The organism is Rhodobacteraceae bacterium Araon29 (assembly GCA_039640505.1).
Taxonomy (GTDB): Bacteria; Pseudomonadota; Alphaproteobacteria; order Rhodobacterales; family Rhodobacteraceae; genus CABZJG01.
In genome coordinates, this window is record CP046865.1 from 3031456 (window position 1) to 3262141 (window position 230686).

Below are 230686 nucleotides of genomic sequence, written 5' to 3' on the forward strand. Positions count from 1 at the left end.
TCCCCAACTCCGGGGACCAAACGTATAATTTTTGCAAGCGGTCCAAGCTGATGCCCCATGCCGGCGGGCGCCAAGAGCACCAAGTTTCGAACCCGCTGTTCAAAAGCAGCTGTATACGCCGTGGCAACTGCGCCGCCCATCGAATACCCGATCAGCAGAAACTTTTCGGTTTCGCCCAGCGCCTGAAGCAATTCATCCAGATGGCTCACAAAAAATGTCCGATCCTGCGCCGCAGTCGGCCGGTCGGAAAATCCGCGCCCGTAATGATCATAGACCAGCACCCTATAGCCTTTGGCGACCAGCCCGTCGGCCAGTGCCTCGAACACAAAAGACGGCGTTGTTAGACCGTGCACACAGATGGCCAGCGGCGCTTTTTCAGGCCCGTAATAGCGGTAATGGGTGACACCGTTTTGCAGTTCAACAAACGCCCCCGGCGCATCCGCGCGGGCATCATCATCCATCACCAGCCGTCTGCGCTCGGCAATATAAGGGGCAAAGGCCACCCCTAAAACCAGCAGGCATATCAGCACCCAGATCATTGGGAAGATGTCCAGCGGTCAAGCACATACCGAGCTGTCATAAGATCGAGATGCGCACCGCCGCCGTTTTTAAACAGGGTGATTTCATCATCTGATTGACGGGCAAAGTGAGCCGCATCGTAATAATCACCCAAAATATCCGAGCGTTGAATAGCACCGCTTTCGAGCGGCATCTTTAGCTCGCCAATATGCCCAAGAGTGGTGTCATAACTGTCCACGAAAATACGCGATCGGCGCAGGGCCTCATTATCCGCTTCGCGCATATCGGGGCGATAAGCGCCAATAAGATCAATATGTTGGCCGGCCTTCAACCACGCACCACAGATAAGAGGCGTTGTGGACATGGTGGCCGCAGCGATAATATCCGCGTCGGCGACCGCCGTTTGCAAATCATCGGCCACCTGCATCCGCTCATCACCCTCGGCCAAAGCTTCGGCCGTGGTGCGGGTGCGGTTCCAGACGGTAAACCGCGCCTCGGGAAATCCGGCGGCATAGGCCGCGCGCAGGGATCGGGCCACGGTGCCTGCACCGATAATTAGGATGTTGCGGCTGTCGGGACGGGCCAGCCGCTTGGCCGCCCAAAGGCTGTCACCGGCGGTTTTCCATTTGGTGACCAGATGAAAATCGACCAAGGCCTCAAGCTCGCCGCTGCGGTCGGAAAAAAGGCTAACCGCGCCATTGACCATCGGCATGCCACGGCTTGGGTTTTGCGGGAAAACAGTGGCTGATTTTACCGCAAGTCCCAGCCCGTCAATCCATGCAGACCGCGATAAAAGTGTATCAGGGTCGCGGTATAGAAACGTATCGGCAATTTCCGCCTTCGGGCGCGCATGACCGGCAGCAAAGGCTTCGGTCAGCCCGATCCAGTCAAGGTGTTTCTCGCCTTCGTCAAAGGGAATATATGCAAATTTCATTGTGCCTCCGCAGCACTCAAAAGCCCGTGCGACACCAGACAGTCGGCCCAACCATCCGCATTTTGAAACAGATGGGTCTGCCAGCCGCGCGCTGCTGCCGCCGCGATATTCTGCGGCAAATCATCGGCAAAAAGCAAGCTTTTCGGTGCATATCCGCTGCCCTCTTCCAGCGCTGCATAAATTGCCGGATCCGGTTTTATAATCTGCATATGTCCTGAAATGTATCGCTGGTCAAACTCACTCAGAAAATCATAGTGCCTTTCTGCTTGCTCAAACGGCTGTACCCCGAAATTGCTTAGCGCCAAAATCGGGATACCATTCGCCCTAAGCGCCCGCAGCAATCGCACAGACCTTGGTATTTCAGGGCCAGCAATGGCAAGCCAGTTATCCCGCCAAAGCGTAATCTCGGTTTTCCATTGTGGATAGTCCAGCGCAAGCTGCTGAAGGGTTCCGATAAAATCAGCGCCGCTATCTATCGCAGCATTGGCATCGATTATAGGCACTTGTTCAAAAAATTCCTGACGGCGCTCAGCCCCTAAAGCCTCATCAAAGTATCGCTCTGGCACCCATTCGATCAATACATTGCCAATGTCAAAAACCACTGCTGAAATCTCTGCCATATGAAAAAGCTCCTTTTTAAATCAAATCCATTACTGACGGTATTTTGCAGCCCGCGCTCTTGGAGCGGCACCAGTAACCGTATCACGCCAGACGGTAAACAAGCCAGAGCCAAGGATCAGCGCAATACCGAGCCAGGTAAATCCGTCAGGCCATTGAGCAAATATCACCACCCCCCAAAACACCGCCATCAACATGGCTACATATTCAAACGGGGCAACAAAGCCGGCCTCATTTTGCCGATATGCTTGAGAAATCAGCAGACCGCCAAAGGCACTTGCAACCCCGATCACGATTAAAAGCCAATAGTCAGCCACGGCAGGGCTTTGCCACTCGCGTAGCAAAAAGGTTAGCGAAACATTGCTTCCAGTGTCAAACCGGCCGTCGCCCAACCCCAACCCGACCATTGCGGAAACGAATAGGAAGGTCACTTGAATGTAAAATGTCAACGTAGCGGCGCTTTCAGTCACTCCGAGCCTGCGGGTCAGCACATTGAGCGTGGCATAGCACACCGCTGCAAGCATCGGCAGCAAGGATACCAGTTGAAAGGTGCTGGTGCCGGGCCGCACGATAAACATCACCCCGATCAGGCCGAGCGCCACCGCGCTCCAGCGTCTTGGGCCAACAGTTTCGCCCAAAAAGATCACTGAAAATACCGTGATGACCAAGGGGCTGATGAAAAATATCGCCACCGCATCGGCGATGGGCATGGCAGCCAGTCCCATAAAGAAAAACGTATTGGCCAAAACCACGCAGAAGCCGCGCACCAAATGCATTTTTAAGCGTTTGGTGCGCAAGCAGCGCAGACCACCGCTAAAGGGCATGATAAGCGCGAAAAACACCGCCATACCGATCAAAGTGCGCACCAAGACCACCTGATGCAGCGGATAGGCATCGCTTAGCAATTTGATCGCCACATCGTTGAGCGAAAAGCAAAACATCGCACCGATGGCGCATAGCGCACCTATAAGGTTCGTTCTGGCACTATTGGCCTGCATGCGGTCTCCGATAAATTATGGGGTATTTAAAATTATTAGGGTCCTGCTTTGGCTTTGCGCAGGGTGGTTTCTAATGCGTTCAGAAAACGCGAACGATCGGATTTTGTAAAGCTTTTTCCGCCGCCTTGGCGAAACGGATCCGCAGCCCTTAAATCCGTCATCAAATCACGGGTTGCCAGAACATTGCCGATATTGGCCGCCGTCAGCGCTTCACCGTTGTGCTTGAGCACCAGCGCGCCGCCTTCGATACATTTCGCCGCCAGTGGGATATCGCCGGTGATCACCACATCGCCAACCCCTGCGCGCTCAGCAATCCACATGTCGGCCACATCGGGCCCATCGGGAACAATAATGGTTTCCACCAGTGGATTTTGCGAAGGGCGCAAGCCGCCGTTGCTGACAACATACATTTTGACCTGATGACGGCTGGCCACACGCTCGGCTTCGGCTTTGACCGGACAGGCATCCGCATCGATATAAAGCGCGGTCATGCGATGTCGATCCGCAGCACCGGATCGGGGTCACGGGCCACAAACTCGGCCTCAATCGTGCGCAGGGTATGGCGCTGACCGGGAAAGGTAACACGGGCGCAGGCGGCGTCAAAATCCAGCCACTCATAAGCGTCATGCTCGTCATTCAGTTGAACCTCAATCTGCGGCGCAACAAATCCTACAAAAACGGGTAACATCGCGATCCGATCTCTGTGGGGTTCATAGAATTGCTCGACAATATCGCCTGACCACAGCGAACCCAGTATGATGCCGGTTTCTTCGCGCACTTCGCGCAGCGCGGCCTGCCATGCTTTTTCACCGGCTTCGATGCCCCCGGCCACCTGACACCATGTGCCCTTCATCGTGGTGGCCCGCCGCATCAAAAGTACTTTGACCTCTGATCCGTGATGTTGCAGCAAAAACACCGAAACTGCATCGGACACAATCGCCAAGCGCTGTTTCGATGTACGGCTTAAGTCAGTCTGCGCCATTATATTTTCCCTTACCGATCACACCATCCTTTGCATCGGGCTTGCAATAAAGTCCAGCCAGTGAGGGCAAAAATACCCGTATGTTCTTGTCAGCTTTGCGGCAATGGCATGACGTTTCAAATGATTTCAGGTGCGGCTGCTTCAGTGGACCCGCAGCTATAATGCAAATCCTATCAAGCAACTTTTCTCAATACCCGCAGTCTTGGTAATTGCTATCCATGCATGTTCTGGCCATCGCTTTGGCTTTTTCAATTTCTTGAGAGGTCATTTGTTTTTCTACAAAATCTTTAGCCTGTTCCCCATTCTCATTCCCATTAGCAGCACTTAAATTGAACCACATATAGGCCAAAATAGTGTCTTGAGCGACGCCTTCGCCATTGTCATAGACCACACCCAGTTGGTACTGAGCTTCCTCGTGCCCTTGCTCAGCGGCCAGTTTATACCACTTAATGGCTTCTTTGTTGTCTTGCGCAACGCCTGTACCATTTTCATACATCACGCCCAGTTTGTTTTGCGCAGCAGCAACGCCTTGATCAGCCGCCATTAGATACAACTTGACGGCTTCTGTGTGATCTTGAGCGACGCCTTCGCCGTCGGCGTACATCACACCCAGATAGTATTGGGCAGCAGCACCGCCTTGATCAGCTGCCAATCTAAACCAATAAGCGGATTCTTTGTGATCTTGCGCGACGCCCTCGCCCTTATAGTACATCAGAGCTAAACTGAACTGGGCTCTAATATGGCCTGTCTCGGCTGACAATCTGAGCCACTTAGTGGCGCGTTTGTAGTCTTGCGCCACGCCTTTGCCCTTGGCGTACATCAAACCCAGATTGTATCGGGCATTCCTATGCTCTTGCTCAGCAGCCAGTCTGTACCAGTTCGTGGCTTGCTTGTCGTCTTGCGCAACGCCTTCGCCACTGGCGTACATCAAACCTAGATTATATTGAGCGCTAGCAATCCCTTGCTCAGCCGCCAGCCTGTACCAATGAGCGGCCTTTTTGTCATCTTTCGCAACGCCCTCGCCTTTATAGTACATCAAACCGAGATTTTTTTGGGCATCAGCATGGCCTTGCTCAGCTGCCAGTTTGTACCACGTAATGGCTTGCTTGTGGTCTTGGGTACTGCCTTGGCCCTTTTCGTATATCAAAGCCAGACCGTATTGAGCATCAGCATCCCCTTGCTCAGCCGCCAGTCTATACCACGTAATGGCTTGCTTGTGATCTTTTGGGACACCTTTGCCATTATCGTACATCCAACCCAGATTGTATTGAGAATACGTATGCCCTTGCTCAGCTGCCAGTCTGTACCAATGAGCAGCTTGCTTGTTGTCTTGTGCAACGCCTTCGCCACTGGCATATCTCAGACCCAGATTATATTGGGCGCTAGCAACCCCTTGCTCAGCCGCCAGTCTATACCAATGAGCGGCTAATTTGTCGTCTTGCGCAATGCCCTGACCATTAGCGTACTTCACACCCAGATTGTATTGGGCTGGGGCATACTTTTGCTCAGCCGCCAATCTGTACCACCTAATGGCTTGCTTGTCGTCTTGCGCAACGCCTTGACCATTGTCATACATCACACCCAGAATGTATTGGACAGCAGCATCCCCTTGCTCAGCCGCCAGTTTGTACCACTTAAAGGCTTGCTTGTCGTCTTGCACGACGCCTAGGCCATAGTCATACATCACACCCAGATTGGTTTGGGCTGGTGCATACTCTTGATCAGCTGCCAATCTGTACCACTTAACAGCTTCTTTGAAATCCTGCGCAACGCCTAGGCCATTAGCGTACATCAAACCCAGATTTGTTTGGGCTAGGACATCCCCTTGCTCAGCGGCCAGTCTGTACCAATAAGCGGCTTTTTTGTCATCTTTCGCAACACCGTCGCCATTGTAGTACATCAAACCCAGATTTTTTTGGGCAACAGGATCTCCTTCTTCGGCCAATGGCCGCCACACTTTGAGGGCTGTCGCAAAATCACCGCGCTGTGCGGCAAGTAGCCCTTTATCAAAATCCTGCGCAGACAAAGGAACAGCAAGGGTTGCAAAGAGAGCAATTATGAAAACAAAGCGCATGAAATTAGGTCCTAAATATTCTCAATCAATAGTTTAAAAATTGCAAACAACTGTTATTATTGTGTATTTTTAAAATTTTCCAACAAAATCATAGCAATTTCATTAGGTCATCACAGGATAAGATTGTTGCAAACTCGTCTTTCAAACTTGCAAGTGCGGTTAAATGTACCAACTCAGAATGATAAGTTTCACCATTTACGCCGATTCTATTAAAGGTAGCGGTTGCATCCGAAATCAGATAACACTTGTATCCATAATTTGATGCCATTCTTGTCGTTGTTGATACACAATGATCCGTTGTTAAACCAATAATGACAAGTGTTTCGCAGTCGCGCGCATCCAATATTTCTTTCAGTGATGTCCCAATGAAGCAACTATTCACTGACTTGGTTAAGATGGTTTCCCCTTCGATTGGCTGACACAGCGGATTGAAATTAAATCCACTTGAACTTTGATGAAGTTTTGACTCTGCGTTCGTAGAACTATGACGGACATGGATGATTTCCTCGTCCATTTCTCGCCATCTAGCTATAATTTTTGACGAAACTTCCTCGGCGGTTTTATTATTTCTATTTCCGCCCCAACTGTCCTCTTCTAAAAAGCCTTGTTGTAAATCAATACAAATTAGGACAGGGTTTTGGTTCAATAATTGCATTCTAAACTCTTTATTCCCACAAAGTGGTGCAGCACTCAAAAGAAAACCGCCTATGAACTTTCTATGAATTAAGGTGTGAAATGCACCTTAGATGCGACTATCGAACAAAAAATAAACGAAGTATTCCGTAAATTCAGCCTCAGTCTTCACCCCCCCCCAAAAAACATAAAATTTATCACTCTTAGGTAGTAAAACTCATGATGTCTGTCAACCGTGGGAAATTGTGCGCATATTTTTTCAATTAACTTTACGTCTTGTCAGCTTTGCGGCTTTTGCACTTTGAACGCGTCGGGAATTGGCATGCGGTTAAAGGCATCCAGTCCGGCAATTTTATAGGCTTCGGCCAAAGTCGGATAATTAAAGGTGTTTTCGACGAAATAATCCACAGTGCCTTTGAGGTTCAGCACCGCCTGGGCAATATGAATAAGCTCGGTGGCGCCTTCGCCCACAATCTGCACCCCCAGCAGGCGGCGGGTTTTAAGGCTGACCAGCATTTTCACCATGCCATGTTCAAGCCCCATAATATGCCCGCGCGAGGTTTCGCGAAACCGGCCGATACCCACTTCATAGGGAATGCCGCGGCGCTGGATTTCCTCTTCCGACATGCCGCAGGTGGATATTTCCGGCACTGAATAAATCCCGTAGGGAAACCATGGGCTTTCCTTCAAGGTGGGCGTGTCCAGCGCATGGCAGGCGGCAATCCGGCCCTGCTGCAGCGATGTCGAGGCCAGCGACGGATGACCGATCACATCGCCGGTGGCATAAATATGCGGCACTGCGGTTTGATAGGTTTTGCGGTCAACTTCGATCCGGCCGCGGTGGTCAGTTTCAAGCCCCACCGCTTTGAGATTGAGATGCGAGGTCGCACCCAAACGACCGGCTGCAAAAAGCAGCATTTCCGCGCGCACATGGCGGCGGTTTTTCAAGGCGACCTCGACATGGTCGGGACAGGCCTCAACACTGTCGATTTCCGATCCCAGCCGCAGATCAACGCCATTTTCGCGGATCTGATGGGAAAACTCGTCGATAGTACGGCGGTCGATAAAATCAAGAAAGGTCTGGCGCGGTTCAATCAGAGTGACCCGCACATCCAGCGCGGAAAACATGGTGGCATATTCCACCCCGATCACACCGGCGCCAACCACGATCAGGCTGCGCGGAATTTGCGCCATTTGCAAAAACTCATCGCTGTCAACAACGCTGCTCCTGTTGAACGGCACCCAGTCGGGGCGAAACGTGCGGGTGCCGGTTGCTATAAGGAATTTATCGCCGGTGACTTTGGTTTTCTTACCCGCCTTGGTGGCCACTTCAAGCTGGTTGTCGCCCATAAAACGCGCCGCACCCAGCAATGTATCCACATGGTTTCGGTTAAACTGATGCTCAAGCACATCGACCTGATAATCGAGCGTTTTATGCAGCCGCGATTTAAGATCGTTAGCGCGGATTTCATCCTTGACCCGGTAAGAGCGCCCGTAAAAGCTGCGCTCGCGCCATCCGCTAAGGTTAAGCACGGTTTCGCGCAGGGTTTTTGACGGAATGGTTCCCGTATGGACCGATACCCCGCCCAAGCGGTCGTTGCGATCCACCACCAGCACTTTGCGCTTTAACTTGCCCGCCTGAATAGCCGCTGCGCGGCCAGAGGGACCAGACCCGACGATTATGAGGTCATAATGTGCCATGATCTAGTCTTTATAGAGCGCTTCGGCGTGAAACGCGATATGGTCATCCATAAAGCTGGCGACAAAAAAGTAACTGTGGTCATAGCCCGGCTGCAAACGCAAAACCGCAGGTTGCCGCCGCGCAGCCACGGCCCGCGCCATAGCCTCGGTGCCCAAAAGGGCGCCAAATTGATCTTTGGTTCCGGTATCAATCATCAACGGGCCATCAAATCCCTGCTTTTCCATCAGTTGCGCGGCATCATACGGCTGCCAACGGCTTTCGTCCGAACCCAGATAGGCAGTGAGCTGCTTGCGGCCCCACTCCGTTGCAGTCGGGTTGCAGATCGGTGCAAAGGCCGACACCGAGCGAAACCGGCCAGGCAAGCCCATTGCCAGGGTCAAGGCGCCATGCCCGCCCATGGAATGGCCACTGATGGATTGCCGCGCAGGATCAAGCGCGAAGTTTTCAAACAGCAACGCGGGCAGCTCATCGGCAATGTAATCCCACATTTGATAGTGCGGCGCCCAGGGGCTTTGGGTGGCATTGACATAAAATCCCGCGCCCTGCCCTAAATCATAGGCCTCATCATCGGCCACACCTTCACCGCGCGGCGAGGTGTCGGGAAAAACCAAGGCAATGCCCTGCTCGGCCGCCCATGCCTGTGCCCCGGCTTTCACCATCGCATTTTCATGGGTGCATGTCAGGCCTGATAAATACCAAAGCAGCGGAACCGGACCTTCATTGACCTCTTGCGGCAGAAATAGCCCAAAGGTCATATTGCAATTGCACCGCTCTGAGCGGTGTTGGTAGACCCCCTGCACACCGCCAAAACATTTGTTTTCTGAAATGGTTTCCACTGCTATGTTCCTTTTGCCAAACGTCTGTTGTGGCTAGCGCAAAAGCCCTGCACCCCACAAGAGCCATTCGCGACATATTACTGGTTGGATAGGTCACTGGGTCCACCCCCAAGAAGCCATGCCCAATGCACCCGCCTACGCCAGCAGCCAGCTCATCACCAATGAAACGGTTACGATACTTCCCAGCGTGGACATTAAAATTGAGGCTGAGACCCGCTGCGGGGCAACATTGTAGTGCTGCGCCAGAATATAGATATTGCCAGCCACCGGCAGGGCCGCCGCCGCAATCATCACCGAGGCCGCATAGGGTTCAACCGCAAACAGCAACAGCGCACTGGCAGCAACTGCAGCCGGGTGCACCACCAGTTTGACCACCGACAGCCAAATTGCGAACTGCGCCCGCTCAGCGGATTTACCAGCCAGCGAGGCGCCAATGGCAAACAGCGCCCCGGGGCAGGCCGCAGCGCCCAGTAAAATCACAAACTCACTGAGCGGATCAGGCATCGGCAATTTTGCCGCCGACCAAAAAAGTCCAAGTGAAATTGACACAATCATGGGGTTTTTGAGCAGGCCGATAAACACTGTGCGCAGGGTTGCCAGCCGCATCCTACCATCGCGAGAGGCTTCGATGAAAATCACAATCAGCGAGCTAAAGACAATCAGATCAACTGCCAGAACCAGCATTACATAGCCCACAGCCTCGGGGCCCAAAAGCATGGCCAGCATCGGGATGCCCAAAAAGCCAACATTGCCAATCACCCCGCATTGCGCTTCGACCGCCGCTTCGGCCAGCGGCACGCGCCGTAGCAGCGCAAAGCTGATCGCCATCAGATAAATTGACCCGGTGGCCAGCAGGTAGGCAAAGATAAAGTTCCACTGCAGAAGCGCGCCCAAAGACAAGCTAGATGAAAACCGGAAAAGCATGGCCGACAGGGCAAAGTAAAACACGAATTTGGTCAGATAAGCGGTGGCTTCGGCTGTGAACATGCCGCGCCGCACAGCGAAATACCCCAGCCCGATTATGGCAAAAAATGGGATGGTTTTGAAGAAAATAGCGATCATAATTTTAGGCTTATCAGGTGGCCGTGCAAGGTCAATTGAAATCATGGCATAAGCCAAGTTTATCCGGCCGCGGCCGGCAGATTGGTTTTTGAGTATTTGAGCAAAAGAAAAGCCTGATGGTTGCCAATAAGTAGCCCAGTGGCAAACACCAGCGCGCCGCCCTGAACAACTTGCAATGCCGCGCGGAAAAATGGTGTTTCCATATAGCGGTTCTGAACCCAGGCAATGACCCAAAGTTCCAAAAATACCACAATAAAGGCAGTGCTGTTTGTAGTTTGAATATCTGCGATAAAATACGGCAGGGCATGGCCCAAGCCGCCGATTATTGTAATCACCCCGGCCGCCAGACCGCGTTTTATCGGCGAGCCGCGACCTCAGATTGCCCCATCATCGGAGGCCGCTTCGGTAAAGCCCATAGATATTCCCGCACCAAACGAGGCGGCAAGGTCGACCAGAAACGTTGCTTCGCTGCTTTGGGTGGCAAAAGCGGCGGCAAAAATACGCGCCAGGGTGGAAACCGACCTATCTATCAGACCGGCCAGCGCCGGCTGTATGCAAGTGAGGATAAACTGGCGTCTGGCAGGCATGTCTTCGCCGCTTGCATGCGCGCCGGTCAGATGCGTGTTTTCAAGAGGCAGCGCGGCGGCATGATGCGCCGCTTCGCTGTCCGCTAAATCGGCCAGTAACCGCCGGGTTGCCGCATCTGAGCAGCGCTGCGCCGCGGCCAGATAAAACCGCTCTGCGCGTTGCTTCATTGCAGCGGCTTCGGCGCGGATGCATTCAAGGGAAAGGTTTTGCATTAACCAAATTGGTTTTCAATCATAATAGCCAGCCACATGATCGCGGCGCAGCAGCGGGATATGATCCCCAAAGCGGCGGATATGCAGATCAATCAATTTCTGACCGTGACTGCGCTCTTTTGCAGCCATGCCATTAAACACCACCGCGCTTGCTGGATACGCGGCGCGCAAATGCGCTGCAAAGCTGCCAAAAATACGGCTATCCTCTTCTTCTGACGAGATTGCCAAGGTGAGAATTTCCTGCTCGGAGAGGGTGCTGAATAGGCGCCGGTGGGTAATAAATCACATCTGTTCCCCGATCAAAATATATCTTATCGTGGTTTTATAGAGCGCCGCCTGTCAAGGCCTCTGGCAGCCATCACGGCCCGGTTTAACCAAGCCTATCAGTTTAAAGCTGGCGATGCATAACCAGCGCGTCTATGAGCCCAAGCGCCGGATGCTGAAACGCCTGCGGCAGGCGGCCCACCTCGGCAAAGCCACAGCTTTGCCACAGGTGAATGGCCCCAGCATTGCTGGCCAGCACAAAGTTAAACTGCATAGCGCTATAGCCGGCAGATTTGGCGGTCTTGAGCGCATGTTCAAGCATGGTTCGGGCGATGCCCTGACCGCGGGACTGGGGGTGCGTGACAAAGCCGCAATTGCACACATGCGCGCCGCCGCCAGGGTAATTGGGGCGCATGTAATAGCTGCCCACAGCCTGATCCAGACGCATCGCAAGATAGGCGGTTTTACCCTCTCCGGTCCAATAGTGCAGAGCTGCGCTTTTGCTGATATCGCGGTCCACTGCATAGCTGTCGCCGGCGTGAAACGCGGGCTGCAATATGGCCCAGAGGGCTGCGCCATCCTGTAGGTTGGCCGGGCGCAGCGTTAGGGCACCGTTCATGTGAGTTGATCGACAGACCGGATCACCTGATGCACCAGACCATAGTCCAGTGCCGCCTCAGTGGTGAGCCAGAAATCGCGTTGGGTATCTTGGGCAATTCGGGCTTTGCTTTGACCTGTTGCAGCGGCAAAAATATCTTCGAAACGGTCGCGCATCTGGCGGATTTGTTCAGCCTGAATTTCCATATCCGAGGCCTGCCCGCCGATACCCCCGCTTGGCTGGTGCAGCAAGAACCGGGTATTGGGTAGACAATAGCGGTCTTTGAGCGCCGCGCCCACAAAGATCAGCGCACCCGCACTTGCCACCCAGCCGCTGCCAATGGTGCGTACCTTGGGGCGAATAAACTGGATCATATCATGCACCATGTCACCCGATTCGACATGCCCGCCGGGCGAACTAATGATAAGGTTGATCGGTGCATCGCCATCTTCGGCCAGTGCCAGTAGCTGTTTGACCACCCGCTGCGCCAAAAGATGGTTGATTTCTCCGGCCACAATCACTGTGCGGCTTTGAAAAAACCGGGCCTCTAGAACATTGTTTGATTGGTTGTCCTTGGACCCTTTTTGTTTGTCTGTCATTTGCAATCCCTTCCTTTGACACCGGTCGATAGTCTGCGGCAGATATGAGGGGTTGTCAAACTTGGGCGACCAGTAGAAACATCCCTACTGGCCAATAGACTTATATAGAAAACTATTTGGTCCGATACATCCGATGACAGGATTTACAGCCAGCACCAATTGCGGCAAGGCCGGCGCCAAGCCCGTCGGGAGAGCCTGTATCAAGAGATTGCACCGCTGCGGTAAAAGCCTCTGATTTGGCCAGAAAATCATCCCAATTCGTCCAGATTTCCGGTGCAGCGCCTGACGCTGTTTCGGTCACATTTTCAGTGAATTTCTCTGGTACATCTTGCGCAAGAGCAAGCAAAACCATTTTGGCCTCGGCGGCATCTTCGGCATCAAAGTCCAAACTGCCGCGCGCCATGCGCGAAATCAAAGACAGCGGAGCTTTGAAATCCGTCATCAGGATCATCCTGGCTTTCACCACCTCAGAGGTGACGTTGGCATGCGCAAAAGACAGCGTAGCCAAAAACATAAGGGCAAAGGTCAGCAGAATTTTTTTCATAACTGGCTCCCGTTGGGCTGAGCGTTGGTGATCTTTGGTCGGTTCAATAAATATAGGAACAATTGAGCAGAAGGAAAGCCTGAACGCACCTGTAGCCGCGCACGCTATTTTTTGAATACATAAAATAGGTTTTCGGAATATGCGGAAGTCCGACCACTTATTACTAGGGCTTCTTAGCGTGCCAATGCGCGGCGCGGCCGTTCGATTTCAAAGGTCTTCAAATCCTCTTGGAATTACGCTCGACTCGCTGTGATAAAAACATTAAAAGAACAAAGTAAGAACATTTCTTTTGCCGAGTGTAAAATGCCCCATCGCCGTATTATGTGTATCTGGTTTCCCCGTCTTGGAGCAGAGCGCCTTTTGCGCCTTGAGCGCCAAACCACTGAGGCCCCTTTTGCAGTGGTTCAGGATGATGCCCAACGGCAGGTTTTATGGTCGCTGTGCACGGCGGCCAGCACGATGGGGCTACAACGTGGCCAACCGCTGCGCGATGCACAAGCCATGTGCCCCTCCCTACGCACTCGGCGGCGCAACCCGCATGCTGAACGGCAATTTTTACGCACCCTTGGTCGCTGGGCGGGGAAATTCAGCCCTTGGGTGGCACTAGAAGACCCCAACAGCCTAATGCTGGATATCACCGGGTGCGCACATCTTTTTGGCGGCGAACAAGCCCTGATAGGGCAGCTCACCACTGATTGTAATGCGCTTGGGTTGAGCACACATATAGGACTGGCGGACACCAAAGGCGCGGCTTGGGCTTTGGCCCATTATGGCAAAGGCAGCGCGCCACCTGACCGCAGTGGGGATGCCATTGATCAAGAGGCTCGCGCGACCCGCTCACGCGCTGCCAAACGCTACGGCCAGCCCCCAGATATGTGGTCAGAGGGTGGTGATAGAGCGGCCAACACCCACCATATCGCCCCTGTCGGCAGCGCCCACAGCGCCCTGCGCGAACTGCCGGTGGCCGCATTGCGGATCACTCCGGCCTTAACGGCAACCCTGAACCGCTTAGGGTTGCGGCACATTGGTGAGCTTAGCGGCCAGCCGCGCGCGGCGCTGGCGCGCAGGTTTGGCAAGGCCCTGGTGCAACGCTTAGATCAGGCTTTGGGAAGCACCCATGAGCCGATTTGCCCGCTGCGCGCACCAACCTGCTTTGCAGTGCGGCTCAGCCTGCCAGACCCGATCGGACTGCGCGATGATATCATTGCCGCCCTCGATCGGCTTTTGCCACGTTTGTGCCAGCACTTGAAAGCACAGTCCCAAGGGGCCCGGAACATTCGGCTGGAAGCCTTTCGCAGCGATGCCACCATGGATAGCATCGAAATTGGTCTGGCACGCCCTAGCGATACCCCAGAGCGGATCTGGCCGATCCTGATGATGAAACTAGACAATCTCGAAGCCGGCTTTGGCATTGATCTTCTGCGGCTTGAAGCCACCCGCACCGAAGCGCTGCACAGCACCGTGCTCACGGGCCACCTTGGTGCAGGGCAGCACACCCAGCAGCAAAAGGAAAACCCGCATCTGATAGCAGATCTGATCGGGCGGATCGGGGCCAGGATTGGGTTAGAGCGGATCACCCGCCACCATCCAGCCAATAGCTATATCCCCGAAAAAAGCCACCAAACGCTTGCGGCAGCCTGGTCCGAGCCCGCTAAAAGCTGGGCCAAATCCCGCCTCAAGCGACCCGTGGTTTTATGGCGACCAGAGCCGATAAACGACCTTCAAAAAATGCAGCTTCCCAGCCTGTTTCGCTGGCGCGGCCGCCCAATGACCGCAATCGCGTATCACGGCCCCGAGCGCATTGCGCCCGAATGGTGGCTAGAAGATCCCAACTGGCGCAGCGGCGTGCGCGACTATTGGCAAGTGACCTGCGCCGAGGGCGATAAGCTTTGGCTGTTCTTTGCCCATGGCGCGGCTATATCTGGCGGCTGGTTTTGCCATGGCAGCTTTGCCTGACCCGCACTTACATTTTTTCTTTGCCTAAATACTCACTTTGACAACCACAAGGTCAACAAGCCAAAACGCCGCTTTAATTTGAGTATTTGAACAAAGAAAAAATCTAGACTCAGCCAAGTGCCATATGACGGTTAACATCTTTGTAAAGCAAATATCGAAACGGTCCGGGCCCACCAGCATAGCATGCTTGCGGACAAAAGGCGCGCAGCCAGAGGTAATCGCCAGCCTCGACCTCAACCCAGTCCTGATTGAGACGGTAGACCGCTTTGCCCTGCAAGATATAAAGTCCGTGCTCCATTACATGGGTTTCAGCAAAAGGGATCACAGCTCCGGGCCGCAGCGTGACAATATTGACATGCATATCATGGCGCAGGTCTTGCGGATCGACAAAGCGGGTTGTCGTCCAGGCCCCATCGGTGTCGGGCATTGCAATGGGGGTTTGGTCGCTCTCATGAACAACGAAGGCGGTCGGTTGTACAATTCCATCCACCGCGCAATACGCCTTTCTAATCCAGTGAAACAAAGCGCGCCCTTCGCCTTGGCTGTGTATTTCCCACTTGCAACCAGCCGGCAGGTAGGCATAGCTGCCCGGGCGCAGGTGATGCTCAGCGCCCTCTATGATCAGGCTTAACACCCCTTCAACAACAAACAGGACAGACTGTGCAGAGGGATCTGTTTCAGGCCGCTCACTGCCACCATCGGGCATCAACTCAACCATGTAATGGCTGAAGGTTTCTGTAAAACCAGAGAGCGGGCGGGCCAGAACCCACATCCGCATCCCCGTCCAAAACGGCAAAAAACTGGTGACAATGTCTCGGTTTGTTCCCCGCGGGATCACTACATACGACTCTGTAAAGACTGCACGATCAGTAAGCAATTGCGTTTGTGGCGGCAGGCCGCCGTGCGGACTGTAATCGGGGGGATGAGACATCTAGGGGCCTTTCTAGTTTAGATTGCTAAGCTAACGCGGGACTGGGCAAAAGAAAAAGCCACGAGTAACTTAAACAATCGCTTGTAAATTTTGAAAATCATCTAAAGTCCCTGCGGCGTGCCGATCACCATGATGCGCAGCCTCTCTGGCTGAAACAGCCGCGCTGCCACGCGATTGGCCTCCGACAGGCTTACTGCTTCAATTTTACCGTTGCGATTAGCTATATAGCTGGGATCCAAACCCTGCAGCTGCATCCCGGCCAAGATACGCGCAATCTTTGCGTTGCCATCAAAGCGTAGTGGATAAGCACCGGTAAGATAGGTTTTTGCGCGCGTCAGCTCTTTTTCGGTGATGCCATCACGCGCGATTTTAGCCCATTCTGCCTTAAGTACGTCTATCGCTTCAGCCACCCGTTCATTGGCTGATGCAAATTGTCCAAGATAGAGATTGGCATAATCCGCGGTGACCAGATAAGTATTTACCCCATAGGTCAGACCGCGGGTTTCGCGCAACTCGCGCATCAGACGGCTTTCAAACCCGTTGCCGCCAAAAATATAGTTAAGAATATAAGCCGCAAAGAAATCTGGATCATCACGGTCAATGCCAGAGTGCCCAAACAGCGCCACGGACTGCGGCGTTGGAAAGTCGATCACCTGTATCCCTGTCTGCAATCCGATCGTTGCCGGCTCTAGCAGCGGCAGATCACTGTTTGGCGGCAAATCACCAAGCAGATTTTCGATCAAAGTCGAAAGCTCTTCTGCCGTAATGTCACCCACCGCTGAAACAACGACCCGCCCACGGACCAGCGTGTTGCGATGGCTGGAGACGATATCATCGCGGCGCAGCGCTGATACGGTCTCAGTGGTTCCAAGATCGTCGCTGCCATAGGGATGACCGCCGTAAGCTTCGGCGTCAAAGGCTTTGCCCACCAGATCATTTGGGTCTTTTGTCTGCGCCCGAATTCCAGTCAACATCTGCGCCCGCACCCGTTCAATTGCATCCTCGTCAAATCGGGGCGCGATCAGGGATTGCCGCAATAGGGCAACAGACCGCGCACGATTGGCCGTAAGAAACCGCGCGGATATCCCCAGCACATCTTGATAGGCGCGGTAACCAAAGGATACCGCCAAGCCCTCTTTCGCGGCAGCGAAAGCCTGCGCGTCCATCTCACCCGAGCCTTCTTCCAACAAGCCGGTCATCAGCTGCGTCACACCGCGTTTTGCCAAAGGTTCAAGAGCCGAGCCACCGCGAAAATGCAGCTCGAGTGCCACAAAAGGAATGTTGTGGTCTTCAACCAACCAAGCATTTATGCCCGACGGGGTGGTGAGGGTTTGCACGGCATTTGCCGCCCAGAGCGGCGCGGCCCATAGGCCGATGAAGATTGCGACAACAGCGCTAAAAATTCCCCGCATCACTGCATCTCCTCTTCTGGTTTCATCAGCCAACCGGTGACCGAGCCCGCATCGCGTAAAATATCTTTCGCGGCCGCCATAATATCTTTGGCTGTGACCGCCTGAATGATATCAGGCCAGGCGTGAATATCGCTCAGCCCAAGCCCTGAGGTCAGCGCCGCCCCATAACTATTGGCCAGCCCTTGGACATTATCCCGGGCATAAATATCCGAGGCTGCAAACTGGGTTTTGATCCGCTTAAGCTGCTCAAGATCAACGCCGGCTTCAAAAAACTCTGCCAGCGCCTGATCAAGCGCCTCTTCAGCGGCTTGCAATGTGACGTCTGCTGAAGGGACAACTGCAAATCCGAAACTGCTGTCATCAAGCGATAACCCGTCATAAAAGGCTGCAGCATATACCGCAGTTGACGTCTCAAATTGCAATTTTTGCGTCAGCACAGACGTCTGCCCGCCCCCCAAAATTTCCGCCAGAAGGGTGAGCGCTGCGGCAGTGCTTTGATCCCCCGGGTCGCGCTCGGGGGCCAGATAGCTGCGCGTCATATAGGGCTGCGCTACTCTTTCATCGCGGTACGTCAGTCGCCGCGCCGCGATTTGCGGCGGCTCTTGCGGGCGGGCGCGCGGGCTTAGGTCCGGATTAGCGGACAAGGGCCCGTAATTTTTTTCTGCCAATTGGCGCACGTCATCGGGCAGCACATCACCGGCCACAACCAGCACCGCATTGTTGGGTGCATAATACTGCCGGTAAAAATCAAGCGCATCGCCGAGGTTTAGCTTTTCCATTTCGTGCCGCCATCCGATCACTGGCACTCCATAGCGGTGATTGAGAAAGAGCGCGGCGGTGCTTTGCTCGCGAAACATCGCTCCGGGACTGTTTTCCACACGTTGATTGCGTTCTTCGATGATCACTTCGCGTTCGGTCACAATATCCTCTTCACTGAGGTCGAGGTTGACCATACGGTCCGCTTCCATCTGCATCATCAAATCAAGCCGATCTGCTGCAACACGCTGGAAATAGGCGGTAAAGTCCTTACTGGTAAAGGCGTTATCGCTGCCGCCGTTTTCGGCCACCACTCGGGAAAATTCACCGGATTCAAGGGTTTTGGTCTGCTTAAACAGCAAGTGTTCAAGAAAATGTGCGATCCCTGAAACCCCCGCAGTTTCATCGGCAGATCCGGCTCGGTACCATAGCATATGCACCACCACCGGTGCACGGTGATCTTCGATCACCACCACCTGAAGTCCGTTATCAAGCGTAAAATCAGTGACCTGATCAGCGATGTCAGCAGGGGCTGCCAAAGGGATAATCAGCAAACCAATCCATGGCAGACAGAAACGAAACACTTTCATCAATCCCCTCCTCTTTGGCTCAAAGATATCTTGCTGCCAGAAGGTTTCAACCAACCGCAGTTGGTTTCTTGCTCCGATAAGCCAATTATCGCTCAGGATTTTGATGGTTTTGCCTTCAGATCAAGGTTGACACGCCGCCGCCGGCCCATATTTGAGTTTATTCAGGCGGCGGCAGCGTGCCCAATGAGGTAGGCAATCGCAGCGGGCCCTGCTTTATTAGACTGCGCTCATGCGGCGATATATTTGCATTACCGAAGCCTGACAGCGCCGCAGTCGTTTCACTGCATCCACCCACTAAGCCCACGGCCATAAAAAATAAAACCATCCGCAAACGCATCCCTTCCCCCTCACCTAAGATCAGCTTTAAAGCGATCTTTGCGATTGGTCACTCTCTATTTTGTGTCAGCCGCTTTGGGCGGATCAGAAAAAAACATAAGCCCGATAGCGCCCGCGAAAATTGATACATCTGCAAGGTTAAACGCAAACGGATTATCCAATCCGCAGCATGACATATTTAGAAAATCGGCCACTGCACCATAGATTGCACGATCCAATGCATTGCTGAGCGCGCCGCCTATCAAAAGCCCGCCCGATATAAGCCCAAGCCTACTCAGAGGCGTGCGGCGAAGCCAAATGGCGATGGCTGCTGAGACAACCACAGCGAAGCCGATTAAAAGCCAGCGCTGCAGGGCACTGTCGCCTGAAAACAAACCAAAGTTTACCCCATAATTCCATGCCATTCGGAAATTCAAATAGGGTGGGAAAACCTCAAGCTCAAATTGGTTTCTGAGGTCGATCCCAAAGACCACGACATATTTGCTAATCTGGTCAATCAGCAAGGCGGCAAGAGTTGAGATAAGCGTTAATCTATGCATAGCTTAATGCCTAAAATGACGCATGCCGGTGAACACCATTGCCAGTCCGGCAGCATCGGCGGCGGCGATCACCTCATCATCGCGCATTGAGCCGCCGGGTTGGATTATGGCTGTTGCGCCAGCTTCGGCAGCGGTCATCAACCCGTCAGCGAAAGGAAAAAACGCATCAGACGCCACTACAGAGCCTTGGGTCAAAGGCGCGCTTAGCCCTAGTGTTTCAGCCATATCTTCGGCTTTTCGTGCCGCAATGCGGCAACTGTCGACACGGCTCATCTGGCCAGCTCCAATGCCCACTGTTGCCGCCTCTTTGGCATAAACAATGGCATTGGATTTCACATGCTTTGTCACCCGCCACGCGAACAACATATCAGCCAGCTCTTGGGCGCTAGGCGCGCGTTTGCTGACCACTGTGAGGTCAGCTTCGGTGATATGGCCAGTGTCTTTGTCCTGCAATAAAAACCCACCAGCCACTTGCCGCAGGGTTGCCCCGGGCTGCTGCGGATCGGCCATCCCGCCGGTGGTCAGCAGCCGAAGGTTTTTCTTGGCGGCAAAAACTGCGATTGCCTCGGCAGTGGCGTCCGGCGCAATCACAACCTCGGTGAAGATTTTGCTAATCTCTTCAGCCGTGGCTTTATCTAGGGTTTGATTGACGGCGATAATTCCGCCAAAAGCGCTGGTGCGGTCGCAATCAAATGCCGAAGTATAGGCCGCTGCAAGGCTTTCGCCGCGCGCCACACCGCAGGGGTTTGCGTGTTTGACAATCACGCAAGCTGGTCCACCAGCGGCGTCAAATTCACTAGCCAGCTCAAAAGCGGCATCGGTGTCATTGATATTGTTATACGACAGCTCTTTGCCCTGATGCTGAATGGCTGTGGCCACCCCGGCGCGGGCGTTGCCATCCACATAAAACGACGCTGATTGATGCGGGTTTTCGCCATAGCGCAGGCTCTGCGCCAAATTTCCCGCCTGACTGTGCCGCCTAGGGGATTTATTGCCCAAAGCCTGTGCCATCCAGCCCGAAACCGCCGCATCATAGGCCGCGCAGCGTGCATAGGCGCGCTGCGCCATTTGCTGGCGGAACGCATATGAGGTCTGGCCATCCTGCGCCGCCAATTCGCCCAGAAGCGCCTCGTAATCCTCGACATCCACCACGGTGGTCACAAAGCGGTGGTTTTTTGCGGCTGCCCGGATCATGGCTGGACCGCCAATATCTATATTTTCAACGCAGCTGTCATAGTCGCCGCCGCCAGCGACTGTTTGCTCAAAGGGGTAAAGGTTGACCACCAAAAGGTCGATCCCGGCAATATCATGGGCCTCCATTGCGGCCTGATGATCGGGATTATCGCGCAGCGCCAGCAAGCCACCATGCACCTTGGGGTGCAGGGTTTTGACACGCCCATCCATCATTTCGGGAAACTGGGTAACAGCAGCAACATCCGTCACTTCTATGCCGCTGTCACGTAAAGCCTTGGCACTGCCACCGGTGGACAGAATCTCAACACCGCTTGCGCTGAGCGCTTGGGCCAAATCAATAAGGCCAGTTTTATCGGAAACAGAAAGCAATGCACGGCGCAGCGGGAAAAGATCAGTCATCAGTAATAGGGTCCATTTTTTAGTTAACCGGCAGCTGTCACATCCAAATTCACATCACGCACTGCGACTGCGGTGTCATGCGCTTTGGACAGGGACCAGCTGATGCGCGATGCATACTCTATTGCGCGCTGAGATAAAACGATCTGTTTTGTCGCGCGTGGGTGCAGCCGGCCATTTTCCAGATAAACACTGTTTTCAAGCTGAATCTGGCAGCTGCTATCAAACCGGAGCACCCAGATTTCACCACTTTTTAGCGTCAAGGAAACCGCAGTGCCGCCCAGATCAACTTGCGGATCTACATCTGGATGCAGATGCAGGCGTACCTGATAGGCAAGACCGGCAAGCTCTGAGGTCTCAAACGCTTTATTGAAGGCGCGCTTATCTTTGTCCTCTATGGCCATCAATATATCTTCGGCAACCAGCGCACGGCCATCTGACGACAATTCAAGCTTGCGCACATGGGTCAGCCCATTGAGAGCCACATAGCCATTGTGTCCGCCTTCAAATCGGATTTTATCACCCATTTGTTTGATTTCACACAGCAGTTTGGTAGGCCCATCGATCAACGCCTCACGCGCGCGCGCGCCATAGCTTAGGGTGCGGCCCAGCCGGGCACTGGACAGCCCGTCGATATAAAGTGTTGAATGCGATGGCGTTGCCCGCCCCGCACGCCGCCAGGCGGCGCCATAGCTGACACCTGATCCACAATTGACAATCAATGGCCGCCGACCAGAGCACAGCTCAAAGGCCAAACTAGAAGCATGCGCATTAATCGAGGCCCGCCCAAAGGGTGGCCGCGCAGCATCAATAATCACACTGGTGCGCCCGGCAGACAGCCGCGCATATCCCATTGCCAATGCATTGCTTTCAATTGTTTTATTCCCCGATTGCACCAAAGCATGGTCAAGCCGGCCTTCAATGCCGCGGCCGCCACCATGAAACCGCGCCAGACTACCATCGCTATGACGCAAGCTGCGCAGGGTTGGGGCGATCCGGTCAATGGCATCAAGATGCGCGGGCGCCGGTGTCCAACCTGCATCACGCAGCGCCGTCACGGTCCAAGTTAGCAGCGTAAACACCTCAAGCAATTCTTCGGGGTTTCGGGTCAGAATACCACCCGAAGCATCAATCTGGGTACGACATTCACGCGCCAGCGCACTGGTTGCAGGGGCAACGTAATGTTGCATATTCTTGAGCGCCAAACCTGCATAAATCAGCCCTGACAAAGCCTCAAAGCGCGGCAATCCAGGGGCCGCTTTGGACCACCGACGCCCCAAAAACATGGATTGCCGGCCAAGCGCGAGGAAAAATTCATCGCGCGCCTTGGGCGATTTGTCCTGCACCAACATCAAGCCATGATGCACCCAGCGAATAAGACGCCGGCCGGTTAAATCCGGCACCCAGCCAGCGCCGCGTCCTCCACCATATCGCTTGATCCAATCCGTGGTCCATACCGCAGCCAGCTTGCCCGCCTGTGGGGTGCCCACTGCCGCCAGATCGTCAAGCCAGCCAAAGCCATGCACTTCATCAAGAAATTCCTGTTCGCGCACCGGAATATCCCAAGGCGCTTTGCCAGGGGCTTCAACCAAATGACCTGCAAACATCAAATTTCCCGCACAAAGCTGTTTGCCGCGCGCATAGCTGCCAATCGAGCGTGGCTCGGGCGCCACTTTGAACTCGGTTTCAGGCCGCGAAAACCGCAGCACACGTGCCGTCAGCCCGTGCATCACTTGCAAATACAATTGCGATAGATTGTTAGCTTGTGCCATTCACCCCGCCCTACTCGAGAACTGGCCTGTGAGTATCTCGTAAACTATATTCAAACGGGACTGGAGAGTCACGGCACAATCATCCCCCTATTGTCCATCCCAGCGTAAAATCGAAATGAAAAATCCATCAAGGCCGCCTTGCTCTGGCAACATATCCGGCCGCAGGCGCAAGCCTTCGGGGACAGACCTCATTTGCGAATCAACAAACCCTGCCTCGAACGCGCTGGGATCAATTTTTAGACCGGGATGCCGCTTAAGCGCCTCTTCGATTTGGCACTCGCCCTCATCCGGCAAAAGGGAACAGGTGCAAAAGACTAAGCGCCCACCGGGCTTTAGCAAGCTGGTCGCATGGTCAATCATGCCGCTTTGCAGCTCTATCAGTTCGAAAAACTCACTACCATCTTTGGCATAGGGCAGGTCAGGATGGCGGCGAATGGTGCCAGTGGCAGAGCAAGGCGCATCCAGTAAGATGATATCATAGTCTGCGCCTTGGTACTCCAGCGCGTCTTGCACCTCTAGCTGCGCCGTAAGCTTGGTGCGGGCCAGATTTTCCTCGATCCGCCCAAGCCGCGTGGCCGAGATATCAATCGCGCGCACCTCAGCGCCGGCGGCCGCCAATTGCAGGGTTTTGCCCCCCGGGGCAGCACAAAGATCAAGCGCGGACAGCCCTGCAATATTGCCCAAAAGCCGAACCGGAAGCGCCGCAGCCGCATCCTGAACCCACCACGCGCCACTATCATACCCCGGCAAGGCAGATATCTGCCCTGCTGCAGACAGGCGAAGCGATCCACCAAGCACCACCTCGGCGCCAAGCTTTTCAGCCCAGTGATCAAGCTTGTCAGGGTTTTTAACCGTGATATCCACAGGCGGAGTTTGAAAATGCGCCCGCTCTATCTCTGCCACTTTGGGCGGTCCATAAGCCGCTTGGAGCGGTTTGCGCAGCCATTTGGGCAAATGCGGCACCCGCAGCTCGCCGTAAGCTGCCGGCCCATCGGCTGCAACCTTACGCAGCACCGCATTGGCAAGCCCCTTTAGGTGACCGCCGCGTTTTGTCCCCGCCACTAAATTCACCGCCGCATTGACCACCCCATGCGGATCGCCGCCACTGCACAGTTCATACGCTGCCAGCCGCAGAATATTGCGCACATTGTCCGGTGGGGTTTTGCGCAGATGCCGCGATAAAAGACGATCGACGCGCTCAAGACCGCGTAGAGTTTCAACCGCCAGTCGTTGGGCGCGGGCGCGATCGCCGGGCGGTAGGGCCTGCAGCACACCACTGGCAATAATTTCGGCCATCAAACGGCGCTCGATCAGAACCGCATTTAGCAGCTGAACAGCGCCGCCGCGGGCGGTTTCGGGCGGTTTCGGCATTGATTGATCCTTGCCTTGGCTAGACGGCCGCGTATATCAAGACAAAGAGCAAGAGGAAAGAGCGCATGAGCGAGAAAAAAGACCTGCCAGAGGCCGCTAAGCGGGCCCTTGCCGAAGCCGAAGAACGGCGCAAAGCGGCGCAAGCGGTCACGCGGCCCAAAGAGTTGGGCGGGCGCGATGGCCCCGAACCCGTCCGCTATGGTGATTGGGAAAAAAATGGCCTTGCGATTGATTTTTAGCGCCTAGCCAAGCTCGGTGCCAACCGGTAATGCAAACCCGCGCAAAAAACTCTCGCTGTCTTGCGCCGATTTTCCCGCGCGCTGCAACTGAGTTAACCGCAGCGTGCCTTGACCGCAGGCAATTTTTAAATCCGGACTTAGGACCTGCCCCGCAGGTCCCGATGTGCCTGCATCCTCAACCAGCTCAGAGCCCAGACATTTGACCCGATCCCCCAGAGCCATCGTCCAAGCGCCGGGAAACGGGCAGAGCCCGCGAATTTGCCGGTCAACCTCGGCCGCAGGCCGCGACCAGTCGATCCTGGCCTCGGATTTGTCGATTTTCTGCGCATAAGTGACACCCACCGTGTCCTGCGGTGTTGCCGTAAGGCTGCCCAAAGAGTTTAGGGTTTGGATCAACAGCTGCGCGCCCTGCGCGGCCAGTTTATCGTGCAGGCTTGCAGTGGTATCCGCAGCGGTGATCGGCTGCGACCCGCGCAAAAGAACCGGTCCGGTATCAAGACCCGCCTCCATCTGCATGATTGCCACCCCGGTTTCGCTGTCCCCCGCCATAATCGCGCGGTGGATGGGCGCTGCCCCGCGCCAGCGCGGCAACAGCGATGCATGAATATTAATGCACCCATAGCACGGTGCATCCAGAACCGCCTGCGGCAGGATTAAACCATAGGCGGCCACCACGGCCACATCCGCGCCCAGCGCGGCAAACTCTTGCTGGTCATCGGCCGCGGACAGCGCCGCAGGATGGCGCAGTGGCAAGCCGAGCGCGGTGGCACGCGCCTGCACGGCAGTCGGCTGTTCACGTTTGCCCCGGCCCGCAGGGCGCGGCGGCTGGCAATAAACGCAGGTTACCTCATGCCCGGCGTCCACCAGCGCCTCAAGCGCCGGAACCGCAAAATCGGGGCTGCCCATAAACACCACTCTCATGACGTTTTCCGGGCTTTGCGCAGCAGCATATCGCGGCGCAGTTTGGACAGATTGTCAAAATACATCTTTCCATTAAGATGGTCGATCTGATGCTGAACAGAGGCGGCGGCAAGATCGCTAAACTCTTTGCGGTCAATCACGCCTTGGGCATTCAAATAGCGCACAACAACGGTTTTGGGGCGCTTGATTTTCGCGCCTGCACCCGGCAAATTTGGGCTGGCTTCAATTTGCTCGCGCTGCTCGGCTGAGCCGCTTAGAAGTTCTGGATTAGCCATCAAAACGGCTCTGCCTCGCTCATCTGAGGCATCTACAACCGCCAAGCGCAACATCACCCCGATTTGCGGCGCAGCCAAACCCACGCCCGGCATGGCCTCCATTGTATCCACCATATCGGCCCAAATACCCCGAATGTCATCTGTGATTTCGCCGACCGGCTCTGCGGGCTGGCGCAGCCGTGGGTCGGGCCAGCGCAAAAACGGGCGCACCGCCATAACTAAGCGTCCTTTTTGCGCGCCAGCTCACGTTTGAGCTTTTGCATTTTCCGGGTGATCATTTGGCGTTTGAGCGCACCGATATGATCAATGAATAATTTGCCGTTCAAATGATCGATTTCATGTTGCACGCAGGTGGCCCAAAGCCCGTCGAAACCGGCGGTCTGTTCATTGCCATCGCGGTCAATCCAGCGCACTTCAACCTCTTTCGGGCGTGTCACTTCGGCAAATTGATCGGGAATGGACAAACAGCCCTCTTCATAGACGTTGGTTTCCTCAGAGCTGGCCACCACCTCGGGATTAAACATCACCACTGGCTTGGGCGGCACGCCGTCTTCCTTGTCGCAATCCAGTACAATCACGCGGCTTAAAACGCCGATCTGCGGTGCGGCCAACCCCACACCGGGGGCATCATACATGGTGTCCAGCATATCATCAGCCAAGTGGCGCAGTGCATCGCTTAGATCACCAACAGCGGCGCAGGCTTTTTTCAGCCGAGGATCGGGATGAATAAGAATAGGGCGTATCATGGCGGTGATCTAGGACAAAGCGGCGTCCTTTGCAACGCCTCTTGCACAGAGTTTTGAAATCTGTAGTTTGGCCTGACGGTAAGGAAAAGGATGCGATTTCATGCAATTTGACAAGGTCATTAACCGGTACGGAACACGCTCTGTCAAATGGGATGATATGGAGGCATATTACGGTGTTTCGGCGAAAGACGGGATTTCCATGTGGGTTGCCGATATGGATTTTCGCCCGCCGGAATGCGTGCAAAACGTGGTTCGCCAAATGGCCGAGCATGGGATTTTCGGCTATCATGGAAATGACAGCGCCTATCTTAATTCCATTGTGTGGTGGATGCAGAACCGGCACAATTGGTCCATCGACCCCAGTTGGATTTTCACCACCCATGGGCTGGTCAACGGCACGGCGATCTGCGTTGATACCTTTACCGATCCGGGCGATGGTGTGGTGCTATTTACCCCGATTTATCATTCGTTTTTCCGCATTCTTAGCGCCAGTGACCGGCCGGTAATCCAATGTCCGCTGGCAGTTGAGAATGGCCGCTATACGTTGGATTTTGACCGCTATGATGCGATGATGACGGGCGGTGAAAAAATGCTTATCCTCAGCTCGCCGCATAACCCGGGGGGGCGCGTGTGGACCCCCGACGAGCTGCGCGCCATTGGCGATTTTGCCCGCCGCCATGATCTGATTATCGTCTCGGATGAAATCCATCATGATCTGGTCTACCCCGGCCAAAAGCATACGGTTTTTCCGCTCGCAGATGACAGCGTCAACGAGCGATTAATAGTCATGTCTGCCACCACAAAAACCTTTAACATCGCTGGCAGCCACGTAGGTAATGTGATTATTCCCGATAGCAAACTGCGGGCAAAGTTTAAAAAACGTATGGCGGCGCTGGGAATGAGCCCGAATTATTTCGGGCTGAGGATGGCGGCGGCAGCCTATAGCTCCGAGGGGGCCGAATGGGTCGATGGGTTGATGGCCTATCTAGAGGGAAACCGCCAGCTGTTTGATAGGGCCGTAAATGCGCTACCGGGGATTAAATCCACGCCGCTTGAGGCAACCTATCTGGCTTGGGTGGATTTTTCAGGCACCGGCATGAGCCCGGATGAGGTCAAACGCCGGGTGCAGCAAGAGGCCCAACTGGCCGCCAACCATGGTGAAACTTTTGGTCATGGCGGCGAGGCATTTTTACGGTTTAATTTCGCCATGCCGCGCAGTCAGGTGCAAACAGCGGTTGACCGGCTGTCGCAGGCCTTTGGGGATCTTCAGTAGAGCCCACCATCTCTGCCTGATGAAAAGCTGTGCTGGGCATGACTGTCGACACCAAGGATATTTTGGAAGGAGCGATAGCAATGACAAGCCAAAAGGATACAAAATCGTCCGAACCCATGTTGGATAAGGATCTTATGACCCTTTTGGGCATTGAAAGCCCTCACCTTATCACCCAAACGCCAATCGCCTCGATTTGGCGCGTGACGCGCGCAGATAGCAGTTTTGCGGCTTTGAAATGTTATTTTAAAGATGACCTACAAGATGAAGCGCCCGGCTTTGATCTTTTAGCAGCGCAAAATGGTATCGGGGCCGCCAAAATATATGCCCGCTCAAATGCAGCTATTTTGATGGAGTGGCTCGATGGCCCCTTGCTTGGGGATTTAACCCGGGCGGGCAAAGATGAAAAAGCATCACAAAGGCTGCTTGAAACAGCCTTGGCTTTGCATCAAGCGCCGGTCAAAAATATCCCAAGCCTTGATCCTTTGCCGCGCCGGTTCCGCGCATTGCTGGATGCCAAGTTTACCGCCGACTGCCCGGACGGCATTCGGGCGGCTGTGCGCAAAGCCTGCCAGCTGGCCGAGGATTTGCTGGCCGATCAGCAAGATATTCGTCCGCTTCACGGCGACCTGCACCATGATAACATCAAGGCCGGCGACCGCGGTTATCTTGCCTTTGATGCCAAAGGCGTTCTGGGCGAGCGCACGTTCGAGCTGGCAAATGCGTTTCGAAACCCTTTGGGATCCGAGGCCATGGCCCTCCGGCCCGAAACCATTCAAAGGCGCGCCCAGTTATGGTCCGCAGGATTGAACGTTTTAAAACCCCGCCTGCTGTCTTGGGCCGCCGCCTTTAGCGGCCTGTCGCTTGCATGGCATTACAAAAGCACATTCGGGCCCGAAAGCGCAGACCAGATGCGTTTTGTGTCTACCTTGATAAAACTGGCATCCTCTCAAAGTGCTGATCCTCGTAGCCATTAGCTAGAAAAACATTGTCGGTGGACACTCCAAAAACCAGCTTCGCTCAGAAGTTGCTTTGATGGTTTTACCACCGGATTTGGCTTTGGGCATAGTAAGGTTTACAAAGCCGCTTTACGTGAGCAAAGCAATCGGGGCGTTGAGGTCTTTTTCAAAATCAACCGGCGCAATGTCTTGCGCGGCCGTGTTGCGTTTAAATTCAAATTTAAATTCACCGTTTTCTTCGTCAGAGGCCACTATAAGGCATTGTGAGACATGCTGAGCACCGTCAAAAAGATCGACCAAACCGCGCATCTGTGGTGCATCATCCGCATCCACAGAAAACCCAGTTTCCCAGTATTTCAGTACGGGATAGACCTCACCATCAAACCGTACTCTTAGCCGGCTTTTCTGGGTCAGCTCGCGCTTGCGCGCCGCTTCAAGCCCCAACTGGACCTCTTTGGATAAAAATGTACTCATAACAACGTCTCCCAAAGGCCAGTGTGCCGCAGAAATGGTGAATTTCAAGTGAACATTTGGGGGTATCGGCTAATCCTTGCCAAGCTGGCGCCCAAAGGCCCACCATAACGCGGAACGGGGTCAGAAAATCAGGCGTTAACGTGAATTTAGAAATATTTTTTAATGTTATTTTTCATGTATTTAGATTGTTAATCTGCAAGAAAATCAATTGTGAAGTCAAGGGTTTGGCGTCCTGCCATATCCCTTGGATTTCAGCACATGGTATGACTGAAATGCCACAGGTATGGGACAAAACCAGCCTGTGAACGGATACTGGCGTAGACCGGCGCACGCCATCGCCCGCTGCCGACCGCCAATATGCCGTTTGCGAATCGACGCTGCCAGCGCTGGGGTCTTTAGACACGGGCGGCGTAATGGGTCACCATCATCGCAATGTCTTCGGGCGGCGTTGCGCTTTGCACATAGGCACAGGCATTTGAACAATGCTGAAAAATCGAGCCGTCGGAAAAAAAGCTGGTGTTGGTGACAAACATGACCTGCGCGGCTGGCCGCCGGTAATTGGCAAAGTCTGAGATGGCAAAGGCGCTGCCGTTTTCAAGCACCAAATCCAGCACGATCAAATCAAAACTCTGATTTCGCAGGGCCTGAACGGCCGTGCTTTGATCTGCCACCAGAACCACTTTAACCCCAAACCTTTCCAAGGCCCGCTGCCATACTAAACCCAGCTCATATTCACTTTCAACAATTAAAACTTTCATGGCTGACACACTAAAATAAGGAAAATTAAATGAGCGACTAATCCCTATCAAAACCAAAAGTCCTAACAAAAGGTTAACTGAAAAAAAGAATGTTAACACTTTCGAAAGACCTTGTATCTTGGGCTTGAATATACTTGATATCTGTCAAATAGATACGAGGAGTTGATGATCAAAGCCCGCGAAAAAAATAATTTACGCGATCACGGTGGTGGGCTTGATGCGGCGGTTGCTCAGTTCGGCGGCGCGCGTGAAGACTGGCTTGATTTGTCCACGGGAATCAATCCCAGCCCCTACCCCACGGCGCCGTTTTCGCCGCGGTCCATGACCGCTTTGCCCGATCAGGAGGCCTATCAGAACCTGATTGAAGCGGCGCGGCGGTTTTGGTCTGTACCTCGGGCCGCCAAAGTGGTTCCTGCGGCGGGGGCCTCGGCGCTAATCGCGGCGCTTCCGGCTTTGATCCGCGGCCAAAAGGTGGACATTGCCCAGCCCACCTATAATGAACATCAGGCCGCCTTTGATGCCACTGGCTGGACGCTGAGCAATGATCAGCCCGATGTACAGGTCGCCGTACATCCCAACAACCCCGATGGACGCCTGTGGCAAAGCCAAGAGCTTAATGCCCCACTGGCCATCATTGACGAAAGCTTTGCCGATGTGTGCCCCCAGCACAGCCTGATCCATGAAACGGCCCGTCCGGGACGCATTGTGCTAAAAAGCTTTGGCAAGTTTTGGGGGCTTGCAGGGGTGCGGCTTGGGTTTGCAATCGGGGCTGATCCGGTTTTGGATTTGCTGGCCGAGCGGCTTGGCCCATGGCCGGTCTCTGGTCCGGCGCTTGACATTGGCACCGCGGCTTTAAACGATAAGAGCTGGGCCGAAAACACCCGCATCCAACTGGCCAAAGATGCGCGGCGGCTGGATCAAATCCTACTGGCCGCAGGGGCAGAGGGTGTCGGCGGCTGCGATCTTTTTCGGCTGTTTTCGGTTAAAAGCGCAAAGCATTGGCATCAAAAACTGGCCCAGCATCATATCCTAAGCCGTATTTTCCCCTATTCGGATCATTACCTGCGTCTTGGTCTGCCCGGCGCCGATGATTGGGACAGGCTGCAGCGGGCGCTAAGCTAATGGCTTGGGTTCTTTTTTTCGCGCTGCTGCTGGATGCCGCTTTGGGCGAGCCGAAGTGGCTTTGGTCGCGGCTGCCGCATCCGGCGGTGTTGATGGGACGGGCCGTTACGCTGTGCACTTCGACTTTGAACCATGGGCGATACAAAAAAATCAAAGGCGCACTGACGTTGATTATTTTAATTGTGCTTGGCGCCTGCCTTGGACAGATCCTAGGGTTTTTTGGCCCCGTGGCCGAAGTTCTTTGCGCGGCGGTCCTGCTAGCGCAAAAGTCACTGGTGCAGCATGTCCGGGCGGTCGGCAATGGCGCGCGCTATTCCCTGCACGAAGGACGCCGCGCCGTTGCGATGATCGTCGGGCGCGATACTGACCAGATGGATCAGCACCAGATGGTCCGCGCGGCGATTGAAAGCGGGGCAGAAAACCTATCGGACGGGGTGGTAGCGCCGGCCTTTTGGCTATTGCTAGGCGGGCTTCCCGGTTTGCTTATCTATAAACTGGTGAATACAGCCGACAGCATGATCGGCTATAAAACCCCGGCATTGGCCGAGTTTGGCTGGGCTGCGGCGCGGTTTGATGATCTGCTAAACTGGGTTCCGGCGCGGATTACTGCCGCGCTGATCGCGATACAAGGCGGCGTAATCCATGACTGGCGGGCGATCACAAAAGATGCAAGGCAGCACCGCTCGCCCAATGCCGGCTGGCCCGAAGCAGCGATGGCGCGCGCGCTTGGCGTCGCGCTGGCCGGACCGCGCAGCTATGAAGGCACGCAGCGGACCTTTGCCTGGGTCAACCCGCATGGCAACCGCGCTGCAACGCCAAATGATATCGACCGCTCGGTGCGGATGCTGTGGACCACTTGGGCGCTAATGTTGGGGTTTGTGTTACTGATCGCGGTGCTCGGTTAACCCTGCAGGGTGCAAGAAATCTGGCCCTAGAGTATTTTTGCTGCTAGGATGCTGGGCAAAACAGCCGCGAAAATGCGGCAAAAACCTACGAGCAGGAGGCATGGATGTATCGCTTGGTATTTTTGGCGCTGGCTTTGATCAGCGCAACGGGGTTTTCCAGCATCGCAGCAGCACAATCCTGCGGCGGCGGATTTTACAGTTTTGTTCAGGGTTTAAAATCCGAAGCCCGCACGCGCGGCTATTCCAACGCCCTGAGCGATCAGTTTTTTGCTTCTGTTGCCCAAGATCCAAAGGTGATCAAAGCCGACCGCGCCCAAGGTGTGTTTCAGCTGCCTTTTCTAGAGTTTTCGGGCCGCTTAATCAGCAATCACAGGCTTCAGCACGGCGCAAAAAATGCCGCCAACTACAAGCGCGAGTTTGACTTTATCGAACGCGAATTGGGGGTGCCGCGCGGCGTGCTTTTGGCGTTCTGGGCGTTTGAAACCGATTACGGCGCTTTTCAGGGTAACTTTAATACGCTGAACGCTCTGGTCACCTTGGCGCATGACTGCCGGCGGCCGGAACTCTTTAGACCGCAGATTTTTGCCGCGCTTGAGCTGTTCAAACGCGGCGATTTCGATCCAGCCACGACAACAGGCGCTTGGGCGGGTGAGATTGGCATGGTGCAAATGCTGCCCGAAGATATTCTGGTCAATGGCATCGACGGCGACGGCGACGGGCAAGTTAAGCTGAAAACCTCGGCGCCCGATGCTCTGATGTCGGGCGCGTCCATGTTGCGTGCCTTGGGATGGCAGCCCAATCAGCCTTGGCTGCAACAGGTCACATTGCCGGCGGATATGAACTGGTCGCTCACCGGGCTGACCACTGAAAAAACCCTGCGCGAATGGGCGGCGCTGGGTCTGCGCGGGCGGCATAAACCGCTGGCCTCAGATGATTTAATGGCGTCTGTACTGCTGCCGCAGGGGCACAAAGGGCCCGCGTTTCTTGTCTATCCCAATTTTCGCGTCTTTATCGAGTGGAACGAAAGCCTCGTCTATATTACCACTGCCGGTTATTTCGCCACCCTGCTCGAAGGCGGCGCGCCGCTTGATCCGGTGAGCCCGGACACCGGACTAACCGGTGATCAGATGCGGGCGCTGCAACAAAAGCTGGTCGAGCTGGGCTTTGATGTGGGCGATGTGGATGGCATTTTAGGCGCCAAAACCCGCGCTGCGGTGCGCATCGTGCAGGATGTTCTGTCGATGCCCATCGACGGCTGGCCCACCCCGGCGCTACTCGCCAGTTTTTAGCCCCCGCGCGGCGGCGCGGCGCTGTGCATAGAATGCACCTTTGGCGCGCCTTATACCTATTCTTGCGGGCCCAAAGAAAACTCGCCTTTAACTTGTTTTGGCGGGGCGAAGCGGTTATGGTTTTGTCATTAAAGTAAGGGATAACTTAATGGCATTCAAACGGCTTTGGTCTTGGATCGGCCAGAATACGACCCAATTAAAGGTAGTAATTCCGGCACTGTTCGTAATTGTTGGTGGTGGATGGACGGCCTACTTATATTTCAACTCAGAGCAGCCTGTTGCAAATGTAGACCCTGTTCAAGATGTAGCAGTTGTGTCGCAAAACCATTCGGGCCATGGTGATAATGTGGGTGGGGATAAAATCGTACACACCCGCAACCCGCAGGATCGTGGCACCATCGACAATTTAAACGCCGCGCTTGAACTGTATCAGGCGCAACTAGAGGCCAAAAATGTCACCCAGCGCGAATTGGAACAGCAGATTAATGGGCTGCGCGGCGCGCTGCAACTGGCCCAAAGCATTGTGCGCGGCGGCGGCGCATTGGCCAGCGCGGCGCAGACCTTGCTGGACACATTTATCGCCAAGCCGGATGATCCAGCGCTGCCAGCGCAATTTGACGCCCTGATCGCCCGCTATCAAAACGGCCCCATCCAAGACATGATCGCGCTTTATCTTGGGCGCGGCGCGGTTAGCTATTATGGCGATACCCAAGCCTTAAAGCTGAACAAAAAACTGGGACACAAAGAGGGAAAGATATGGTCAAAAAAATTCCCTCAAAGCTCAAATCGGCGTCATACAATGCGCCCAGTAATTACAGCTCTGCTTATCTTCTAATGGCGTTCGGTATGTTGACGATTCCGATTATGGATGTGATCGCGAAGGTGCTCGCCGTAAATGGAATGCCAGGCACACAGGTCGCGTTCGCGCGCTTCGTTGGTCAAGGGCTATTCACACTTGCGATACTACCTATCACAATCCTGATCATTCCAGGAATTTTTGATCAACAATCGTTATCCGCAAAGCAATCAGTACTTACGCGAACCTTGGCCGATCTCAAAGCAGCATGGACAATGACAAATTTCTGGCGAGGTATCGCACTTGCAGGAGCCACGGCTTGCTTCTTTACTGGTCTTGCCACATTACCGCTGCCTGCATCAGCTGCAATCCTGTTTCTTGCGCCGCTTATCTTAACATTGCTCGGCGGAGTTGTTTTAAAAGAAAAACTGACTATCCGCACGGTATCTCTTTGCTTAGCTGGCTTCCCTTGTGTTCTTCTAATCGTCCGCCCGGGATTCGACGGTCTTGGATGGCAAGCACTCTTCCCTCTGGCTGCCGCATTTTTGTTTGCCATATATTTTCTGCTAACTCGAATGGCTTCAAGCCATGGATCGCCCCTTTCTATGCACATTATTGCTGCCCTTTCAGGAACAATTGCCCTCGCGCTATGGCTCTTTATGGGTGATCCGATATCGGACAGTTCGCAAGTTGATTGGCCAACGAGTGCTTCCGCGTGGGTCGCGCTTGCATCACTTGGCGTTATTTCAACTATCTCACACATGGCGATCATCGTCGCGTTTGCTCGCGCTCCAACGTCGAAGCTCGCCCCGCTCAATTACTTAGAGATAGTCTCAGCGACAGTAGTTAGCTTTCTAGTATTCGGAACTTTGCCAGATAGTTGGACTGTGATTGGTGCATCGTTTATTATTGCGATTGGCTATGCTGCTACACGACCAGATTGACCCACTACGTATTCAAAATCAATTGGTATCAAGATGGCAGATAATTATGGCAACCTTGGCATCTTGGCGGATATACGCGGTGATCTGGACGCCACCAAGAGTTTTTATACCCAAGCCTTAAAGCTAAACGAGAAACTGGAGCGCAAAGAGGGGATAGCAAACCAATATGGCAACCTTGGCAATGTGGCGCAGGCGCGCGGTGATCTGGACGCGGCCGAGGGGTTTTATAACCAAGCCTTAAAGCTGAACAAAAAACTGGGGCGCAAAGAGGGGATGGCAAACCAATATGGCAGCCTTGGCAATGTGGCGCGGGTACGCGGTGATCTGGATGCCGCCGAGGGGTTCCATAACCAATCCCTAAAGCTGGACAAAAAACTGGGGCGCAAAGAGGGGATGGCAGCGAATTATGGCAACCTTGGCATTGTGGCGCAGATACGCGGTGATCTGGATGCCGCCGAGGGGTTCCATAACCAATCCTTAAAGCTGAACAAAAAACTGGGAAGCAAAGAGGGGATGGCAGCGAATTATAGCAACCTTGGCCTTCTTGAAGAAGCGCGGGGCAATCCAAAGGCGGCGCGGGACCATTTGATCACAGCGCGGGATTTATTTGCCACCATCGGCATGCCGCATATGGTGGAAAAAACGCAAGGCTTGCTGGATGATTTAGGCCCGTGATGCAGCCCAATATGCATCGGCTGACCCCATAGGCCCGCGCCAGCGCCGCATGGGAAAGGGTTTTCAACCGCCGCCCCTAGTAAAACGGCTTTTACCCCTTTGGCAGCAGCCTGCAGGTTGAGGCCTGCACGGTCGATGGGGTCATGTCATCTGATCTTGGCCTTGGGCCGTCCAGATACAGCGCAGGCGCACGCCCTGCCCCTCAAACTGATCGGCTAGTGTTTTTGCGCAGCGCAGTCTGTCAAAGCGAAAATGCCGCAACGCTTGGCGCAGCTCACACCATGCCACCAGCATCGGGGTTTCAGGATAGAACAAAATAATCAGCGGCCAGATCACCCGCTCGGTCGACCGCCCCTCGCCCGAGGTATAATATATATGGATTTTGCGTTCCAACTGGATCGCTCTGCGCACCTGCGGTAGCGCGTCAAACTGTTCAAAGACAGCGCCCTGCGGCATTGCTATCAAGATAGGATCACCGCGGCACAGCGGCAGTTTATCAAGCGCCCGCCGGGCGGCGCGGGTCAATCCGTGATCCCCAGTGCGCGCCACCAATTCCAACCCCAGCTTGGCCGCCTGGGCCTCATCGGGATCAAACCCAATCGGCGGCATATCGTAGCCGGAGCGCAGCACATATCCCAAACCGGCCGCGCCTTCCAGCGGAATTCGGGCCGCCTGTAAGACAGCAATATCACGGTACACTGTGCGCTTTGACACCTCAAGCCGGCCGGCAATTTCGCCAGCGGTGAGCGGACGGTTGGCCGCCCGAAGCATCTGAATGATGTCAAAGAGCCGATCTATCTTTCGCATTGCATCCCTTGCTGCTGACAGCACGCTGTCAGCAGGCCTAGCCTATCACAGTGGCAGCGATTGGAAAAGGACAAGGCCACCATGAACAAATATCTACTGACCGGAGCCGCGTTGATCATCGTTTCAGCGGTTCTCTTTAGCGCCGCCGGGGCGCTTACAAAGTCGGTCACCGCCACAGCATGGATGATTATTTTCTGGCGCGGCTTGTTCGCCGGCATTTTGACTTTGATCGTGTTGGTGATGTCAGGTCAATTGCTGATCCAGCTGCGATGCTTGCGCTGGCCTGCCCTGATGGCCAGCGCATTTTCCCTTTTGGGAACCATTGCGTTTATTCCCGCGTTTCAAATGACCAGCGTTGCAAAAGTGGCGCTGATCTATGCCACTGTGCCATTTATGGCCGCTGCTCTGGGCTGGGCTGCATTGGGGGAAAGGCCCGCGCGGCGCACAGCGGCTGCAGCGGTGATCTGTTTCATCGGGGTGGCCATTACGTTCAAAAATGCCAGCTTCGGCAGGGCATTGGCCGGGGATGCTTTGGCGGCGTTTATGACTGTTATGATGGCGGCTCATATGCTGATATTTCGTAAGTATCCCGATACCCCTGCGGGACTGACATCGGTGATGTCAAATTTGCTTGTTTTACCTTTGGCATGGATCTGGATCAGCCCGCTGTCCATCGAGCTGCCGCAGCTGCCGCTGTTGGTTTTGTTTGGGGCTGTCACCGCTGGCGCCTTCGTAACCCTATCGCAAGGGGCTAAAGCGCTGCCCGCTTCCTTGACCGCGCTGCTGTCGATTTTGGAAACCCCGCTGGCCCCGATTTGGGCGTGGTTTATTTTGTCTGAGATCCCGTCAAATGCCACTTTAATCGGCGGTGCCGTCATTATGTTTGCGGTGCTCTATGCGCTGTATCAGCCGCCCAAAGCACTCATTCCAAGATGATCGCACCGATTTTGAAAAAATAGCCGTAAAAAACAGTCAGGGAACACACCGCAAGCGCAGGGCCAATTTGGGATAAATCACCCGAGGCAAAGCCTGCGCTACCAAAGATTGCAATGATCCCGATCATGGACCCGAGCCAACCGGCCCGAACCGCCCCGGTGCCAAACTTGGACACCGCACTTTCATCCCCCGCAACGGTTACGCAGAACCCCGCTACAACAACGACAAAGATAAACGACGCCACATCGAAGTACTGACCTACATTTCCCACCGAAAATAATGTGGCTGCGACGAATGCCACGTAAGCGGCCGTAAGAACAATTTTTGTCATATTCATTTTTTCTCTCCTTGAATGGTTAAATTATCATTATGAGAATATTTATAGGCAGAACATGCAACAAGTTTTTACCTGTTTCAGGCTGCGACACCAAAACCGATGCCGGATGGCGAAAGTCAGCCGTGGGCGCGCGTTAGCGGCCCGTTTTTAAAGCTTAGAAAAGCACCAAACACTCTGTCATTAGCCTGAGATTTGGCACCGCTGCAAAACAGCCGTGATACCGACGTGATACTGATATCGCTTTTTTGGGGGAAATCACGGTTTGAAAAAGGCCCTGATCGCAGGGTCAAAGCGCGGGTTAAGCCACCATGCTTTCGGCCTTTTTAAGGTCAACAGACACCAGCTGGCTGACCCCCTGTTCCTGCATGGTGACGCCAAAAAGCCGATCCATCCGCGCCATGGTCACCGCATGGTGGGTGATGATCAAAAACCGCGTGTTCGTGCGCCGGACCATTTCGTCCAGCAGATCGCAGAACCGCGAGACATTGGCATCATCCAGCGGCGCGTCCACCTCATCGAGCACACAGATCGGCGCCGGATTGGCCAGAAATACCGCAAAGATTAGCGCCAGGGCAGTCAGCGTTTGCTCGCCCCCAGACAGCAGCGACAGGGTGCTAAGTTTCTTGCCGGGCGGCTGGCACATAATTTCAAGACCGGCCTCAAGCGGGTCATCACTTTCGACCATCACCAGATTGGCCTCACCGCCGCCAAACAGGTGTTTAAACAAGAAGCTAAAGTTGCTGTTGACCTGTTCAAAAGCGGTCAGCAGCCGCTCGCGGCCTTCGCGGTTGAGGCTGGCAATACCGCTGCGCAGGGTTTTGATTGCCTCTTCCAGATCGGCTTTTTCCTTGGCCAGTTCCTGATGCTCTTGCTCGACTTCTTTGGCATCTTCTTCGGCCCGAAGGTTCACCGCGCCCAGCGCATCGCGCTGCCGTCTTAGCCGGTTTACCTCGGCCTCAATGGTTGCAGAGGGCGGCATTTTTTCACTATCAACATCAAGGCTTTGCAGCAGATTTTGCGGCGTCAGCTGTAAATCTTCTTCGATCCGTTCGGCGGCGGCGGTCACGCTGTCACGGGCCGCTTCGGTGCGGGCTTGTGATCCGGCGCGCGCCTCGCGGGCCTCAGAGGCTGCGCGCTCGGCGTCGCGTTCGCCCATTACCGCCTCGCGCAGCGCGGTTTCGCCAATGGCCAAAGCATCGGCGGCCGTTTTGCGGCGCTCTTCGGCTTCGGTAATGGCGGTTGATAGTTCTTCGCGTTTGGCGGCCAATTCGGCCGGCGCAGCAGTGGCGGTTTCAAGCTCTTGCTCGGCCTCGTTTTTGCGCTCCAGCAGCTCGGCACTGCGCTTTTCGGCAGTTTCAAGCCGCAAGTTCCAGCCTGAGCTTTCCTTGGTAATCTCTTGGCGGCGGCGGGTGCGCGCCTCGCCTTCGCGGCGCATCTCATCTTGGGCCGAACGCTTGGCCATCATTGTCATCCGCGACGCTTCGACGGTGGTTTTTATATCCTCGATCTGGCCGCGCGCTTCATCAAGGTTTCCAAGTTCTGCAACGGCGCGCTCTGCCTCGGCCATCTGGCTGCGCGCCAGAAGTGCCTCTTCTTCATGGCGTTTCACGGCCATTCCAAGGCTCTCCAGCCGGCCCTCTGAAAGATTGCACTCAGCTTCTGCGCGGCTCAGAGCACGGTTGGTTTCCGCGACTTTTTGATCGGCCGCGCGGCGCGCATCTCGCGCCGCTTTGTCGGCCTCGGTGCGGGTGATGAGATCGGCGCTCAGCGCTTCATGCGCCCCGCGCGCCGCATCCCCCCGCGCCGTGGTTTGCGCCATCTGCTGCTTGAGCTCTTCAAGCCGGTTGAGTTGCTGCAAACGCAGAGCCGCCGCTGAAGGCGCGTCTTCTGCCCAAGCGCGGTATCCGTCCCATCGCCATAGGTCGCCTTGCTGGCTCACAAGCCGCTGGCCCGGTCGCAGCATGGGTTGCAATCGGGCGCCATCAGAGGCCTCGACCAAACCGATTTGTCCCATCCGCCGTTTAAGCACATCCGGCACAGATACATGATGGCTTAGCGGTGTGACCCCCACTGGCAAGCTCTGAGCGTCATCATACTGCGGCAGTGTAAACCATCCCGAAGGGCCATCTTCGGCAACCTCGGGGGTACGTAAATCATCAGCAAGGGCAGCGCCCAGTGCTTTTTCAAATCCATGCTCGACTTGCAAACGGTCCAATAGTTGCCCTGCATCGGACGTTTCGCGTTCAACCAGTTTGGCCAAAGCCGCCATCTCGGCGCGCAGGGCATTGGCTTCACCTTCGGCCTCTGAGCGTTTGGCGCGCGCTTCTGCTTCACGTGACTGCGTATCGGCGCGCGCTGTTTCAGCAGCTATTAACGCAGCTTCGCTGGCAGCGGCATCCTCAACCGCCTGCGCTTCATTTTGCCGGGCGGTTTCAAACTGATCTTTGGCCGCGCTTAAAGCGGCCTGAGAGGTACTGACAGCTTGCTGCGCTTTGCCGGCTTCGTCTTCACTTTTGCTCAATGTGCTTTTTGTATCGTCAAGCAAGCGGTGCGCAGATTGATGCTTGGCCGCCAAACGGGCCACATCTTCTGTCAGCTGTGCCAGATCGCTTTCCCGCTCTTGAAGAATGCTGGCCGCATCCCGAGCGGCATCAGTGGCCGCTTCAAGCCGCACGTCGTGGCCTTCGGCGGCTTTGGACAGTTCCTCGGCCTCCCACTTCAGGCGGGCAATGGTTTCGCCGGCGTCCCGGTTCAACCCGCTTTCGCGTTCAATGTCCTGCTCCATTTGGGCAATCCGGCTGCGCAGCGTGTCAATCCGTTGAACGGCTTGGGTTTCTTGATCGCTCAGCGTGTCGCGCTGAACCTGCAAGCGCTGCAAAACTGCGGCGGCAATCGCCTCTTCTTCGCGCAGCGGAGGCAATGCATCATCGGCAGCCACCCTTAGCTTTGCAGCCTGCCGCGCAGCGGTTTCCGATTGCGCCGCCGCCGTGATCCGCTCTTGCAGTTCTTTTTCCGCAGCAAGCCGCGCTTCATCCGCTTCTTTCCAGCGGCGAAACAGCAAAACACCCTCGGCGATGCGCAGCTCTTCACCAATGGCCCTATAGCGCGCCGCCTGTTTGGCCTGACGAGCCAGTTGCGCCAATTGACTGGCCAATTGCTCCAGCACGTCGTCAACCCGAGCTAGATTGGTCTCGGCGCCGTTTAGCTTTAACTCGGCTTCATGACGGCGCTGATAGAGCCCCGATATGCCTGCCGCCTCTTCCAAAACCCGCCGCCGGTTTTTGGGTTTCGCATTGATCAACTCGGCGATTTGCCCCTGCCGCACCAACGCCGGCGAATGGGCACCGGTTGAGGCATCGGCAAACAACATTTGCACATCGCGGGCCCGCACATCTTTGCCGCTGACTTTATAAGCGCTGCCAACATCGCGGGTAATTCGGCGGTTGATATCAAGCACGTCGGTGTCGTTAAAACCCGAGGGCGCAAGCCGCTCGGAATTATCCAGTTGCAGGCTCACCTCGGCGTAATTGCGCGCCGGACGGGTCGCAGCACCGGCAAAAATCACATCTTCCATACCGCCGCCGCGCATGGCTTTCGGGCGGTTTTCCCCCATCACCCAGCGCAGCGCTTCCAGCAGATTTGATTTACCGCAACCATTTGGCCCGACCACGCCCGTAAGCCCATCCGAAATTAGCAATTCGGTTGGGTCAACAAAGCTTTTAAAACCTGTCAAACGCAATTTGGAAAAGCGCACGCGATATCTGCCTATGATTCTGCTCTTTAATATGGTGCCCTGAGGCCTTGGCCAGAGTCAACCAAAGCCCCACTTGATGTCGTGTTTACACAATAAAAAGACACAAGATATCGAAAAATCTCGGTTGCAGTGCCGGTAAACTCCGCTATCGTCCTTCCTATCAAAAACTCTTATGATAGATCGTCTTTATGCCATTAACCATTCAATATGCTGATCCAAAACACCCAGAAATCATTTCACTTTTGCAGCAAAGTCATGCGCTGATGTTGTCTCTATACAGCGATGAAGAGAACTATTTTCTGTCGGTTGATGCCCTTTGTGCGCCGCATATCCGGTTTTTTGGTGCCCGTTTGGATGGGCGTTTTGTTGGCTGCGGCGCGCTTGCGCTTATGGATGGCTACGGCGAACTTAAATCCATGTTCACTGATCCCTCTGTCCGAGGCCAAGGGGTAGCGAAATCTATTTTGGCGGCGATTGAACGCGAAGCGCAGCATAATGACCTCGATCGCATCGCACTTGAAACCGGCTGGCTTCTCAAAGAAGCGGTCGCCCTGTATCGCAGACTTGGGTTTCGGGAATGCGGTCCGTTTGGAAATTATCCGGACAGCCCTGCATCACTTTTTATGGCTAAGGATCTTGCACCAAAGGGCAGTTCAGACGCGCGGTAATCACCGATGGATCAGCCGCCAGCGGCGTAATATCGGCGCATCCGGTCACTGATCTAATCGCGTCAAGTGCCAAAGGAAGAATGGTTTTAGTATCGGGAAACCAAAGCTTGGTAATGCGGATCGCCTCAGCCCTTCGGCGTAGATCGCGGACCTCAAACTGAACGCCTTTTACTGTGACCAGCTGAGGCGCGATTGGCCAGTAGAGCGGCGTGCCGGTATCGCAACCGATACAAAAAACTAATATAATCCAGCAAAAGTGGCGCATTTTAATCCCTAGACATTCTCAAAGATCTTACGCGCGTTTTGGTTAATGAATTGTTTCACCCTAAAAAATCATGTAATTGGTCTTAAATTGTCACCAAAAGATGCGGGCCATGCCATTTCAAAAAATCAATGCGGAAAAGCTTTCACAAGCGGTCGTACGCCAGATCGAGCAGTTGATCCTACGCGGCATACTTAGCCCGGGCGAACGGCTTCCTGCCGAGCGCGATCTGGCCGAACAACTGGCAGTGTCGCGGCCATCCCTGCGGGCGGCGATCAGTGATTTGCAAGACAGCGGCCTACTGGAAACCCGCGCCGGCGCAGGCATATTCGTGGCAGATGTTTTGGGCAATGCGTTTTCACCCGCATTGGTACGGCTGTTTGAAAGCCATGATGAAGCGGTCTTTGATTATATCAGGTTTCGCCGCGATCTTGAGGGCTTGGCTGCAGAGCGTGCCGCAAAATATGCGTCGGAAACCGATTTGCGGGTGATCCAAACGCTCTACGATAAAATGGTTACAGCACACCCCAAACGCAATTCGGATGATGAAGCCCGGCTAGACGCCGAATTTCACCTGTCGATTATTGAAGCCAGTCATAATGTGGTGATGTTGCATATGATGCGGTCAATGTATGACCTGCTGCGCAAAGGTGTTTTTTACAACCGAAAAATGATGTTCAAGCATCGCGTTACACGCTCAAAACTTTTAGAACAACACGGCGCTATCAATTCAGCATTGCAAGCGCGCGCGCCAAGTGCAGCCCGCGCTGCAATCGAAGCGCATCTTGATTATGTCGAGCAAATGCTGAACCAGCAAAGAACGGCTGAGCGAAATGAAGCTATCGCCCAGCAACGCTATGCGAACGAAAAACGCCGTGGATAGATCGGCCTAGGGCGTTCGGCGCCAAAGCTTGCTGGCCAGCCAATTCCAAAGACCGGCTGCACGATCTGCCCAGGGCGCAAGTGCCGGATCAATCCGCGCCGTACGAAACCGCACCCAGCGCACCCAAAGGGCCCAAAACCCGCCGAAAAACACGACCAGTAAAACGATGTTGAGCCAAGGGATAATCCGCTCATCCGGCCCGGTGGCCGGTCGCACCGAGGTTGCGTTGGGATAAATCGATAAAAACTCATTGCGCCAACCGTAATGCCGGATCACCGCCCATTGGGTTGCACCATCCGCTTGCGGTCCAATCAGGTCCGTGGCACGGGCCTGTAGGTTGGCTGTGTTGAATTTGAAATAGGGCGGCCAGCCCCATCCTGTGTCTTCATTGCGGTAAATCATCGGCTTTTCATTGCTACGAAAGGTTTCGATGAAAAATACATCCCGGTTCACTGGGGCTTGGGCATTACCGCTGTCACCATTAGCCCAGAACCAGCTGTTCGAGCCGAAATCAATGCGTTTTTCATAGCTATTGGTAATTCTGACGATATCATGCTGCGGCAATGTATAATGCAAAAATCCAAGCACAAGCAGCGCTAAAATCAATCGTGTGGCCCACTTAAAATAAGTCATTTAAAATCCCCAAAGATGCATCTCTTTGGGCCGATATAGGCATTCATCCGGTAAGTTGCATTAGGGCGGTAAAACTTTTTGCCACAATTACCAAACAACACGGGCCAAGCACATGGCGAGGCCCGTGATCATAGTTTTAGCCGACCACATTAAATTCGGGACCATAAGGATAACCCGTTATATTTTCATTGCCGGCGTCGGTAATCACCAAAATATCATGTTCGCGGTATCCACCTGCTCCGGCATGGCCTTGGCCAATGGTCAACATCGGCTCCATTGAAATCACCATCCCAGGCGTCAAAACTGTGTCGATATCTTCGCGCAGTTCCAGACCGGCCTCACGGCCATAGTAATGCGATAGCACCCCAAAAGAATGCCCATAGCCAAAGGTGCGGTATTGCAGCAGATCACGCTCAGCAAAAAACTGATTGATCTTTTCGGTGACCTCGGCGCAGCTGGCCCCCGGCTGCAAAAGCGCCATGCCGTATTGATGCGCGGCAACATTGGCCTGCCAGATGGCAAGGCTTTCGGCGTCCACTTCACCGACAAACATCGTTCGCTCAAGCGCGGTGTAATAGCCCGAAATCATCGGAAAGGTATTCAGCGATAAAATATCCCCGCGCTGCAAGCGCCGGCTGGTGACCGGATTATGCGCGCCGTCGGTATTGATGCCGGATTGAAACCACACCCAAGTATCGCGGTATTCGGCATCGGGATAGGCCTCGGCAATGGCCGTTTCCATGGCATCGCGGCCCTGCATGGCAATGTCGATTTCGCGCGCCCCTTCGGCCACCGCATCGCGAATGGCATAGCCGCCGATATCAGCAACCCGCGCACCGGCGCGGATCAACTCAACCTCGGCCGCAGATTTGACCATTCTTTGGCGCATCACCGCCTGCGCGATGTTGATTTTGGTCGATGGGCTTAGAAAAGTCTCGAGCTTATCGCTTAACGCGAGACTGAGGTGATCGCCTTCATAGCCGATGGCTTTGCCTGCACCAGTGACTGATCGTATGGCGCGCCAGAAATTGTCACGCTGCCAGTCGGTATAGGTTATATTGTCGCCAGAGCACCGGCGCCAGGGTTGACCGGCATCAATGCCCGCCGAGATGGTGACATCTTCACTGGCAGTAACCACCAGCGCATAGGGGCGCCCAAAGGCACAGTATAAAAATCCCGAATAATAGGCGATGCTTTGCATCGAAGTAAAAACCGCAGCCTCGGCGCCGATCTCGGCCATGATTTTGCGAAGCCCGGTTAGACGGGATTGATATTCGGTTTGGGAAAACGGCAGCTTTGCCTTTTCCCCATTGTGGAAACGATAGAATTCTGGACGTGCAGTCATTTTTTGACCCTCCATTGACACGTTGCAAAAGAAGGTCCCGGCGTTCAGGACTGATAGGATGAGGCACGCTGATGTCTTTGCAGCAGCAGCGGGGCGACGCCATCGCCCTAGCCTGCGCTGTCTAAAGCCTTAAATACACGAAAACGCAAGCCCTAATACACGCGCAAGCATTGCGATCCGCCATGCTTGCGCGTACGCCCTAACCGGTTTAGACAGGGGCGAAACCACCCCATGGCCCTGCCGCCAAAAAATAGCCGCCAAAGCTCTGGTACACAGGAGATGCGCCCTATGGCCCTTGATCGCTCGATTAAAATTGCCCCCTCGATCCTATCAGCAGATTTCGCCAATTTTGGCCAAGAAATCGAGGCTATCGAAGCACAGGGGTGTGACTGGGTTCATGTAGATGTGATGGATGGCCATTTCGTGCCAAACCTGACCTTTGGACCGCCGCTTTGCGCAGCCATTCGCAAGCATATCACCACTGTTATGGATGTGCATTTGATGATTGCGCCAGTCGATCCTTATATTCAGGCCTATGCCGATGCAGGCGCAGATATCATCACCGCCCATATGGAAGCCGGCCCGCACAGCCACCGCACCATGCAAGCCATTCGCGCCGCCGGCTGCAAGGCGGGCATTGCGCTCAACCCTTCCACGCCGGCAGAAAGCATTGAATACCTGCTGGACATGGTTGATCTGGTCTGTGTGATGACCGTGAACCCGGGCTTTGGTGGGCAAAAGTTTATCCACTCACAAGTGGAAAAAACCCGCAAACTGCGGGCGATGATCGAGGATCGGCCAATACACATTGAAATTGATGGCGGCATTACCCCCGAAACCGCGCCACTGATGGCGGCAGCAGGCGCAGATGTTCTGGTTGCTGGCTCAGCCGTGTTCAAAGGTGGATCGGTGAAAAACCCCGCGCCTTATGGTGATAACATCCGCGCCATTCGCGCCGCGGCGAAAGGATAAACATGGCAGCTATTCCCCCAGTATGTGATTTCGGTTGGCCCGCGCCCGACTTTGCGCTTCCTGCCACCAGCGGCGAAACCCTTTCTTTGGCAGATATCAGCGGTGCAAACGGCACATTGGTGATGTTTATCTGTAACCATTGCCCCTATGTGCTTTCGGTGCTTGACCGGATCATTCGCGATGCGCGCGATCTAAAAGCTCTGGGCATCGGCGTAGCGGCCATTAGCGCCAATGATGTGGTCGCCTATCCGCAGGACAGCTTTGAGAATATGGCCAAACTGGCCAGCAAGCAGGATTTTCCTTTCCCCTATCTTTATGATGAAAGCCAAGCGGTTGCGCGCAGCTACGGCGCGGCCTGCACGCCAGATTTTTTCGGCTTTAACAGCAAGCATGCGCTGCAATACCGCGGCCGGCTTGATGCATCAACAAGCACAGCCGGCCCAGCCGACCTGCGCCGTGATCTGTTTGAAGCCATGAAGGAAGTGGCCGAAACCGGCCATGGTCCCAAAGATCAAATTGCTTCAATGGGATGCTCGATCAAATGGAAAGACGCGTGAAGGCTGTCATTTTTGACCTCGACGGCACATTGATTGACAGCGCGCCGGACATCCTCGCCGCTGTGAACAAAATGCTGAGCGGCGAAGGCTACGACACGCTTGATTTGCCAACAGTGACCTCTTTTATTGGCAGAGGGCTGCCTAATCTTGTGGAACAGGTGATGAAAGCGCGCAGCATACCGCTGCCGATGCACGCAGAGCTCTGTGCAAAAGTCTTGAAGCATTACACCGACCCCAGCGATTTTTTGAAACAGCCTTATCCGGGGGTTTTGGACGCGCTTAAATGCCTAAAGGCGCAGGGGACCGCGCTTGCGATCTGCACCAATAAGCCCTTTGATGCAGCGCAAGCCGACCTAGATTTTCTTGGCATGGCGGATTTTTTCGATGCCATGGTGGGGGGTGACACCCTGCCTGTTAAAAAACCCGACCCCGCCCCGCTGCACCGCTGCCTTGAGCTTTTGGGCGCCAAAGCCGCGCTATATGTGGGCGATAGCGAAACCGATTACGACACAGCGCAAAACGCCGCATTTGATTTCGCGCTGTTCACGCTTGGATACCGCAAGAAAGAGCTTTCCTATTTCAAGGCGGCAACCCGCTTTGACGATTTTGCCAAACTGCTGGGTATTGTCGAGGCATGGGCGGAGAAGAAATGTACAGATGTTTCGTGATCATTGTAGCTAGCTAAGGCCAGTGACTTTTTCAGTGTAATTCCGCTTGGTAAAATGCTTTGATGGCATCATGATCTCTTAAATAAAGCGCGTGATGCCCTTGATCCAAACTACGCTGACAGTGTTCATTGCCTTGCGCCGCTTCTTGATACATCCAATTAACCATTGACTCGAGCCGCTCAGGAATAAGCCCAAAGGCGTCCCGCGCGGTTTGGGACGTCTCGCCGTAGGCCTCAACGAATAAATACATCCGGCGCAGCCTGTTTTTCACATCGCCAAAGTCGTCGTCAAATTCGCCAAAATTCAAGAAGGGCGAAAACCGATAAATCGCATAGGATATATCCCAAAGCCGAGGCGCGGGAAATGCGCAGTCGAAATCAAAAACGCCCACCACCTTTGCATCTTTGAACGTGCAGTTGTAGCTTGCAAAATCGCCGTGGCAGATCACTTCTGACGGCTGCTTGGCCGCAAACTGCCATGTTAAAGTTTCATCGTTAACAAGCTCGCGCGTAGCGTCATGGAATTGCCGTAGGGTTTTGCCCGCACTGTCAACAGCCACATCACTGGTCAAAAAATGGGGCAGTGGATCGTGTCCCACTTCGCCATCCATGTATTCAAAGACTTCGTTTCCATCTTTATCTTGCCCGAGCCATTTGGGCACAAAATCCAGCTGCTTTTCTGCACATACTGCTAGCAGTTTACGTATGGCCAAGCTCCAAGGATGATGCGTTCGGGTGACTCTATCCCCGGAAATACGCACTGTGTTCTGTCCGCCAGCAACTGTTTGGCTTTTCATTTACCCATCACACATCCAGAAGGCGGTTTGTCATCTCGCTTTGCGCATCAACAAGGCCTTCGATCACATCGAAATGATGTTTATCTTCATCCACCATCAACGGTGCATCCCAGGCCTGCGACAGCCATCGCGCCTGATCCAGAAATACTGGCCGCTCATCCGCACCGACCCAGACCGTGACTTTACAGCTTGGTTTGGCCATCAAAGCGGGGCTTTCTGCCTCAGCTGCGGCCATATCCATTTGAAACGAGCGGTTCATCGCGGTGTGCAAAAGCGGGCGCAAATCCGACACCGGCGATATGGCCATCACATGGGCAATACGCGCATGAACAGCGTCTGGCAGCAGATCCCCGACCCCCATGCGCGACACCAGATGGCCACCGGCAGAATGACCGGCAAGGACAATCGCCCCGTCGCAGCGATCGGCAATCACCTGCACCGCGCGGGCAATTTGACCTGTAATATCACTGATACGCACCTCGGGGCATAGATCATAAGAGGGCAGCGCCACATGCCAGCCGCGCTCAACCGCGCCTTTGGCCAGATGCGACCAGTAGGATTTATCGAACTTTAGCCAATAGCCCCCATGCACAAAGATCAACACACCATGTGATGCCGCTTTCGGGGCAAAGCGATCAAATTTCTGCCGCGTGCTTGACCCGTAGGGAATATCCATTTCAGCGCGGCCCTGCGCCAAAGCCTGCGCGCGAAATGCCTCCGCCTCTTGGGTCCATGTTTCAACAAAGCCCTCTGCATTGGGAATATACGCCGCGTTGGCGTAGGCATCATCGTAATCTATCATAAATCCCTCATTGCAAGCTTTAAAATAGTTTGCAGAGGTGCTAGGCCAAAGTCGAGCGGTTTTTTAGGAGATGGACATGTTGGATGAAATGACAAATTTGGCGGGTTTGTTGAAAGACCCGGACCTTCTGGCCACCAAGGGCTATTTGGCCGGTAATTGGGTGGATGGCACAACGGGCGATACCTTTGATGTTACCAATCCGGCCCGTGGGGATGTCATCGCGCAGGTCGCCGATTTCAGCCGCGCGCAAGCCGCAGAGGCCATTGCCGCCGCCCAAGCCGCACAAAAGGAATGGGCCGCGCGCACCGGCAAAGAGCGCAGTGTGATCCTGCGCAAATGGTACGATCTCATGATGGAAAACGCCGAAGATCTGGCACTGATCCTTACCGCTGAGCAGGGAAAGCCACTTGCAGAAGCCCGCGGCGAGATCACCTATGGCGCATCGTTTATCGAGTTTTTTGCCGAAGAGGCCAAACGCATTTACGGCGAAACCATTCCCGGGCATCAACCCGACAAGCGCATCACCGTGCTGAAGCAGCCCATCGGTGTTGCCGCGTCAATCACGCCTTGGAACTTTCCCAATGCGATGATCACACGCAAAGCCGGACCGGCCCTAGCGGCGGGCTGCGCTTTTGTGGCGCGCCCGGCAAAGGAAACACCGCTTTCGGCCTTGGTGATGGGGGTGCTGGCAGACAGGGCGGGGCTTCCCAAAGGCGTGCTATCCATTATTCCTTCATCTCGGTCCTCAGAGATTGGCAAGGAATTTTGTGAAAACCCGGCGGTGCGCAAGCTGACCTTTACCGGCTCTACCGAAGTGGGCCGTATTCTGCTGCGCCAAGCGGCTGATAATGTGGTTAAATGTTCCATGGAGCTTGGCGGCAACGCGCCGTTTATTGTGTTTGATGATGCTGATCTTGATGCCGCTGTGGCAGGCGCTATCGTGTGCAAATTCCGCAATAATGGCCAGACCTGTGTCTGTGCCAACCGGATTTATGTTCAAGCCGGTATCTATGATGCCTTTGCGGAAAAACTTGCCGCTGCGGTGGGTAAAATGCAGGTCGGTGATGGGATGGCGGCAGACACGGCCCTAGGGCCGCTGATCAACCCAGAAGCAATTACCAAAGTCCAAGAGCATATCGCAGATGCCACTGCCAAAGGTGCAAAAGTGATTTTGGGCGGCGAAACACCTCAAGGGCCGGGCAACTTCCTAGCCCCTACAATTGTGACCGGTGCCACCAAAGATATGGCGGTGTCGACCGAGGAAACCTTTGGCCCCTTTGCACCCCTTTTCAAGTTTGAAGATGAAGACGAGGTGATCGCCTTGGCCAATGATACCATCTTTGGTCTGGCCTCATATTTCTATGCAAAAGACCTCAGCCGTGTCTATAAAGTCGCCGAAGCACTAGAATATGGCATCGTCGGGGTGAATACCGGCATAATATCAACTGAAGTCGCCCCCTTTGGCGGGGTTAAACAATCCGGTCTTGGCCGCGAAGGCAGCCACCATGGGATCGACGACTATCTGGAAATGAAGTACATCTGCATGTCGGTTTAACAAAGCCAAAACCGGACCACTTGATTTGACCTGCAAGCAATTGACGCGCGCTGCGCGCTGATTTAGGCAGCGCCACTGTAAGGGTATCAGGAGCAAGAATGGCACGCCGACGCAAAGGACGCGATATTTCCGGATGGATTGTGGTCGATAAACCGGCTGGCATCAGCTCGGCGGCGGTTGTGAACAAAGTCCGCTGGGCATTGGACGCTAAAAAAGCCGGCCATGCCGGAACACTTGACCCCGAGGCAACCGGCGTTCTGGCGGTGGCTCTAGGCGAGGCGACCAAAACCATGCCGTATGTGACCGATGCGCTAAAGGGGTACGAATTTACCGTGCGGCTTGGTCAGGCCACCAATACCGATGATGCGGAAGGCGAAGTGATCAAGGAAAGCAAGTTGCGCCCCGATGATGAAAGTCTCAAAGAGGCGCTCAATGGTTTTGTTGGGGATATTGAACAGATCCCACCAAAATTTTCAGCGGTTAAAGTTGATGGCCAGCGCGCCTATGCTTTGGCCCGCGCCGGCAAAGAGATGGAACTAAAAGCGCGGCCGCTTTTTGTCGACAGCCTGATCATGCTTGACCGGCCGGATCAAGATCATGTTGTGCTTGAGATGATCTGCGGCAAAGGCGGATACGTCCGCTCGATCGCGCGGGATTTGGGGAATAGCTTGGGCTGCTATGGCCATGTGATCAACCTGCGCCGCATTTGGGCAGGCCCGTTCAAGGTTGCCAATGGGCTTTCATTCGAACAGATCGAAGAAATGGCGAGAACGCCCAAGCTGGACAGCCACCTAGTACCTCTAGAAGTAGCTCTTGAAGATTTGCCACAAGTGCCCTGCTCTGCCGAAGCGGCTGCGCGGCTGCGCAACGGCAATCCGGGCATGGTTATTTCAAATGATCTTAGCTACGGCGATGCCTGCTGGACTGCTGTTGACGGGCAGGCCGTGGCCGTCGGCATCTATAAATCGGGTGAATTGCACCCAAATCGCGTGTTTTTGCATTCTGGCACCTCCGCGATACTGACGTGATACTGACGCAAAACAGACAGCGGATTCAGGCCATTTTGGGCTGGTTTCTGGGGGCAGGTTTTGCAATAGTTTTAAAGCGTGCGACCCCATATAAAAGGCGTAGGACTAAAACCTATGATTACCAAAACCCATCAAAAAGGTGATGCCTTTTCGACCGCGATTTATTCAGATTGTCTAGCCTATCGCTATAGCCTAACCCGAGTTTGGAACCCTAAGGGGCGCAAAGTCAATTTTGTCATGCTGAACCCATCCACAGCGACCGAAGTACAAAATGATCCAACAGTTGAGCGCTGTGAGCAACGTGCGCGTGCCTTGGGCTTTGGGGCATTTTGTGTCACCAATATCTTTGCCTGGCGCGATACAGATCCAAAGAAAATGCGCGCCGCTATCGATCCTTTGGGCTGTGATAATGATGCAGCGATTCGCGACGCTTGCACATGGGCGGATCAGGTTATTGCCGCCTGGGGCACCCATGGCGCCCACCTAGAACGCGGAGCCGAGGTGGCCAAATTGCTCGCATTGGTTAACGCGCCGATCTACCATCTAGGATTGACCAAAGCCGGGCATCCAAAGCACCCACTCTATTTAAGCTATACAACGCAACCCCAACTTTGGGAAATCAAACCAGACAACAGCCCAGTTTAAAACAGTGACGTCACCCGGTGGCTAGCGCCATCATTTTTACAATTTATGAATGTTTTCAGGCCAGTGCCCAGCGCTGTAGTGGTGATGTGCCCGGGTAGACCTTGCTTTTTCGAAAATAAAGTTTGTAACATCAGCATTTGAATTTCATTTTAATCGCAAAACTTGGCGCAAAGCAGACCCTTCCAGCAATGTAAGTTATTGGTATGAATATCGACCTTTTTTAAAGCCTATCATTAACCAGTTTTCCAATTTGCAATTGTTCCAGCCCCCTTGAACCCGCACTATCATAAAGGGGCGTTATAAGAGCAGTGATGAAATGATATTTTTTACTGGAATGGTGGGTCTGCTTATGCTGGGTGGGTTGATGATGGGCCCGATAGATGCTGACGTTGATCTAACCGACCTCGAAGAAGACGACGCAGCCGCAGAAGACGAGGCACAAGAAGAGCTATTGGCATCGCAAAATATAGCGACACCGGCCTCAGATGTGCTATCCGGAACAGATTTAGATGACGTCATTGACGCCATGAACGGCGATGACCAAGTCAATGGTTATGCTGGCGATGACCTGTTGTCGGGCGGCAGCGGCGATGATCAGATGCTTGGCGGTGACGGCAATGATACGCTGCTCGGCGAGCGTGGCAACGACGACCTGCATGGCGGTTTTGGCGATGATCAAATCCAAGGCGGCAGCGATGCTGACAAACTCTGGGGGCACATGGGCAACGACACGCTGTCCGGCAACAATGGCAATGATACTCTGAACGGTGGTGCCGGTGCAGATAACCTTTTAGGGAATGACGGCGATGATGGTCTACACGGCAATGATGGGAATGATAGCTTAAACGGAGGTGCCGGTGAGGACGTGCTGTTTGGCGGAAACGGCGATGACCATGTTGAGGGTGGCTCAGACACTGTAAGAGACTTTTTAAATGGCGGCCAAGGGGATGATTTGCTCATTGCACAAGAAGCGGATGTTTTAACCGGTGGGGAAGGCTCTGATACCTATGCCATCGACGCCTCAGCCGGAGCTTTCGATCAAAGTGTGCAAATCATTGATTTTAATGCAAATGAAGACCAGATTGAAATCATGCTCAATGAAGAAGACTACGAGCAAGGCCAAAAAAATATACGCATAGAAACAAACGATGACGGGTCTTCCGTTGTCTATTTGAACAACGAGGAGGTGCTTGTGGTCAACTCTGAAACACCTCTGTTGCAGAAGGACATCGTGCTAACAACGGCCTCCTATGTTGACCTAACCGCTTTGGAAGATACTGATGAGATAACTGAAGGTGACGTTCAACAAAAGCCGCTAAAAACACGAATGGTCGCGATTCCCTCAACTGAAAGCCTTCCGGACACCGATTTAGATGATTTAAGTGGTGCACCGGAAATCGACGATCAGGTCAACGAATATGCAGGCTCCGACCACCTTACCGGAAGCGCTGGTGAGGATCATATGGATGGCGGTGATGGCGAAGACACGCTTTTGGGCGGCCACGGCGAAGATAACCTGTACGGTGGAGACGGGGATGATCAGATAAGAGGCGGTGCGCATGCAGACCAACTTTGGGGAGACATGGGAGATGACAAGCTGTCCGGTAACAAAGGCGACGATACCCTGACAGGCGGCGCCGGCGAAGACACGCTTTTGGGCGGCCGAGGGGATGATAATCTGCACGGTGGAGACGGGGATGATCAGATAAGAGGCGGTGCGCATGCAGACCAACTTTGGGGAGACATGGGAGATGACAAGCTGTCCGGAAACAAAGGCAACGATACCCTGACAGGCGGCGCCGGCGAAGACACACTTTTGGGCGGCCGAGGGGATGATGGCCTTTATGGTAATGATGGGAACGATCATTTAGATGGAGGTAGTGGCGAAGATGTTCTGTTTGGCGGAAATGGCAATGACCATCTTGAGGGCGGTTCAGACGACGTTAGAGATTTTCTAAAGGGTGGTAGAGGTGATGATTTACTCATTGCACAAGAAGCCGATGTTTTAACTGGCGGCGATGGCTCTGATACATTTTCCATCGACGCCTCAGCCGGAGCTTTCGACAAAAGTGCCCAAATCATTGATTTTAATGAAAATGAAGATCAAATCGAGATCATACTTGACGAAACCAACTTTGATCAAGGTTTAAAAAATATACGAGTTGAACCCAACGAAATTGGCCAATCCGTAGTTTATCTAAACAACGAAGCAATAGTTGCGATCAACTCTGAAACTCCACTTTCTCTGGCCGATATCGGGTTTTCCAAAGCCAATACTTAATATGGGATATTTTTGCTTTTCATTTATATCCAAACAGACTATGTCCAATTGGTCTGCACACTTGTGTGGATTTTTCTCCATGGGCTTTGCTGGACGACATCCCGGCTTGTGCCATTAACCCTTAGATAAAAAGGAGACCCCGATGTCGATAACTGCTGAAGAAAAAGCACGTGTTATGAAAGAATTCGCCACGAAGGACGGCGATACAGGCTCACCAGAAGTTCAAGTGGCCATTCTGACATCACGGATCACAACCCTGACCGAACACTTCAAAACCCACAAGAAAGACAACCATTCACGTCGTGGACTTTTGAAATTGGTCGCGCAGCGTCGTAAGCTTTTGGATTACTTAAAAGGCGTAGAAGATGCGCGCTATCAGGATCTGATCAAACGGCTCGGCATTCGCCGCTAAGCAACACAAGTAAAATCGTTCTTGAACCCGCATCCCATTGGGGCGCGGGTTTTTATTTTTTTAGGGGAATTTTTCAATTCGTGTGTAAACTGACACGGGTAAGATTTCCCCGAAAGAATGGATGTTTTTTTCCAACACCACAGTGCAAAAACGATTTGGCATTTGCTTTCTTTGATTTCTCCTATACACGCCATATATCTGAAATCCGGCGCCCGGACCCCAGCGCCCGACAAAGAAGATATCGGGGTCAGAGGGAATTCGCCCTCTATGCAAATGGTCAACGGACCAACTTAGGAAACGCAGATGTTTAATGTAACAAAAAAATCAATGCAGTGGGGGGAAGATACCCTCATCTTAGAAACAGGCAAAGCGGCCCGTCAGGCAGACGGAACAGTAATAGCCACTTTGGGTGAAACCTCAGTCATGGCAAATGTCACCTTTGCCAAAGAACAAAAACCCGGTCAGGATTTTTTCCCTCTGACTGTTCACTATCAAGAAAAATACTATGCCGCAGGAAAAATTCCAGGCGGCTTCTTTAAACGTGAAGCACGGCCATCCGAAAAAGAAACGCTCACCGCGCGGTTGATAGACCGCCCAATTCGTCCCTTGTTTGTGGACGGCTTTAAAAACGAAGTCTTGGTCATGTGCACCGTTCTCAGCCATGATCTGGTGAACGATCCAGATATTGTGGCAATGATCGCAGCCTCAGCAGCTCTTACAATTTCTGGTGCACCATTTATGGGTCCAATTGCGGGATGCCGCGTTGGCTACACCGACGGCGAATATGTGCTGAACCCCACAGTTGACGATATGGACGATCTTCGGATTGACCCAGATCAGCGGCTTGATCTGATTGTTGCGGGAACAAAAGACGCTGTGATGATGGTTGAGTCAGAGGCCTATGAGCTTTCGGAAGAGGAAATGCTCAATGCGGTTGTTTTTGCCCATGAACAAATTCAACCTGTCATTGATCTGATCATAGATCTAGCAGAAGACGCCGCCAAAGAGCCCTTTGAATTTATTGCTCCTGATTATAGCGAACTATATGAAGCCGTTAAATCAGCTGGTGATAAGGACATGCGAACTGCTTTTGCAATCACTGATAAGCAAGAGCGTACCAGTGCAGTTGCAGCGGCACGCACCAACATTAAAGATGCCCTAAGCGAAGAACAGCTTGCAGACCCACAACTGGGGTCAGCCATGAAAAAGCTTGAAGCCGGAATTCTGCGCGGCGACGTGGTAAAAGGCGGCAATCGTATTGATGGCCGCTCAACTACTGATGTGCGCCAAATCGTGTCTGAAACAGGCCTCTTACCACGAACCCATGGATCGTCGCTGTTCACACGCGGTGAAACCCAGGCGTTAGTGGTAACAACGCTTGGTACCGGAGATGATGAGCAGATCATTGATGCTTTGCATGCCAATTCCCGCAGCAATTTCTTACTGCACTATAACTTTCCTCCCTATTCGGTGGGCGAGGTCGGACGTGTTGGACCTCCCGGTCGGCGCGAAGTAGGGCATGGAAAACTGGCATGGCGGGCACTGCAAGCAGTTCTTCCTGCTGCAACTGATTTTCCTTATACAATTCGTGTCGTTTCTGAAATTACCGAGTCAAATGGATCATCCTCTATGGCATCTGTTTGTGGTGGTTCGCTTTCCATGATGGATGCTGGTGTACCCCTCAAAGCACCGGTTGCTGGCGTTGCTATGGGCTTGATACTTGAAGATGATGGTGACTTTGCGATCCTTACAGACATTCTAGGTGATGAAGATCACTTGGGAGACATGGATTTCAAAGTAGCCGGAACTGAAAATGGTATCACGTCTTTGCAAATGGACATCAAGGTTGCAGGCATCACACCAGAAATCATGAAACAAGCCTTGTCCCAAGCAAAAGATGGACGGATGCATATTCTGGGTGAAATGGCCAAAGCCCTAACCGAGGCGGCGGATTTTAGCATTCATGCTCCGCGCATCGAAACCATGAATATTCCAACTGATAAAATCCGCGAAGTGATTGGATCAGGCGGGAAAGTTATCCGTGAAATTGTTGAAACATCCGGAGCCAAGGTGGATATCAACGATGATGGTGTGATTAAGATTGCATCACCTGATGGAGAGTCGATCAAAAAGGCTTATGAAATGATCCACTCAATCGTTGCGGAACCAGAGGCCGGAAAAGTTTACGACGGCAAGGTTGTAAAAATCGTCGATTTTGGTGCCTTCGTGAACTTCTTTGGAAAACGCGACGGCTTGGTGCATGTTAGCCAGATTGAAAACCGGCGTTTGAACCATCCATCAGACGTTCTAAAAGAAGGCCAAGATGTCAAAGTCAAGTTGCTTGGTTTTGATGATCGAGGTAAAGTGCGCCTTGCAATGAAAATGGTTGATCAAGAAACCGGGCAAGAGATTGCCGAAGAGAAAAAAGAAAAAGCAGATACCTAAAGCATGGCCAACACGGTTCAGCGATAAAGTTTTGTTTTATCAATAACTAAAGAAAATTGCGCCCCTACAGTTTTGGGGCGCTTTTATTTCCATAACGAATAAAGAGATGAGTTGGCAAAGCAGTTTTGAAAAGTGCTCTTAGTGCTTAAGGCGATCCAATCCCAAAGCCTAGACAACAGGCTTGTCATTCTCATAGAAGCTTGAAAAGATGCGCGTGAGTCGGATTTGGGATATATTTTCAGATAATCGAAGGGACATCAAAAATGATTGAAAAACGCCAGTTCTATATCAATGGACAGTGGGTCGATCCCATCGAAGGTAGAGACCATAAAGTCATCAATCCTTCTAACGAAGAAGCTGCAGCAGTGATTTCACTAGGTGGGCAGGCCGACACTGACGCTGCCGTTGCCGCGGCAAACTCAGCCTTTCCATCTTGGATGGCAACCCCTGTCCAAGAGCGTATTGCCTTGGTTGAAAAGCTGCTCGATATTTACAAATCTCGCACGGAGGATTTGGCTCAGGCAATGAGCCTTGAGATGGGCGCACCTATCGATATGGCGCGGACTCAGCAGGTCGGTGCCGGTTTTGGACATCTGAAGAACTTTATTCGGGCCGCAAAAACTTTTCAGTTTGAACGGCCTTTGGGGGATCACGCCCCCAATGACCGGATTATTTACGAAGCCTTTGGTGTTTGTGCTTTAATCACCCCTTGGAACTGGCCAATGAACCAAGTTACATTGAAAGTTGGCGCAGCAGCAGTTGCCGGATGTACAATGGTACTTAAGCCATCCGAGGAAAGCCCATTAAACGCTCTAATTTTTGCTGAGATGATGGATGAAGCAGGGTTTCCCCCTGGTGTTTTCAACTTAGTCAACGGTGATGGTGTGGGCGTTGGTACGCAACTTTCTGGGCATCCAGATGTGGATATGGTCAGCTTTACCGGATCAACCCGCGCCGGAACTGCTATTTCAAAAAATGCAGCTGAAACACTGAAGAAAGTCCACCTAGAACTTGGAGGCAAAGGTGCAAATATCGTGTTTGCTGATGCCGATGAAAAAGCCGTCAAGCGCGGTGTTTTACATTGTATGAACAACACGGGCCAGTCTTGTAATGCACCAACCCGCATGCTGGTTGAGCGGTCTATTTATGATCAGGCAGTCGAAACGGCGATACAGGCCGCGGAAGTTGTTTCCGTGGCGCCTGCTTCGGAAGAAGGTCGGCATATCGGTCCAGTAGTAAATGAAGTACAGTTCAATAAAATTCAGACCTTGATCCAAAAGGGTATCGATGAGGGTGCGCGGCTTGTTGCAGGTGGCACCGGGCGTCCCAATGGTATGAACAAAGGCTTTTATGTGAGGCCAACCGTATTTGCGGATGTAAATCCAAGCATGACGATTGCTGTAGAAGAAATTTTCGGACCCGTTTTGTCAATCATTCCCTTTGATACCGAAAAAGAAGCCACAAATATCGCAAATGACACCGAATATGGTCTGACCAACTATGTTCAAACCCAAGACAGCGTCAAAGCCAACCGTTTAGCGCGATCGCTTCGTTCTGGTATGGTGGAAATGAACGGCCAATCTCGGGGTGCTGGCTCTCCTTTTGGCGGCATGAAAAAGTCTGGAAATGGGCGCGAAGGCGGCGTTTGGGGAATTGAAGATTTTCTCGAGGTTAAATCCATTTCGGGGTGGTCATCAGAGTAATTTTGAAAATTGGGCTGATAAATTTTGTAGGGCTTTTCGGCGGCAAGGCATAATTTGTGGTGAACTTATTCGCAAAATTCCGATTCAACTGAAAAAGCACTTTTGAATTCATCAGCCTGCTTGAATGACACCCTTTCTTGGGTTGACAACCAAACCCTCCTTTGCGTCTAAGCAAGGTGGCTTTAGGCCGTGGAGAAGGTTAATGACAGCTTGTAAAATTCAGCTTGAAAAGGTCTCTTTGGACTTTGATGGCTGTACTGTTATATCCGATCTTTCGCTAAGAACGACTGAAAAGCGCATTGCTGTTATTGGTCGCAACGGCTCGGGAAAATCAACACTCGCCCGTTTGATCTGCGGCTTAATTGCACCGAGCGAAGGCTGCGTCACAGTGGATGGAATTGACGTTCTAAATGATCGCAAAATGGCTGTTCAAACCGTTGGGCTTTTATTTCAAAACCCTGATCATCAAATTATTTTCCCAACAGTCTTAGAAGAAATTTCTTTCGGTTTGCGCCAAATCGGGCAACCCTCTGAAACCGCCAATCATCAGGCCAAGTCTATCCTAAACCAATTTGGGTGTTTAGACTGGTCAGATCGTGCAATTGTCAGCCTATCACAGGGGCAACGACACCTAGTATGTCTATTGTCAATCTTGGCAATGTCACCACGTTTGCTCGTATTAGACGAACCTTTTTCTGGCTTGGACCTTCCGACCAAAAGTTACTTGGCTGGATTGCTTGCGGATCTCGATCAAACCATTTTGCAGATCACGCATGATACCAATAGCATCGCGTCATATGACAGAGCGATTTGGTTAGAACAGGGATGCGTCCAACAAGATGCACCACCGGCTGAAGTTTTGCCAAATTTTGAAGTAGCTATGCAAAAGGTTTATGCGCTCTAATGCTGGCGCTGCATTCTCCTCACAAGACAATATTCCACCAATGGCCAACAGAGCTAAAGCTGGTATTACTATTGGGCATCACAACCCTTCTATTTATCATCGACAGCCTACTCTTTCTAGGCGTTCTAACTTTTTTGCCATTTGCTGCAGCAGCATCGCAAGGACGGTTGTTTTTTAAATATATGCTAAAATTGCTTTGGCCATTATGGCCGTTCGTGGCCATTATTTTGCTTTGGCATAGCTTTACTTGGCAAGTGGATTCAGGCGTAAGAATTTTGCTTCGCATGGTGGCTGCTGTCGGATTTGCAAACTTAGTCACAATCACAACAGCGATGGACAAAATGATTAAAGTAATCTTTGCCAGCTTGGCGCCTCTAAGGCGATTTGGCCTACGTCCTGAACCCATAGCTTTTGCGATAGGTCTGTTTATACGCTTTACACCTGTTTTGATTGAGAAAAGCGCTATTTTAGCACAGGCCTACAGGGCGCGAACTTCCAAAAATGGTAACTGGCGAATTGTTTTACCACTTGCGCTTATCGCGGTGGATGATGCAGATCACATAGCCGAAGCAATCCGAGCCCGGGGTGGGCTTGAAAAACTCTAGAAATGGGAAACAAATGGAAAAGAACATTGTGATGATCGCTCTTTTTGCGGCAATTATTGCAGCATTGGGATTACTGCCGAAAATAACATTAGCCAGCGGTATCCCAATTACAGCTCAAAGCATGGGCATCATGCTCTGCGGAACAGTTTTAGGTTCAAAGCGGGGCGGTCTGGCAGTTCTTTTGTTTATTTTTCTAATCGCCCTTGGATTGCCCCTTCTCTCCGGTGGACGCGGTGGACTGGGCGTCTTTACGACACCTTGGGCGGGGTTTCTATTTGGCTTCCCAGTTGCCGCATATATTACCGGCTTGGTAATGGAACGGTGGCGGTCAGAAAATATCGGCATGGTCGCAGGCAGCAGCGCCATAATTGGTGGAATTGGTGCGCTATACTTAATTGCAGTTCCATTTTATATGCTTACAAAACCTGCAGGTTTGAATGAGGCCTTGGTGGTTGCGATGCTCCCTTTTATGCCAGGAGATATACTAAAGGCGGTTTTGGCCGGTTTTATAACTTCCATGTTGGCCCAAGCGCGCCCAGCAAGCTTGTTATCGCGAGCTTAGGCCTGCAAAATTACTGCGCTGCCAAGCCCGCCAGCAGCTGCAATTGAGGCAAGCCCTAGCTTGCCTTTTTGCTCTATCAGGTCATGGAAAAGCCGCACTGCGAGAATAGTACCGGAGGCACCAATTGGGTGCCCTCTGGCCAGCGCTCCACCTTTAATATTTGTTCGCGCGGGGTCTAGTCCACAACAGGAAATGCATGCAAGAGCTTGAGCCGCGTAGGCTTCCATCAGCTCGATCTGATCAATCTGATCAATACTAATTTCTGTCTGTTTTAATGCATTTTTAATGGCAAAAACCGGTGCCAACGCTGGATAGGCAGGATCCGCACCTTGCGTGACGGATTTTAAGATGCGAAGACTTGGCTTTTTTAAATCACGCGCAAGCGCATCCGAAACTATAAGACAAAAGGCCGCCGCGTCGGCTGCAACTGCGCTATTGCCATGGGTTATATTGCCAAAAATTACTGGTGCCCGACGACAAACCTTTGGCGTTAAATTACGCGAATAAGTGTCATACTCTTTTATACCTACTGAAATAGGCACAATCTCTAATTTGAGGGCCTGTCGCGCATCCATTGCCAAGCGGTGACTGCGAACGGCCCATTCATCTTGTTCAAAACGTGAAATATTCAATCTATCTGATGTTCGGTCTGCAGCTTCTGCCATATTTGGGTCTTGATCAGCTTCGGGTGTGAAGGGCGGTTGATCATACACAATCGTTGGGGTTGCACCATGATCGCTCCTTAATCGCACCGGCCTTTGTGAATAGCTTTCAACACCGCCTGCGATAATCGCCTCTGCATGACCTGATTGTATCATAGCCTGGGCCAAGCCCAATGCATCCAATCCGCCACAGCATTGGCGGTCTATGCTTAGCCCTGCGACGCGTTCAGGCAAGCCAGAAGCTAGGGCAACAAGCCGCGCCGGATTGCCGCCTGCCCCAAGAGCATTTGATACGATTATTTCGTCAACTTGATCTGTTTCTAGACCGGCGTGATGGATCAGCTTTTTGACAATGGGGGCAGCCAGCTCATAAGGCTTGAACCGTGCCAAGTCACCGCCACGAGGGGATACTATGCTTCGAAATGCAGAAACGATATGGGCAGATCGTTCTCTCATATCATCTCTCTGACCAACTTTTTTATTGCCGTCATATCAGGTTTTCCAGAGCTTAAAAGCGGCCAATCTTTAATTGGAAGATTACAGAAAATCGCCGGTATTGATCGTGCACTTAAGTTTTGGCGGCACCAATTCCTTATATCCTGTGGCATTTCTTCTGATTTTGTGGCGATGACCCCGACAGCTATGGCACCGCGCATTTTGTCTGGGAAGTCTGTCACCAAAGCCATTACAATGTCTGGGTGTCTACAAAGCGCCACCTCTATTTCGTCAGGGTATATATTTTGATCTGCAATCTTGAAGGCCCTAGATTTCCTGCCCGTTAGATACAAGTTGCCCTTTGTATCAAGTTTTCCTATTTCACCGATACTCAGCCAACCGTTTCGCCAACGAGTATGCTGTTTTACCCCTTCGGCATAATGGGAAAAAAGATAGGGAGACTTTATCCAAATCTCTCCACTACTACCTGCCTTAACTTTGTTTTCAGCAGTATCTAAAATTTTTATGCGTACGCTCGTATATGGTTGGCCCACTGACCCCAGCGGCGTAGAGGGATCACTGATTGTAATGAAACTGGTTTCTGCTGCTCCATAAAACTCTTTTATTTCAGCATTTGGGCATAGTTCTTGAACGCGCTGTTTTGTTTCGCGATCGAGCCAACCACCTCCGATCATAACCCCACGCACAGCTTTTAAGCGGCTCTGTAAAGTGGCAGATTTTGTCAATATACGCAGTTGGGTTGGTGTGGCGTAAAGGATCTGAATTTCCCTATAAGCAATCATTTTCAATTGTTGTTTTGTTCCAAGGCCTTCAAGCGGGTGGTATTCAGCGCCAGTCGTTAAAGCTTCGAGTGCAGCATAAAGCGTTAATGAGTGTGACAAATGCCCAAAGGTTGCATAGGATTTTTTATGCTTAAGCGTGAAAAGTTTTGCGTTTTCTTGAAAGCTAAGAGCCCAACTTTTACAACTTCGGCAAATCAGCTTTGGCTCACCGGTCGAGCCACCAGACGAGCTGTAAAACATATTTCCCACAGCAGCTTTTGGACCAATTGCACTGGTGCCATCACTTTTAACGAGTGGTGCATGCCCGTCCTGCAGTAACTTTAGGAACGCTGCCACTGGATGAGTTTGCTTAGGGTCTTCGGCCAAACTAGATTTTGCTGATATAGACGCTCCTAGAGGGGTGTATAAAATCGCCTCGGAATGCCAAGAAAAAGCCTCACTGCTCATTTAATGCATTTCGCTCTTCTTTAAAATAAGTAAGCCTCTCAGAAAGCATAAAATGCTTTCTGAAAATCCCCTAACGTATCATAAGCTCTAAAAAAGGCCCTCATCTTTTGCAATCAATGCAGCTTGTGTACGATTTCCAGCACCAATTTTTCGGTAAAGGGTTTTCACGTGCAGTTTGATAGTGGGCTCTTGTAAATCCAAATCACGCGCGATTTCCTTGTTTGATTTACCTTGCGAGAGCCCTTCTAAAACCTGCAGCTCACGGCGTGAAAGTTTTTCAGCCAATGGATTTGGGGCGGCAGCCTCATCTTCGGCAGTCATAAAATCAATGGGAGCATATTTCTCACCCATAGCCATGAACTTTATGGCGTTAATAAGAGATTTTGCCGATATAGTTTTGGGAATAAAGCCGGCTGCCCCTAAAGCGAGGGCTTCTTCCGCAATTGAGCGTGTTGCAATTCCGGACATCAAGGCGACTTTTTGATCGCCATTATGGGTTAACGCACGTTTCAGGCCCGTTAATCCTGACATTCCCGGCATATTATAGTCCAGCATAATAAGGTCAAAAGGACCTTGCGCATCCACAATCGCTAAAGCTTCATCTAAATCAGAAGCGGTCACGGTTTCGATACTGCCTTCTGCCTGTACGAATAAAACAAGCGTATCCTTTAGTAAGTCATGGTCATCAGCAATTAGTATTTTCATCTATCAACTTTCACTTTTAACAACAGCATCTCCCCTAAGGTAGATAATGTGACAAAATAGTCTTAAAAACAACCTCAAATGCTTCCTCAAGGCTCTTAATAATAAGAGCACAACTATCCGATAGCACTGGGAAAAGGCCCAAAAGGCTTGTTTGAACTTAAGGCACCTCTTTGAATCAGGTTTTATTCTGGACGAGATCACAACAGTTCCAACATTGAAATTTTATAATTAAATCAATTAGTTTTAAAGGTATGTATGAGCCTATAATGGAGGAAAGACTTTGAGTGAACGCCAAAATGACATGATGCCAGTAAGTTGGACTACCGAAAGTCATGTTTTCATACGTGCATGCGCCCTATTATTTGGTAAATATGATTATATGTATAAAGAGCTATTGCGAAGTTAACGTGTATTTTTCATTATATGACCCACTTTGCTATTCGCCTAACTAACTCTAATTATATTGAAGGGTAATAAATGGAATCTCAAAACTCAAACTTAATTAATGTTGATCAATTATCTGAACTCCAACGGCAATTGGGATCAGACAGCACTGTTATTTTAATCGATAGATTTAAGCTAGAGCTAGAAGGCTTAATCAGCCAAATTTCAAATTTCGAAAAAGATCAGGATGATTTTGAAACTCTTATTGGTAGTATTCACAAATCAGCAGGATCCTCAGCAGCTTTAGGCATCAGTGGGGTGCAGCAACAGCTAAACATTATGGAAACAATGGCTAAGACCGGAAATGCAACTGAGGTTTTCAAAGAACTTTCTAGGTTGATGGAGATTTGGCAGGCAGCAAAAGCTGCCTTAATTATAAAAAGCCTTATGCAACCCTAGAGGCAACTTGTCGAATTTGGTTTTACAAGTCGTTTTTGGGCGGTTTTTTCATCTTTAGCTAAGCGATAAAACTTTGAATTAATGGAGGATAAAATGCAAGTCGCCAAAACAGAGTTGGATGGATCGAAACCTCTACGACAAGCATCAGACATAATGAAATTAGCACGCATGGGGTCTTTCCATCAAACAAGGCTTTCATTTATGCGTGTGCTTCTTAGGCGTGCTGCATCAGAAAACTGGACCTTTGAGAAATCTCTTTTTGACATTAACTCACAAGGCGTTGGACGGGCGATATACACCGCCAACACTGGAAAACACCGATATTCCCTAGTGGCATTTGCCAACGACTTGCCACCCGAAAAACGTTCAGACCGTGTCATAGCCTCCGAATGGGATGCAAGCTTCGCCCTTTTTGATGGCGTCCCCACACTTTCTGATCTTGACCGGTTAGGAAAAAACATACCAGTTCAAGAAGCTGGCCGAGTGTCGAAGAAAGAGTTGAGCCTTTCTCGGGCAAACCGTTCTGTTCGGCTTTGGGATCATGTTGTCAATTCGTTGGCTGTCGGGGATCAGCCCAAGTTAAACTTAATTGAGGAAGTCGGATATTTAATGCGTACCACGGCGGTATACGGCTCAGGAAAATTTGGCGCCGCCGACCGGGAAACACTATTGGAGCGCCCAGAATTTCAAGGCTCTTTTCAAGTTGAAATGCTTACGGTCTACCTGATCAGAACTTTTGTAATGGATTTGGTAGAGCATATGGCGCATGCAAAAGCTCCGGAAACGGCCGTAAAGTTGAAGCCTTCACTTCGCCGCAAGTTTGGTATTGGCAACTCAACTGGTCTAGGTATGGCCCCTTTTATAATTAAACATCCAATGCTTTTGAATAACTGGATTGCAGCCAAAGAAGAGGCTTTAGCAAGAGTGCGTAGCGTGGAATTGGTTGCACCAGAAGATTTCCAAATGTTTAAATCCCTTTTACCAAGAGTCATAAAGAACATTGAGACTTGGCAGTCAGAGCATCCTATTCAAAGAAAAAAACTGGCGTCTTTAGAGCAAGATCTTGCTATTTTAAGTCTGAAAATCACCAATCTTGATCAAACCACAACTTTTCTTTGGGACAGTTTATATTACTGGGCTGAGAAAGAGCTTAGTCTCGAAGGTCAAGAGCTGCTTGTCTCACTTATGTTAGAGCCCTATGGGGATATGATTGACGGCTTAAGTCACTGCATGAGCGCTGATGAAACCAAAGGATTTCGCATAGATGGGTCTATGACCATCGGAAGATTAAGTCAGATACTTGATACAATATATGATTGGGCTCTTAAGATTGATTGGAGCAATAAATTAGCTAATGCTCGTGCATGGTACGTATCAGAAGAAAAGCTTGAGCCAAGACTAGGTGAGCGGTTTGAGGAAGACATCGCAGATTACGAACAACCTTTGCAGCCCGGGCGCGATGCTGCTGCTCTTTACATGGCTCTGGAAAATTGGAGCGACCACGAAAAAATAGCAGCGTTCTTGGTGGCGCATCCAGAACATCGACATACTGTGCGTCGTTGCCAAATCGTCTCAAGGTTTGAATTTGCAGAAATTCGTGACAATACAATTGATGCAAAGATGCTTCCAATTGACTTATTAAGAGCAAAGCTTTCCTTTTTTGGGGCAGGCCATTTTGATCCACGCTCAGATCGGTGGGTGCGCATTAACATGTTCAAAGGTGCGCCATTTCCGAGTGACCTCCCGAACGAAGCAATTGATGACTGGGTCTATCCTGTTTTGGAGCCCTAAGTGAACTATTCCTTAAATGAATACGAAGCGCTTGCGTATAAGGCTGCGCGTGGCTGCGGACTCGCATGGGGTTTAGCCGAAGAAGCTGGAAAAGCCGTTAGAACCTTATCCGCACTAGGTCTTGAGTCTGCTCCGATTTTGCTAGAGGCACTGGAAAACCCATCAAAGCAGAGTGTCCTTGAGGTAGGTGCACAACTTTGTGACTCACCCGATGAGTTATCTCAAATTACGTTTCCCAAGCCCGTGAACACGCCGGGGATTCTTCTTGCCTTTATTGCTTTATCCACCGCTACATCGGATCAATGCTATTGCTGTAAATGGGAAAACTTTGAAGCTTATATAAAAAACCAAGAGCTTTTTGCCGTGACTTTAGAAGGATTTAATGTCACAACCACCACCTCACTTTCGATTGGGATTGCAAAGACCCCGCAAGGACAAAAGCAAGTTGCCCTCGATAGAGCAATAATCTCAGATCATCACTACGCAAAACTGACAGCTTTGGCATTCAATACCTACGCCCCTTCGACAGAAGCCAGCCGGATCTCTGGTGCTGGGGCCGGATTAAACGACAATGACTAACTTATATAATTGGCACAGCGCTAAAACCCATCTTTCCAATAGCCCTCGGCTGGGCCAGAATAAAAACCCCGCCATAAAGGCGGGGCTCATAAAGCTTATGTAAGCTGTTAGACTTTAGGACTTTTTATACTTGATCGGCGCCCATATCCGCTTGTTTGTAAGATATAGCAAGCCTGACAGGATCACCAAGATAAACACACCAAGGAAACCTGCATACTGGCGCGCCATCATTTTTGGTTCAGCAGCCCACATTAAGAAGGCCGCAATATCCATAGCTTCATGTTTCAGATCATTTGAGTGACCATCATCAAATTCTATATCCCCACCTGTCAAAGGAGGCGCCATTGAAATCCAACCGCCGGGGAAAGCCGTATTTTCATATAGCGTAACGCCTGCTTCCACTTTTTCTTTCCCGGTGTATCCTGTCAGAAGAGAGGCAATATATTCTGCACCGCCCATACCATTGATCAACTGACTAATGCCTGTTCCATAGGGACCATGAAATCCTGCACGCGCCTTGGCCATCATCGAAAGATCAGGAGCACCAACGCCATTGACTTCGGGAAAATGATCCACAGGCTTGGCTTCTCTAAAGTCTTCCAAGTCTGCATCATAGACTTCAAAGTTCTTTGCGTAGGCACGCACCTGATCTTCGGAGTAATGCGGGCCACCCTCATCAGCAAGGGTTCGGATCGGCACATACTTCAAACCATGGCACGCCGCGCAAACCTCAGTGTAAACTTTAAGTCCACGTTGCAGTTGCGCTTGATCAAAGGTTCCAAAAGGCCCTTCGAACGAGAACTGATAATCCTCAATATACTGCTCTCCGCCACCTGCTGCAAGGACACCGGATATAGACAGGGCCAATGCTGCAATAGTGCTCAGAGTAATTTTCTTGAACATAGGTTTCTGCCCCTTTTCTTATTCTGCAGGTGATGCATCTTTTTTGCCATACTGCGCGTCAAAATCTTCTTCTATCGTAGTGGGTTGACGAAGTGGTTTTTCCAACACACCCAATAGAGGAAGTATCACAAGGAAGTAGGCAAACCAGTAGGTCGCCGCGATCAATGAAAAGCTTGCATATGGCTCTTCTGCGGGCATTGCTCCCAACCACATCAAAAAGATGAAATCTAGTACGAGCAGTGCAAACCACCACTTCAACATCGGGCGATACCGCGCAGACCTAACAGATGAAGTATCCAGCCAAGGTGCCAGCGCCATAACTGCGATAGCTCCGAACATGGCTAACACTCCAAAGACCTTTGCGTCTATAATTCCGCCAGTGATAAAGCTTACAAACTGCACAACCCAAACCTCTGCTGTGAACGCGCGCAAGATTGCGTAAAACGGCAAAAGATACCATTCCGGCACGATATGGGCAGGTGTCACCAGAGCGTTGGCTTCAATGTAGTTATCTGGGTGTCCCAGATAATTTGGCATAAATCCAACGATCGCAAAAAAGACTGTCAAAATTATAGCAAGTGCGAACAAATCTTTCATCACGAAGTAAGGCCAGAAAGGAACAGTATCTTTTTCCGCTTCTTCTTTCGACCCACGCCGCACTTCGACACCTGTCGGGTTATTGTTCCCCGTCGTGTGAAATGCCCAAATGTGTACGATAACCAACCCGGCAATCAGAAATGGAAGTAAGTAGTGTAAACTGAAGAAACGATTTAAAGTCGCGTTGTCCACTGCCGGGCCACCTAGTAACCAGGCCTGCAACGGTTCACCTATAAATGGAAGCGCTCCAAAAAGGCCTGTAATAACTGTCGCACCCCAAAATGACATTTGTCCCCAAGGTAGCACATAGCCCATGAATACTGTTGCCATCATCAACACATAAATAATCATTCCAATGATCCATGTGACTTCACGCGGGGCTTTATATGAACCGTAATACAGGCCTCTGAAAATATGGGCATAAACCGCGACAAAAAACAAAGAGGCCCCGTTCATGTGCAAGTAACGGATCATGTGGCCGCCATTCACATTTCGCATAATATGCTCAACCGACGCGAACGCCATATCCACATGCGGGGTGTAGTGCATCACTAGCACAATTCCCGTTATAATCTGAAGTGCCAAACAGAACGTCAACACAATACCCCAGATCCACATCCAATTGAGGTTCTTGGGGGTTGGGAGCATCAAGGTATCGTAAAGCAGTCCTACAATCGGCAGTCGCTTATGTAACCATTTTCCACCAGAAGATTTTGGTTCGTAATGGTCATGAGGAATTCCAGCCATACTAAACGCTCCTTAACCAAGTTTGATTGTGGTTGAGTCAACAAATTTTGCCACAGGCACCTGAAGATTTTCGGGGGCCGGGCCTTTGCGAATACGGCCTGAAGTATCGTAATGGGATCCGTGGCACGGACAGAACCACCCATGGAAATCTCCAGCACCATCACCAAGGGGCACGCAGCCCAAGTGGGTACAAACACCCATCATCACAAGCCATTCACCTGTTTCGTCCAGAGCGCGGTTTTGGTCAGACGCATCTAATTCAGGCGCGTTTTTGTTTCGCGCAGAGACGTCGATCAGTTCTGCCATTTCCACAGCACGGGCTTCAGAGATTTCTGTTTCAGTTCTGCGGCGGATGAAAACTGGCTTGCCGAGCCACTTTACCGTCAACTGCGTTCCCGGAGCAATTTCCGAAATATCAACGCGAATCGACGACAGCGCTTTAACGTCGGCTGATGGGTTCATTTGGTTCACCAAAGGCCAAACTGCTGCGCTTGCCCCTACTGCGCCTGTGCCCGCCAGGGCATAATAGAGGAAGTCTCTGCGTGTGCCTTCGTGATCGTCTGCGTGTGACACGAGGTAAGCTCCATTTGTTAGCTGGGCTTAGCGCCCTATATTTCAATCTTTGACCTTTGGGTCATAGCCTTATGAACAGCTATTGGCTAGGCTATTTAACGAGGCTTGCGCCCTGCGTCTAGCACAGGTTACTACCCGCGCCCTTTTAGCGCGGATGTGTCGCAATTTTTATGCTGATTTTGTCGCTTTACAAGCAAATCAGGCCTTAGATTTTGTATCTTGGTCTCTAGAGCAGCAGATGATTCCATTTTAGTATGAGAAAGAAGCCCCAATTAAGCTGAGCCTAGCGCGCGCAATTGAAAGGTTTCTGAGCTCTGATAGGAAAGGTTTCTTTCACGTCCGATTCTTACTCACGAAAAATTGGGTAATTTTGCCGAACTGATCATATCCTGACCAATTTTTCGTAACTTTCAGAGATATCACGGGTCAAGGTACCAACTTCAAAATTATAGTCTCCTATTTGCCCAACAGGTGTCACTTCTGCAGCTGTCCCAGTAAGCCAGCATTGTTCAAACCCTTCAAGCTCATCTGGCATTATGTGGCGCTCAACCACTTTCACTCCTTTTTCATGCAGCATTTGAATAACCGTTTGACGTGTCAAACCGTTCAAGAATGAGTCCGGTTTCGGTGTGTGAACTTCACCGTTTTTAACAAAGAAAATATTTGCCCCGGTGGCCTCAGCAATATAGCCGCGATAATCAAACATCATTGCATCGCTACAGCCTTTAGCCTCTGCTGCGTGCTTAGACATTGTTGCAATCATATATAATCCTGCGGCTTTGGCTTGAGAGGGCGCAGTTGCTGGATCTGGGCGGCGCCATTTTGCAATGTCAAGTTTGGCCCCCTTCATTTTGGCGTCTCCGTAGTAATTTCCCCAGAACCAAACGGCTATAGCCATCTTGACAGGGTTCCGCGCTGAGGCAACACCCATATCTTGCCCCGCACCACGCCAAGCAAATGCCCGCACATAGGCGTCGGTCAAACCATTGGCTTTTAAAGCGGTCTCTTTCGCTTGCTCAATTTCATCAACGGAATAGGGTATATCAAAATCAATTAGCTTCGCAGAGGCAATCAATCTTTTAGAATGCTCACGACTTTTAAAAATTTTACCATCGTAAGCACGCTCTCCTTCGAAAACAGAGCTTGCGTAATGCATGGCATGGGTAAGGACATGTACATTTGCATCACGCCAATCGATTAGGTGACCATCTAACCAAATTTTACCGTCGCGATCATCATAACCACTTTCCATGACATACCCCTTTTTTTGCTCTGCCTTTCTGTAGGCCTTTGCGAAAATTTCAATAATATGTCCGATACGGACATATTATTCCAAAAAAACTGTAAATCGCTAACAGTTGCCTCTTGGAATGTCAACAAGGCTGACATAAACTTTGAATGTCTAATATGCAGGAGGTATTTATGGAGAGCGTCCTATCGCCTCACCATGACAAGGGCCAAGCTTTGCTCTACTTGACCGATGAGCAACTCCGCCAAGGCATTGAAGCAATGTTTTTCGCCTATAGAGGTTTTACCGCTGATCCGGACCGAATATTGGAACAATTTTCTTATGGACGCGCCCATCATCGAGCACTGCACTTTATAAACGGCGCGCCAGGGACAACAGTTAATAATCTACTCAATATTTTGGGAGTTACCAAACAATCTCTAAACCGAGTATTACGCTCTTTAATTGAAGATGGGTTGGTTGAGAGCCATGTTGGAAAAAAAGATCGTCGTAAACGTCATTTATTTTTAACACCTGAGGGCTCGAAGCTAGAACAAAAGCTGTCCAATGCTCAGCGCCTGCGCATGCGCAGCGCTTTTCGTGCAGCAGGGCCAGAGGCAGTTGCCGGTTTTCGCACTGTGCTGGAAGCCATGATGGACCCCAAAATGCTGAATACTTACATCAACATGCGTGATACTGGGAGTTAAAGCAGATGCAAACCCATCTATTGGTTGTTGATGATGATGAACGCATCCGACTGCTTTTACAAAAATACCTAATCAGAAATGACTTTCTCGTATCCATTGCGCGAGACGCAGCGCATGCACGAAGACTTCTGATAGGCCTAGAGTTCGATATGATAATACTTGACGTTATGATGCCCGGCGAGGATGGCGTTAGTCTTACTCAAGACCTGCGCCGAACCGCCAATATTCCGATCTTGCTTCTGACAGCAAAAAACGAGATCGACGATAGGATAGCTGGTCTTGAAGCAGGGGCGGACGATTATCTTGCGAAACCCTTTGAGCCAAAAGAACTGCTGCTCAGAATTAACTCGATTTTGCGGCGGTTGCCCAACCAAAAAGAAGATGGAATTCTGCCTAAATTTATAACCCTTGGCCCAGCCAGGTATGACCTAGAGCGGGGCGAGCTTTGGAACGGCAAGGATAAAATTCGCCTTACTGCAACTGAGGGCCAACTCATGCGAATTTTTGCCGCCAGTGCCGGAGAACCGGTTACCCGCGCGCATTTAGTGAGCGAAATGGGGCGTGGTGCTGATCTTGCGCAAGACAGAGCCATTGATGTTCAAATTACGCGGCTTAGACGGAAAATTGAAGTGAACCCCAAAGAACCCCGATATCTTCAAACCGTGCGCGGGTCAGGTTATATGCTAACAAACGATTAGGGCTTAACGCTCGCCGTGACATAATTCACACTAAGGTCTCGATCAGAAAGCCGCCATTGCCAACTCAAAGGATTGAAAACAAACCCTTTGCGATCAACTGGATCAAGCTTAGCTTGCCGGATCAGTTCTGTTAGCTCATCCGGCGTAATAAACTTTGACCACTGATGTGTTCCTTTTGGAAGCCATCGCATAACGTACTCGGCACCAACGATGGCCATAGCGAAACTTCTTGGGTTACGATTTATCGTTGAGCAAATCATTAATCCACCGGACCTTAGCAACTTTTGGCAGGATGTAAGGTAAGACTGCGGATCTGCCACATGCTCAATCACCTCCATGTTAAGAACCACATCAAACTCCTCAGATAATTCGACAAGTGCTTCTGCTGTCCCCGCACGATAATCAATATCAAGCAGGGATTGCTTTGCATGCATTTGGGCTACTGGAATGTTGCCTTCGGCGGCATCAACGCCGACAACCTTTGCACCCAGCCTTGCCATCGGTTCACATAAAAGCCCACCACCACAACCAATATCCAAAATTCTGAGATCTTCGAAAGGTTTTTCCAAACTTAAATCACGGTTAAACTCTGCAGAGATTTGGCTTAAGATATAGTCAAGGCGGCAGGGATTGAGCATGTGCAAAGGTTTGAACTTGCCATTAGGGTCCCACCATTCGGTAGCCATGCGCTCGAATTTTGCAATCTCTAGCGGGTCGACAGTCGAATTTGAGGCTTGCATATTTTGCTCCGTCTGGTCATTTGCACACATAATCTAATATATAGGTTCACATGGACAAATTCTCAGGTCAAAAACGCGCAGCTCAGTATTTATACGCTCCAATTGATCCTTTTGCGCATCAAATGCTTGATACTGGTGACGGTCACAAGCTTTATGTCGAACAATGTGGCAATCCAGATGGCATACCGGTCGTTGTGTTACATGGCGGACCTGGCGGTGGATCCAGCCCAATGATGCGGCGGTATTTTGATCCAGAAAAATTTCACGTTGTGCTTTTCGATCAGCGCGGTTGCGGTCGATCAACCCCAAAAGCCAGCGTCAAGAACAATACCACCTGGCATCTTGTCAAAGATATGGAATTGATCCGCGAAACGCTGGACCTTGACAGATGGGCAATATTTGGGGGTAGTTGGGGTGCCACCTTGGCATTAATTTACGCACAGGCGCATCCCACCACGGTCATCCAACTCATTCTACGCGGTATCTTTTTAATGACCAAGCGGGAACTAGATTGGTTTTATGGGGGCGGCGCTGGTCAGTTTTGGCCTGATGCTTGGGGGAAATTCATAGAAAACATCCCGACTGATGAACATTCTGATCTTATCGCAGCCTACCATCAAAGGTTGTTCTGTGGAGATTTAAGAACTGAGATGCAGTTTGGGCGCAGTTGGGCAACATGGGAAAATGCATTGGCTTCGGTTGCTTCGAATGGTCAAGGAGGGACGGCACACAGCGACTATGCTCGTACGTTTTCGAGACTGGAAAATCACTATTTTATCAACAATGGGTTTTTGGATTTTGATGGTCAAATAATTGCCCAGATGGATAAGATTGCCCATATCTCAGGTTTCATTGTCCAAGGGCGTTATGATATGATTTGCCCACCCAAAAGTGCTTGGGATTTAGCAAAAGCCTGGCCCAAGTCTGACTTGCGGATGATCCGCAACGCCGGGCATGCCATGTCTGAGCCAAGTATAAGCTCCGAATTGGTTCGTATTATGGATTTAATTGCCGAGATGGCTGACTAGCTGTTTTCCTTTTGTAAAATGCAGGCCAGCTTAACCGGCGTAATATCACACATTTTTAATTTAGGTGCTTGCAGCTGGATTGGTCCTTCTTGAAAAACTTTTGCAGCGCTATTATCAAGAATTTCCGCACCCAGTCCACTTGTGAGACCAGGCGAAAATCCCAATATTAGGATATGTCCGAACAGGAGTTATTATGCCTCAAAGAAACATCGCCGCAATGGATTTTTTACTCAATAGAAGATCTCGGCCAGCAAAGACGCTTGCTGTGCCAGTTCCCGATAAAGACGAAGTCATGCAAATTCTAAGGGCTGCTGCTCGTTCTCCTGATCACGGAAAGCTTGAACCTTGGCGTTTTATCATTCTCAGCAAATCCACCCTTTCTAAATTGGGAGATTTGGCAGAAGAATGCGCTTTGGGCGAAAACCTAGATGAAGATTCTGTTGCCAAAGCTCGAAAACAGTTTGATCAAGGCCATCTGGCAATTGCAGTGATTGAGGTGCAAAAAGAATCAGATAAAATTCCTGCAATTGAGCAAACATATTCTGCAGGTGCTGTCTGTCTTGCGCTGCTGAATGCTTCGCTTGCCTCTGGATGGGGCGCGAATTGGCTTTCTGGATGGGCATCACATAACCGAACTTTTGTAGAAGAAGGCTTTGGTTTAGATAGCAATGAACGGGTCGCCGGGCTAATTTATCTTGGAACAGAAACATCGTCCCCCCCGGAACGCCCCAGGCCCCAGATAGAGGCTATCGCAAAATGGCTTTAGGACAAATTTTTGATGCCTTTGGGAAATCTTTGGCACAATTGCCCGATCCAGCTCTCGCATCCATTTTGATTAAAAGTATTGCTCTTACAATTGGGATTTTAGCTGCCCTTGCCTTTGGGGTCTCTTACGGCTTTGGTTCTTTATTTGAAGAGAGTATTACTTTTCCGTTTTTAGGCGAGGTGACATTCCTTCGCCAGTGGATGAGTTGGGGAAGCTTTTTGCTCCTCATAAGCCTTTCAATTTTTTTGATGATACCTGTTGCAGTCTTTATTTCGTCATTCTTCTTGGAAAATGTGGCGCACGCTGTTGAACTAAAACACTACCCTCATTTGCCGCCAGCCATAGAAAGTAATTTTGCGGATTCGCTTAAAGCCTCGATTAATTTCTTAGGCCTTGTTCTTGCGGTGAACCTATTTGCGTTGATTTTGTACTTATTGTTTTTTGCTTTCTCGCCTGTGATTTTTTGGGCCGTGAATGGATATCTTTTGGGCCGTGAATATTTTCAAATGGCAGCAGCGCGCCGCATTGGGCACAAGGCGGCAAAATCTCTTCGCCGTAAATACGCCGGACGTATCTGGCTAGCAGGGATTTTTATGGCTGCACCCTTATCGGTGCCTTTGGTTAATTTGCTGATCCCAATTCTAGGGGCAGCAACATTTACCCATTTGTTTCACCACTTGTGGCAGGGGTCATCCGATTAAGAAAATCTATGTCACGGATAGTGATGACGCCAGAAATTATAGTGCCGGCAATCACCGCCCATAAAAGTGCAGAAATTCCAGTTGTTATCCAAGCTTTTTTCTTAAGTTGGTGAATTTCAGGTGCGCCTGCATGAGTGCCCGGGACCACATCCCCAAGGTCACCTTGTGTTTTTAGGCGTATGGGGATCACAACTAAAAACACCATGAACCAAATCACGGCGTATAGAACAATCGCGGAGGTTATTGACATTTACTGCCCCGTTTCAAACATTTAACTTTGTTCTAGCTCAATTAATGTTCCGTTAAAGTCCTTGGGATGCAAAAATAACACTGGCTTGCCATGAGCTCCTATTTTTGGGTCTCCAGTTCCTAAAACACGAGCTCCAGTAGACTTTAGATGATCCCGGGCCTCCAAAATATTCTCAACCTCATAACAAATGTGATGAATGCCACCTGATGGGTTTTTATCGAGAAAGCCCTGTATTGGGCTGTCTTGCCCCAATGGATAAAGCAATTCAATTTTCGTGTTAAGTAGCTCGATGAAAATTACAGTCACCCCATGGTCTGGCTCATCTTGGGGGGCGCCAACAGTTGCCCCAAGTGCAACCCGGTATTGTTCTGCAGCTGCCGCAAGGTCAGGGACAGCAATGGCAACATGGTTAAGTCGACCAATCATATTTTTTCCTCACATATGTGAAGCCTTATGCGCTTCACGCTCAAATTTCGCAACCCACACTGCCTATGTGTGCAGAATTAACCAACTGTTAGGAGTGCTGGGTCACCATAGACATTAGAATCGCAGGAAGACAGATGAACTCAAACCAAAAAAACACCCTTAAACTCTACCCAACAAAGTCGCGACCACTGCTTGGATTAACTTTGTTGTTGGTTGAAGATAGCCGTTTCACTTGTGAAGCCGTTAGAATGATGTGCCAGCGAAGCGGCGCCCGCCTTAGACGTGCTGATTGTCTTAAATCAGCAGAGCGCCATCTGGTGGTGTACCGCCCGAGTGTTGTTATAGTTGATATCGGCTTACCTGACGGCTCAGGATTGAACTTAATTCGAAAGTTGCATCACGAGACCCCCCGTATCCCAATGATCTTGGGCACGAGCGGGGATGAACTTATGCATCATAGCGCGCGCAAAGCTGGAGCCAACGGGTTTTTGACCAAACCAATAGAAAGTTTGGCCGCGTTCCAAACTACCTTGTTATCAAATCTTTCTGCAGATCAGCGAATCTCTGGACCGAGAGCCCTCACTGAAGACATCATTATACCTACTTCAATCGCCTATTGTGATGATCTGCGACACGCCAGTAGAATTCTCAACCAAGAGCCCACTCAATCAAAAGATTATATTTTTAACTTCTTAGAAGGATTATGTAAAAGTACGGGCGATTCTGAAATTGTGGCCGTGTTAAAAGAAAAAGACATCAATGGGCTAAAATCTAAGATCGACGATCGCATTACTGAAATATCCAATAATCAAAGTGTAGGATCTGATGAGGCCCTCACCAAAGCCGTAAGATTGCCCAAGCGCTCTTTTTGCTCACCTTCTTGATCGAAATTTTGCGGCGCCAGCCAAGCCTCAAAGGCTTCTTTCAAAGCTGGCCAATCCCTATCAATTGCAGCAAACCAAGCCGTATCTCGGTTTCGGCCTTTAACCACCAGCGCCTGACGAAAAACACCTTCGAAGCTAAGTCCAAGACGTTGTGCAGCCCGGCGCGACGGACGATTGAGAGCATTACATTTCCATTCATACCGTCTGTAGCCTGCCTCAAACGCCCATTTCATCATCAAATACATTGCTTCAGTTGCAGCCGTGGTTTTTTGAAAGTGAGGTGCCAAAGCTATGTTGCCAACTTCAATGCTGCCCTTATCAGGAGCAATCCGAAGATAGCTTGCCACCCCACCAAGCTGACTGGTAGCCAAATCACGTATCGCAAAAAAAACAAAATCGTTGTTCGCAGTGATGTCTGAAATCCATTTGTAAAACTGAGCTGACGAATGAAAGGGACCAACAGGCATATAATCCCAAACAGCATCTTTACCCTGAAATGCTTGATATAGATCCGCCGCATGCTGCTGCGCAGATAAAGGGGATAAATGAACAAAGCGCCCAGACAACTCGGTGGTGCCGGGCCGCTCAGGGGGACCCCATCCAGACACCAATTCACCGAGCGGATTGTCAGACATAATAGCTTTCTCTAAAATTAAAAACCGCTCACAAAACAGCAGCCCTGTAACACCAAACTAGCAATAGCCTGCAAAAAGGAAAACCCTAATTCTGTTTCATCAGTCCTGCTGAATAACGCGCAAGTTCAATTCCATAAGTTGCTCGCTCAAGGGCTCGCTTGGGGCCCCCATCATCAGATCCTCAGCACGTTGGTTCATGGGGAACATGATGACCTCGCGGATATTCATTTCATCTGCCAGCAGCATCACGATGCGGTCAATACCGGCAGCACAACCGCCATGAGGCGGAGCCCCGTATTGAAAAGCGTTTACCATTCCACCAAAGCGCTTACGCACTTCTGATTCGTCATAGCCTGCTATTTCAAACGCTTTGAACATAATTTCCGGTTTATGGTTACGGATGGCGCCTGATACCAACTCATACCCGTTGCAGGCCAAATCATACTGATAACCCAACACCTCTAATGGGTTACCAGTGAGTGCCTCCATACCGCCTTGTGGCATCGAGAACGGATTATGCTCAAAATCTATTTTACCGGTTTCCGCGTCCTTTTCGTAAATTGGAAAATCTACAATCCATGCAAATGCAAATCGGTCCTTATCGGTAAGGTTCAATTCTTCGCCGATCACATTCCGGGCCCGGCCGGCCACAGCTTCAAAAGTTTTCGGCTTACCAGCAAGGAAAAATGCAGCGTCGCCAACACCCAAATCCAATTGCTCACGAATGGCTTCGGTGCGCTCAGGCCCAATATTTTTGGCTAAAGGACCTGCGGCCTCCATTCCGTTTTCACCCTCGCGCCAAAAGATATATCCCATCCCCGGCAGACCTTCTTTTTGCGCAAACGCATTCATCCGGTCGCAAAATTTACGGCTCCCACCTGTGGGCGCTGGGATCGCGCGAATTTCAGTGCCTTCCTGCTCTAAAAGCTTTGCAAAAATGGCAAAACCAGATCCACGGAAATGATCGCTCACCACTTGCATTTTAATCGGGTTGCGTAAATCCGGCTTGTCGGAGCCATACCAAAGCACCGCATCGCGGTAAGAAATTTGTGGCCAATCCTGATCTACTTTGCGGCCGCCACCAAATTCATCAAAAACGCCCTTTAGAACCGGCTCGATTGCATCAAAAACATCCTGCTGCGTGACAAAAGACATTTCCATATCCAACTGATAAAAATCCGTTGGTGATCTGTCAGCGCGAGGGTCTTCATCCCGAAAACAAGGCGCAATTTGAAAATACCGGTCAAAGCCGGACACCATGATCAACTGCTTGAACTGCTGAGGCGCCTGCGGCAACGCATAGAATTTTCCAGGATGCAGACGGCTTGGAACAAGAAAGTCGCGCGCACCTTCCGGACTTGAAGCAGTGATTATCGGGGTTTGGAATTCCCTAAAGTCCACGTCCCACATCCGTTTTCGGATCGAGGCCACCACATCAGAACGCAATTTCATATTGTTTTGTAGCTTTTCCCTGCGCAAGTCCAGATAGCGATAGCGAAGACGGGTTTCTTCGGGATATTCTTGGTCGCCAAACACCATAAGAGGCAGCTCTTCTGAGGCACCCAAAACTTCCATGTCTCGAATAAACACTTCGACTTCCCCAGTAGGAAGCTTTGGGTTTATGAGGCTTTCATCTCTGGCCAATACATTCCCGTCTATTCTAATGCACCATTCGCTGCGCAATTCTTCAATCTGCGAAAACACTGGGCTATCTGCATCAGCTATCACCTGGGTCACTCCATAATGATCGCGCAGATCAATAAACAAAACACCTCCGTGATCACGTACGCGGTGAACCCATCCGCAAAGACGAACAGTTTGCCCAACATGGGACACATTCAAGTCAGCACAGGTATGGCTGCGGTAGGCATGCATAGGTTTGGCCTTTCGAGCGGGTAAAGTCAGTTCGTGCCGATACACAAGGTTGCGCGCCCGATGTCAAGCCATCAGTCATAAGAGTTCTCCCACGATTTTACGGCACAGCGGTTTTCCAGTCACAATTTGAGGCCATTTTACCAGATTATCATAGTTTACTGGTATTTTTCTGTAAGCCTAATCCATCCACTGTCTATTCGCGGTTTTGTGTGGAACACGAAGATCATATCATAAAAGCTTCATCTTAAGGTCGAAACTTTCTCATACAACTGAGTATCACCCAATGCCTCTGTTGCTAATATTTGGGCATCAAAGTGCATTCCATCTAGTTCTTTACAGATTATTTCCCGATCCCTCTTGAACCTTTTCGTTGGTTGTCTATAACCCAGAACAATTTGCGTTGTCCCACAGCGAGCAACCCGCAATTGCTGCCATACCAAAGGTATTTAAATGCCCAAAAGAACCGATATTTCATCGATCATGATTATTGGCGCCGGTCCGATCGTAATCGGACAAGCCTGTGAATTTGACTATTCAGGCGCCCAAGCCTGTAAAGCTCTTCGAGAAGAAGGATACAGAGTGATTTTGGTCAACTCTAATCCCGCCACAATCATGACTGACCCAGAATTGGCCGATGCAACTTATATCGAGCCGATAACCCCAGATGTTGTTGCCAAAATCATCGAAAAAGAACGGCCCGATGCACTTTTACCAACCATGGGGGGGCAAACCGGACTGAACACTTCGTTAGCGCTCGAAGAAATGGGAGTTCTGGAAAAATTTGGGGTTGAAATGATCGGCGCCAAACGCGATGCGATCGAAATGGCTGAAGATCGCAAGCTATTTCGAGAGGCAATGGACCGCATCGGTCTGGAAAATCCAAAGGCGACCATTGTTACAGCCCCTCAAACTCAAAATGGAAAAGCAGACTTAAACGAAGGCGTTCGTTCGGCGCTTGAAGCGCTCGACGATATTGGTTTGCCAGCCATCATCCGGCCCGCGTTCACACTTGGCGGAACCGGCGGAGGGGTGGCTTATAACCGAGACGATTATGAATTTTACTGCCGCAGCGGCATGGATGCCTCGCCGGTCAATCAGATTTTGGTCGACGAGTCACTTTTGGGCTGGAAAGAGTTTGAAATGGAAGTTGTTCGCGACACGGCGGACAACGCGATTATTGTTTGCTCTATCGAAAATATTGACCCGATGGGCGTGCATACAGGCGACTCAATCACTGTAGCACCTGCCCTTACGCTTACGGACAAAGAATACCAGATCATGCGCAACGGTTCGATCGCAGTATTACGTGAAATCGGTGTGGAAACAGGCGGATCTAACGTGCAATGGGCCGTAAACCCAGAGGATGGGCGCATGGTGGTCATTGAAATGAACCCTAGGGTCTCACGCTCATCGGCTCTTGCATCGAAAGCGACCGGCTTTCCTATTGCCAAAATCGCTGCAAAGCTTGCTGTCGGGTATACGCTTGATGAGCTAGACAATGATATCACCAAGGTCACACCAGCAAGCTTTGAGCCCACGATCGACTATGTGGTGACAAAAATTCCACGCTTTGCGTTTGAAAAATTCCCAGGATCAGAGCCGCATCTTACAACAGCCATGAAATCAGTTGGTGAAGCTATGGCAATTGGCCGGACCATCCATGAGAGCTTGCAAAAGGCGCTGGCGTCAATGGAAACTGGCCTAACCGGCTTTGATGAGGTTGACATCATTGGAGCACCGGACAAGCCAGCAATCATCAAGGCAATCAGCCAACAAACGCCCGACCGCTTGCGCACAATTGCGCAGGCAATGCGGCATGGCCTGAGTGACAACGAAATCCATTCTGTAACAAAATTCGATCCTTGGTTTTTGGCACGAATTCGCGAAATTGTCGATGCTGAGAGCCAACTCAGAAAGAATGGCCTGCCGACGGATCAGGCCTCTCTTCGGTCGCTCAAAATGTTTGGATTTTCCGATGCACGCCTCGCAACTCTTACAAATCTGAGCGAAACGGAAGTACGGCATGCGCGGCATGCGCAGGGGGTAACCGCTGTATTTAAACGTATTGATACTTGTGCAGCCGAGTTTGAAGCGCAAACCCCCTATATGTATTCGACCTATGAAGCGCCCATGATGGGCGAAGTAGAATGCGAAGCACGTCCTAGTTCACGGAAAAAAGTTGTTATTCTTGGGGGTGGGCCCAACCGGATTGGTCAGGGCATAGAATTCGACTACTGTTGTTGCCATGCCTGTTTTGCCCTCACTGAAGCAGGGTACGAAACGATCATGATCAATTGTAACCCTGAAACGGTTTCTACGGACTACGACACGTCAGATCGACTTTATTTTGAACCGCTGACCTTTGAGCATGTTATGGAGGTGCTTGAGGTTGAAAAAAGGAATGGCACGTTGCACGGCGTCATCGTGCAATTCGGCGGCCAGACGCCCCTAAAACTTTCCAATGCGCTTGAGGCCGAAGGTATTCCGATCTTGGGTACAACACCAGATGCAATTGACCTTGCTGAAGACCGCGAGCGGTTTCAGGCGCTGGTAAACCAATTGGGACTAAAACAACCTAAAAACGGTATTGCCAGCAGCGATGCCGAGGCTTTGGATATCGCTGGTGATATTGGATTTCCGCTGGTTATTCGCCCCTCTTATGTTCTGGGTGGCAGGGCAATGGAAATCGTTCGCGATATGGCGCAGCTTGAGCGTTATATTAAAGAAGCTGTTGTGGTTTCAGGCGACAGCCCAGTTTTGCTCGATAGCTATCTTTCAGGCGCCATTGAATGCGATGTGGACGCGCTGTGCGATGGGCAAACGGTGCATGTTGCCGGTATCATGCAGCATATCGAAGAGGCTGGAGTGCACTCAGGTGATAGCGCCTGCTCGCTGCCACCACATTCGCTGTCCAAAAAGATTATCAGCGAACTGAAAGTTCAAACGGAAGCTTTGGCTTTGGCGCTAAATGTTGTTGGGCTTATGAATGTCCAATTTGCGGTCAAAGATGGTGAAATTTATCTCATCGAAGTTAACCCGCGCGCTAGCCGGACAGTGCCTTTTGTCGCCAAGGCTACAGATAGCGCCATTGCATCGATTGCAGCACGACTGATGGCTGGTGAAAAAATGGACAACTTCCCATTACGCGCACCCTATAAAGATGTCTCTTATGGAGAATCCCTGCCAATGGCTGATCCGATGACCTTGGCAGATCCAAACATGCCTTGGTTTAGCGTCAAAGAGGCGGTTATGCCGTTTGCCCGTTTTCCTGGCGTAGATACAATTTTGGGCCCTGAAATGCGATCAACCGGTGAGGTGATGGGCTGGGACCGCAGTTTTGCGCGGGCTTTCCTTAAGGCACAGATGGGCGCTGGAATGGATTTGCCAGACCCTTCCAAAGGGCCCGTTGGCAAGGTGTTCTTTTCCATCAAGGATAGTGATAAAACTCCACAGCTTGTAGAGACAGCTCAAATATTGATCGATCTAGGGTTTTCGCTAGTGGCCACACGCGGCACAGCTGCATTTTTGGACCAAAAAGGTATCGGCTGTGATGTAACCAACAAAATGTTTGAAGGCCGACCAAATGTCTATGACCTGTTGAAAGACGGGGAAATATCACTGGTGATGAATACAACCGAAGACGCGCAAGCTGTTGAAGATAGTCGAGAAATCCGCTCAGTCGCACTGTTTGACAAAATTCCCTATTATACCACTGCTGCAGCAGCGCACGCGGCTGCATTGGCAATGCAAGCGCGAAATGAGGGCGAAATTGAGGTCAAAGCGCTACAGGCTTAACTGCGGGTTTAACCTGACGGTAAAGTTGTCTTTAACGAAGTTCTTCGCGCCATTTGGCTGTGCCATTTATCCAAGGCCGCACGGCCTTTGCGCCAATCACGTGCGCCATGACGAAAGTCAAGATAATCTAGGGCGCAGGCGGTGGCGAGTTGGGCGATGTTTAGATCGCCTTGCATCGCGGCGAACTTTTGGAGCTCTAGCGCGTCCAGCGCATGGGTTATTTTTTCCCATTGGGCATTGACCCAGGTCACTGACCGGTTTTCTTCGTCTCTTAAGCGCGCTTCGTAGACCATTAAAACAGCGGCATCCATGATGCCATCTGCCAGTGCCTCAAGCGTTAAGACATCCCAAATCCGCTCAGCAGGATAGAGCCCAGCGCTTGAAATATCGTTTAAATACCGACATATAACCCGGCTATCGAACAGGGATTTACCATCATCCAAAACCAAAACCGGAATTTTACCCAGTGGATTTGCACTGCGCGCCGCCGGATCTGTGGCCAGCGGCGTGGTCTGAACGGGCATGGGTATTACCTGATCTGTCAGCCCGCTTTCGTCGATCACAACACGCACTTTTCGAACGAAAGGAGAAGCCGGTGAGAAGATGAGTTTCATGAATTTTACCTGTCTGTTTCGCGTCAGTATCGCGTCTGTATCGCGACTGTGCAAAAATCTACTGGCTTAGCGTCCCTCTGGCCAGTTTTATTTGCCATTTTCTGACCCGCGATGGCTCAAATGTACAATGACTTTCGAGTATTACTTTTGCGCATGTTTCGGGTCGTTGCACCTTTGTATTGATCTATTGTTGGCCAAACACGTAAACAAATGGAGCCAAAGCCGTGATAAAATTTCTTGGGATGCCAACCGATCAAGCCCGCCAATTGCAGCTTGAAGGAAGGGATGCATACGACAGGCCCGTTGAAACTAAGATAAATGAAAGTAAATCCTCGCCCTGCAGGCATTGCCTGCAAAATATACCGGTGCAGCAAAAGATGATTGTTTGCGCCTATCGTCCGTTTTCAGGTTTGCACGCCTATGCCGAGACCGGTCCAATTTTTCTTTGTAGCAACAGTTGCAAGGCATTTAAGGGACCAAACATTCCGAGTATTTTTGCAGACTCGCCAGATTTTCTTATGAAAGCGTATAATACAAAAGAACGCATTATATATGGTAGCGGGTCTATTGTACCGAGCGATAGTATTGAGCAACGAGCTGCTGCGCTGCTCGACGACACCAACGCCGCCTTTGTCGATATACGTTCCGCGCGGAATAATTGCTGGCTCGCGCGCGCCGTTAGGCGGTGAAGGTTGGACCTACGCCTGCCGCATATAGGCTGCCAGCATCGCGGTATCAGAGCCGACGGTATCCGCTTCTACCTGATCCGCCGCGCCCAAACGCGCTGTGTCGGGTTTGTTCTGGCCTAATTTCCATGTGCTTTGAATGTCCTCAATACTTAGGCGGCAGGGCACGATCTGGCGCATCATTTTATCCAAAACATCCGGCGTCATTTTGGTGCTTTTCCAGACCGGTTTAGGGGCCAGACGGGCCTCGAATTCCTCTGCTAAGCGATCAATCACAGCGCGGATATTTTCCTGCGGCTGCAAAGACAGGCTACCGGATAAATGCACGGCCACATAATTCCATGTGGGCACTTGATCTTTCACCCCGTACCAATCGGGGGAAATATAGCCATGCGGCCCGGTGACGGCGAGTTTGGCCGGGCGCGCGCCGGATTTCAAAAGCCGCGCCATCGGGTTTGAACGCACCAGATGCAGCTCAACCTCGCCCTGCGCTTCATCAAGCAAAAAAGGAATATGGCTGACCAGCGGCATGTCATCTAGAACCACCATAAGATGCCCAAAGCCCGTTTGGCGCGCAAAATCCAAACTGCGGCGCGTATCGGTTTTTCGAAAAACTGGGTTGGGATGCATCGCAAACCTCTTTGGCTCTGTCGCATTTGACCTTGTCAGAGGGGTTTGAATGTGACAACCTAAAAGTGTTCTCAGGGCGGGGCGAAATTCCCCACCGGTGGTATATGGGCATCGTCCCATGAGCCCACGAGCGGCCCTTTTAGGGTGTCAGCAGATCTGGTGAAACGCCAGAGCCGACGGTCATAGTCCGGATGAAAGAGAGCAGTGATAAAGGGCGTTTTACGCGCCTTTGTCATTGTCTTGCGCCTTGGGTGACGTGTTGTTGAACCAAAGGAGAAAGATGATGACACACACCCGATACGCCTTTGTCAAAGCCGGCTGGCACGCCGATATTGTAGATCAGGCTTTGGCAGGATTTTTAAAATTAATCCCCCACGAGCATGTGGATGTTTTTGATGTCCCCGGGGCCTTTGAAATGCCGCTGATGGCCAAAAAGCTTGCCATCACCGGCCGCTATAGCGCCATTGCCTGCGCAGCTTTTGTGGTCGACGGCGGAATTTACCGCCATGATTTTGTCGCGCAATCTGTGGTGGACGGATTGATGCAGGTGGGGCTAGACACGGATGTGCCGGTGCTTTCGGTTTCCTTAACCCCACACCACTATCAGGAAACAGAACACCACAATGCCATATACAAGGCGCATTTCGTTGAAAAAGGCCGCGAGGCTGCGGTTGCAGCGCTCAGCATCATTGAGTCACGCACGGGTTTACAAGACAAAGCGGCCTGAGTAGCGTTGGCTCATAAATTTTAGATATTATTTTATGAGCCAGCTTAACGCCATTCTTCTTCGTATTTCTGCCGCCGGTCTTTTGGTGGTGATGTCGGCCCTTGTGCATGAGGCCCTAAAGCAAGCAACCCTTGGCCAAGCTATTTTTTGGCGCTCGCTCTGGTCGCTTCCGGTGATTGTTATGTATGCAAGGGTACTGGGTCCCTTGCGGCATAGTTTGAAAACAAACCAACCCTTTGGGCATGTTCTAAGGGGGTTAATGGGCCTTGTGGCAATGGCTTTGCATTTCCTATGCCTTGCTCATCTGAACATTTCCTATGCAACATCGCTTGGGTTTCTAGCGCCCATTTTAGTCCTGCCTTTGGCGGCGGTGTTTTTGGCAGAAAAAATCACAAAGATGGTGCTTTTTGCCAGTTTTTTAGGCTTTAGTGGTGTGCTTATGATCAGCTTTGCTGAGTTGGACACTGGCGACATGCCAATTGCCAGTTTTATCGGTATAGCGGCCGGTTTGGGCTTTGCCTTGACGATGGCGTTTACCCGCGTTTTCGTAAAGCAGCTCTCAGTCAAGGACAGCGCCGCGTTGATCGCTTTGTCGTTTTCAGTGATCACCATGCTCGGCGGTCTTGCGACCCTGCCGTTTGGATGGGGTGCCCTTGGGGATGAGGCGCATCGGTATTTAATGTTTGCCGGTCTTTTGGGCGGCCTTGGGCATGTGATTTCTAATGAGGCGGTCAAACGCAGCGATATCTCCGTGCTTGGACCTTTTGATTACACTGCGATTATCTGGGCACTGGCCATTGATGTTATGGTTTTTGGCTTTGTACCAAACAGGCTTGGCTTGTTTGGCATCTTTGTGATTGCCTTTGCAGCTCTGTCCCTTGCGGTGAAACAGGTCCGTTCAGCTTAGATATTGGCACTGGCTGGAAAGATCGTCGCCGCATCGCCGGCCTGCCATTTTGGATATTTACCCATCACGGCCAGAAAGAGCCCAGAGGCCAAAAAAGCCTCAAGCCAGCGCTTGAGGTCTGGCCAGTCTTGGGCATCGAACCAGTCTTTGTCGATAAAGGCGAATTGGCGCACAAACGGCAGGATAGCCATATCCGCAAGTGAGGAGTTTGGGCCGAAAAGATACCCCTGCTGCAGCCTCTGGTCCAACTGATAAAGAAATTCCGCCGCGCGGGCGCGGTGGTCGAATTTATCTTCGCCCGGATAGCGGCTGGCGTATTTGGTCCGGTCAAGCGCCACTTTAAACGGGCCATCCGCTTCGGCAATCAGCGCATGCCCAACGCTCGGCATATCAAGCCAATGGCCCGGATCGTTTTGCTGCAAGGCCCATTTCATTATATCCAGACTTTCGTCGATCACCTGATCGCCCAGAACCAACGCCGGCACCGTTTGTGAGGGCGATGCAGCCAGAAATTCGGGGGCTTTATCGCGCAAAACAATTTCGCGCAGCTCGGTTTTGAGACCTGTGATTTGAAGCGCTAGGCGTGCCCGAATGGCATAGGGGCATCGGCGGAAGCTATAAAGGATGGGCTTGGACATTTTGAGTATTTTTGACGAAGAAAAAATCTAGGCGGTGAGTTGGATATCGGAATAGCCGGTGATGGCTACGGGGACAATTTTGCCAACGGGCTGGGGCGTTTTGAAGGCCACTTCACTAAACTGTTCGGTGCGGCCCATATGAGGGTTTTCCATCAGCACAGCGTGGGTATGACCCACTTGGGCGGCAAGATGTTTTGCAACCTGCTTTGTGCCTGCTGCACGCAGGCGGGCCGCGCGGGATTTGATATCAGTGCCGCCGACCTGCGGCATCCGGGCCGCCGGCGTTCCCTGACGTGGGGAATAGGGAAAGATATGCAGCCAAGTCAGATCACAGTCGCCCACCAGTTTGAGGCTGTTTTCAAAATGCGCCTCGGTTTCCGTGGGAAAGCCTGCAATGATATCGGCACCAAAGGTCATATCGGGGCGCAGCTTTTGGGCGGTTTCGCAAAACCGGATGGCATCATCACGAAAATGCCGGCGTTTCATCCGTTTCAGGATCAGATCGTCGCCATGCTGCAGGCTCAGGTGAAGATGCGGCATCAGCCGCGGTTCGGTCGCGATGGCCTGCATCAGGTTCTCGTCCACCTCAATACTATCAATGCTGCTGATGCGCAGCCGCGGCAAATCGGGGATCAGTTTTAAAATCCGCATCACCAGATCACCCAGTTTTGGGGTTGCAGGCAAATCAGCGCCCCAGCTGGTTAGATCAACCCCGGTGAGCACCACCTCATTATAACCGCGATCAACCAGGCGCTTTATCTGATCGACCACAACGCCTGCGGCCACAGAGCGTGAATTGCCGCGCCCGTAAGGGATAATACAAAAGGTGCAGCGATGGTCGCAGCCGTTTTGCACTTGCACATAGGCACGCGCGCGGGTGCCAAACCCGTCGATCAGATGACCAGCCGTCTCACGCACCGACATAATGTCATCCACGCGGATTTTCTCTGCCTCACCGATAAAATCTGCGGCGAGGCTTTGCCAGACTTCCGATTGCATTTTTTCGCTGTTGCCCAGAACCGCACTAACGCCATCCATTTCGGCAAAGCTTTGCGGGTCAATTTGGGCAGCGCAGCCAGTCACCACAATTTTTGATGTTGGGTTTTCGCGCTGCAGGCGGCGAATTTCACGGCGTGATTTGCGCACCGCCTCAGAGGTCACAGCACAGGTATTGACCACCACCAGATCGCTCAGACCGGCCTCGGCTGCAAGCTCCTGCATCGCGGCGGTTTCATAGGCGTTTAATCGGCAGCCCAAAGTGGAAAATTTTGGCGCTTTGGTCATGCTATGCTCTGCAGGAATTCTGTGGTCAGCACGCCGGAAAATACATGTTGTGTTGGGCCGGTCATCCAAACACCGTCAGAGCGCCAGTCAACCCAGAGGCGGCCGCCATCAAGGTCTATTTTAACAGATCGGCCTGTCAGCCCACGGCGAGTCGCGGCCACAGCTGTCGCGCAAGAGGACGAGCCCGAGGCCAATGTCACACCCACACCACGTTCCCAGACCCGCATACGCAGGTGATTAGGTGCAACAAGTGAGGCAAACTGAACATTTGTGCGCTGCGGAAACAGCGGGTGATGTTCAATCGGGGCAGCGCTTTGGCTTAAATCAATTGCTTCCGCATCAGGCACGAAAAAGGTGCAATGCGGGTTGCCCATTCCGGTGGCGACAGGATCGCCCTTAATCGCAAGGTTGAGGGTATCCACCGGCTCTGCGAGCGGTATTTTATCCCAGTCCAACTCTGGCGGGCCCATATTAACGGCGGTCAATCCATCACCAGCATCGCGTGCGATCAGCCGTCCATGGCCCGTGCTTAACACCAGTTCGCTTTTTTCTGTTTCCTGCATGATATAGCGGGCCACGCAGCGGGTGGCATTGCCGCAAGCGGCCGAGCTTGACCCATCAGCGTTGAAAAAATCCAAATGCGCATCTACATCGCCGGTTTTCATCACCGCAAGCTGATCAAACCCCACCCCGCGATGGCGGTCGGCAAGCGCGCAAATCAGCTGCGGGCTTAGGGCCATTTTTGCGCTGCGGGCATCGATGACAACAAAGTCATTGCCAAGCCCATGCATTTTCATAAACGGCAGTGATATGTGGATTGGATCAACCATGGGTGAGCCTATATCCTGCCAATGCATAGGAATCCATAGATTGGTGTGTTTTCTTTAAGTTTTTGGGGTTGACCGCGGGTGCATCTGTTTCTAGATAGGCCGCCTAGTGGGCCGTTAGCTCAGTTGGTAGAGCAACTGACTTTTAATCAGTGGGTCGCAGGTTCGAATCCTGCACGGCTCACCACTAAAATATAAGGCTTAGCGAAAACCACGCTGAGCCTTTTGTTTTTGGGGCTACACTGGGGCTACATTTTTTTTCAGGTCAGTGGTTTATAAGCAATAGAGTGAATGCTCTTGATCATCGTTAAGATTTGTCGTTGGTGGTAATTGGATTTTGGCATAGTTATCCAGAAAGTCATGCCTAGACCGAATTTACGCCCCGTCATTCGTAGCCCGCATTTACTTTATTACAGGGCAAAGCTCTCTGCCTATGCATTAGAAAAATATAATGATCTTAGTGTTGAAAAATCTTTAAATAGTTCTGGCCAATTACATTTTTCATTCTACCTCACATTGGCAAGGAAGATTACACTTTTCAACCGTGTTGCAGGTGCTAAGACCATGGTAGAGAGTTTGGCCAATCTGTTCCCCATTTGCCTAAAGCTCTTAAATGGAATTCCTTGCGGGGAACGACTTGGAGCTGATTGTGTTGCCAATGATACTTTTGCGAGGTTTGTCTAGGCTGCATTTTTGTATGACGCGTGTGGGACGGGAATTTTTAGGTGAATGAATAGGCCAAAGTTTCAATATAATTGTGCCACCGCGTCTTGCCTTTTTTGCGAGCGAACACATAACCCACATCCCGATTTCAAGCATGAGCCAATTGTTACGACCCGGTTGATAGTCAAAAATAAAGAAAGAGAAGTCTGTATCAATTGCTATTATGAACTTCTAGAGGCCGCTGAATCATCAAGCAAAAGCGTTTCGGCCATTTTTGAGGAAAAACTAAATTTGGTCCGAATATTCGATAAAGAAAAAAATAGTATATTCAGCATAAGCTAACAGCCTACCCGAGGCTATTCCTCTGTACTCGAATGGAAACAGTCATAAGTTGGCTCAAAAGAGCGCGGTAAGGTTTATTAAACGTGAAAGGCGCATTTTTAAAAAAGCGGTCCCGAAAGCGATCCTTAGCCACAAAAAGAAGCTTTTTGATCTCGCTTGTGACTTTAGGGCCAAACCAGCGCCACCAGTACCGGGCAGGTTCATAACTTACGTCCACCCTGCATTCATGAAGCAAGCCTTCTACGTTTCTCAGTGAAAGTGGAAATCTCACACAAAGCATGACTGCAAGCTGGATAATCTCTGGACTGGTTTTGAAATAGCGGAATGAAAGTTGATTGGGCATAGCCGCATAGCTAATTGCCGGGCCTATTGGGGCAAGGCGGTTTATTCTGACAGAGCCGTTTTGAACCCTAAAGCCATCTGATAGTCGATCTGAAGGTGGGTTTGATGGGTGTATCGAACCAACCCTTCGACCGGTCTGATTGTATGTTTGTAAAATTTCTTTAAAGAGATTTAATGCTCGCTTTTGCAATTGTTTCACTTTTGATGTTCATCACGCCCGGACCTGGAGTATTATCACTTGCCGGGGTAGGAGCAGCATTCGGTTGGCAACATGGTCTGCGGTATATGACTGGTCTGTTCGCAGGACATTTTCTAGTTAGCGTCGCAGTGATAACAGGGTTAGCTGCAATTATTTTAGCTGAACCAATTATTCGCACGCTTCTATTATTAGTTTCTGCGGGGTATTTGGGATACCTAGCGTTGCGGATCGCTCTGGCTGGATCAAAAATTTCTTTTATCCAAATAAATGCGCCGGGATTTGTGAACGGCATGACACTGCAGTTTATCAATCCCAAAGCTTACGCGGTGCATACAACATTTTTTACAGGCTTCGCTTTTTATCCCGATAGTTTTGTCATGGAAACAGGCCTCAAACTCATCACTATGAACGCAATCTGGATTTCTATCCACCTATGCTGGCTTTACGCTGGCTGCAAACTGAATGCGCTGAACCTTCCAGAAAAAACGCAAAAGCGCATCAACATATTTATGGCACTATGCCTCGTGGCGGTCGTCGGCATGTCCGTATGGTCAGTTTTATCGATCTAACTGAGAATTTTAAGTGTTTTGGGGTGACACAGGGGCTCGTCAATTGAACGATATTAATTTTTGTTCAGCTCTTTTTGAGAAAGTGAAACCAGCGCACCCAAGAGCAAAATTATAAACGCCGTAACCAAACCCATTCCTATATTGTCAAAATAGTCACCAATTAATCCAGCAACGTAAGGGCCAAGAGTTTGGGAAATAGCAAACAGAACTGTAAAAATACTTATAGAATAGGCCCACATTTCTTGGGGCAGGTTTTTCCGTGTGAAATTTGTTATAGCCCCTGGGGCCATGAACACCGAAGACCCAAAAATGACGGCAGATAATATCAAAATAGAAAATGCTGGAGACAGCAATGGAACCACCGAACCGAATGCAATGCTACTCAAAACCATGGCCAATGGAATACCATTTCCAAATCTAGCAAAAATGGGTCTCCATAGAAAAGGTGAAATGCAAATACATAGTCCAAGTATTACCCAAATGGCGGTGATCATGGTTGCGTCTATCGACTGGGCGGTCATCCATGCTGACAAAAATGTAAGATAAACAATATATCCAAAGCCAAAACACGCATAGCCAACTAATTCAGGTAGCATTTTTAAAAGTCGGAATTCACTACGGGTTAACCTACTTGGTTTTGAACTTTCAATTTGCAGTGCTGACCAAATGCCGAATGGCGTGAAAACCATACTAAACAGCCCAATAATGATCCAACACATTGGCCACGCACCGTTCCCAACGACATCAATCAAAATGGGAATAAATGCTCCGGAAAGAATAATTCCCAAACCGCCACCGGTGCCAAACAAAATGGCAATGGAAAGAGCATTTAACCGTGCATTTTCTTTGAAAAGCCCAGACGCAAGCGCACCTGCTGTCGAAAATGAAACTGCACCAAATGTACCTGCCAGAAAACGAAGCGCGTACTGAGCTTCTAAAGTTGGCAATACCCCTGTCATTAAAAGAACGATGGACGTAGTTATGAGACCAAAGGCAAAGAGCTTTTCTGAGGCGAATTTCTGAACCAGAAACATGGTTGAGATCGCTCCCACAATATACCCAAGCGCATTGACCGTGCTGAGCCAACCAGCTTGCGCATAATTCCAATCCATTTCCGTCTGTATCGCCGGAAGCAGCAATCCATAAGCAAACCGAGCAAAGCCGTTAGTGACGGTAACTCCAAGTAGCAAGCCCAGCAAAATGAACCATTCTTTGGTGTATTTTTTGTCCAAGCGCTTATCCATCTGTATCGACTTTCAAGAAAAGCAATTTGCTTTTCCAAAATCTGTTTTTCCACACTAACCAACCTTAATTGGGTTTAAAGCCTCAGCGTTAGTAGCGGTTGCCCTTCAACAGGAAGCCTCACACAGCTTGAAGCATTCATCAACCCACGCTTTTGCCGCTATCGCAGCTGCCACGTTGCTTTTTCAGTTTTGTTTTCTGTGTAAATTTCCCGTCAACACGATGGCGGTCGGTTGAAGCCATCCCACGGTGCTCTCAGTCCGACGAGCTTGAACATCAGAAGCGTTTAAATGGTAGGGGTTTATTTGTATCTTTCTCGCTAGCTGGATGATCTCTGGACTGTTCTTGAAATAGCGGAATGAAAGTTGATTGGATAGCGTGAAGGCCCCAGTCAGCTCTGTTTTGGAAAACCCCAACTCTTGTTCCCATGTGGTTAATAACTCTTGTTCCCATTTGGTTAATAATGCGGGAAAAGAATAAAAATATGTCGCCCATAACAAAGTTTCCGCAATTGCAAATGGCCAGACAACCTTCGAAAAAACCTCGCTTTGGACACCTTGGGAAACAGTGTTTTTTTACCATTTGCGCCCCAACACTTCCCTATAATTGTGGCTAATCTCGCTTGTTCGAGGAGCCTAAAAGTAAGCTACGGAAATAAATATGCCACATTTGATAGGACCTCCCTAATCATCTTCGAAAAAATCTAAAATTTTCGTTCAAAAACCTTTAAATGGACCCACCATCAAGAGATGTGAGCCTTTAGGTGCCAAGAAATTAAATTTCAAATTTTTTAAAGAATATGCACGCCTCCTCTTCAAATTTACTTAATCCTGCCTCTCAATTTTTTTCTTGCCCTTCCATAAATGCAAGTAGATTACGTAGTATATCCACGTTGGAGAATTCTTGAGACAGCTCAGATTCATGTTGATTTCCAATACGATAGCATGCGATTACAAACCAAATACTAAATACGAATACTGCACCAGCCCACAGACCCTCAGCCCCAAGTATTGGCGCAACAGAGCCAATATCAGAAAGGCCTGAATTCCAGTCACTCACCGGACCAATTGCCATTTGTTTAGTTCCTTTCCTACAGGTTCTCACGAATAAATTGATCTTCAAGTTCATAAGCAGAGGTCGCACTTTCTTCAGCTTCACGTAGATAAGTTAGATCCCGACCTGCCAATTCTGTAGTTTGATCAAGTCGCAAGCCCTCTGCAAAACTTAGAACGCGCGCAGAAATATATCCCGGAATGAACCCTAAAACCCAAAACAGGATCATGGCTGCCGTTGTATTGCCAAAAGGGTTGATATGGACTGTTTCTGGGTCAATCGTCACAGGACTTCCCCATAACAGAAACCCCGAGACAACCAGCCCCCAAAAGCCTGAAAACCCAAAAAATGCGACAGATCCTGTTACATCATCTAGACAGAATTTTCGTTCAAGCCATTCCCGAGCATTGCGGCAGGCCCATGTCAAGAACATTGCGAAGCCCAAGGTCAGTAAGGGATTGAAAAAATCTATTACCGGCAGAGTTCCCACCAAACCCGCCAGCGCCAAGGTCACCGTTTTGCAGATATCCGCATTGGTTAGGATCGTACCGATCAAAAGCCCGCCCGTGATCGCCGCCAATAAATTTACAAACATACCTGCGGGATCGGCAGGCGCACCATAGATCGTCGTTGATAGAAGCTCGGTAATCTCACCCAATTGGACGGGTGAAATCAAGTTTAAACCCGCTAGGCTAAAACCCACTAAGCCCAAAAAGAATAGCAAATGTCCGGTAAGAACCATACCAAAACTGTGAGGTGCAATCGCGATTATTTGCCCTTTGTCATTCCAACTGCCAATGCGAGGCCCAAGTACCCTTAACACACCCAAAGCAAAACCACCGCAAAGTGTGGCTGTCGTAACAATACCTGTTGGATCATGGTATCCCATCAATACTACCATCCAGCCATTTTCTGACCAACCCCACCCGACGGCCACTGGAAGGAAAAATCCGACCAACACGGTGGTCAGTAACAAAAGCCCACCGAGTTTTATTCGCTCCAATATTGAGCCGGCCACAATAACGCTGCCAAACCAACCCAGCACCGCAAAACGAATGAAATCTTGATTTTCTAAGCGGTACGTACCGGTTTCTGTTTGATGGAATCCGGGGCCCAGAAAATCTGCCCAAGGCACTGCGTGCCATGCAGATTGAAAGCCACCAGTGAACCCTGGCCCCGCCGAAAATGCAAACGAGAACATCCATCCAATAAGGTAAACCAACACAAAAACATATGGAAACTGCAATATCATCCAGCCCAAATTGGAAAAACGGTTGCGAAATCGGCCACTCCCCATGGCCGCAACAGCCAACCCCAATGGAGCCATCAGCGCTAAGGTAAGGGCAATCACTCTAAAGCCTTCGGAAATCAAAGAAAGAAATAGGCTCATTTCATTTTCCATGGCAATTCACCCGCTATTCCGCGCTGCACCGAACGGTGTTTTTTTCGGGTTCCTAAGCCGTTGGTATTCGCGGAAGTTCGTAGAAGTATCGTTACTCTTACCTGGAACTTCCCATCGGCTTTGCGGTCTCCAACTGAATATATCAGCCACAAGCCCGACTAAACCTCGCGGCAAAAAGATCATCACCAAAAGGATTATTAACGATAGACCAGCAACGCGAATTTGTCCAAAGTCCCTCAAGATAGTATCAACAAGCATTAAAACGCCTGCCCCTAGTATCGGGCCCCATTTGGTGCCGCGCCCTCCAACAACCATCATCGATAGCAAGAACAACAGCAGCGTTGGGGAAAGAACATTTGGCCCAAATGTTCGTTGAATTCCCGCATAGACACCGCCGGCTAGTCCGGTGAAAATGCCTGAAAGCGCAAAAACCAAAAGTTGATTGCGAACGCGGTCAACCCCTCGCGCCTCTGCGCAAATGCGATTGTCACGAAGTGCACGGAACGTAGTGCCTAAAGGCCCGTAAATAATGAAGAGCGAAAATAACATCCCCAGCAGCATCAAAACAAATCCTAGGTAGTAATCCCCCAAAACTCGGTACTTAAAGCCCAAAAGTTCTTTGAAGCCAAAGTCGCCATATTGGATGAGACCTTTGGCTCCACCTGTAAAATTCAGACACAACTTACCTTTATAAATATAGCACTCAACATCGGTCACAATTAAAGCGTAAATCACCTGAGCAATTGCCAGTGTCATGATCGCAACATAAGGCCCACGCAATCGAAGATTAGCCGCCCCAATTAAAAAGCTTGCAATAACTGCAGCCAAAGCACCAACAGGAAGGGCTGCCCATAGGTTCCATCCTGCATAAAGGCCCATCATGCCGGTGGCATATCCACCCACTGCAAAAACTGCCATTTGAGCAAGTGAATATACACCTGCAACACCGAAAACTAAGTTCCATTGAGTGACTACGGCAGCCCAGATAAAAAACAAAGTGATCTGAGAGAGGATATAATTGCCAGGGCTAAAGGCCGGGATAAGAAGCGCGATAACAACAAACACGAATCCGATCCAGAAATCACGCCAGATTGCACGTCGCTTTGAGTTTTCTGCCGAGATATTCATACCCTTTCTGCCGTTTCTTCACCAAATAGGCCATAGGGGCGGATTATCAGCAGCACAATCACCAAGCCAAGCATTGCCGGAAAGCCATAACGCTGGCCAAAGATGTATTGAACGCCAACCTCAAACAGGCCGAGCACAAAGGCCATAAATATTGCACTTCTCAAATTTCCAAGGCCAGCAATAATACAAATCACCAGTGCTTTGATTGTCGTATCAAAGCCAACAGAAGGGAAAAGTCCTGTCGCACCGGTCACCAGCACGCCGGAGATAGCAGCAATGCCGCCTGCCAACATCATTGATTTGGCAAATGTAGAGCGGACGTCCACACCCATCAATTGCGAGGCTGTCTGCTGTTGTGACACGGCTCGGATTACAATGCCAAGTTTGGTTCGATTCACAATAAAAAAGACCACAACCATCAGAACAATAGCAACAAAAACAGTCAAAATAGTTTGATAGGGCAAAACAACCTCACTTATTCTAAGTCCCCCAGAAAGGGTGAAAGGCTGACGTTTTGCCTGAGGGCCTGCAATATTTAGAAATCCGTTTTCTGCCAGCGATGAGATCGCCACGGTGGCAATTATGATGTCAACCGAGAAATCTTTGCGTTCGAACATCCAGCGCACCACCAAGTGATACATAAAGTACCCTGCTAACATTCCTGCGCCCAAAGCCAACGGCAGGGCGAATAGCCAACTAGCCCCTAGAACGGTCATACACCAATAGGAAATATAACCCCCAAGCGCGATAAACCCGCCATGCGCCAAATTCATCATCCCCATTGTCCCCCACAAAAGGGATAATGCAATGGTCCCGACCGCATACATGGCACCCAGTGAAATGCCACTAATGATAATTTGCAGGAAAATATCCATAGATCAGTCCCCCAAATATGTCGTGATTAAATCACTGTTTTTACTCAGCTCACCTGGCGTGCCATTCCAAACAAACTCGCCATTATCCATCAAATAAATTCGATCAGCAATGGACTGCAAACGCATTGGGTTTTCTTCCACAAGCAATACGCTGAGAGATCCGTTTCGTAGTTTGGCCAACACATCATAAACCATGTCGATCACTTTGGGGGCCAGCCCTAATGAAGGCTCATCGATCAACATAATTTGCCCCTCTGTCATCAATCCCCTACCGATACCCAACATTCGTCGCTCGCCGCCTGAAAGCGTTCGCGCGATCTGAGGTCGGCGCTCGACCAGACGGGGAAACAAATCGTAGATTTTTTCTAATCGGCGTTCAATTTCATCTCTATTTGATGCGAGATATCCACCCATTAAGAGGTTTTCCTCAACTGTCATGTCCGGAAATACGAGATCACCTTGCGGTATTTGCACAAGCCCCTGCTGAACCCGTTGATGAGCTGTTAACTCATCAATAGATATGCCTCCCATAAATACTTGCCCAGAAGTCTTATTTATAAGACCTGAAAGCACTTTCAAAAGGGTGGATTTTCCATGCCCATTGGGTCCGATAATACCAACAAATTGGCCTTCTTGGATATCTAATGATATGTCGTGCAATACCTGCCTACGCCCATAGCCAGCAGCCAGATTAGAAACTTGTATCGCGCTAGCCATTTATATACTGCTCCCCTTTGCAGCGGTGTTATCTCTCAAAGCAATGTTCCACATCAACGCGGCACGCAGTGCGTTAAGCTCTTTTTCGCTCAGCGCTTCACCTTCTTGGGCGGCAAGTACACGCCGCGCTGCTTTTTCAATTAACTCAGCGCGTTTTTCCTCGAGATCTACCATATTCTGCAGTTTAGGAGCCATGGATCGTGACTTGTGGGACTCATTCAACATGCGTTCTAAAAGTTCAAAATGCTGGTCCAGCGGTGCCCCTTTGGCACGCGCGTCCATCATCCCTCTAGCAGCACGCGAAATCCTGGTTAACTTCTCATCAGAAGAACGGTTATGTAGTAATTTTTCCAGCACCAGATAGTCAATCGGGTAAAGCCTTCCAGTTCGATGCATTTTGACAAGCTGGCGTGATGCCCGTTCAACATCTTCGGACCATTTATCATCAGCTTCATCTTCACCTAAATGAGCCAATTCAACTTGCGACTTCCCTTCTTTTGCGCCCTTGGGTTTTTTGGTATACTGGGCTGAAGCACCTTCGCCCAAATAGACCTCAACCACTTTTGCATCTTCAGTTAGCCCCTCAGCGCTGCCTTGATATAGTTTTTCACCATAATTCATGATGAGTACTTCATCAGACAACCCGATCAAAAACCGCATCACATGCTCGATCAGAATAATCGACATGCCCTGTGTTTCAGTAAGAGAACCAATGACTCTTTCGACATGGCTGATCTCGCGAGGGATCAAACCACCGACCGGCTCATCCAGCAACAAGAGCTTTGGTCGGGTCGCAATTGCAGAGGCTATCATTAAAAGCTTTTGTTCCATCAATGACAAGCCCGAGACAACTGCATTCATTTGGTCTTTCAATCCTACCAACTCCAGTGCCTCGATCGCATCTCGTTGCTCGCTTCGGTGGAAAAAAACTGAGGGTATTTCATGCGGCTCACATCCGTGATGGGTAGAAATAAGCACATTTTCTAACACTGTCATCGTTTCAAAAGCAGCGTTCAACTGAAAAGTCCTTGCAATCCCAGCATGACAAATTTCATGGGGTTTTTTCTTTGTTATTGCCTGACCATCGAAAATAATCTCACCGCTGTCAGCAGGTTGGATTCCGGAAATGACATCAAACATCGTTGTCTTTCCAGCACCGTTCGGCCCACCAATCCCAAAGACAGTTCCGTGGCTGATGTCGAAACTCATCTTATTTACAGCTGCAAGGGCCCCAAAGAGCTTAGTCACCCGCCGCACAGACAACAAAGCTGGATTGCTGTCTTTAGAGGCATAGGCTACAGACCTGTCACTTGACAGATTGGTTAATCTTTTAAGGGGCCTTTGCATTTTTTAATGCCCTTCCAGAGCCTTAAGTGAACCAAGAGGGTGTTTGGAACGCCCCAACATTGTAAGGCTCAGGATAAATCACTACCGGGGGCTTTTCCTTATCCTGTATCTGTTGCAACATGTGTGGGTGACCTAGAGATGCATCGCGAGTGAACGTCGGATACGGCAGTGTTGCTTGGAACTCTGGGTGATACCAATAAGATCCGGTTGGGCCACGGAACGTAAACTGTTTAAGAGCCCAAGCTATCTTGCGGTTTTGGTCGTAATTCCCAGGCTCACCAGTGCCACCCGCCACCGCTGCTGCAAGTGCATAGTGGTGCATCGGGCCATAAGACAAAGCACCCGGTTGGGGGTCACTTTCGGGCCCGTATTTCGCCGCATGCGCATCAACATAAGGCTGAGCGTAATCATCAGAAAGCAACCCATCCACTGTTCCGGTCAATACCCCAACCGACGCATCTCCCGCAATATCCCGGAAATCTTTCTGTAGCGCGCCATACTGATAGTAAAACAGACTGTTGGTTGGGTTTTCAACGAATTGCAGTTGGCACTGCGCAATATCACCTGCAAAAAAGTGAGTATTGGCAATCGCTGCAGGATCAATCTGGCGAATTTTGGAAAGAACCGGCCCCCATTCAGTTGTAGGTGTCTGCACTACTTCAGAAAATGCAATCTCAAACCCACCTCCGGCGGCAGCATCTTTCATCGCATCCGCGATGACAATCGAATAGGGTATAGAGCCAACAATGATCGCGACTTTGTTATTCTGTGGTGTCCAAACACCACTATCGCGCAAATCTCCCAGCATGGTAATGTAGCCAGCACCATACCAGTATTCTGCAGGATCCGCCATGAAACAGCTAAAATAACGATCAGGGTCAGATTTAACCGTTTCGTGGTGCTGAATTGCTGTGTTTACGTGCATATAAATTATGCCCGCATCTGCGATCGGTTCATATTCCGCATCATTTGGTCCAATGTTGTAACCATTGATGATTGCATGAACCTCATGCCTATCGATCAGGAAGTTGGCAGCGGCAACAACTTCTGATGCGCTCATATTCTTTGTATCTACAAAATGGGGTTCCAATGGCCGGCCAAGGATACCGCCGTAATCATTAATCTCTTCAATCGCAAGTTCAACACCGCGTTTATAACCCTGTCCATCAGTCGCGGCAGCGCCTGTCAGAGGATACATGGAGCCAATTGGTATCGGATCACCTGACTTTGCCGAGGCTTGGCTATTCATCATTGCAAGCGCCCCGACACCCAGCGCACCGCCGCCTCCCAATTTTAGGAATTTACGCCGTGTGTCATCAAGCAGATCTGCATGTTTGGATTTTTCAGAAAGTTTTGCTTTACCTTCCTTATTAGCCACTAGCTCAGCTGTGTTATGACTGCGATTCAGTCTCGGCCTTAGTAAGTTTTTCATTATATATCCTCCATATTGCAAGCCGCCATCCGCGACCCAGATCGGGTGTTTTGTTTATTTTCCCGAAATTCCTGATTTTTCTTTTTTCTGATTTGAAAGTGCGACCGGCACGTCTGATCGTGAAAAACCTGACAGCCGTGAATTGTACTGGCGCTCAAGAGCCACGGTATCAGCAATACGTCGCTCACCTGGGTTACCCTCAGGCATTTCACCAGAAAGACGTAACGCACCGGGATTTTGCAAACGCAACTCTGCAGCTTTGTTAATGGCTTGATCTTCTTTGTCGTAAACTAGGTCCGAAAAAAGCTGTAAGGGATGCACTGTGTCTGCACGCAATTGGCCTACCGCCCAAGCTATTCCATCTTTGACACACGCAACTACATACCACCCCTTCACGGCGCCAGGGCGATATCCATTTAGTTTATAAAGTACCTGCGCAAAGTCAGCAAAATCTCCCATCCCGACCGGCATACACGCCGCAGTACTTTCCACGGTATCGGGATCAATATCATCTGAACGTACCCAGATATGGCTTTCTTCTCGAAAAGATCCAGCACTCGAAATGCCAAAAGCGCCTTTTCCCTTATAGGCGTGGTGTACCCACCAAAATTCGTCCTTGGTCGCATTCAAATCAATAATTAAAGGCTTTTTGGGGCGAACGGTTTTATCTGGGGTATTTACAAGTTGGGTCATGGCAGAGGTCCATCCTTCAAAAAACCGTTGATCACATTTTCCATCATCTGAGAGACATTGTTTTGATAGTCATTATGACTCAGAGATCCACACCAAGTCATTGATCCAACTGAGAACACCGCGCCATTATTGGGAGTTTTATAGTAAACAATGTCTGCACGTGTATTTGGGTTGTTTTCACCAGTCCCCGCTGAAAAATACCCACGAGCGTGAAACGTGGATTCCTCAGAAACTGTGACAAACATGTCATTGTGCCCCTCGGAATGGGCCAACAAATAAGCCCGATGCGGCGTGCCAAGTTCAAGATCATACCGGTCAAGTTCTAACCCTGCTGCGCCATCGCCAATAAGTCCAAAATTGCCAATTGGTTCCTCAAGACCTATACCTTCCATAATCCAAGAACATTCAGGGAGTTCGCTATCCGGAGCACGCCGATAGTAAGAAGAATAGGTCAGGCCAAAGGATGTGAACGACACGCCTAACAGTTTTGACATTGCACGGCCTCGCACGCGCCAAAGTCCACCGTGTTTACCATCGAAGGCGTTGCAATATTCTCCGGGTGCTATGGTCCATGCCCGTGTACCATTATCGCCTTTGCGCACTTCTATAATGTTTGAATTATCGGGATGGGCCGCAGTGATCCAATAGAACCCGTTGGCCGCCAGGTACATGAAACGACCGCCTTGCATCTGATAGTCGTGATAGGCATCCATCATTTGCTCCGTTGGATATTCCGGATGATGCGGCGTCATTACAACCTGGTACTGGTTCAAAAGTTCTACGCCTTCAGCCTGAAGATCTTGGTCACAGTGGATATCCACCTGATAGTTTTTCTGATCCAGCCAATCAACAAGGTGTAAATCAGCATTTAGCTGCCACAAAGAAGGAGACAAAATATGTATATATTTTGGCCGCATATTTAGGATTGGCCTCAGACGAGAAGAGATATTAACTCCCCATCCATCGCGGTAGTGGGCATAGGTACCCAAACCGTAACCTTTTTCCTGATTTAGCAGTAGATCCTCAGGCTGCAAAAGGGGCACTCGCCCAGTCAAAAGTTGAGCAATAACTGAATTTACCGACAGATTGTCATTGGCATAGGCCATGTAGCTAAATGTCGGGATGATCAGCGCCATTTTGGCCATTGAACCTTCCTTTGGGGGTCTCACAAAAAACGGGATGTAATCCTCGGTTTCTGGCGTTGCGATACGGTTTATCCGCATCCGGACAGCATAAACACCACTTGGCAACCCCTCCGGAACAGTAAAGGCAAGGGATTCATCCCATCGCGCATCATCCACACTTTCATCATGAAAATGGATCGCGCCAAATTCCTGTGGCCCATGCTTAAAGCTCATATAATCGGAGGACCAATTAAACCCTGTCACACCGCGCACCGGCATATTGACACCCTGCCCGTGCAAAAGACTTAGACTTTTGTCAATGATCGTCGGAGATGCCGCATTTTCTGATATATTTGCGGCAAAATCCCATGCTCCGATTACCGAGGCCCTGAGTTCATTTCCGATATTTTCAAGCCCAGGTGCCGACAAAAGCAGTTCAATCTCAGCATCGCTTAATGCACGTCGCGCTAATTTAGGGCGTTCGATTTTACCGTTATAGTTCATTGTATTGATCGGAATTTTGATGGGCTCAGAAACATCCCTAAAGTGCGCTCCGCCGATAGAGCGCCCTGAATAAGACACTTCGCTCGCAGCAGCCATTAAGAAAGGTGCATCATTGGCCACAGGACCACCCATATGAGAGGATCCTTTAAATGCACCTTGTGTGTCATCCAAAGGATGCAGCATAGACATGCCGTGACCACCGTTAGTATTTGTGACATACGGCGTTTGGAACAGCCGGACTTCACCAGTTTTAGCATCAAAAGTAGCTGCAACTTTATACCAAACTTTACGGTAAAGTGGTTTGCCGGTAGAAAATTCTTCAACGCGGCCAGTACCGTGACCAATGCGCAGGCTTAGCTCGCCATGTTCATTTATAAAGATTCCATATCCTGTCTGCGCTTTGTTGTCCCATTTAGACAATATTGCCTGCGGACCAACCTCAACACCCTCGATGTCCACGTAAGGGGTTGTGGGATAAATATAGGCGCAAAGTGTAAAACTTGTGACATTCATCAAATCGTTATGGGGCACATGAATGTAACTGCCGGCATACAGTGGTTGATTTTTCCCTGGATACATGTCGCTGACAGTCGTGTGGATCAACTCTTCCTTATATCCTGGGCCCTCAGGGTTGGTATCACCGTGGATCAGGCGAACTATATCGGCCTGAAATGGCTCATTGAATTCCGAATGAACATGAAACCGGATCGTTTCTCCGGGGCGCGCAGAAAACCTGTTTGAATAACCAGTTATTTGTAGAACGTGATCTTGGGCATTTCTTTTCACTTTTTATTCCAATCTTCTTGCGTGACCTTTTGGATCGCTCACATTTCGATGCCGTAACCAGCTAGAAAAACCTCCAACCGCTTCAAAAAAATCGCATGCTCTGCGTCTTCACGGGTTTGGAAAGTTTCATTTGATATTTCCACACGTCCGCCACGCTTTCCCGGCAGGAATCCGATGGCATATTCCTCCCAGGGTTTGATCTCAACAATTGTGTGTTTGTTTTTCATCGGGGCCGTCCGCAGCTTGTCAACCAGTTTGGTCAAGACATCTGAATACATCGGCGCCGGCTCACCAGGTTGGGTGGCTGCGTAAACCGGTAATGCACGGTGTTCGGCGATAATAGCTGCGCGCCCCTCTGGGCTGAGTAAAGTTGGCAACACATACATGCGCATATCGTAGTCATCGACCGCTAAAAACCCGTAGTTTTCCTGCAAAGCAGTTTTTGGCTTTGGGTGTTTGTTTGCCATAATATTACTCCTGGCGGGCTGGCAGTTTTGCGTTTGAGTATTGAAGCATTAGACCCCCTCAGTCTTTTTTAGGATTTGGACCAATTGGCCTTCCGAAAATCAAAGGGGATTTTCCAGAGACGAGGTCAGACAATGTTTCGCTACCATTTGCGAGGCCAACTTCTTGAATCAAACTATCGAGTATCGGCGCATGAGTGCGGTAACGCAAAGCTCCTGAGACGGCGCGATCCACAAGGTTTCCTTCACCATCGCCTCTCCTAGGGCTTTCACCTGCACCAGCATTTCCATTGCCGGAAGTCCGGCCATCACCATCCAATCCCCCTACGTCAACAATTTTGATCGTATCGATATTTTCTATGGGCTTGACGCTTTCACGAATGATATCGGGTAAACGTTTGATCACATCTAATTTAACCTGCATTTCAACCTGCTCCGAAGACAGAATATTGGCCGCTTCATTAATCCGTTGGCGGCCCTCAGCTTCAGCCAGACGCCGAACACGTTCTGCTGCAGCTTCGGCATTCGCAATAATTTCAGTGGCGCTTGCTAAATCATTAGCTGCAAGCTTTTCCGCTTCTGCGGCGATTTTTGTTGCAATTGCCTTTTCTTGCGCGACGCGTTCAGATTTGAGTTCAGCAACCGCCTTTTCACGTTCCGAGCGTGCCATTTCTCGGGCCGTGTCCACCATCTCTTCAGCCGTTGCGGCCTTGGCTTCGGCGGACCGCGTTGCCACTGAGGCCTCGGCACGTTCTTGCTGCTTGGCCAATAGCGCAATCTCACGTTCTTGCTCGGCAATTTTTAGTGAGCGTTGCCGATCAATTTCGATAACTTCTAATGTTTTGGATTTTTCCAGCTCAGCCTCACGTAGTGCCCGCTCGGTTGCAATGCGTTCCATTGAGACAGTTTGTTCAGAGGCCAGCTTGAGTTTTTCTACAACTTCGCCCTCGGATATCTCAACTGCGGAAGACTGCCTTTTACCTTCGGCCTGCGCTTTTGCAATTTCTGCTGCCTGCGAGGAACGTCGCTTCGCAATTTCGTAATCCGTTTGCATCCGTGCGTATTCTGACCGACGTTTCACTTCTAGGCTCTTTTCTTCGGCTTCAAGATTGGTTTGTTCGATCTTGAGTTCCGACGAGCGAGAAATTTCGTTGCGTGTCTTACGGCTTTCTTCTGTTTCTCTAATAATTTTGATTAGACCTTCGGCATCAAAAGTATTGTTTGGATCAAAATACTGTTTTTCGGTCTGGTCCATATTTGAAAGCGACACAGACTCGAGCTCCAAGCCGTTCTTTGTGACTGCATCGTTGATCATTTCGGCAACGCGGTCTGTGAATTGTTTAGAGCTGCTATGAAGTTCGTCTAAGGTCATCTCGGCCACGGCTGAGCGCAATGCATCCACAAATTTTCCGCTCATGAGTTCTTGAATGGACTGCGGGTTTAATGTGCGGGGGCCAAGCGTTTGTGCTGCCAGAGCCACACATTCTTTTGTGCCGGCTACACGCACATAAAACGCAGTCTCGATATTTATCCGCATTTTATCCCTTGTAACTAATCCTTTTTCATTAGCTCTCTCGACCACCAAACGCAAAGTTGACATGTTCACAGGCGTTGTTTGATGAACAATGGGAATGGCTAAAGCGCCACCCGTCAAAACGATCCGTTCACCTCCTAAACCCGTTCTTACAAAAGCAACATCTTTCGAACTTCGCTGGTAAAATTTTGCATAAATCACAATGAGGATTAAGAGAATTACCAACCCAATCAAAATCATGTTTGCCGAAATCATATCACCCGCCCATTTTTTCGTTTTAAGATGCAAAGTCCTCTCATAGGGAGGGAAATAAATCAGATTCGCCATTCCCTTATCAATTTCTCTATAATAGTTATTTTGTTTAGTCAATGGAGTTATATTATACGAAAAACTAAACAAATAACCTATTATATTCAAGAAGTAGCCTAATTTCTCATAAAAGTCTGGAAATTATGAGGCGAATCATATCTTCTTAGGGCTGCAGTAATGATTTTGACTATTAATAAATATTTAAGCTACGCTTTTGAGTTACGATGGCTTGGGTTGATTGAGTGTTAGATTGGCTCTAGGTTAAAAGCAGGCGCAGTAAATGGGTAAAAAAGAGCAGTCTTAATGAAAATCCTCTTGGCCGATGACCACTGGATAGTACGTGAATCACTCAAACACGTTTTTGAGCATATTGGGGTTAAGCTACAGGCTTTGGAAGCCGGCAGCTATTTGCAAGCAATGGACTTGCTTGCCACTGAAGATAATGTCGGGTTGGTGGTGGTGGACCTCATTATGCCCGGTTTCGACGATTTTGAAGGCTTACATGCTCTTCGAAAGAATTTCCCGGACATACCTGTCATTGTGTTATCTGTTCAAGATGGCCGTGAAGCGGTGATGAGATGTATCGAACTTGGGGTTGTTGGATATGTTCCCAAAACCGCCAGCGCAGAAGAGATGTCCCGAGCACTAGAACGGGTTTTGTCTGGTGACGTCTATTTTCCACGGGATATTTTGTCACGTGACACTGGCATGGCAAAACAATCCCCTGAGAGCGGTGTTGAAGAGGACATACTGGAGATTCTCAAAGTTCTAACCAGCCGCGAAAAAGAAGTATTATCCTGGCTTGGACAAGGCTTGACGGATACAAAAATTGCCGAGGTACTGCAATTGAGCCCAAACACTGTAAGGGTTCATGTTAAAAATATTATGAAAAAGCTTGGCCTTTCAGATCGCCCTGAAACCATGCATTTCGCGGTTACGAACATTGGGTATTTGCTTTCAAATACGGCAAGGTGAAGATCAGAAAGAAAAACGGTATGCCTTTCGAAATTCCAGTCACTCCTAATACAGACAGGACCGCAATTGCCGCTGGATTGCTGAAGTGCTTTTTCTATGCCGTAAATTTCAAGAACAATCACCCTGCTTTAATTTGGCATGCCGGATCTTTGCCTAACTTGACAACACCGCCCATCGTTTTGAAAGACAATCCTAATAATACGGTGAAAATTGCTGCAACAGATGCGAGTCGTTTTGAGGATCATCTGAACCGGTTGGCTGCGGGAAATAAGTCTGAAGTTGAATATCGCGTTGTACTTGCGGATGGCAAGGTTATGTGGCTTCGAGAAGCTGCGACGCCAGTTCATAGCTCTCAGGGTATACTAGAAGAAATCATCGGCTCAATTCAGGATATTTCTTCAACCCGTAATCCGGCGGGTGGAGGGACAGATGAGAGATTATTTCGGAGTGCTTTCCACCAATCAGACTTTGGTTTGGCTATTTGGGATTCAGCGGATAACCTCGTGACCTGGAACCCAATGTTCGAAAAATATTTTCTCCCAATCGCATCTTTGCTCGTTCCAGGTTTGGCGAATAAACAATTCTTCCAAGCTGCGGCAGCCCATCGGGAAATCTATTCCGGCTCAGAACAACAGACGTGGGTTAGGCAAAAGCTATTAGCACATCGGGCGGGTCGAACATCAGAAGTTATACTACCAGATGGACGTTGTTTTTCCATCAATGAGCGCCGCATCGAGCAGGTAGGGTGCGTCACAATTGTCAATGATGTATCCGCTCAAAGAAGGGGGGAGCAGGCCCTACGCCAAGCCCGAGGATTTGCTGAAGATGCAAACGCGACAAAATCGCGTTTTTTGCGTGCAGCTAACCATGATCTCAGGCAACCCCTGGCAACGATCAAGATCCTAACCTACAATTGTATTTCAGAAGAAAACAATCCCAAAGTTCAGGAAATGCTGCACGCAATCGATGTATCAACCAGCGTTATGGAGGATATTCTGAGCGTTCTCCTTCAGGTAGGTCAACTTGATGCTGGAAAAATTATTCCAATGATCTCAAACTTTCAAATTGCTCCATTGTTGGAGCGAATTAAGGTGCAATTCGAGCTTCAAGCCGATGAAAAGGGGATTGATTTACGGGTTCTGTCAAATCAGGGGACAATCCAAAGCGACCGAGCAATGTTAGAGCGAATAATCAGCAACTTTGTTGCAAATGCGATCCGGTACACTTCGCGTGGCAAAATCCTGATTGGTTGCCGCAAAAAGGGAAAACTCCTGCGTATTGAAGTGCATGATACCGGCTGTGGAATAGAGCCCGAAAATTTTGATAAAATTTTTGAAGAGTTCTTCCAAGTTCGAGCACGGGATAGCTCAAAAAAGACCGGGCTAGGGCTTGGCTTAAATATAGCAGCACGCATGGCGCAAATGCTTGAGCACAAAATTTCTGTGTCCTCAAGACCAAGAAAAGGTTCTCTTTTTTCTGTCGAGGTGCCTTTGGGGGATGTTTGGCAAAGCGACATTGGTATTCCGGAAGTTTCGGAAGCCATCGGCGGACAGTTTGTAGGAATCCGAGCCATTGTACTAGAAGACGACGAAATTTTGCGCTGCACAATCAGCGCTTTATTGGCGCGCTGGGGAATAGAGGTGAGAACTGCTGAAAGCCGAGTAGCGTTCGATCGCCTTATTCTTGCAGAAGGGTTTGAGGCAGATATGCTGCTTGCTGACTATAGACTTGGTGCGACCGATACTGGAACTGAAGCGGCCAAGGAACTGGCACAGATATATGGCAGACCGGTGCCTACAGTGATTATGACAGCGGATAACGATCCAAAACTCGTTAAAAAAATTAAATCTGATGGGTTTCCTCTATTGATCAAACCGATCAGCCCCCCTCAGCTTCGCGTGCTAATGCATAATCTTCTTTTTGAACCCGAAATGCTTAACACACAAGGAAACTGATATGTCTCAAGGTTCCCCTATCCCTATCGGGTCAATGCTTCCGCTCTCTGGACCATCGGCTGCCGACGGCGCCGAGTTCTACAATGGTACCCTTTTGGCAATCGAGGAGATTAATGAAAGCGGTGGAATCTGTGGGCATTTGCTTGAACTTACCACCGTCGACACCTGCACGCAGACCGCTGGCGAAGTGATCTCGGCAGCGCAAGAACTGATTTACGATCATGGCGTACATGCTATCATAAATGGGTATAATATTGGATCGCAAAATTCCGAATATGATACTATTGCCGACGCTGGCATCATTTACATCCATCATAACACACTCTTGCAGCACCATGATACTGTGAGCAGTAATCCTGAGCGGTATTTTGGCTGTTTCATGGGGGACCCAGCTGATTATTGGTACGGTCAAGGATTTATTAAATTTATTTCTTGGTTGCGCGATACTGATGCTTGGACACCGCACAACAATCGATTGGCAATCATTTCAGGATCCAAGCCCTACAGTATCGTGATCGCTAACGCGATGAAGTCAGTGGCAAAAGATTTTGGTTGGGATTTAGTTTTCGGCCCTGAAATAGTGCAAACCCCAACAACCAATTGGCGCGATGTCCTGGACCGTATTCGCCCTTTGGATCCAGCTGTAATCGCCAACACACACTTCTACGCCGTCGATATTGCAGCCTTTCAAACGCAGTTCATGGAAGATCCAATGAATGCACTGATTTACCTACAATACGGCGCCATGCATCAAACATTTCACGATATCACCGAGAAAGATGGTGAAGGCATAGTTGTTGGGACGGTCATAGGATTGCTGGATGACGAAATAGGCCGCTCTTTTTCTGACCGGTACCACCGCAGATTTGGGGCCAATTCATCTCCATCGGTTGGATGCTTGCCTTATAGCTCCATGCATCATTATGCAATTGCTGCATCTCTAGCCGGCGGCACCGGAGGGCCTGAAAATTTCGAACAAAATCATAAAATTGCCCAACAGCTTAAGAAAACAATCTATCGCAGTGTTGTTGGGATAATCAACTACCACCCGGTTTGGCAATCTGCAGTGCCTTTTCCTGATGCTACCTCTGATCCTTCATTGGGCATGCCACACCTGTTTTATCAAATACAGGATTATACAGCACCACTTACCTTGATAGCACCTGAGCCTTATAACAACGGCAAATTTCGCGAACCTCCGTGGATACGACCAGCGAAAATCAACAATTGAAAACGGTAATCGCATCGTAAAAGACATCATTGCCGGATTCGACGGTGAAGATAGTGACTTGTCCTGAACCTTCAGCGGCGCAGATGCGTGCCTGCCTGTGATTGGACGTGTCACGGTTTTGTGCCGCTCCCGGTTCTCATTTAAGCGTATCCGTTTGGTCTGGGGGCTCTGGCGCGGATCGATGGGTTGAGTTACGCTGCTATGGCAGCGTAACGCCACGGGAGGAGCTCGTTCAGACGTGTGATTTTGTGGTCGGCGATTTGGGCGAGGACCCATGTGAGCCAGGCTTGGGGATCGACGCCGTTCAATTTAGCAGTTTCGATCAGGGTATAGGCGATGGCCGCGGCCTCACCTCCACCTTTGGAGCCCACAAAGAGGAAATTCTTGCGGCCTAAAGCCACGCAGCGAATTGAACGCTCGGCTGAATTATTGTCGATCTCCAGTGAGCCGTTGTTCAGACAACTGCGCATTTTCGTCATTCGGTCCAGGGCATAGCGGATGGCTTTGGCCAGTTCTGACTTGCCCGAGATGCGGTTCAGCTGGGCATCCAGCCAGGTTTCCAATTCATCAAAGACCGGTTTGGCGTCGCGTTGGCGCAGGGCGACCCGTTCTTCGGGCGGCTTACCACGGGCAGCCTTCTCAACCTTGTAGAGAAGCGCGATGCGTTTGATGGCTTCTTCGGCGATCTGTGATTGCTGCGACTGGAAGATATCGACAAATTTGCGCCTGACATGGGCCATGCAGGCCATCTCATGAACCTCATCCTTGGCGAACAAGTCGTTGAAGCCCGCGTAGCCATCTGCATGGATCCATCCCTTGTACTGGCTAAGGTGATCGGTGGGATGCTTGCCTTGCCTGTCCGTGCTGAACTTATATCAAGCCGCCGGGGGATCACCGCTGGCCCAAGGCCGCCCGTCACGCACATAAGTCCAGATGCGTGCGGTTGCGCATTTCTTTTTGGCCTGCATTTTGATCGGCGTATCGTCCGCGAAAATAGCTTGTCCCTGACGAACATGCCGCCCGATGGCATCGGCCAGAGGTTCCAGTAGCTTTGAGGACTGACCAACCCAACCCGCCAGTGTGGACCGGTCCAGATCAATTCCCTCGCGGCCAAATATCTGCGATTGGCGATAAAGCGGAAGGTGATCTGCGTACTTATTGACCAACACATGCGCCAAAAGACCAGCGCCGGGCCGACCGCGCTCAATCGGGCGCGATGGCAGCGGTGCCTGAACGATCCGTTCACAACACGTGCACGCCATCCGGGGCCGGACGATGCGATTTACGATGAAGCGCCCAGGAATATAATCCAGCTCTTCGGTCACGTCCTCGCCGATGGTGCGCAAATCGCCGCCGCATTTACAGGTCTCGCCGGGGCTCAGAACTTGTTCATTGCGCGGCAGGGTTGGTGGCAGCGGCTTGCGCTTCGGTTTTTGTTTGGGCTCTGGATCAGGGGCATCTTCAGGCGGCGCAATACGCGCGGCGGCTGTCTCTTCTTCCTCCAGTTTAAGTTCAAGATTGAGTTGATCAGAAGATTCCGATTTTGATCCAAATCGGTGCCGTTGATGGCCTGCAAGCTGGTGCTTGAGCTTCTCAATTTGCAGCGCTTGCGCCTTGACTTCAGCCGCCAAAAGTCGGTTCACGGCCTTGAGTTCAGCGGGGTCATCCGGGGTGATATCAAGGTCTTTCAGCATTGCCGATCCTATAGCGGATAGGCGTACAAATGGGAATCCTACACCGCTGAATTTGTTGTTAAATTGCCAGCCGTCAAAGGCTGCCATGTCCGCTTTGGCATACGCCAGTCAATCCCCTCCAACAGCATCGACAGTTGCGCAGGTGTCGCGCTGATCTTACCGTCCTTAGCACTGGGCCAAACGAATTTGCCCTTTTCCAGACGCTTGGAAAACATGCACGCCCCTTGACCGTCCCACCATATAATCTTGATCAAGTCGCCCCGACGGCCTCGAAACACAAACAGATGACCCGAATACGGATCCTGCTTCAGAACACTCTCAGCAAGGGCTGAAAGCCCATTGAACTGCTTACGCATGTCCGTCACCCCTGCCGCCAGCCATATCTTCGTTTGTGCCGGGACAGGGATCAAACCATCAGCCCCTCGACCAAAGAAAAAACAGCTGGCAAGGCAGTCACGCCTTCCACCAGAATGCGCCGACCATCCGACAAGGTGATATCAACCCGATGCGCCGACAGAGGAGCCTCCAGTGCCAGCGACGGTACTGATGTCGGGGATGGAGCCACGCCCTCAATCTCGACAGGCAGAAAGCTTGGCACTTCATCAATCTCCAGAGCATCATCCGATAAATCAGCCCCAAACCGAGGGTCCCGAAGCCACTTTTGGATCAAATTGGCATTCATCGAATACCGGCGTGCTACTTGCGCCACAGAAACACCTGCCACCCGTGCCTGCGCACAGATCGTATGTTTCTCATTCGTCGGGGAATTGATCTCCCAGATCAATTCCTGATCCGCCTCATTCAAACCAAAACCGCTTCTTTTGACCCTTCTTTCCCGCCATAGAGTACCTCAAGATGTCCACTAACGATGGTGGACACTATCAAGCCATCCACAGAAGCGTCAGAGGGAGGAGACCAGACGGTTACATTGATTGAGCATAGCCGCATAGATAATTGCCGAGCGTATTGTGAGCAAGGCGGTTTATTCCGACAGTGCCGTGTATCATCTTCATTAAAACGTATCGAGTATCTTATGCCTAACAAACATCGGCAGAGTAGTTATGAAGTTAGGCGAGCATAGAACAACTAATCTACAGGGTGGCAATACGTTGTGTTTTGCTTGGACTCTCGTACTGAAACTATGGTTCGATTAATACTAGTATAACTTGGGAACCTCTTTAGAAAGTACACAGCCGTACTATCCTCTGCCACATAAATCCTCTTTGCTTCGCTGACATTACCTTCAAGTTTATCTTCTGGGTTCACCATTACCGCTGTCTGAGTGAGCTTACCGTTAGTCCACATAAGATTTAGTTCAGAGAGTTCTAGCCTGACATCACCTCTCATTCGTAACCCAGCATTTGACCACGGTTTACATGTAAAGCTGTCCACTTGTGTTTCAGCCATGACGGTAATTGGCAGAAAAGATAAGAGTAGTGCTACTATTAGTAATCTCATACTTTGCTCCTTTAAGTTTGCCCCAAAAGTAGCAGACTTTCTTAGGTTTAAAAGATAGTTTTAACCAAACATAGCGTTACGTTTAGCTGCAGCTTCCTTATCAATCTGCAAAGGCGGTGCTGTCAGACAAACCAGCCCAAGCATCAGAAGCCTTGGAAGCGTGAATTCTATGAGGCGAGAAGAGAGCGCCACTCCGTAAGAACAGCGTCACGGCTTAGCTTGAAGGTTGGACTACGCTGACGATATTAGGTCTTCCTCGAAGTCTTCAATCGGCACTCTGTTCACAATCGATCGCCAAGCCAACCCCCTCTTTTTTAGAACAACATGCGTAACTATTTCGTTTTTCTCTTCCCACCGATATTCGGTCAGATGATCATTTTCGTGAACTAATGCGGTTCTTCTCCGGTCTTTTATGAAATTGGCGTACTCTCCACTCAATACCCATTCTTCGATATTGTCTGCGTAGTCTTCCAAGGTAACAAGCTCGGTTTCACGAATAAACATATACTCTGCATCATGAAGTTTTAAAAATTCTTCTTTGTTCCAATTCTGCATGATCGCTCGTGACTTTTCGCTGTAGCTCATTTTATATTTCTCCTTTTCAGTTCCTTAAAATGTATCTAACGGTTTTAACTTAATCAACGAATGGAAGGCTCACGATATGTTGCCTGCTTGGTGATCTGGTGCTTCCAACGCATTAGTGGATTTAGAAATTAATAAGCAAGAATATTAATATATAATACTTGATCCCCTAATGAGGAAAATCTTTTTTCTTAAGCGCTTAAACACGCAGGGGAGCAAAAAACGAGCGCCCTGAGTGGTGTAAGGATGGTGGCCACGCATTTTTCGGGATGAATGTTCAGTCAAAATCAGGAAATTTTATCCTAAGTAAAAGTTCAAAATTATATTGTGTAAACTGTTTTGAAAAAGACAGCCTTCCGCACTACCCTATAAAGAAACCAATTTAGGAGGCTACCTTGCGAGTGAAAAAAATATTAAGCAACTATGAACTCTGTCTTGTTGACTTGGAAGTAATGCTCAATGGGGAGACACGTTCAGCGCCCACACTCTGTGTTACAGATGGGCAAGAGGTGATACCTCTAAATACCCCTGATGGCAGACCGATACAGATGAACAAGGCCAATGCTATAAAGTTGAGTGATGGTTAATTTCTAGTAGTTCCATTAATGTTTGAGAGGTATTATCTTGTCTAAGAACTATGAACTCACTGATGCGCAAATTAGTGATATTGTTGCTATGGCTTTGTCAGATCACGTTAGTTTCGCAGAAATCCAGCTTGAATATGGTCTGAAGGATAAAGAGGTAAAAGCCTTAATGAGAGATAATCTCAAAACAGGTAGTTATCGAGCGTGGCGCAAACGCATCCGTTCTTTCGGAGATCGACGCGAACATTATAAATAGCACTGATCACCACTTTATTGGCATTGAAAAAAGACCTCACACAATGGCAGGGTTAGTCCAACAGGGAGGTATAACGCTCAACTGAACGTTATAATACTTATAAGGCAGATATTGATTTTGGATTAGTTTACCAAAGCCACCCTCAATAAATCGGGTTAGCTATCAAGCCGCCATTCAAGGAAGCCCCATCTTCAATTTGCTTGCACGCTTCAAACAGCAGGGGGGCAAAAAACCAGCGGCCTTATTGGTGTAAGGGTGGTGGACGCACATTTTTTCTTGAAAAGGCTCCCAAAAATTCTGAGCTGCGGTATTATAGGGAAAACTTTTAGAGTCTATCAATGCAGAACATAATGAAATATCTCACTGTATTTATAGGAATTTTGGCGTGTGAAATAGCTATGAGTGCTGAAGCTGTGAGTGACAAAAACTCTTCGAAATCAATTTTAAAAAGAGTACCAGCAGAGTGGGAACCTCAGGAGGCAATCTGGTTGCAATGGCCCGGTTACTGGGAAAAAGATTATGAGCAGACAATTGCGAAAATTTCTGATCTGATTTCCCGTTACCAAACCTTACATATTTTGTATGGATCAAACAAAATTTTAAAAGAGGCGAAGAAAGCAATTCGAGGTGTCGGAGGTGATCCAGAAAATTCCAATATTCAATGGCAGGCTGCCCAATATGACAACTCTTGGATGCGGGATAATGGCCCAGTTTACGTAGTCGAAGAAGATGCGTTTAGAATACAAAATTGGGAATTTAATGCCTGGGGTGGTGCCTTTGGGGCAGACATTCCTTTTGAACTCGACAACTCTATACCCGATCAGATCGGCAAGATACTTGAGATACCCGTTGATCACGTCAACATCGTACATGAACGTGGAAATCTAGAGTTCAACGGATCAGATACTGTAATTTTAAATTGGAGTACAATCGGTGATCCAAATCGAAATACAGCATACACAAAAGAACAAGCCGAGACTGACCTCAAACAAAATTTTGGTGTCTCTAGTGTTATTTTCATAGAAGGAATTCCAGTTGGCGATCTAACAAGAGGTCATATTGACGGAATTGCGAGGTTCATAAACGAAAATACGGTTGTGGTTGTGCAGTGTACTGGTGGTTCCCTGTGTCGACCAGATGGCCAAGACGGCCGGCTTTTTGATAAGGCCGCTGAAACGATTGAGGCCAATGGATTTAATGTAGTTCGGGAGCCGATTGAAAGTTACGTCGAGTATAAAGGTCAGAGTTTTGACACCAACTACGTCAATTGGTTGGTTGGTAATGGATTTGTAATAGTACCTGGCTTTGGCAACCCCAAAACCGATGCTGCAGCAAAATCTAGAATTGAAAATTACTTTCCCAATCGAGATGTGCATATCGTAGAGATGTTAAGCTCTTGGTCAGCCGGTGGTGGGGTCCACTGCCACACAAACGATCAACCAGCAAAATCAGTTTTAGAATAGCTATTTAAGTTCCTTGATAGTTTGGTTTGATGAAATTTTTAGCGCAATCTGTGTAATTTGTGCGTTGTGGCAGTTTTCCAAATGTGGGATTCTGATCGCACATAATTGACGTTAAGGTGAGCCGCAAATGAAACATAACTCGATAGTTGCGTGTCTGGTTGCGGCGTTAATAGCGCGTCACGAAAGGTCCAAACGCCGAAACGGATCAGGATTAGGACTTAGCAGTAACCTAAATGGCTGTGGACGTGGGTGGCACCGCAACCACAGTAGCCTGCTTTGTCAAGGCAGCATTTAAAGGGGAGACCGCGCGCACCCCGACCTCACAAAAGTGATGCTTGTGCCACCTTAGATTGCCGACGGACTTCACCAAAGGAAATATACACAGGCTAAATGCATTAGCTGCTTTAGTATCAAATTATAAAAATACTTTCAGGCACATAGATGAAGATGCTGACTTCATAAAAATATCACTGATTTTCTGACAACAGAAAGGTGATTGCTACAATTGACCTTTCTTACAATAGCAGTTGCCTATCCAAAGATAGGCAACTGCGCATCATTAATTTATTCAGGAATAATCACAGCGTCAATTACATGAATGACACCGTTTGACGTTTCAATATCTGCTGTTATGACATTCGCGCCATTTACTGTGACGGCACCCTCTGTCATGATGGTTATATTGCTTCCTTGAACTGTGGGAGCTGTCATTCCATTGCTGAGATCACCGCTCATCACTTTGCCTGCCACCACATGATAGGTCAGGATCGCAATCAGCTGTGCCTTATTTTCCGGCATTAAAAGGGTTTCGACTGTTCCCGCTGGGAGAGCTGCAAAAGCTTCATCCGTGGGTGCAAAAACGGTAAATGGTCCTTCACTTTTTAATGTCTCCACCAGACCGGCAGCTTGCACAGCTGCGACCAATGTATTGAATGCGCCAGCCTCAACTGCCGTATCAACTATATCTTTTGAGTGCCCGCCCGCAAAGCCCAAAGAAGCGGTCAAAATTGCTGTGGCACATGTCATTGAAAAAAAAGTACGTCTGATCATATCAATCTCCAATTTAGAAACACCAACTTGATGTCAGATTATTGGTTTACGATGAAATTTTATTATTGGATCACTTGGTAAATTATTTTTTCTCCAGCATGGCCTCATCCATACTCTGCGATTACTTTTTCAAAATTCTCAGGCAGCATTTTATATCCAACCCTATTTTTATTAATTAATTGATCTTTGCATGCGACGGCAACACTGAAGGACACCACGTTGTCTGCGCCAGTGCCATCTTTAAACGTCAAAACTGAAGTCCAATGCTGTGAGGTGTTACCCAGAAAATTTATGTGATTTAATTTAGCATAAATGCCAGTTTGGCTTTAGTTTTTTAGGTGTAAGATGACGTTCTGCGTAAAAGTGATCCCAAAAGTTACCTATGTAGCAAAGTGTCCAATCTCAATAAACGCTTTTGCGGTGAGTGGTTGGTAGACCTCATCACGCATTGGGCATGGGACCACCCGTCCCAGAAACCTTATTAGAGAAAGCCAAAATTAGTGGTAATGAGAAATGGGGCTAGACAGTCCCGTCTTTTCCCAAAAAAATTCGCGTCGGGTTCGTTGCCCAAAGTCCCGTTGGGTCCGGCGGTACAACCGAGTTTCACAGCTGTGCGTGGGTTACCAACCCGGATGCGAATATCCGTAGCGGCAAGTAATTTTGGTTTTTGTTGAAAGAAACCGACCGCGCGCAGCAAAGTCTAGGTAAAGCGCCTGTTGCACAGTCCGGCACCACACCAATCCAGAATCTGTCGATAAATCAAGAGACACACGCACTGTCTTGATCACTTTTGCATCAAGTTCACAACCAATGCCCAAATGCAGGCGCATTTTTCAATCTGCTCGGCACATTAATTCCATTTGAAATCGCGCCATCGATGTCATCGTTTACAGCCTAGGTGTTGCGGATGTCAGTATCGATATTTTTTTCTTTTTCGTTAATCAGAAAATGAAAACTGGTGTTAGTCAATTCAGGACAAAAACCGGGGTTCGACAGAAATTCCGAGAGCAAACAATTCGCAGCGCATTCAGGTGCCCTAATAACACGTTGCCCTGGCATACCAATGTCAACCACTGTCACTCTTGATCCAGATTTGTCGCTGCGATTACTCTCTTCTGATCATTAGACGACTTCAACTTTACAATTGCCCTTTTGACACCACCAGCCTCAATCTGCGCAATTTCTCCCAAAATAGGCTCATTGCTCAAACCACTTGGCGCGCTGGTCCACGGCTCTATCGCCAAATGCGTATCACCCCGCGATGCGCCATTGTTGATAAGGTACCAAAGGCATGGAAAAGTAGTGCGATCGAACGTCATGCTCAACGCACCGTCATAATCTGCCAGCACGAAACTGTTTCCCTTGTCAGTATCCAGATAATGAAGTGCTAGGCTGCGCTCGTCAGAAACAAAGGGTTGCCGCATATCAATGCCCCTGTGGTGGGGCCATTGGAATGTCTCGCCCTCTTCTCCAAAAGCCCCGCCTAGCCATTCATCCACGAGAGCGCTCTTGGAAGGCAGAATAACACGAGATTGGGGCGTCACTGCAAATACTGGATGAATGCCCCATTGGAAACGGAAGGGCAGTGTGCCAATATTTTTGATTTCGTATTCAAAAACAACTTCATCGCTATCTTTTTGCAGCGTGATAGTACGTGAAAAATATGCTGGTGTTATGGGCGTTTTGACAAACGTTTTGATCTGCACCACATCATCATTATCCTGAAGCACAATACAGTCATGTGGAATACTCCAGAGCTCTCCAAGATAAGGAAGTGGGTCGCCGTATTCATTCTTGCATGGGCGTCCAGTTGGGAAAATGTCATCCCAACCGCCAGCCCAATGGTCATCAAAATCAGCCTTAAGAGTGACCGCGTGCGGTTTAATCCGTTCAGACCGCCATAACAAGTTTCTGTCCCTGGATTTGTCCGTAATATCAATAATATTCGCACCGCGCTCCGGGAGAACTGTTACTGCGATAAACTTGTTCTCTAAACGTACGGCGCATAGCCCATGATAAGTCCAATTAGTGTCCACTCTGCAAGTCATAGAGCCCTCTTTGGTGCTGGAGATAGAGATTAATTAAATGAGCTTAAGGATCTTTCCAAAAAGCTCTGGTGACGCCGCAATAATGAGGTTCCCTTGGTTTTCAAACAAATTACTTTCGAAGTCATTCGTTTGTCCGCCAGCCTCTTTCACAAGCAAGTATCCAGCCAGAGCATCCCATGGCTTCACAAATACCTCCCAGTAGGCATCCATCTTGCCATTGGCGACATTAGCTAAACACAAAGCACAGCTACCTGATCTGTGGAACTCAAACCCAGCTTTTAGGAACTTGGCCAACATACTTAGCAATTCTTCCCGAGATTCCGAAGGTGACCAGTCCATTTCTAGCACTGCCTCTGCTTCGTTGTTGACCTTTTTAACTCGCATCGGCGCGCCGTTGCAAAAGGCCCCCTGCCCAGCCTGAGTATAAAACAGTTCGTCTGTTGCAGGCGCATAAATTACGCCGACGACCGGCTTACCATCTCGCAGGTAGGCAATCGACACACACCAGAAGTTCTGGCCGCGAACAAAGTTAGATGTTCCGTCAATCGGGTCCACCACCCAAAGGCTATCCCCGGTCTGACCACCAAGCTCTTCACCTAACACAACATCGCCAGGGAAAGCCTCGATAACCTTATCGCGGATCATTGCCTCGATGTTTCGATCGACTTCACTGACGTAATCCTGATGCCCTTTTTGTTCAACTTGGCCAAGTTTCTTTTGCATTTCCCGGGCCAAGATTCCAACTTCACGCGCCAAAGCTTTTGCGAAGTCTAGTCGTATTGTATCAAAATTTGTCATGCGTTCGTCAAAAACTATTTCTCGAGTTATTTTTGCACTTTGCGCGTCTACATCCACTGCATCACTTTGAGTGCAACGCCCATCCTGACGATAAGCACCTAAGCTTTTATGTCAACAAACAAATAACTTATAACTTATATTGCGTGCATTATCTCTGATGAAGTACGCGAAGCATTCGCTTGAAAGCATAAAATTTAACCCGAATCTGTCTGTAACATGGCGCGAATCCTTACTGATATTCAAATCAAACTTATTTAATGAAGTTAGGCTAACATGCTTTGAATTTTCCTAGTTGGGCGTGTGCGCCACAATCAGAGTACGATCATCAAAAAACTCTGACGAGGTGCCACCTTTCACTGCTGCGAATTCATCTATTCGGTGGAAATCCACCTCATCACACTTGGAAAATTCTTTTTCCCATGCAGCAATACTTACTTCTTCTGGGTAAGACGCATAACCATCGCTAAAAATCTCAATAGTTTTCACTTCCTGTTTCGGAACAATCTCTTCTACCCACTGGCCCAAAACTGGTTTTCTGCTCGACACGATGTCATAGCAGAGTGAGTTCTCATCGCTGTTTGAAAACCGGTTCTGGCGCCGAATTCCGAGAAGCAAAAAATCGCGAACAATCTCCGAAATTCCCGACAAATTCAAATTGCCAATGGTTTCTTCGATAAGCATTTCAACGACGTCTTCAGTGAGAAGGCCCCGAGATCGAGCTTCGGCCAAGCCAAGAAAAATGGCCTGTCGTGTTATTAATTCATGCTCATCGGAATCATCGAATTTTTCGGCCAGTATTTTGAAAATTGAAACTCGTACTTCCGTTGAGATGCTATCAATAATCTTGTCATGCTTTAGCACCCGGTCGCCGTTTATCCGAATACCGCTGTCTCCAAGTGACAAGAACCGCCAATTGGTACCACAATCTATGGCCATAGCCACAGTGGTGGCTGGAAGCTGATCAAGGTCGTAGTCCTCAAATGCTCTCGCATAAGACGTACAGAGATCTGCCAACAGTGTTTCCGCGTCTTTTTCTCTGTTTCGATATGGCAACAGGAGTTCAGCCAGGATTTGGGAAGCCGCCATTGAGGCAGCTCGGCCATAGGGAACACCATTTAGATTTCGTCCTTCAGCATCCGTTGCGCCATCAAAGACGCCGAAACAAACACTCGGAAGCACTAAGGCTACATCATCCCCAAACTTGTCGTTAGCGCGGAATTTTGAGCGCGAGAAGAGGTCAAAATTCATATGTCGCCCTACAAAAACGCGGAATCACGGTTTTCTGCAAATCGGAATACGGCATAGACACAAATACCAGTACTTAAGAGCAGAATAGTAGACAGTGCCGCGGCGGTACCAAATTCACCATCCAATACCGCGATATAGACCTGTACCGGCATGGTGATGGTGCCAGAGTCGTAGATTATGACTGTGGACGACAGTTCATTGATTGCAGTGATGAAAGCCATTAATGCACCGATAATAATACCTGGCATTATCAACGGTATGGTTATCATCCTGAACGCACCTAATGGCGAAGCACCCAAATTAATCGCTGCTTCCTCCAGAGATGGCTGAATCTGACGAAGACTCGAAGATGTAGCCCTCACACCGTAAGGCAGTCTCCTAATGAAATAGACCATCACAAGAAGCACGGTTGCGGTGAATATATCTGGCATTGCGTTTCTGAACACAGTCACAAAACCAATGGCCATCACAACACCCGGTACAAGGTATGGAACCATCATAAGAAAGTCTATTGATGCTGCCACTTTCGTTTCCCTTCGAACAATCACATAGCTGATAAAGGTTGATGCGATAGTGATAAGAAGTGCAGCCGTGATTGAGAGGCTGAAGCTATTGAAGATCGCTTCCGGAGCATCCCGCAAAACACGTTGGTAACTTTCAAATCCAAATCCGCCGACAAATACGGGACCCTTGGTTTTCAAGATCGAAGTGTAGATCACAACAATTGATGGAAGCATCGCTATTAAGACAAGCCCATGACAGAAAATATGAATACCCCAGTTTTTCCACCCTTCCAACTTCACAGGTACTGGCAGGTTTGTGAGAGAACTTGCATATCGCTTCTTTGCGAGAATTCGGCGCTGTATAACCAGTGCAATCATAGAGATTACCATCATCAAGATGGATACTGTGACCGCCATCGTTGGCGCACCACCAAGTTCCGAACGATACGCACCTAGAGCAATGGTAGATAGAGTTCTAAAACCTCTTCCAAGAATGGCAGGTGTACCGAAGTCAGCGATTGACAGAACGAAGCATATGATTGCGCCCGTACTGACAGCTGGGAAAACCAACGGCAAGGTAACCTTCCTGAAGCGTTGCCAGGGATTACATCCCAAATTTTCAGCAGCATCTTCAAAAGATTTGTTGACGTTGTTCAAGGAAGTTTGCGTCATTAGGAAAATGAACGGGAAAAACTTCAGTGAAAACACTAGGATAATCCCGGGCGCATTGTAGATTGTTGGGGTATCTAGGCCGATTGCTTTGAATGCATTCGTAATAAAGCCATTCGACCCCAACATCATGATCCATGCGTAGGCCCCGATGAACGGTGGTGATACTAGGACAAGGATTGCCAAGGTTTGTATCCACGCGTTGCCACGAATTTTGAAACGGGCCGTGAAAAACGCCAAAGGAATACCGATCAGGCAAGCCCCCACAGTGCCAAGGATTCCCACGTACAATGTGTTTTTCAGACCATTGACATAGTAGTTCCGCGTAAGAACCGTTTGGAAATTAGCCAATGTGAACGCACCTGTTTCTGCGTCCATGAAGCCCAATATCAAAATTTGCATAATGGGCAGCAATAACAAGATACATAGCAAAGCTATAATGACTATCGTAACGATCGTCCATAAATCCAATTTCTTCTGTAACACCTGTAGCATCTCTAGATACGCCCACCAAAATGCTCATCGACAAAGAACAAGACTTTTTCCTTTTGGGTTCTGAATACTACCTTATCGGAGGGCGCTAACGTGATGAGTTCTGCGTCAGGACGTCCAATAGCCTTGATTACTTCCCCATTTGTTGTCTGACCATAGACTTCGATCTCGCGTCCAACGTAGCTAACTTCCTGAATTACAACTGGCACGTCTAATTTTGTTTTATCGTCTTCAGTCTGTGCGCTGGATGGAAGGATGTCCAAATCTTCAGGTCGAACCGCGCCAACAAAAGAACCAGACTTTGGAGCGCGAACACTCGAAGAGATAACTTCACCAGTTGAACGAAGCGAAAATTTGGAGTCGTTAAGGTCGACTTGCATAAAGTTATTGGACCCCACAAAAGATGCAACAAAGCGGTTTGAAGGTCGAGTATAGACCTCAAACGGTGGCTCCGCTTGTTGAATAACTCCGCCTGCCATAACGCAAACTACGTCCGACATTGCCAACGCTTCTTCTTGATCGTGTGTAACGTAAACGGTTGTCACACCTAGATCTTGCTGAATTCGCCGTAGTTCCGCGCGGAGTTCCACGCGTAACTTTGCATCTAGATTCGAAAGCGGCTCATCCATTAGTAACACCTTTGGCTGAACGACTATAGCACGGGCGAGCCCAACCCGTTGTTGTTGTCCCCCTGAAAGCTCATGAGGCATTCGATCAGCAAGTTTGCCAAGCTGGACGACATCGATAACATCATCAACTCTTGTTTTTATTTCTGCCGCACGTACTTTGCGTTGCTTCAATCCAAATGCTATATTGTCCCTTACACTCATGTGTGGAAACACCGCATAGTCCTGGAACACCATCGCAACATCGCGCCGGTGAGCCGGTAGGTCGCCGATCGACTGACCATCGACAAAGATATCACCTGCAGATTGGCTGTGAAAACCAGCAATTGCCCTCAAGAGAGTGGTTTTGCCACAACCAGATGGGCCCAAAAGGGTAAAAAACGTGCCACTAGGGACATCTATATTAATATCGGAAAGCGCTACGAAAGAACCGTAGAGCTTCTGCAGTCCCGCAACTTTTATGGAGGCCATATTATTAAATCCAGTCTTTAGGATATAGGACCCATCCTTTTGCGGCCAAAGGCCAGATGGGTCCCATAAGTTTTTTTATTGAACGTCCAGCAGCATATCTTCCCAAGCAGATACAATCCGCTTGCGGTTTTCCGCTGCCCAAGCATTATTATAATTCACTCTCACAATATCACTTACTGGCAAGAGTGCCGGGTTTGACGCCACATCACCGCGAACCGGCCGACGACCTTGCTCGGCTACAACCGTTTGTGCGTCAGCGGACATCATGAAGTCAAGGAATGCCTGACCGTTGGCCTCATTTGGGCCTCCGGCAACAAGCGCCATCGCGTCAGCATGGAAGGCTGTTCCATCTGAAGGATACACGATTTGAACTGGCCCACCTCCTTGGATGAATCTAAGCACTGCGTCTTCCAAAGTAACACCGATTGCCAATTCACCATCATTTACGAAACGAGGTACGGCACCAGAACTGTCGGACAGGACAAAGTTTGCCAGCAATCCTTTGTAAATCTCCCAACCCTTTTCTTCACCATAGCGCTGAAGAACAGTCGCAAGTTGAATATACGAAGAACCAGATCTATTTGCTTTTGCTGAAGAGATGTAATCATCATACTTTGGATCTGATAACTCCACCCAGCTTTGCGGGACAGGCAGTCCGTCGAGTTTGCTCTCATTCACAATGAATGCCATGACAACGGCAGAGAATGGGCTCGCCTTTTCGCTTTCGTTTACTCCCTCTAAAAGGGCGTCTGTACCTTTTGGATCGTAAGCCTCAAACAGAGTTGGGTTGAAATCAACAACAGACGAATCAACGCTCCAAAGCACGTCAGCCATCGGGCGTGCTGCCTCTGCAGTCAAACGGTTCAACAATTCGCCAGAACCAGCTTTGATGATTTCAACATCAATTCCGGTCTGCTTTTCAAACATTGGCACAAGTTCATCGATGAATACCTGTGGTACAGCTGTGTACACCGTCACTTTTTCTTCTGCGATTGCCGGCGCAGATGACAAAGCAATGCTTGCCATCACGCTTGCGGTTAAAATTATCTTTTTCATTTTTTCCTCCTGATTGTCTTATAAGTTATATCTTACGCCTTTCGGGTACCAAGTCAACATGGAAACGCCTGATAAAAAGCAAATAGAACTCGCATTAAGATAATTTTTTAGAGTGCCGAAATTTTGGATCCTGTCGTTCCGATGGCGATAATAAGCATTAGAGACCGTCCAAAGTATTTTTAACGTTCGCAAGTTTCCATATCGGAAAATTTGGAAACTTCCGGATCGTCCATGTTGTCACGCGTTGCGACAACAGAAAGGTTTTTACACTTTGATCAATATTCGATGCGGTCACTTCGCCACTCAGAAATTGCAAGAGCAACCAAACCGAACCATGGCCCATCGTGTAGCGCTCCTGAGCGATCAAGGCATCATACACACCAGCGCGAAGATCACAGACCTGCTGCGGACCAGCATCAAATGCGACTAGTTTAATGTCGCCCTGGCGACCTGCCTGAAGAATTTCAGCTGCCGCGCCAGTCGCTGCCGCAAAGTGCGTTGCATAAAAACCTTTTAGATATGGGTGCTCGAAAATGGCCGACGATACAAGTTCGCTCGCTTTGGTATAACTGGTTTCGGGGTAGGGCGTGGCGAGGATATTGGTGCCCTTCCCCTCGTTGCCCGAATTATCTGTGATAATCACTAACCCGAGCGTTTATGTCCAGCAATACCAATGGCGATGATTTCCTGACCGACAGACATATTCTCGACCATAAAAATATCGGGTTAGGGCCATAGTCTTTGTGATGCTAAACCGCGCTTTGAGCAGTTTAGCCGTTGGCAGCATCTAAGGCGCGCACCGCAACAAGAGACTTGTCGCTAACGATCGCATTCTATTCAGTTGCAACCGCAGTAAGCAGCCCCCGAAGATAACCGGCTGTGAAGATGTGGCCCTGAAATCCGTAGCCTTCGATCTCGACATGTTCGCCCGAAAGCTTCGGTGCGTGATCGGGGCGAATACATCCGGTGTAGCCGACCTCGTTCAGCTTTCGCAGCACGCTCAGCAGGTCTACGTCGCCGTCGTCCGGGAAAGTTTCCACGAAATCATCCTGACACCCTCTTATATTACGGAAATGTACGAAGTGAATTCGATTGCTCCATCGATCGATCAGCCCTTCCAGATTGCAACCCAGCTCCGCGAAACAGCCGATGCAATATGTAATTCCATTGGCTTTGCTAGGATTGGCGGCAAGCAACCAGTCATAGTCTTCGACGCTGGACATGATCCGCTGTAGTCCACCCATTGGTGATGTCGGCGGATCGTCAGGATGCATGGCAAGTTTAATGCCAACGTCTTCCGCAACAGGAATAACTTCATCTAGAAAGCGCTTCAGATTGGCGCGCATCTCATCTTTCGAAATAGGCAATACATCTGCTTCCACCAAAGTTTCATGGTCAACATCGATTGCGCGGTATGAACTGGTGATCGCTCCACCACGCGTTTTGGTTTCAAAGCTGGTGCGAACAACCATTGCATCGTCAAAAACTTGCGGCATGAAGTTATAGCAGATTACCTCGACACCATGAGACGCCAGCAAACGGATCGCATCGACCCAATCGTCGGTCTGTTCCCGCCATCCATCCTCGCCCATAACAATCTTGCCTATCGGTGGGCCGGCTTCTACCACTGTCGCGCGAAGATCCGCAGCTTTCGCCCGTTCAACAAACGCTCCAAATTGATCGAAAATTGCGCCCCGATCTTCGACACTGTAGTAAACGACATCCTGCGCACCTATCTGCCGCACAGCTTCAAGTCGCTCTTTCGTGGCTGGCTTCGCCACAATCGATAAACGCATCTCAGAATGTCTCCGTGTTGAAATATTGATGGCCGGATTGCGTATTCACTTGCTTCATTCTTCGTCTCCAAGCCCCAAGCGGCCCTTTTATTAGTGCTCAAGAAACTCAGCCGATTTTGATGGAAATCGATCAAGTAACCCCATATGTTATTATAAGTTATATCTTATATGGTCAATAATTAAATCGTAACCTTTCCGCGAGCAGTACGCCAATCACACGGTTTTTGATTAACTCAATTGTTGCAGTGCGTTGATATCGATCTGTATATGCTACTTGCATATGGCGGTTAGGACATGTGATTGACAGCCGTGAAATTCGATCCGATTTAGTTTACAGGTTTTGATCAGGAACTCGTTTATCTCCCAGTTTTTTGCGCCGGTGTGACATTCTGCACAGGGCGTTTGAAAAGGCAACCTAGCCCTTGATCACATCGATCGATAAGTGGTTGCAGCAGGCAAAGACAGGCGTTTCATTGAGGAAGGCCTCGACCTCCTTAGGCTCGAAGTCTATGCCGTCCAAATTTAATCAAATCAACTTACCCTACTGCGCCGTCCGGCCCTAGACAGACACTGATGATAGGCAACTACCATTTAGCACCCTCATTGACCGTCTCACTATAAATAATAGCCTCTGCCATGAGGCTCGAATATTAATTCCGCTTACAATGCGAACAGTGCGTAAATCTTGCCCGCCCCTCGCTTGTGGGTCCTGACCAGAAACCCTCTAAGAATCAACGAGAGCTCCGAAGCGCTGGTATAGCGCTATCTTATCAGTTTGGGAACTAGACAACGGTTACATCCTCTCTATAACCGCCGCGTACCTTAAACAGGCGAACGATCTGCCATTGTCGGAACAGAACTCTTTCCTGGCCTAGAATTGTTACAGGATTTATCAAGTTGGCAATTTTCAACTGACGGACAGGTTAGTCTAAGAACCTTCTAATTCGCGAATGTAGTTGCCAATGGCACTACAGCCATGAATTATGTCAGCTTGTACTGCAGCGACAGCTCTAGAGCAGTCTTTAGCACCGAGCGCCTCGAAAAGATTTAGATGATCAGGAGCCCCGATCGTGACATCAATGCGCTTTGAATAGTACACACGCAAGATTGGTCCCATCTTTGCCCACAAGTTCAAGATTGAGGACATCAGCATTGGCATGTCCGCCCTTTCGTAGATCATGAAATGAATTCTTCGATTGAGCGACTGAGCTTCCGCTCGTTCTTGATTGGCTTCCGCGCTGATGAACTTTGCATGAAGCTTGGACAATTCCTCGACGTCCGATTGTGTGATATTTTCAGTTGCTTTCTCAACCGCCAATCCTTCCAGGACTAATCGCATAGATAATATCTGGCTGAAACGGCTGCTCGATAGAATCGGAACAGCAAAGGCTCTTAGTGAAGACATCTCAACAGAATCCTCGGCAACCAAGCGGATGAGAGCTTCTCGAACTGGCGACACGCTCGTTCCGGTCTGCTTTGCCAATTCGTTTAGCTTTAAGCGTTGACCTGGTTCATACGCACCCGAGATCAATTGTTCCATCAAATCATGGTAGATCGGCGCAGATAGCGTCTGAAAGCTCGAAGGACTCAGTTTTTTCATAGTGTAGTTAGTCTCCTAGCAAATTAATCTTAGTAACAACCAATCGCTACGTGTTATAACAAGTAACTTTGTTTTCGCAGGTTTTCTACCCCACAATTACAACCTGAGAATTGTAACACTAATAATCGTAGGTTCTGCACTCGGCATTGGTCTTGGGAGGAAGAAATTCTGCTTCTTTAGAGTGATATCAATCTGTTGGCACTCGTAATTGAAGCAATACCTTCAACGAGCTTGAGCAAGGTTATTAATGAAGCCCCGAATGGATTTACCCCATTCCGAGATGCGTCCAGTTCCACTACTGACTTCGAAGAAGAATTCTACAATAGAGAACTCATTAACCCCGTCGGTTTTACTAAATTGAATCCTCTATTGTATAATTTCATAATATAGATTATTATTACATTTGAATTATACATTAAGGAACAAAGTTGAAATGAGCACTCTTTCTTTCAAAAAATCCGAAGACTTTATCACTGAAGCTTCCGGCTACCTAGCGGGTGGAGTCAGTAGCAATTTTCGTCTTGGTATGTTGCCGGGGCCTCTAGCATTCACAAAAGCAGAAGGAGCCATTCTCCATGACGTCGACGGGAACGGTCTGATCGATTATTACCTTGGCATGGGTCCAATGATCTTAGGCCATAATCCTGCAGCTGTTCGTGAAAAAGTTGCAGCCAGCATGAATGATGGCATTTTGTTCGGTGGGCAAAGTCAACTTGAGGTCGATGCAGCTAAATTACTATGCCAGATTGTCCCCGTTGCAGAGCGCGTACGTTTCTCAGGCTCTGGATCTGAAGCAGTCCAAGGCGTACTTCGTCTTGCCCGCGCAGTAACTGGCCAAACGAAGGTCATCAAGTTCGAAGGTCATTACCACGGATGGTTTGACAATGTTCTTTGGTCGAACGCCCCGTCGCTGGAAGCAGCGGGTTCAAGGGAAACTCCAAATGTGACTCCGCTCTCTAAAGGTCAGGAAGAAGAGGCCTCTTCTGGGCTCGTGATCCTTCCTTGGAATGATCTGGACTTACTTCAAACACGATTGGCTCAAGGCGATATTGCAGCTGTAATCATGGAGCCTGCAATGTGCAATTCTGGCGCAATTGCTCCACGAGATGGATATCTTGAGGGCGCTAAAGAAGCTTGCGAAAAATATGGCACGCTTTTGATCTTCGACGAAACAATTACAGGATTCCGGCTCGCACCCGGCGGGGCTCAACAGTATTTCGGTGTAACTCCGCATCTGGCAACATTCGCGAAAGCCATGGCAAACGGGTTTCAGGTGGCAGCGATAACTGGCCCTGAAAATCTCATGGAACTGTTTGCCACTGGCGGAGTATTGCACGGCGGCACCTACAATTCTCAAATACTTTCGATGGCGGCAACCATAGCTACTTTGGAAAATGTTTCTGTGCCCAGTTTCCATAACGATCTCAATAACAAAAGCATTAAATTGCAAGAAGGGATCGAGAAAGCACTTGCCGATGCTGGTGTTCAGGCCTCAATCGCCGGATTCCCTGGCTTCATTCATGTTGGACTTGGACTGACTGAAAAGCCACGGGAATATCGGGACCTGATTGCAATTGACAAAGAACGGTACAGAGCACTTTGCCACGCAATGCTGAAACGCGGCGTGCGAGCTCTGGAGCGTGGCGCCTGGTTCGTATCTTCTACACATACCGATGATATTTTGGACGAAACGATCGCCGCGGTCAGAGAAGCGGCAGAGGAAATCGCCTGATCTCCCCTGAACTTCCCGACGCAGTTGCATAAATCGCCACTGTGTCGGGAAATTTTTGCAAAAATCAGGGAACGAATACAGATCAAAAAACTCAATTGTTATAATTTATAATGTATAATAAAAATATAATTTACTAAAATTCTAATTGGAAGAAAGCAACTAAAGCTACTGATCTGAAACTCAAGAGCCTAGGCACATCTCTCCTGAGCTGTACAACAATACTTCCTGTGTTGGGCATGGCATCTGTCGCTCATGCTTAAAATTGCGAAGGCAGTAACTTTAACAGCCCAGCTCCGGCAGATACGGCAGGCGCAGTGCGCTTGTTCGCTGAAGACATCCCAGATACCGACCACGTCAAAGCACTACTTGGCGCCTTCAACGAAGCTTACCAAAACATCAACGTAAAGATTGAAAGCGACGCGTTCGACGTGATTCGCGATCAGCAAATTTCGTCATTTCAGCGATCAGATGGTACGCAGAACGTCATGCAGATTATTCCGTAATGGGTTTCGGAATGTCACGAAGCAGGCTTTGTAGAGAGCCTGGCTCCGACGATCCTACAGTGCTAATCCAACCAACCAGCGAATTTCCTACAGTTGAATCCAGTGCACGTTTTCAGAATCCAACTGCAGGAAAAAGTCGAACCAATCAGTTAAAGGCTACCGTCTTTTGTTCCTGTTCGCCCAAACCTTCGACCCCAAGCCGAATTTGTTGACCAGTCTTGAGATATATAGGTTCAGGCTTTTGTCCCATGCCCACGCCTGGAGGCGTGCCAGTTGAAATGACGTCACCGGGCTCCAGGGTCATGAAACGACTGCAATATGAAATGAGCTCCGCGACACCAAAGATCATCGTTGAGGTTGAGCCGTCCTGATACCGGACACCGTCCACCTCAAGCCACATCGACAATGCCTGCGGATCTGGGATTTCATCTCGCGTAACCAGCCACGGACCAATTGGACCAAACGTGTCGCAGGATTTTCCTTTGACCCACTGACCACCCCGTTCTATCTGAAACTCGCGTTCAGAAAGATCATTCACGACGCAGTAGCCCGCTACATGAGATAGCGCATCGTCTTCAGCGACATGACGAGCAGTTTTACCAATAACTACGCCTAGTTCTACTTCCCAGTCAGACTTGTTTGAGTCCTTTGGAATGGTGACATCGTCATTAGCCCCTACGACAGCGCTGGTTGCTTTCATGAACATGATCGGCTCTTCGGGGATTGGCATATTTGCTTCCTTGGCGTGATCACTATAGTTCAAGCCAATGCACAAGAACTTACCAATCCCAGATACGCAGGCCCCCAAGCGAGTCCCCTCATCGACCAAAGGGAGACCATAAAGGTCCGTGCTCCGAATTCTCTCCAGCTCAGAATCTAACAGCGCGCGGCCAGAAACATCATCGACAACCGATGACAGATCCCTGATCTTCCCCTCTTGATCCAAAATTCCCGGTTTTTCCTGGCCCGGTGAGCCAAATCGAACAAGTTTCATATCATCTCCAATTTTATGCAAAGTAAATTTCGTGGCTACGGCTTAGTCTAGAAAGTCCGATACGGGCATTCCTCGAACACCGCAGTCCACCGCAAAGAGAGCCCCTTCGTTGGGGTTTTCGTCGACTGCTTGTCTGCTTAACCCTGACCGAGCCGTTGTTACAAACAGAGTTTTCATATCCGGTCCACCAAAACAGCAACTCGTTACGTTCGTTGCAGGAATACTGACGGTTCGGTCCATATTTCCGCTTTGATCAAAGCGAACGACACTGCCGCCGCCCCAACGCGCGTTCCATAGATAACCCTCTTCGTCCATTGCTGACCCGTCGGGTACGCCTAGTGGGCAATCGGTATTGAACCGTTTAATTGAACCAAGTGTTCCATCAGTATTATGAACAGCCGAAAATAGAGCCCCTTTCATACTGTCAGCAAAGAAAAACTCACGATTGTTTGGACTCCATGCGAGGGTATTCATAATACCCAATGTTTCAGGAAGAAGAGGAACTGTGCAACCATCGGACGTAACGCGAAATATGCCGCCGATGTCTGAGTTTATTTCGATGGGCGCCCCATCTTCAGCGATATTGTTCTGCATAGAGCCAACCCAAAAGCTACCATCCGGAGCAACTTTTCCATCGTTAAGGCGTGCGAGAGGGTTATGTTCGATTGGGTTGCACATCGGGCTGACTGTTCCGTTTTCGAAGTCCAACAAAACTACTCCCGCCCGACAGGCAATAATCAGCCTGCCAGACCGACAAAGGCCAATCGCGGAAGGCCTGCGGACAGTACACATGTCCACATCGCCTGTCGAAACTTGAAGCTTAAAGACTGAATCCCCTTCAATATCCACGAAATATAGAAAGCCTCCGACGCAATCCCAAACGGGGCCTTCACCAAGCGATAGACGCAGGTCAGCGTGTAGAATTTGGACGTGTGAGGGTAAAGAAGTCATTTTGCGATGAGTTCCCTTGAAAGTCGAGCACAACGCTCCTTTAGTTCTGATGAAATTTCAGCAACACGCTCCGGTGACATGCGGTGAACCACGCCAGTCACTGAAATCGACGCAACAACTTCATCGAATGGTCCAAAGATAGGAGCTGCAATACAAGACGCACCTAATTCGTTCTCCTGCACCTCAGTTGCAAATCCCTTAACTCTAATATCCTCCAGTTTCTGCTCAAGCTCACCCCGATCAGTGATTGTGAATTGGGTGAGCTTAGTAAACTCGATATTATTTAAGACCCATTCTCGTCTTTCGTCCGGGAAAAAAGCCAAAAGAACCTTACCACATGCACTAGAGTGATAATTCGACCGAGCGCCGGCGTAGGCGGTCGCACGAACACCTAGTTGACTTTGCAGGGCTTCGACAAGGATCGCTTCCTGAAAGTATGGCATCGCCAAATTAACTGTTTCTCCAGTAGACTGGCACAGCTCTCGGAGAACAGGGCGACTGAGTTCCAAAATAGGTAGATTCTTGGATACTTGCCTTCCCAATTCTAGACATCTGAGGCCCAATTTGTATCCCTTAGGATTGCTCGTTCGCATGAGAAACCCTAAAACAACAAGACTTTCTGCCAAATTGAACACTGTCGTTTTATTCAAACCGAGCGTTTCAGTTAACTTAGAAAGCGGCGTTGCCTCCCTGTTGTTCATAACAGCGGATAAGATTGCGTCAGCCCTTGCAAGAGACTGAATCCTTGGCTCCTGGGCCTCAACCAGCGTGGCAATTTCCATGAGTACTCCTGTCGAATGTTCGCTAATATTTTACATTATAGAACAGTTTTCACTTCTCACCACAACCCAATTCACCCCAATAAATACATTATTGTATAATTTTTTATTGTATTATATCATAATGTATAATAAATTAATGTCAACAACACAACGCTTTGGAACAACAAAATGACCGTTGAGCGAAAACCCTGGGGGCAAGTTGGGGCTTCAAACGCAAATCTATACACGATCACCAATCGTGTAGTAGCGTCCGTTGAGTTGACTGACTTTGGTGCTGCGGTTGTTCAAATGAACATGCCATGCCACAAAGGTGAGATCGCGGATTGTGTACTGGGATATGATACACTTCAGGACTACGTGGACACGCTGACTTACTTCGGATTCACCAAAGATTGCGTGCCCCTTGCGCTGTGGACCAAGTTCAGCGCTGTCAAAGCCAATATCGTTCACAACGCCTGCATTTTTGACAAGGTCATAGAAAGCGATCTGGGTGCAAGCGTTAGCTATCATTTTGCTCGAAAGGAAGACTATTTATGGGTCTCTTAGATGGAAAATCCGGCATTGTCACAGGTGCCGCACAAGGATTTGGTTTGGCCACCGCAAAACGGTTGGCTGAAGAAGGCGCTGCGGTGGCCTTGGTGGATATCAAGGCGGACAAGGTTAATGCCGCTGCTGCATCGCTCGTTTCCGAAGGTCTGAATGCCATCGCTGTAAAGGCTGACGTCTCTGACGAAAATGCAACTATTCGTATGTTGGATGAAGCTGAGCAAGCCTTTGGTGAATTGAACTTCATTCATCAGAATGCAGCGATTCAGGTTGAAAAGCTGCTGCACGAGACAACACTAGACGAGTGGGATCAGTTGATGGCAGTCAACCTGCGCTCGATGTTCCTGGGGGCAAAACACATTTTGCCTCGAATGATGCGTTCAGGCGGTGGATCGATTGTTAACAGTGCCTCCATTCTGTCGTTGTCAGCTGACGAAGTGCTACCGCTCTACTCAGCTAGCAAACACGGTGTTCTGGGATTGACACGCGGCATCGCGGTTACCGAGGCCTATGCAAAGGCTGGAATTCGCTGCAACTGTATTTGTCCTGGAGACATCAGGACGTCAATGGTTGAACAATACTGGGCTGCTCAACCTGATCCCGCGAGCGCTGAAGCTGAGACAATGGCGCACTATCCAATGAAACGTATCGGTGAACCGAGCGAAATGGCAGACACCGTACTCTATCTCGTGTCTGACCTTTCGTCGTTCGTCAACGGAACAAGCATCGTGGTGGACGGTGGTGTTATGGCAAAGGTTTATTAGGACTAATTCTATGTATTAGCGTATGCGCGAGACATTTCCTTTAACCTCCGGTCCGGACAAGGAAGTGCAGACCGGATTGAGTTGTACGCCTCGCTCAACTAAGGAGCCCCTAAGCCTTAAGCAGGTTTTATGGGCTCAGGCCCAGCCCTCATCCTGATCTCTTGCTCTCCGCTCAGCGGAACGATCTTTCGGATCACCATATCCGCCGCCACCTGGCGAGCTGATAGATATCTGATCCCCTTTTCGGAACCCAATTCGATTGAACTTACTAGCCGAGGTTTTGTTACTGTCTTCACAGGCTGTGACGAAATCCTGCGAAGACTTGCGCCGGATCAGAACGCTTCCATTTTGCCCTTCACCCCCGCCCTTCATACCCCAGGGCGCGATTTTCTGCCGGTCAGACATGAACGACACTTCCATGTCGTCCGACAGGCAAGTCAGCACTTTGTTCACACCCAGGCCACCGCGATACTCTCCATCGCCGCCGCTACCGGGGATCAGACCAAAAGACTCGATGCGCCAGGGAAATCTTGTTTCAAATACCTCAACGGGGTTCATGCGAGAATTGCCGTTGATGCAGTTCGTAGCATTGTGGCCATCAGCAACAGGTCTTCCGCCCCATCCTGCACCTGTAAAATCATAACAAACAGCATAGTTTCCAGTTCTCTCGTCCGTGGCGCCAAACAAGAAGTTCGAATGCGTACCGCCGTCGGGAGCAAATGCACGCTCAGGGATCGCCTGGGCCAAAGCGCCGACGACAGTGTGACAAATTCGAATGTGGGTCTCCGTATTGCCGCCAACCTCTGCGGCGGGAAAATCTGCGTTAACAAGTTTTCCCGGTGGCGCCACGATTTTAATTGGGCGAAAGGCACCGGAGTTTCGGGGAATTTGCGGATCAGTCAGGTGCAAAATAGCATTGTATGTCGCCGACCATGCTACTGACAAAACCGCGTTAATCGGACCACGCGATTGGTCGTCGGTGCGGCTGAAATCCGCAACAATTTTATCCTGCGAAACATACAAATCGACAGCAATCTTGTACGCTTGATCGGTTACGCCATCGTCCTCCATATAGTCTTCGAAAGAATAGATACCGTCCGGGATCGACGTGATTTCAGCTCGCATGCGTCGCTCCGCATAGTCTTTCAAATCATTGCAGATTTCACGATATCGGTCAGGACCATATTCCCTGATCAAATCAATGATCCGAGATTCCCCTCGATTCACCGCGCTAATCAACGCCCTGAAGTCCCCATGGTTCTGGCGGGGAGTACGGTGGTTGGCGAGCATGATTTTCCAAACGGGCTCCACATCCCTGCCTTTTTCTTGGATCTTCACAGGGGGAACCCGCAATCCTTCCTGATAGACTTCGGTCGCTTCACCAGGAAACCCGCCCGGAACCATGCCGCCAACTTCTGCAATATGACCGATTGCCACCGAAAATCCAAAAAACTCACCCTCAAAGAAGATAGGCTTGATCAGGGTGTGTTCCGGCGTGTGCATGCCGCCACGAAACGGATCGTTGTGGATGATCACATCACCTTCATCCATCTCAGACAAGGAGATTTCCTTGATGATTGATGCAACAACCAAAGGCATGCCACCAACCTGGGCCGGCTGAAAATCAGCCGAGGCAAGCAATTCACAGCTGTCGTCGGCGATACCACAAGTGAAGTCCCGACCTTCGTTGAAAATGGTCGAATATGATGTCTTCATCAGAACAATGCCCATTTCTTCAGCAATGCTCTTCAGGCGTCTGTCGACGATGTTCATGTCTACCAAGTTCATGATTGCTTCTCCGAGCGCCATTCCTTGATGGGCACTAAGCTTTTTGCATTGTGTCTGGATTCTCGCTCCTGGTACCATTCCATGTCCCAGACCGAGCTGAATGGACCAATCTTGGAGCCGTCATCATTAGTGTAAAAAAGACCTCTGTCGTAGATGAGCTCACCGCAATTGATGCACTTGCGATACTCTTCGACGTACAATCCGTTTGCCGAGTATTTCACGTCAATTCCCCTGAATTTCTTTGATCACCAGCACACCAGAAGGTTTTCGCTCAACGCTTTGGCCGGCATTTATTGGCACAGTCGACACATCCTCTTCGATCACCGCAGGACCATGGATCTGGACACCGACGGGAAGACGCATTCGATCATAAATCGGCGCGTTGACGCTGCCCTCCTCAAACCATACTTCGCGATAAGTTTTCGGTTTGGAGGTCGTTTCACCATAGGTCGCTACTATATCCGGCTTTGGCTGTGCAACGATGCCAGTCACAGAAAGATTTACGATCTCGATCGGTTCTCCGGGCAAACAGAATCCGTATTTTTCGTCGAATTCGGAATCAAAGTTGTTTCGGAGCGTATCCATATTGTTTTTGTCGAACTGATCAAAACCAAATGGGACGCTGAGTTCGTAGTTTTGTCCCTCGTAGCGAAGATCGACATAGAGCTTCATTTCAACACCTTGGTCATAGCCCTGTCGCGAAAACTCCTTGTTCACCGTGTTGCGAAGCGAAGTAGCGACGTTATTGAGCCGGTCGAAATCCAGAGAACCCGAACGCATCTGAACAGTGCGCTGGCTATCAATTCTGGCATCTGCGCAGGTGAAGCCAAATGCCGAGAACTGGCCAGGAAAAACAGGGACAGTACCCGACTTAATATTGAGCAGGCGCATCAGGTCGGCGACATGAACCGGCCCTGCTCCGCCAAATCCCATCAGGGAGAAGTTTCGCGGATCGTGGCCATTTTCCACAGCCATGCGTCGAAGTTCTGACGCGACATTGTTATTTGCAATATCGATAATCGCCTTTGCTGTTTGTTCAATGCCCAATCCCAGTTTATCGCCTATTCTAGTTATCGCGGATCGCGCTGCTTCCAGATCCAGAGTGAGCTTGCCGCCCAAGAAATTGTTGTGGTCGATCCGAGATAGGATCACGTTTGCATCCGTGACTGTGGCGTCGGTTCCTCCACGGCCATAGCAGGCAGGTCCGGGCCTCGACCCGGCACTGCGTGGTCCAACTTGCAACATCCCGCCATTGTCGACCCAGGCGATGGAGCCACCACCTGCGCCGATGGTGCGAACATCGACCATTGGAATCTGGACAGGAAGACCCCACTCAACTTCGAAATCCGTGGTCAGGTTCACGTCTCCGTCGATGCAAATTGCACAGTCAGATGATGTCCCGCCCATATCAAAAGTCATCACTCTTTCAATACCATTGGCCTCAGACACATGTTGCGTTGCAACAACTCCGCCGGATGGACCGGAGAGCAGCAGTTGAACTGGCTGTTGGCAGGCCACCTCGGGGGTGGTTTCCCCACCATTCGATTTCATGATCGCCACATCAGCATTGGGCATAAGCTGCCCAATTTTCTCGATGATCTTGGGCAGTCGGTCATTAACGATTGGTTTGACATATGCGTCGGCAATCGTCGTTGAACTGCGCTCGAACTCTTTCCACTTTGGAAGCACGTCGTATGAAATCGATATGGGCATGCCCGGAACTTCCTCTTCGAGAATCTCCTTGGCCCTCTTTTCATGCTTCGGCGATATGTAGGAAAACAGGAAATTCACCGCGATAACTTCGATGTCGCCTTGATCCCTGATTTGGCGCGCGATCGCCCGAAGTTCCTTTTCGTCCAAGTCCACAAGCGTGTCACCTTCACTGGAGATACGCTCAGAAACACCAAAACAATTTTTTCGATTCACCAGGCTTTCAGGTTTCACCCAGAATGCATCGTAAATGCCCTTCCGGTCGCCGCGCCCGATATGGGGGACATCAGTGAAGTTCTTGGTCGCAATGTAGCCAACAACCGCACCGTTGCGTTCTAGAATTGCGTTGGTGGCGATGGTTGTACCCAACCTAATTTTTTCAACACGATCAGGTTGCTGGAATTCCTTCAGGCCATCAAAAATACCCGTGGCCGGATCTTCAGCATTCGAAAAATACTTCCAGGCTGTCGCCGTTTTCGCTTCTTTGTCATAGGCGACATAGTCGGTAAATGTGCCACCGATATCAATGCCGAGTACAATATTACGCGCGGTACCACCGTCTTGCGTTTGTCCGCGATCATCGCGCGTTGTGTCCAGATCTCTGTTCATTGACTTTCCTGGGATACGCCGGCAATTGCGTGAAGAAGTTCCGCTTCTGACACGTTGCCAGAAATAAACTCGTGAGTAATATTTCCGCGCCGAAGCACATAAATCCGGTCACAGGTATCCAAAAGATCGCTCAACCGGTGGCTCACGATCATTACCGAACAACCTGTTTCCGGAAGACGCCGAATTTGCTCCAGAAGGGGTTGGCCTGCCTTGACAGACAAAGCGGCAGTTGGCTCATCCATGATCACAAGCTTTGGCGAAAAGGCAATTGCACGAGCGATAGCAACCAGCTGACGCTGTCCACCACTCAAGGCGGTGACAGGCTCTTCCAGGCTTGGCAATTCAAGTTGGAGAATGTCCAATAGTTCCTGTGATCTGGTCAGCATCCTTTCCTTGTCGATAACTTTGAACCGGCCCAATTCGAACCGGGTCAGTTCCCTGCCCAGAAATATGTTTTCAACGATCTCGAGATTGTCGCAAAGAGCAAGATCTTGGTAGACCATTGAAATCCCGAGTTCTTGAGCGTGTTTCGTTGTCAAGTTATTCTCGGTTTTGTTGTTGACCAGCAATTCCCCGGTTGTTGGCGTCACATCTCCCGCAACCATTTTCATCAATGTCGATTTTCCGGCACCGTTGTCGCCTGCAAAGCCAACGATCTCCCCCCGACCGATTTCAAAGGAAATGTCGTCCAATGCAGTGACTGCACCGTAGGATTTACCCAGGTTCTTTGCCTGTACTACGTTTTCGCGCACGGTCATCTTTACGCTCCTTTTCCGCGGTTCATGACCAGAGAGTCGACTGCGATGGTGATAATCAAAATAATTCCCGTAGCTACCATCTGATAGAAGGTGTTTACTCCGGCCAAGCTAAGGCAGTTGGCAATGCTTGCCATCATGAGCGAGCCGATTACAGTGCCCCATATCGAACCATATCCGCCAAACAGACTGGTTCCGCCAATGATCGCTGCGCTGATTGCATTCAGAGCAAGCAATTGGCCGATGCCAGGAGGCCCCGCGTCCAGCAGAGATGCCTGAATGACACCCGCAAGCGCTGTGAATGCGCCCATCAGTGCAAACAATCCGATGGTCATCAACGAAATACTGATCCCTACGCGCCTAGCGGCCATCGGGTTACCACCGAGGGCATAGATATACCGACCAAACGTTGTGTTGGTGCTGATCCAGTTTGTAGCCAAAACCAAGATCAGCAATATCACAACTGGAAACGGCAGGCCGCGATAAATGTAGAAAACCAGCGTGGCTCCAATCGTCGCACCTAAAATTACCAAAAGTTGCAACCAATCGAGTAGGCGTGAGATCGGAAGCTTGGGCTGCCCCGAGAAGATTTGCCGAAATGCCTTAAAAGTGAAATAACCGCCGGCAAGAAGGATGAGAACCACCGAGTAGACTGGCGGCAGGTAGCTGTTGGAAATTAGATAGAAAGACTCATTCGCGCCAGCGTGTGTCTGACCTTCAGACACGATAAACGCCATTCCCCGTATCCACGAGAAACCCGCAAGAGTCACTACAAAGGACGGAACCAAAAGAATTATTCTGATAGACCCATTGATCAAACCAAGCAAAATACCCGTCGCAAAGGCGACGATTAGCGTGATGAACGTTCCCACTTCGTAGACGACCTGTAGCTGAAAAATGACAACGATCACTAATGCCATTATGGCACCCGCTGACAGATCGATTTCACGTGCAATGAGTAACCATGTCATACCGATTGCAAGAATGCACGTGACCGTCATTTGAACCGAAAGCGAAGTCAGATTTCTCGGAGTAAGAACAAATCCATCAGTCCAGACCAAGTCAAAAGCCAACCATATGAGAATTGTTGCGAATGCTAATAATAGCAGTCTGATTTTCCGTATATCAGCTGCCAAAGTACTGTTTTTTAAGTCGCGCGCGCGTGCATTTGCCATATTACAACCTAGTATTTCTGTCCCGCCGACCGCAACAATCAACTGACAAGGTTTGTAGAAAAATGGTGACGGACACAGGTTGTAACCGTCACCATAAATTTGCAATTACTATTTGCAATTACTAGAGGAACTTCTCGGCACCGGCAGGCAAGCTGTCTGCGGGAAGGCCTTTGAAGATCGTCTTAGCGTCCACATAGGCGGGGCTATACTGATCCAGGTATTCAACCAGATTATCGCGTGAGACGTGGAAGGCCTCAATTGGCGAGAGCGGGACGGTCACGTCGCCAGCGGTGTATGTCATTGGCGGGTTGATAGCCTCTCCCTTTGCCAGCTTGGCACATAACTCGCCAGCTGTTCGACCCATCACATCAAATCGAGTGAATGTAGAGAATGTCATTTTCCCTTCGGCGATCAGGCGGCAAGCCACGGTCGTCGCATCCTGACCTGATACAAAGGCCTTTCCAGCGAGACCGGCTTGCTCAAGCGCAGCAATACAACCGCCTGCTGTGCCGTCGTCGTTGCAAAGGAACCCGCGAATATCGTCGTTGTTTGCAGACAATGCGTTTTCGGCCTGCTTTCGTGCACTTTCTGGATCCCAGCCGTCATGGAACTCGTGACTGACAACTTTGACCTTACCAGAGTCGATTAGCGGCTGTAGTACATCATAATATCCAGCCGTCATTTCATCCGCGACGGCATCTCCTGCCTGGCCGGAGGCGATCACCCAGTTTCCTTCGAGCCCGACGGCTGCATCCGCGCCTTTTGCGGCTGATGCGCCGACGCCGCGATTGTCGCGCGAGACAAACGCTGAAAGATCTGGACTTGGTATGGCGTTATTATAAGCAACAACGGGCACGCCTTCGCTGACCGCCTTGCGCACCATGTTTTTACCCGCTCCAGCATTCACCGCAATAATGGCGAGTGCATCGATGCCCTGTGCCAGCAGATTGTTAACATCATTCAACTGCTGGTTGGCGTCAAAATTGGCCTGAACTGCTACAGTCTCAAAACCGGCAGCGCTCACCGCTTCCTTGAAGTACGGAAGGTCAAGGTGTTTGAAGCGAGGGACAGAAAATGTGGACATGGCAAAACCAATTCGCCCTGTTTTTCCTGTAGCCAAGGCCGGCATGCCCAGCGATGCAGCAGCAACCGCGCTGCCACCGATTTTCAGAAAGTCGCGACGGCTGGCCGTCAGAAGTTTATGTTTCATTTAGTCCTCCTAGTGAATCGTTTTTCTATGTAACTGATATTTAACTTATAACTTATATGTTATTACTAATCGGGTCAGGAGTCAACCGTGTATCATCTCGTGTAGCCAGTAGTGTGGTGAGTCGGCCTAAGTCTCTTGCCGTGCCAGAAAACAGCAGGTGCACCGCAAACGACAAGCAACTAAGGATTACAAGGGTCTTCGACCGATTATCGAATTGGCACCGCTAGGTTTTTTCCAGTTCGGAAATGTACTCGGAAATCGATTTGCAACCGTGCTTTATGTCGGCAGCAATTGCTTTGGCGGCGTATTTGGCATTCCCGTCCTGCAGCGCTTCTATCAGCTTTATATGATCAGGGGCTCCGATCTCAACAGGTATGCTTTGAGAATAGTACACACGAAGAATTGGCCCCATCATTGCCCATAACATTGATATAGAGGACAACAACATCGGCATCTTTGCGCATTCGTAGACCAAAAAATGGAAGCTGCGGTTAAGTGCCTGGGCCTTAGATCTTTGCCCGCCTTGTTCCGCATCAATAAATTGATCATGAAGACCCGAAAGCTTCTTAAGATCCGCTTGGCTGACTTGACCGGCTGCCCGTTCAGCCGCCAGGCCTTCGAGTGCCAGCCGCATAGCCACAATCTGTTCAAACCTCGATGTTGACAGTTTGGGAACGGCAAAGGCTCTTAGGGAAGACATTTCAACGGAATCTTCGGCAACTAATCGAATCAATGCTTCACGTACAGGAGAAACACTGGTTCCGGTCTGCTCTGCCAACTCATTCAACTTTAGCCTTTGCCCCGGCTCAAAAACTCCTGTGATTAATTGTTCTCGCAACTCCAAATAGATTGGTCCACTTAGGGTCTGAAAATTTGATGGACTAAGCGTCGGCATGTCTGAGAGACCTCATAATCAAAAATCGGCGACTGAACACCAATACATATAACAAATAATATATATTCTTATACTGTGCCAGTAGATTTCTTACCACAGACCGTCTAGACAGCCCGGATAGCCAAATCTATCACCTTTGAGAACGGTGGATTATTCCAAGGGTTTAACCATCGAAATCAAACTGTTGGGGCACTACTGCTGTGTTGATCCTCCACGCGCGTGTTTCCCTGTTAACTTTCACCTCTATATATAACATATAACTTATAACATAAATTATGAGAACTTTCAAGGATCAGCTTACTTTTGATAAATCCGCCAATTTCATTGGCGATGCGCCACAGTATCTTGCCGGTGAAGTAAGCAGTAATTTCAGGTTAGGAATGCTGCCTAGACCCCTCGCGTTTGAAAAGGCTGAAGGACTAATTTTGCATGATGTAGATGGCAATCGCCTAATCGATGGAAGCAAAGTTTTATCCAAGAGCTGTACGGCCTGCTCATTGAGCTTGCGACGCTCCAAATCACTTGCATCTCTGCATCTGTTAGAACTCGTTCACGCTCCTGTTCTTGATGCCTCGGTTTAATATGATCAGCGGGGGAATGTTCAAGGTATCCACTTTCAACTAACCAGCCAAAGAATTTTCGTATGTGGACTAAGGCTCTATTAGCTGCTGTATGCTTTCCACGCTCTATCGGCTCATCAAGGATCAAGTGAATATCGGGATGCTTTACATCATGAAGCAGCTGGCCTCCGAGCGCAGACACAATATAAAGCCTTATATTGTTTCAGCTTGCTTCCAACTCGAGTTCTTGGGTTTGGCATATCTATGGATAAACTCTGACACCATACGCTCAATAGTCATTTGCTGTTTAGCAAGTTTATCTCTTTTTTCAGAACGAGGGTCGATCCCCATGGAAACAAGTCGGCGCAACTCATCGGTTTTTTAACGCGCCAAATTAAGCTCTAGATCAGGATACTTTCCAAATGTGACACGCCCCATCTTGTTCCTGAAACGAAAGGCATACGAAAAAGACTTAACGCCTGTAGGAGACACACGAAGCTGCAAACCGCGGGTGGATCTATCTCGATAGTCTTCGCGCTGGGCGGGGATCTTAAGCTTATCCAACCATGGAACCGTGAAGTTGACTTCTTTGGTCAGTAGGGAAACGCTGGAGAAACAAAATACATATTCTTGCAAGCAATCTATGACCCAGTATGATGCAATAGATTACTGTTTAATCGCTGCATATATGCATTAATGATGGGATATGATCCAGCATAGTGCAAAAAAAGAGCAGCTAACTTTTAATCAGTGGGTCGCAGGTTCGAATCCTGCACGGCTCACCACTAAAATCAAAGGCTGAGCGAAAATCACGCTGAACCTTTTGTTTTGGGGCTGTATTTTTCTTATGGATCATTGGTCTATAGGGAATAGTCCTAACAATTCATAAAGTGTAGGATTACCCAGCTTTTTTAAACCCAAGCTCAGCTCGTCTCATCATTTGCGTTCAATATTTCAAGCTTTAGGGTATAGCTATAAGGCCGTTTGACTCATTAATGTTAAACTTCTCTATCCTTTTGCATGTGACAAGTTATATTCTCAGATGTGTGGACGTAGCGAGACATCATGACCAGCAATAGACCCTATCCAGTTGAAGTAAAACTTGGCTCTAATTATTTTTGGTGCAGCTGTGGAAAGAGCGAGAACCAACCTTTCTGTGATGGAAGCCATGCTGGCTCTGATTATAGTCCCCAGAAATTAACCGCAGAAAAAACGGGAACGGTCTATCTGTGTGGCTGTAAAAAGACATCTAACAGCCCTTTTTGTGACGGAAGCCACAACAGCTTAAATCTACCTGAATTAGGCAATAAAAATTTTTCGGCGAATGTCCAGCCAGACAACTTAAACATCGAAATAATGGAAGATGAGTCAATTTTAATTGCCTCTTTGCGAAATAATATCTCTCACCTAAGTGCTTGCGGGGGGACAGGAAAATGCTCAACCTGCCGCATAGAAATACTTGAGGGACTAGATAATTGCCATCCTAGAAATGAGTTGGAACAAAAACTTGCTGACAAATTATCATTACCTGAAAATATTCGACTAGGGTGCCAAACCAAGTTGAAAGGAGAGGTAAAGTATAGAAGGCTGCTTTTAGATAAAAAAGATATAGAGCTAAATAATCAGGTTTCTGAGCAACGAATTGAGTCTGTTGGCACTCTCAGAAATCTAACAATTTTGTTTTGTGACATAAAAGGGTTTACCCCATTTTCTGAGGCGCTCTCTGCTTATGACGTGATATTTATTTTAAACCGTTATTTTTCTATAATGCGAGAAGTCATAATCAGACATGAAGGTGAAATTAATAATTATATTGGCGATGCAATATTAGCGATTTTCGGATTAAAGGAATCTCGACAACAAGCACTACGCGCTGTGAGCGCTGGTGTAGAAATGCTTAAAGCAATGGATGAATTTAAGTCCTATTTGAAAACGGCCTATGGTCGGGATTTCGATATACGGGTCGGAATTCACTTTGGAGAAGTAATTTCAGGTTCAGTTGGTTTCGGCGAAGACAAAAAAGTGACCGTTATAGGCGATACTGTAAACAGTGCGAGCAGGATAGAAGCAATAAACAAAGATGCTGGTACACGACTTCTCGTTTCTGAAACAGTTTATGAACAAGTAAAAGATAATGTTACGGTAAAAAATTATCTTAGATTAAAACTGAGAGGAACCAGTAATTTAATAACACTTCATGAAATTAGTGATGTGAAAAAAGAAGCATTAAAACTAAATATCACTAAAAATGAAAAAATTATCGATGGTGAGACATGGTTTAGAACATTGCCAAGTAATGAATTGAAGCTGGGCGAAAAGAAAAAATACAATCTAAACGAAAAAGAGATACTTTTGATCAATCAAGGAGATATCTTTGCAATTGAAAATCTCTGCCCTCATATGAACTTACCCCTAGATGTTGGCCAGACCACTGATGACGATACAATTTTGTGTCCCTATCACAATAGTGAGTTTTGTTTTAAGTCTGGAGAAGTTAGAAAATGGGTTGGCGAAAGGCCTGAGAAAAAAGTAGGGGAATGTAAGCCACTAAATATAATAAGTGTGCACGAAGATGAAGATTACATTTGGGTGAAAGAAAACTAGAAGGCTCACTTTTGACCGGTTGTCCATCTCATAAAGATGGAAAAAACCTCGTAAGATTAAGTTTCCTTTGCGGGAAACATTATTATTGGTAAAATTCTTACTTGGGAGCTTTAAACTTTAGGGGAACAAAAAACGAGAGGCCTTAATTGAATAAGGATACTGGTCATGCGGTTTTCTTAAAAAAGGCGCTCAGTATTCCCAATTCGCGTTATTCTGGGAAAGGGAATTATATTTGGTGATGTCGAGACCTTGCAGGGGAGATGGTCAAACAAGAACTTTCCCTAGCCACACCACAAGTCCCGAATGCCGACTACAAACATCTGAAACCACCCAACGCCAGACCAAAGCTAAGCTAGCGACCCAAAACCAAAGATCAACCCCATGCACCCCTTACTGCTGAAGGGGCTTGCAAGAATCTATGTCCCGCTTGAGGTTTCGGCAAAAGCCGCACTATACGCACTTGTTTTGCTAGACTTATTGCTCAGTCAGTGAATTAACGAGGTCCGATAATCTCTCTATTATAGCCGGCGTGATATGAGTGAAACTTTGCACCCCAAGCCGTCAGAGCATCAATAGCATTTTGCTTGGCATTTCCTAAACATAGCACACCGGTTATTTCGACTTGCTCCATTACTTCACCTGCTATTGGGCTTGCCGCATGGTTTCCAAGACGGACCATCATGCTATCGCTATCTACAAAAGCCTCTATCAATGTGGCTTCGGTGCCATCATCTGAAATGTGCCACTCATAGCTAATACTATTTTCTTCTTTAAGATCGTAAACATATTTTGAAGCACGGTCTCTAGACCACTTTTTAAAACTCTCGGAGTCTTTAACTTTACAATTAATAATTAAAACCATCCGGTCAGTGTTGGTATTTAATCCCGTCATAGGCTTCTCCATTTCTTAACATAATCAGACAAATTCTTAACTTCATCAGACTAACATATAAAACTGGCCGGTGGCAGTACCTCAAATTATTTTGGCAATTATAGCTAATCAACCACCAGTATTGGGAAGAGCTATTTTTTGGAACAACCTTGCTCGACAAGTAATGGCTCTGTTTTGGGGGCCAGGTCAAAGAGCAGTTTCTTCAACGAAGTGCAGCTTCTCACATGAGCGGCAAATAAAGGTATGCTGTCGCCAAAAAACCAATGATCCAAGCAATTGTTCTTAAGTAAGTTATACCTATTATGAAGCAGGCAGCGTATACAATCCTAGCCGCAAGAAAGACTTGAATTGCAAATACGGTACTCGGCGATGATATATCAGCATGTGCGAGCATCAAAACGGATGGTGCTATTAATGCCATTGCCAAAATAGAATTTTGGACTGCTCTTTCTGCTCGCTCAGCAATACCAGTAGATATAAGGTTTTCTCTATTTCCAAATAATGCCAATAGCCCGTGCTGCCGCCCACTTATTAACACTTGAACTAGAATTAACGGTACCAATAATAAGCCGTACATTGCTAAGTAAGACATTTCTAAAGTCATCTAATTACCCCGTAAAAATAAAATTACTCGGCTAGCCTAGCAAATGAGTCAATGCAAATAAATCCCTTAGTAAGTGGGAATGGGTTTTGTGAACTGGGGGCTACTATTACAAATTCGTAAATTAGAAACGCAGTTTTACGCAAAAAAGCTCCCAATATTTCTGCACTGCGTTATTCTGGTTTAAATCACTGGAGAGAAATATGAAGCATTGGCTAGCGATCCACACATACAGCAACAATGAGACCAAGAGAGAATGGCAAAGCCCCCCAGAGAGCGGCCCGTCAACAGACGAGGAATTTATAAGGATTGGCACATTTAAAAATGCAAAATGTTTGCAGCAATGGATGGGAACAGAGGATTTTTTCTTTTGCCATTGGAAGGCCGAAACCGAAGATGATATATATCAAGCGCTTAAAGAATTAGGTTCTGATATGACGCTTCAAACGGTTGTCTATGAAAGCCATCGGTTTGTTTCTGCCTATAAACTGACTGGGGAAGAAATCGCTTATCCTCCCTTCAAACCCTTGAGCGAATAATTATCCATATTTCAAAACCCAAATGAAATGTGAGCGCAACTTGTTTGTTTTATGCGTTGTGGAAATTTTCCAAATGTAAGATTCTTGCACCACATAAAGCTGTAAAAGTTAGCTACAGATAAGGCCTTTATTTTTATATGGTTTTGTCAAATGAAAGGTTCCCCCCAGCCCACATCGGGAGCCGGTCTTTATCACTTAGCCAAGCTTTCTCTGCATCGGTGCTGTCTCTGCCAAATTCTAGATTTCTGTGCGGGTAGCGACCAAATTTTGCCAACACTAGGCGGTGTTGCTCTACTGCTTGCTTGTTTCGGCCTTCAAACAAGGTGAAATTCGGATAGGCCGTAATCGCCATATCGATCACCTCGAAAGCACTTTCCAGATCACGAATATCCTCAGAGTGGGCTAGGGCCCAAGGAAGTAGATACAAAATAGCAGCGGGTAAAGTGAGAGTTTCTGCGATAAAATCTGGGCTGACCAGTTCTCTAACCAACTGGCGCCCTATTGTATCGAATGAAAAAGCCTCCTGGGTTCCCCTAAAACACGAGCGAGATAATTGATCTGCAAGTAATACCTTGGCGACTTTGCCCTCAAATGTGTCCCATTCACCGCCAACCAAACTAGGTGGTTCGGCTTTGAGCTCACGCACAACAGGGCAAAACGGTTGGCATAAATCATCTAATGCCGTGCCGCTTGAGAACCAGATTTTTAATAAGGGCTCAACAATAGCGTCGGTATTTAACCCTCTCCTTACTTCTGGATCAGACGTATCGCAGCCACACATATAATTTATGACGCTTTTAGGGCGCCGTGGCTCTGTCAAAGCCTTGATCACGTCGGGTAAATTGCGAAAGTTTTCGGCGGTAAGTGACGAAACAGTCATACTGCTTTCCTCTGATACAGGTGTCGGGTGCACATAAAATATTTCAACACCTTATTGAGAGCAAATTTTCAAAGGTATGACCAGTATTAATCGCTCAAAATATCGGCTGGAAATATTTATGCGCTGCGTTATTGTGACGCAAATAAATGAGGATTATCATGGAAAAGTTTAATCTAGTGGTCGACATTATGAACAATGGGCCAATGGAAAAAATGCAGGAATGGGTTCATGAAGAATTTTTGTTTTTCAAAGAGTATGGAATGCAGGATCGCGAAGAGTGGTTGTCGGAAATCAAAGATTTAGTAGAGGGCGACTGGAAATTTAATCAACCGACTCTCGTGGCGGAAAACAAAGATGTTTTAGTATTCAACCATATTGTAACTGAGGGTGATAAAACGTTTAGGGTAACGGCCGTAAACTTTATCAAAGAAGGCCAAACCTGGAGATTAACCACACATCGCACACTGGTCGAAGACTAACGGCATGACAAGCGCCACATCACAGCGCCTGACGGCGCTGTCTATGTGGGCAAGAGTGGATGGTACTTAGTTAGGTTTGCACAAAAATTGAGTGGTTAATCGCCCATCCAGTAATCGCCAATAGGTGTTATAACGGTCGTTGATGAAACATCCGCACCAGCTTCTTCACGGGCTTTTACAACGTCCGGGCGCAGGCCGAATGTTTGCATAAATTCTGGATTTGGCACATCCATCATAACGTAGACAGCAGTCTCATCTGGATTGGCCGCAGCCCAAACAATTTTTGCGCCTTCTGCGCCAGCTTCGTCTTGCAATGACTTTGCCATTTCTGACCAAGTCGCAAATCCTTTTGAAATATTAACGGTTACCAGCATGCTCGGCATAGGATTTCCTTTTTGATAAATTTACATGATACGTTCAAAAACCGTAGTGAGTGGTTTACAAAAATAAAGATTTACCTAGCGGCAATCCATTTAATTTCAGCAAAACAGTGATTATGCGGCTGATTTTTTAGGCACCCGGTTAACGAAAACCACGCCACTACAAGTCATCTTTTTCGACGCCATAACCGTTACGCTTAAGTGCGTCTATAGTTTCGACATGGTCATCTATTATAACCACCTCAAAATCTTGGATGAACATATACTTTGGATGGTCTACTGCTCTGAAAACTTCTTTGTCCCAGTTTTTGAAAAACCGTCCATTTGATGACTATTTCCCGCCTTGCAGGACAGACATTTTTAACCTCGGGGTCCCTTCATTTCATCGGCCGATAGCGCAATTGGAAACTCTTCACGCACCTTGGCATCAACTGCGCCAAAATAATTTGGGAAATGAGAGTTCAGGATTGCATCCGCGCTTTGGCTTGCACGCTCTAAAAGGTCGATCTTACCCTCTTTTTCCCAAGTATCAGACCGCTCTCGGTCCAAAAGCTGGGGATAGACAAATTCGGTTGTCATGTAGTTCAAAGTGTGCGGATTGCCCAAAAAATGGCCCGGGTCGATGGCGCATTGGTGGATTACATCAATGGCCATGGTTTCATCACTGACTTCAATGCCACGCAAGGACCGTAAAATCATTCCACCGGCTTCATTGTCGATCACCATACTTTCAAAACTACAGCCCATCAAACTTCCGATCATGCCCCCAAATTCACAGAGCCGGTTTGCCCCAGCGTGGGCAGCAAGCGTAAAAGTTAGCGCCTTTTCCAGCCCGTATTGGGCATCGGGAATTTTTGCGTCCGTCATGCCAGCACCTACTGATGTCGGAAGACCATAGTAATTGCCCATTTGAATCGCGGCCGCTCCAATAAGCGCCTGTTCACCGCCGCCGCCAGTAAAAGAACCGCTGCGCAGATCAGTGATAAAGGGCCAAGCAGCAAAACATATGGGGCAGCCCGGCGAGATTAGGTTGACAATGGCCACACAGGCCAAGGTTTCCGCAACGGTTTGGACCAGTGTGCCGGCCAAAGTGGCAGGCGCGGTCGCGCCGGCTTGTGGCGGCACTGCCAAATCAACGGTTAGACCTAGTTTGGCGGTATCAATCATGATTTCCATATTCTCGCGTCCAATCCGAAGCGGCGAGACAATGGGGCATCCTCCAAAGATTACCGAGGGCTTTTTCATAAAGCTGCCCTCACCACCCGATGCATGGTCAAACATCCGAATGGCAGGCGCAATGTGGCTGCGATCGCGAAAGGTTATGCAGGCTGGTTTCTGACTGCCTGCAAGGATCGCATAGACCGTGTTCATGTCATGCGCAAAATCATCTACGACATCGGTGGCCAAAACTGTATCGCCCAGCATGTGGATGTTTTCCAACCGGTCAACCAGTCGGGTGAAGTCATAAATATCGCGCAAGTCTGACGGGCGGTAGGACTTGTTTTTGGCGTCAAATGTTGTGACCGCTGTGCCTGAATTGGCAAAATAGACGCTTTCAGCAGTGCAATGCATATCGTCTTTGCCTGCCCGTTCACCTCGCGCATGGACATAAAATTCCTTTGCAGCACCCGCAAGTATATCATCCATCAAAGCCCGCGGAAAACACAGCCGATTATGCGCGTTTAAAAACGCACCCTTTGGTAGGACAAGATCTAGAAGTTCCTGAGAATGATCAGCCAAGCCAGTGTTTTCCAAAACGGTCAATGCAGCCTGATTGATATTTTCCATATCAAGCTCTGAGAGAGGACGGTAGCGACCACCGCTAAGCCCACCGCGCACCGCTTCATTTCCGGTCATGGCTTGCTGGGCAGCGATGCGGCCGGCGCGCCCTCGCCCATTACGGCGTCGGGGCTTTGAAGTGGGATCGACCATGCGCAAATATCCTAACTCTAAACTGCAATCACCCGAATATACGGAAAACTAAAAGAAAGCCAAGATTATGATATTTTGAGCAGCAGGTTGGTTTTGAATTACTTGCAAACAGTTTTTGAAACAAACACAACAGGATTGGATAAGCAAAAAAACTCTTGCCCTAAATGAAACCAGCTATTCATTAAATATATAACGCGTATACTTAGGCATACCGCAGAGCTTGATCAGCGAGATATGTGATGAAAAATGAAACCACTTCGATCCCTGTGATTGATGTTAGCACCCTCGGGCAGGAAAACCCTTCCTCGGCGCTCTTTTCCTCATTCTATGATGCCTATCATCATTTGGGATTTGGCTACATTTTAAACCACGGTATTGATCCTGCTCTGGTAGACAGCGTTTTTGAGGCATCACGCCGATTTCATGCCATGCCTTTACAAGAAAAGATGAAAATTGCACTGGACCATAAGCATCGAGGCTATATCGCAATCGATACTTCTACCGATGTAAATTCTAAACTGGCAGAGGTCAAAAAACCCAATCAATCCGCAAGCTTTATGATGATGCGCGAAGACCAAGAAGAACGGGCTGACGTTTATCTTTCTGGCCCAAACCTGTGGCCAGCCCTCGAAGGGTTTCGCCCCGTTCTAGAGGCATTCAATACAGAACTTGAGCGTCTTGCCAAAAAACTAATGCGCGTTGCGCTTTTGTCGGCAGGCGTGAAAGATTTATCAGTGATCGAAAAATTCGATGAGCCAACAACATGGTTGCGCTTGTTGCATTATCCACCTTTGCCTAAGGGCAGCCCCGCAGACCTATATGGCTCTGCGCCACACACAGATTTCGGATGTCTGACAATTCTGGTTCAAGATGATATAGGTGGACTGCAGGTACAATCACCTGACGGGCACTGGTTAGACGTGCCAAAAATGAAAAACAGCTTCGTGGTCAATGTCGGTGACATGCTTCACCGGATGACCAACGGGCTTTTGCGCTCGACGCCTCATCGGGTCATCAATCGCTCAGGCCGCGAACGGTATTCCTGTCCGTTTTTTTATGACCCACACGTTAGTCTTGATGTGGCGCCGTTAAAAGGAACCGGCGCGCCAAAGTTTAAAGCTGTGAACTTTGGTGATTTCCTACGCAATGAGCTTGGTGCTTCTTATGAAAAACACAAAGACTCAGAAGGTTAAGCTTTCTTATGACGGGAAGTGAACGGCAAATATATTCACCCAACTATTGCACCCTATTCTGGGCTCAAGTGATTTTGGCATTAACTAGGTGCAAAAGCTAAAAGCTAGTCCCGATAAATTTGCCACTTTCTAGAACATAAAATGACGTAAAAATACATTGGCAGCTAGGATTGGAAATCCGATATCATTGAGATAAAGATCAAAACATATTAGCTATTGGATTTTAGAGCGTTCAGCATTACCAACTGAAAGGCGGTTTAGTTGCAAAAGAATTTAAACTTCACAAGCAAAGTTCGCTGTAACTGCAAAGGGCAGAGATGTGCAGTCGAGAGCCTTTGTAAATTTGGGTAAAAGCATGAACGATCCGACCGATTTTTTACCTCCAATTTGGTTGCGCTCTGCCAATATCCAAACAGCACTCGCCAGCAGTAAGCTTCGTAATTTCGTTAGCCGCGGCTTTGATGCGCAATCTGAAAAGCATATTTTTGATGTTGGTGGTGGGCTAAAAACAAGCTGTTATGTCAACAAGCACCCTCAGGCAAAAGGTATGATTGTCCTGTTTCATGGGTGGATGGGCCGGCCACAATCGACCTATGTTTTGTCAGCAGCAAAAAACTTTTTCGACAAAGGGTTCTCTACCGCGCGGGTTACTTTACCTGACCATGGCGATGCCGCGCTTTTAAATAAAGAGATGGTGCCAATCACGCGGAACACTTTCCTGTGCGGGTCCGTTGAGCAGATTTGTAATCTCGATCCTTCTCTGCCTGTTGGGCTGATAGGGTTTTCGATGGGCGGCAACTGCGCCCTGAGGATTGCGCGAAATCTGCCCACAGCACCCATCCCACAAGTCTGTCATGTGGTCGCGGTGAGCCCGGTTATTGAACCCGAGGAAACATGTACCCTAATCGACAGATCACCCTTAATCCGCAGATATTTCTTGAGCAAATTCGATAAGCTCTATCGCCAAAAGCAAGCTCAATTTCCAGAATACAGGTCTGCAAACGACCTGCTGGAACAAAAGACACTTCATGATCTGACAAAACTTTCCGTCCTTCGCTGGAGCGAATTTTCATCAGCTGAAATGTATTTTTCCGCCTATAAAATTCGAAAGGGCGATTTTGCCGAAGCCAATGTTCCTGTGACACTGCTCACAGCCAAAGACGATCCAATTGTTTCTGTCAATTCAGCGCGCGCGCTTGACGAAGGGCCGCAATTTGAAAGGGTTTTCACAAGCTATGGCGGGCACAACGGGTTCTTTGAACGCTTTCCTGGTCAGGTGTTCAGCGAGCAAATTGCAGCCAATCGGTTCACAACAGCGATGCGATAGACTCAGCGTAAAAATCCAGCGCAAAGGCAGCTCTTTCCGTCTATAAATTAGAATGAAGTTAGGCTCAGGCAGAACTGTAGACCAATCCAAAAAAATTCTAGTTTACTTTGTCCGGGAAAAGACTGTTCCAATTAGGTCTTTCATCGCCTGTAAATCTTAGGCAATATTTGGCAAAGGACGAACAGCTATTTAGTTCCGTATTAACAAACGATTGATGGATGCTATGATTTCTTTGCCCGATCTACTTGCCCCTTTTGATCTAACCGGGCGTATCGCGCTTGTAACGGGCGGCACAAGCGGTATTGGCCGTTCCTGCGTTGAACGGCTAACAGCCTACGGCGCCACAGTCGTTGCAACATGCGTCGAGGGCGTTGATAAACCCGAGTTAGAACTTGCCACTTTCAACGGGCTGCAGGGGGTAACTGTCCAGCCTTTGGATTTATCCAAATCAGAGTCAATTCACCGATGCATCGATACAGTTGTGAAGTCACATGGCCGCGTAGATATACTGGTCAATAATGCCGCAGTTGGATCTGCAACGGTCACAAAATGGGCCGACGACGCAGAAACACAAGACAGCCGCATGTTGGAAATAAACGCGGATGGCACTTTGAAAATAAGCCAGAAGTTTTTAGCGCTTCCAGATACGCCCAATAAAAAGCTGATCAATATCAGCTCGGTGGGCGGCGGCATCGCAGCCTTCCCGGGGTTTCGACTATCGGACGGGATGAGCAAATCTGCAGTTGCATTTCTAACCCGTCAGTTAGCAGCTGAAGCAGTGCATTTGAATGTCGATATTTTTGCCATTTGCCCGGGGGCTACAAACACGCCAATGTTTCAAGCCAGCACCTTGTCAAAAATGAGCCCGAGTGAACAAGAGCACTTTTTGCAACGCTTGCCCAAAGGCCGGTTGATCGAGCCGGAAGAGATTGCTGGCATTGTGCATTTTCTGGCAGGCCCAGCGGCAGGTGTGCTTCATGGCGCGGTGATTGATGCCTCAATGGGGCTTGGCGTGCGGCCGGGGTTGATGTCCGAGTATGGCAGCTAGTGCAATCCTGCGATCTCTAATATGCAGGTCTCAATCTCTGCCGTACCCTTTTCATGTTTTACTTGAGCAAAGAAAAACGGCCTGTGTTGCCTTTGCTGCAAGGCATCGCGCTGCATAACTTTTAAATCGGCGCCCACATAGGGCGCAAGATCAGTCTTGTTGATCACCAAAATGTCCGATTTGGTCAACGCAGGCCCACCTTTGCGCGGTATTTCTTCGCCAGCAGCCACATCAATCACATAGACGGTTAAATCAGCAAGTTCCGGACTAAAGGTGGCCGACAGGTTATCTCCGCCACTTTCGATTAAGACGATATCTATCCCCGGATGACGGCTTTCCATTTCCGCCACCGCAGCAAGATTGATTGAGGCATCCTCACGAATGGCCGTATGCGGACAGCCGCCGGTTTCCACCCCGATCACACGGTCTTGCGGCAAAATTTGCATCCGCATCAGCGCCTCTGCATCCTCTTGGGTGTAAATGTCATTGGTGATGACACCGATCGAGAACCGCTTTGACAAACTGCGTGCTAGGGCTGCTGTCAACGACGTTTTTCCGGCGCCAACAGGACCGCCAATTCCAATGCGCAAAGGTCCGTTCATTTGGGTCATGTTTTAAATATCCGTGTTTTCAGTGTTTCGTGGCGCATGGAGGCAACGTCTGATAAAAAACAGGCGCTGGTCAGGTCCTCTTCGCTGGCGGATAGCGCGGCTGTGCCAACCTCTAAAATATCCGGCATCAGGCCAAGCAGTATACGCTGCCCTTGGGTTTGACCAAGCGGGACCAAGCGAACAGCTGCCGAAATTAAATTAGCGACATAAGCATGCAAGTAGGCGGCCGTAATATCCGCCCGATCAAGCCCTGCGCAAAAGGCTCCGTATCCCACCGCAACCGGATAGCATAGGCCCGATATGTCATAGTCCCAAACATCCCTAAGGGTTTGGCAAAAGGCTTGGCCTTGCAGAACTGTCTCGGTGCGGCGCTCAGATGAGGGCGCAAGGGCAAGCGCCAAATCGTTCAAGCTCTTCAATGCGGCGCGATCTTCGGCGCAGTGGGCCAAAGACACTAAAATTGCATCGCTGCGCCCTGATCCCAAAGCGATTAAATCCTGAAGCCAGTTATGCAAAGTCGGCTCGTCTTTAACGTGGCCGGCCTCAATTGCCCATTCCAACCCATGCGAATAGGCAAAACTACCAATGGGAAAGGCCGGTGACAGCCATTGAAGCGCAGTCAGAAGAGGTTGTTTTGTGCTCATAATGCCGTCAGTCATGGCTGTGGTGGTGATGGGAGTGACCGTGATCATGGCTGTGGGTTCGCCCCATGCCATAGGCACCGCCCTCTGGGGTAAACGGCTCGCTTACATGCTCGATCTGCCCACCAAGGCGGCGGATCATATCCTCTATCACATGGTCGTGACAAATCAGCAGACGGTCTTTTTCGATCTGGCAGGGGGTATGCCGGTTTCCAATATGCCAGGCCAGTGACACAAGGCTGTCCCCCCTAATCGCTGTTAGTTGCTCTTCGCGTGCGCGAATTTCAACAACACGGCCATCCGAAAGCATGAGTTGATCGCCCTGCTTCAGATCGGTGGTTTTTGGCAGATCAACAACGAACTCCGTGCCGCAGTCCGTGACCAGCTTGCGGCGGCGCAAAAACCGTTCTTCATAGCTGAGCGCGCAGATGAAATCAGGCGGCTCAGATGTGGGCACATCGCGGAGTGTTTGTGCTGTCGGGTGCATGAAAGCTCCTAATATAGAAAATAGCGCTGCGCCATTGGCACAGTTTCAGCCGGCTCGCAGGTGAGCAATTCGCCATCGGCGCGCACTTCATAGGTTTCTGGGTGTACCTCGATTTGCGGTGTGGCAGTGTTCAGCTTTAGGTCTGACTTGCCGATACCTCGGGTATTTTGAACCGCAACAGTTTGCTTGGCCAGACCATAGGTTTGCCGCACATTAGCACTTTGGGCTGCATCCGAGACAAACGAAACTGAACTGTTTTCCAATGCGCGCCCAAATGCGCCGAACATCGGGCGGGTATAAACGGGCTGCGGGGTTGGAATGGACGCATTTGGATCGCCCATCTGGGCACAGACAATGCTGCCACCCATCACAACCATCTCGGGTTTGACGCCGAAAAATGCCGGGGCCCAAAGCACAAGATCGGCCCGCTTGCCCACCTCGATAGACCCGATTTCATGGGAAATGCCATGCGCGATGGCCGGATTAATGGTGTATTTAGCCACATAACGCCGCGCGCGCATATTATCGTTGTCGCCGCTTTCTTCGGCCAACGCACCGCGTTGGCGCTTCATTTTATCAGCCGTCTGCCATGTGCGGGTGATCACTTCACCCACCCGTCCCATGGCCTGACTGTCTGATGCGATAATGCTAAAGGCACCCATATCATGCAGGATGTCTTCGGCTGCAATTGTTTCACGTCGAATGCGGCTTTCGGCAAAGGCAATATCCTCAGGAATGGATTTGTCCAAATGATGGCACACCATCAACATATCAAGATGTTCTTCAATGGTATTAACTGTAAATGGACGTGTAGGGTTGGTCGAGGACGGCAATACATGGTCTTCACCGCAAATCCGGATAATATCCGGCGCGTGCCCGCCTCCTGCCCCTTCGGTATGAAAGGCGTGGATTGTCCGGCCTTTCATCGCCGCCAGTGTATGTTCAACAAACCCGGACTCGTTCAGCGTGTCGGTATGGATCATCACTTGAACATCCATTGCGTCAGCAACGCCAAGGCAGGTGTCAATCGCAGCAGGGGTTGTCCCCCAATCCTCATGCAGCTTGAGCGCACAGGCGCCCGCGATAACCTGCTCTTCAAGCGCCGCCGGCAAAGAGGCGTTGCCTTTGCCAGCGAATGCCAAGTTCATTGGCAAGCTATCGGCCGCTTGCAGCATGCGAGCGATATGCCAAGGCCCCGGCGTGCAGGTGGTTGCCAAAGTCCCATGCGCCGGCCCGGTGCCGCCGCCCAGCATCGTGGTGACACCAGAATGCAGAGCATCGTCTATTTGCTGTGGGCAAATGAAATGGATATGGCTGTCAAATCCGCCTGCAGTTAGGATTTTTCCCTCACCTGCGATAATTTCAGTACCCGGCCCAATGATAATATCGACCCCCGGCTGGGTATCTGGATTGCCGGCCTTACCGATCGCTGCAATGCGACCATCACGCAGGGCCACATCGGCCTTGTAGATGCCCGTGTAATCCAAGATCAGCGCATTGGTAATGACGGTATCGGCCGCCCCCTCTGCGCGGGTCACTTGGGATTGACCCATCCCATCGCGAATAACTTTACCGCCGCCGAATTTGACCTCTTCGCCATATGTCGTCAGGTCTTTTTCAACTTCGATATATATCTCGGTATCTGCCAACCGCAGTTTATCACCGGTGGTGGGGCCGAACATGCTGGCATAATCAGAGCGGCTTATTTTGATAGCCATTTTCTAAAGCCCTCCCATAACCTGTGCGTTGAAACCGTATATGCGCCGCTCTCCAGCGATTTCGATCAATGTCACACTGCGCGTTTGACCCGGCTCAAAGCGCACTGCCGTGCCTGCTGCAATATTGAGGCGACGCCCATAAGCGGCCTGGCGATCAAAATCGAGTGCCGGATTGGTTTCGAAAAAATGATAGTGGCTGCCCACTTGCACCGGACGGTCGCCGGTGTTGGAAACGCTTAATTCGATCTCGGGCCGTCCATCGTTCATAACGATATCGCCCGGTGCACAAATAACCTCGCCGGGCTTCATAGCGACCCCTTTCGACGCCATATAAAAAGACCAGCAGCGATCACCGCTGCTGCAAAAAAGATCATCCAAGAGCTATCTGATCCACTATGGGCATGGTCTGTGAATTGCGGATGCGCAAAGCTGGGGGAAGCGGCGGCAAGAACAACGCCTAAAAGGGCTTTTTTCATTTTAAACTCCTAGCGAATTGGATTGTGAACGGTCACCAGTTTGGTGCCATCGGGAAAGGTTGCTTCGACCTGGACCTCGGGGATCATTTCAGGCACCCCTTCCATACAGTCTTCATAGCTGACCACTGTTGCGCCATATTGCATCATATCTGCAACGCTGCGCCCATCGCGCGCGCCCTCAACGACCGCATCGCAAATGAGTGCGATGGCTTCGGGATGGTTCAATTTCACGCCGCGTTCGCGCCGTTTGCGGGCCACTTCGGCCGCCATTGCAATCAGCAATTTGTCTTTTTCTCGTGGGGTTAATTGCATCTATAGTCTCCAACACTTTGGAAGCGTGTTTCGGGTGAAAAGGTCTAGGATTGGAAGCATCATCTTGCGCAATTCCTGACCATCTAAGGCCAAGAAGCGAAGCGCCAGAAAATCTTTTGAAAGCAGGCTAGAGCCGGATGTTGGGTTTAAATAGGCCGCGAGCTGCGCCTGATATCCAGCGGCGTCTGGCGCCCGGTAGAGCAAAGTGGCCATAGCCTGCATTCCACTTGCAACTGCCGGACGGGCCAGTTTGGCGGTAATATCACCCGCAAGAAGCGTTGTGTCGCGGTAGACCAAATCCCCATCAATGCTGACATCAATCCGGTCACGAAAATGCCCATTTAACTGGGTTTCCCCCATGGCAAGACGGCCGAACAAGACAGGCTCAATCACCAATGCCCGTGCAGATTTTTCCAAGTTCACGGTGAGGGTGCGCTCGAGTTGGCCGCCATCAAAAAATATTGTCTCTTGCGGTAACCAAGCCAGCATCGCCCCGTCCGAAACAGTCAGCGCTGTGTTCACCTTTCCGATGCTATCAGCCTGGGCGCGATAAACCCTTTCGCAGGCCTGAGTGCTTATAACCATATGCGCGTTGCTTTTCGCACGCGCTTTTACTTCTAAACGGTCCCCCCCTGTGATCCCGCCCGAAGTATTGATCAAAACCGCTTCAACATGGTCATCTCGGTCTGGAAATAGTGCTTTTAGACAGCCTTTTTGGTAAAGATCGTCAAGTCGATTGGATTTTCGCTTCACCGAGGTGGTGATGCTAATTTGGCCCAGCGCTCTTGGTTGGTGCTCCAAAGCCATGTCTGCCAAATCTCGCATTCAATTAGTACTTTCCAGTTTAGATATATTGCCTCATTTTGGTTCACGTTAAGAAGCAAACGCACAAAACAAAATAGGTTTTTGCATCTATTGTGCGCAAAACACCACAAAGTAGCCTATTTGTTCATCGCGCGACCTAGAAGCGTCTATTTTTTAATCAATAAACACTCAGGCTCCACTTTTATGATGCCTAAACCTTGAGCTTTGTGCAGCGCTCATCCCCTCTCCACTTGTCAGCTGATGACGCAATTGAAGCTGGCAGGAGTGTGTGACGACCGACCGAATTGCAGCTCGCGCCGATCGCCACACGAAATGCAACATGTGTTGCAGGTGTGATGTTACTTGGCGGCCTTTGAAATCTCAAGCCGCAATAGACAACCGCCTGCGAGGAGATCTAAATGAAACTATTAAACACAACCCTTGCCGGGGTTATCGCACTCGGCGCATCTGTGCCGTCAGCCTTTGCCGCTGATACTATTAAAGTCGGGGTACTTCACTCGCTTTCAGGAACAATGGCAATCTCAGAGACAACTTTGAAAGACACGATGCTCATGCTGATTGATGCACAAAACGCCAAAGGTGGTGTTCTGGGCAAACAGCTTGAAGCTGTTGTTGTTGACCCCGCATCAAACTGGCCGCTGTTTGCGGAAAAAGCGCGTGAATTGCTCACCGTGCATGATGTCGATGTCATGTTTGGAAACTGGACCAGCGTATCAAGAAAGTCAGTGCTTCCCGTGATCGAAGAGCTTAATGGTCTTCTTTTCTATCCGGTGCAATATGAGGGCGAAGAAAGTTCGAAAAATGTGTTCTACACTGGTGCGGCGCCAAATCAGCAAGCGATCCCTGCCACCGATTACTTCCTAGACGAGCTGGGCGTCGAAAAGTTTGCACTTTTGGGCACCGACTATGTGTATCCACGCACCACAAATAACATCCTCGAGAGTTACCTTATTTCAAAAGATATCCCAGCATCGGATATCTTTGTGAATTATACGCCGTTTGGACATTCAGATTGGTCAAAGATTGTGGCGGATGTTGTCGCGCTTGGCGCAGACGGTAAAAAAGTCGGTGTTATTTCCACCATCAACGGGGATGCCAACATAGGGTTCTACAAGGAACTCGCCGCAGCAGGCATTTCGGCAGATGACATCCCAGTGGTTGCCTTTTCCGTCGGAGAAGAAGAGTTGTCCGGTTTGGATACAAGCAACCTTGTTGGTCACCTCGCAGCTTGGAACTATTTCCAATCCGCCGATGTTCCGGCCAACGAAGAGTGGGTTGCCTCATGGAAAGAGCTGATGGGCGCCGAACGCGTCACCAACGATCCAATGGAAGCCCACTATATCGGCTTTAACATGTGGGTAAGTGCCGTCGAAGAAGCCGGCAGCGCTGATGTGGATGCAGTGCGGGCCAAAATGTACGGTCAAACCTTTCCGAACCTAACAGGCGGCACAGCGGTAATGTTGCCAAACCACCACTTATCAAAGCCAGTTTTAATCGGCGAAATTCAGGCCGATGGTCAATTTGACATCATCAGCCAAACAGAAGAAGTGCCAGGCGATGCATGGACAGATTTCCTGCCTGAATCCACTGTTCTGATCTCTGATTGGCAAGAGTTAGGGTGCGGGATGTACAACACGCAAACCGAAACCTGCGTACAGATCGAGTCAAACTACTAAGATCTAAATAAAAAATTGGAGGGCATTCTGCCCTCCAACCAATGCAAGGCATACCTCGATGAAATTTTCAATTGGCCTATTTATCGCCGTTTGGTTTGTCTGTTTCGGCACCAGCCTTTCTGCTCAGACGCTTTCAGATATTTTGCAAACACATGAAAGTATCATTGCCAAAAGCTCTCGAAAAACCATCAGCCCGGCCATTGATAGTCTTGTTGAAAGTGGCTTGCCCAGTGTTGAATTCATGCTCACAAACTGGCGCAAAAAGGCCATATGGCAAAACAAAGAAACGAAAGAATTCATTGCCGTTTTAGACGGACGGATGTTTGATCTAGACACGGCTGACGATATTGGCCTGTTTGAGAAAACCGGCTTTAAGCAGGTCAAACCGAACAGCGGAGTGCGCAATTTAATTTCCGGCGCTTTGGTTTCATTTCAACTGAACGCCCCCGACATCGAAGTGCGCAGGGCTGCGCTAAATTCAATTCGGCGAAATGATGATGCGGCCTACCTTCCGCTGCTTAAAGCATCTTTGGACATTGAAACAGATCCAGATCTTCAAACGGAAAAACAACAACTGCTGTCCTTGATGACAATCAAATACAGCACGCAGATACCCGAAAAACTGGCCGCCATTGAAGCGATAAGCCAATCACTGCAGATTGAGGTTCGGGCGCAATTAAACCGTGTTCTATCCACGGAACGTCGGTTTGCCAAAATAGTGCCGGTAGAGGCAAATATAGCGTGGGTTCTAACACCCGAAACACAAGGGTTTTCCAGCGCTGATGCATATGATTTATTGGTCGCTGGCGGGGTCGCCAAGCCGGTACTATCGGCGGGTGATGTTAAAGAAGCACTGGCCGCAAATATAGTTGCAGGCCGCATTGCGGGCATTCCAATTGGGCAGCTTGGCAATCCCCAAAGCCGCGAGGATGCCTACCAAAAATTGGCAGCTGAGGGGCTCGCCCCTGATACATTATCAGCGTCACAAATTGAAAAAATCGTTCAAGAGTACGTTTTTTTCGAAGAGTACGCCGAGCCGTCGCATGAAGTGACAGAGGCGGCTAAGGCGGCATTGCAAAAAATATCCTATCGGGTCTCATTCTCTCAGTTTTTTGATATTGGGCTTGATGCTATTTCACTTGCCTCAATTTACTTTCTCGCCGCAATCGGGCTGGCCATTACCTTTGGGGTGATGGGCGTCATCAACATGGCGCATGGCGAATTTATAATGATGGGTGCGTATACCGGTTTTGTTGTGCAGCAATTTGTACCGGATCAAACCCTGTCTATCCTGCTTGCAGTCCCTTTGGCCTTTGGAGTCACATTTTCCGCCGGCGTTGCCATGGAGCGTCTGGTCATTCGGTGGCTTTATAATCGCCCATTGGAAACACTGCTGGCGACATTTGGAATTTCAATCGCACTGCAGCAGGTTGCCAAAAATATATTTGGAACACAGGCGCGTCCGCTGACCTCTCCTGATTGGTTGGGCGGTGCCTGGGTCATCAACGATGTTGTGGCAATCAGCTATATAAGGATCGCGATTTTCGTTCTGGCTCTGATATTCCTTGGCGTCTTTCTTTTCATTCTGAAGCGCACCCGCTTTGGGCTTGAAACCCGTGCCGTAACCCAAAATCCAAGTATGGCTTCGGCAATGGGGATCAATCCAGATCGGGTCAACATGCTGACCTTCGGGCTGGGATCAGGCATTGCCGGAATTGCCGGCGTTGCTATCGGGCTTTATGCCAAAGTCACCTCGGAAATGGGCAATGACTATATCGTGCAAAGCTTTATGACCGTTGTGGTTGGCGGCGTGGGCAATATTTGGGGCACCCTTGCCGGCGCCACTATGGTGGGTTTTTTGCAAAAGGGGATCGAATGGCACAACCCCTCCAATACCCTCGCCGCCCAGACCTATATGATTTTATTCATCATTATATTCATCCAATTCAGGCCACGGGGAATTATTGCCCTAAAAGGCCGCGCAGCAGGGGATTGAAACATGGAAAATAAACGCTCCAAATATTCAATAAATGCCCTAATTTTCGTGTTGGTTTTGGCCCTCTTTACGCTGCTGGTTACGGTGTTTTCCGAAGGCATGGGTGGCGGTTTGATTTCAACATCTTTTGTCAAAACACTGGGTAAAACGCTTTGCCTTTGCCTTATTGCCATCGCGATGGATTTGGTTTGGGGTTATTGCGGTATCCTGTCGTTGGGCCACTTCGCATTCTTTGGCTTGGGCGGATACATGATCGGCATGTGGCTGATGTATGAACGCACACGCAGTATTGTCGAAAACTCATTGGCACAAGCGACAATACCGCCTACCCCGCAAGAAGTGATCGACGGGATCGGAACCCAGATATTCGGGGTAGTTGGCAGCAATGAGTTTCCCATTATTTGGGCTTTTGCTGACAGTTTGGTGGCCCAATTAGCTTTGGTGGTCTTAGTGCCGGGGGTCATGGCATTTGTGTTTGGGTGGCTGGCCTTTCGATCGCGGGTCACTGGGGTTTACTTATCAATCCTAACGCAGGCTTTCACATTAGCGCTTTCGCTGTACCTGTTTCAAAATGAAAGCGGTCTGCGCGGCAACAATGGCTTGTCAGGCTTACAAAACCTGCCCAATGTGTCAGCCCCCCAAGATCAAGTTTCCCTCTGGCTTTTCTGGGCCTCTGCTCTTGCATTGGGGCTCGGATATCTGGGCGCCAGCGCTCTTGTAGCAGGCAAGTTTGGATCGGTTATAAGAGCCATTCGTGACAACGAGGCGCGAGTTCGTTTTCTTGGCTATAAAGTTGAGCATTATAAACTTGCGGTTTTCACTATGACGGCCTGCGTAGCCGGAATAGCGGGCGCGCTATATTATCCACAAGCTGGGATTGTTAATCCGGCAGAAATGGCGCCGATTGCGTCGATTTACCTAGCTGTTTGGGTGGCCATTGGTGGGCGCGGCCGACTATACGGAGCGGTCATTGGTGCTGCTTTAGTCAGTTTGCTGTCTACGTGGTTTACGGGCGGCCAAGCACCAGACATCAATCTTGGAGGTTTTTCGATAAAATGGGTTGATTGGTGGCAAGTGCTCTTGGGTCTAGGCTTTGTACTGGTGACGCTTTTTGCCCCCAAAGGTTTGGGCGGCCTAATCGACCGCTTTTCTTCGAAAGGCCCAAGCAAATGAGCTCTTTGCTGGAAGTATCAGGGGTTTCAGTCAGCTTTGATGGGTTCAAGGCGATAAACAACCTGTCATTTCAAATTGCCCAGGCAGAGCTGCGCGCCATCATTGGCCCAAACGGCGCCGGCAAAACCACTTTCATGGACATTGTAACCGGTAAAACCAAACCGGATAGCGGCGTGATAAAATGGGGCAGCAAGAGCATTGATCTTCTTGCTCTTGACGAAGCAGAAATTGCGCAGGCCGGGATTGGCCGAAAATTCCAAAGACCTACAGTTTTTGAAGATCAAACCGTTTTTGAAAATCTGCTTCTAGCACTTAAAAATGATCGCAGGGTTTTTCAGGTATTGGCATTTAAACGCTCGCAAGATGCAGAGGAAAAAGTGACCAAACTTGCCGGCAATATCGGTTTGGAAAGCCACATGGACAGGCCAGCAGGTGAATTGAGCCATGGTCAAAAACAATGGCTTGAGATCGGGATGCTTTTGGCGCAGGATCCCAAACTTTTGCTTGTTGATGAACCCGCCGCCGGGATGACGCGATCTGAGCGGGAAAAAACCACTGATATACTGGTGCAGGCTGCGAAAACCCGCGCCGTTGTGGTGGTCGAGCATGATATGGATTTCGTGCAGCGCTTGGATTGCAAAGTAACCGTCTTGCATGAGGGGTCGGTTTTGGCAGAAGGCCGTCTTGAGCATGTCACCACCAATCAAGACGTTATTGATGTTTATTTAGGAAGATAGTGAAATGCTCAAAACATCAAAACTCAATTTATTTTACGGCAAGTCGCAGATCCTGTTTGATATCAACCTGACCGCTAAAATCGGTGAGGTAACCTGTGTTTTGGGCACCAATGGTGTAGGAAAAACCAGCTTGATGAGAGCAATCACAGGCGCACACCCGATTTCAGAGGGAAACATATTTTTCAATGGCGACGACATCACCCGCTCTGCACCCTATCAAAGAGCAAAAAGGGGAATAGCCTATGTACCGCAAGGGCGCGATATTTTCCCGATGTTAACTGTGGAAGAAAACCTGGAAACTGGTTTTTCATGCCTGCCGGTTGAGCAGCATTTCGTGCCTGATAGCATCTCTGAAATGTTCCCCATCTTAAATGAGATGAAAGACCGTAAAGGCGGGGATCTATCCGGCGGTCAACAACAACAGCTGGCCATCGCAAGGGCTTTGATTACCCAGCCGAAAGTATTGATTTTAGATGAACCAACAGAGGGTATACAGCCCAACATCATTGCACAAATCGGCGAGGTTATAAAACGCCTAAAAGCCAATGGTGATATCGCGATCGTTTTGGTCGAGCAGTATTTTGATTTTGCCTATAAACTGGCGGATCACTTTTACACCCTAAAACGCGGATCGGTTACATTAGATGCAACCAAGACGGCGATCACACGGGATGAGGTTTTGGCCAACGTTACAGTTTAAGGGCCAAAGTTGTACTGCTGCCATTCGCGCGCTTAAATTACACCACTCACAGTCACGAACGGTCAAATTTCTACAAAACTGATGAGCCATTTGGACAAAGAACACTTGTTTGAATCTTTTTATCTCACGTAAAACAATGCGTATTTTCAAATCCGATCTTGATTTATGCCCGTTTTTGGGTTGAAGATTTGACCATGCTGCCACCAGAAATTAAATTCACTGAAAAAGACGGGTTTTCCATTGCCTATCAGGTGTGGGGAACCGGTCCGGAAACGCTAATCTATGTGCCGGGCATGGTATCGCATTTAGATGTATCTGCCGAAGGCCAACACTATTTGGATTGGCTGATGCTTCTTAGTAAACATTTCAAAGTGATCATTTTTGACAAACGCGGTCAGGGCTTGAGCGACCGCGATGCAACCGCCCCCGGTGTTGAGCAGCGCATGGATGACATTGATGCTGTCGCTGCGGCGGAAGGGGTAGATAAATTCTATCTTTTTGGCTATTCAGAAGGCGGTTCAATTTCACTAGTTTACGCAGCCACACACCCCAAAAAAGTCATGGGGGTCACAGTGTTTGCGGGCATTCCGAAATTTATCAATTCCGAAGATTACAATTTAATGTCTGATGCAGATACCATCCTTGAGGGGTTCGTTCCCAATTGGGGCAAGGGCCTATCCGGATTTCTGTTCTGTCCACAAATGATGCCACACGCTCAAAAAGAAATGTCAAAGCTGGAACGGATGGTTTGTAGTCCAAGGACACTAAAAAATGTTTTGGAAACAAACTTTAAAGTCGATGTCAGAAATGCTCTTTCAAGCGTCGAAGTGCCCTGTTTGATCTGTCACGCAAGAGACGACCGTGCTGTGCCCGTGGCCAATGGTAGGTACTTTGCCGATAAGATCAAAAATTCAAAATATGTTGAATACCCCAGTGGCGGACATTTTCCGCATTTCGGCAATATCACACAAATCGTAAGCGATATTGTGTCTTTCTTCGACGAAACCACCCAAGCGACCGACCCGTTAAGCAAAAGCCTAACAACTGTTTTATTCACCGATATCGTAAGTTCTACAGAAAAAATGCTGGCGATGGGCGACCGAGAGTGGGCTAGAAAAATTATTGAGCACGATCAAATCGTGTCCACTTTGGTTGCTCGGTTCAATGGGACATTAATCAAGAATACGGGTGACGGGTCTTTGTGCGTTTTTGACGGACCTGTGCGGGCTTCAAAATGTGCAATCGAATTACGAAACCAATTGTCATCCATCGGTTTGGAAATCCGCTGTGGTTTGAATTTTGGCCAAGTTGAATGGGTCGAAAGCGACGTTATTGGCAAAACTGTAAACTTAAGCGCGCGGGTTATGGATTTGGCCAAGGCTAATCAAATTTTTGCAACGAAAGATACGATAGATGTACTTGCAGGTGCTGATTTGGCCATTAGCTCAGCAGGGACTTTTCAGCTAAAGGGCTTTAACGAAGAATGGGAAATTTACGAAGTGTCGTAACATCCTATTTTCATGTTTCAATAATTGCCGACTTATAATTCTTGATGCCGAATTTGAACTGGATCAACGCAAAACTTACTCAATTGGGCACCCTTGCAAAGGGACATCCTGCACGCCCCGTACAGCGCGGCTAAATCGCTCATTTTTTTGGCTGAACGCCCTGCAAAAAAGACAAATGTATATCTATGGGGCGGCTTCACTTTTTTCTTCCATCCTGTATTACTTTTGTAACTATGGAGGTAATTAAATGTCGATGATCAATTGTATGCGCTTTCGTCCGAAAGAAGGCCAAGCCGACATCATGTTTAAGGCTTTGGCCAAATATATAGACGAGTACCCTTATGAAAATTGTATCCACTACGGTGTTATAGATTTGGGCACTGGTGAATATGCACTATTTTGCGTTTGGGAAACGGTTGATGCCTTTATAGATGTGATGAACCGGGATCTTAAGACCAGTGAATTAATGCGCGAATATGTAGAACCCTATGAAGATGGTGAAGCTTTTCATTCTTTTTCCGGCCCCGACATAGACCTTACATCCTATCTATGAACCCGTGGTGACTTAGGTCAGTCGAAAAAAGGCCTCTAATTTGATTTAACATTGATCCAATCACATTCCTCGTGCGTTTAATCTATGTGATCATTTTTAGGTAAGTGATCTCTCCCTGTAGGTTGACCTTGGCTGGGTGCTAAACCCAGCCATTTTTTTATAGGGGTTATTTTCGACGTTATCCAAAAAACAGAAAAGCACTCTGAGTATAGGTATTTAAAACCTAGAGCCCAAAGAAGTACGCGGAATAATCAAGATTAGTAATTCGATCAACTTATTCAAAGATTAGACAAATTCCGCCTCACTGCTTATAATGAAAGTGGTGAAACCGGCCAATGTTTCTTCATTATTTCAGGATCGCAGAAAGATGAACACTTATGATTAGCATGCATAAATCCGGTGATATTATCTATAAGGCTCAAGATAAGCCAAAGAGTATATTTATTATTCATAGCGGCTCAATTGAAATTTTGACCAAAAGTGGTGTGCCCCTTGCCACCTTGAATGAAGGGGAAATTTTTGGCGAAATTAGTGAAATTCTGGCAGAAAACCGCAGTGTCACAGCAAGGGCAAAAACGGATTGTTCCTTAATGCATATCGAAATCAGTACAATTGAAAGCAAACTTCAAACCACAGACCCGGCGATCAAGGGTATTATCCGGGCCTTGGCGCTTCGGCTAAGCGAAACCAGCCGAAAATATGAAGCGCTTTGGGATGAATTACAAATTTATAAGTCTTTAAAGCCCAAATAGTTTTGGCAGGTGAATTTTGAAAGAACGATTGAAATGCATTTAGAAACCGAACGGCTTGTTATCAACGCTTTCTCACCAAGTGATAAAAAGGTCTGGCGCACTATCGAAGCCAATCCAGAAGTCCGGAAATACATTGATGGCCAACCCCTAAGTCCAAAAGACGCGGACGCTTATATTGATGAGATTATCGAAAGCTACCGCACAAACGGGTTTGGGCGCTATGCGGTTCGACATCGCGAAAGCGGCCTGCTTATGGGCATGTGCGGTTTTCGCGCGACCAGCTATGGCCTTGATTTTGGCTACCGTTATGCGCCCGAATATTGGGGGCAAGGTTATGGCTTTGAAGCCGCTTCTTCAGTTTTGGATTTTGGCCTGAACAGGCAAAAACTCGGCCCGATTGTGGCGCTTGCGTTCAAGGCCAACACCGCTTCGATCCACTTAATTGAAAAGCTGAAATTTAAATCCCTGGGACCCGTTGTGATCGAGGGCGAAACAGTCGAAAAATATCAAATCGGTTAGAGCGCAAGATAAATAGGCGCAAGCGGATTGAGTTTGGGCAATTTGCCTTCGCTCGAAAAATAGATATGCTGATTAAAGAGCGCTTAGGCGAGATACAGCAATGCAAAATGCCCTTTCCAATCGGTCAGATTACCCCTGCCTGAAAACCCATAGCTACCTGAACCAAGCTTCGCTCGGGCTGATCGGGGAACCGGCCGTTTCGGCCATGCATGATTTCCTTGAAACCACCGCGCGGCATGGCAATTTGCATATGTCCGATGCAGAAGAGGCTGCATTTTTGATGCCGCTGCGCAGCAATGCGTCCCGTTTGATCGGCTGTGCGCCCAAAAACCTAGCTATTGTTTCCAGCGCCAGCGAAATACTTGCTCAGATGCCGATGCTTTTTGCCCCGAAGCCCAAGTCAAAAATCATCGTTGTGACAACCGATTTTCCCGCCATCACCAGACCTTGGATTGCCGCCTGTCAAACCAATGAATGCCAAATGGTATTCGTTGATGACGTGGCTGGGCAGGACTTAACCTCCACACTCATTGATCAGATAGATGCGCAAACAGCAGCGGTGTGTGTAAGCTATGTGCAATTTTCAACAGGAACCTGTCTTGATATTCCCAAGCTGCGCGAAGCCGCATCCAAAGTTGGCGCAAAACTGGCGGTCGACATCACCCAAGCGGCTGGCGCGCTGTCGTTTTCTGTACGCGACTGGCACGCCGATATCATTGTTGCCAGTGGGTATAAATGGCTCGGTGGGCATGGCGGTATTGGCTTTGCAGTGCTGTCTGATGAGCTGTTGCAAAAGCAACCTCCGCTGATTGGCTGGTTTGGCGGCGAAGACCCGTTTGATATGGATGCACAGAGTTTAAAACTGGCAAAAACGGCAGCGAAATATACCAAGTCCACCCTATCCTATATTACGGCTATTGGGCTTAAAGCCTCAGTTGATGAATTGCTGAAATTAGGCTTGGACGAAATACACGGTCATTCGCACAAGCTTGCGTCTGCTTTAATTTCGGGACTTAGCGGCTCTGATTGGATGCCTTTTCAAAGCCCTGATAGTCTGGGTTTTTCTCCACATATTATAACGCTCCAAAACCCGAACTGTGATGTTCGTGCGATCGAAGCCGCGCTGGTGGAAAACCGCATTATTTGCAGTATCCGAAATGGCCGTGTACGGGTGTCGCTTGCGCATTATAATTCTCAGAATGACGTGGAGGCTTTGATTAAAAGCCTGCAATAATTTATCCGTGTAAAATGTTCTTTAGGGCGATAGAAAACCGTAAGGCACTCTAGTTTACCCAAACAGCAGAAAAGATTAACGCTTTTGATTAAATACTCAGTTATGCCGTAGGGGGATATTGTGGGCCATCAACGACCAAGTTTTTCACAGCTCATTCAGGATCGTGAATTCCTTGCCTTTGCACACCGTGGGGCCAACCAACTGGCGCCTGAAAACACGCTTGCGGCCTTTCAAATTGCCTATGACCTTGGCTACCGGATAATTGAAACAGATGTGCAATCTTCCAGCGACGGCGTTCTTTATTGCTTTCATGATGATCATTTACAGCGCACCACCGGTGATCCTAGAAAATTTGAAGATGTGCACTCACAAGATATTGATCAGCTTCGTATAAACGGCACGCATCCGATCCCAAGGCTGGCTGAGCTTTTTGAGGCCTTTCCAGAAGCCTACTTTAATATTGATGTCAAATCTTGGGCCGCTGCCGATCCGTTCATCGCACTCGCAATTTCGATTAATGTCTGTGATAGAATATGTGTCGGCAGTTTCAGCCAGCGCCGGATAGAAGCGGTAACATCTTCTGTATTACAAAACCCACCAGCGCGGTCCTTAGGCACCGGTGGAGTGGTTGAGTTTTACCTCAAGCATCTTTTAAACCATCGCGGAAATATTAAGGCGAACTGCGCACAACTGCCCATGACCTATTTCGGGGTTAAATTAATCACGCCCAAAACCCTTGCTTATGCAAGGTCAAAGGGGCTGAAAATTCATGTTTGGACCATAAATCAAGCCGATGAAATGCAAAATCTGATTGATTTGGGCGTGGATGGGATCATGACAGACGACTGTGTTTTGCTAAAATCCATCCTGAAAAAAAATGGTCTTTGGAAAGCACTTTAGCCACAGAAGTTTCGGTCCGTTTAGGATGAGGCTTGATCAAGAGTGAGACGGCCATCTAAGAGCATACGCCATATTCTTTAACATTAAATATTTTATACTTGAAATAAAAAAATGGGTAATCTAACATAAAATCAATTCGAACTGAACGGAGTTGGTGAATGCGTGTTGCATGTTTAGGTGGCGGTCCAGCAGGGTTATATTTTGCCATCTCAATGAAGCTCAAAGATCCTGAGCATGACGTTGTGATAATTGAACGCAACCAGCCCAACGACACCTTTGGATGGGGGGTTGTCCTATCAGATGATGCGCTCGATAATCTAGAAATTAACGACCCCAAAAGTACAGAATTAATCCGCAAAAACTTTGCCTACTGGGATGACATCGCCGTTGTGCATGACGGCGTTCGCACCGTTTCTGGCGGCCACGGTTTTGCAGGTATAGGCCGCAAAAAGATGTTGATGCTGCTTCAAGAGCGCGCCAATGAACTGGGCGTTGAGATGAAGTTTTCAACCGAATTCGACAGCATCAAAAGCTATCAAAAAGATTATGACTTGGTGGTTGCCTGCGATGGTATAAACTCACGTGTTCGCGCAGAATATGAAACCCAATTTAAACCGGATATTGATATCCGTGAATGTAAGTTCATTTGGCTGGGCACACATCAAAAATTTGAGGATGCCTTCACATTTATATTTGAAAAAACCCAGCATGGCTGGATGTGGGCGCATGTATATCAATTCGATGAAAACACAGCCACCTTTATCGTAGAATGTCAGCAAGACACCTGGGACAACTGGGGGTTTGAAGACATGAGCAAGGAAGATATTGTGGAAACATGCCGCAGTATTTTTGCAAGCCACCTTGGCGGCCATAACTTAATGTCAAACGCCGCCCATTTGCGCGGATCAGCTGTCTGGATGAACTTTCCAAGGGTTATTTGCGAAAAATGGTATCATGAAAATGTTGTACTGATGGGCGATGCGGCTGCCACTGGGCATTTTTCCATCGGGTCGGGCACTCGGCTTGCCTTTGATAGTGCAATCTCTTTGGCAAACTATCTGCATTCTGAACCGAATCTAAATGCAGCCTTTGATCGGTATCAGCAAGAGCGCCGGCTTGAAGTTCTGCGCCTGCAGTCCGCCGCCCGAAACTCGCTTGAATGGTTTGAACAGGTCGAGCGCTATCTTGATCTTGATCCGGTGCAATTTAATTACTCCTTGCTGACCCGCTCGCAACGGATTAGCCATGAAAACCTGCGGCTGCGAGACAAAGACTGGCTAAACTCGGCCGAAAAATGGTTTCAGACGAAAGCTGGCGTCGCCCCCGATGCACCAGTCCGCGCACCAATGTTTGCGCCTTATAAATTGCGTGAAATGCACCTTAGTAACCGGATTGTTGTCTCACCCATGGCTCAATATAAAGCGGTTGACGGCTGCCCGACCGACTGGCACCTGATCCACTACGGTGAGCGCGCCAAAGGCGGTGCGGCGCTAGTCTATACCGAAATGACCTGTGTGTCGGACACTGGTCGCATCACCCCGGGTTGCCCGGGATTATACCACCCAGAACACGAAAAAGCGTGGAACAGGCTCACGGACTTCGTTCACCAAGAGACCGAAGCCAAAATATGCTGCCAAATCGGCCATTCCGGCCGCAAAGGGTCAACCAATATTGGCTGGCAAGGCATGGATGAACCCCTAGCGTCCGGTAATTGGGATTTAATCTCGGCCTCTGCGATCCCATGGTCCGAAGGCAATGCAACCCCGCGGGTAGCCACCACCGCAGATATGGAAGAAATTTGCGATCAGTTTGTTGCCGCCACATTGATGGCCGAGCGCGCCGGTTTTGATATGATTGAATTGCACGCGGCGCATGGGTATCTTTTGTCCTCTTTCATTTCTCCGGCCTCCAATACCCGCACCGACGATTACGGTGGCAGCTTGGACAACCGCTTGCGCTTTCCACTGCGTGTGTTCGATGCAATGCGGCGCGCTTGGCCCAAAGAAAAGCCTATGTCGGTGCGGATTTCAGCGAATGACTGGATCGGGGCATCGGGGGTAACACCGGATGAGGCCGTTGAGATCGCAAAAGCTTTTTTTAAGGCGGGCGCAGATATTATTGATGTCTCTGCTGGGCAAACAACAAAAGACGCCCAACCGATCTACGGCCGTATGTTTCAAACCCCGTTCGCGGATCGCATTCGCAATGAAACCGGCATTGCCACAATGGCAGTTGGCAACATCTACGAAGCGGACCATGCCAATTCAATTTTGATGGCAGGGCGCGCCGATCTTGTGGCTGTGGGGCGCCCGCATCTGGCAGATCCATACTGGACTTTGCGCGAGGGCGCTAAAATAGGCTCACGCAATGAAATATGGCCAATGCCCTATCTTCCGGGCCGAGATCAGGCTTGGCGTTTGGCAGATCGTGAAGCAGAAATGATTAGAGTATGACACTAGAAGGAAAGCATATCATTATCACTGGCGGCGGAAGCGGCGTTGGCGCAACAATAGCAGCTGAGCTCAGCGCCAACGGGGCGCAGGTCACCATTATGGGCCGCCGTGAAAGCGCGCTTAAAAAGCAAAACCTGCCGTATCAGCTTTGTGATGTTACCCAACCCTCTGCTGTGGCAAGCGCCTTTGAAAAAGCCCGCGCCGATCTGGGGCCGATCAGCGCTGTGGTGGCAAATGCTGGCGCAGCGCAAAGCGTTCCCTTTGCAAAAATGTCAACGGATCAATTGCAAGATATGTTGGCCGTCAATTTAATCGGTGTTGCCAATGTTTGGCAGGCCGCCTTACAAGATATGAAAACCGCTGGATGGGGGCGCCTGATCGCGGTTGCTTCAACCGCCGGATTAAAGGGGTATCCCTATGTCAGCGCCTATTGCGCTGCAAAACACGGGGTTGTTGGCCTAACCCGTGCTGTCGCATTGGAATTGGCCTCCACGGACATCACAGTCAATTCTATTTGCCCAGGATTTACCGAAACCCCATTGTTAGAACGCTCTGTTGAAAACATCATTGCAAAAACTGGAATGAGCGCGGACGCTGCCTACCAAAGCCTTCGCGCGGGAAATCCGCAAAAGCGTTTCATTCAAACCGATGAAGTGGCCGCAATGACTGTATGGCTTTGTTCTGATGGTGCACGTTCTGTAACGGGCCAAGCCCTTTCCTTGTCTGGAGGCGAAATATGAAAACCAACCCAAAGGCAGATCAATCAGAAGATCCAATTGCCAAAGAGCGATTGCGTTTGTGGTTAAAATTGCTGAAAGCCAGCAGTTTAATCGAAGATGAAATTCGTCGCCGCCTGCGGGCTGAGTTCAAATCCACCCTGCCCCGCTTTGATGTAATGTCCGCTTTGGAGCGCGCGCCTGAAGGCCTAAAGATGAGCGAAATCTCAAAGCGGCTGCGGGTTTCAAACGGAAATATCACAGGGATTGTGGATAAGTTAACCGAAGAAGGCTTGGCACTGCGAGTGTCTGTCCCAGGAGATCGGCGCGCCAATCTGATCCATTTGACCCCAAAAGGCAAAAGGGTTTTTGCCGAACATGCCAAAATGCATGAGGCCTGGATCAATGAAATCCTTGCAGAACTGAATAAAGACGACATCGAGGGCATGATCCTGCGTCTAGACCACCTGACAAAATCGCTAGAGGAGTGATCCGACATGCGCCGTGAGATACAAAATTTCAACTGCGATATTGAGGACAGCATCGCTACCATTTCACTTGACAGACCAGAGCGTAAAAACCCGCTTACCTTCGATAGCTATGCCGAATTGCGCGACTGGTTTCGCGATTTGCACTATGATGAGGACATCAAGGCGGTTGTCTTTGCGCCAAACGGCGGCAATTTCAGCTCAGGCGGTGACGTTCATGAAATCATCGGGCCGCTTACAAAAATGTCAATGAAGGAACTTTTAACCTTTACACGGATGACCGGCGATCTGGTCAAAGCAATGATCAATTGCGGCAAACCGATTATCGCCGCAGTGGATGGCATTTGTGCCGGCGCTGGCGCAATTATTTCAATGGCATCCGATCTGCGGATCGCAACACCAGAGGCAAAAACTGCGTTTCTGTTTAACCGGGTTGGTCTGGCGGGATGCGACATGGGAGCCTGTTCAATCCTGCCGCGCCTTATCGGTCAGGGGCGCGCTGCAGAATTGCTATATCTTGGCCGATCAATGAGTGCCGAGGAAGGTTTAAATTGGGGCTACTTTAATCGCTTGGCCTCTGCAGATGAGCTTTTACCGACTGCACAAAAGATAGCAAAACGCATTGCCGAAGGTCCAAATTTTGCCAATATGATGACCAAAACCATGCTGGCACAAGAATGGTCAATGTCGATTGAACAAGCCATTGAGGCCGAAGCACAAGCCCAAGCTATTTGTATGCAGGGACAAGATTTCCACCGCGCCTACCATGCTTTTGTGGCCAAAGAAAAACCGATTTTCGAGGGCGACTGATGGTGGATAAAAGCTTTCTCAATTGGCCGTTTTTCGAGCCTCGGCACAGGGATCTTGCTGCGCATTTAGAGACGTGGGCAAATGCCAATCTTGATGCCATAGATCACCAAAATACTGATGAAACATGTCGCCAGCTTGTTACAATGCTGGGGGATGCGGGCTTTCTTGCCCATTCTGCGGTGGGCGGCGAAGACCAACAAAAACTAGACGTGCGCAGCCTCTGCCTGATCCGCGAAACTTTGGCGCGCCACGATGGGCTTGCAGATTTTGCTTTTGCCATGCAGGGCCTTGGCACGGGCGCAATTTCTCTTTTTGGCTCTGAGCAGCAAAAAGACGAGTGGCTTACCAAGACCCGCCAAGGAAAGGCCATTTCCGCCTTTGCCCTCACCGAACCACAGTCCGGGTCTGACGTAGCCAATTCAACCATGACCGCCACCCGAGATGGGGATCATTTCGTCTTAAGCGGCGAAAAGACCTGGATTTCGAACGGGGGAATAGCCGACCTTTACACCGTCTTTGCCCGCACTGGCGAAGCCCCGGGTGCCAAGGGTTTATCCGCCTTTATTGTGCCCGCTGGCTTGCCCGGGTTCGAGATAACCGAGCGGCTTGAAACGATCGCGCCGCACCCGCTTGCCACCCTGCGGTTTTCCGACTGCCGCATTCCAGCATCCGCCCTAATCGGCGCGCCGGGACAGGGCTTTAAAATTGCGATGTCTGTGCTTGATGTTTTCCGCTCTACCGTGGCCGCAGCTGCTTTGGGGTTTGCGCGGCGCGCACTTTCGGAAACCCTTCAGCGGGTCACAACGCGCAGGGTTGAAGGTACGCCACTTTTTGATCGGCAAATGGTGCAGGGACATATCGCCGACATGGCTTTGGATATAGATGCCGCAGCATTGCTGGTGTACCGGGCGGCTTGGACAAAAGACAGCGGCGCTCCGCGGGTGACCCGCGAAGCCGCAATGGCAAAGCTATTTGCCACAGACCATGCGCAAAATGTCATCGACAAAGCGGTGCAACTGCACGGCGGTGACGGTGTAAAATCAGGCCAGGTTGTCGAAAGATTATATCGGGAAGTTCGCGCTTTGCGCATCTATGAAGGCGCCTCTGATATCCAGCGCCTTGTGATTGCAAAGCAAACCTTAGCCAGCCATCTGGAGGTTTAGATATGTTTAGGCAAACTGCGCATACGGATACGTTTTCAAGGGATAATTTGCCGCCACAAGAAACCTTGCCAGATTTTCCACTGGAAAATTTCAACTATCCCGACCGGTTAAATGCTGCCTATGAGCTTACCGATGCGATGGTCAAAAAGGGATTTGGCGACCACACCGCGCTGATTGGAAATGGACGGCGCAGAACCTACAAAGAACTTACCGACTGGAGCAACCGCATTGCGCATGTTCTGGTAGACGACTTGAGGGTAAAGCCGGGCAACCGTATCCTTATCAGATCGGCCAATAATCCCGCCATGGTGGCCTGCTGGCTGGCAGCCACCAAAGTCGGCGCTGTGGTGGTCAACACCATGCCCATGCTCCGGGCGGCTGAATTGGCTAAATATGTCGAGCTGGCTGAAATTAGCCATGCGCTTTGTGATATCCGGCTGATGGATGAAATGCGCATTTGTGAAAAGGACAGCTCTTGCTTGCAAAAGGTGGTTGGCTTTGATGGAACCTCTAACCACAATGCCGAGTTGGATGAACTGGCACTGGAAAAGCCTGTGACCTTCCAATCTGTGGAAACAGCACAGGATGATGTGGCGTTGATCGGGTTTACCTCGGGCTCTACGGGCACGCCGAAAGGCACGATGCACTTTCACCGTGACCTCTTGATCATAGCGGATGGTTACGCAAAGGAGGTATTGAAGGTGACGGTCGAGGATGTGTTCGTCGGCTCGCCGCCTTTGGCGTTTACTTTTGGTCTTGGGGGCTTGGCAATCTTTCCTTTGCGCTATGGCGCGGCTGCCACACTATTGGAAAACGCATCCCCGCCAAATATGGTCGACATCATTGAGAAATATAAAGCCACGGTTTGCTTTACAGCGCCAACCGCTTACCGCGCGATGCTGCGCGCCATGGAAGACGGCGCTGATCTGTCCTCTTTGCGCGCGGCAGTTTCTGCAGGCGAAACTCTCCCCCAACCGGTCTATGAAGAATGGCGGGCAAAAACCGGCAAGCCAATGCTCGACGGCATTGGCGCAACCGAAATGCTTCATATCTTTATCAGCAACCGATTTGAAGATCACAAACCGGCCTGCACCGGAAAGCCTGTAAACGGATATGAGGCAAAGGTGGTAGATAAAAATGGGGATGAGGTTGACTGTGGAAAGGTCGGCTTATTGGCTGTTCGGGGTCCAACCGGGTGCCGCTATTTACGCGGAGCGCGGCAAACCGAATATGTCCAAAATGGTTGGAATATCACCGGAGATGCCTTTCACATGGACCAGGACGGGTATTTTTATTTTGCCGCCCGCAGCGATGATATGATTGTCAGCTCAGGCTACAACATCGCCGGGCCAGAAGTAGAAGCCGCTTTGCTGTCACATTCTGCCGTGGTGGAATGTGCCGTGATCGGTGTTGCGGATGAAGATCGCGGCTCAATTGTTGAGGCTCATGTGGTCTTGAGCGCTGGCGATATGCCCAGTGATGAAATGGCAAAGCAGCTTCAGGATCATGTCAAATCCACCATCGCGCCTTATAAACACCCTCGGTCCATTGTGTTTACCAAAGCGCTGCCAAAAACCGAAAGCGGCAAAATCCAGCGCTTCAAGCTTCGGGCAACCGATTAATGAATAAAGCAGCCTACAATCCCGCAACTGGCGGCGCCAAGATGGATTTCGAAGGTGCAATGTCCTACAGCGATTATCTGCAACTTGCACCAATACTTTCGGCGCAAAAGTCTCTCAGCACCGCACATGACGAATTACTATTCATCATTCAGCACCAGACGTCAGAACTTTGGATGAAGCTGATCCTGCACGAATTAGACGCTGCTCGTAAGGCGCTAAGCTCGGGTGATACGGCAATCATGTTCAAGATGCTCGCCCGGGTGAGCCGAATTTTTGAACAACTCAATAACCAGTGGGACGTTCTGCGCACCATGACACCTGCCGACTATACAGCATTTCGTGAAGCGCTTGGGCCCTCTTCGGGTTTTCAGTCCTATCAATACCGGATGATCGAGTATGTGCTCGGCAACCGAAACCCGAATATGCTAAAGCCCCATGCCCATATGCCGGACGCCCACGCTATGCTATCTAAGGAACTGGCCCGGCCGAGCCTTTATGATGAAGTGTTACGCCATCTGTGTCGTACGATGGACGGCAACGAAAATAATGTGCCCACACCGCAACTGGACACTCCGCATACTGCTTTGCCGCAGATCCAAGACCGCTGGAAAACAGTCTATGAGAACATTGATATTTATTGGTCGCTCTATGAGCTCGGCGAAAAGCTAGTAGATTTAGAAGACTACTTCCGCCGCTGGCGCTTTAACCATGTCACCACCGTGGAGCGCGTGATTGGCTTTAAACGCGGTACGGGCGGTACAGAAGGCGTTTCTTATCTCCGTCGCATGTTGGAGGTAGAGCTGTTTCCCGAACTCTGGCATGTGAGGGGTGAGCTATGACAAAGCCGCACAAAGATCTGTCCGGCCTGCCCAAGGGCGCCATTCACCTCGTTGGGCGTTCGCTTGGTCCGTTGCCAAAAGAATCCGCCACTAGCGCCACTGAGATCATCGAGGAAGTGATCCAATATATCAGATCATGTCTCAAGTGACCCGAAGCAAGGAGAAAAGAATGCAAACTTTACATATGCAGACCTATTGTCGGCCAAGGCCAGCATATCGAACAGCTGACAGAATCAGCATAAAAGACACCCACGCCGAGCTTAAGCCAGTAGCCAGCGATTTTGACCTATTACTCAAGCCGCACCTGCCCAAAAGTGAGGATATCAGCAAATTTATCAGCGATTGTTTGCCAAATACCGAAGCAATTGACCGGACATGCACTGGGCAAAGCTACCAAATATTCGCGCGATAGCATGCATTTCACTTATAAACAAAAAGTGTTGTTCAAACACTGCGATCCGGCCGGAATAGTCTTTTACCCTCGTTTTTTTGAAATGATTAATGACGCAGTCGAGGCGCTGTTCAGCGATGTGTTGAATTGGCCATTTGAATATATGCACCCTAATGCGGGCGTACCAACCGCCGCGTTCAATGTGCGCTTTAAAAAGCCCTGTCGACATGGTGACTGTCTGGAGCTTTGCCTTAGGTTTACACGCCTGAGCAAAACCAGTCTTACCCTGATTACCCAAGCAATGAAATCCGATGTACTCTGTTTCGAAGCCGACCAGACCCTGGTGTGCGTTAACGGTGAGGGTCGACCGGCCCCGTGGCCTGCGCATGTGAGGGCAAAAATCAACGCACTTATTGAGGTCTGAAAATGTATCCCAAGACTATTCACCCCGAAGGTTGGGCCCCGGCCCTTGGTTATGCAAATGGAATGCTCATGCCCGATGGGACATTGCACATCGGCGGCCAAATTGGCTGGGACAAGGACAAGAAATTCGTTGCAAAAGATTTCTGCGGCCAGATGGAGCAAATTCTATTCAATATTGCCGCGATTGTTCAAGCTGCCGGCGGCCGTGTGAGCGATGTCGGACGCCTTACATGGTATGTGAAAGACAAGTCGGAATACCTCGCAAATCAGCGTGCGATTGGCCAAGCTTATCAACGGATATTTGGCAAACACTTTCCTGCAATGTCACTGATTATCATTGATGATCTAGTGGAAGATGAGGCCTTGCTTGAGATTGAAGCAACCGCCTTCATTTCGCTTAAGTGATACCAATTGCATATATCCCAACCGCCTACACGGTGATGCTTGAACTTCAAGCGATAACAGATATATCCTTTGAGTAACCTGAACGGCAACGGTGGATGAGACACTATGGAAAAATCGCTTTTTTCTGTCTTGCCAAGCAAGATTGCGAACACATCAATAAAGACTTGTATCACATGACCTCTGTGATGATCATACCCCGCTTGACCACATCCCAAAAGGACTTCAAAAAATGTTGAAAGCCAAAGACGCGCCAAATCTGTCATCCTTTAATTGGGAAGATCCGCTGCTGCTGGATGCGCAGCTCGAAGATGATGAAAGAATGATCCGTGATAGCGCCCGCGCCTATGCCGAAGAAAAGCTTCAGCCACGGGTGATCGCGGCCTACCGCGAAGAAAAGGCAGAGCCTGGTATCTTTGCCGAAATGGGCGAAATGGGTCTTTTAGGCTCGACCATCCCAGAAGAATATGGCGGCATCGGTGCCGGCTATGTTGCTTACGGTCTAGTTGCACGTGAAATCGAACGCGTGGATTCGGGCTATCGGTCCATGATGTCGGTGCAGTCTTCTTTGGTAATGTACCCGATTTACGCCTATGGCACCGAACAGCAGCGGCAAAAATATCTGCCCAAACTTGCCGCCGGTGAATGGATCGGCTGCTTTGGGCTCACCGAACCCGACGCGGGATCCGATCCGGCCGGCATGAAAACCCGCGCCGAAAAAGTGCAGGGCGGCTATGTTTTGAACGGCTCAAAGATGTGGATTTCCAATTCGCCGTTTGCAGATGTATTTGTGGTCTGGGCCAAATCTGATGCCCATGACGGGAAAATCCGCGGATTTGTGCTTGATAAAGGCACCAAGGGTCTAAGCGCGCCAAAAATCACGGGCAAGCTGTCGCTGCGCGCCTCGACCACGGGCGAGATCGTTTTGGACAATGTCGAGGTCGGCGAAGACGCGCTGCTGCCCAATGTTGAAGGCCTAAAAGGTCCGTTCGGCTGTTTAAACCGCGCACGCTATGGCATCGCTTGGGGGGTGATGGGCGCGGCCGAGTTTTGCTGGATGGGCGCACGGCAATACGGGCTAGACCGCAAACAGTTTGGCAAGCCACTGGCGCAAACCCAGCTGTTTCAGAAAAAGCTGGCCGATATGCAAACCGAAATTACGCTTGGCCTGCAATCGGCGTTGCGGGTGGGCCGGCTAATGGACGACGCCTCGGCGGCGCCAGAGATGATTTCACTGATCAAACGCAACAATTGTGGCAAAGCCTTGGACATCGCCCGGATGGCCCGCGATATGCACGGCGGCAACGGCATCAGCGAAGAGTTTCAGGTGATCCGCCATATGATGAACCTAGAAACCGTAAACACCTATGAAGGCACGCATGATGTGCACGCGCTAATCTTGGGTCGGGCCCAAACCGGACTGCAGGCGTTTTTCTAGGGTTCGCTCAGAACGGTACAACAGTTTAAAATGAAAAAGACATTGCCAGCTTTTGAGACAGGGGTACGGGATGGAGCATTCGGAAATTGACACACCTTCGGTAGTGATCGACCTTGATATTGTCGAGGCCAATATAGCCAAATACCAAGCCTATTGCGACAAACTGGGTCTGTACCTGCGACCGCATGTCAAAACACATAAAATCCCCGATTTGGCAAAGAAACAACTGGCCACCGGCGCAACTGGCATCACCTGCCAGAAGATATCAGAAGCCGAAGCGATGATATCAGAGGGCGGCATCGATGATATCTTGCTGACCTATAATGTTCTGGGGAAAAGCAAACTGCGCCGCTTGTGCCAGCTTGCGCAGAAGGTACGGCTTTCGGTGGTGGCGGATAACCTCACCTGCGTTCAGGGATTGTCGGAAACCTTTCAGGATGCACAAACGCCGCTCACAGTGCTGGTGGAATGCGATACTGGTGCCTTGCGCTGCGGCGTTGTGAGCCCAGAAGAAGCGCTCGAATTGGCGCAGGCCATCGACCGCCTGCCAGGAGTTAGGTTTGGCGGTTTGATGACCTATCCGCCCATTGGCAATGCCGATCACATCAACAGCTTTCTTGAAACGGCCAAATCTCTGATCGAAGACAGTGGGCTGTTGGTGGATGTGGTATCCATTGGCGGATCGCCGGATATGTGGAGGGTGGATCAAATTCCAGTGGGCACAGAATACCGCATTGGCACTTATATTTATAACGACCGCTCGCTGATCATGCATGGCACCTGCGAGATCAAGGACTGCGCCCTGACTATTTTGGCCACCGTTGTGTCCACCCCAACGCCCAACCGCGCTGTGATTGATGCCGGCTCAAAAAGCCTAACTTCTGATCTTTCCGGCTTATCGGGCCACGGCCTTGTGGTGGGCTATCCCGATTTAACCATCGAAAAACTTTCGGAAGAGCACGGATGCATCACCAGCGACCAGCCGACAGGTTTAAAGGTCGGCCAGCAGGTACATATCATCCCGAACCATGCGTGTGTGGTGAGTAATATGGTCGATCATGTAGTGTTTACCCGGCAGCAGAAGCCCGTCAAAACCCAGCCGGTCGTTGCACGCGGCCAAGTGTGGTAACGGTGCTATCATAGGCAGATTGTGCCCTGCCCCTTTCGCATTTTTGGTTTTCACACCCAAACAGCGCGTCGCCAGCCCAAGATCAAGGCTTTCCAAAACCAATCTCTGTGGTAGTGTTGCCTTAACAGAATAGGGAGATTTTCAATGAAACGCGCAAGTGATTATTTAGCAGAAGCAAACGCGGTCGTAGAGCGCATTACAACAGAGCAGGCACTTGAGGCCTATGGCAACGCCGATGCTGTCTTTGTGGATGTGCGAGATGGGACAGACATTGCCCAAAGCGGAACCGTCAAAGGGGCGCAGAAAATCAACCGCGGGTTTTTAGAATTTGCCGCTGATGACAGCACGCCGCATCACAATCCAGCCCTGCAAAAGGATGCCAACATCTATGTTATGTGCGCCGTGGGCGGACAAGCCGCCCTTGCCGGCAAAACCTTGAAAGACATGGGCTATGAAAATGTGTATAACATTGGCGGTTTTGGCGATTGGAAAGCCGCTGGCGGCGCGGTGGAATAGCCCAGCCGCATCTGCCGATAAATTTTAAAACCCTAAAAGGCCAGTGGGGCGCAGTGTTTAGCACTGCATAAAAGCTATATCTTAAACAAATTTGCTTTCATGTTCATCCCAAATGTAACAACTGTTAACAAAATATATTGCAGCCCCTAATTGATTAAAACCGCCTAGCCATATATCTGCTGAAAACGCCGTCAGTTTTGCTTTAGCATGCTCAAATTTCTTTTTCACACATTGGTGTATTTTTTAGCACTTAAAATTCAATTTTATAGACCACTAACTCAAGATATTTATATGTCATTTAGGAAAATATACAAAACTCTGAACTGGGTCGTAGGAACAGCCTTAGGGCTTTGGGCAGGCGCAATTTTCATTATCTTTGTTTTTGTTTCCGACACCATAACCTATGACCGCTCGTCTATTCAAAATGTGAACCCAGATGACCAAAGCGAATTTTTTAGCATTTTGAAGTCGTCAGACGCTTGGTTAAGATCAAGCCTTGTTTCTGATCTTGATCTCAAGCCGGTACGGATTGTTTTTACAAAATCTTGGCCAGAATTTTTTGTTTACGCGCCGTTTTATGGGCGCCCCTATGCTTTGTCTTTCCCCTTTATCAATACGCTCATCTTTGCCCCATATGATCAAGAAAAAAACACTGTGACCTCCGGTGAAGGATTTACCAGAAGTATTCAGGACGTACTGACCCATGAGCTTGTCCACCAAGCTCTTTCACAAAACCTAGAATTTCTCACCTACCGCAAGATGAAACCCTGGGCTGAAGAAGGGTTGGCAGAATATATAGCCGGTGGCGGCAGCATAGCCTATGAAGACGGGCTAAAAAAATTCTGTGATGGGAAAGAGGATAAAAGCCATGCCTATCGGTATTTCCTATACAAAATCGCAGTGGGCTTCGTATTGAATCAAGACGGCGCCTCTTTGCTGCATTTGGTTGAGGCAACTGAACCTCTGAAAAGCGTTTTGGACAGAGCCCGCCCACATTATTGTGGATAGTATATAAAGGCATTTTCATGCCTTACTCATGTGCCAAATTCTCTAGCTTATAGGAGCTAAATGATGAAAAAATACATTTTATGTACTTTGTTAGCGGGCTTCTGCGGATCATCACTTCTAGCTAACGATAATCTGAAAGAAGGCTTCTTGCTGGCAGACGGTGCCGCACGCATCACTGGTGACGAAAACTTCAGAGCCGTTGAATTTGAGAGCGCGGATCAAGATACTACTGTCTTAGTGGAATGCTATTTGAACAACGACCTTCGAGTATCGGTTTTACTCAATTTACAACCCAATATTGATAATTTTACTGAGGCCAACATTATTTTGAAAAGAGATGATGGGCGTTCATCTAGTTTCAACGGATTGTTACACAATATCGAGGGGACGAAAAATAAGGTGTTTCTTGTCAATCCAGATCATCTGAGATCAAAGCCAAAAAGATCAGTTCGTATTTTGACCGCACTGATTTCATCAAGACAACATGCCATCTCAATTAATGCGCCCAGCTTAGGTTTGACTGTTCAAAAAAACTTCAATGTAAACCCGTTTGCCGTAGCATACATATCGCAACGTTGCGGGGTGGATCTATTGAAGGAAAATGAGGGGGAGAGAGTATCTATCTTTCGCCCATCGCGGAGTGGATGATATCCACAATTGGAGCAAAAAAGTAACTTTTCAAAAGGTGGGTTCCCATTTTTTGTCAACCTCAAGTGTCAACCCTAGTTTTAATGAGAACTCTTCTGAACTGTTTATAAGGCCTTTTTTTTAGTACAAATCTATTGATGCCCAGTTTTATGAACCTTCCAATTGCATCACATTTTAAAAACCACCACGCTTCTCAGGAAGATCGCAAAACTTATTTGCCTAACGGGCGCAGCTTTTTGGGACGATTTAAAAAGAAACTGATTTTTCTAAATGTATTCAAAGCGGCGAAATAACTTGAAAGCCTCTATCCGATTTAAATTGAAAGCCATAAACCGTTTCGCGAACAGTGGCTGCATTACACAGCGGTCTGTGCTGTATTTAAACTGCCTGCTTTATAATCAATGAACAGAATAGTTTTGAAAAATCTGTAAACTTGTTTTTGGATCGTAACGGAATTGTTGATGTAATTGGATAAAGCTGATTAGGCTTAAACGGTTGTGTGTAAAAAGGTTTCGTTTATGCCGGTTTTAAGTTCCAGAAATGAAAAAGGTCGTTTTGAGTTTGAAAAAAACCAAACGATACTCGAAGTTTCCCTCGAAAATGAATTGAGCCACCTGCACGTATGTGGCGGGCATGGAAGATGTTCAACCTGCCGTGTCCAAGTTTTAGATGGCTTGGAAAACTGCGAAAATCGAAATGCCATAGAGCAGGCGATGTCAGAAAAGCTGGATTTCCCCGATGATGTTCGCTTGGCCTGCCAAACCAAACTTAAAGGCGATGTCACCATCCGTAGGTTGCTTAACGGGATGGAAGATATCAAATTTGCAAAATCCGCGATTGAACAATCCGGGCCGATTGGATCCAATAAAGATGTTGCCATTCTGTTTGCAGATATCGAAAATTTCACCCCGCTCAGCGAGCGTATGGCCTCGTTCGACGTGATGTATCTGTTGAATAAGTATTTTGACTTTGCCGGTGATATTGTGATGAGCAATGGCGGCGCTATGAACAATTACATTGGTGACGCATTTCTAGCAGTTTTTGGTCTGGATGATACCGGGGATGAAACCTTTCGTGCCGTAAAGGCCGGGATTGAAATTCAATCAAGGCTCAATGAATTTTCGGCGCAGGTGGAAGAAGACTTTGACGAATTGTTCAAAGTGCGTATCGGTATTCATTATGGCGAGGTGATCGTTGGTATGTTGGGTTGCCGCGGGACCGAGCGGCTGAGTGTGATTGGCGATACGGTTAATATGGCAGCTCGCGCCGAGGCGGCAAATAAAGACGCAGACACAGATATGTTAATCACTGAAATGGCCTTTAGTCAGGTTGAGGGCCGTGTCGAGGTCGAAGATTTCATCCGTATGAAGCTTAAAGGTACCAGCGAACGCACCACGCTTTATGAAATCAAGTCGGTTATCGGGGATAGCCTTGCAAAAGAAAACACCGAGCAAAAAATTATTGGCGGTATTGAGTGGCACCGCTCGGTTCCTGTTGCGGACCTAAAAGAGGGCAGCAAACTAGAAACCAGCTATCAAGATGAGGCTGTTTTAGTGTTTCGCCATGACGGCGAGTTGCGCGCCGTTCAAAATGCCTGCACACATATGAATTTACCTTTAACCGGTGGGGACATTGATGATGGTGGCAACATTACCTGCCCCTTCCATGGCACTGCCTATTGCACCAAAACCGGCGAAGTCACCAAATGGTGCGAGGGCTTGCCAGATGATATGCCGGCAGAAAACAAGGCCATGATCACGTCGATCAAGCAAAACCCGATCAAAACCTTTCTGACCCTTGAAAGCGACAACCACGTCTGGCTTGCCGAACCCTAAGCTGCAACCATGGCCCGGCTGCACTATGGTTTTTGTGCATTTAACCTTCAGTTGTATTCTTGGCCCTCACGCGTTGCAGTAGGCCGGATAAACAGATTGGGATCGAACCTCCGGTAATTCCGATAAAGAGCGTTACAATTCTGTTGACTGTTGAACAAAATATATTTCCACGCTTAGTTGATCGGCTGGGCAATACGAAGATATGGTGAATGTGCCGCGCCCTGTTTTATCACGATTAACTTTAGCCAGCTTAGCAAGAGACATTATGGCAGACAAATTAAAAGGCGAAGTATGCGGGATGCTTGCGTTAGCTGCTATGCTATTTTGGCACCTCGGATATGGACTTGCAAAATGGGTGGAGTTAAATGTGGTGGAGTTTGGCCTCATCGAAGTCGTACTGCTGAGCATTTTTATCGCTACAAGTTCTCGCTATTATAGAGTCTTCAGCGACATTTCAAAGATAATATCAGCAAAAGAATTATCCGGGATATTTGTATTATCTGCAATTACGTTTCTCTACACTGGATATCGGATGGCGATGTGGGCAAACCTAGTTATGTTTGAATTTACATTCTTGGACTTAATGAACTTAGGCATTTCTATTTTTGTTTTTACCCGTTTTAGCAAAAGTCTTCGTGCAAATTAAATATTTCGCGAGCAGGCTATTAAAACTCAGAGTTATGGACCTTCCAATTGCATCACATTTTAAAAACCACCGCGCTTCTCAGGAAGATCGCAAAACTTATTTGCCTAACGGGCACAGCTTTTTGGGACGATTTAAAAAGAAACTGATTTTTCTAAATGTATTCAAAGCGGAGAAATAACTTGAAAGCCTCTATCCGATTTAAATTGAAAGCCATAAACCGTTTCGCGAACAGAGCGACTTTAGTCGCTTTGCTGGTCTATGTAAGTTTAATGGTCTGGTTCCATTTCCCAAAAACCACTTTTAACAGCGGCGTCCTGCATCTAAATATGGATAAAGAAATTAAACAGCACGTCATTCGCGCAGAGCCAGAGATTATCAGTCGCCTCAAGCGTTCCGAGTTCTATAGTGATGCATTCACACTCAAAATGACAATCGCATCCCATAATTTTCAATATACAGTCATGGTTCCGTATTTTCCCCGATCATTTGGCGCAGCCTATCCCTTTTTCAATTATGCCTTTATTGCCCCAATTGATGCGCAAACTGGCGAAATTATTGCAGGCGCTCGGACAAAATTGCAGCCTGCGACACCTTCACTTGAAGATGTGATTGCGCATGAAGGCATTCATTTAATGGTCAATAAAGCGCTCGGGTCCGTTAAGGCTAGATTTTTGCCCACTTGGAAATATGAGGGCTATGCAGAGCATATTTCCCCACCGAAGCATCGTGATGCCAAGAAGATGTTAGCAGATTTTTGCGGGGATACATTAGAAGATAGCGCCTCTAGCGACTACTTTCTTTATAGACTGGCGGTTGGACATTTGATGGAAGCCAAAGGCATGAAGGGCCGTGATGTTTTCGAAAGTGAGCTTGAATTTTCCGATGTGTTAAGCGAAGTGAAATCGCTGCGATGCCTATAAAATATGTTCCGAGAACACGACACTGAAAGCCGGATCAAAGGCTTTTCCAATGATTTTTCGAAAAAGGTCAGCCGCAAAATGCGGCCGCATTAAGGCTTTTGCAATATCGCGTTTTCCCATGCCTTTAGGAAGTTCTTTCGCTTTAAGCGGTCAAGATACACCATCAGGCCGGGGCCAAGCCGAATGGGCCGCAGTGCGGTTTCCTGTTCTAGCACATCGCGTTGTAGCGTGGGAAAGGGAAAGTCCCCGGCTTTGCCGGCCTCAAGGCTAAAGGACAGCAGATGATCTATAAACAGACCGGCAAGCTGCGGCTGTTTGGCATTTTTGGGGATCAGCGCCGAGCGGAGCATCAAAGTGGTAAAATCACTTGGCTCGACGATGATGATATCGTCTTGGTTATTGGTTTGCGCCGCCGCATAGCTGCCCAGAACATTATAGGCAAAGGCCAGTTTACCCGAACCCACATCCTCGATCATTTTTCCCGAGCAGCAGTAAAGCTGGGCGTTCATATTGCCCATCACTTCGGCCAGCCGCCAATAGGTTTCCGATGTGCGGGCATCTTGGGTGGCGAACAGATAGCCCAGCCCGCTGCTACGAATATCATAGGTGCCAACGCGGTTTTTGAACTGCATCGGGTGCGACCGCATGAATGCAATTAGTTCTTGTCGGGTTCTAGGCACCGATTGACCGTCAAAGTCGCGGGCGGAAAAAACCAGTGCTGCAGGCTCTTGTGTAAAGGCAAAAACCAGATCCTGCCAATGGGCCCAGTCAGGCAATTGGGCGGTAAACTCCGAACGGAACGGCAACGCCATGCCGTCATTGGCCAGCTTGGTTTGCAAATCCATGGCACTGGACACAGCAAGGTCGAACTGTGCCCCCTCATCAACCAAAGCCTTAACCAGTTCGGTAGAACTGACTTCAAAGTAATCGACAGATACGGACGGATTCTGGCGTTGAAACGCTTCTATGACCCCGGCAAAAAGATCAAGGTCGGCAGTGGAAATCACTTTTAGAACTTGGCTTCCGGCTTCGGCCGGAAATTGCCGCCGCTGGTCAACATCAAAACCGAAACCAAGGGTTGGAAACATCCCTAGCGCAAGGGCAAATAAAAGGTAACGCATGCGCCCACTCCTTCTGTGTTGTTTTTTAGCTCTAAGCTGCCGCCATGCGCATTCGCCACATCATCAGCAATGGTCAGTCCAAGGCCGGAACCGATGGTGTCATGGGCGTTTGAACCCCGTACAAAGCGGTCGGTTAAAAGTTTAAACTCGTCATCAAGAAAGCCTCTTCCTTGGTCCATGAGCTCCAAGGCAACGCCAGAGTGCCGCTCGCTCAAGGTGAGCTTTACCGAACTTTCCGTCGGTGAATATTTGATCGCATTATCAATCAAGTTGCGCACCGCGTTCTGAATTAAGATCGCATCACCTTTTACGGTCAAAGGCGTGCCCAATTGCCAGTCAAGATCAATTTCCTTAAGCTCGGCAACGGGCCTTAGCCGAGTGACCAACTCATCCACAAGCGCCTGAAAGTCGAAACTTTCAGCCACCAGATGATCGGTTCGAAAGGTCACCATGGCATGATCCAGCAATTGGCCCGCGGCGCGCGAACTTTCATCAATGGCCCGGATCATTTCGCGCAAAGCTTCACGGTTTTCATCCCGCTCAACCCGCCGCAGCGTCACTTCGGCCTGCATCCGAACCGTGGCCAAAGGCGTGCGCACCCGATGCGCCGCCTCGGCAATAAACTCTTCCGATTGCGATAGCGACTTTTTAAGCCGCCCGATAAACTGGTTTAGCGAGCGTACCAGCGGCACCATTTCGCTGGGTACCGGCGATTCCACAGGGCGTAAATCCTGCGGCCCGCGCCGCGAGACCGAGGCCGCCAAACGCCGCAACGGACCAATCGTCGACTGTGCTGCATAAAATGTCAAAACCATCGCAATGGCAAAAAACCCAATGCCCAGAAAAAGCACCGTCTGGGAAATCTGCCGCAAGGTCTGTTTTTGGCCATTGCGAGTTTGCGCAATCGTGGCGCGCACCACAACCGGTTGATTGTTCAAAGATAGTTTCCGGCTGGCTGTCACCAAACGGATATCTTCCCCCAGATATTGCTCTGTGGCAAAGGCCGGCTGGCTTTCCATAGTTGGTTCTTCGGCAAATGGCAGGTCCTCATAACCGGTCAAATAGACCTGATTTTGCTCAATTTTGTAAAACACCCGATCATCCGAGATATTGCCCAGCATAGAAAACGCAGAATAGGGGATATCCACATTCAACGCCCCGTCCTGCACGGTGACCGCATCAAGTACCGAAGTGACCGATGCGGCCAGAATATTATCCTGGCTTTCCTGAGCCAGCTGCCGGCCATAACTTTGCACCACCAAAAACAGGATCACCGCCAAAATCGCGGCACTTGCTAAAAGCCGGACAATCAGCCGGCGCCGGATTGATCGGGTTGCGGTCACATGATCGTTCATGAAACACTTAGCCGATAGCCCATGCCGCGCACGGTCACGATGTTTAAATCGGATCCCTCTAATTGTTTGCGAAGGCGTCCGACATAAACCTCAATGGCATTTTCGGCCACATCATCTTCATAGGAAAACAACCTGTCGACCAGTTTGGATTTTGAAAAAAGTTGATCCGTTGAATTTATGAAAATTTCCAAAAGCCTAAGCTCTCGGTTTCTAAGCTGCACCTTTTGTCCGGACACTGTCAGGGTTCCGGCAAGCGGGTCAAATTGGGTATTTCCGAATCGTTTGATATTATTTGCCATACCGCCCTGGCGCCTGATCACCGCACGGCAGCGCGCCTCAAGTTCGGAAAAATCAAACGGTTTGGTGATATAATCATCCGCCCCAAGATCCAAAACGCCAACCCGATCTGACACCTCAGAGCGCGCCGTTATGGTGATAATGGGGGTTTTTCCACCGGCCATTCTATAGGATTTCAAAAGGCTGCGCGCATCTCCGTCCGGCAGCATAATATCCAATAAAATCAGATCGTAATCAGTTGTGCTTAGATAATCCTGCGCGGTTTCAAGCGTCGCGGCATGATCCACAACATGGCCATCCAGCGACAGCCGGTCCAAAACGGCCTTGGCCAGTGCAACATTATCTTCAACAAGCAAATATCGCATTTGTGATCCTTTGCGATCCTGCAACGTGACAGGTCTATGACAGTTTTGATCCCTAGTCTTAGTCATGGTCCGTAAATAACGGACATGTCAAATGGGAGGACAATATGTCGACTTTAAAATTTACCCGCCGGGCGCTGGCCGCCGCGGCGGCAGCTACGCTGTCTTTGGGAACACCGGTTCTTGCCGGCGGTCACCAAGTTGTAGACAGCATCCACTTCCTCATCCCCGGCGGTGCCGGCGGTGGTTGGGACGGAACCGCACGCGGGACCGGTGAGGCGCTGACCAAATCTGGCCTCGTGGGCTCTGCATCTTATGAAAACATGTCCGGCGGCGGCGGCGGGAAAGCGATTGGCTATCTGATCGAAAATGCTGACAGCCAGCACGGCACAATGATGGTCAACTCAACACCGATCGTAATTCGCTCGCTCACCGGTGTGTTTCCACATAACTTCCGCGACCTGACACTTGTATCCGGCACCATCGGTGATTACGCCGCTTTGGTGGTGGGCAAGGATAGCCCGCTGAATTCAATGGCCGACTTGATCGCTGCTTATGATGCAAACCCAGGCGATACAGCCATTGGCGGCGGCTCTGTACCGGGCGGCATGGACCACTTGGTGGCCGCGATGGTTATGGAAGCGGCTGGAAAAGATGCCTTGGGCGTTAAATATGTCGCCTATGATGCAGGCGGTAAAGCTATGGCGGCCCTGCTGTCAGGCGAGATTAAAGCGCTTTCAACAGGCTTCTCAGAAGCGGTTGCGCTTGCCCAAGCGGGTGAAGTGAAAATCCTTGGCGTGACATCTGATGCGCGCGTTGATGCATTTGCCGATGCACCAACCATGAAAGAGCAAGGTATTGATACAAACTTTGTCAACTGGCGCGGATTTTTTGCAGCACCCGGCTTGCCTGCCGACACACTGGCCGCATATCAGGATGCGATTGCAAAAATGTATGACACACCCGAGTGGGAAGCCGTACGTGCACGCAACGGTTGGGTCAACATCCACAACCCGGGTGATGATTTCAAAAGCTTCCTTGAAGCACAGGAAAAAGTCATCGGTGATCTGATGAGAAAACTGGGCTTTCTCTAAAGCTTTTTAACTCTTGGCGATCCCTGCTATGCTGGGGTCGTCACATCAAATGAGGGATGACATGGCACTGGATCGCTGGATCGCGCTGATCGTACTTCTGATCTGTTTGGCCTATGGCTATACCGCTTTTTTCACCATGGATGAGGGATTGCCGCCCTTTATGCGCCGCAGTCCGATCTGGCCCAGTACCTTTCCTAAGGTGCTTGCCGTTCTGACCGGCGTAACAGCGCTGCTTATCGTACTTGGCGTGGAGAAATCGGATGGTTCCATCAAGGAAGGCGGGATCAACTACCGCCGGCTCGGAGATTATAAAATTGGTCAGGCTGCAGGACTTTTGGCTTTGATGGTGGCCTATGCGCTTTTGCTAAGGTCCATGGGATTTTTATTGTCCACTACAGGCTTTTTGTTCTTGTCTGCGGCCGTGCTTGGCGAACGCAAGTGGATTAGGCTGCTGATAATCTCTGCTCTGGCAAGCGGATTTGTGTGGTATCTGGTGCAAGTGGTGCTTGGAATATTCCTGCGGCCCCTGCCCTATGTTTTGACATAAAAAGGTGATGAAATGCTAGAAGGTCTACTGCTTGGGCTTGGAACCGCCTTTTCCATTACCAATATTCTTATGGTGGTTGGCGGCTGCCTAATCGGCACATTTATCGGTATGCTGCCCGGTTTGGGGCCGATGTCGATCATCGCCATCATGATCCCCATCGCCATCACCATTGGCGATCCTTCGGCGGCTATCATTCTTTTGGCCGGTGTTTATTATGGCGCTATTTTTGGCGGCTCGACCTCGTCGATTTTAATCAATGCGCCCGGTGTGGCTTCGACCGTTGCCACAAGCTTTGATGGCTACCCCATGGCGCGGCAAGGCAAAGCGGGCAAAGCCCTGACCGTTGCGGCCATTGCATCGTTTTGTGGTGGGACAATCGGCGCCATCCTGCTGATGATTTTTGCACCGGCGCTGGCCAGCGTGGCCTTGCTGTTTCATTCGGCTGAGTATTTCGCACTGATGGTGGTGGGGCTGTCTGCCATCGCAGCTTTTGCCGGCACAGGGCAAGTGGGCAAAGCGCTACTAATGACACTTTTGGGGCTGATAATGGCCACGGTGGGAGAAGGCGCTTTGTTTAACCTGCCACGCTTCACCATGGGGATTATGGATCTGCAATCCGGCTTTGGGTTTATCACCCTAGCAATGGCGATGTTTGCCCTGCCAGAGGCGCTGTATCTGGTGCTTGATCCGGCGCGATCAAACAGCGGCAAAGCCAATGAGGATATCAAAGACCTTCGGATTACCCGCGAAGAAGCCCGCGCAATCGCACCGGTGATTGGCCGGCAATCGATCCAAGGGTTTTTAATCGGGGTGCTGCCTGGCGCCGGCGCGACAATTGCCAGTTTTCTGGGCTATGCGGTCGAGCGCAACATTGCATCGAAAGAAGATCAGGCCCAGTTTGGCAAAGGGTCTGTCAAAGGCCTTGCAGCACCAGAAAGCGCCAATAATGCCGCTTGCACAGGGTCTTTTGTGCCGCTTTTGACATTGGGCATTCCGGGATCGGGCACAACCGCCATTCTTTTGGGCGCACTCATCGCTTTGAATGTCTCACCCGGGCCACGCTTGATGGTGGATCAGCCGGAAATTTTCTGGTCGGTGATTATTTCGATGTATGTTGGCAATGTGATCTTGCTGATCCTCAACCTGCCGCTGATCCCCTATATTGCAAAAGTGCTGACAATTCCGCGCAATTATCTAATCCCGTTTATTCTGTTTTTCACCCTGATGGGGGCTTATATTGGGCAAAACAATGCCACCGAGCTGCTGATCCTTGTGGGATTTGGTATCTGCGCCACAGTGCTGCGCTTTGCCGATTACCCACTGGCGCCTTTGCTGATCGGTTTTATCTTGGGGCGGATGCTTGAGGATAATTTTTCCCGCTCCATGCAGCTTTATGACGGCTTTAGTTTCGTTCTAGAACGGCCAATGACCATGGGGCTTTTGGCGCTGGCGATTTTACTGGTGGCGCTGCCCAGTTATCGGGCGCGGCGCGCACGGCTGCGCAGTCAAGGGATTGCCGATGGGGACTAAGCCGCTTTCGGGTGTGCGTGTGCTTGACCTGACCAATGTGCTGTCCGGTCCATATTGTTGCTATCAGCTCAGCCTTATGGGCGCAGAAGTGATTAAGGTTGAACGCCCCGGGTCGGGCGATCTTGCCCGTCAACTTGGCGCCGACCCTACGCTTAGTGCGCGAAACATGGGGATCAGCTTTCTGGCGCAAAACGCCGGTAAAAAATCGGTGACGCTCAATCTAAAGCATCCCGAAGGGACCAAAATCCTCAAGCAACTGGCCGCGGCCAGTGATGTTTTGGTGGAGAATTTTAGACCCGGCGTGATGGCGCGGCTGGGGCTTGGGTACGGCGATCTAAAACCCACCTGCCCCGAGTTGATCTACTGCGCCATTTCCGGTTTTGGCCAAGACGGCCCAATGGCGGATGATCCGGCCTATGATCAAATCATCCAAGGTATCTCGGGGCTGATGTCAATCACCGGCGACCAAGGCAGCGCCCCGCTACGGGTGGGCTATCCTTTGGCAGATACGGTGGGCGGCATGACCGCCGCCTTTGCGATTGCAGCGGCGTTAAACGCGGCGCCGCGCGGGACATTTTTGGATATCTCAATGACCGAGGCGGTGCTTTCCGGCATGGGTTGGGTGGTGTCAGATTACCTGATCGGGGGCAAGCTGCCCGAGCCGCATGGCAATGAAAATGTCACCTCTGCGCCATCGGGAAGTTTTGAAGCCAAAGACCAAAAGATCAATATTGCCGCCAATAAAGATCAGCAATGGCGCGCGCTGGCGCGGCATTTGGGATTAGAAGGCTTGATCGAGCAAGCCGCGTATCGCACCCGCGAGCAACGAAAGGCCAACCGCATCCAGCTTAAGACCGCGCTTGAAGCGGTGCTGAAAACCCGGCCTGCTGCCGATTGGGCGCACGAGCTTAGCGGATTGGGCGTGCCCTGCGCGGTGATCCAAAGCGTGCCAGAGGCGCTGCACAGCGGCCAAATCACCGGCCGTCAACTGACCCAAACCCATCAGGCGGCAGATCAATCCATTGATACCGTTGCAGCGCCCGTAGTGGTTGATGGCGACCGGCCTAAGGCATTACAGCCGCCGCCCGAGCTTGGACAGGACAACCACGCGGTTTACGCACAGCTGGGCTATGATACGGCCGCGCTACTGGCCTTGGCAGATCAAAAGGTGATTTAGCACAACCAAAGAGCTTGGGAAAAGATACAGTAGCATGAATTAAAGGCCAGCTTTCAAATGCTTAGCAACGGTTTTATACAATGAAGCAATGCAGGATAATCTGCAATACATGCCCAAAGATGCTATACTATTTCAGCAAGTGCTCTATATCCGCGTAATATTTGTGGCCCAGCGCCTCCCATTTATCGTCAACTTGATCAATAAAACTGATCATTTCCTTTGTTCGAGAAACAACACTTAGGTCTAAAGTATACCTATTTCCGGGAAATTTTCGCTCGAATTTCAAAATCTCGATCGCATCGCTGAGCAGACAGCCAGTGGTTTCACTGCACATAACGTCTTCGATCTGCTCATCGGTTAATGGCGCGTTGGGCATTGGTGGTAGAAATAGCCGGCTGCCTGGTTGGGCATTGGCATTTAAGACCAACTTGTTTTGTATGGCCCCATAAGCGAATAGGCGAACTGATTTTGCCAAAAGATTGCGTTTTCCTGGATAGGTATAAATATCTTCGATCAACGGATCAGGACTTCCCAAACCATAAAAATGTGTCTCTTTGCCCTCATACATCATATTGCAGCCAAAAATGTTAATCTGGCGCTGCTTAAAGGCCCAGATTGCAAAGTATCCCGCTAGAAAAACCATTGTTGTTCCACAAAATAAATGTCCGCCGGCATTCCATGACGCTCGACTGGACTGCTGCCCTCTTATTATATTCATGCCTCGTTCGACCGGAGGTAGGTCCTTTTCCGGAAAATCTCCTGGAATGATCAAATGCCTTGTCTCTGGATGCACACGCCAGGCATTATTGACCGCAAGAAGATCACAGCCTGCGGGAAGCTTTTGGTCCGCGATTGAAACAACTTCTGGCGCACTGCCTAAAATCAGTAGGGTACCATTTTGAAGCGGCTGGGTTTTTGAATCTTTTGTCATTTTTCAAAGCCATTTTAGCAGGAACACAGCTGGAATGCTTCCCTAGTGTACTTTGCACTGCGCTCCAAGTTACGAGTTGAATAATTTCCTATCTATCAATCTGGATCGGATAAAGCATCGCCCAGCTATTGGCTAGGCAATTGTTGGACGGGTGATCGATCAAAATGCTTTTAGCGTTATTCTGGCTTCGTTGGTTCCAGCTTGATCACAATGCACGTGGTCGAGGCCGTTGCATAAAGTCGCCCGTCTTCTACCCCGACGATTTTGCCTGTTGCTACACCAGTAGAACGGCCAATATGATCCGTTTCCCCTATGGCATCCACGCTCGTGCCAACTGCAATAGGACGGATGATATTGACTTTATATTCCAACGTGGTCGAGAAAAATCCTTTGGGCACGCGCGTCGCAACAGCGCAGGCCATCGCACTGTCGAGAAGGGTGCCATACCAGCCGCCATGAACACTGCCCATCGGGTTGAGCACAGTGTCATCCGGCGTGCTGCGAAAAACCACCCGTCCCTCCGCCACCGCATGCATTTTATATTTCATTAATGTTCCGATGCTTGGCGGGGCAAACCGGCCCTCCAAGATGCCGTTTATTTGCTCAAATCCAGTAAGGGACATGGCCTCTTGCGTTGTCATTTCAGGGGGCATTGCACGGGGTATTTCAGGGGGCATTTCAGGGGACATTGCATCAATTTCGTTACTCATTTTGCTCTTTACCTCTTCAGAATTGGATTATGCCGTTGCAGTGACCACATGGATGGTTGCCGGATAGCGGGTGATGCCACCGCTTCTTTTGGCTGCAGACATCCGCACAAAATCCTCTTGCACGCTTTGCACCTGCGCCTTGCTTGGTTCGGCTTCGAAAAGCATGCGCGCACCAGCGCCGATTTTCATCAGCAAAGCGGCATCTTCTTGCGGGCTTTGTCGGGTATCCAATGTGGTTTTCTGGGTGGCAATCTCAATCGCCTGATACCCTGCCGCGCGCAAAATACCCGACAGATAATCACGATCGCTAAATGCCATCGGCCCCGGCGCGGTACCAGGCGTGACAACAGGTGAATTTGTATGTTTGCTAACCACTTCCATTGGCTCAAGAAAAAACGGGTTGTCCTGCAGGGGTGCCCAGCAAACGAAGACAAGCTTTGATCCGGGGGCTAAAGCCGCACGGAGGTTGCCAAAGGCTTTTTCGGGATCGGCAAAGAACATCACTCCGAAGCGGGAAAATGCGCCATCAAAACCCGCCGGTTCAAATTGATAGGATTGGGCATCCGCCCATTTGAAAGTCACATTGTCCACAGCGCTGGCTTTTTCCCGGGCCAAGCTGAGCAGCGCGTCGGATATGTCTATTCCGGTGACTGCGCCGCGACCAGATAGCGTTTTCGCCATGCGCAGGGTGGTAGCCCCTGCCCCGCAACCGATATCCAACGCGCTGGGAAGGTCTAGCGGATCAATGCAGGAAAAAAGAATATCCGAAATATTCTGAAACCTGTTGTTCATCTCTTGGTCGTGAACAACCCAAGAGCGGCCCGGTTTTTCGTTCCAGTATTTGCCCTGATCTTCATTTTCGCCGTAAACCGACATGCTACCCCCTAAATATAACCTGTGCACCTGATCAAATAATGGCCCGCCACGGTGGTCAAACCTATCAATGCCAGCAAACGTACAAACCCCGGAAAAGTAAACTTGAAAAAAACTGGTAACTCATTGTCACTGGCTTGGGCGAGATGAAAATTATATTGAATACATATAGTTACTCATATCGCACGGTTGCGCAAACACCGCTCGACGTTGCGTCACAAAGCCATGCAGGCCGCTATTCCTTAGACGCCTGACCCCGACCAAAGTCCGGCGCATCTGTATCTTGACCTGCTTCAATAATGCCGCGGCGAATTTGCCGCGTGCGGGTGAAATAGTCGTGCAGATGCGCGCCGTCACCGCGCCGGATCGCCCGTTGCAGCGCGAACAGCTCTTCGGTAAAGCGGCCAAGAATTTCCAATGTGGCGTCTTTGTTGGCCAAAAATACATCCCGCCACATGGTGGGGTCCGAGGCAGCGATACGGGTAAAGTCCCGAAAGCCTGCAGCCGAGTATTGGATCACTTCGCTATCGGTTACGCGGCTGAGGTCATCTGCCACACCTACCATTGTGTAAGCAATTAAATGCGGTGCATGGCTGGTGACGGACAGCACAAGATCATGGTGATCAGGATCCATGCGCTCTACTTTTGCACCCATGCCTTGCCACAGCTGCTGCAAAGCCGCTATGGCCTGCTCATCTGCGCCATTGTCGGACACCAAAAGGCACCATCGGTTGTCAAATAGGCTTTCAAATCCACTTTCTGGCCCGGAATGTTCGGTTCCAGCAAGCGGATGCGCCGGGATGAAATGCACAGTTTCGGGAATATGCGGCGCAACGGCATCAATCACCGCGCGTTTTACCGAGCCCACATCACTCACGGTTGCGCCGGGTTTTAAAGCCGGGGCCAAGTCGGCGGCCACTTGCCCCATGGCCCCCACCGGCACACAAAGCACCACCAAATCGGCGCCTTCGACAGCCTCGCGCGCACTGTCACAAACGCGGTCGCAAAGCCCGATACGGCGCGCTGTATCGCGGGTTTCTTGTGATCTTGCATAGCCAGTTACTTCCCCGGCAAGCCCAGCGCGCTTGATCGCCCAAAACATGGACGAAGCAATAAGCCCAAGTCCAATGAGGGCAACACGGTCATAAACCTGGCTCATTTCACACCTGCCTTAAACTGTCCAACCGCATGGGCCACACGGCGGCACGCGCTTTCATCGCCCACTGAAATGCGCAGACAATCGGGCAGGTTATAGCCCGCAACACGGCGCACAATCAGACCTTGGGATTTAAGATATTCATCACAGGCCTCGGTTTGCGACTGTGAGGCAAATCGCGCCAGAATGAAATTGGTTAGAGATGGATCAGACGGCACACCGTGTTCGGCCAAAGCAATCGACAGCCAGTCACGCAACTGATTGTTGTCGCGTCTGCATTTATCGGCATAGTCTTGATCTTTCACCGCGGCCTCTGCCGCTGCAAGCGCAGCAGAGGACAGGTTAAAAGGCCCGCGCACGCGGTTTAAAGTATCAATCACCGGCCGCGGCCCGTACCCCCAACCAACGCGCATTCCCCCAAGCCCGTAAAGCTTGGAAAAGGTGCGCGTCATAACGATGTTGTGACGGCTTTCGACCAATCTGGCGCCGCCGTCAAAACCCTCGACATAGTCTGCATAGGCACCGTCTAGAACCAAGAGCGTCTGCTTTGGCAAACCATCCGCCAAACGGGCTATTTCCCCATCATCAATCATGGTGCCGGTGGGATTATTAGGGTTGGCGATAAACACCAGCCGTGTGCGATCCGTGCAAGCAGCCAAAATGGCATCCACATCGGTGATGCGATTGCGCTCTTTTACTTCTACCGGGCTTGCGCCGGCGGCAAACGCCGAAATGCGATAAAGGGCAAAACCATGCTCGGTATGGATCACCTCATCACCCGGTCCGGCATAGGCTTGGCATAAGAAACTAATAATTTCGTCACTGCCCACACCACAGATGATATTATCAGCCGTCAACTCAAATTGGGCTGCGATTGCCTGCCGCAAGCTGCCGTGGTCGGTGGAAGGATAAAGATGCAATTCATGGGCGGTTTTGCGAAATGCCTCAATCGCGGCTTCGCTGGGTCCGTTGGGGTTTTCGTTTGAGCTCAGTTTGACAATATTGCTCACCCCGTCGACATGCGCAGCGCCGCCTTGGTAAAGCTCGATTTGGTCGATCCCGGGTTGTGGTTTGATCTTATCCATTTGCATAACTCCGACTTGGGTTTCTTCTTAGCGGCGGTGGGGGGCCATGACCAGAGGGAAACGAAAAAGGCCGTGGCGGTTTCCCGTCACGGCCCCTATTTTTTGCGGTGAACTTCTATTAGTTCTGGGCGTAATATTCGATGACGAGGTTTGGTTCCATCATCACCGGATAAGGCACATCGCCAAGTCCTGGTGTGCGGACAAATGTTGCTGCCATTTTCGAATGGTCTGCATTGATGTAATCAGGAACATCACGCTCGGCCAGTTGTACGGCCTCAAGCACCACAACAATCTGTTTTGATTTTTCGCGCACTTCGATCACGTCACCTTCTTTGACACGGTAAGACGGGATATTCACCCGCTTGCCGTTCACAGTGACATGGCCATGATTGACGAACTGACGCGCGGCAAACATGGTGGCCACAAACTTGGCACGGTACACAACCGCATCCAGACGGCGCTCAAGCAAACCAATCAGGTTTTCGCCGGTATCACCACGAATACGCTCGGCTTCTGCATAGATGCGGCGGAATTGTTTTTCGGTCAGATCGCCGTAATAGCCTTTGAGCTTTTGCTTGGCGCGCAGCTGCAGACCAAAGTCTGACAGTTTTGCCTTGCGGCGCTGGCCATGCTGACCGGGGCCATATTCACGGCGGTTAACGGGTGATTTGGGACGACCCCAGATGTTTTCGCCCATCCGGCGATCTAGTTTATATTTGGCAGACGTGCGTTTGGTCACGGCTGATCTCCTTCCTTATATGTGATGTCCCCTTGAGGCCATCGTGAAGGGCGTTGTCCTCTGGATTGCTCCTGACAGGCGATCCCTTGCGGGAGCCACCAACACCAATGAAGCCGCGCTTATACACTGGTGCGGAGCGGAGTCAATGCTCTGTGCGGCAAAGAATTACCCAGATTTGCAAGGTTTATGGACGGTTCTGTGCACCTACGCGATACTGCCGCGATACAGACGCAATACAGACATCCCATTTTGCCGCTTTTAGCGCCGCACACCGCGGGCCGGACAACCCACCAGATGATCATTGACCATGCCAGAGGCCTGCATGAAAGCATAGACAATTGTTGGGCCACAAAACTTAAAGCCAGCAGCCTTTAAATCCCGCGATATTTGCTGTGATAAAGGGGTTTGCGCAGGTACCTCAGAGAGGGTGGTCCAATTGTTTATGATCGGCTTATGGTCGATGTAACGCCAAAGAAATGTATCAAATCCTTGGGATTTTTCGATGTTTTGCCATGCTTTTGCATTGCCTATCGTCGCCTCGATTTTACCACGATGCCGTATAATCCCACTATCCTGCATCAGGATTTCCACCTTATTCGCTCCCCAACTTGCAATCACGTTAGGATCAAATCCACCGAATGCCCTGCGAAAATTATCGCGTTTTTTCAATATGGTAATCCAACTTAGCCCAGCCTGAAATCCCTCGAGCACAAGTTTTTCCCAAAGCGCACGACTGTCATATTCAGGGATGCCCCATTCGCTATCATGGTAGGCAATATAAAGCGGATCCTGCCCGGCCCAGCCGCACCGATTTTCTTTGTCCATTATAATCCGTTCAATTTCGATCCATTAGGGCTTTGTTATCCTATTTTCGGCAGTCTGACCAAGTTGATGATGGAGGGGAAAATGGAAACCCGCAACCGACTTGATGTTTTGGCGCATGAGGAAAACCCACTAGATCACGCTGTTGGCAAACGAGATAAAACCAGTGTTTCAATGGTCGATGCGGCTCTTAGGCATGATGAAGCAATGCTGGCGTTTCAACCAATAGTCACCAGCTCAAAACCTCATACCATTGTTTTTTACGAAGGCTTGATCCGCATACCCGACCCAACCGGGCGGATTATTCCGGCTGGCGAATTCATCCACAAAGTAGAAGAACTTGAAACTGGCCGGCTTATAGATTGTAAAGCTCTGGAAATAGGGCTGCGCACGCTCGCATCTAATCCACAGATAAAGCTATCGATTAATATGTCGGCGCGATCTATCGGCTATGGCCGCTGGTTGGAAATCCTTGGAAAAGCGCTTCGATATGATTCGACCCTTGGGGCGCGCCTTATTCTAGAAATCACCGAAAGTTCTGCCATGCTTGTGCCTGAGTTGGTGATGAATTTTATGCGCGATATGAACAGGCGCGGCATTCGTTTTGCGCTGGATGACTTTGGTTCCGGAGCAACTTCATTTCGATATCTGCGTGATTTCCACTTCGATATCCTGAAAATTGATGGTCAATTCATGCGCAATATAGAGTCAAACGCAGACAACCAGGTATTGACCCAAGCTCTTATTTCTATTGCAGAACATTTTGATATGTTCGCCATTGCAGAAGCCGTTGAAACCGTCGAAGCCAGTGAATGGCTTTGCAGCACAGGGGTCGATTGCCAACAGGGATATTATTTCGGGGTTCCGACAGTTCATCCTCCTTGGGCGCAGAAATCAAAGCAGAAATCAAAAAAGTTCGCCTGATTACGTCATCCGACAGCTTGGCAGTTGCCGCATTGCAGCATTTCGGTTATCAATGCGCTCAAGGAGCAGATTTTATCTGCGGTGTTTTCTTTTGGAGATCGCAAAAATGACGAATGTAGTAATCGCCTCAGCCGCCCGCACCTCAGTGGGAAGCTTTACCGGATCCTTTGCCAATACGCCCGCCCATGATTTGGGCACAACCGTTTTAGAAGCCTTGGTTGATCGCGCGGGCATTGAAAAGTCGGACGTATCTGAAACCATTCTTGGCCAAGTGCTGAGCGCAGGTCAGGGACAAAACCCAGCACGCCAAGCACATGTGAACGCAGGTTTGCCCATTGAAAGTTCAGCTTGGGGTATCAATCAGGTTTGTGGATCGGGTTTGCGGGCCGTTGCTTTGGCGGCACAGCACATCCAATTGGGTGATGCGGATATTGTGGCTGCGGGCGGTCAGGAAAACATGTCACTTTCACCGCATGTTGCACACCTTCGAGCCGGTCACAAAATGGGTGATCTTAAGTATATAGACTGTATGATTAAGGACGGCCTGTGGGATGCCTTTAATGGCTACCACATGGGTCAAACAGCCGAGAATGTTGCACAGAAGTGGCAGATTAGCCGCGACATGCAGGATGAATTTGCCGTCAGCTCGCAAAACAAAGCCGAAGCAGCGCAAAAAGCGGGTAAGTTCGCGGATGAAATCACACCCTTCACCGTTAAAACCCGAAAGGGCGATATTGTAGTGGATCAAGACGAGTACATCCGCCACGGAGCGACCATCGAAAACATGCAAAAACTGCGACCTGCATTTGTCAAAGAGGGTAGCGTGACAGCGGCCAATGCCTCAGGCATTAATGATGGCGCTGCTGGCGCCTTACTCATGAGCGCGGATGAAGCAGAAAAACGCGGTATCGAGCCTTTGGCGCGCATTGCCTCTTATGCGACTGTTGGGCTTGACCCAGCGATTATGGGCGTTGGGCCGGTCTATGCCAGCCGCAAGGCGTTGGAAAAAGCTGGCTGGTCAGTTTCAGATCTGGATTTGGTTGAAGCCAACGAAGCCTTTGCAGCGCAGGCCTGCGCGGTAAATAAAGACATGGGATGGGACCCTGCGATCGTGAACGTCAATGGCGGTGCAATTGCTATTGGCCATCCAATCGGAGCCTCTGGCGCGCGTATTTTGAACACTTTGCTGTTTGAAATGAAGCGCCGGGATGCAAAAAAAGGCCTTGCGACACTTTGTATCGGTGGCGGAATGGGCGTTGCTATGTGTCTCGAAAGAGACTGATTTAGTTCAATAAAAAAGGGGTTATTCCCCTTTTTTTGCCCATAAATTGCTGCGCTGCAGAAATTTCTTTACGAAATAATATTGCTAATTTAATACAAAAAACGTAATAGCATTACCAAGGCAATTAAATTCTAAGGAGACCCTTTATGTCTAGAACAGCGCTGGTTACCGGCGGATCACGTGGCATTGGCGCCGCTATTTCAGTTGCTCTGAGCAACACAGGATATCAAGTTGCAGCGACCTATGCCGGGAACGATGCGGCGGCGGCCGCCTTTACCGAGCAAACAGGTATTAAAACATTCAAATGGAATGTTGCAGACTATGATGAATGTGCTGCGGGCATTTCAAAAGTCGAAGCAGAGCTTGGCCCGGTTGATATTTTGGTTAATAACGCTGGGATCACACGCGACGCCCCGTTTCATAAAATGACCAAAGAGCAATGGTCACAAGTGATCGATACAAATCTTACTGGCGTTTTTAATATGACCCATCCGGTCTGGCCCGGTATGCGCGAACGTAAATTCGGCCGCATTATCACCATCAGCTCGATCAATGGTCAGAAAGGTCAATTTGCTCAGGTGAACTACGCGGCATCGAAGGCAGGAGACCTTGGCATTACCAAATCACTGGCGCAGGAAGGCGCTCGGTATGGCATCACAGCCAATGCCATCTGCCCAGGGTATATTGCGACTGAGATGGTTATGGCTGTACCGGAAAAAGTGCGTGATGGTATTGTTGCACAAATTCCAACAGGCCGTTTGGGTGAACCAGAAGAAATCGCACGCTGCGTGCTATTTTTGGCCTCGGATGATGCAGCCTTTATCAATGGCTCTACCATTACAGCCAATGGCGGCCAACATTTCGTCTAAACCTTTTGCGGTTTTCTCAAAGACGCAGTTTGCGGCATCGTCGGGCTTTTTAGGTCCGGCGATACCGTTCAGAGCTTAAAGCATTCCCGGGACAACCTGATCCGGCGGTCGATGCCCATCAGCAAAGGTTTTGATGTTAATCAATACCTTTTCGCCCATTTCGATACGTCCCTCTATTGTGGCAGAGCCCATATGAGGCAAAAGAACAACATTACCCAGCTGCCGTAAACGGGGATTAATGTCCGTACCATGCTCATAGACATCCAGCCCCGCCCCAGCCAACTCACCAGCGCGCAGCATTCTTGTCAGCGCATTTTCATCAATCACCTCACCGCGTGATGTATTGATGATCACCCCCGTTGGCTTCATCAATTTTAGCCGCCGCGCATTCATTAAATGGAAAGTAGATGGGGTGTGCGGACAATTGATCGAGATTACATCCATCCGCGCAACCATCTGGTCAAGGCTTTCCCAATAGGTCGCGCCCAGCTCTTCTTCGATCTCGGCTCTTAAGCGTTTGCGATTATGATAATGTATCTGCATGCCAAATACGGCAGCGCGGCGTGCAACGGCCTGTCCAATGCGCCCCATCCCTAAAATACCAAGGCGGCGACCACCAAGCCGTCCGCCCAAAAATGCAGTCGGTGCCCACCCTGTCCAGTCTCCTGACTGCATCACAGCCAGCCCCTCAGGGATGCGCCGCGTGACGCTCAGCATCAACGCCATGACCATATCAGCCGTATCATCGGTTAACACACCCGGTGTATTAGACACCAAAATCCCGCGTTGGCGCGCTGTATCAACATCTATATGATCAATCCCAGCACCAAAATTTGCCAGCAGCTTCAGCCGAGGACCCGCCTGCGCAAGCAAGGCCGCATCAATTCGATCAGTTACAGTAGGCACTAAAACATCAGCAGTTTTCACCGCTTGCGCCAATTCGGCCCGGGTCATCGGTTCGTCGCTGTCACGCAGTTTAACATCAAAAAGCTCGGACAAACGGTTTTCGACAGCATCTGGTAAACGGCGGGTAACCGCTACGCTTATTTGATCGCTAGACATATCGACCCCCGTAATTAAGTTTTCACGTTTAAACTGACGCAAGTTGCATCTGGGTACAAGAACCCCTAGAAAAAAACATGTTAGGTTTTTGAGCAGGCCCCTATGAAACGTTTCGGCTTAATCCTATTCTTGCTGAGTATTGTCGCAGGCCCACTCTTTGCCCAAGAGAAAGGGCCTATTACCAATCTTCCAATGCCAAGATTTGTATCGCTCAAGGCCACCGAAGCCAACGCGCGCCGCGGACCATCGCTTTCCCATCGGATCGATTGGGTTTTTAAACGCAAACACATGCCTTTGGAAATCTATGCAGAATATGAGAACTGGCGCCGTGTTCGCGATATTGATGGCGCCGGTGGTTGGATACATTATTCCTTACTCTCAGGGGTTCGAAGCGCTATTATACTTCAAGACATGCAACCTATGTTTTCACAGCCTGACAAAGACAGCTTGGTTGTCGCCCGGTTTGAAAAAACTGCTATCGCAAACTTAGAAAAATGCACGATTGAGTGGTGCCAACTACGCGCCGGTGGATTTAAAGGCTGGTTACCCAAAAGCACATTGTGGGGCGTTTACGACGATGAGGTAAAAGAATAAATCAACTACCGCCTTTCAAGATCGACAATCTTATTTTGCAGTTGCAAGTAATCCTTGAACAAATCACCTTCGGTTACAATTCCAAGCATCTTATTCGTGTCCCGATCAATGATTGGAATACTTTCACCCACAAATTCAACCGCAATTTCCATGGCTTGCTGCAAAGATGCATCTGATTTTATCGAAATTGGATCCTGTTGAAGCAGACTTGTGATCGTTGATTTCTGCTCAGCCATAAGGAGCTGCTGCAATGTAACCTTGCCGATAAAATTATTGTTCTCTTCAAGAATATAGGCTTCGCTCATACCGGCACTAAGCATTACATTTACACCGCTCTCGGCACTGTCTGCAGACGACAGCCGAGCGTAATCATCGTGGACAATACCCACTATACTGCGATCCATCATTTCAAGACCAGTACGGCCGCTTGCAATATCAATTCCACGGTCAGACAATTGGCGATCAAAGAATGAATGGCCATAAAGGTGATGTGATGTCAAAACAGCTGTGACAATACTAACCATTGCAAGAAGCGCATACTCATATGAGCCCGTTAGCTCTAATACCACCATCACCCCGGCAATTGGGGCCCCGATCACCGCTGAGGATACGGCCGCCATTCCACAAATAACGATACCAATCGAGCCAACCGGATCTAGCCCGACCATATTACATAAACCAAGGGCGATCGCACCCGCGCTGGCGCCAATAACCAATGATGGAGAAAAGATACCGCCGAACAGACCTAAACTTAGACATGCCGTGGTCAAAACGATCTTTACCAACAACACGGCAACAAGGAATGCAAAAGTGAATTCTAAACTGATTGCCCCGCGCACCGTATCGCCACCAAGACCAAGCGCTTCAGGAAAAAAGGCGCCGCCGATAGAGGTTATAACCACGGCAAGTGTCAAACCGACCAAAGGGCTATAACCACGTGAACCTACAAATTTTGTGGCATTGCGCACGCTTTGCATAAACAAAACAGCAACCAAACCAAAAAATGGTCCCATGACGAGAGCAAACGGTAATAATGTCGATAGCTCGCCTTCAAAAACGCCGACCTCAAATAGGGTTGTTCCACCCCAGAGTAATTCGGTTAACCCAGCTGCAGAGCAAGATGCAATTGCAATTGGAGCAATTGCGCGCAGTGAAAAATGCCTAATCAGGGCCTCATGAGCAAATACCACACCGGCGATTGGGGCATTAAATCCAGCAGAAATTGCGGCAGCAACGCCACATCCAATAAAAACATCTGTAGTCATATCGCTTTTCAAGATTCGCTTTAGACCACTGCCTATGACGGCTCCAAAGTGGACAAGCGGACCATATTGGCCCACTGAAGCCCCACCGGATGCAGATAAAAAGGCGGCTAAAGTAGAGCTTAAGCCTGTTTTAACATCCAATTCATTGTCAGTTCTATGTGCTGCATAAATACTATCTGCCGGGCCATGCCAGCGGCCAATACCAAGCGTTCGCTTTAGGATATAAATTGCCGTTGCAGCTATGGTCAGTGTGAAAACTTGACTGTAATGAAGGGTCAAGCCAAAGGCTTGAATTGGAGCCACCGCAGTTCTTTGAGCTGAAAAGTACTGTACCCCCACAACAAAGACATGCGCGACAACGGCAACCAAACATCCAAAAAAAAGGCCAATAATCATAACTTGACCTAAATGCTTGAAGGTAGCCGATAGTTGCGCCCGATTTTCCATAAAAACCCATGTGTTTTTTTAATTAAGAACTGATCATCATAATTTTACAACTAAAATTTATTTATATTTGAGAGTGAATTAATTAATATTTAATCGATCAATGCATTAGAAGCGTGCAATTTTAGCATTCAATCCCCATTAATTTTGCATAAAAGAGAATTGAAATTTTATTTAATGCCATAGCCTTGTTGCGGTTTGTTTTGCCTCTGCCAAACGACGCTCATATTCTTGCAAACGCAAGTCAATACTTCCGACAGGTGTTTCCTGTTCATCGACTTCTAAGTCTGTTGCGGCGGATAACTTTGATTTCAAATCGTCTGAAGAAGGCACTTGTTTTTGACTAACTTTGCCTAGCTTTTCAGGCGCAGCAGCCGATGCGGAATCGGTCTTTGAGCTTTCCGAAATAACCTCAGGTCTTGACGCTTCCGCCTTTTCCTCACCTGGGACTTTCCAAGAGTCATTTAAAACAAGAGTATTATCAAGGGTTTTTTCCGCTTCGATAAACTCAGAAAAGAGGCGTTCAAGAGTTTCAACCCGACCTGTCAAAATTCTATAGTGAACGCGCAATTCAGAAACGGCCTCGACAGTTAGCACTTTTCTTAGACTTCCTCCCGCTGACGTTCCCAGAACTAATTGTTCTTCATGTTCGTCCAATTCCTTATCATCTGACCATAACTCAGTGAATGATTGATTTGCTGCCAAAAACGCATCTAAATCACTTTCTTCAATTAGGTAACGGGCTGATGGACCGTCAGAAGCTCGACCAGCAACTAATTTCCCACTTTCAATATGAAGCTTTAATTCGTCAGTCGATAATTTGGCTCGTTTTGCAGCATCAGAAAGTGACAGTGGCATAATACTTTTCCCATTTTGTTGTTATGACAGATCAAAACCATCACGATATGTGATTTCTTCATCAAAGAGATCGCCCAACCAGCTAATTTTTTCTACATCAGATACTTGCCAATCAACTGGCACAGTTAGAACGTCATTAGATCTATATTTAAAGGTAAATACCTTGAAAGATTTCATCACCTCTGCAACGGTAGCTTCTGCATTCACAGGAGCCAAAGCATTTTTAAAAAATGTCTTTATTTTTCTTGGTTCACCCCGTTCATCAAAAGTTGTCATAAAATAGATATACGAATTGAAAAGATCAGATAAATCCTCTGCCTGAATTTCAATCAGAAAAAGCATCATCTCTTCGCAGATCAACTTTAATTTTTTTGTTGTCGTGTCTGAATATTGATTGCCCAGAATTCTACTATACTTAATGGCATAAGCGTCTAGTGGCACATCTTTAGCAATATAGCTTTCAGTCGCGTGCGCCGACACAATGCCTAGAATCCACAACGGACAAAACTGCATCTGCGCTACCTCTCTTTACTTTTACACGCACAACTGGTGAACTCTTGGTAATCTAATCTGCAAAATTCGAGCCAAACTTAACTCAGACGATAATACCAACTTCCACCCACTCCCACCTTATATAATCTTAAAATAAATTTATTCATCAAAACAATCACAGTCTGGAAAAATATATAATAATAGGCGAAATAATTTTTCGCTAAAATAGGCTGTATTATCTAAATATTGTAAAGGGTGGCCGTTACCGAATACAGCCTTGCCTACGACTAGCTATGCACCCTCTATTGAAACAACAACACCGTTTTGTTGCTCAAAATCAAGAATATCACCTCGTTGGGATAAGCCGGTTAAGCCCTCAATATCGGATATTTCAAATACAACCTCTGCTTCGCTGTCACTGATCTGCAAAACTGTTTCGTTTCTTACAAATCTGACACGGTCCGCCTCATAACTGTCAAAAAAGGTTTTCCACTCATCAAAAGAGCATCCCGACATTTTTACATTCGCACGAACTTTCATATTCACCTCCTACTCGAATTATTTAATGTCATCTTATAACCAAATTGGTTGATTTTGAAATATTTAAATGGTTTGTTAGTGCTGTAAACATCAGATACCAAACGCTATGCACTCTATACATGATTTTAAAAATTTGACGCTCCAAGTTTTAGCGCAAAGCGGCTATGTAGTTAATAGTAAATTGCACTCCAAACCTCATGAGTTAAACGCGCTGATTACACTGTTTAACGATGCCCAATCCAAAGGCATTACAAACTTTGATGATTTGCCAGATCACTTGGAAAGTTCACTCTTCTATCTTGCGAGCTTCGATAAAAAAACTTGGGAATTTGCGCGCTCATATATTGCGGCAAAGTTGCTGTCGGATGACCATTTATCGCAGGTAACGCGTCAGTTCGCTTGTTCTATCATTTCAGGATGGGATCCAGTAAAGTCTATCAATATGAACACACAAGGCGCACCAGGCAGCACCGAAGAATTTGCACCTATAATCGAACAATTGGGGCTTACTCTGATCAATGTATTTCAACTGCCTGTCACTGGAGCAAACAGTGAAAATTCGTTCGGAGCAAGCGAAGTTATATCTCAGGCTTTTAGCGAACTGGGAGTATACATTGAAACAACAACGGTCTACCGCTTGCTGAGCAACTACTAACTCAAAGCTCTTGGACGAAACAGCATTGAAAGCGTTAAAGCTAAGGTTATCACAAAAACTTTGTTTGAAAATTTTCGCAACGGCTCATCTTTTTTAATCACTGGCTAAAAAAGATTAGTCAGATTGTTCTAAACAAATGCCAATATCAGCCGTAAACCTTGGAGAATACCAATTGTTTGCGTTGGCAGTAAAAAGACCTTTGGTTATTTTACTAGACGCTAGATGTTTCTCAAGGTGACCTAGATGACCAAGCACTTTTCTAAAATCAAGTCACCAGATGAAGTTAAATCTGACATTTGGAATAGTTTGAAGTTTGTAAGAAAAATACCGAACAGCCAAATAAAATCAGCCATGAAAAAAAGAGATCAGTTGAAAACTAAGCTATCAGAACAAATACTGATGGCCACAGATCGATCTTATGTCCCAACAAAAAACAAATGGATAACTGAAGTTGATGGTCATGTTAGACGCGTCGCACTTCCTGTTAAGGTTAGGCGCTGGTGGTCCGAAATCGATGGTGGGAAATTACAAATTTCCTTGTTCTACAAAGGCAAACCCCTCGAATTAGAACCTGGTAAAGATGCCGTTGAAGTCAGTTGTCCAAATGATTTGATCCCAACACTTAGATTACTCCAAAATTCGATTGATTTAGGGGATTTCGATAATCTTTTAAAATAAACATATTTTAGGTTAATGAACTGACCCAGGTTAATTTTTAAATTTTTTTAAACATTTCAAAATTCTAACCGTATTGAAAAGCAAGCATCAAGGAGGTTTCAAATGAACAAGTTCATCGGTCAGCAGGCATATCAGAACAATTCTGTGGCAAACCCGCAAATAGAAGACGCTCATGGCGCTGTATCGGTTTGCTTGGAAACCCTTTTGCACAACTTAAAGGTTTTGGCTGACCGCCCTCCCCATGGCTCTGAGCTTTTCAACCGCGTATCCTCCAAATGCTTAACAGCAATTTATATTCTTCAGACCAGTTTGGATTTTGAAAAGGGCGCTTCTATCGCTGATAAGTTGTTCAAGCTTTATGAATATGTAAAATACCAAGTCATCGCCAACTCGAAAAGTGAAGAAGATGCCGATATTGCTCAGGCTGTTAGTGTAATTTCGGAAATTCACGACTCCTGGAACGCCATCAAATGACTCCTGACAGCATAAAAGAGCAAAACGATACTTTGGCGAGTTTAAACCAAGCATTACAAGAATGCGTGGCTTCACAAGACATGGGCAAAGCTATGGATTTGGCCCTTCAACGTCAAAAGGCCCTGATTAAAATTTTTGAGTGTTTAGAAAACGATCCCTCAAACTTGGCGAATTTAAAAAAAATATCAACTGAAACCTTAGAGTGCCTTAGCAAAGAAAAGGTACTTATTAGAAATCAGTCTACAAAAAAGCGAAATGACTTTTTGCTTCGCAAAAATGCAATAAAGGCTTATATGTCGCCAATTGCTGCTTAGCATGCTTTGAAGACATTTGTGAAAGTGACAAAAGAACCTGATAAATCAGGTTAGCCCTTAAAGGTTACTATCTAGGACATATTCAATGAACCCGCGCATTGTAGCTTCATCTACAAACTCGATTGGCTCATTGACTTCAGTATCACCAGAAAGACCAACAATTTTGCAATTTTTCCGATACAGCATCATCAGATGCTTAATTGTAATTCGCCCATAGTCACATTTATTCAAAATCACTGAATTTACGCCTTGGCTCACTCTTAAAACCTCTGCCAGCGAGCCAGTATTTATTGATGCTGGCAACACCAAAAGCAGTTTAACATGCGGCAAATGTTTACTTTGCTGCGCTATGGCTTCAAAGAACTCGAAGTAATACTCCCAAGATATTTCGGTGAGCTGTTTTTCCACCTGAAAGATAGCCTCCGATTTAAAACTCTGCTGCTTTTCAAACGGGAAATTGAAAAGACGAGCGAAATAACTCAAGCGATCTAGCTCAAAGATTTTATCCGGTGAAACTTGTAAAACGCGAGGCATATCTTGGCGAAAAAGGCTGTAATGCTGCATTAATTTAGCGCAGATCGTCGACTTTCCTGACCCTGGAGTGCCTAAAAGAACAATGTTATAATAAACATCTAAAATTCTTCGGCTGCTAGAGTCCCAAAACGTCCTGATCAACGTGTTAACTAGATGATCTTTGGTGATCGAACCGGAAAACTCTGAGATTGAGAACTCTTTCTTTATGAACTCACTGGTTAACCCGATATTTAAAAGATCCCCAAAACTTAGTTGACCATCATGCATTTCTGATAGAGCCAACTCTGCTGATGGCACATTCGAATCGAACGGAATATCCTCATCTTTAGGGTCGGTTTCTTGTAGCAGGCTTTCATTTGGATTATTGCTTAAGTCCAAATCCTGCGCAGAATTACTATGGTCCTTGTCCAGCCTTTTCTCTTTCGCAAGACCTGAATGAGGCAAAGCCTCTTTAACGGTATTTTCAATATCCGTATCAGCCATTAAACCTTGCTCAGCACCAATCTCGCTTGGCGTTGGCTTATATGGAATAAGCTCATCAAAATCCGCTAGCGTTTCTAAATCTGTGTTATCTTTGCCCGTGCCCAATGCAGCATTTTCTTGCAATCTTTTAGACAGCACGAGAACAGAATTCTTGGGTGCAGTTTTGGCGCTCCCCTTAACCGCGACAGGCTCTTGTAAAGAAGCTGTAATTTCGACAAAATTGCCTACATTTTTAATCTCGATAATAAAAGCATTCTCACCAAGATTATCCTGTACCTTTTCAAGTGCAGTTGCTGTATCTGCTGCTCTAAAAACTAGCTCATTTACCATAACTGACCTCTACTAATGGAAGCAACCTATTCACCTTGTTCCGGACTAGCTCCAGCTTGATCTGCCCCAGAAACAGTCGCTATAACATCGACCTTCTTGTTCTCAGGCAGTTCTGTGAATGAGAGCACGTTTAAGTCGGTTAAGTGCGCTCTAATCATTTTTGATAGTTTTTTACGAATTAACGGAGCGACAATTAAAAAAGGTGTCTTACTTTCGACCATCTGCTGATCCACAACATCTGACAATTGGCGGATCATGTTTTGGGAAAGATTGCCATCAATAATCAAATCTTCTTGTTGGTTTTGCCGATCCGCATTGATTAAGAGGTTTTCAAATTCGGGATCTAACGTAATCACAGGTACCGGATCTTTGTGAGGTACAATTCTTTGCAACAATAAAGGCACCAAATGCGGGCGCAAAGCCTCTGCTGTATCTGGCACACTCATATTACGACCAGCTAATTCCGCCAATACCTCAAGTATCTTCCGCATGTCATTGATTGGAATTTGTTCCTCCAACAGCTTTTTCATCACTGCTGTCAAATTATGCATTGGAATTAGTTTAGGAACGACCGATTCAACAAGCGATGGGCTTTCCTCAGACAATTTATCAATGACTTGCTTTAACTCATCCTGACCAATCAGCTCAAAAGCGTGTTGTTCTATCATTCTTGAAAGCTGGGTGGTTATAACGGATTCGGGCTCGACCACTACATACCCTCTGGCCTCTGCAAGTGTTCTTTGTTGTTCATTGATCCAATAAGCCTCTAGACCAAAGGTTGGCTCGATAACCTTTTCACCATCCAATGCAACAGCTGCATCGCCAGTAGGGATCGTCAAAAGTCTACCCGGATAGACTTTATCTTCGGCAACAATCCGTTGACCAATTTTAATCTGGTAAAAGTTTGGCTGAAGATTGAGGTCATCTTTGATGCGAACACTGGGAATGACAAACCCTAGTGATTTCGAGAGCTCTTTGCGAATACCGGAAACTTTGGTGACCAATAATCCACTAACTTCGTCCTCAACCAAAGAAATAAGAGGGTAGCTTAGGATAACAGATATCCGAGCATTGTCGGCAATTTGATCTGCACTAACAATACCGTCATTTTCCTCGTTATCCTGATCCATATCGTCGATATCTTGCCCGTCAGAGGACACATCGCGGTTGCGCCGGTTAATCAAAAACGCAATTGTGGCTGCCGTTGCAGCAAAAGCTAAAAACAAGTTGGTTGGCATACCGGGCACAAGACCGATTATCCCGATCACAGCTGCCACTGGATACCAAGCGCGCGCTATCGCAATTTCCCCTCCAATATGCTCAGCCATCGCTTGGCTGGCAGAAACCCGCGTTACAATGATCGCAGTTGCGATTGATAACAATAATGAGGGAATTTGCGCTACAAGGCCGTCACCAATAGACAGAACTACGTAAAACTGCGCAGCATCACCGAGGCTCAAGTCATGTTGTAATAACCCAATTGAAACTCCGCCAATTATATTAATCGCAAGAATTAATATACCCGCAACCGCATCACCTTTCACAAATTTCGAAGCACCGTCCATGGCGCCATGGAAATCTGCTTCTCTTGCAACTTCACTACGTCTAAATGTTGCTTCTTCTGGTGTCAGAATTCCAGCATTCAAATCTGCGTCAATCGCCATTTGTTTGCCCGGCATCGCATCAAGTGTAAATCGAGCCGACACCTCAGAAACACGGCCCGCACCACGAGTAATAACCACCAAATTAATAATAACAAGAATGGCAAAGACAAATATCCCAACCGCAAAATTACCCGCGATAACAAATTCACCAAAAGCTTGGATCACTTGGCCAGCGGCATCAGTTCCTGTGTGCCCATTTGCTAAAACAATGCGTGTTGAAGCTACATTCAACGCCAAGCGCAAAACCGTTGCCACCAACAGCAAGGTTGGAAAACTAGAAAAATCAAGAGGCCTAAAAGTGTGTATTGCCACCATTAGGATCAGCAAGGACAATAAAATATTGAAACTAAAGAAAATATCTAACACAACCGTTGGCAATGGAAGAACCATCATTGCCACTATGAATAAAATACCCAGGGGCAGAACAGCATCGCTGAGATATCTGCGTGACCAGGAAATTCCGAATGTTTCTAAATTTGCCACTTATTTCAACCTAAAAGCCTATTCATAAATATACAAAGGCAAGAACTGTGCCATTCTCGCTCGTGGTTTAGGGTGATTTGACGTTGGCATGAATTATGCATGTATGAATTTGAACAAGCTATGGAGTAAAGCCCGTGTCGAAACATAAATTTAACTGGTCTGCAAAAAATAAATTCAAGCCGATTGCAGTTGGAACATTATGTATGGTGTTCGTGGCAGGTTGCGAAGGCAGCATTTCACTACCCCGAATAGAGCTTCCAACATCCTCAAGTTCTCAAGCTGAGTCCGATGATCTGGCTGCGATCAATAATGCTGCCGCTGCTACTGCTGCGGTCACAAAACCCAAATTAAAGGTCGTTCCGACTATTACCGGAATGGGTTACGCGAGCATTTCATCTCAACCAGCGAAATCATCAAACCAACGGCGACTGATGGCTATAAGAGCCGCACGTTTGGAAGCAATGCGTAATCTAACCGAACAGGTCCACGGTTTGAAAATCAACTCTCGAACAACAATTATTGACGCAATTGTTCAAAATGATTCTCTGCGTGCAACAGTTGAAGGCACCATCTTGGGGGCAAGGACTGTTCGTATTAACCCGGTGGGAAGTGATACCTACGAAGTGGTTTTGGAACTTGATCAAGCCTTAATCGCGACGATCATGAAAGCCGCCAGAGGCTGATTATGCTGCTAAGAGTTTTGCCCAAGGCCGCTTTTGCTGCACTTTGCATTTATCTGCTAACTGGGGCTCATACCGGCGCCCTTGCTGCAGAGATAAGTACGGTGAAGGCGTCTGGGCAGGCGGCGCTTTCCGGTCATTCAATGCAAAAAGTTCGCCGGATTGCATTAGAAGACGCCCTCTATTTAGCAGCCATCAGCGCAGGTACAGAAATTAGCGGCACCACCATTTCAACAAATGGCATTCTTGTTCGCGACGTTGTGAGTTTAAATACAAATGCCCAACTTGTTGATTTTACTGTGCTCAAAGAGGGCAAAACCGAAACACACTATCAAGTTTCCGTAGAGGCCTTTTTTGTCCAAAAAAGTAGATCTCAGTGCCAAAATCCAAGGTTTCCGTCCATTTTACTTCTAAAGCCACAGAGTTATGTTTCCTCGAATGTTGATGTTAGATACCATGAATTAGCAGGAAGTATTAGCAATCAACTCCAAGAAACCTTAGCGCAATTCTATTCTGGCGTTGTACATGACTATTCAAATTTATCCCAGGAAGACTACAAAAAATCTGCCTCCAAGAACCGCCTTTTTTCTTACTCCTCGTTGCAATCGAACCAGCCTGCGTCCAATAACGCAGACTTCATTATCGTTTCGGATGTTCGTGTGCACCGCTCTGGTAAGATCCTAAATGCTGACGTTAAATTGAATGTTCTATTGGGTTCGGATCATTCCGTTTATAGAGAATATGAACGCCGCTTGACTGCAAAGTTGCCCGAGAAATCCCCCTTCAAAACAATCAATGTACTGATGCCAAAAGATATAAACCTGAATACTGAACCGCTTATTGAACCCATTGAGCTGTTAAATCAAAATTTGGTACAAATGGCATGCAAGCCACTACAGGGGCGCTTACAAGCACAAGGGGGTCAACTTATTTTTCCGTTTGGCAGCGATGCAGGCCTGAAAACGGGTGGCTTGGCCTATGTCACTAATGGAAGCGAAAGCTGGAGCTTATTAGAAGTGACCAAAGTTTTCCCTACCTCTTCCGCCATGGTTCCAATTAACAACCTCCAAAACAAGTCTAGATTGGCAAATCAAACTGTCCGCATAATCGAGGGAACAATCAGATGATAAAAATCACATCTGCGCTAATTTTTCTGGTTCTCGGATTTGGTCCTGCATATGCAACTGAGCCTTTTGTCGTGTTACAGAACAATTCAGATAGCGGCTATGCAAGTTCTGGAAACTACAAAGTGAGGCGCGGCGATACTTTGGCTAAAATTGTTGCGCAATTTTACCCAAACGTCACAGGCAGAGCTGCATTATTTCAGCAAATTATCTCTGATAATCCACACGCTTTTTTACGAATGAACCCAAATATGCTGCTTGCTGGTAAAGTTCTAAAAATGCCGGCCATGGGTGGTATGGTACTGGATCGTGGTGATGATATTTACTTTTTTTAATCGAATATTCATCACGATTTTTGGGCTCTGTTTTATAGCAGAGGCTACCTTTGCAGAGGATAGATTTACTGGAAGCATGCTGAAAGAAGAAATAATTGCTCAGGCTCAAAAGTCTGGAGTTCAGGTTTCTCCAATTATTTCAGATCATAAAATATTTTACCCTTGCAAAACAGACTTAATAATTAGACCCAAATTCGACACGTGGGAAACTATTCAAATCTCTTGCACCAAGCCATATGCATGGAATTTAGTGTTCAGATCAAAGGTTATATCGACAGGAACTCCAGCGCCTGAAGGGGACCAAGAGCAAAAAGAAACATTTATTTATGTTGTATTTGACAGACCAGTTCAGAAGGGCACCGTTCTTTCGGCGGCAGACGTTGCGCAAGTGGCAAATTTTGCAACGTGGATTCCAGGAGCGTTTTCAACAAAGGATCAATTGATTGGAAGAAAATTAGCACAATCGGTACCGAAAGGTGCTCCAATTTTAGCACGCCACCTCACTCTTGATTATGCAGTTGAAAAAAACGCAATAATTGATATTATCCTTTATCGCTCAGGAATTGAGGTGACTGGCAAAGGGATAGCATTATCTAATGGCCAAATTGGGGAAATTATAAGTGTTTCCAATCTATCCAGTGGGACAAAATTAAAAGCATTAATAAAAAATCGCCATCAAGCACAAATAATTTCTAAACAATTGAACTGAGGGACCGTTATATGTTACGAAGAGAAGCAAAGCAATGATTGGGCAATGACTGCCCAGGAGTTTAATTATGGTTGATACAGTACAAAACCTAGTTGGAACAACAGCAGCTGTTGTGGTCCCAGAGACGTCAAGTGCGCCGAAGGTTTCAACTGGTGGAACAGGGGCCACTTCTGGCTCAGGCGAAGTTGGCACAACTGCGCCTGCCTCCCCAGTTACCGCATCCGACGCTGGCAGCGTGTCAGTAGATGTGAACTCTGCGATGGGGTCAGTGGTGGATGCAATGAAGGATATGCCTCCCCCAATTGATCTTGAAGCTGTTTCACGGTTGAAAGCAGAAATCGCAAACAATGAATACCCAGTGGATTACGATAAAATCTCTGATGCGCTGATGGCGTCACTGAACGAAATTGTTTAGCGGCGGGCGTTTTGACAGGTTCGCATAAAGAGATATTTGACAATATCCTTTTAGACTTAGCGAAACTACGAGACATACGAAAAGATAGTTCGGACTACTTAAAACGCTGTAATGAAATTGTCTCAGAACTTGAGACTGCCCTCGCTGATATATCAGCCGAGGGATTTGTGCTTAGTAGCAATGAAAAAACGTTAATTGCAGAAATTTATAGCCAACTTACAGCCGAAGAAACCTATGCAAACACCGCTTCTGATTTGCGCAGTATCTCCGATTTAAACAGGCTTTTAAACAATGGATAACGCTTTAAAGTGGATCGAAGGCAACCCTGCCCTGCTCTTAGGACTCATTACTGTATTATTAATCCTCAACCTGTTGGTGATATTTATTTTAGCTTCAAGGTTTGCAGATCTAAGACGGGAAATAAAGGGGCTGGGCTTTGGCAGTAATGGTTTACGTCACATGACCGGCAATGGTTTGGGTCAGAACGCGACTAAACAATTGCAACAGACGTCTGCTTCAAACTCAACAAATCATGGCCTCCCGGACTCTTTGCTGATCGAAAAAGCCATAGCAATGATCAAAGCGAGCACTCCACTTTCTCAAATACAATCGGATCTTGGTATTGATAGTCGTTACCTTGAAATATTAATTAAACAGCATAAACCATAAAAGCCAAATTATTCGACGACTTCAATCAGCCAGTTTTTTCCAGCAAAGAGCGTTGCTGCCATCTGCTGGGCCTCAATTAAATCAGCCGGCTCTAATTCAGCTTCGATCTCATTGCGCAATTCCAGCGCTTTCTTCACGCCAATCGCAGCGGCCAAAGCCCGTAGCGCATAAGCGGATTTATAATCGGGCTCAATCACAATGCTCAGATGATATTCAGCAAGCTGTAAAATTACCTTGCTGTCGCCTTCCTCGAAGCGGCTATCCAGCACTTTTTTGACCTGCAACCTAATAGTTTCTTTTGTGTCATCAGGGATTACTTCAACCAATTCTTCACATAGCTTTGATGCTTTCGCATTCCCGCCCACGTCTGCCAACCAAGCCCATTTCAAGCTTTGCGCATAATTTGCAGGATGGCCAAGGCCCTTTCGCAAAAGTATTGCCAAATTATACTGGGCATCATGATCTGTTGCTTCCGCCAGGGACAAAAATCCTTCATACGCTGCGCCGTAATTTTCATCACGCACCGCCTGAACCGCGTCATTAAACGGTGTACCGTGCCCATCCGCCATTGCCAAAAACGGGGCCGTTGAAAATAAAATCAGGCTTAAAATTAGAAACCTCAAGTGGTCAAAGCATACCTTCATTCTGAGCCCTCTTTTTTTTACTGATCAGCCAGCAACAATTTCTTCATTGTGACTTTATCGGATATGACCAAAAAGGCAAACATCGTAAAATCATCAAGTATTAATTCATATTTTCCAACACTTTCCGACCCTAATTCCCTAAACAATTCTACCTGCGTGCCGTTTAACAATGTGAGCTGGATTCTTGACCTAAAATCTGAGAAGTCCGGCGACATCATGGCGCTGGGCGTCGAACGCCGATTTAGTCGGCACAACAAGGAGAAACAAAAATGGCACTTACTGTTGCTACAAATACCGGCGCGTTGATGGCCCAGGCGGCTGCCAGCAGCGTCAATAAAGAGATGGAAGTCTCAATGGAGCGGCTTTCAACCGGAAAAAGAATTAACGGCGCTTCTGATGATGCTGCGGGCGTGGCAATTGCTTCACGTCTGACTTCTGAAATCAAAGGAACAAACCAAGCGATCCGCAATGCCTTAGACGGTCAGGCAATGCTTGATACAGCCGAAGGCGCACACCAAGAAGTTGAAAATATTTTGCAGCGGATGCGTGAGCTTGCTGTTCAGTCTGCAAACGATACAAATGACGCAAATGACCGGACCAATATCCAAAGCGAACTGAACCAACTGGTTAATGAAATTGATCGTATTTCAAGCACAACCACTTGGGCCGGCCAAAAGCTCTTGGATGGGTCTGATACCAATGGCATCAACCTACAGGTCGGGTCAGGCACAGCTGCCGCCGATTTTATTAATGTGACAGTAAACTCAATTTCATCAAGTACACTGAACTTGAGCGGTGCCGCAACACAGGGTGGTGTTACTGATGGGTCAAAAGATCTCGGTGCTGCAGGCACAGGTTACACCATCTCTGGCAATGTTATCACGATTTCCGCCGACACAACTGCTGGCGGGACACTTGGACTAGCCATGGGCGACGGTACTACAGTGACTGCGACTACTGCATTGGCTGCCGATATCAGCACTGGCCAACTTGCCTTGAATACAGCAGCTGCAACTGTTGCCGAAGGTCTGAACAAGGCTGCAGCCTTTGCTAAATTTACAGCTGTGGCGTCAACTGATGGGACCGGAACGATCACTATCAATAAGGGTGCGATCACCGTTTCCAACACTAGTGAAGCACAGACAGCGGTCACAAAGGTTGATGCGGCAATTCAGACATTGAACGCCCAGCGTGCGACTCTGGGTGCTTATTCAAACCGTCTTGATAGCACAGTGAGCAACTTGACAAATGTAAGCTCAAACTTGCAAGCGGGTCGCGGCCGGATTGAAGATGCAGATTTCGCCGCCGAGACAACGAACTTGGCAAAATCGCAAATCCTTCAGCAAGCTTCAACAGCGATGCTCGCGCAGGCAAATGCAGCCAAGCAGAACGTGTTGAGCCTGCTTCAAGGTTAATCCGAAAACGGATACATACACTGCTCAGACCAAAAAAGGCCCAAGGTTTCCCTTGGGCCTTTTGCATATTTAAAAAATGGTTATTCAGTCACCTAACCCCAATGCCCTGGCCTTTGGAACGTTTAAATTCAGCTTAGGCAGCATATAGATTTTCTAGATACATTTAATCCTAAGATGACGGGGTACACAAATCGATCTAAAGGCCCCCTTGAATTTGACTAACAACCTACATCCGAACAGGCTGCGTACACGGCAGAACAGAATTACATTCAATAAAGCCAATTATGTTTGATGCAAAAGCGTTTAGGCAGGCATCAAACTTTGGCCAATATTGCGAGCCAAATTTAAAGGCAGCTCGCCTCTCCCATGAGGCAAGACCGCATTGTTAAATCTCTGGGGCAGAGTGCGTCTAGCAATCCCATTGGTTTTGGTTCTTAGGTATTCTGTTTCAGCGACCAAATAGGTGCTATAATAGAGCCACGTGATAAGATTATCACTCATGGCGGCATAATACCACACACCACAACAGCACAATTTAGCTACGCAAGAAACAACAACAGGAGGTTTGAGGGGCGTGCCGACTAAGTGTGTGACCTAAGAGTGATACCGACTTGTTTGGTAAAGAGCGACACCATATGGACATCAAATTTAAAGTTATGCGCCGCACAAAACTCAATTAACGCTTTATATTCGTCATTTTCCCATTCTTGGTTGACGATCAACTCATCAAACACCAAAATCGTTTTTGCATCAATGACAGGTAGAGAATGATTTAACGCACACAGCGTTGATGAATACAAATCTGCATCAAAGTTAATCAAGCTAGCCATGGGCCGTTTTTTTGCGAAAAACCTTGGCAGCGATTCACTAAATTCCCCAACAATAAACTGTCCCCCCACTATTTTGGGGATGTTCCCAAAGCTGGAATAAGTCCCCTGAGGTACCGTATTCCAATCCTCGGGAAGGCCGGTGAATGTATCAAACCCGTAGCCTTTTTTGTAAGCTTTGATCAGGTAATTAAATGACTCGCCCATCCATACGCCGTACTCATAAAATGGCCTTGTTTTGTCAGACATTTTGATTGCCGCATCAAAAAGTGACCACCGATTAAAATGCAAATCGGGAAGCTTTGGAAGCGATAAAATCCAGTCGATCGAGCGAAGAACAGAGTCAGAAGCTACATCTGTGCTCATCAGCCAATCAAAAAATTGACGATCGCCTTTATACGCATTGATGGCGGCCAGAGTATATACCGCTGGCTCATAGTTGGCATCCTTTTCAAGGCACAATTCAACAATGGCTTTGGCTACATCGAGATCCTTCGTGGTCGAATGAAGGTTCCAATATGCACTTGCTTTGTTCGGATCTAATTCAATGGACTTTAAAAAGTGTTTTTGAGCTGTCACCATATCTGCCTGATCGGTCGCAACATTGCCAAAGTTATTATACGCCTGTGCAAAATCCGGTTTCAAATGGATCGCCATTTTTAAATGATCTTCGGCACGGTCTAAAAACCCAATGTTTTTATAGGCAACTGCAATATTGTTATGGGCATTGGGCAATTTAGGATTTTCATCAAGCACCACTTTATAATGATGTATGGCGGTATGAACTTTATCAATAAGGGCGCTGGTTTCAGCGATGATATTGTTTAGGAATATTGATCTTGGATGCTTTAACAATAATTCCTGTGCAATTGCCAATACTGCTTCATAGCTACCCTTGCCAAATAATGTAGAGAGTATGTTAACAAAGGTTTGATCGACTTGGCTTGGAACTATCGGGCCAGAGTTATTGAGCGAAGAATGCGTTTTGTAAGGACCGGTTGGTACGACCGAAGACGTTTCCTGCACATCACTTGCTATAGATGACGAGGTCATCGACGCGGAAAGATCAGAGGTTTGGTTACCATAATATTGTGACATTTCAGGCTCCTAGGTTACCATTGAATACGGTAACAAGAGCCTGAAGTTTAGCTTTTGGCAGACATTAAACTATGAGAATTTTGGAACTGAAATACTTTCGATTTCAAAGGAGCTTAAGAACGACGCAAACGCGTTTCGACTGCAGCCTCGTCTCGCAGTATTGCTAAAACTTCTTGTCTATAAACTGGCTTAACAGCACCAGACGGCAAACCTTGGTTTCTGCCTTTTTTTTGGTCAAATCTTTGTTTTGGAAAATTTGTCTTTACACCAATTGCTTTGCGCCATTTATAGCTGCAATGAGAACACACCACTTTGTAGTAGCCTCGTGGCATATTGACGATTGGTACAGAATAATCAGTTCCACAACACGGGCAAGAAAATCGCATTCAGAGCGCTCCTTAGGCTACTTTTCATTTGTTATTTTTACTTGCTCGATAGGCTTATTAGTAACATTCGGAAAGTTAATGAGCAAACAAAATTTATTCTTAATTATTTATAAATCACTATATATTTTTGCGTATTCCAAGATCTTCTATAAAAAGATGAAACCTTGAACCAATCTAATTAAACCGACATAATTGCCTCCAGTCAGCATATAAAGTTAGAAACTTGGATTGATGATAAAACCGCCCCAAAGTAGTGATATGGCTGATAGGATTGCCAGTCAAAGCTGGCAACTTCTAAAACCGCATTTGGACCTTCAATTTTCGCGGCTAAGCTCAGTGTCGCCCCAATCAATAGGAACTACAGTTTCCGTTACAAACCAATCAATCAGCCACTTACTGGCAACAATTCTGCCAGAGGTGCTTTCGTCTCTCAATCAAGCCCCAATGGAAGCAATAAGCAGCGCTAAAATCAATCAAGTTCTTTTGGGTTATAGATTTACAATTATACAAAAAGACCACTCATTAAAGTCTATTTACATGGCAGATAAAATAAAAAAATATCTACCCCTCATCTCAAAAATACAATCTTTACATCTTCCACTCTCTCAGCCCTCGGAAGAGAGGCTTGTTCTGCAACCCAATGTTGTCATTGCATCATTTCCTTTTCCAAACGCACCTATATCTTCTGAATACTTCAAGTATTTTGAATTATTTCAAAAGAAGAATCTGCCATCCCATAAAAAGCCAAATAAAAAGAAACGAAGGCACTTAAAGCGCAAAAGAAATTGACATGCACCTTCAGATAGAAACTTAAATTGACTGGTTTACTGGCTTTAATTCGGCTCAAAAAGTGAATGAGCCTTCATTTTATCTAGAAGAATAGGGACGTCTACCCCAAGTCTAGCTGCAGCTTGATCAATACTGCCTTCAGTTTCGCGCAAAGCTGCTTGAATTAGAGTACCTTCGATATTTTCCAAAAATTTCTTTAAACTTATAGGCTGATTATTCTCAAATATATTTGAATATTCTGAAAAAATATTTTGCTTATCTTCAAATGGCGGAAAAGTGCCAAGTGAAAGCTGTCTGTCATTTGTCGACTTAGCAGCGTCCCAAAGAGTTGCTTGCTCATCCGAATTAGAGAGAGCGTTGGTGAAATTAGGCATCAACGGACGGACTTGTTGCAAGGTCAACAATTTTCCGCTGTAAAGTACAGAGCATTTCTGTAAAAAATTTGCCAACTCCCGAATATTACCTGGCCAATCATATGAACATAAAAATCCGATTGCCTCTTTGTCAAACTTGGCTGGTATTATTTTCTTTTCGGTTTTTTTAAGTTTAATCGATAGAATTTTAATCAGCTCTTCTATGTCTTCGGTTCTTTCAGACAAAGGCGGGTTTTCAATCGTATAGACAGCAATTCTGTAAAGTAGATCTGCTCTAAACTTACCTCGTCTTGCTAAAGAGCCTATATCGGCATGAGTTGCACATACCAATCTAAAATCAACAGGCAGCAATTTTTCAGAACCAATTTTTTGAACAGTTTTGGTTTCTAACACTCGGAGTAGCTTGGCCTGCAATGAAAACGGCATGTCCCCTATTTCATCTAGGAATAGGGTTCCACCAGCCGCTTCCTCTACTTTGCCTTTGCGGCCCTTATCTGCGCCGGTAAAAGACCCTTTCTCATACCCAAATAATTCAGCCTCTAAAAGTTCAGCAGGAATAGCAGCTGAGTTGACAGCCACGAATTTTCCACTTCTGCCAGATAGTTTATGTATTCCTTTTGCAATTAATTCTTTGCCTGACCCTGTCGGCCCGACGGCTAGAACATTCACAGGGTAGGGAGCAGCAAGTTCTATATGTCTTCGAACTTCTTTCATTTTTTCGGAAGAGCCCGCTATCAAGCTTTCCAGAAATTTTGAACCTGCCATAAAACTTCCATACTTTTGAAATTGCTTTGCTATATCCTCGTTTTTGCATCATTTTAAACAATTATCCAGAATTAATAATCACAAAATATCTTACTGCATAAATTTCCCAAGAATTTTGGCATGCAATTTGCCTGTTATAGCTTGAAGGAGATAAAAATGCTTTACTCGCTACAGGCCACAGAATTCTCAGCTGGCAAAGAAATACTGAATATACTTCAGAACTACCAGTGTAGTACCGTCGAGCATGCCGATCCCAAGGAAAGTATAGATAGGCCCGCTGAAAAAGTGAAAGCTATATTGAGCGCGGCTTTTGAAAAAAAGGTTGGCGGTCTAAAAAGCGTAGTGGAAATTGCAAAAAAAAGAAGTGCCAAGTCTATTGTTATAATTGAAGAAGGCGCAGACGAATTAAAAGTTGAACGCTCGATGAATGGGGCCATGCTGCGCATTGCTATCCCATCTGTGAATGACAGCCTAGAAAAATCATTTTTATTGAACCTAATCGTCAGCTTCATAACCCAAGGTGAAAGCACAATTGCCGCTGATAAAACTTCAATTGAATTACTAACTCTGGCACGAAAAGTTTCAAAATCTAATGTGAATGTATTTATCAACGGGCCTACCGGCAGCGGCAAAGAAGTACTCGCCCAATATATCCACAATAATTCCCCACGTTGTGAAAACCCCTTTGTGGCAATCAACTGCGCTGCAATACCCGAGAATATGCTTGAAGCTCTTCTTTTTGGGCATAAGAAAGGCGCATTTACGGGCGCATCCACAGCAAGTGATGGAATTTTCAAAGCTGCCGATGGGGGAACACTTCTTCTGGATGAAATCTCGGAAATGTCGATGCCGCTTCAGGCAAAACTACTGCGTGTTTTACAAGAAAAGTCAGTTGTGCCTTTAGGGGATTCAAAGTCTATTCCTGTAGATGTAAGAACACTGGCAACTTCAAACCGTAATATTCCTCAAGAAATTAGGCGCGGAAACTTTAGAGAAGACTTATATTTTCGTCTGAATGTTTTCCCACTAGCCACCCATTCTTTGAGCGAGAGAGTAAACGATATCATTCCAATAGCAGCAGAGCTTTTGGTAAGACATCAAACTGATGTTGAAGATTTCCCAACTATTTCTGGCGAAGCGCTCGAAAGGCTACGTGATTACTCTTGGCCAGGCAATGTTCGTGAGTTGGAAAACGTAATTCAGCGAGCAAATGTCTTAAGAAATAACCGCTTGATTAGCCTGCAAGATATAATGATCGATGCTCCAGCATTGGAAGATCAACCAGAAAATAACTTGGTTTCACAAGTTTAAGGGGGGAATTGAAGATGTCAGGAATTTCAGGCGTAAGTAGTTTGCAAGCCATTCAGTCATCACATGATGCAGCTGTAAGCAAAAGTGATGCGATAAAACAGAAGTTAGATAATGGAAGTAATGCAAAGTCAGAATCCTTTGCCTTTGCAGATCGTTTGGAACAGTCGTTAAATTCTGTATCGGATGCACAGAGCCAAGCAGCACAATCTGTTCGTGACTATGAACTTGGCAGGGAACAAGATTTATCAAAGGTAATGATAGATCAACAAATTTCCTCGCTTGGCTTTCAGCTTACGTTGAATGTCAGAAACAAGGCACTTAGTGCCTATAAAGAAATAATGAATATGCCTGTTTAATCAGGGGAAAACTGAAAATATGTCTGATACATCCACAAATGCTGTAAACGTTGTCCCACAACAAACCGGTTTGATTTCCACAGTTGGTTCGTCATTTCGGCAAGCCAATGATTTTTATAGGCAGCCAAGTATTCAAAGGGCTCTGCCAAGTGTAGCTGCAGCGATCGTTGC

232 protein-coding genes, 1 tRNA gene, 4 pseudogenes and 1 riboswitch (2 of these 238 running past the window's edge) are annotated in these 230686 nt (G+C 49.0%); of the genes and pseudogenes, 111 read left to right on the forward strand and 126 right to left on the reverse strand.

Annotation, left to right across the window (positions count from 1 at the left end; all coding sequences use genetic code 11):
- The 15 genes and pseudogenes from GN278_14640 to GN278_14710 form a co-directional block, all read right to left on the reverse strand.
- Positions 1-539, reverse strand: partial view of an alpha/beta fold hydrolase gene (locus GN278_14640; protein XAT61887.1) — the 5' portion only. It extends 391 nt beyond the left edge of the window; the window shows 539 of its 930 coding nt (coding positions 1-539); the start codon lies at positions 537-539; its stop codon lies beyond the left edge, outside the window.
- Complete coding sequence (locus tag GN278_14645) at positions 536-1453, reverse strand: ornithine cyclodeaminase (GenBank protein XAT61888.1); 918 nt, start codon at positions 1451-1453, stop codon at positions 536-538. Before GN278_14645 ends, GN278_14640 begins: the two co-directional genes overlap by 4 nt.
- A complete protein-coding gene (locus GN278_14650) occupies positions 1450-2073 on the reverse strand; it encodes an HAD-IA family hydrolase (protein XAT61889.1) in 624 nt (207 codons plus the stop codon). Before GN278_14650 ends, GN278_14645 begins: the two co-directional genes overlap by 4 nt.
- A 30-nt stretch (positions 2074-2103) precedes the next feature.
- Complete coding sequence (locus GN278_14655; protein ID XAT61890.1) at positions 2104-3069, reverse strand: EamA family transporter; 966 nt, start codon at positions 3067-3069, stop codon at positions 2104-2106.
- A 35-nt stretch (positions 3070-3104) separates the two neighbouring features.
- Entirely contained in the window at positions 3105-3560 is a 456-nt protein-coding gene (locus GN278_14660) for a YaiI/YqxD family protein (GenBank protein XAT61891.1), read from the reverse strand.
- Positions 3557-4051 (reverse strand): NUDIX domain-containing protein, encoded by a 495-nt coding sequence (locus tag GN278_14665; GenBank protein ID XAT61892.1) that lies wholly within the window; start codon positions 4049-4051, stop codon positions 3557-3559. The genes GN278_14660 and GN278_14665 overlap by 4 nt, the downstream gene beginning before the upstream one ends.
- Before the next feature lie 187 nt (positions 4052-4238).
- Positions 4239-6125, reverse strand: a complete 1887-nt coding sequence (locus tag GN278_14670) for a hypothetical protein (GenBank protein XAT61893.1) — start codon at positions 6123-6125, stop codon at positions 4239-4241.
- Between the two features lie 88 nt (positions 6126-6213).
- Positions 6214-6780, reverse strand: a complete 567-nt coding sequence (locus tag GN278_14675) for an isochorismatase family protein (protein ID XAT62691.1) — start codon at positions 6778-6780, stop codon at positions 6214-6216.
- 257 nt (positions 6781-7037) lie between these two features.
- Positions 7038-8459: a Si-specific NAD(P)(+) transhydrogenase gene (locus GN278_14680; protein ID XAT61894.1), complete on the reverse strand. Its 1422-nt coding sequence runs from the start codon at positions 8457-8459 to the stop codon at positions 7038-7040.
- A gap of 3 nt (positions 8460-8462) precedes the next feature.
- Complete coding sequence (gene fghA / locus GN278_14685; GenBank protein ID XAT61895.1) at positions 8463-9296, reverse strand: S-formylglutathione hydrolase; 834 nt, start codon at positions 9294-9296, stop codon at positions 8463-8465.
- 135 nt (positions 9297-9431) lie between these two features.
- Complete coding sequence (locus tag GN278_14690) at positions 9432-10358, reverse strand: AEC family transporter (GenBank protein XAT62692.1); 927 nt, start codon at positions 10356-10358, stop codon at positions 9432-9434.
- Positions 10359-10417: 59 nt separating this feature from the next.
- Positions 10418-11437: pseudogene (locus GN278_14695) on the reverse strand (rubrerythrin family protein).
- 109 nt (positions 11438-11546) lie between these two features.
- On the reverse strand, positions 11547-12041 hold the full coding sequence (locus GN278_14700; protein XAT61896.1) for a GNAT family N-acetyltransferase: 495 nt from the start codon (positions 12039-12041) through the stop codon (positions 11547-11549).
- Positions 12038-12619, reverse strand: coding sequence for an ATP-dependent Clp protease proteolytic subunit (locus GN278_14705; protein XAT61897.1), 582 nt, complete (start codon positions 12617-12619; stop codon positions 12038-12040). Before GN278_14705 ends, GN278_14700 begins: the two co-directional genes overlap by 4 nt.
- Before the next feature lie 112 nt (positions 12620-12731).
- The gene (locus GN278_14710; GenBank protein XAT61898.1) at positions 12732-13163 is read right to left on the reverse strand and encodes a hypothetical protein; all 432 of its coding nucleotides are present in this window, start codon (positions 13161-13163) and stop codon (positions 12732-12734) included.
- 303 nt (positions 13164-13466) lie between these two features.
- Here GN278_14710 and GN278_14715 point away from each other — a divergent pair, with 303 nt between their 5' ends.
- Entirely contained in the window at positions 13467-15119 is a 1653-nt protein-coding gene (locus GN278_14715) for a DNA polymerase Y family protein (protein ID XAT61899.1), read from the forward strand.
- Between the two features lie 109 nt (positions 15120-15228).
- Here the strand turns inward: GN278_14715 and GN278_14720 are convergent, their stop codons facing one another.
- The 8 genes from GN278_14720 to GN278_14755 form a co-directional block, all read right to left on the reverse strand.
- The gene (locus GN278_14720; GenBank protein XAT61900.1) at positions 15229-16050 is read right to left on the reverse strand and encodes a (S)-ureidoglycine aminohydrolase; all 822 of its coding nucleotides are present in this window, start codon (positions 16048-16050) and stop codon (positions 15229-15231) included.
- Between the two features lie 101 nt (positions 16051-16151).
- Positions 16152-17462 carry an insulinase family protein gene (locus GN278_14725; protein ID XAT61901.1) on the reverse strand — a complete coding sequence of 437 codons (1311 nt, stop codon included), beginning with the start codon at positions 17460-17462 and terminating at the stop codon, positions 16152-16154.
- Complete coding sequence (locus GN278_14730; protein ID XAT61902.1) at positions 17462-18808, reverse strand: insulinase family protein; 1347 nt, start codon at positions 18806-18808, stop codon at positions 17462-17464. The genes GN278_14725 and GN278_14730 overlap by 1 nt, the downstream gene beginning before the upstream one ends.
- Before the next feature lie 157 nt (positions 18809-18965).
- Positions 18966-19145, reverse strand: a complete 180-nt coding sequence (locus GN278_14735; protein XAT61903.1) for a hypothetical protein — start codon at positions 19143-19145, stop codon at positions 18966-18968.
- Between the two features lie 55 nt (positions 19146-19200).
- Entirely contained in the window at positions 19201-19683 is a 483-nt protein-coding gene (locus GN278_14740; protein ID XAT61904.1) for a signal peptidase II, read from the reverse strand.
- A 3-nt stretch (positions 19684-19686) separates the two neighbouring features.
- Complete coding sequence (gene purH, locus GN278_14745) at positions 19687-21276, reverse strand: bifunctional phosphoribosylaminoimidazolecarboxamide formyltransferase/IMP cyclohydrolase (GenBank protein ID XAT61905.1); 1590 nt, start codon at positions 21274-21276, stop codon at positions 19687-19689.
- A 23-nt stretch (positions 21277-21299) separates the two neighbouring features.
- Positions 21300-23045, reverse strand: coding sequence for a heparinase (locus GN278_14750; GenBank protein XAT61906.1), 1746 nt, complete (start codon positions 23043-23045; stop codon positions 21300-21302).
- A gap of 87 nt (positions 23046-23132) precedes the next feature.
- Positions 23133-24416 carry a methyltransferase domain-containing protein gene (locus tag GN278_14755; GenBank protein XAT61907.1) on the reverse strand — a complete coding sequence of 428 codons (1284 nt, stop codon included), beginning with the start codon at positions 24414-24416 and terminating at the stop codon, positions 23133-23135.
- Positions 24417-24481: 65 nt separating this feature from the next.
- Here GN278_14755 and GN278_14760 point away from each other — a divergent pair, with 65 nt between their 5' ends.
- Entirely contained in the window at positions 24482-24655 is a 174-nt protein-coding gene (locus tag GN278_14760) for a DUF1674 domain-containing protein (protein ID XAT61908.1), read from the forward strand.
- 3 nt (positions 24656-24658) lie between these two features.
- On the opposite strand, the gene GN278_14765 is transcribed toward GN278_14760, so the two are convergent.
- From GN278_14765 to GN278_14775, 3 genes are read right to left on the reverse strand one after another with little or no spacing between them, the layout of a single operon-like run.
- The gene (locus GN278_14765) at positions 24659-25576 is read right to left on the reverse strand and encodes a methionyl-tRNA formyltransferase (protein XAT61909.1); all 918 of its coding nucleotides are present in this window, start codon (positions 25574-25576) and stop codon (positions 24659-24661) included.
- Positions 25573-26067 (reverse strand): peptide deformylase, encoded by a 495-nt coding sequence (gene def / locus GN278_14770; GenBank protein XAT61910.1) that lies wholly within the window; start codon positions 26065-26067, stop codon positions 25573-25575. Before def ends, GN278_14765 begins: the two co-directional genes overlap by 4 nt.
- 2 nt (positions 26068-26069) lie before the next feature.
- Complete coding sequence (locus GN278_14775; GenBank protein XAT61911.1) at positions 26070-26597, reverse strand: peptide deformylase; 528 nt, start codon at positions 26595-26597, stop codon at positions 26070-26072.
- Positions 26598-26697: 100 nt separating this feature from the next.
- Here GN278_14775 and GN278_14780 point away from each other — a divergent pair, with 100 nt between their 5' ends.
- Together GN278_14780 and GN278_14785 are read left to right on the forward strand one after the other, a co-directional pair.
- Entirely contained in the window at positions 26698-27870 is a 1173-nt protein-coding gene (locus GN278_14780) for a putative C-S lyase (GenBank protein XAT61912.1), read from the forward strand.
- 38 nt (positions 27871-27908) lie between these two features.
- A complete protein-coding gene (locus GN278_14785) occupies positions 27909-28844 on the forward strand; it encodes a phosphotransferase (protein ID XAT61913.1) in 936 nt (311 codons plus the stop codon).
- 111 nt (positions 28845-28955) lie between these two features.
- Here the strand turns inward: GN278_14785 and GN278_14790 are convergent, their stop codons facing one another.
- Together GN278_14790 and GN278_14795 are read right to left on the reverse strand one after the other, a co-directional pair.
- Positions 28956-29300 carry a hypothetical protein gene (locus GN278_14790; GenBank protein XAT61914.1) on the reverse strand — a complete coding sequence of 115 codons (345 nt, stop codon included), beginning with the start codon at positions 29298-29300 and terminating at the stop codon, positions 28956-28958.
- A gap of 395 nt (positions 29301-29695) precedes the next feature.
- A complete protein-coding gene (locus GN278_14795) occupies positions 29696-30058 on the reverse strand; it encodes a response regulator (protein ID XAT61915.1) in 363 nt (120 codons plus the stop codon).
- 165 nt (positions 30059-30223) lie between these two features.
- Between GN278_14795 and GN278_14800 the strand changes: the two genes are divergently transcribed.
- The 6 genes from GN278_14800 (at position 30224) to GN278_14825 (ending at position 35789) form a co-directional block, all read left to right on the forward strand.
- The gene (locus GN278_14800) at positions 30224-31180 is read left to right on the forward strand and encodes an aminotransferase class I/II-fold pyridoxal phosphate-dependent enzyme (GenBank protein ID XAT61916.1); all 957 of its coding nucleotides are present in this window, start codon (positions 30224-30226) and stop codon (positions 31178-31180) included.
- On the forward strand, positions 31180-32085 hold the full coding sequence (locus GN278_14805; GenBank protein ID XAT61917.1) for a cobalamin biosynthesis protein: 906 nt from the start codon (positions 31180-31182) through the stop codon (positions 32083-32085). The genes GN278_14800 and GN278_14805 overlap by 1 nt, the downstream gene beginning before the upstream one ends.
- Before the next feature lie 104 nt (positions 32086-32189).
- Positions 32190-33374, forward strand: a complete 1185-nt coding sequence (locus GN278_14810) for a lytic murein transglycosylase (protein ID XAT61918.1) — start codon at positions 32190-32192, stop codon at positions 33372-33374.
- 148 nt (positions 33375-33522) lie between these two features.
- Positions 33523-34209 (forward strand): hypothetical protein, encoded by a 687-nt coding sequence (locus GN278_14815; protein ID XAT61919.1) that lies wholly within the window; start codon positions 33523-33525, stop codon positions 34207-34209.
- The gene (locus GN278_14820) at positions 34131-35114 is read left to right on the forward strand and encodes an EamA family transporter (GenBank protein ID XAT61920.1); all 984 of its coding nucleotides are present in this window, start codon (positions 34131-34133) and stop codon (positions 35112-35114) included. The genes GN278_14815 and GN278_14820 overlap by 79 nt, the downstream gene beginning before the upstream one ends.
- A gap of 33 nt (positions 35115-35147) precedes the next feature.
- Positions 35148-35789: a tetratricopeptide repeat protein gene (locus GN278_14825; GenBank protein ID XAT61921.1), complete on the forward strand. Its 642-nt coding sequence runs from the start codon at positions 35148-35150 to the stop codon at positions 35787-35789.
- 141 nt (positions 35790-35930) lie between these two features.
- On the opposite strand, the gene GN278_14830 is transcribed toward GN278_14825, so the two are convergent.
- A complete protein-coding gene (locus GN278_14830) occupies positions 35931-36596 on the reverse strand; it encodes an HTH domain-containing protein (protein XAT61922.1) in 666 nt (221 codons plus the stop codon).
- A gap of 81 nt (positions 36597-36677) precedes the next feature.
- Between GN278_14830 and GN278_14835 the strand changes: the two genes are divergently transcribed.
- Positions 36678-37532, forward strand: a complete 855-nt coding sequence (locus GN278_14835; GenBank protein ID XAT61923.1) for an EamA family transporter — start codon at positions 36678-36680, stop codon at positions 37530-37532.
- Here GN278_14835 and GN278_14840 read toward each other — a convergent pair.
- Positions 37519-37869: a hypothetical protein gene (locus tag GN278_14840; GenBank protein ID XAT61924.1), complete on the reverse strand. Its 351-nt coding sequence runs from the start codon at positions 37867-37869 to the stop codon at positions 37519-37521. The two genes, GN278_14835 and GN278_14840, sit on opposite strands and share 14 nt — an antisense overlap.
- A gap of 298 nt (positions 37870-38167) precedes the next feature.
- Positions 38168-41623, reverse strand: coding sequence for a chromosome segregation protein SMC (smc, locus tag GN278_14845; GenBank protein XAT61925.1), 3456 nt, complete (start codon positions 41621-41623; stop codon positions 38168-38170).
- A gap of 188 nt (positions 41624-41811) precedes the next feature.
- Between smc and GN278_14850 the strand changes: the two genes are divergently transcribed.
- Positions 41812-42291 carry a GNAT family N-acetyltransferase gene (locus GN278_14850; GenBank protein XAT61926.1) on the forward strand — a complete coding sequence of 160 codons (480 nt, stop codon included), beginning with the start codon at positions 41812-41814 and terminating at the stop codon, positions 42289-42291.
- Here the strand turns inward: GN278_14850 and GN278_14855 are convergent.
- Positions 42251-42556 (reverse strand): hypothetical protein, encoded by a 306-nt coding sequence (locus tag GN278_14855; protein ID XAT61927.1) that lies wholly within the window; start codon positions 42554-42556, stop codon positions 42251-42253. The two genes, GN278_14850 and GN278_14855, sit on opposite strands and share 41 nt — an antisense overlap.
- A gap of 109 nt (positions 42557-42665) precedes the next feature.
- Here GN278_14855 and GN278_14860 point away from each other — a divergent pair, with 109 nt between their 5' ends.
- Entirely contained in the window at positions 42666-43436 is a 771-nt protein-coding gene (locus GN278_14860) for an FCD domain-containing protein (protein XAT61928.1), read from the forward strand.
- Between the two features lie 6 nt (positions 43437-43442).
- Here GN278_14860 and GN278_14865 read toward each other — a convergent pair whose 3' ends face one another.
- Positions 43443-44069: a DUF1523 family protein gene (locus tag GN278_14865; protein XAT61929.1), complete on the reverse strand. Its 627-nt coding sequence runs from the start codon at positions 44067-44069 to the stop codon at positions 43443-43445.
- Positions 44070-44205: 136 nt separating this feature from the next.
- The gene (locus tag GN278_14870) at positions 44206-45414 is read right to left on the reverse strand and encodes a M24 family metallopeptidase (GenBank protein ID XAT61930.1); all 1209 of its coding nucleotides are present in this window, start codon (positions 45412-45414) and stop codon (positions 44206-44208) included.
- Positions 45415-45702: 288 nt separating this feature from the next.
- On the opposite strand from GN278_14870, the gene GN278_14875 reads away from it, so the two are divergent.
- Genes GN278_14875 through gph form a run of 3 tightly spaced genes read left to right on the forward strand, consistent with a single transcriptional unit; the run spans position 45703 to position 47611 of the window.
- A complete protein-coding gene (locus tag GN278_14875; protein ID XAT61931.1) occupies positions 45703-46386 on the forward strand; it encodes a ribulose-phosphate 3-epimerase in 684 nt (227 codons plus the stop codon).
- 2 nt (positions 46387-46388) lie between these two features.
- Positions 46389-46943, forward strand: coding sequence for a redoxin domain-containing protein (locus GN278_14880; GenBank protein XAT61932.1), 555 nt, complete (start codon positions 46389-46391; stop codon positions 46941-46943).
- Positions 46940-47611 (forward strand): phosphoglycolate phosphatase, encoded by a 672-nt coding sequence (gph, locus tag GN278_14885; GenBank protein XAT61933.1) that lies wholly within the window; start codon positions 46940-46942, stop codon positions 47609-47611. The genes GN278_14880 and gph overlap by 4 nt, the downstream gene beginning before the upstream one ends.
- 31 nt (positions 47612-47642) lie before the next feature.
- Here the strand turns inward: gph and GN278_14890 are convergent, their stop codons facing one another.
- Both GN278_14890 and GN278_14895 read right to left on the reverse strand, forming a co-directional pair.
- Positions 47643-48407: a phosphotransferase gene (locus GN278_14890; protein ID XAT61934.1), complete on the reverse strand. Its 765-nt coding sequence runs from the start codon at positions 48405-48407 to the stop codon at positions 47643-47645.
- A 7-nt stretch (positions 48408-48414) separates the two neighbouring features.
- The gene (locus GN278_14895; protein ID XAT62693.1) at positions 48415-49206 is read right to left on the reverse strand and encodes an alpha/beta fold hydrolase; all 792 of its coding nucleotides are present in this window, start codon (positions 49204-49206) and stop codon (positions 48415-48417) included.
- 79 nt (positions 49207-49285) lie between these two features.
- Between GN278_14895 and GN278_14900 the strand changes: the two genes are divergently transcribed.
- The 10 genes from GN278_14900 (at position 49286) to GN278_14945 (ending at position 61349) form a co-directional block, all read left to right on the forward strand.
- Positions 49286-50764: a succinate-semialdehyde dehydrogenase gene (locus tag GN278_14900; protein ID XAT61935.1), complete on the forward strand. Its 1479-nt coding sequence runs from the start codon at positions 49286-49288 to the stop codon at positions 50762-50764.
- 98 nt (positions 50765-50862) lie between these two features.
- Positions 50863-51792 carry a tRNA pseudouridine(55) synthase TruB gene (gene truB, locus GN278_14905; GenBank protein XAT61936.1) on the forward strand — a complete coding sequence of 310 codons (930 nt, stop codon included), beginning with the start codon at positions 50863-50865 and terminating at the stop codon, positions 51790-51792.
- Between the two features lie 114 nt (positions 51793-51906).
- Positions 51907-52437 carry a DUF1643 domain-containing protein gene (locus GN278_14910; protein XAT61937.1) on the forward strand — a complete coding sequence of 177 codons (531 nt, stop codon included), beginning with the start codon at positions 51907-51909 and terminating at the stop codon, positions 52435-52437.
- A 316-nt stretch (positions 52438-52753) separates the two neighbouring features.
- Entirely contained in the window at positions 52754-54718 is a 1965-nt protein-coding gene (locus tag GN278_14915; GenBank protein ID XAT61938.1) for a hypothetical protein, read from the forward strand.
- 142 nt (positions 54719-54860) lie between these two features.
- A complete protein-coding gene (gene rpsO, locus GN278_14920; GenBank protein XAT61939.1) occupies positions 54861-55130 on the forward strand; it encodes a 30S ribosomal protein S15 in 270 nt (89 codons plus the stop codon).
- A 303-nt stretch (positions 55131-55433) separates the two neighbouring features.
- Positions 55434-57575 carry a polyribonucleotide nucleotidyltransferase gene (pnp, locus tag GN278_14925; protein XAT61940.1) on the forward strand — a complete coding sequence of 714 codons (2142 nt, stop codon included), beginning with the start codon at positions 55434-55436 and terminating at the stop codon, positions 57573-57575.
- Positions 57576-57838: 263 nt separating this feature from the next.
- A complete protein-coding gene (locus GN278_14930; GenBank protein XAT61941.1) occupies positions 57839-59278 on the forward strand; it encodes an aldehyde dehydrogenase family protein in 1440 nt (479 codons plus the stop codon).
- Between the two features lie 202 nt (positions 59279-59480).
- A complete protein-coding gene (locus GN278_14935; protein ID XAT61942.1) occupies positions 59481-60182 on the forward strand; it encodes an ATP-binding cassette domain-containing protein in 702 nt (233 codons plus the stop codon).
- Positions 60182-60787 (forward strand): energy-coupling factor transporter transmembrane protein EcfT, encoded by a 606-nt coding sequence (locus GN278_14940; protein XAT61943.1) that lies wholly within the window; start codon positions 60182-60184, stop codon positions 60785-60787. The genes GN278_14935 and GN278_14940 overlap by 1 nt, the downstream gene beginning before the upstream one ends.
- 13 nt (positions 60788-60800) lie before the next feature.
- The gene (locus GN278_14945) at positions 60801-61349 is read left to right on the forward strand and encodes a BioY family transporter (protein XAT61944.1); all 549 of its coding nucleotides are present in this window, start codon (positions 60801-60803) and stop codon (positions 61347-61349) included.
- Here GN278_14945 and GN278_14950 read toward each other — a convergent pair.
- The 3 genes from GN278_14950 to GN278_14960 all read right to left on the reverse strand — a co-directional run bounded on the left by GN278_14950 (position 61346) and on the right by GN278_14960 (position 64401).
- Positions 61346-62467, reverse strand: a complete 1122-nt coding sequence (locus GN278_14950) for an acetyl-CoA C-acyltransferase (GenBank protein ID XAT61945.1) — start codon at positions 62465-62467, stop codon at positions 61346-61348. The genes GN278_14945 and GN278_14950 overlap by 4 nt on opposite strands.
- Positions 62464-63696, reverse strand: a complete 1233-nt coding sequence (locus GN278_14955) for an AMP-binding protein (GenBank protein ID XAT61946.1) — start codon at positions 63694-63696, stop codon at positions 62464-62466. The genes GN278_14950 and GN278_14955 overlap by 4 nt, the downstream gene beginning before the upstream one ends.
- Before the next feature lie 87 nt (positions 63697-63783).
- Positions 63784-64401 (reverse strand): response regulator, encoded by a 618-nt coding sequence (locus tag GN278_14960; protein XAT61947.1) that lies wholly within the window; start codon positions 64399-64401, stop codon positions 63784-63786.
- A 477-nt stretch (positions 64402-64878) separates the two neighbouring features.
- Between GN278_14960 and GN278_14965 the strand changes: the two genes are divergently transcribed.
- From GN278_14965 to GN278_14975, 3 genes are all read left to right on the forward strand, one after another.
- Entirely contained in the window at positions 64879-65244 is a 366-nt protein-coding gene (locus tag GN278_14965; protein XAT61948.1) for a hypothetical protein, read from the forward strand.
- 93 nt (positions 65245-65337) lie between these two features.
- Positions 65338-67035 (forward strand): hypothetical protein, encoded by a 1698-nt coding sequence (locus GN278_14970; GenBank protein XAT61949.1) that lies wholly within the window; start codon positions 65338-65340, stop codon positions 67033-67035.
- A complete protein-coding gene (locus GN278_14975) occupies positions 67036-67614 on the forward strand; it encodes a DUF3726 domain-containing protein (protein ID XAT61950.1) in 579 nt (192 codons plus the stop codon).
- Between the two features lie 114 nt (positions 67615-67728).
- Here GN278_14975 and GN278_14980 read toward each other — a convergent pair whose 3' ends face one another.
- From GN278_14980 to GN278_14995, 4 genes are all read right to left on the reverse strand, one after another.
- Positions 67729-68517 (reverse strand): cytochrome c1, encoded by a 789-nt coding sequence (locus tag GN278_14980; GenBank protein XAT61951.1) that lies wholly within the window; start codon positions 68515-68517, stop codon positions 67729-67731.
- Positions 68518-68535: 18 nt separating this feature from the next.
- A complete protein-coding gene (locus GN278_14985; GenBank protein XAT61952.1) occupies positions 68536-69861 on the reverse strand; it encodes a cytochrome b in 1326 nt (441 codons plus the stop codon).
- Positions 69862-69873: 12 nt separating this feature from the next.
- The gene (petA, locus tag GN278_14990) at positions 69874-70434 is read right to left on the reverse strand and encodes a ubiquinol-cytochrome c reductase iron-sulfur subunit (protein XAT61953.1); all 561 of its coding nucleotides are present in this window, start codon (positions 70432-70434) and stop codon (positions 69874-69876) included.
- A gap of 382 nt (positions 70435-70816) precedes the next feature.
- The gene (locus GN278_14995; protein XAT61954.1) at positions 70817-71686 is read right to left on the reverse strand and encodes a branched-chain amino acid aminotransferase; all 870 of its coding nucleotides are present in this window, start codon (positions 71684-71686) and stop codon (positions 70817-70819) included.
- Positions 71687-71856: 170 nt separating this feature from the next.
- On the opposite strand from GN278_14995, the gene GN278_15000 reads away from it, so the two are divergent.
- Positions 71857-72369: a MarR family transcriptional regulator gene (locus GN278_15000; GenBank protein ID XAT61955.1), complete on the forward strand. Its 513-nt coding sequence runs from the start codon at positions 71857-71859 to the stop codon at positions 72367-72369.
- A 5-nt stretch (positions 72370-72374) separates the two neighbouring features.
- Positions 72375-73067, forward strand: coding sequence for a response regulator (locus tag GN278_15005; GenBank protein XAT61956.1), 693 nt, complete (start codon positions 72375-72377; stop codon positions 73065-73067).
- Here the strand turns inward: GN278_15005 and ubiG are convergent.
- The gene (gene ubiG / locus GN278_15010) at positions 73064-73807 is read right to left on the reverse strand and encodes a bifunctional 2-polyprenyl-6-hydroxyphenol methylase/3-demethylubiquinol 3-O-methyltransferase UbiG (protein XAT61957.1); all 744 of its coding nucleotides are present in this window, start codon (positions 73805-73807) and stop codon (positions 73064-73066) included. The two genes, GN278_15005 and ubiG, sit on opposite strands and share 4 nt — an antisense overlap.
- A 50-nt stretch (positions 73808-73857) precedes the next feature.
- On the opposite strand from ubiG, the gene pip reads away from it, so the two are divergent.
- The 3 genes from pip (at position 73858) to GN278_15025 (ending at position 76302) form a co-directional block, all read left to right on the forward strand.
- Positions 73858-74835: a prolyl aminopeptidase gene (pip, locus tag GN278_15015; GenBank protein XAT61958.1), complete on the forward strand. Its 978-nt coding sequence runs from the start codon at positions 73858-73860 to the stop codon at positions 74833-74835.
- Between the two features lie 193 nt (positions 74836-75028).
- Positions 75029-75601 carry a nitroreductase gene (locus tag GN278_15020; GenBank protein ID XAT61959.1) on the forward strand — a complete coding sequence of 191 codons (573 nt, stop codon included), beginning with the start codon at positions 75029-75031 and terminating at the stop codon, positions 75599-75601.
- On the forward strand, positions 75592-76302 hold the full coding sequence (locus tag GN278_15025) for a hypothetical protein (protein XAT61960.1): 711 nt from the start codon (positions 75592-75594) through the stop codon (positions 76300-76302). Before GN278_15020 ends, GN278_15025 begins: the two co-directional genes overlap by 10 nt.
- Here the strand turns inward: GN278_15025 and GN278_15030 are convergent.
- Together GN278_15030 and mce are read right to left on the reverse strand one after the other, a co-directional pair.
- Positions 76259-76552 (reverse strand): DUF1467 family protein, encoded by a 294-nt coding sequence (locus GN278_15030; GenBank protein ID XAT61961.1) that lies wholly within the window; start codon positions 76550-76552, stop codon positions 76259-76261. The genes GN278_15025 and GN278_15030 overlap by 44 nt on opposite strands.
- A 21-nt stretch (positions 76553-76573) precedes the next feature.
- Entirely contained in the window at positions 76574-76978 is a 405-nt protein-coding gene (gene mce / locus GN278_15035) for a methylmalonyl-CoA epimerase (GenBank protein ID XAT61962.1), read from the reverse strand.
- A gap of 134 nt (positions 76979-77112) precedes the next feature.
- Here mce and GN278_15040 point away from each other — a divergent pair, with 134 nt between their 5' ends.
- The gene (locus GN278_15040) at positions 77113-77862 is read left to right on the forward strand and encodes a response regulator (protein XAT61963.1); all 750 of its coding nucleotides are present in this window, start codon (positions 77113-77115) and stop codon (positions 77860-77862) included.
- On the opposite strand, the gene GN278_15045 is transcribed toward GN278_15040, so the two are convergent.
- Both GN278_15045 and aspS read right to left on the reverse strand, forming a co-directional pair.
- A complete protein-coding gene (locus GN278_15045) occupies positions 77787-78497 on the reverse strand; it encodes a GNAT family N-acetyltransferase (GenBank protein ID XAT61964.1) in 711 nt (236 codons plus the stop codon). The two genes, GN278_15040 and GN278_15045, sit on opposite strands and share 76 nt — an antisense overlap.
- 99 nt (positions 78498-78596) lie before the next feature.
- The gene (gene aspS / locus GN278_15050) at positions 78597-80372 is read right to left on the reverse strand and encodes an aspartate--tRNA ligase (GenBank protein XAT61965.1); all 1776 of its coding nucleotides are present in this window, start codon (positions 80370-80372) and stop codon (positions 78597-78599) included.
- Between the two features lie 450 nt (positions 80373-80822).
- On the opposite strand from aspS, the gene carB reads away from it, so the two are divergent.
- Entirely contained in the window at positions 80823-84167 is a 3345-nt protein-coding gene (gene carB, locus GN278_15055; GenBank protein ID XAT61966.1) for a carbamoyl-phosphate synthase large subunit, read from the forward strand.
- 8 nt (positions 84168-84175) lie between these two features.
- On the opposite strand, the gene GN278_15060 is transcribed toward carB, so the two are convergent.
- Positions 84176-84781: a glutathione S-transferase gene (locus GN278_15060; protein ID XAT61967.1), complete on the reverse strand. Its 606-nt coding sequence runs from the start codon at positions 84779-84781 to the stop codon at positions 84176-84178.
- 224 nt (positions 84782-85005) lie between these two features.
- Between GN278_15060 and GN278_15065 the strand changes: the two genes are divergently transcribed.
- On the forward strand, positions 85006-85470 hold the full coding sequence (locus GN278_15065) for a DUF1203 domain-containing protein (protein ID XAT61968.1): 465 nt from the start codon (positions 85006-85008) through the stop codon (positions 85468-85470).
- 9 nt (positions 85471-85479) lie between these two features.
- Here GN278_15065 and GN278_15070 read toward each other — a convergent pair whose 3' ends face one another.
- Positions 85480-86097 (reverse strand): FMN-binding negative transcriptional regulator, encoded by a 618-nt coding sequence (locus tag GN278_15070; GenBank protein XAT61969.1) that lies wholly within the window; start codon positions 86095-86097, stop codon positions 85480-85482.
- Positions 86098-86160: 63 nt separating this feature from the next.
- Positions 86161-86304, forward strand: a riboswitch (FMN riboswitch).
- A 73-nt stretch (positions 86305-86377) separates the two neighbouring features.
- Here GN278_15070 and GN278_15075 point away from each other — a divergent pair.
- Positions 86378-86824 (forward strand): 6,7-dimethyl-8-ribityllumazine synthase, encoded by a 447-nt coding sequence (locus GN278_15075; GenBank protein XAT61970.1) that lies wholly within the window; start codon positions 86378-86380, stop codon positions 86822-86824.
- A 34-nt stretch (positions 86825-86858) separates the two neighbouring features.
- The gene (locus tag GN278_15080; protein ID XAT61971.1) at positions 86859-87731 is read left to right on the forward strand and encodes an EamA/RhaT family transporter; all 873 of its coding nucleotides are present in this window, start codon (positions 86859-86861) and stop codon (positions 87729-87731) included.
- Here the strand turns inward: GN278_15080 and GN278_15085 are convergent.
- From GN278_15085 to GN278_15095, 3 genes are read right to left on the reverse strand one after another with little or no spacing between them, the layout of a single operon-like run.
- Positions 87728-88369, reverse strand: coding sequence for a glutathione S-transferase (locus GN278_15085; GenBank protein XAT61972.1), 642 nt, complete (start codon positions 88367-88369; stop codon positions 87728-87730). The two genes, GN278_15080 and GN278_15085, sit on opposite strands and share 4 nt — an antisense overlap.
- A 27-nt stretch (positions 88370-88396) precedes the next feature.
- Positions 88397-89653, reverse strand: coding sequence for a tRNA (N(6)-L-threonylcarbamoyladenosine(37)-C(2))-methylthiotransferase MtaB (gene mtaB / locus GN278_15090; GenBank protein ID XAT61973.1), 1257 nt, complete (start codon positions 89651-89653; stop codon positions 88397-88399).
- The gene (locus tag GN278_15095) at positions 89650-90510 is read right to left on the reverse strand and encodes a diaminopimelate epimerase (GenBank protein ID XAT61974.1); all 861 of its coding nucleotides are present in this window, start codon (positions 90508-90510) and stop codon (positions 89650-89652) included. The genes mtaB and GN278_15095 overlap by 4 nt, the downstream gene beginning before the upstream one ends.
- A gap of 81 nt (positions 90511-90591) precedes the next feature.
- Here GN278_15095 and GN278_15100 point away from each other — a divergent pair.
- Together GN278_15100 and GN278_15105 are read left to right on the forward strand one after the other, a co-directional pair.
- Positions 90592-90667, forward strand: a tRNA-Lys gene (locus GN278_15100).
- Between the two features lie 143 nt (positions 90668-90810).
- Positions 90811-91164 (forward strand): hypothetical protein, encoded by a 354-nt coding sequence (locus tag GN278_15105; GenBank protein XAT61975.1) that lies wholly within the window; start codon positions 90811-90813, stop codon positions 91162-91164.
- A 463-nt stretch (positions 91165-91627) separates the two neighbouring features.
- Here GN278_15105 and GN278_15110 read toward each other — a convergent pair.
- Positions 91628-91828: pseudogene (locus tag GN278_15110) on the reverse strand (IS6 family transposase).
- Between the two features lie 173 nt (positions 91829-92001).
- On the opposite strand from GN278_15110, the gene GN278_15115 reads away from it, so the two are divergent.
- Positions 92002-92595, forward strand: a complete 594-nt coding sequence (locus tag GN278_15115; protein XAT61976.1) for a LysE family transporter — start codon at positions 92002-92004, stop codon at positions 92593-92595.
- 53 nt (positions 92596-92648) lie between these two features.
- Here the strand turns inward: GN278_15115 and GN278_15120 are convergent, their stop codons facing one another.
- The 12 genes from GN278_15120 to GN278_15175 all read right to left on the reverse strand — a co-directional run bounded on the left by GN278_15120 (position 92649) and on the right by GN278_15175 (position 107223).
- The gene (locus tag GN278_15120) at positions 92649-93839 is read right to left on the reverse strand and encodes a YbfB/YjiJ family MFS transporter (GenBank protein ID XAT61977.1); all 1191 of its coding nucleotides are present in this window, start codon (positions 93837-93839) and stop codon (positions 92649-92651) included.
- An 835-nt stretch (positions 93840-94674) separates the two neighbouring features.
- Positions 94675-94911, reverse strand: coding sequence for a hypothetical protein (locus tag GN278_15125; GenBank protein ID XAT61978.1), 237 nt, complete (start codon positions 94909-94911; stop codon positions 94675-94677).
- 16 nt (positions 94912-94927) lie between these two features.
- Positions 94928-96292 (reverse strand): hypothetical protein, encoded by a 1365-nt coding sequence (locus GN278_15130; GenBank protein ID XAT61979.1) that lies wholly within the window; start codon positions 96290-96292, stop codon positions 94928-94930.
- A 6-nt stretch (positions 96293-96298) separates the two neighbouring features.
- Positions 96299-97420 carry a branched-chain amino acid ABC transporter permease gene (locus tag GN278_15135; protein XAT61980.1) on the reverse strand — a complete coding sequence of 374 codons (1122 nt, stop codon included), beginning with the start codon at positions 97418-97420 and terminating at the stop codon, positions 96299-96301.
- On the reverse strand, positions 97417-98295 hold the full coding sequence (locus GN278_15140) for a branched-chain amino acid ABC transporter permease (GenBank protein XAT61981.1): 879 nt from the start codon (positions 98293-98295) through the stop codon (positions 97417-97419). Before GN278_15140 ends, GN278_15135 begins: the two co-directional genes overlap by 4 nt.
- Positions 98296-98298: 3 nt before the next feature.
- A complete protein-coding gene (locus tag GN278_15145) occupies positions 98299-99012 on the reverse strand; it encodes an ATP-binding cassette domain-containing protein (protein XAT61982.1) in 714 nt (237 codons plus the stop codon).
- Entirely contained in the window at positions 99013-100359 is a 1347-nt protein-coding gene (locus GN278_15150) for an ATP-binding cassette domain-containing protein (GenBank protein ID XAT61983.1), read from the reverse strand.
- 22 nt (positions 100360-100381) lie between these two features.
- Positions 100382-101608 (reverse strand): ABC transporter substrate-binding protein, encoded by a 1227-nt coding sequence (locus GN278_15155; protein XAT62694.1) that lies wholly within the window; start codon positions 101606-101608, stop codon positions 100382-100384.
- Positions 101609-101845: 237 nt separating this feature from the next.
- Positions 101846-102484, reverse strand: a complete 639-nt coding sequence (locus GN278_15160) for a hypothetical protein (GenBank protein XAT61984.1) — start codon at positions 102482-102484, stop codon at positions 101846-101848.
- Positions 102481-104898, reverse strand: a complete 2418-nt coding sequence (locus GN278_15165) for a N,N-dimethylformamidase (GenBank protein XAT61985.1) — start codon at positions 104896-104898, stop codon at positions 102481-102483. Before GN278_15165 ends, GN278_15160 begins: the two co-directional genes overlap by 4 nt.
- Before the next feature lie 38 nt (positions 104899-104936).
- A complete protein-coding gene (locus GN278_15170; GenBank protein XAT61986.1) occupies positions 104937-105365 on the reverse strand; it encodes an inner-membrane translocator in 429 nt (142 codons plus the stop codon).
- Between the two features lie 58 nt (positions 105366-105423).
- Positions 105424-107223, reverse strand: coding sequence for a flotillin family protein (locus tag GN278_15175; GenBank protein XAT61987.1), 1800 nt, complete (start codon positions 107221-107223; stop codon positions 105424-105426).
- 285 nt (positions 107224-107508) lie between these two features.
- Between GN278_15175 and GN278_15180 the strand changes: the two genes are divergently transcribed.
- From GN278_15180 to GN278_15190, 3 genes are read left to right on the forward strand one after another with little or no spacing between them, the layout of a single operon-like run.
- On the forward strand, positions 107509-108180 hold the full coding sequence (locus GN278_15180) for a response regulator (protein XAT61988.1): 672 nt from the start codon (positions 107509-107511) through the stop codon (positions 108178-108180).
- Positions 108181-108200: 20 nt separating this feature from the next.
- Entirely contained in the window at positions 108201-110135 is a 1935-nt protein-coding gene (locus tag GN278_15185; protein XAT61989.1) for a response regulator, read from the forward strand.
- Between the two features lies 1 nt (position 110136).
- Positions 110137-111366 (forward strand): ABC transporter substrate-binding protein, encoded by a 1230-nt coding sequence (locus GN278_15190; GenBank protein XAT61990.1) that lies wholly within the window; start codon positions 110137-110139, stop codon positions 111364-111366.
- 191 nt (positions 111367-111557) lie between these two features.
- Here GN278_15190 and GN278_15195 read toward each other — a convergent pair.
- The 4 genes and pseudogenes from GN278_15195 to GN278_15210 all read right to left on the reverse strand — a co-directional run bounded on the left by GN278_15195 (position 111558) and on the right by GN278_15210 (position 115103).
- Positions 111558-113009: pseudogene (locus GN278_15195) on the reverse strand (IS66 family transposase).
- Positions 113010-113098: 89 nt separating this feature from the next.
- On the reverse strand, positions 113099-113470 hold the full coding sequence (gene tnpB / locus GN278_15200; protein XAT61991.1) for an IS66 family insertion sequence element accessory protein TnpB: 372 nt from the start codon (positions 113468-113470) through the stop codon (positions 113099-113101).
- Positions 113467-113589 carry an oxidoreductase gene (locus GN278_15205; protein XAT62695.1) on the reverse strand — a complete coding sequence of 41 codons (123 nt, stop codon included), beginning with the start codon at positions 113587-113589 and terminating at the stop codon, positions 113467-113469. The genes tnpB and GN278_15205 overlap by 4 nt, the downstream gene beginning before the upstream one ends.
- A gap of 1160 nt (positions 113590-114749) precedes the next feature.
- The gene (locus GN278_15210; GenBank protein ID XAT61992.1) at positions 114750-115103 is read right to left on the reverse strand and encodes a hypothetical protein; all 354 of its coding nucleotides are present in this window, start codon (positions 115101-115103) and stop codon (positions 114750-114752) included.
- Between the two features lie 672 nt (positions 115104-115775).
- Here GN278_15210 and GN278_15215 point away from each other — a divergent pair.
- Together GN278_15215 and GN278_15220 are read left to right on the forward strand one after the other, a co-directional pair.
- Positions 115776-115940 (forward strand): DUF2805 domain-containing protein, encoded by a 165-nt coding sequence (locus GN278_15215; GenBank protein ID XAT62696.1) that lies wholly within the window; start codon positions 115776-115778, stop codon positions 115938-115940.
- Between the two features lie 338 nt (positions 115941-116278).
- Positions 116279-117403 (forward strand): agmatine deiminase family protein, encoded by a 1125-nt coding sequence (locus tag GN278_15220; GenBank protein XAT61993.1) that lies wholly within the window; start codon positions 116279-116281, stop codon positions 117401-117403.
- A 564-nt stretch (positions 117404-117967) separates the two neighbouring features.
- Here GN278_15220 and GN278_15225 read toward each other — a convergent pair.
- The 12 genes from GN278_15225 to GN278_15280 all read right to left on the reverse strand — a co-directional run bounded on the left by GN278_15225 (position 117968) and on the right by GN278_15280 (position 129760).
- Positions 117968-118453 (reverse strand): fasciclin domain-containing protein, encoded by a 486-nt coding sequence (locus GN278_15225; protein XAT61994.1) that lies wholly within the window; start codon positions 118451-118453, stop codon positions 117968-117970.
- A gap of 104 nt (positions 118454-118557) precedes the next feature.
- Complete coding sequence (locus GN278_15230; protein XAT61995.1) at positions 118558-118704, reverse strand: hypothetical protein; 147 nt, start codon at positions 118702-118704, stop codon at positions 118558-118560.
- Positions 118705-119073: 369 nt separating this feature from the next.
- Complete coding sequence (locus GN278_15235; GenBank protein XAT61996.1) at positions 119074-119283, reverse strand: hypothetical protein; 210 nt, start codon at positions 119281-119283, stop codon at positions 119074-119076.
- Between the two features lie 246 nt (positions 119284-119529).
- Positions 119530-120501 (reverse strand): DUF5107 domain-containing protein, encoded by a 972-nt coding sequence (locus GN278_15240; protein XAT61997.1) that lies wholly within the window; start codon positions 120499-120501, stop codon positions 119530-119532.
- A 33-nt stretch (positions 120502-120534) separates the two neighbouring features.
- Positions 120535-121299 (reverse strand): inositol monophosphatase, encoded by a 765-nt coding sequence (locus GN278_15245; GenBank protein XAT61998.1) that lies wholly within the window; start codon positions 121297-121299, stop codon positions 120535-120537.
- A gap of 288 nt (positions 121300-121587) precedes the next feature.
- Positions 121588-122547 carry a hypothetical protein gene (locus tag GN278_15250; protein ID XAT61999.1) on the reverse strand — a complete coding sequence of 320 codons (960 nt, stop codon included), beginning with the start codon at positions 122545-122547 and terminating at the stop codon, positions 121588-121590.
- An 8-nt stretch (positions 122548-122555) separates the two neighbouring features.
- Entirely contained in the window at positions 122556-124214 is a 1659-nt protein-coding gene (locus GN278_15255; protein XAT62000.1) for an ABC transporter permease subunit, read from the reverse strand.
- 2 nt (positions 124215-124216) lie between these two features.
- Positions 124217-125308, reverse strand: a complete 1092-nt coding sequence (locus tag GN278_15260) for an ATP-binding cassette domain-containing protein (protein ID XAT62001.1) — start codon at positions 125306-125308, stop codon at positions 124217-124219.
- A gap of 75 nt (positions 125309-125383) precedes the next feature.
- On the reverse strand, positions 125384-126364 hold the full coding sequence (locus GN278_15265; protein XAT62002.1) for an extracellular solute-binding protein: 981 nt from the start codon (positions 126362-126364) through the stop codon (positions 125384-125386).
- A 157-nt stretch (positions 126365-126521) separates the two neighbouring features.
- On the reverse strand, positions 126522-127007 hold the full coding sequence (locus GN278_15270; GenBank protein XAT62003.1) for a substrate-binding domain-containing protein: 486 nt from the start codon (positions 127005-127007) through the stop codon (positions 126522-126524).
- Between the two features lie 190 nt (positions 127008-127197).
- Positions 127198-128160 (reverse strand): TIM barrel protein, encoded by a 963-nt coding sequence (locus GN278_15275; GenBank protein ID XAT62004.1) that lies wholly within the window; start codon positions 128158-128160, stop codon positions 127198-127200.
- 928 nt (positions 128161-129088) lie between these two features.
- Positions 129089-129760 carry an FCD domain-containing protein gene (locus tag GN278_15280; protein XAT62005.1) on the reverse strand — a complete coding sequence of 224 codons (672 nt, stop codon included), beginning with the start codon at positions 129758-129760 and terminating at the stop codon, positions 129089-129091.
- Positions 129761-130193: 433 nt separating this feature from the next.
- On the opposite strand from GN278_15280, the gene GN278_15285 reads away from it, so the two are divergent.
- Together GN278_15285 and GN278_15290 are read left to right on the forward strand one after the other, a co-directional pair.
- Positions 130194-131492 (forward strand): aminotransferase class III-fold pyridoxal phosphate-dependent enzyme, encoded by a 1299-nt coding sequence (locus GN278_15285; protein XAT62006.1) that lies wholly within the window; start codon positions 130194-130196, stop codon positions 131490-131492.
- A gap of 320 nt (positions 131493-131812) precedes the next feature.
- Complete coding sequence (locus GN278_15290; GenBank protein XAT62007.1) at positions 131813-131995, forward strand: hypothetical protein; 183 nt, start codon at positions 131813-131815, stop codon at positions 131993-131995.
- Between the two features lie 145 nt (positions 131996-132140).
- Here the strand turns inward: GN278_15290 and GN278_15295 are convergent, their stop codons facing one another.
- From GN278_15295 to GN278_15305, 3 genes are read right to left on the reverse strand one after another with little or no spacing between them, the layout of a single operon-like run.
- Positions 132141-132989, reverse strand: a complete 849-nt coding sequence (locus tag GN278_15295) for an ureidoglycolate lyase (GenBank protein ID XAT62008.1) — start codon at positions 132987-132989, stop codon at positions 132141-132143.
- Positions 132990-133031: 42 nt separating this feature from the next.
- On the reverse strand, positions 133032-133940 hold the full coding sequence (locus tag GN278_15300) for an SMP-30/gluconolactonase/LRE family protein (GenBank protein ID XAT62009.1): 909 nt from the start codon (positions 133938-133940) through the stop codon (positions 133032-133034).
- Positions 133937-134722, reverse strand: coding sequence for a helix-turn-helix domain-containing protein (locus tag GN278_15305; protein XAT62010.1), 786 nt, complete (start codon positions 134720-134722; stop codon positions 133937-133939). The genes GN278_15300 and GN278_15305 overlap by 4 nt, the downstream gene beginning before the upstream one ends.
- A 168-nt stretch (positions 134723-134890) precedes the next feature.
- Here GN278_15305 and GN278_15310 point away from each other — a divergent pair, with 168 nt between their 5' ends.
- Complete coding sequence (locus tag GN278_15310) at positions 134891-135268, forward strand: hypothetical protein (GenBank protein XAT62011.1); 378 nt, start codon at positions 134891-134893, stop codon at positions 135266-135268.
- Positions 135256-136032 carry a glucose 1-dehydrogenase gene (locus GN278_15315; protein ID XAT62012.1) on the forward strand — a complete coding sequence of 259 codons (777 nt, stop codon included), beginning with the start codon at positions 135256-135258 and terminating at the stop codon, positions 136030-136032. Before GN278_15310 ends, GN278_15315 begins: the two co-directional genes overlap by 13 nt.
- A 135-nt stretch (positions 136033-136167) precedes the next feature.
- Here the strand turns inward: GN278_15315 and GN278_15320 are convergent, their stop codons facing one another.
- From GN278_15320 to GN278_15345, 6 genes are all read right to left on the reverse strand, one after another.
- The gene (locus GN278_15320; GenBank protein ID XAT62013.1) at positions 136168-137898 is read right to left on the reverse strand and encodes a hydantoinase B/oxoprolinase family protein; all 1731 of its coding nucleotides are present in this window, start codon (positions 137896-137898) and stop codon (positions 136168-136170) included.
- A gap of 144 nt (positions 137899-138042) precedes the next feature.
- A complete protein-coding gene (locus GN278_15325; protein XAT62014.1) occupies positions 138043-140139 on the reverse strand; it encodes a hydantoinase/oxoprolinase family protein in 2097 nt (698 codons plus the stop codon).
- On the reverse strand, positions 140136-140897 hold the full coding sequence (locus GN278_15330) for an ATP-binding cassette domain-containing protein (GenBank protein XAT62015.1): 762 nt from the start codon (positions 140895-140897) through the stop codon (positions 140136-140138). The genes GN278_15325 and GN278_15330 overlap by 4 nt, the downstream gene beginning before the upstream one ends.
- Positions 140898-140899: 2 nt before the next feature.
- Positions 140900-142174 (reverse strand): hypothetical protein, encoded by a 1275-nt coding sequence (locus tag GN278_15335; GenBank protein ID XAT62016.1) that lies wholly within the window; start codon positions 142172-142174, stop codon positions 140900-140902.
- 16 nt (positions 142175-142190) lie between these two features.
- The gene (locus tag GN278_15340; GenBank protein XAT62017.1) at positions 142191-143279 is read right to left on the reverse strand and encodes a substrate-binding domain-containing protein; all 1089 of its coding nucleotides are present in this window, start codon (positions 143277-143279) and stop codon (positions 142191-142193) included.
- A 223-nt stretch (positions 143280-143502) separates the two neighbouring features.
- The gene (locus GN278_15345) at positions 143503-144174 is read right to left on the reverse strand and encodes an FCD domain-containing protein (GenBank protein ID XAT62018.1); all 672 of its coding nucleotides are present in this window, start codon (positions 144172-144174) and stop codon (positions 143503-143505) included.
- Between the two features lie 275 nt (positions 144175-144449).
- Here GN278_15345 and GN278_15350 point away from each other — a divergent pair, with 275 nt between their 5' ends.
- Positions 144450-144755 carry a hypothetical protein gene (locus tag GN278_15350; GenBank protein XAT62019.1) on the forward strand — a complete coding sequence of 102 codons (306 nt, stop codon included), beginning with the start codon at positions 144450-144452 and terminating at the stop codon, positions 144753-144755.
- A 360-nt stretch (positions 144756-145115) separates the two neighbouring features.
- Here the strand turns inward: GN278_15350 and GN278_15355 are convergent, their stop codons facing one another.
- Positions 145116-145397, reverse strand: coding sequence for a DUF4102 domain-containing protein (locus tag GN278_15355; GenBank protein XAT62697.1), 282 nt, complete (start codon positions 145395-145397; stop codon positions 145116-145118).
- A gap of 402 nt (positions 145398-145799) precedes the next feature.
- Between GN278_15355 and GN278_15360 the strand changes: the two genes are divergently transcribed.
- On the forward strand, positions 145800-147338 hold the full coding sequence (locus GN278_15360; protein XAT62020.1) for a Rieske 2Fe-2S domain-containing protein: 1539 nt from the start codon (positions 145800-145802) through the stop codon (positions 147336-147338).
- Between the two features lie 493 nt (positions 147339-147831).
- Here GN278_15360 and GN278_15365 read toward each other — a convergent pair whose 3' ends face one another.
- Positions 147832-148230, reverse strand: a complete 399-nt coding sequence (locus GN278_15365; GenBank protein XAT62021.1) for a hypothetical protein — start codon at positions 148228-148230, stop codon at positions 147832-147834.
- Between the two features lie 220 nt (positions 148231-148450).
- Positions 148451-148834 carry a glycine dehydrogenase gene (locus GN278_15370; GenBank protein XAT62022.1) on the reverse strand — a complete coding sequence of 128 codons (384 nt, stop codon included), beginning with the start codon at positions 148832-148834 and terminating at the stop codon, positions 148451-148453.
- Positions 148835-149034: 200 nt separating this feature from the next.
- Between GN278_15370 and GN278_15375 the strand changes: the two genes are divergently transcribed.
- Positions 149035-149370 carry a hypothetical protein gene (locus tag GN278_15375; GenBank protein XAT62023.1) on the forward strand — a complete coding sequence of 112 codons (336 nt, stop codon included), beginning with the start codon at positions 149035-149037 and terminating at the stop codon, positions 149368-149370.
- 133 nt (positions 149371-149503) lie between these two features.
- Here the strand turns inward: GN278_15375 and GN278_15380 are convergent, their stop codons facing one another.
- Positions 149504-150250 carry a DUF924 family protein gene (locus GN278_15380; GenBank protein XAT62024.1) on the reverse strand — a complete coding sequence of 249 codons (747 nt, stop codon included), beginning with the start codon at positions 150248-150250 and terminating at the stop codon, positions 149504-149506.
- A 158-nt stretch (positions 150251-150408) separates the two neighbouring features.
- Here GN278_15380 and GN278_15385 point away from each other — a divergent pair, with 158 nt between their 5' ends.
- A complete protein-coding gene (locus tag GN278_15385) occupies positions 150409-150729 on the forward strand; it encodes a hypothetical protein (protein XAT62025.1) in 321 nt (106 codons plus the stop codon).
- 95 nt (positions 150730-150824) lie between these two features.
- On the opposite strand, the gene GN278_15390 is transcribed toward GN278_15385, so the two are convergent.
- Entirely contained in the window at positions 150825-151103 is a 279-nt protein-coding gene (locus tag GN278_15390; protein ID XAT62698.1) for a hypothetical protein, read from the reverse strand.
- Between the two features lie 366 nt (positions 151104-151469).
- Complete coding sequence (locus GN278_15395; protein ID XAT62026.1) at positions 151470-153041, reverse strand: trimethylamine methyltransferase; 1572 nt, start codon at positions 153039-153041, stop codon at positions 151470-151472.
- Between the two features lie 239 nt (positions 153042-153280).
- Here GN278_15395 and GN278_15400 point away from each other — a divergent pair, with 239 nt between their 5' ends.
- The 3 genes from GN278_15400 to GN278_15410 all read left to right on the forward strand — a co-directional run bounded on the left by GN278_15400 (position 153281) and on the right by GN278_15410 (position 156609).
- Positions 153281-154234 (forward strand): isopenicillin N synthase family oxygenase, encoded by a 954-nt coding sequence (locus tag GN278_15400; GenBank protein XAT62027.1) that lies wholly within the window; start codon positions 153281-153283, stop codon positions 154232-154234.
- Between the two features lie 355 nt (positions 154235-154589).
- Entirely contained in the window at positions 154590-155561 is a 972-nt protein-coding gene (locus tag GN278_15405; GenBank protein XAT62028.1) for an alpha/beta fold hydrolase, read from the forward strand.
- A 214-nt stretch (positions 155562-155775) separates the two neighbouring features.
- Complete coding sequence (locus GN278_15410; GenBank protein XAT62029.1) at positions 155776-156609, forward strand: SDR family oxidoreductase; 834 nt, start codon at positions 155776-155778, stop codon at positions 156607-156609.
- Here the strand turns inward: GN278_15410 and ureG are convergent.
- From ureG to GN278_15450, 8 genes are read right to left on the reverse strand one after another with little or no spacing between them, the layout of a single operon-like run.
- The gene (gene ureG, locus GN278_15415) at positions 156606-157220 is read right to left on the reverse strand and encodes an urease accessory protein UreG (protein XAT62030.1); all 615 of its coding nucleotides are present in this window, start codon (positions 157218-157220) and stop codon (positions 156606-156608) included. The genes GN278_15410 and ureG overlap by 4 nt on opposite strands.
- Positions 157217-157864: an urease accessory protein UreF gene (locus GN278_15420; GenBank protein ID XAT62699.1), complete on the reverse strand. Its 648-nt coding sequence runs from the start codon at positions 157862-157864 to the stop codon at positions 157217-157219. The genes ureG and GN278_15420 overlap by 4 nt, the downstream gene beginning before the upstream one ends.
- Positions 157865-157871: 7 nt before the next feature.
- Positions 157872-158348, reverse strand: coding sequence for an urease accessory protein UreE (locus GN278_15425; protein ID XAT62031.1), 477 nt, complete (start codon positions 158346-158348; stop codon positions 157872-157874).
- A gap of 8 nt (positions 158349-158356) precedes the next feature.
- A complete protein-coding gene (ureC, locus tag GN278_15430) occupies positions 158357-160066 on the reverse strand; it encodes an urease subunit alpha (GenBank protein ID XAT62032.1) in 1710 nt (569 codons plus the stop codon).
- A 3-nt stretch (positions 160067-160069) separates the two neighbouring features.
- Positions 160070-160375, reverse strand: a complete 306-nt coding sequence (locus GN278_15435; GenBank protein ID XAT62033.1) for an urease subunit beta — start codon at positions 160373-160375, stop codon at positions 160070-160072.
- Entirely contained in the window at positions 160372-160542 is a 171-nt protein-coding gene (locus GN278_15440; protein ID XAT62034.1) for an LPXTG cell wall anchor domain-containing protein, read from the reverse strand. The genes GN278_15435 and GN278_15440 overlap by 4 nt, the downstream gene beginning before the upstream one ends.
- Before the next feature lie 9 nt (positions 160543-160551).
- The gene (locus tag GN278_15445) at positions 160552-160854 is read right to left on the reverse strand and encodes an urease subunit gamma (protein XAT62035.1); all 303 of its coding nucleotides are present in this window, start codon (positions 160852-160854) and stop codon (positions 160552-160554) included.
- A complete protein-coding gene (locus GN278_15450) occupies positions 160855-161679 on the reverse strand; it encodes an urease accessory protein UreD (protein ID XAT62036.1) in 825 nt (274 codons plus the stop codon).
- A 398-nt stretch (positions 161680-162077) separates the two neighbouring features.
- Between GN278_15450 and urtA the strand changes: the two genes are divergently transcribed.
- The 29 genes from urtA (at position 162078) to GN278_15595 (ending at position 190874) form a co-directional block, all read left to right on the forward strand.
- Positions 162078-163355, forward strand: a complete 1278-nt coding sequence (gene urtA, locus GN278_15455) for an urea ABC transporter substrate-binding protein (GenBank protein XAT62037.1) — start codon at positions 162078-162080, stop codon at positions 163353-163355.
- Between the two features lie 58 nt (positions 163356-163413).
- A complete protein-coding gene (gene urtB, locus GN278_15460; protein XAT62038.1) occupies positions 163414-165351 on the forward strand; it encodes an urea ABC transporter permease subunit UrtB in 1938 nt (645 codons plus the stop codon).
- Between the two features lie 3 nt (positions 165352-165354).
- Complete coding sequence (gene urtC / locus GN278_15465) at positions 165355-166524, forward strand: urea ABC transporter permease subunit UrtC (protein ID XAT62039.1); 1170 nt, start codon at positions 165355-165357, stop codon at positions 166522-166524.
- A complete protein-coding gene (urtD, locus tag GN278_15470) occupies positions 166521-167261 on the forward strand; it encodes an urea ABC transporter ATP-binding protein UrtD (GenBank protein XAT62040.1) in 741 nt (246 codons plus the stop codon). Before urtC ends, urtD begins: the two co-directional genes overlap by 4 nt.
- Positions 167262-167265: 4 nt before the next feature.
- On the forward strand, positions 167266-167961 hold the full coding sequence (urtE, locus tag GN278_15475; GenBank protein XAT62041.1) for an urea ABC transporter ATP-binding subunit UrtE: 696 nt from the start codon (positions 167266-167268) through the stop codon (positions 167959-167961).
- A 194-nt stretch (positions 167962-168155) separates the two neighbouring features.
- Positions 168156-169469, forward strand: a complete 1314-nt coding sequence (locus GN278_15480; GenBank protein ID XAT62042.1) for an alpha/beta fold hydrolase — start codon at positions 168156-168158, stop codon at positions 169467-169469.
- 247 nt (positions 169470-169716) lie between these two features.
- A complete protein-coding gene (locus tag GN278_15485; protein ID XAT62043.1) occupies positions 169717-170022 on the forward strand; it encodes a hypothetical protein in 306 nt (101 codons plus the stop codon).
- Positions 170023-170399: 377 nt separating this feature from the next.
- Positions 170400-170774 carry a cyclic nucleotide-binding domain-containing protein gene (locus GN278_15490; GenBank protein XAT62044.1) on the forward strand — a complete coding sequence of 125 codons (375 nt, stop codon included), beginning with the start codon at positions 170400-170402 and terminating at the stop codon, positions 170772-170774.
- A 33-nt stretch (positions 170775-170807) separates the two neighbouring features.
- The gene (locus GN278_15495) at positions 170808-171293 is read left to right on the forward strand and encodes a GNAT family N-acetyltransferase (GenBank protein XAT62045.1); all 486 of its coding nucleotides are present in this window, start codon (positions 170808-170810) and stop codon (positions 171291-171293) included.
- Positions 171294-171393: 100 nt separating this feature from the next.
- A complete protein-coding gene (locus tag GN278_15500; protein ID XAT62046.1) occupies positions 171394-172527 on the forward strand; it encodes an aminotransferase class V-fold PLP-dependent enzyme in 1134 nt (377 codons plus the stop codon).
- A 120-nt stretch (positions 172528-172647) separates the two neighbouring features.
- Complete coding sequence (locus tag GN278_15505) at positions 172648-173427, forward strand: glycerophosphodiester phosphodiesterase (protein XAT62047.1); 780 nt, start codon at positions 172648-172650, stop codon at positions 173425-173427.
- A gap of 158 nt (positions 173428-173585) precedes the next feature.
- Positions 173586-175880, forward strand: coding sequence for a bifunctional salicylyl-CoA 5-hydroxylase/oxidoreductase (locus tag GN278_15510; GenBank protein ID XAT62048.1), 2295 nt, complete (start codon positions 173586-173588; stop codon positions 175878-175880).
- Positions 175877-176620, forward strand: coding sequence for an SDR family NAD(P)-dependent oxidoreductase (locus GN278_15515; GenBank protein ID XAT62049.1), 744 nt, complete (start codon positions 175877-175879; stop codon positions 176618-176620). Before GN278_15510 ends, GN278_15515 begins: the two co-directional genes overlap by 4 nt.
- A complete protein-coding gene (locus GN278_15520; protein ID XAT62050.1) occupies positions 176617-177087 on the forward strand; it encodes a MarR family transcriptional regulator in 471 nt (156 codons plus the stop codon). The genes GN278_15515 and GN278_15520 overlap by 4 nt, the downstream gene beginning before the upstream one ends.
- 6 nt (positions 177088-177093) lie before the next feature.
- On the forward strand, positions 177094-177894 hold the full coding sequence (locus GN278_15525) for an enoyl-CoA hydratase family protein (GenBank protein ID XAT62051.1): 801 nt from the start codon (positions 177094-177096) through the stop codon (positions 177892-177894).
- Positions 177894-179057, forward strand: coding sequence for an acyl-CoA dehydrogenase (locus GN278_15530; protein XAT62052.1), 1164 nt, complete (start codon positions 177894-177896; stop codon positions 179055-179057). The genes GN278_15525 and GN278_15530 overlap by 1 nt, the downstream gene beginning before the upstream one ends.
- Before the next feature lie 2 nt (positions 179058-179059).
- A complete protein-coding gene (locus tag GN278_15535) occupies positions 179060-180679 on the forward strand; it encodes an AMP-binding protein (GenBank protein XAT62053.1) in 1620 nt (539 codons plus the stop codon).
- Positions 180679-181518 carry a tryptophan 2,3-dioxygenase gene (locus GN278_15540; protein XAT62054.1) on the forward strand — a complete coding sequence of 280 codons (840 nt, stop codon included), beginning with the start codon at positions 180679-180681 and terminating at the stop codon, positions 181516-181518. The genes GN278_15535 and GN278_15540 overlap by 1 nt, the downstream gene beginning before the upstream one ends.
- Positions 181515-181667: a hypothetical protein gene (locus GN278_15545; GenBank protein ID XAT62055.1), complete on the forward strand. Its 153-nt coding sequence runs from the start codon at positions 181515-181517 to the stop codon at positions 181665-181667. The genes GN278_15540 and GN278_15545 overlap by 4 nt, the downstream gene beginning before the upstream one ends.
- A 264-nt stretch (positions 181668-181931) precedes the next feature.
- On the forward strand, positions 181932-182333 hold the full coding sequence (locus GN278_15550) for an acyl-CoA thioesterase (GenBank protein XAT62700.1): 402 nt from the start codon (positions 181932-181934) through the stop codon (positions 182331-182333).
- Positions 182334-182335: 2 nt separating this feature from the next.
- The gene (locus tag GN278_15555; protein ID XAT62056.1) at positions 182336-182737 is read left to right on the forward strand and encodes a RidA family protein; all 402 of its coding nucleotides are present in this window, start codon (positions 182336-182338) and stop codon (positions 182735-182737) included.
- A gap of 229 nt (positions 182738-182966) precedes the next feature.
- Positions 182967-184172 carry an acyl-CoA dehydrogenase gene (locus GN278_15560; protein XAT62057.1) on the forward strand — a complete coding sequence of 402 codons (1206 nt, stop codon included), beginning with the start codon at positions 182967-182969 and terminating at the stop codon, positions 184170-184172.
- Positions 184173-184242: 70 nt separating this feature from the next.
- Positions 184243-185301, forward strand: a complete 1059-nt coding sequence (locus GN278_15565; GenBank protein ID XAT62058.1) for a D-TA family PLP-dependent enzyme — start codon at positions 184243-184245, stop codon at positions 185299-185301.
- A 144-nt stretch (positions 185302-185445) separates the two neighbouring features.
- Positions 185446-185817, forward strand: coding sequence for a rhodanese-like domain-containing protein (locus GN278_15570; protein XAT62059.1), 372 nt, complete (start codon positions 185446-185448; stop codon positions 185815-185817).
- A 291-nt stretch (positions 185818-186108) separates the two neighbouring features.
- Positions 186109-186825: a hypothetical protein gene (locus tag GN278_15575; GenBank protein ID XAT62060.1), complete on the forward strand. Its 717-nt coding sequence runs from the start codon at positions 186109-186111 to the stop codon at positions 186823-186825.
- Positions 186826-186888: 63 nt separating this feature from the next.
- On the forward strand, positions 186889-187473 hold the full coding sequence (locus tag GN278_15580; protein XAT62061.1) for a hypothetical protein: 585 nt from the start codon (positions 186889-186891) through the stop codon (positions 187471-187473).
- A gap of 518 nt (positions 187474-187991) precedes the next feature.
- Complete coding sequence (locus tag GN278_15585; protein XAT62062.1) at positions 187992-189308, forward strand: Rieske 2Fe-2S domain-containing protein; 1317 nt, start codon at positions 187992-187994, stop codon at positions 189306-189308.
- Positions 189309-189573: 265 nt separating this feature from the next.
- Entirely contained in the window at positions 189574-189954 is a 381-nt protein-coding gene (locus GN278_15590; GenBank protein XAT62063.1) for a hypothetical protein, read from the forward strand.
- A 326-nt stretch (positions 189955-190280) separates the two neighbouring features.
- Positions 190281-190874, forward strand: coding sequence for a hypothetical protein (locus GN278_15595; protein XAT62064.1), 594 nt, complete (start codon positions 190281-190283; stop codon positions 190872-190874).
- Positions 190875-190963: 89 nt separating this feature from the next.
- On the opposite strand, the gene GN278_15600 is transcribed toward GN278_15595, so the two are convergent.
- The 3 genes from GN278_15600 to GN278_15610 are packed head-to-tail and all read right to left on the reverse strand — an operon-like array spanning position 190964 to position 194012.
- A complete protein-coding gene (locus GN278_15600) occupies positions 190964-191995 on the reverse strand; it encodes an extracellular solute-binding protein (protein ID XAT62065.1) in 1032 nt (343 codons plus the stop codon).
- Complete coding sequence (locus tag GN278_15605; GenBank protein XAT62066.1) at positions 191965-193350, reverse strand: HAMP domain-containing protein; 1386 nt, start codon at positions 193348-193350, stop codon at positions 191965-191967. The genes GN278_15600 and GN278_15605 overlap by 31 nt, the downstream gene beginning before the upstream one ends.
- On the reverse strand, positions 193347-194012 hold the full coding sequence (locus GN278_15610; GenBank protein XAT62067.1) for a response regulator: 666 nt from the start codon (positions 194010-194012) through the stop codon (positions 193347-193349). The genes GN278_15605 and GN278_15610 overlap by 4 nt, the downstream gene beginning before the upstream one ends.
- Before the next feature lie 104 nt (positions 194013-194116).
- On the opposite strand from GN278_15610, the gene GN278_15615 reads away from it, so the two are divergent.
- The 4 genes from GN278_15615 to GN278_15630 all read left to right on the forward strand — a co-directional run bounded on the left by GN278_15615 (position 194117) and on the right by GN278_15630 (position 198357).
- Positions 194117-195103 carry a tripartite tricarboxylate transporter substrate binding protein gene (locus GN278_15615; GenBank protein XAT62068.1) on the forward strand — a complete coding sequence of 329 codons (987 nt, stop codon included), beginning with the start codon at positions 194117-194119 and terminating at the stop codon, positions 195101-195103.
- A gap of 61 nt (positions 195104-195164) precedes the next feature.
- Complete coding sequence (locus GN278_15620; GenBank protein XAT62069.1) at positions 195165-195650, forward strand: tripartite tricarboxylate transporter TctB family protein; 486 nt, start codon at positions 195165-195167, stop codon at positions 195648-195650.
- Between the two features lie 12 nt (positions 195651-195662).
- Complete coding sequence (locus GN278_15625; GenBank protein XAT62070.1) at positions 195663-197180, forward strand: tripartite tricarboxylate transporter permease; 1518 nt, start codon at positions 195663-195665, stop codon at positions 197178-197180.
- Positions 197170-198357 carry a CoA transferase gene (locus GN278_15630; protein XAT62071.1) on the forward strand — a complete coding sequence of 396 codons (1188 nt, stop codon included), beginning with the start codon at positions 197170-197172 and terminating at the stop codon, positions 198355-198357. The genes GN278_15625 and GN278_15630 overlap by 11 nt, the downstream gene beginning before the upstream one ends.
- Positions 198358-198484: 127 nt before the next feature.
- Here the strand turns inward: GN278_15630 and GN278_15635 are convergent, their stop codons facing one another.
- From GN278_15635 to tag, 7 genes are all read right to left on the reverse strand, one after another.
- A complete protein-coding gene (locus tag GN278_15635) occupies positions 198485-199288 on the reverse strand; it encodes a hypothetical protein (protein XAT62072.1) in 804 nt (267 codons plus the stop codon).
- A 176-nt stretch (positions 199289-199464) separates the two neighbouring features.
- Positions 199465-199953 carry a hotdog fold thioesterase gene (locus GN278_15640; protein ID XAT62701.1) on the reverse strand — a complete coding sequence of 163 codons (489 nt, stop codon included), beginning with the start codon at positions 199951-199953 and terminating at the stop codon, positions 199465-199467.
- Between the two features lie 72 nt (positions 199954-200025).
- Positions 200026-200874: a methyltransferase domain-containing protein gene (locus GN278_15645; protein ID XAT62073.1), complete on the reverse strand. Its 849-nt coding sequence runs from the start codon at positions 200872-200874 to the stop codon at positions 200026-200028.
- 232 nt (positions 200875-201106) lie between these two features.
- Positions 201107-202030 carry a prephenate/arogenate dehydrogenase family protein gene (locus tag GN278_15650; GenBank protein ID XAT62074.1) on the reverse strand — a complete coding sequence of 308 codons (924 nt, stop codon included), beginning with the start codon at positions 202028-202030 and terminating at the stop codon, positions 201107-201109.
- Positions 202027-203112 carry a histidinol-phosphate transaminase gene (locus tag GN278_15655; GenBank protein ID XAT62075.1) on the reverse strand — a complete coding sequence of 362 codons (1086 nt, stop codon included), beginning with the start codon at positions 203110-203112 and terminating at the stop codon, positions 202027-202029. The genes GN278_15650 and GN278_15655 overlap by 4 nt, the downstream gene beginning before the upstream one ends.
- Positions 203113-203230: 118 nt before the next feature.
- Positions 203231-203851, reverse strand: a complete 621-nt coding sequence (rpsD, locus tag GN278_15660) for a 30S ribosomal protein S4 (protein ID XAT62076.1) — start codon at positions 203849-203851, stop codon at positions 203231-203233.
- A 258-nt stretch (positions 203852-204109) separates the two neighbouring features.
- The gene (tag, locus tag GN278_15665) at positions 204110-204676 is read right to left on the reverse strand and encodes a DNA-3-methyladenine glycosylase I (protein XAT62077.1); all 567 of its coding nucleotides are present in this window, start codon (positions 204674-204676) and stop codon (positions 204110-204112) included.
- An 81-nt stretch (positions 204677-204757) separates the two neighbouring features.
- Here tag and GN278_15670 point away from each other — a divergent pair, with 81 nt between their 5' ends.
- From GN278_15670 to phbB, 3 genes are all read left to right on the forward strand, one after another.
- Positions 204758-205597: an EAL domain-containing protein gene (locus tag GN278_15670; protein ID XAT62078.1), complete on the forward strand. Its 840-nt coding sequence runs from the start codon at positions 204758-204760 to the stop codon at positions 205595-205597.
- Between the two features lie 106 nt (positions 205598-205703).
- Positions 205704-206879 (forward strand): acetyl-CoA C-acyltransferase, encoded by a 1176-nt coding sequence (locus GN278_15675; protein XAT62079.1) that lies wholly within the window; start codon positions 205704-205706, stop codon positions 206877-206879.
- A gap of 146 nt (positions 206880-207025) precedes the next feature.
- Positions 207026-207748, forward strand: a complete 723-nt coding sequence (gene phbB / locus GN278_15680) for an acetoacetyl-CoA reductase (protein XAT62080.1) — start codon at positions 207026-207028, stop codon at positions 207746-207748.
- 75 nt (positions 207749-207823) lie between these two features.
- Here the strand turns inward: phbB and GN278_15685 are convergent, their stop codons facing one another.
- A complete protein-coding gene (locus GN278_15685) occupies positions 207824-208810 on the reverse strand; it encodes a D-glycerate dehydrogenase (protein XAT62081.1) in 987 nt (328 codons plus the stop codon).
- Positions 208811-208912: 102 nt separating this feature from the next.
- On the opposite strand from GN278_15685, the gene GN278_15690 reads away from it, so the two are divergent.
- Positions 208913-209404, forward strand: coding sequence for an aspartyl-trna synthetase (locus GN278_15690; protein ID XAT62082.1), 492 nt, complete (start codon positions 208913-208915; stop codon positions 209402-209404).
- 5 nt (positions 209405-209409) lie between these two features.
- Here the strand turns inward: GN278_15690 and GN278_15695 are convergent, their stop codons facing one another.
- The 4 genes and pseudogenes from GN278_15695 to GN278_15710 all read right to left on the reverse strand — a co-directional run bounded on the left by GN278_15695 (position 209410) and on the right by GN278_15710 (position 213003).
- Entirely contained in the window at positions 209410-211116 is a 1707-nt protein-coding gene (locus GN278_15695) for a CBS domain-containing protein (GenBank protein XAT62083.1), read from the reverse strand.
- Positions 211117-211287: 171 nt separating this feature from the next.
- Positions 211288-211971 (reverse strand): hypothetical protein, encoded by a 684-nt coding sequence (locus GN278_15700; protein XAT62084.1) that lies wholly within the window; start codon positions 211969-211971, stop codon positions 211288-211290.
- Positions 211972-211992: 21 nt separating this feature from the next.
- Positions 211993-212484, reverse strand: a complete 492-nt coding sequence (locus tag GN278_15705; protein XAT62085.1) for a hypothetical protein — start codon at positions 212482-212484, stop codon at positions 211993-211995.
- 336 nt (positions 212485-212820) lie between these two features.
- Positions 212821-213003 (reverse strand): annotated as a pseudogene (locus GN278_15710) (hypothetical protein).
- A 106-nt stretch (positions 213004-213109) separates the two neighbouring features.
- Between GN278_15710 and GN278_15715 the strand changes: the two are divergent.
- The 4 genes from GN278_15715 (at position 213110) to GN278_15730 (ending at position 215124) form a co-directional block, all read left to right on the forward strand.
- Positions 213110-213658: a hypothetical protein gene (locus tag GN278_15715; protein ID XAT62086.1), complete on the forward strand. Its 549-nt coding sequence runs from the start codon at positions 213110-213112 to the stop codon at positions 213656-213658.
- 243 nt (positions 213659-213901) lie between these two features.
- Positions 213902-214336 carry a hypothetical protein gene (locus GN278_15720; GenBank protein ID XAT62087.1) on the forward strand — a complete coding sequence of 145 codons (435 nt, stop codon included), beginning with the start codon at positions 213902-213904 and terminating at the stop codon, positions 214334-214336.
- 102 nt (positions 214337-214438) lie between these two features.
- On the forward strand, positions 214439-214810 hold the full coding sequence (locus GN278_15725; protein XAT62088.1) for a flagellar biosynthesis protein FliS: 372 nt from the start codon (positions 214439-214441) through the stop codon (positions 214808-214810).
- Positions 214807-215124 (forward strand): hypothetical protein, encoded by a 318-nt coding sequence (locus tag GN278_15730; protein ID XAT62089.1) that lies wholly within the window; start codon positions 214807-214809, stop codon positions 215122-215124. The genes GN278_15725 and GN278_15730 overlap by 4 nt, the downstream gene beginning before the upstream one ends.
- A 57-nt stretch (positions 215125-215181) precedes the next feature.
- Here GN278_15730 and GN278_15735 read toward each other — a convergent pair whose 3' ends face one another.
- Both GN278_15735 and flhA read right to left on the reverse strand, forming a co-directional pair.
- Positions 215182-216471 carry a hypothetical protein gene (locus tag GN278_15735; protein XAT62090.1) on the reverse strand — a complete coding sequence of 430 codons (1290 nt, stop codon included), beginning with the start codon at positions 216469-216471 and terminating at the stop codon, positions 215182-215184.
- A 26-nt stretch (positions 216472-216497) separates the two neighbouring features.
- Positions 216498-218528 (reverse strand): flagellar type III secretion system protein FlhA, encoded by a 2031-nt coding sequence (gene flhA / locus GN278_15740; GenBank protein XAT62702.1) that lies wholly within the window; start codon positions 218526-218528, stop codon positions 216498-216500.
- 293 nt (positions 218529-218821) lie between these two features.
- On the opposite strand from flhA, the gene GN278_15745 reads away from it, so the two are divergent.
- The 7 genes from GN278_15745 to GN278_15775 all read left to right on the forward strand — a co-directional run bounded on the left by GN278_15745 (position 218822) and on the right by GN278_15775 (position 222550).
- A complete protein-coding gene (locus GN278_15745) occupies positions 218822-219301 on the forward strand; it encodes a hypothetical protein (protein XAT62703.1) in 480 nt (159 codons plus the stop codon).
- Positions 219302-219303: 2 nt separating this feature from the next.
- Positions 219304-220425 (forward strand): hypothetical protein, encoded by a 1122-nt coding sequence (locus GN278_15750; protein ID XAT62091.1) that lies wholly within the window; start codon positions 219304-219306, stop codon positions 220423-220425.
- Complete coding sequence (locus GN278_15755; GenBank protein ID XAT62092.1) at positions 220422-220757, forward strand: hypothetical protein; 336 nt, start codon at positions 220422-220424, stop codon at positions 220755-220757. The genes GN278_15750 and GN278_15755 overlap by 4 nt, the downstream gene beginning before the upstream one ends.
- Positions 220738-221466 (forward strand): flagellar basal body P-ring formation protein FlgA, encoded by a 729-nt coding sequence (gene flgA, locus GN278_15760; protein ID XAT62093.1) that lies wholly within the window; start codon positions 220738-220740, stop codon positions 221464-221466. Before GN278_15755 ends, flgA begins: the two co-directional genes overlap by 20 nt.
- 67 nt (positions 221467-221533) lie before the next feature.
- Complete coding sequence (locus GN278_15765) at positions 221534-221881, forward strand: flagellar biosynthesis protein FlgM (GenBank protein ID XAT62094.1); 348 nt, start codon at positions 221534-221536, stop codon at positions 221879-221881.
- A gap of 11 nt (positions 221882-221892) precedes the next feature.
- Positions 221893-222180 (forward strand): hypothetical protein, encoded by a 288-nt coding sequence (locus GN278_15770; protein ID XAT62095.1) that lies wholly within the window; start codon positions 221893-221895, stop codon positions 222178-222180.
- Positions 222173-222550, forward strand: coding sequence for a hypothetical protein (locus tag GN278_15775; GenBank protein ID XAT62096.1), 378 nt, complete (start codon positions 222173-222175; stop codon positions 222548-222550). Before GN278_15770 ends, GN278_15775 begins: the two co-directional genes overlap by 8 nt.
- Before the next feature lie 8 nt (positions 222551-222558).
- Here the strand turns inward: GN278_15775 and GN278_15780 are convergent, their stop codons facing one another.
- Positions 222559-223194, reverse strand: a complete 636-nt coding sequence (locus GN278_15780) for a hypothetical protein (GenBank protein XAT62097.1) — start codon at positions 223192-223194, stop codon at positions 222559-222561.
- A 269-nt stretch (positions 223195-223463) separates the two neighbouring features.
- Between GN278_15780 and GN278_15785 the strand changes: the two genes are divergently transcribed.
- A complete protein-coding gene (locus GN278_15785; GenBank protein XAT62098.1) occupies positions 223464-224609 on the forward strand; it encodes a flagellin in 1146 nt (381 codons plus the stop codon).
- 581 nt (positions 224610-225190) lie between these two features.
- Here the strand turns inward: GN278_15785 and GN278_15790 are convergent.
- Both GN278_15790 and GN278_15795 read right to left on the reverse strand, forming a co-directional pair.
- Positions 225191-226534, reverse strand: a complete 1344-nt coding sequence (locus GN278_15790) for a hypothetical protein (GenBank protein ID XAT62099.1) — start codon at positions 226532-226534, stop codon at positions 225191-225193.
- Positions 226535-226647: 113 nt separating this feature from the next.
- Positions 226648-226920 (reverse strand): hypothetical protein, encoded by a 273-nt coding sequence (locus GN278_15795; GenBank protein XAT62100.1) that lies wholly within the window; start codon positions 226918-226920, stop codon positions 226648-226650.
- A 258-nt stretch (positions 226921-227178) separates the two neighbouring features.
- On the opposite strand from GN278_15795, the gene GN278_15800 reads away from it, so the two are divergent.
- On the forward strand, positions 227179-227709 hold the full coding sequence (locus GN278_15800; GenBank protein XAT62101.1) for a hypothetical protein: 531 nt from the start codon (positions 227179-227181) through the stop codon (positions 227707-227709).
- A gap of 44 nt (positions 227710-227753) precedes the next feature.
- Here the strand turns inward: GN278_15800 and GN278_15805 are convergent, their stop codons facing one another.
- On the reverse strand, positions 227754-228848 hold the full coding sequence (locus GN278_15805) for an AAA domain-containing protein (GenBank protein XAT62102.1): 1095 nt from the start codon (positions 228846-228848) through the stop codon (positions 227754-227756).
- 156 nt (positions 228849-229004) lie between these two features.
- On the opposite strand from GN278_15805, the gene GN278_15810 reads away from it, so the two are divergent.
- The 3 genes in view from GN278_15810 to fliF are tightly spaced (at most 19 nt apart) and all read left to right on the forward strand, a layout consistent with a single transcriptional unit that may run on beyond the window.
- On the forward strand, positions 229005-230159 hold the full coding sequence (locus tag GN278_15810) for an AAA domain-containing protein (GenBank protein ID XAT62103.1): 1155 nt from the start codon (positions 229005-229007) through the stop codon (positions 230157-230159).
- A gap of 14 nt (positions 230160-230173) precedes the next feature.
- Positions 230174-230515 carry a flagellar hook-basal body complex protein FliE gene (gene fliE, locus GN278_15815; protein XAT62104.1) on the forward strand — a complete coding sequence of 114 codons (342 nt, stop codon included), beginning with the start codon at positions 230174-230176 and terminating at the stop codon, positions 230513-230515.
- A gap of 19 nt (positions 230516-230534) precedes the next feature.
- Positions 230535-230686, forward strand: the 5' portion of a protein-coding gene (gene fliF / locus GN278_15820) for a flagellar M-ring protein FliF (protein ID XAT62105.1). It continues 1690 nt past the right edge of the window; 152 of the gene's 1842 nt are visible here — the first part of the coding sequence; the start codon lies at positions 230535-230537; its stop codon lies beyond the right edge, outside the window.

Coding starts and splice junctions, on each gene's coding strand:
- GN278_14650 (XAT61889.1), bottom strand. CDS start 2,073: ATGGCAGAGATTTCAGCAGTGGTTTTTGACATTGGCAATGTATTGATC.
- GN278_15350 (XAT62019.1), top strand. CDS start 144,450: ATGAGAACTTTCAAGGATCAGCTTACTTTTGATAAATCCGCCAATTTC.
- GN278_15435 (XAT62033.1), bottom strand. CDS start 160,375: ATGAAGCCCGGCGAGGTTATTTGTGCACCGGGCGATATCGTTATGAAC.
- GN278_15305 (XAT62010.1), bottom strand. CDS start 134,722: ATGGAAATTGCCACGCTGGTTGAGGCCCAGGAGCCAAGGATTCAGTCT.
- GN278_15310 (XAT62011.1), top strand. CDS start 134,891: ATGACCGTTGAGCGAAAACCCTGGGGGCAAGTTGGGGCTTCAAACGCA.
- GN278_14755 (XAT61907.1), bottom strand. CDS start 24,416: ATGCCGAAACCGCCCGAAACCGCCCGCGGCGGCGCTGTTCAGCTGCTA.
- GN278_14720 (XAT61900.1), bottom strand. CDS start 16,050: ATGTCTCATCCCCCCGATTACAGTCCGCACGGCGGCCTGCCGCCACAA.
- GN278_14825 (XAT61921.1), top strand. CDS start 35,148: ATGGCAGATAATTATGGCAACCTTGGCATCTTGGCGGATATACGCGGT.
- GN278_15400 (XAT62027.1), top strand. CDS start 153,281: ATGAAAAATGAAACCACTTCGATCCCTGTGATTGATGTTAGCACCCTC.
- mtaB (XAT61973.1), bottom strand. CDS start 89,653: ATGACCAAAGCGCCAAAATTTTCCACTTTGGGCTGCCGATTAAACGCC.
- GN278_15450 (XAT62036.1), bottom strand. CDS start 161,679: ATGCGAGATTTGGCAGACATGGCTTTGGAGCACCAACCAAGAGCGCTG.
- GN278_14980 (XAT61951.1), bottom strand. CDS start 68,517: ATGTTCAAGAAAATTACTCTGAGCACTATTGCAGCATTGGCCCTGTCT.
- GN278_14815 (XAT61919.1), top strand. CDS start 33,523: ATGGCATTCAAACGGCTTTGGTCTTGGATCGGCCAGAATACGACCCAA.
- GN278_15395 (XAT62026.1), bottom strand. CDS start 153,041: ATGGTCGATCCCACTTCAAAGCCCCGACGCCGTAATGGGCGAGGGCGC.
- ureC (XAT62032.1), bottom strand. CDS start 160,066: ATGGCTATCAAAATAAGCCGCTCTGATTATGCCAGCATGTTCGGCCCC.
- urtC (XAT62039.1), top strand. CDS start 165,355: ATGGAAAATAAACGCTCCAAATATTCAATAAATGCCCTAATTTTCGTG.
- urtA (XAT62037.1), top strand. CDS start 162,078: ATGAAACTATTAAACACAACCCTTGCCGGGGTTATCGCACTCGGCGCA.
- GN278_14665 (XAT61892.1), bottom strand. CDS start 4,051: ATGGCGCAGACTGACTTAAGCCGTACATCGAAACAGCGCTTGGCGATT.
- GN278_14955 (XAT61946.1), bottom strand. CDS start 63,696: ATGAGCAGTGAGGCTTTTTCTTGGCATTCCGAGGCGATTTTATACACC.
- pnp (XAT61940.1), top strand. CDS start 55,434: ATGTTTAATGTAACAAAAAAATCAATGCAGTGGGGGGAAGATACCCTC.
- GN278_15385 (XAT62025.1), top strand. CDS start 150,409: ATGGAAAAGTTTAATCTAGTGGTCGACATTATGAACAATGGGCCAATG.
- GN278_15265 (XAT62002.1), bottom strand. CDS start 126,364: ATGAAAAAGATAATTTTAACCGCAAGCGTGATGGCAAGCATTGCTTTG.
- GN278_15095 (XAT61974.1), bottom strand. CDS start 90,510: ATGCATTGGCAGGATATAGGCTCACCCATGGTTGATCCAATCCACATA.
- GN278_14890 (XAT61934.1), bottom strand. CDS start 48,407: ATGAAAAGCCAAACAGTTGCTGGCGGACAGAACACAGTGCGTATTTCC.
- GN278_15575 (XAT62060.1), top strand. CDS start 186,109: ATGTCATTTAGGAAAATATACAAAACTCTGAACTGGGTCGTAGGAACA.
- GN278_15780 (XAT62097.1), bottom strand. CDS start 223,194: ATGAAGGTATGCTTTGACCACTTGAGGTTTCTAATTTTAAGCCTGATT.
- GN278_15225 (XAT61994.1), bottom strand. CDS start 118,453: ATGATCAGACGTACTTTTTTTTCAATGACATGTGCCACAGCAATTTTG.
- GN278_15635 (XAT62072.1), bottom strand. CDS start 199,288: ATGACAAAAGATTCAAAAACCCAGCCGCTTCAAAATGGTACCCTACTG.
- GN278_15785 (XAT62098.1), top strand. CDS start 223,464: ATGGCACTTACTGTTGCTACAAATACCGGCGCGTTGATGGCCCAGGCG.
- GN278_15545 (XAT62055.1), top strand. CDS start 181,515: ATGACAAAGCCGCACAAAGATCTGTCCGGCCTGCCCAAGGGCGCCATT.
- GN278_14800 (XAT61916.1), top strand. CDS start 30,224: ATGATCAAAGCCCGCGAAAAAAATAATTTACGCGATCACGGTGGTGGG.
- GN278_15650 (XAT62074.1), bottom strand. CDS start 202,030: ATGAGCCAGGTTTATGACCGTGTTGCCCTCATTGGACTTGGGCTTATT.
- GN278_15185 (XAT61989.1), top strand. CDS start 108,201: ATGCCTTTCGAAATTCCAGTCACTCCTAATACAGACAGGACCGCAATT.
- GN278_15775 (XAT62096.1), top strand. CDS start 222,173: ATGGATAACGCTTTAAAGTGGATCGAAGGCAACCCTGCCCTGCTCTTA.
- GN278_14970 (XAT61949.1), top strand. CDS start 65,338: ATGCAAGTCGCCAAAACAGAGTTGGATGGATCGAAACCTCTACGACAA.
- GN278_15040 (XAT61963.1), top strand. CDS start 77,113: ATGAACTCAAACCAAAAAAACACCCTTAAACTCTACCCAACAAAGTCG.
- GN278_15725 (XAT62088.1), top strand. CDS start 214,439: ATGAACAAGTTCATCGGTCAGCAGGCATATCAGAACAATTCTGTGGCA.
- truB (XAT61936.1), top strand. CDS start 50,863: ATGGCACGCCGACGCAAAGGACGCGATATTTCCGGATGGATTGTGGTC.
- GN278_15080 (XAT61971.1), top strand. CDS start 86,859: ATGAGCCAGCTTAACGCCATTCTTCTTCGTATTTCTGCCGCCGGTCTT.
- GN278_15150 (XAT61983.1), bottom strand. CDS start 100,359: ATGCAAAGGCCCCTTAAAAGATTAACCAATCTGTCAAGTGACAGGTCT.
- GN278_14765 (XAT61909.1), bottom strand. CDS start 25,576: ATGAGAGTGGTGTTTATGGGCAGCCCCGATTTTGCGGTTCCGGCGCTT.
- GN278_15605 (XAT62066.1), bottom strand. CDS start 193,350: ATGAACGATCATGTGACCGCAACCCGATCAATCCGGCGCCGGCTGATT.
- ureG (XAT62030.1), bottom strand. CDS start 157,220: ATGACCCAAATGAACGGACCTTTGCGCATTGGAATTGGCGGTCCTGTT.
- GN278_15175 (XAT61987.1), bottom strand. CDS start 107,223: ATGGCGAATCTGATTTATTTCCCTCCCTATGAGAGGACTTTGCATCTT.
- GN278_15520 (XAT62050.1), top strand. CDS start 176,617: ATGAAAACCAACCCAAAGGCAGATCAATCAGAAGATCCAATTGCCAAA.
- GN278_14865 (XAT61929.1), bottom strand. CDS start 44,069: ATGACTTATTTTAAGTGGGCCACACGATTGATTTTAGCGCTGCTTGTG.
- GN278_15560 (XAT62057.1), top strand. CDS start 182,967: ATGTTGAAAGCCAAAGACGCGCCAAATCTGTCATCCTTTAATTGGGAA.
- GN278_15590 (XAT62063.1), top strand. CDS start 189,574: ATGGCAGACAAATTAAAAGGCGAAGTATGCGGGATGCTTGCGTTAGCT.
- GN278_14710 (XAT61898.1), bottom strand. CDS start 13,163: ATGAAAAAAATTCTGCTGACCTTTGCCCTTATGTTTTTGGCTACGCTG.
- GN278_14835 (XAT61923.1), top strand. CDS start 36,678: ATGAACAAATATCTACTGACCGGAGCCGCGTTGATCATCGTTTCAGCG.
- GN278_14740 (XAT61904.1), bottom strand. CDS start 19,683: ATGCATAGATTAACGCTTATCTCAACTCTTGCCGCCTTGCTGATTGAC.
- GN278_14735 (XAT61903.1), bottom strand. CDS start 19,145: ATGCGTTTGCGGATGGTTTTATTTTTTATGGCCGTGGGCTTAGTGGGT.
- GN278_14670 (XAT61893.1), bottom strand. CDS start 6,125: ATGCGCTTTGTTTTCATAATTGCTCTCTTTGCAACCCTTGCTGTTCCT.
- GN278_15390 (XAT62698.1), bottom strand. CDS start 151,103: ATGCTGGTAACCGTTAATATTTCAAAAGGATTTGCGACTTGGTCAGAA.
- GN278_15735 (XAT62090.1), bottom strand. CDS start 216,471: ATGGTAAATGAGCTAGTTTTTAGAGCAGCAGATACAGCAACTGCACTT.
- GN278_15345 (XAT62018.1), bottom strand. CDS start 144,174: ATGCCGACGCTTAGTCCATCAAATTTTCAGACCCTAAGTGGACCAATC.
- GN278_15320 (XAT62013.1), bottom strand. CDS start 137,898: ATGGTACCAGGAGCGAGAATCCAGACACAATGCAAAAAGCTTAGTGCC.
- GN278_14690 (XAT62692.1), bottom strand. CDS start 10,358: ATGATCGCTATTTTCTTCAAAACCATCCCATTTTTTGCCATAATCGGG.
- GN278_15005 (XAT61956.1), top strand. CDS start 72,375: ATGCAAACCCATCTATTGGTTGTTGATGATGATGAACGCATCCGACTG.
- GN278_15020 (XAT61959.1), top strand. CDS start 75,029: ATGCCTCAAAGAAACATCGCCGCAATGGATTTTTTACTCAATAGAAGA.
- mce (XAT61962.1), bottom strand. CDS start 76,978: ATGATTGGTCGACTTAACCATGTTGCCATTGCTGTCCCTGACCTTGCG.
- GN278_15145 (XAT61982.1), bottom strand. CDS start 99,012: ATGGCTAGCGCGATACAAGTTTCTAATCTGGCTGCTGGCTATGGGCGT.
- fliE (XAT62104.1), top strand. CDS start 230,174: ATGTCAGGAATTTCAGGCGTAAGTAGTTTGCAAGCCATTCAGTCATCA.
- GN278_15160 (XAT61984.1), bottom strand. CDS start 102,484: ATGACCCAACTTGTAAATACCCCAGATAAAACCGTTCGCCCCAAAAAG.
- GN278_15790 (XAT62099.1), bottom strand. CDS start 226,534: ATGTCACAATATTATGGTAACCAAACCTCTGATCTTTCCGCGTCGATG.
- GN278_15795 (XAT62100.1), bottom strand. CDS start 226,920: ATGCGATTTTCTTGCCCGTGTTGTGGAACTGATTATTCTGTACCAATC.
- GN278_14680 (XAT61894.1), bottom strand. CDS start 8,459: ATGGCACATTATGACCTCATAATCGTCGGGTCTGGTCCCTCTGGCCGC.
- GN278_15245 (XAT61998.1), bottom strand. CDS start 121,299: ATGACAAATTTTGATACAATACGACTAGACTTCGCAAAAGCTTTGGCG.
- GN278_14915 (XAT61938.1), top strand. CDS start 52,754: ATGATATTTTTTACTGGAATGGTGGGTCTGCTTATGCTGGGTGGGTTG.
- GN278_14950 (XAT61945.1), bottom strand. CDS start 62,467: ATGAGAGAACGATCTGCCCATATCGTTTCTGCATTTCGAAGCATAGTA.
- GN278_15250 (XAT61999.1), bottom strand. CDS start 122,547: ATGAATTTTGACCTCTTCTCGCGCTCAAAATTCCGCGCTAACGACAAG.
- GN278_15380 (XAT62024.1), bottom strand. CDS start 150,250: ATGACTGTTTCGTCACTTACCGCCGAAAACTTTCGCAATTTACCCGAC.
- GN278_15495 (XAT62045.1), top strand. CDS start 170,808: ATGCATTTAGAAACCGAACGGCTTGTTATCAACGCTTTCTCACCAAGT.
- GN278_14850 (XAT61926.1), top strand. CDS start 41,812: ATGCCATTAACCATTCAATATGCTGATCCAAAACACCCAGAAATCATT.
- GN278_15675 (XAT62079.1), top strand. CDS start 205,704: ATGACGAATGTAGTAATCGCCTCAGCCGCCCGCACCTCAGTGGGAAGC.
- GN278_15410 (XAT62029.1), top strand. CDS start 155,776: ATGGATGCTATGATTTCTTTGCCCGATCTACTTGCCCCTTTTGATCTA.
- GN278_15720 (XAT62087.1), top strand. CDS start 213,902: ATGACCAAGCACTTTTCTAAAATCAAGTCACCAGATGAAGTTAAATCT.
- GN278_14930 (XAT61941.1), top strand. CDS start 57,839: ATGATTGAAAAACGCCAGTTCTATATCAATGGACAGTGGGTCGATCCC.
- GN278_15420 (XAT62699.1), bottom strand. CDS start 157,864: ATGAGCACAAAACAACCTCTTCTGACTGCGCTTCAATGGCTGTCACCG.
- GN278_15170 (XAT61986.1), bottom strand. CDS start 105,365: ATGGCAAACAAACACCCAAAGCCAAAAACTGCTTTGCAGGAAAACTAC.
- GN278_14805 (XAT61917.1), top strand. CDS start 31,180: ATGGCTTGGGTTCTTTTTTTCGCGCTGCTGCTGGATGCCGCTTTGGGC.
- GN278_14870 (XAT61930.1), bottom strand. CDS start 45,414: ATGACTGCACGTCCAGAATTCTATCGTTTCCACAATGGGGAAAAGGCA.
- GN278_14660 (XAT61891.1), bottom strand. CDS start 3,560: ATGACCGCGCTTTATATCGATGCGGATGCCTGTCCGGTCAAAGCCGAA.
- GN278_15115 (XAT61976.1), top strand. CDS start 92,002: ATGCTCGCTTTTGCAATTGTTTCACTTTTGATGTTCATCACGCCCGGA.
- pip (XAT61958.1), top strand. CDS start 73,858: ATGGACAAATTCTCAGGTCAAAAACGCGCAGCTCAGTATTTATACGCT.
- GN278_15070 (XAT61969.1), bottom strand. CDS start 86,097: ATGCATCCCAACCCAGTTTTTCGAAAAACCGATACGCGCCGCAGTTTG.
- GN278_15295 (XAT62008.1), bottom strand. CDS start 132,989: ATGAAACTTGTTCGATTTGGCTCACCGGGCCAGGAAAAACCGGGAATT.
- flhA (XAT62702.1), bottom strand. CDS start 218,528: ATGATGGTTCTTCCATTGCCAACGGTTGTGTTAGATATTTTCTTTAGT.
- GN278_15140 (XAT61981.1), bottom strand. CDS start 98,295: ATGGATATTTTCCTGCAAATTATCATTAGTGGCATTTCACTGGGTGCC.
- GN278_14910 (XAT61937.1), top strand. CDS start 51,907: ATGATTACCAAAACCCATCAAAAAGGTGATGCCTTTTCGACCGCGATT.
- rpsO (XAT61939.1), top strand. CDS start 54,861: ATGTCGATAACTGCTGAAGAAAAAGCACGTGTTATGAAAGAATTCGCC.
- GN278_15525 (XAT62051.1), top strand. CDS start 177,094: ATGCGCCGTGAGATACAAAATTTCAACTGCGATATTGAGGACAGCATC.
- GN278_15370 (XAT62022.1), bottom strand. CDS start 148,834: ATGACTTTAGAAATGTCTTACTTAGCAATGTACGGCTTATTATTGGTA.
- GN278_15715 (XAT62086.1), top strand. CDS start 213,110: ATGCACTCTATACATGATTTTAAAAATTTGACGCTCCAAGTTTTAGCG.
- GN278_15515 (XAT62049.1), top strand. CDS start 175,877: ATGACACTAGAAGGAAAGCATATCATTATCACTGGCGGCGGAAGCGGC.
- GN278_15275 (XAT62004.1), bottom strand. CDS start 128,160: ATGCGTTTATCGATTGTGGCGAAGCCAGCCACGAAAGAGCGACTTGAA.
- GN278_14995 (XAT61954.1), bottom strand. CDS start 71,686: ATGGAAAGTGGTTATGATGATCGCGACGGTAAAATTTGGTTAGATGGT.
- GN278_15670 (XAT62078.1), top strand. CDS start 204,758: ATGGAAACCCGCAACCGACTTGATGTTTTGGCGCATGAGGAAAACCCA.
- GN278_15555 (XAT62056.1), top strand. CDS start 182,336: ATGTATCCCAAGACTATTCACCCCGAAGGTTGGGCCCCGGCCCTTGGT.
- GN278_15285 (XAT62006.1), top strand. CDS start 130,194: ATGAGCACTCTTTCTTTCAAAAAATCCGAAGACTTTATCACTGAAGCT.
- GN278_15030 (XAT61961.1), bottom strand. CDS start 76,552: ATGTCAATAACCTCCGCGATTGTTCTATACGCCGTGATTTGGTTCATG.
- GN278_14775 (XAT61911.1), bottom strand. CDS start 26,597: ATGATACGCCCTATTCTTATTCATCCCGATCCTCGGCTGAAAAAAGCC.
- urtE (XAT62041.1), top strand. CDS start 167,266: ATGCTCAAAACATCAAAACTCAATTTATTTTACGGCAAGTCGCAGATC.
- GN278_15700 (XAT62084.1), bottom strand. CDS start 211,971: ATGCCACTGTCACTTTCTGATGCTGCAAAACGAGCCAAATTATCGACT.
- GN278_14645 (XAT61888.1), bottom strand. CDS start 1,453: ATGAAATTTGCATATATTCCCTTTGACGAAGGCGAGAAACACCTTGAC.
- urtB (XAT62038.1), top strand. CDS start 163,414: ATGAAATTTTCAATTGGCCTATTTATCGCCGTTTGGTTTGTCTGTTTC.
- GN278_14810 (XAT61918.1), top strand. CDS start 32,190: ATGTATCGCTTGGTATTTTTGGCGCTGGCTTTGATCAGCGCAACGGGG.
- GN278_15585 (XAT62062.1), top strand. CDS start 187,992: ATGCCGGTTTTAAGTTCCAGAAATGAAAAAGGTCGTTTTGAGTTTGAA.
- GN278_15025 (XAT61960.1), top strand. CDS start 75,592: ATGGCTTTAGGACAAATTTTTGATGCCTTTGGGAAATCTTTGGCACAA.
- GN278_15255 (XAT62000.1), bottom strand. CDS start 124,214: ATGCTACAGGTGTTACAGAAGAAATTGGATTTATGGACGATCGTTACG.
- GN278_14790 (XAT61914.1), bottom strand. CDS start 29,300: ATGAGTACATTTTTATCCAAAGAGGTCCAGTTGGGGCTTGAAGCGGCG.
- GN278_15235 (XAT61996.1), bottom strand. CDS start 119,283: ATGCGCCTGCATTTGGGCATTGGTTGTGAACTTGATGCAAAAGTGATC.
- GN278_15625 (XAT62070.1), top strand. CDS start 195,663: ATGCTAGAAGGTCTACTGCTTGGGCTTGGAACCGCCTTTTCCATTACC.
- GN278_14715 (XAT61899.1), top strand. CDS start 13,467: ATGCCCCATCGCCGTATTATGTGTATCTGGTTTCCCCGTCTTGGAGCA.
- GN278_15810 (XAT62103.1), top strand. CDS start 229,005: ATGCTTTACTCGCTACAGGCCACAGAATTCTCAGCTGGCAAAGAAATA.
- GN278_14655 (XAT61890.1), bottom strand. CDS start 3,069: ATGCAGGCCAATAGTGCCAGAACGAACCTTATAGGTGCGCTATGCGCC.
- GN278_15060 (XAT61967.1), bottom strand. CDS start 84,781: ATGAAACTCATCTTCTCACCGGCTTCTCCTTTCGTTCGAAAAGTGCGT.
- tag (XAT62077.1), bottom strand. CDS start 204,676: ATGGACAAAGAAAATCGGTGCGGCTGGGCCGGGCAGGATCCGCTTTAT.
- GN278_15085 (XAT61972.1), bottom strand. CDS start 88,369: ATGTCCAAGCCCATCCTTTATAGCTTCCGCCGATGCCCCTATGCCATT.
- GN278_15315 (XAT62012.1), top strand. CDS start 135,256: ATGGGTCTCTTAGATGGAAAATCCGGCATTGTCACAGGTGCCGCACAA.
- phbB (XAT62080.1), top strand. CDS start 207,026: ATGTCTAGAACAGCGCTGGTTACCGGCGGATCACGTGGCATTGGCGCC.
- GN278_14985 (XAT61952.1), bottom strand. CDS start 69,861: ATGGCTGGAATTCCTCATGACCATTACGAACCAAAATCTTCTGGTGGA.
- GN278_15210 (XAT61992.1), bottom strand. CDS start 115,103: ATGAGCTACAGCGAAAAGTCACGAGCGATCATGCAGAATTGGAACAAA.
- GN278_15155 (XAT62694.1), bottom strand. CDS start 101,608: ATGAATAGCCAAGCCTCGGCAAAGTCAGGTGATCCGATACCAATTGGC.
- GN278_15655 (XAT62075.1), bottom strand. CDS start 203,112: ATGGATAAGATCAAACCACAACCCGGGATCGACCAAATCGAGCTTTAC.
- GN278_15690 (XAT62082.1), top strand. CDS start 208,913: ATGAAACGTTTCGGCTTAATCCTATTCTTGCTGAGTATTGTCGCAGGC.
- GN278_15745 (XAT62703.1), top strand. CDS start 218,822: ATGGTGTTCGTGGCAGGTTGCGAAGGCAGCATTTCACTACCCCGAATA.
- urtD (XAT62040.1), top strand. CDS start 166,521: ATGAGCTCTTTGCTGGAAGTATCAGGGGTTTCAGTCAGCTTTGATGGG.
- GN278_14820 (XAT61920.1), top strand. CDS start 34,131: ATGGTCAAAAAAATTCCCTCAAAGCTCAAATCGGCGTCATACAATGCG.
- GN278_15280 (XAT62005.1), bottom strand. CDS start 129,760: ATGAAAAAACTGAGTCCTTCGAGCTTTCAGACGCTATCTGCGCCGATC.
- GN278_15135 (XAT61980.1), bottom strand. CDS start 97,420: ATGAATATCTCGGCAGAAAACTCAAAGCGACGTGCAATCTGGCGTGAT.
- GN278_14945 (XAT61944.1), top strand. CDS start 60,801: ATGGAAAAGAACATTGTGATGATCGCTCTTTTTGCGGCAATTATTGCA.
- GN278_14960 (XAT61947.1), bottom strand. CDS start 64,401: ATGAAAATACTAATTGCTGATGACCATGACTTACTAAAGGATACGCTT.
- GN278_15755 (XAT62092.1), top strand. CDS start 220,422: ATGATAAAAATCACATCTGCGCTAATTTTTCTGGTTCTCGGATTTGGT.
- GN278_15600 (XAT62065.1), bottom strand. CDS start 191,995: ATGCGTTACCTTTTATTTGCCCTTGCGCTAGGGATGTTTCCAACCCTT.
- GN278_15340 (XAT62017.1), bottom strand. CDS start 143,279: ATGAAACATAAACTTCTGACGGCCAGCCGTCGCGACTTTCTGAAAATC.
- GN278_14675 (XAT62691.1), bottom strand. CDS start 6,780: ATGCAATTATTGAACCAAAACCCTGTCCTAATTTGTATTGATTTACAA.
- GN278_15365 (XAT62021.1), bottom strand. CDS start 148,230: ATGACGGGATTAAATACCAACACTGACCGGATGGTTTTAATTATTAAT.
- GN278_15260 (XAT62001.1), bottom strand. CDS start 125,308: ATGGCCTCCATAAAAGTTGCGGGACTGCAGAAGCTCTACGGTTCTTTC.
- GN278_15480 (XAT62042.1), top strand. CDS start 168,156: ATGCTGCCACCAGAAATTAAATTCACTGAAAAAGACGGGTTTTCCATT.
- aspS (XAT61965.1), bottom strand. CDS start 80,372: ATGCATGCCTACCGCAGCCATACCTGTGCTGACTTGAATGTGTCCCAT.
- GN278_15425 (XAT62031.1), bottom strand. CDS start 158,348: ATGCACCCGACAGCACAAACACTCCGCGATGTGCCCACATCTGAGCCG.
- GN278_15615 (XAT62068.1), top strand. CDS start 194,117: ATGTCGACTTTAAAATTTACCCGCCGGGCGCTGGCCGCCGCGGCGGCA.
- GN278_15580 (XAT62061.1), top strand. CDS start 186,889: ATGAAAAAATACATTTTATGTACTTTGTTAGCGGGCTTCTGCGGATCA.
- GN278_15535 (XAT62053.1), top strand. CDS start 179,060: ATGTTTAGGCAAACTGCGCATACGGATACGTTTTCAAGGGATAATTTG.
- GN278_15800 (XAT62101.1), top strand. CDS start 227,179: ATGGCTGATAGGATTGCCAGTCAAAGCTGGCAACTTCTAAAACCGCAT.
- GN278_15695 (XAT62083.1), bottom strand. CDS start 211,116: ATGGAAAATCGGGCGCAACTATCGGCTACCTTCAAGCATTTAGGTCAA.
- GN278_15730 (XAT62089.1), top strand. CDS start 214,807: ATGACTCCTGACAGCATAAAAGAGCAAAACGATACTTTGGCGAGTTTA.
- GN278_14855 (XAT61927.1), bottom strand. CDS start 42,556: ATGCGCCACTTTTGCTGGATTATATTAGTTTTTTGTATCGGTTGCGAT.
- GN278_15190 (XAT61990.1), top strand. CDS start 110,137: ATGTCTCAAGGTTCCCCTATCCCTATCGGGTCAATGCTTCCGCTCTCT.
- GN278_15130 (XAT61979.1), bottom strand. CDS start 96,292: ATGGAAAATGAAATGAGCCTATTTCTTTCTTTGATTTCCGAAGGCTTT.
- GN278_15045 (XAT61964.1), bottom strand. CDS start 78,497: ATGTCTGACAATCCGCTCGGTGAATTGGTGTCTGGATGGGGTCCCCCT.
- GN278_14860 (XAT61928.1), top strand. CDS start 42,666: ATGCCATTTCAAAAAATCAATGCGGAAAAGCTTTCACAAGCGGTCGTA.
- flgA (XAT62093.1), top strand. CDS start 220,738: ATGATATTTACTTTTTTTAATCGAATATTCATCACGATTTTTGGGCTC.
- purH (XAT61905.1), bottom strand. CDS start 21,276: ATGACTGATCTTTTCCCGCTGCGCCGTGCATTGCTTTCTGTTTCCGAT.
- GN278_15765 (XAT62094.1), top strand. CDS start 221,534: ATGGTTGATACAGTACAAAACCTAGTTGGAACAACAGCAGCTGTTGTG.
- GN278_15120 (XAT61977.1), bottom strand. CDS start 93,839: ATGGATAAGCGCTTGGACAAAAAATACACCAAAGAATGGTTCATTTTG.
- GN278_15620 (XAT62069.1), top strand. CDS start 195,165: ATGGCACTGGATCGCTGGATCGCGCTGATCGTACTTCTGATCTGTTTG.
- GN278_15645 (XAT62073.1), bottom strand. CDS start 200,874: ATGTCGGTTTACGGCGAAAATGAAGATCAGGGCAAATACTGGAACGAA.
- GN278_14700 (XAT61896.1), bottom strand. CDS start 12,041: ATGAACGGTGCCCTAACGCTGCGCCCGGCCAACCTACAGGATGGCGCA.
- GN278_15610 (XAT62067.1), bottom strand. CDS start 194,012: ATGCGATATTTGCTTGTTGAAGATAATGTTGCACTGGCCAAGGCCGTT.
- GN278_14750 (XAT61906.1), bottom strand. CDS start 23,045: ATGGCACAAGCTAACAATCTATCGCAATTGTATTTGCAAGTGATGCAC.
- GN278_15445 (XAT62035.1), bottom strand. CDS start 160,854: ATGCAATTAACCCCACGAGAAAAAGACAAATTGCTGATTGCAATGGCG.
- GN278_15705 (XAT62085.1), bottom strand. CDS start 212,484: ATGCAGTTTTGTCCGTTGTGGATTCTAGGCATTGTGTCGGCGCACGCG.
- GN278_14760 (XAT61908.1), top strand. CDS start 24,482: ATGAGCGAGAAAAAAGACCTGCCAGAGGCCGCTAAGCGGGCCCTTGCC.
- GN278_15300 (XAT62009.1), bottom strand. CDS start 133,940: ATGACTTCTTTACCCTCACACGTCCAAATTCTACACGCTGACCTGCGT.
- GN278_15805 (XAT62102.1), bottom strand. CDS start 228,848: ATGGCAGGTTCAAAATTTCTGGAAAGCTTGATAGCGGGCTCTTCCGAA.
- GN278_15485 (XAT62043.1), top strand. CDS start 169,717: ATGTCGATGATCAATTGTATGCGCTTTCGTCCGAAAGAAGGCCAAGCC.
- GN278_15360 (XAT62020.1), top strand. CDS start 145,800: ATGACCAGCAATAGACCCTATCCAGTTGAAGTAAAACTTGGCTCTAAT.
- GN278_14795 (XAT61915.1), bottom strand. CDS start 30,058: ATGAAAGTTTTAATTGTTGAAAGTGAATATGAGCTGGGTTTAGTATGG.
- GN278_14730 (XAT61902.1), bottom strand. CDS start 18,808: ATGAAAGTGTTTCGTTTCTGTCTGCCATGGATTGGTTTGCTGATTATC.
- GN278_15630 (XAT62071.1), top strand. CDS start 197,170: ATGGGGACTAAGCCGCTTTCGGGTGTGCGTGTGCTTGACCTGACCAAT.
- GN278_15220 (XAT61993.1), top strand. CDS start 116,279: ATGCAGAACATAATGAAATATCTCACTGTATTTATAGGAATTTTGGCG.
- GN278_15550 (XAT62700.1), top strand. CDS start 181,932: ATGCATTTCACTTATAAACAAAAAGTGTTGTTCAAACACTGCGATCCG.
- GN278_15500 (XAT62046.1), top strand. CDS start 171,394: ATGCAAAATGCCCTTTCCAATCGGTCAGATTACCCCTGCCTGAAAACC.
- GN278_14725 (XAT61901.1), bottom strand. CDS start 17,462: ATGCGGGGAATTTTTAGCGCTGTTGTCGCAATCTTCATCGGCCTATGG.
- GN278_15440 (XAT62034.1), bottom strand. CDS start 160,542: ATGAAAAAAGCCCTTTTAGGCGTTGTTCTTGCCGCCGCTTCCCCCAGC.
- GN278_15540 (XAT62054.1), top strand. CDS start 180,679: ATGAATAAAGCAGCCTACAATCCCGCAACTGGCGGCGCCAAGATGGAT.
- GN278_15750 (XAT62091.1), top strand. CDS start 219,304: ATGCTGCTAAGAGTTTTGCCCAAGGCCGCTTTTGCTGCACTTTGCATT.
- GN278_15570 (XAT62059.1), top strand. CDS start 185,446: ATGAAACGCGCAAGTGATTATTTAGCAGAAGCAAACGCGGTCGTAGAG.
- GN278_14780 (XAT61912.1), top strand. CDS start 26,698: ATGCAATTTGACAAGGTCATTAACCGGTACGGAACACGCTCTGTCAAA.
- carB (XAT61966.1), top strand. CDS start 80,823: ATGCCCAAAAGAACCGATATTTCATCGATCATGATTATTGGCGCCGGT.
- GN278_15325 (XAT62014.1), bottom strand. CDS start 140,139: ATGAACAGAGATCTGGACACAACGCGCGATGATCGCGGACAAACGCAA.
- GN278_14875 (XAT61931.1), top strand. CDS start 45,703: ATGGCCCTTGATCGCTCGATTAAAATTGCCCCCTCGATCCTATCAGCA.
- GN278_15595 (XAT62064.1), top strand. CDS start 190,281: ATGGATAAAGAAATTAAACAGCACGTCATTCGCGCAGAGCCAGAGATT.
- GN278_14830 (XAT61922.1), bottom strand. CDS start 36,596: ATGCGAAAGATAGATCGGCTCTTTGACATCATTCAGATGCTTCGGGCG.
- GN278_14880 (XAT61932.1), top strand. CDS start 46,389: ATGGCAGCTATTCCCCCAGTATGTGATTTCGGTTGGCCCGCGCCCGAC.
- GN278_15240 (XAT61997.1), bottom strand. CDS start 120,501: ATGACTTGCAGAGTGGACACTAATTGGACTTATCATGGGCTATGCGCC.
- GN278_15000 (XAT61955.1), top strand. CDS start 71,857: ATGGAGAGCGTCCTATCGCCTCACCATGACAAGGGCCAAGCTTTGCTC.
- GN278_15180 (XAT61988.1), top strand. CDS start 107,509: ATGAAAATCCTCTTGGCCGATGACCACTGGATAGTACGTGAATCACTC.
- GN278_14965 (XAT61948.1), top strand. CDS start 64,879: ATGGAATCTCAAAACTCAAACTTAATTAATGTTGATCAATTATCTGAA.
- GN278_15125 (XAT61978.1), bottom strand. CDS start 94,911: ATGGCAATTGGTCCGGTGAGTGACTGGAATTCAGGCCTTTCTGATATT.
- GN278_15330 (XAT62015.1), bottom strand. CDS start 140,897: ATGACCGTGCGCGAAAACGTAGTACAGGCAAAGAACCTGGGTAAATCC.
- GN278_14705 (XAT61897.1), bottom strand. CDS start 12,619: ATGACAGACAAACAAAAAGGGTCCAAGGACAACCAATCAAACAATGTT.
- GN278_15685 (XAT62081.1), bottom strand. CDS start 208,810: ATGTCTAGCGATCAAATAAGCGTAGCGGTTACCCGCCGTTTACCAGAT.
- GN278_15375 (XAT62023.1), top strand. CDS start 149,035: ATGAAGCATTGGCTAGCGATCCACACATACAGCAACAATGAGACCAAG.
- GN278_15405 (XAT62028.1), top strand. CDS start 154,590: ATGAACGATCCGACCGATTTTTTACCTCCAATTTGGTTGCGCTCTGCC.
- GN278_15530 (XAT62052.1), top strand. CDS start 177,894: ATGGTGGATAAAAGCTTTCTCAATTGGCCGTTTTTCGAGCCTCGGCAC.
- GN278_15490 (XAT62044.1), top strand. CDS start 170,400: ATGATTAGCATGCATAAATCCGGTGATATTATCTATAAGGCTCAAGAT.
- GN278_15075 (XAT61970.1), top strand. CDS start 86,378: ATGATGACACACACCCGATACGCCTTTGTCAAAGCCGGCTGGCACGCC.
- GN278_15565 (XAT62058.1), top strand. CDS start 184,243: ATGGAGCATTCGGAAATTGACACACCTTCGGTAGTGATCGACCTTGAT.
- def (XAT61910.1), bottom strand. CDS start 26,067: ATGGCGGTGCGCCCGTTTTTGCGCTGGCCCGACCCACGGCTGCGCCAG.
- GN278_14940 (XAT61943.1), top strand. CDS start 60,182: ATGCTGGCGCTGCATTCTCCTCACAAGACAATATTCCACCAATGGCCA.
- GN278_14900 (XAT61935.1), top strand. CDS start 49,286: ATGTTGGATGAAATGACAAATTTGGCGGGTTTGTTGAAAGACCCGGAC.
- GN278_15510 (XAT62048.1), top strand. CDS start 173,586: ATGCGTGTTGCATGTTTAGGTGGCGGTCCAGCAGGGTTATATTTTGCC.
- ubiG (XAT61957.1), bottom strand. CDS start 73,807: ATGCAAGCCTCAAATTCGACTGTCGACCCGCTAGAGATTGCAAAATTC.
- GN278_14840 (XAT61924.1), bottom strand. CDS start 37,869: ATGAATATGACAAAAATTGTTCTTACGGCCGCTTACGTGGCATTCGTC.
- GN278_14785 (XAT61913.1), top strand. CDS start 27,909: ATGACTGTCGACACCAAGGATATTTTGGAAGGAGCGATAGCAATGACA.
- GN278_14935 (XAT61942.1), top strand. CDS start 59,481: ATGACAGCTTGTAAAATTCAGCTTGAAAAGGTCTCTTTGGACTTTGAT.
- GN278_15215 (XAT62696.1), top strand. CDS start 115,776: ATGGCTTTGTCAGATCACGTTAGTTTCGCAGAAATCCAGCTTGAATAT.